We start from the raw sequence: 230,686 nt of genomic DNA on the forward strand, positions 1-230,686 counted from the left end.
CTTTGCCTGCACCGGCCTCATCGCCAGCAGAGCTGCCTCCCACAGGTTTGTGCCTGGCGTTGAATGAGTGATCGACGCTTGGTCTGTGGGAGGCAGCTCTGCTGGCGATGACTGATGTTCAGACGCCAGCGATCTCACGGCCATTCAAGCCTCATGGCCATGAGTGGACACCGTCCTTGGGAGGCAGCTCTGCTGTGGGCGGTACTCCGATGATCACTTACCCAACTGCCTGTGCCGCGCATACATCACCGCCGTTCCGCCCGATGTCCCTCTGGCCTGAAGCTCAAACGCCTGCGGATAGCCTTTGATCAAGTCACTGAGCTTCTTGTAGCCATGCGTGCGCGGGTCGAAGTCCGGTCTCAGCTTGGTAATGTTCGCCCCTAATGCACCGAGGTGCGCCCAGCCATCTTCGTCGGCAATGTCGTCCATGATCTTGGCGATAAAACCCACCGGAGCCTTTGGCTTTTTGGCAGGTTCTACAGCCGGCGGCCTGGCCGCGCCTGTAGCCGCCGGTAAATCTGGCTGGACATCGCCATTGGCTGGCGCTGCAACTTCTTCGCGAAGCAGTTCGATATAGATGAACTTGTCGCATGCCGCCACAAACGGTTTGGGCGTTTTCTCCTCGCCAAAGCCATACACGGTCAAGCCTTCCTCACGCAATCGAGAGGCAAGACGTGTAAAGTCGCTGTCGCTGGAAACCAGGCAGAAACCATCGAAGCGCCGCGTATAGAGCAAATCCATCGCATCAATGATCAACGAGCTGTCGGTGGCGTTCTTGCCTTTGGTGTAGGCGAATTGCTGGATAGGTTGAATCGAGTGGTCGAGCAGGACTTTTTTCCAGCCACCCAACTGCGGCCCGGTCCAGTCGCCATAGATGCGCTTGACGCTGGCGACGCCGTACTTGGCGATTTCTTCAAACAGTCCTTCGACAATGGCAGCCGGCGCGTTGTCGGCGTCGATCAAGACGGCAAGGTGCTTTTGCGCGTTGCTGGAAGTGTGAATGGCCATGGATCTTCCTTGAGTTAAAAACGTCACCATACCTGTTAATCAAGGACAGGCGTATTGTTCTGGCACACGCAGATCTTTCAGGAAAACGACACTTCACATGGATATCGAATCAGCCCTTGCGATTGAAGCCGCCGAGCGCGAGTACTTGCGGGCGCGGGTGAATAACCTATTGCGTCTGGAAGGCAATCCTTATGGCGCACACGTGTTTTTGAATGGTGACCTGCCGTGCTTTCAAGTTGCAGCGTCGCCCAGTCCGATGCTCAACCGCATCTACGGTGATCATTCGGCGGACTTTCAGCCCACGCTGGATCTGCTCAAGCAAAACACGAGCGTCACGCCTCTGATCGGTTCTCCCTCGACGCTTGAACCACTCGTAGCCATCGCGGGCTGTGAGCTTGAGCGTTTAAAGGGATGGACGCATTTGCAGTTGGCCTGCGCGATTGAACATACGGTGATCAGCCCGCAAACCTTCGACATTGAAGAAGCCACGCCACAGACGCTGGATGCATTTGCCGGAATTCATGCCGGTGGCTTTCATACCAAACCTGCACAGCGGGCACTGAATCAGGCGTCGTTTTCAGGTGCGGCGGCGGGTGATTCATTGAAGATCTATGTAATCAAGGAAGCGGGTGAAGTGGTTGCCGGCGCCGTGATGTTCCTGGCCAGTAACGGTATTGCTTATCTGGGCACGGCAGTTACCCGTAAAGCGGATCGTGGCCGTGGTTATCACGGGGCGTTGATTGCGCATCGAATCGAGCAAGCCAGAAAACGGGGGTGTCGCGCGGTTGCAGCCACCGCGTTAGCCAACTCGCAAAGCCGGCGCAATCTGCAACGTGCCGGGTTGAAAATCTCCCATGCCCAAGCGCTGTATCGCTTGTTGAGTCACTGAACCCATCTGGTGCACCCATGCCTGAATAAAGTGCGTTACGCACAGTTATTCCAGGCTTTGTTCGCCATGACTGTGCAATGTGAACACCGCTGAATATCACCTGCGCCCCGTTTTAACGGCGTTTTAAACCTGCCAGGAACGGGCCTGTTAATTGCTCTTGTTGTCGTGCGCTTTTTTATCCACCTCGCACCCCAGCAGGAGACATACATGAGTTCATCCGGTGATTTTCCGTTAACCGAGGCCCCGCAGTCTGCCCGCAAGGGGCTGTTGCCCATTTCCATGGTGCTGTTCAGTTTCACGTTCTTCACCGGCACCATGTTTGCCGGTGGCAAGCTGGGCATGGCGTTTTCGTTCGTCGACATGCTGTGGATCGCGGCCATCGGCAACAGCCTGCTGGCGTTGTATGCGGCTGCGCTGGCGTTCATCGCCTCACGCAGCGGTTTGAACACCGTGCTGATGGGGCGTTTCTGTTTTGGCGAGGCGGGCAGCCGGCTTTCGGACTTTCTGCTTGGCTTCGCCGAACTGGGCTGGTACGCCTGGGGCACGGCGACCGTGGCGATTGTGCTGGTGAAGATCCTCGGCCTGAGCGAAGGCCTGACGATGCCGCTGATGATTCTGTTCGGCTTCGGTTTCTGCATCACTGCCATTGTCGGCTTCAAAGGCCTGGATGTGCTGTCGCGGATTTCGGTGCCGTTGATGTTCGTGTTGCTGGTTATCTCGATGGTCATCGCCACCCGCGATATCGGCGGCTTCGCAGGCCTGGCAGCGGTTATCCCGCATGAAACCATGACCTTTTCCGCCGCCGTGACCATGGTCTTCGGCACCTTCGCCAGCGGTGCGACCCAGGCCACCAACTGGACGCGCCTGTCGCGCACCGGGCGGGTGGCGATCATCGCCAGTGTCGTCAGTTTTTTGCTGGGCAACGGCTTGATGGTGGTGGCCGGTGCCTGGTGCGCCATCGTTTATCAGCAGGCCGATATCGTCGAGGTGATGATCCTGCAGGGCTTGTCGTTCGCAGCGGTGGTCATGCTGTGCCTGAACCTGTGGACGATTCAGGGGCCGACCATCTACAACGTCTCGGCCGCCGCCTGTCACCTGCTGCGCAGCGAGCGCAGGCGGACCATGACCCTGGTGTCGGCGGGCGTCGGCGTGCTACTGGCGATTGGCGGCATGTACGAGATGCTGATTCCTTTTCTGGTGTTGCTGGGCTCGATCATTCCGCCGGTGGGCGGGGTGATCATGGCGGATTTCTGGTATCGACATCGCGGCCAGTACCCGCTGCTGGCCAATACCACATTGCCGCGCTACAACCTCATCGGGCTGTTTTCCTATGCGGTCGGCGCGCTGGTGGCGTACTGCTCGCCCTGGGTTGCACCGCTGGTCGGCATCGCGGTGGCTGCGGTCTGCTACATCGGCCTGCTGCAATTGAGTGGCCGTCGCGCGGCGCTGGGTCAGGTGCAGGGCGAGCAATGAGCCTGACCGTCGCTGAAATCCTCAAGCTGCCAGGGCTTGAAGAGCTGGCGGTGCGTGCCGGCGCCGCGCAGTTGCACCGCAGCGTGCGCTGGCCGTACGTGGCTGAAAACGAGGGCATCGCCGAGTGGGTGATGGGCGGCGAACTGGTGTTCGTCACCGGCATCAACCACGCCCGCGATGAGGCGAACCTGCTGAGCCTGGTCGAGGACGGCGTGGCAAGCGGCATTGCCGGGTTGGTGATTCTCACCGGCGGCACGTTCATCCAGCGCATTCCCAAGGCCGTGATCGAGCGCGCAGACATGCTGGGTCTGCCGCTGATCGAGCAGCCGTACCTGCTGAAGATGATCATCGTCACCCATGCGATCGGCACGGCGCTGGTGCATATGGCCCAGGCCCGGCGCTCGCAGCACGACATTCTCAGCCAGTTGCTGACCGGTGATTACCCCAGCCTGGTCATTGCCCGCCAGCGTGCCGAGCATGCGAACCTGCCGGTCGACGGCCCGCGTCGTCTGCTGGCGCTGCGGCTGTCGTCGGTCAGCGTGCTGTTCGAGCGCCATGCGCCGGCCTTGGCCGAGCAGATGTTGCAGCACGTGCGCCAGGCATTGCAGGACCATCTGGAAGCCTGGAACCGTGATTTGCCCGCGCCGCTGCCGGTGATCGTGCAGGGTGATCTGTTCATCCTGTTGCTGCCGGACAGCGACAGCCTGCGGGCCGACCTGCTGAGTCTTTACCAGGCGCTCACCTCGTTGACCGGCGACATGACCCTGTTCATGGGGCTGGCCAGTCGGGTCGAGGAGTGCGGCCACTATCGCAAGGCGCTGAACGAGGCGCGTCAGGCGCTGGACGTGGCGGAAAACCTGCACCCGGCCAGTGGTTTCTGCGACTTCAGTGAACTGGGCGTGCTGCGCCTGCTGCAAGGCATCGAAGACCGCTCGCTGATCGATCACTTCGTCAAGCAGACCCTCGGCACGCTGATCGAGCCGTCGCGCAAGCAGCCGTTTGCCCTGATCGAAACCCTTGATGCGCTGCTTCAGGAAAACGGCAACGCCCTCAAGGCCGCCATGCGCCTGGCGATCCATCGCAATACCCTTAACCAACGCATCCAGCGCATCGAACAACAGAGCGGACAGTCGCTCGATGACCCGCTGTTTCGCATGAACGCCTCGGTGGCGCTGCTGGTTTGGCGCATGACCCCAATCCATAAAGTGCCCAATAGCAAGGAATGACCATGAACATCATCAATGCCCGCCTGCGCGGCAAGACCGGCCTGTATCGTCTGGAGCTCGACGCTGGAAAGATCAAGGCCATCGTCGCTCAGGCAGACGTGATCAAAGCACTCAATGCGGCTGATCTGGACGCCGGACAGAACCTGGTGACGGCGCCCTTTGTCGAGCCACACATTCATCTGGACGCCACGCTGACGGCCGGAGAACCCAGCTGGAACATGAGCGGCACGCTGTTCGAGGGCATCGAACGCTGGGCCGAGCGCAAGGCACTGGTGACCCATGAAGACACCAAGGTGCGCGCGCGCAAGACCATCGACATGCTGGTCGATCACGGCATTCAGCATGTGCGCACCCACGTCGATGTCACCGACCCCAGCCTGGCGGCGCTCAGGTCGATGCTTGAAGTCCGCGACGAAACCCGCCACCTGATCGACCTGCAAATCGTCGCGTTTCCTCAGGAAGGCATCGAGTCGTTCAACAATGGCCGGGCCTTGATGACCGAGGCGGTGGCGCTGGGCGCCGATGTGGTGGGCGGTATTCCACACTTTGAAAACACCCGGGCGCAGGGCGAATCGTCAGTGAAATTCCTGATGGACCTGGCCGAGCGCACCGGCTGCCTGGTGGATGTGCATTGCGATGAAACCGACGATCCGCAGTCGCGCTTTCTTGAAGTGCTGGCCGAGGAGGCGAGGGCGCGCGACATGGGCGAGCGGGTCACTGCCAGCCATACCGTGGCCATGGGTTCTTACGACAACGCCTATTGCTACAAGCTGTTCCGCCTGCTCAAACAGTCGCGGATCAACTTCATTTCCTGCCCGACCGAAAGCATCCACTTGCAAGGGCGTTATGACGGTTACCCCAAGCGTCGCGGGCTGACCCGAGTCGCCGAAATCGACCGCGCCGGCATGAACATCTGCTTTGGCCAGGATTCCATCGTCGACCCTTGGTATCCATTGGGTAACGGCAACATTCTGCGCATCCTCGAGGCGGGGCTGCACATCTGCCACATGCTCGGTTATGAAGACCTGCAGCGCTGCCTGGACCTGATCACCGACAACAGCGCCCGCACCTTGCACCTGGGTGAACGCTACGGGCTGGAGGTCGGTCGCCCGGCCAACCTGCTGATCCTTTCCGCCGCGGACGACTACGAGATGATCCGCAGCCAGGGCCAGGTGTTGATGTCGATCCGCGCGGGCAAAGTGATCATGCAGCGCAGCCCGGCGCGGGTCGAGCGCATGACCGGTTAAGCGCTGGCCAGCAGGTTCTGCACTTCGGCAAGCGCCGGCGCATAAGCCCCAGCGCGTGTGCAGGCGACCGACGCGCAGGCAGCGGCGAATTTCAGCCGCTGCCGTGGCGCATCGATGCCGAGCAGGCCCGAGGCCAGCCAGCCGGCCATGCTCGCGTCACCCGCACCGACGGTATCGCCGACCTCGACCGCAATGGCCGCTTGTTCATAGACCTCGTCACCGGCATACAGCACCAGGCCACGTTCGCCTCGGGTAAAGAGAATGTCGGCAGCGGGATTCAGCAGCCGCAGCGCGGCCAGCGCCTGACGTTCATCAAGCCCCGGATACAAATGCTTGAGGTCCTCATCCGATAATTTGAGCGTATCGGCCAGTTGCACCATCGTCGGGAAGGTCTGTTGCCGAAAGTCATCGTCCATCAGGTTGCGCCAGTTAGGGTCGTAACTGATGTGCTTGCCCGCGCGCTTTGCCGTCTGGGCCACTTGCACAAGCCGCGTTGCCAGCGGCTGGCGCGCCAGGCTGATACAACTGAAATGGCAGATTTGCGCGGCTTCCAGCCAGCCGTCAGGCAGTTTTTCGGCATCAAAATGCAGATCGGCCTCGCCGGCGAAGAAATAGCGGGGCGGTCGACTGGATGGCACGACCGCAACCAGTGGATCGGCGTCCACTCGCTGGAGAAAGCGCATGTCGAGCCCGGCAACGTGCGACTGCCGGGCAATTTCATCGCCTAAAGAGTCAGTGCTGATCGCGCCGGCGAAGGCGCTGCTCACCCCCAGCCGGCTCAAGGCACGCGCCACATTCCACGGCGCGCCGCCAGGGTAACTGCGCCAATGCCCCGGTTCGCTTTGCACGATGTCGGTCAGTGCTTCGCCAAATACGGCGACGCTTGGCAAGTCCATTTTCAATTTCCTTGGTTCATGCGATTTGAAGGCTCAGCGCCAGGGTTTCGTCTGAAGCGTCACTGGCCACCCAGACCGTATAGTCTCCAGGCGCGATGACCAGGCGTCCATCCTGATAGCGCGCCAGAATCCGCGATTCCAGCAGCACATCCACCAAGGCCTGTTCACCGGCCAGCAGAAAGACTTTCTGAAAACCGGCCAGGCGCTTGGCAAAGCCGTCTTCACCGGCTTTGGCCACATAAACCTGCAGCACCTTCGCGCCGGCGTGCTCGCCGGTATTTTTCACGGTGGCGGACACCTGATAATGCGTACCGGACGTAATGTAGGCGTCGCGGGTTTCAAAGCGGGTATAGGACAGCCCGAAACCGAACGGGAACAACGGTTCAAGGCCTTCACGCGCATACCAGCGATAGCCGACGTCCGAGCCTTCGATGTCGTAGTCGATCGGGATGATCTTGCCCTTGCGTGGCATGCCGGGATTGGAGGTCGTGGTCTGCGGGTCGATCTGCTCCGGGCGCGGCAGCTGTGCTTCGCTGGCCGGGAAGGTGAGCGGCAAGCGGCCTGACGGGTTGACCCGACCGAACAACACGCCGGCGATGGCCGGTGCGCCACCGGAACCCGGATACCAGGCGGCCAGCACGCCGGCAACGGTATCGAGCCAGGGCATCAGCACCGGGCCGCCGCTTTGCAGCACGACGATGGTGTTGCTATTGGCCTGGCTGAGCGCCTCGATCAAGGCGTCCTGCCCGTCTGGAAGGCCCAGGCCTTCAGCGTCCAGCCCCTCGGAGCGCCATTCCTGGGCAACGATGATGACCGCCGTCGAGATCCGCGCCTGGGCAACGGCCCGCTCAACGTCTGTGCCGTCAAGAAAATCGACCTGTTGCGCGCCGCTTTCTTCCTTGATGGCCTGCACCAGCGAAGAGGGCTGATACACCTTGTTGACCTGTACGCCCATCATGTCCAGGCCCGGCAGCGACACGCTGCCCACCGGCGTGACCGACGATGACCCGCCGCCGCACAGCACGCCATGATCGGCATGCGCGCCAATCACCAGCAAGCGCTGCGCCCGCTGCGGCAGCGGCAATGCCTGGCCGGCATTCTTGAGCAGCACGATGCCTTGCTCGGCCTGCCGCTGGGCGATCAGCTTGTGCAGGCTGTAGTCGACAGGAAATGCCGGCGCCGTGGAGTCATCCAGCGCGCCGACCGCAATCAGGCTGCGCAGGATACGGGTGACCATGTCATCGATACGCGCTTGCGAAACCTGTCCGCTGGCCACCGCCTGGCGCAGCGCTTCACCGAAATAATGTGCGTCATCCAGATTGGCGCCCGACTGCACATCCAGCCCGGCCAGCACGGCCTTGACGGTGGAATGGGTCGCGCCCCAATCAGACATCACCCAGCCTGGGTAAGCCCATTGGCCTTTGAGCACGGTGTTGAGCAGGTAAGCGTTCTCGCAGGCATAGTCGCCATTGATCAGGTTGTAGCCCGGCATGACCGAGCCGGGCTGGCCGGTTTCGATAGCGATCTGAAAGGCCAGCAAGTCCGACTCATGCAGCGTGGCTTCGCTCATGGTCGAGCTGACCATGACCCTGCCGGTTTCCTGGGCATTGGCCACAAAATGTTTGACGGTCGAAACGACTTTTTGCGACTGGATGCCCGCCACGGAATTGCCAGCCAGCACGCCGGTCAGCAGCGGGTCTTCCGAGATGTACTCGAAGTTGCGCCCGCCACGCGGCTCGCGAATCAGGTTGGCACCGCCCGCCAGCTGCACATTGAAGCCTTTCTGCCGCGCTTCGCGGCCCACCAGTGCGCCGGACTCATAGGCCAGCTCGGGATTGAACGTGGCCCCGAGCAGCAAGGAGCTGGGCAGGGCGGTGGCGTGATCGCCCGGCCTGACATTGCCCAGGTTGCCGACGCCCAGACTGGCGTCGGACTGCTGCATGGCCGGGATTCCCAGGCGAGGAATGGCCGGGTAAAACGCGGCGGAACCCAAGGCACCCTCGGGCTTGTCGGTGCCCATCACCGGTATCGCCATCGGCCCGGAGATCCAGGAAAACTTCTCGTCCTGAGTCATCTGCGCCACCAGCTCGCGGGCGCGCTCGTCAGGTGTTGGCGGGATGTCGTGCAGAAGGCTGTCGCGGGTATTGACGTCACTCATTGCGGTCACCAGTAGCGGGTAGTCAATTTCTGAGTGGCGTCTGGCGTGTGGGTTCCAAGACTTTGGGCAGGGATTGAAAGTCTGTAGAAAAGAAAAGGCGCTCCGTAGAGCGCCTCTTGTGCTTATTGCACGTTTGCTGATGACCCGTTACTGCAAGCTGACGGTTTCAGGATCGGGCTTCGATGAGCCACCGATCTCGATACGCCGCGGCTTGGCTTCTTCGGGCACCACGCGCAGCAGGTCAATGCTCAGCAAGCCGTTGGTCAGCGATGCGCCCTGGACTTCGATGTGATCGGCCAGACGGAACGACAACCGGAATGCACGCTGGGCAATGCCCTGGTGCAGGTAGGTGACTGCTTTTTCGGATTCACGCTTGCCACCGGAAACGGTCAGCACGCCTTTCTCGACCTGAATGTCCATGTCCTGCTCGGTCAAACCGGCGGCAGCGATCACGATTCGGTACTGGTTGTCACCGTGCTTTTCGACGTTATGAGGCGGATAGGCATTCCCGGTCTCGCTGCGCAGCGTCGACTCGAACAGATCGTTGAAGCGATCGAAGCCAACGGACTGACGGAACAGTGGGGCCAGCGAAAGAGTAGTAGCCATTGCGAAATCTCCTGAGGTTCTCCAAGTGATTCAAGACGTGACCCGTTTTCGGCATCACGTAATCCCGTATTTAGGATCGAGAAAACAGGTTTCAAGAGCGCGTGTGAAAATTTTTTTCAGGGCTTGGGCTAATGCCGATAGAGCAGTAATGCTGGACGCAGTAACGTCCGATAAGGAAACTTGCCGCTCGATCCAGAACCTGCAAGCGCGTTGGAAACCAGCATGAACCTCAAGCAGCTAGAAGCGTTCAAGGCCATCATGGCCACCGGCTCGACCATTGGCGCCGCGACCCGGATGGGGCTGTCGCAATCGGCGGTCAGTCGTTTGCTCAGCCAGTTTGAAGAGGCCTTGGGGTTTGCCTTGTTTCTGCGGCGCAAGGGGCGTCTGACGGCGACGCCCGAGGCCGAGGAGTTGCTGCATGAGGTCGATACGCTGGTCGACAACATGCAGCGTGTCGAGCGCCTGGCCGGAGAGCTGCGACTGGGGCGTTCGGCGCGCAGTCTGTTGCGCGTCGCGGTGCCGACCAGCATGGCGCAGCACCTGTTGCCCAGGATCATTGCCGAGTTCCTGCGCGACCGTGAGGACACGGTTGTCGAGTTGCTGACAGGCTCTTACGACGCTCTGGAGCGGGCGGTGCTGGACCGTTCTGCAGACTTTGCCTTTGTACGCCTGCCCACCGAACAGCAGGATTTCGACATCATTCCCGTGCTTGAAACCGAGGGCGTCTGCGTGATGCCGCGTGGTCATGCGCTGTGCGACAAAGAGGTCATTACACCCGAAGATTTGCGCGATACACCGCTGGTGCTGTTGGGGCGGCAGCGCAACCTGCGCAACGAGCTGGACCAGGTATTTCGAGCGGCTCATATCACCCCGAACGTGCGGGTAGAGGTGCATGCGGTCAGCGGTGCGTGTGCATTGGTGGCGGAGGGGATCGGGGTTTCGATCATCAATGGCCTGCTGGCCAGTGATTTTTCTTATCTGCCCATCGAGCGGCGCCCGTTCAGGCCCGTGCTGCCTTACGCCTTTGGCCTTGCCTGGCGTAACGATGTGCCGCGATCACGGGTGGCCAGCGCATTTGCCGAGTTGCTCAGGCAGCGCCTGCTGGAGTCGATGAGTCGCGGTTAGCCGGCATGGCGGCCAGGGAATGATCCAAGGCCATTCCCTGGCCGGGCGGCTTACCAGAGGTTGACGGTGTACGTCAGATACAGCCGGTTGTTGTCCCGGTCGCTGGCGTAGGTAGAGCGCGAATTGGCGTAACGGTATTCGGCCCCCAGCCCTTTCAGCGCCCCATCCGGCAGTACATATTTGATGCTGCTATTGGTCTCGTGCTCGCGGGCCACGGTGCCGCGATATTCACCATGATCACCTTTGTAATAGCGCGCCATGAAACTCAGCCCCGGCACGCCCAACGCCGAAAAATCATAGTCATAACGCAACATCCAGGTCTGTTCACCGGCCTGGATGAATTTGCCGACGCCGGCATTGCTGAACGAGTAGACGGTGCTGACGCTGGTATAGGGCAGGGCAGTGTCGCCAAACAGTTTCTGGTAACCCAGGCCTACGGCATGGCCGCCCAGGCGATAGGTGAACAAGCCGCTGAACATGTCGCTATCGATTGCGCCGTTGCGTGCAGCTCCGCTGTCGCGGCTGTTGAAATAGCGCAAGTCGCTGGTCAACTTGCCGGGGCCGATCGGCAGGCTGTGCACCAGGCCGAGAAAATGCTGGCGATAGAACTCGCGCATTTCACCGTAGTAATAGCTGGCGCTGAGGTTCTTGTTGAAGGTGTAAGTGGCGCCGGCGAAGTCGAAATCCGTGCCTTGGGCGCCGCTGTAGCCCTGAGGAAAAATATCCACGCTGTCGGTCGAGTTCCGCGCCTTGAGCTTGTCCAGATGACCGGCGTTGAGGTACAGCTTGTCGATGCCGGTGTATTCCACCTGGGTTCCCTGAAAGGTCTGCGGCAGCAAGCGACCATCGTTGTAGACCAGCACTGGAATCCTGGGCAGCAGCGTGCCGGTCTTGATCAAGGCATCGCCCCAACGAATTTTGGCGGTGAGTCCGGCGCTGGAAAAGTCATCGGCGGCGCGGCCGTCATCATGCACCGGCAACAGGCCGGTGCCCGCATGTTCAGCGCTTGAGTCAAGCTTGAACCCTGCAAGCACCAGGGCGTCGAGGCCAAAACCTACTGTGCCTTCAGTAAAGCCCGAACGCAGATTGAGCAATAAACCCTGCGCCCATTCCCGACGGTCGTTGCCACCGTCACGGTAATCATCGTTGAAGTAATAGTTACGTATATTGAGCGTGCCGTGCGCGTCTTCGATAAAGCCCTGAGACTCGGCAGACGGACAAACAACAATCAATACACTGGCACACGCCAGCGAGGCGCTGGATAGACGTTCACGCATAAAGAGTCCTTGGCTGGATATTATGTTATTGGCAGCAAACAGGCGTGCGGATGAAGGGGCACGAGGCCTTTGAAATCGGTGCGCGAGGGCTGGAGAAGTGCGCTTCTCGGCGGACAGTAGCGGGCAGTGAACGGCCGCGCAATCTTATGACAAGGGTGCATTGCCCTATGCAATTAGTTCATCTTCAACAGGCCGGTTTAATCACTTGACGCATAGGGCAATCGAAATTCTTCATAGCGTTGTGAGCGCAGGATGTTTGAACTACTGTCTCGCTCGTTGCCAGGCGCAACACTAAAAACAATATGAAAACAGCGTGACGCCCGTTGTTATATTTCTCGTGTTAATCGAGGTCTGATCGGACACCGCGCTGTTTTCCCTTCGTGCTTCATGTTTGCGTGAACGCACGTTGCCTTCTGCCACAACCTGCACGCCCAGGCGCGCTTTGATCAGGGCCATTTAATGTCCGAACTCACCCGACACTCTGCAGTTGCAAGCACCGGCGAACCGCTTCAGGCCCAGCCCAGGCAACTCAACCCCTCGTTGATCCTGCTGGCCATCGTTTTTCTTGCATTGATCGTCACTTACCTAATCGACTCCGGCCAGTTCCAGCGCACCGGCATTGCCGTAGTGCCGGGGTCTTATACGACGCTTGAAAAAGAGACGTCGCCTGCCCAGTTATTTGCCCTGGAGGCGCGCACAAAAGACAGCGGGCAGGCACGGCCGGTGTCGCTGATCGAGGCGGTCATGGCCATTCCACAGGGCATTGAGAAGCGCGCCGGCCTGATTTTCATGGTGCTGTTCATTGGTGGCATGTTCGGTGTCTTGAACAAGGCGAAAGTGATCGATGCCGGGCTGGAGCGACTGCTGGGCCTGACACGCGGCAATATCCATGTGTTGGTGCCTTGCCTGATGCTGGTGTTCTCGGCCGGCAGTACCTTCATGGGGCTGGCCAAGGAGTTCATCCTCATCGTGCCCTTGATGGTGGCGATGACCACACGGCTGGGCTTGCCCAATATCATTGGCCTGGCGATCGTGGCCATCTCGGTGAAGATCGGCTACCTGGGCTCGATCACCAACCCGATCGCTCTGGCGGTGGCTCAGCCGCTGGTGGGCGTGCCGATGTTCAGTGGCTTGAGCATGCGCGTGACGGCCTATGTGATCTTTCTGTTGACCGGCATTGCGTTCGTGCTCTACAGCATTCGCCGCCTGGGCTTTGATGCCAGCGCAGAGTTTGCCTTCGAGAAAACCCGGCTGCCCTTGCGGCACGCCATCAACTTGCTGATCCTGGCCGTCGGTGTCGGTTTTCTGGTGTATGCCTCGAACCGTTGGCACTGGAAGTACCCGGAACTCTCTTCCTATTACCTGGCCTTGAGCGCGGTGTTTGCTGTCGTCGCAGGCCTGGGCGCCAGTGAGGCGGCGGGGGCGTTCATCGAGGGCATGAAGAAAGTGCTGATGGCCGGCGTGCTGATTGGCCTGGCAACGGCGGTAGAGATCATCCTCAGCACCGGCCAGGTGCTCGACACGATCGTGCATAGCCTGTCGAACCTGATCGGCGACCACGGTCCGCTGGTTTCTGCCTACGGCATGTTCTTCGCCCAGTTGAGCCTGGATGTGGTGATTCCTTCGACCTCTGGCCAGGCCGCTGTAACGATGCCGATCTTCGGCCCGCTGGGCCAGCTTTCCGGGGTCAGCCCGCAAAGTACGGTGTTTGCCTTCCTGCTGGGCAATGGCCTGACCAACCTGATCACGCCGACCTCCAGTGGTTTGTTGGTGTTGCTCGCGACAGCCAACGTCGGCTGGGGACAGTGGGCCCGCTTCATCTGGCCGCTGTTTGTCATCTTTGCGGTGATTGCCCTGGGCCTTCTGACGTTCGCGGTCAGTTCGGGCTACTGAGTCTTTTTTACCCTTCGCTATTCGAGCACCCGGCGTATGCAAATCATTCGAAACATTGAAGTGCCCATGCGGGACGGTATCTGCCTGGCCACCGATATTTACTTTCCCGACGACCTTACCCAGCCAAAGCCTGTGGTGATAGAGCGCACTCCGTATGACAAGTCCAGACCTTCGCGTTCCGAGAAACAACTGGACGGGCGCCATTTGTCCCGCGAAGACATGGCCGAGGCCTTTACTTCGCGTGGCTTCATTGCGGTATTCCAGGACTGTCGCGGGCGCTACGCTTCGCAGGGCGAGTTCGTCAAATACATCAATGAAGCCGAGGATGGCTACGACACGCTGAGCTGGCTGGTTGAACAGCGCTGGTGCAACGGCCGTGTCGGCAGTATGGGGCTGTCGTATGCGGCCCATACCCAACTGGCCATGGCCTGCCTTGCTCCACCTGGGCTGGTGACGATGGTGCTGGACTCTGGCGGGTTCGCCAATGCCTACCAATGCGGCATTCGCCAGGGCGGCGCGTTTGAACTGAAGCAGGCAACGTGGGCCTGCAAACAGGCGCGGGAGAGCCCCGCCGCCAAGGCCGACCCTTTGCTGCGCCACGCGCTGGAACAGGAAGATATCCGCGACTGGTTCGCCCGCATGCCCTGGCGTCCCGGCGAGTCGCCGCTCAGGCAGGCGCCGGAATATGAGGACTACCTGTTCGAGCAATGGCAACACGGGACGTTTGATGCGTACTGGCAACAATTGGGCCTCTATGCCGAAGGCTACTACGACCGGATCCCGGATATTCCCGTGCTGTTGATGTCCAGTTGGTATGACGCTTATGTCAGTTCTACCCTGGCCAACTACGCCGCCTTCACCAAGAACCGTAAGGCGCCGCAACGCTTGATCATGGGCCCATGGCTGCATGGCGATCGCAATATCACCCACAGCGGCAATGCCGAATTCGGGCCGGCAGCGGCCTTTGATGGCCAGGTCGGCGACAACTGGCTGACCTGTCGTTTGCATTGGTTCGAGCAGCATTTGCTCGACCCTGCGGCGGCTGTTGCGCCTGAACACCGGGTGCAGGTTTTCGTCATGGGCGGCGGCAGTGGCCGGCGCAACGAGCAGCAGCGGATCGAGCATGGCGGTTACTGGATCGACAGCCATCAGTGGCCGCTGCCGCACACCGAGACACAAACGTTGTACCTCACGGCGCAAGGCGAGCTGGTGACCGAGGCAAGCAATGTGGCGGCCGGCCAGCTTCAGTACCGCGCAGACCCCGATCATCCGGTGCCGACCATTGGCGGCGCGCTGACCTCTGGCGCGCCTGTCTTCGTGGGCGGTGCGTTTGACCAGCGTGAGTCTGCAGACTTCTTCGGTACTCAAGGCGATAACAAGCCCCTCAGCCAGCGCGCCGATGTATTGAGCTTCGCAACAGCACCCTTGACCCAGGATCTATTAGTGGCCGGGCCGGTACAGATCGAGTTGTGGGTTGAAAGCGACGGGCTCGATACCGACTTCGCCGCCAAGCTTGTCGATGTCTACCCGCCGAGTGCGGATTACCCGGAGGGCTATTGCATGAACATCACCGACGGCATCTTTCGCTGCCGTTATCGCGATGGCTGGAGCGCGCCCCGGCCCGTGGTGCCCGGTGAGCGATTCAAGGTCGTGATCGAGCCTTTCGCAACCTGCAACCTGTTCAAACAGGGACATCGACTGAGGCTGGATATTGCCAGCAGCAACTTTCCGCATTTCGATGTCAACCCCAACAGCGGCGAGCCAGAAGGACAGGCGGAGCATAAGCGCGTAGCACTGAACACGGTACACATGGGCGGGCAGGGCGCATCGAGACTGCTGTTGCGGGTACAGGCGACTAGCGGATGAAAAGCGAGCCGGTCGCGAGCAGAGCTTCCTCCCACAATGACCGCATTGTCCTTAGGCTCTGAACGTAAAGTGGCTGCGCTCGGCCATGCTGCGTTAAAAACCGGCTCGGAATGCTCATTTACAACTCGTAAACTCCGCTTCCTCGCCGCTTTTTGCCTTGCCTGACCTTCGCTCGCCGACTTTTCGTACAGAGCCTAACTGGTCGGCATTACTCAATAACCCTGATCGCGGTCGATCAGGCCGTGCAGGGCTTCGCCGCGCTGATGACGCCTGATATTGGCCAATAACCCTGCAAAGGCGCTGTGCGGTGCGGTCATTGCGCCAATGTGCGGGGTCAGCCAGATCTGCGGGTGCTGCCAGAAGCGGTGATCCGGCAAGGGCGGCTCTTCGTCGAGCACATCGAGAATGGCGTGGCTCAGTTGCCCGCACTCCAGTGCTTGAAGAAGGTCGTCTTCCTTGAGATGCCCGCCCCGGCCCAGGTTGATCAGGCTGGCGCCCTTTGGCAATGCGGCCAGTGTTCTGGCGTTCAACAGGCCGCGGGTGTCGTCGGTCAGGGGCAGCAGGCAGATGAGGATGTCGCACTGGTTGAGAAAAGGCTCGAGCTGCTCGCTGCCGGCATGGCATTGCACGCCGTCGATGCTCTTGTGCGAGCGCGCCCAGCCATGCAGCTGAAAGTTGAACGCGCGCAAGCTCTGCAACACCGCAACGCCCAGATTGCCCAGGCCCATGACGCCAACACGACGTTGCGCTGCCGGGGTCAACAGGTGGTCTTGCCAGCGTCCGGCCTGTTGTTGATGCAGGTACAGCGGGATCTGGCGGTGCAAGCTCAATACGGCGAAACATGCGTACTCGACGATGCCTTGAGCGATGCCGGGGTCGAGCATGCGTACCACCAAAATGTGTTCTGGCAGTTCGCCGAGGTCGAACTGATCGACTCCCGCCGAGGTGGCGAAGATCACCTGCAGATTCGGGAAGCGCTCATGCAGCTGTCGGGGCGGTTGCCAGGCGGCGAAATAACGCACGTGCGACGGGTCGCCGATATCTGGCCACAGGCGCACCTCGATGTCTGGCGCGTGCTGTTCGAACAGTGATTTCCAGGCGACGCCACGGGCATCGTCGACTTTGAACAGCAGTGTCATGGCATCTCTCGCAAGCGCTGTAAAGATGTTCAAACGATGCCGGATTCACACGCAACAATCTCCCGTATCACAGGCTGTGAACGGAAGATTGCGCATTATTTGCCGGCTCAGACCGCAGCAGCGATGGCCTTGCCCAGGGCTTCGGTGTTGCCTTTGCCGCCGATATCGGCGGTCAATGGCGCGTTTTCCGGCCCCATCGCCAGTACCGTTTCGATCGCCGCCAGTACCGCCGCGCCCGCCTGCGGGTGGCCCAGGTGTTCGAGCATCATCGCCCCGCACCAGATTTGCCCGATCGGGTTGGCAATGCCTTTGCCGGCGATGTCCGGCGCTGATCCGTGCACGGGTTCGAACAGGCTCGGGAAGTTGCGCTCCGGGTTGATGTTGGCCGACGGCGCGATGCCGATGGTGCCGGTACAGGCAGGGCCGAGATCGGAAAGGATGTCGCCGAACAGGTTGCTGGCGACCACCACATCGAACCAGTCCGGGTGCAGGACGAAGTTCGCCGTGAGAATGTCGATGTGGTACTTGTCGACTTTGACGTCAGGGTATTTCTTGCCCATCTCGACGACGCGTTCATCCCAGTACGGCATGGTGATGGCGATGCCGTTGGATTTGGTCGCCGAGGTGAGGTGTTTCTTCGGCCGGCTCTGCGCCAGGTCATAGGCGAACTTCAGAATGCGGTCGACGCCCACGCGGGTCATGACGGTCTCTTGCAGCACGATCTCACGGTCGGTGCCCGGAAACATCTTGCCGCCGACGCTGGAATATTCACCTTCGGTGTTCTCGCGCACGACCCAGAAGTCGATGTCGCCGGGCTTGCGATTGGCCAGTGGTGCCTTGACGCCCGGCATCAGGCGGCAAGGGCGCAGGTTGACGTACTGGTCGAATTCGCGGCGGAACTGCAACAGCGAATCCCACAGAGAAATGTGATCGGGCACGACGTCTGGCCAGCCCACCGCACCGAAGTAGATCGCATCGTAGCCCTTGAGCAGGTCGAACCAGTTGTCGGGCATCATTTTGCCGTGGGCCAGGTAGTAATCGGCGCTGGCGAAATCGAACCAGTCCCATTGCAGCGTCAGGCCGTGTTTGGCCGCCACTGCGTCGAGTACGCGCACGCCTTCGGGCATGACTTCCTTGCCGATGCCGTCGCCTGGGATCACTGCAATTTTGTACTGGGCGTTGCTCATGAATTCGACTCCTGGGATTGATGGGGATCGATTGTCAGTGTATGCAGTAGGCCTGTATTAATAATTAGTCTTGAGCGAAAGCCATTCTTAATTTTAAGGAAAGAATCCGTGGCGATGATCGATGACCTGGGTTTCTTCCAGCAGGTGGCGACGCGCGGCAGCCTCACCGAAGTCGCGCGGCACCTCGGGCTGTCGTTACCGGCGGTGAGCAAGCGCCTGAGCCAGCTTGAAGCGCGTTTGGGGGTGCAGTTGTTGCAGCGCACCACCCGGCGATTGTCGCTGACACCGGAAGGCACCTTGTACCTTGAAGGCGGGCGGCCGATCCTGCGGCAACTGGAAGAGCTGGAAAGTGCGCTCAACAGTCGGCAACCCACCTTGCAAGGCCGCTTGCGAATCAATGGCACGCTGGGTTTCGGGCGCCAGCATCTGGCGCCGGTGGTCTCCAGCTTCGCCCGATTGCACCCGGAACTGGAGCTGTCCCTGGAGCTGTCCAGCCAGCCTTCGAGCCTGCTGGATGATCAGTTCGACCTGAGCGTGTGCATGGGTGAACCGCCGGACTCGCGGCTGATCGCGGTGCGCCTGCTGGAAAATCCGCGCATCCTCTGTGCGTCGCCACAATACCTTGAGGCTATGCCTGAGCCGAAAGAGGTCGCGGATCTGGTCCGGCATAACTGCATCGTGCTGCGTCAGTTCGGCAGCGATTATGCGATCTGGCGATTCAACAAGGATGGCCAGGATTATTCGCACAAGGTCAGCGGCACCTTGTCGAGCAACGATGGAGAAGTCGCGCTGCACCTGGCGCTGGACGGGCACGGGCTGATCCTGCGTTCGCGCTGGAATGTTCAGCAATACCTTGAAAGCGGGCGCCTGCAGGCGGTGCTGAGTGATTACCAGACGCCCAGGGCGGATATCTTCGTGGTCTATCAGCATCGCCGGCATATACCGCAACGCATCTCGGTCTTCGCCCGGTACCTTGCGCAAGAGCTGGCCAGGCGCTTGCCGTTCGCAGCGCTAAAATGAGTGCGTGATCGGCAAGGACGCTATCAATTGCCCCGGAAAGACAAACATGCCTTGAGGTTATGCCATCTGTGACTATTCGTGCATTGCCCGCGGGTGTCATGCTCTTGTAACGTCGAAATGTCCCGCTCGGTCAAACAATAAAATCAAACCTGAGCAAAGCACGCTGTGCAGGGTGTTCAGTCGAGGTTTTAACGCTGCCGAATTAATCTACGCTCAGGATGATTTGCCATGAAAACCTTGTCTTTTGCTCAAGCGTTCGGTTCCGTCATTTCCCTGTTGAGTCTTTCCGTAGCGTGCGCCATGCCCGCTGTGGCCGACGAAATCGTCTTTGTGTCCCAAGGCGGCGCTTATCAGGAGGCGCAGACCAAGGCCATTCTGGACCCGGCGGCCAAGCTGTTGAACATCACCATCAAACAGGACAGCGCCCCCGATGCCTGGCCGATGGTCAAGGCTCAGGGCGAGGCGAAAAAACCGGTCTGGGACGTGATCGATACACCGCCCTCCAACTGCTTGCGCGGTGGCAAGGAAGGGCTTATCGAGCCGTTGGACCTGAGCAAGCTGCCAAACGTGCAAAACATGCCGGCGGCCTACCGCACCCCGTATTCGGTGGCGTATGAGTTCTATTCGTCGGTCATTGGCTACAACAAGAAAAACCTGAAAAAAGTCCCGCAGACCTGGGCCGAGTTCTGGGATGTAAAGAGCTTCCCCGGCGTGCGTGCCTTGCGTAACGATCCGATGAGCACGCTGGAAGCGGCGCTGTTGTCCGATGGCGTGCCTCGCGACAAGCTTTACCCGCTGGATGTCGATCGCGCCTACAAGCGCCTCGAACAGATCAAGCCGGACATCGCCGTGTGGTGGACCTCCGGTGGCCAGTCGGCGCAATTGCTCGCCGATGGCGAGGTCGACATGCTGATGATCTGGAATGGCCGCGCCAGCGCCGTGCAGAAAAGCAATCCGGACGTGGCCTTCACCTATAACGACGGCCTGCTGCAAAACACCCAGCTGTGCATCCTGAAAAACGCCCCTAACTATGCGGCGGCCGTGAAGTTCGTCAACGAGGCGGTATCGCCTGAGCTGCAAGCCAACCTGCCGCTCTACATCGACTACGGTCCGGGTAATCCTGCGGCCTTCGCCACAGGCAAAATCACCGCCGAGCGGGCCAAGGAACTGCCAAGCTCGCCGGACAACGCGGCCAGGCAAGCGCTGATGTCGGAAGAGTGGTGGGCCTCCGCCGAAGGCATCGCCGCCAAGGATCGCTGGCTCAAGTTCGTTCAGTAAGGCTGGGTGTCGGCATGATCGATTATCTGATTCTGGGCGGTGGGTCGGCCGGGTGTGCGCTGGCCGCCAGGCTCTCGGAAGACCCCGATAAACAGGTGTGCCTGATCGAGGCCGGGCGCGATATTTCCAGGCACACCATGCCGCCCGAGATACGTAGCCGTTATCCGGGGCGGGCCTATCTGGATGTCAGCAATATCTGGCAGCGCCTGACGGCCTTGATGGGCAATCGTGCAAATGCCACGCGGCGCTATGAGCAAGCGCGGATCCTCGGTGGCGGCTCGGCGATCAACGCGCTGATGACCAACCGGGGCGCGCCGGCCGACTATGACGAATGGCAGGCGCTGGGTGCCGAGGGCTGGAGCTGGCAAACGTGCCTGCCGTATTTTCGCAAACTGGAAAACGACACTGACTTCTGTGCGCCGCAGGACAAGGCGCTGCATGGCAGCGACGGCCCGGTGAGGATCCGGCGTACATCAGCGGAGCGCCTTTCGCCTTTCGTCAAAGCGGTGATGAAGGTGCTGGGCAGTCGCGGCCTTGCGCACAAGGCCGACCAGAATGGCCTTTGGGAGGAAGGCGTGTTCGTGGGCGCCATCGGCGTCAGCGAGGAGGGTGAGCGCATCCCCACATCGGTCTGTTACCTGACCGATGAGGTGCGCCGGCGCAAGAACCTGACCCTGCGTACCCACTGTGTGGTGGATCGCGTGCTGATCGAGGCCGGTCGCGCCAAGGGTGCCCGGATCATTAACGTAAAAGGGTGCGTCGAGTCCTTGAGTGCGCATGAGGTCATCGTCTGTGCCGGTGCGATCCACAGCCCGGCGGTGTTGCTGCGCAGTGGCATCGGCCCGGCGGACGACCTGGCTGCGCTGGGCATTGTCCCGGTGGCCGATCGTGCGGGAGTGGGCGCCAACCTGATGGAGCATCCTTCGATTGCGGTGTCTGCGCTGCTTAACCGCAAAGGCCGCACGGCATTTCCCGAAGAGCACCATGAGCAGGCCATCGTGCGTTTTTCCTCGGGGCTGGCAGACACGGTGCCCTGTGATATGCACGGTGCAATCCTTTCTCGATCGGGCTGGCATTCGGTGGGTTATCGATTGGGCACACTGTTTTTCTGGGTCAACAAGTCCTTTTCCCGTGGGCGCCTGCGCCTGACGTCCAGCGATCCCCATGACGAGCCGCATGTGCGCTTCGACATGCTCAGCGATGGTCGCGACCTTGAGCGGCTGAAGCAGGCATTACGCTTCGGCGCCCAGACGTTGTCGGCGCACGACTTGAGCCGCGAATGCAGCGTGGTGTTTCCATCGAGCTATTCCCCACGGGTGGCCAGGGTCGCGATGCCGGGCGCGATCAATGCCCTGCAGCGCGGTGCCTTGAGCCTGCTGCTGGACATCGCCGGTCCGTTGCGGGGCGTGCTGATTCATGGCCTGGTGACGCAGGGCGTTACCCTGAAAAAGCTGCTCGCCGATGACCAGGCGCTGACCGAATTCGTGCAGCGCAATGTCGGTGGCACCTGGCATCCGTCAGGCACCTGCCGCATGGGCCGCGCCGACGATCCACTGGCGGTGACCACGGGTGACGGTCGTGTGATCGGGGTTCAAGGGCTGCGTGTGTGTGACGCCTCGCTGATGCCGTCGATTCCCTGCGCCAACACCAACGTTCCCACCTTGATGATCGCCGAACGGATGGCCGACCTGATCAAGGCTGAGGCGCAGGTGTCGGTGCGTGCGGTCGAGGTGGCGCCTCAGCTGTAGCAACCACCTGCGAGCCTGTCAAAACGGGGGCATCAAGCCCCCCAGCCGACAATCCCCTTTACTTCCAGAAAAGCTTCCAGTCCCCATTCGGCGTATTCGCGGCCATTGCCCGATTGCTTGTAGCCGCCAAACGGCGCGCCGGAATCCCAATCCGGATAGTTGATGTAGACGCTGCCGGCACGCATTTGCAGGGCAATGTCGCGGGCACGCGCCCGATCGCTCGATTGCACGTAGGCCGCCAGGCCAAACACGCTGTCGTTGGCCATGCTCACCGCTTGCGCTTCGTCTTCGTAGGCCTGGATGACCAGCACCGGCCCGAAAATTTCCTCGCGGGCAATGGTCATGTCCTGCGTGACCTGAGCGAAAATCGTCGGCTGCACGTAATAGCCCTGCGGCAGATGTTCCGGGCGACCCAGTCCGCCGCACACAAGTTGCGCGCCTTCAGCGATGCCGATGGCAATCATCCGCTGGATGCTGTCGTACTGACGCTGGCTGATCACCGGGCCCAGGGTCGTGGCGGCTGCATCCGGGGCGCCGACGATGTGTTTTTGTGCGGCGCGACGGGCAATGTCCACGGCCTGATCGTGCAACGCGGCGGGCACCAGCATGCGCGTCGGCGCATTGCAGGACTGACCGCTATTACCAAAGCAGCTGTCGACGCCGCTGGTCACTGCCACTTGCAGGTCGACATCGTCGAGCAAAATGTTGGCTGATTTACCGCCCAGTTCCTGATGCACGCGCTTGACCGTCGGCGCGGCCAGGCGCGCGATTTCCGTGCCGGCGCGGGTCGAGCCGGTAAATGAAACCATGTCCACCTGCGGGTGTGCCGACAGTGCCGCGCCGACCGTTGGGCCATCACCGTTGATCAGGTTGAACACGCCCGCCGGCACGCCGGCCTCGTGCATGACCTCGGCAAACAGCAAGGCATTGACCGGGGCGATTTCACTGGGCTTGAGAACCATGGTGCAACCGGCGGCCAGCGCGGGCGCGACCTTGCAGACGATCTGGTTGATCGGCCAGTTCCAGGGCGTAATCAGCGCCACCACGCCCACGGGCTCGTGGGTAATCAGCGTGGTGCCACGGGTTTTCTGGAATTCGAAGGTGTCGAGGGTGCGCAGCAGTTGCTGCAGATGACGCTGACCGATCCCGGCTTGCCAGGCGTGGGACAAGGCTTTCGGCGCGCCGACTTCCTGGACGATGGCCTCGGCGATTTCATCGTAGCGCGCCATGAACACCTCAAGAATCCGTTGCAGCAGTTGCTTGCGCTGCGCAGGTGTGGTGCTTGAGAACCCGGCAAAGGCGCGGCGGGCGGCCATGACCGCAGACTCGACATCATCCGGGTCGCCCATGGCGATTTCGCAGAATGCCTGCTCGGTGGCGGGGTTGATCACGGGCAGGCGTTCAACGCTGTGAGGTTCCACCCAGCGGCCATCGATATAAAACTTCAGCGTGTTTTTCATAACAAAGGAAGGTCTCGTGAGGGGAGGTGTGCAGCGCCGAACATCCGTGGCTGCCTTGCGCAGGTGCTCACCAGAATAGGCGGGGTATTTTGTTCGGGACAATTTACTAATAGTTGTGTCAGGCATAAACTCAGGTCATGTCTAATCTACGTCGCAAGCTCCCCAGTTCCAGCTCGCTATTCGTCTTCGAAGCCGCCGCTCGATGTGGCAGCTTCACCCGGGCGGCGGATGAGCTGTGTGTCAGCCAACCGGCCGTGAGCCGCATGTTGTCACGCCTCGAAGAGCACCTTGGCGTGCAGCTTTTCGAGCGGGTTCGCGGCGGGGCGCGGTTGACTGAAAGCGGCAGCATTCTGTATCGCCGGGTGCAGGAAGGCTTCAGCACCATCGAGTCGGCCATCAGTGAAATCGAAGCCCGGGCGACCGGCATCGAGACCGTCACGCTGTCGGTGTCCACCGCGTTTACCACGCACTGGCTGATGCCGCGCATGAGCCGTTTCAGCCAGCGATTTCCCACCGTCGACATGCGTTATCAGTTGATGTCCGGCAGGATCGGCGGCCCTCTGGTAGATGTCGACCTGGGCATGCGTTACCTGGAAGCAGGCAGCCTGAAAGCCACGGATACACTGGTTATTCCGGAAATCACCCTGCCGGTGTGCAATGCCCAGTACCTGGCCGATGTCGTGCAGAACAAGGGCAGAAATCAGCTGCCGACGCTGATCAGCATGGACAATCAGGACCGTGCCTGGGCCGCCGCTTTCGAAGCGCCGGGCCGCGCCGACAATGCGCTGGTGTTCTCCGATTATGCCGTGGTGGTGCAGGCCGCATTGCTGGGCCAGGGCATGGCGCTGGGGTGGCTGAACGTGGTGTCGAACTCGCTGTGCAAGGGTGAACTGGTGCCGGCGACGGACACGCTGCGGGTCCATTCCCGACGGTGTTGCCTGGTGGTTCCGGCCAATCGTCCGGTACGTCCGATCGTCGAAAGCGTGCGTGACTGGATCATCGAAGAGATGCGCGAGGACATGCTCAGGATTGATGCGCTTTACCCTGATCTGAAGTTACTCGCCACCCTGCAATCCGCCCATTGAGCACAGGTGCGGCACGTCGAGTAGAAAAACAGTAGGTTATGCCTCTGGGGCAGGGCAAAACAGAATATTTCGCGAGAAGGCGGGCAGATAATGGGCCTGTCCAGTCAGTTTCACCTTTACGACTTTTCTTGCGGAGCGCCCTATGTCTTTCAAGCAGTTCAAAGCCCTGACGTTTGACGTTGTCGGTACCCTGATCGATTTCGAAGCCGGAATCCTGGCCCATGTACGCGAAGTCACGGGTGAAGCGGGCAAGGCCCACAGCGACGACGACATCCTCAAGGCCTATCGCGAGGCCCGCGCCTCCACCGATTCAGGCTGGTGGCCGGATGACCTGGAGCGTTGCTACCACGTCATCGCCGCCAAATTGGGGCTGCCGGACAACGACGACTATGCCAAGGGTCTGGCGCAAGCGGTGAAGAACTTCCCGGCGTTCCCTGATTCGGTCGAAGCCCTCAAGCGCCTGCGCAAGCACTTCAAGCTGGTGGCCACCACCAACTCGCAGGTCTGGGCCCTGAACCACATGGCCGAAACCCTCGACCAGCCGTTCGACGTGCGCGTCACCGTCGACGATGTGCGTTTCGAGAAGCCCGACCCGCAGTTCTTTGCCTACACCCGAGGCGTGCTGGCCACCCAGGACATCCTGTTCGAAAACATCCTCCACGTTGCCCAGAGCCAGTACCACGACATTGGCGTGGCCATGCGCCTGGGGTATCAAACCTGCTGGATCGAGCGTCGCTTTGCCCAGAAAGGCACCGGCGGCACGCTGGAATCGGAGCGCACCGAGCCGCATTACCACTTCACCTCGCTGGCGCAACTGGCTGACGCGGTCGAGAAAGAGCTGGGCTGATCCCCTCGGTGCCCGGGTCCTGGCCACGGGCGCCAATCCTTATTGAGTCGGGAGGCTGGCATGACGGTTCAGAGCTTATGGGCGGCCACCGCCCAACCGGCGCCCGCGCTGCAATCGCTGGAAGGCGAGCGGCAGTGCGATGTGGTGATTATCGGTGCCGGTTACACCGGCCTCTCGGCTGCGCATCACATCGCCCGCAGTGGTCGCGAGCCCCTTATCGTCGAGGCCAATACCCTGGCCTGGGGCGCCAGCGGACGTAACGGTGGCGTGGTGTCACCGAAGTTCCGAGTGGGCTTTCCCACGCTCATGTCGCGCTTTGGCCGTGACACGGCGTTGCACATGTACCGCACCGGTTATGCCGCCGTGGACAGCCTGGTCGAGATGATCGAAACCCTCGGCCTGACCGGCGCCGAGCTGCATCTGGGCGGGCATATCGCGGCGGCGCATAACGTCCACGCGCTGGGCGCACTGGAGTCCACCGCGAACTGGATCAAGCGCGAAACCGGCGGCACCTCGTCGCAGATGATCTCGGCCGACCAGGTGCGGGAAATGACCGGCGCGACGCTCTTTGCCGGCGGCCTGCTGACCCCCAAGGCTGGCGGCATTCATCCGTTGAACTACGCGCGCGGCATGGCTCGGCACCTGGTTGACCAGGGCGTGAAAATCTTCATCAACAGCCCGGCCGAACAGGTCCGTCACGAAGGTGACCGGGTCATCGTGCAGACGCCGCAAGGGCGGGTCAGCGCCCGGCAAGTGATCTACGCCACCAACGGTTATTCCGACCAGACCCGAGCCACCGATACGCTGCACCGGCGGTTGATTCCGTTCCGTAGCGCGATCATCGCCACGCAGCCACTGCCACCGCATATCCTCGCGGCGATCATGCCGGGCGGCCAGGTGTGTGGCGACACCAAGCGCATGTTGCGCTGGTTCCGGGTCATCGGCGATCGCCTGATTTTTGGTGGGCGCGGCGCTTTCGGCAAGAACGACTCACAAGGCGCGTTCGACGCTCTGCAGCGCAGCATGGTCGAGGTGTTCCCGATTCTGCGTGACCAGGCCATCGCCTATCGCTGGTCGGGGCTGGTGGCGATGACCCTCGATTACCTTCCCCATGCCGGGCAGCTCGATGAACGCAGCTATTACGCCATCGGCTACAACGGTGGCGGCGTCGCGATGTCGACCTGGATGGGCAGGCAACTGGCAGCCATGACGGCGGGCGACAAGGTCGAGCTCGGCTTGCTGGCGGGCGAGCATTTCAATCCCATTCCGCTGCATGCCTTCCGCGCGCCGGGCGTTCGCCTGGCGGCGGGCTGGCAGCAGTTTCTGGACATCATCGGCCGATGAGCGAGCGTTAAGCCTATGCCAACCCTTTTGCATTACTCCCATCCGCACACGGATCGCCAGTTGCCCTGCGCGCCCTTCGCCCTGCCGGACGACCCGCTGGCGGCGGGGCGTGTGATCAACCTCCATGACCCGGAGCAAGGCTATGCGGCCGGCAGCAGTGCCAGCACCGGCGCCAACCTGCTGATCGAGGCCTTTCCCTGGGTTGAACTGGGCGTGATCGAAGCCGGCGAGCTGCATTTGCAGGGTGAAGGTTTCGATTTGCACCTGAGGGCCGGCGATTGTTTCGTCGTGCCCCAGGGCGTGCGTGTGCGCTGGCAACATAACGGCCCGCTGCGCCGGCTGTTCATGGCGTTTCCGGGGCTTTCAGGCCGTACGGACATGCCCGCAAGCCCGGTCAGGATCGATCTGTCCCAGCCGCTGGCGCCGACGAATCCGCCGGCAGCCAGTGTGCTGTTGACCGCTACGCCGAAAGCCTGGAGCCAGACCCTGTTCAGTGTGGCCAACCTGCGCATCGGGCTGTGGCAATGCGAGGCGTACGCGCGCAAGCAGGTCGAGCCGGACTACAGCGAATTGATGTTTATCCTCGAAGGCGCGGTGACCCTGAAGACCGCGCAGGGCGACAGCTATCATGTACGGCCGGGAGAAACGGTGATCGTGCCCAGGGGCAACACCAATGCGTGGACCAGCGGGGAGACCGTGCGCAAGGTGTTCTGCATCGTGTCGTGACGTCGTGAAGCGGGGTTCGGAAAGCGTCCCGTTCGGTCAATGAAACCTGCCGCCCTGTAGCGGCAGGTTTTGTTTTCAGACCGCCCGAACGAGGCTGCGCAAGGGCACGGTGCTCTTGACCACGGGCGATTTGATCACGATGTAGCTGAAGTACTTCTCGATGCCGATGTTCTTGTCGAGGATCGACTCCATCAGCTCTTGATAGTGCTGGATGCTGCTGCACAGGAAGCGCACCAGATAGTCGTAGCCACCGCTGATCAAATGGCATTCCAGCACTTCGTCGATGTTGCGGATGCTCGACTCGAACTTCACGAAGTCGGCACGCTTGTGGTCCGAGAGGGTCATTTCGGTGAACACGGTGACCGAGTTGGCGAACTTGGCCAGATTGACGTGGGCTTCATAGCCGCTGATGTAGCCGGCGGCCTCCAGGCGTTTGACACGTTGCAGGCACGGGCTGGGCGACAGCCCGACGGCTTCGGCGAGGCTGACATTGGTCATGCGCCCGTCCTTCTGCAATTGCACCAGGATGTTGATGTCGATTCGGTCGAGCTTGGTTGCAGCGTCCATTGATCAGTCCTCGCAATGTCAAATCAGGGCCGTCGTGCTCAGGCGTGCAATGCCTTTTGATGGGCATGGGCCAGGTCAGCGAGGCTGGCGTATTCACAGCGCTTGCCGTCCATTGCCTGAGGCGAATGGTTCCACGGCTGCTCATGGCCGCGACGCAGTGTGCAAACCGGAAAGTCCACCCGCTGGTTCCACGGGTCATCGCTTTCCGTGCTGCGCACCGGTAACAGTTCAGAACGCTCCAGCCCCAGGCGATACAGCTCGCTTTCAAGGCTGTTGTGCCAGTCCTCGTCGCGGGGTTCGACAATCGCATCGAACTCGACCGGCAGACGACGGGCCAGGGCCTGTACATCGATACCCTGGGGTGGGGCGATCAGTATCAAACGGTAGAACTTGCCCAGGTACTGGAGGGCACCGGGAGCATCTTCGAAAATGGGCCACAGGGACGAAGAGCTACTGAATGCCACACTTTCATCCCAGCCCGGAATGATTTGCAATTGTTGCGCCACACGCTGGTAGAGCTGGCCATGAAAAGCCGCTGCGCTGAGCTGCGCCGCGCGGCTGGCCAGCTCCTGTGCCACCTGTCGATAAGCGCTGAGCAACTGCGCGTCGCTGGCCCGGGATTCACTTTGCACTGCCAGCGGTCGCAGACCTTCGAGGATGCCCCGTTCGCGGTCAACCAATGTACCGAACGACAGGCCCAACGCTTTGTAATGGGTGACTCTCATGACGTGCTCCTGAGTAGATCATGCCGGTTCCATCATGCTGCAACCCAAAGGCCCGACACTGCCGGGGCAGGTCGGGCCGGGTGTTACCGTGACGGCGTTCAGCAGGCGGCGGCCAACGCTTTTTCGAGCATCTGCAAGGCTTCTGTCACCTGCGCCGGCGTGGTCACCAGCGGCGCCAGGAAACGCACCACGTTGCGATGCACGCCGCACTTGATCACCAGCAAACCGGCGTGGCGCGCTTCATCGATGACCTTTTGCGCGAGCGCCGCATCGGGACTGCGAGCGGCATCGTCGGCGACCATTTCGATCGCCTGCATGAAGCCCAGGCCGCGCACGTCACCGATTCTCGGATAACGTTTCTGCAGGGCCAGCAACCCGTCATGCAGTTGGGCCGCGAGTGCCTCGCCCTGTGCCAGCAGATCCTGCTCTTCGAACAGGTCCAGCACCGCCAGCGCGGCCGCACATGCGACGGCGTTGCCACCGTAGGTGCCGCCCAGGCCGCCCGGCGTCGGTGCATCCATGATCTCGGCGCGACCGACCACACCAGACAGCGGCATGCCACCGGCCAGGCTCTTGGCGACGGTCACCAGGTCCGGCTGAATATCGGCATGCTGAAAACCGAACATCGTGCCGGTACGGCCAAAACCTGCCTGGATCTCGTCGAGGATCAGCACGATGCCGTGCTCGGTGCAGCGGGCACGCAGGGCCTGCAGAAACTCTTTAGGCGCGGCGAGGAAGCCGCCATCGCCCTGCACCGGCTCGATGATAATCGCGGCGACACGGTCCGGCGCCACGTCGGTGGCGAACAGCTCATCCAGCTGAGCCAGTGCGTCGTCGCTGCTGATACCGCGGTAGGCGTTGGGGTAGACGGCGTGATAGATCTCGGCGGGGAAGGGGCCGAAATTCTGTTTGTAGGGCTGGCTCATGCCCGTCAGGGTCACGCCGAGCAGGGTGCGGCCATGGAAGCCGCCACGAAAGGAAATCACCGCCGTGCGGTTGGTGTAGCCACGCGCGATCTTGACCGCGTTTTCGACCGCTTCGGCGCCGGAGGTGAACAGCACGCTTTTGTAGTGAGCGTTGCCGCCGACCAGCTTGTTCAGGCGTGCGGCCACCTGAATGTAGTTCTCGTAGGCCACCACCTGGAAGCTGGCGTGGGAAATCTCACCGACCTGCCGGCGCACCGCCTCGACCACCTTCGGGTGGTTATGCCCGACGTTGAGCACGCCGATGCCACCGACGAAGTCCAGGTAGCGCTTGCCATCGACATCCCACAGCTCAGTGCCCTGGGCGCGTGCTGCGACAACCGGGTGAGCTGTGGCGATACCGCGCGGTACATGCTGTTCGCGCAGGGCCAGCAGGCGTTGGTTTTCAGTCAGTGCAGAATTCATCTCGATCTCCGTGAACGCCGAGGGTGGCGGGTGATGTCATCAGGATAAGGATTGCCCGGAATCACAAGCGCTGAACTTGCGGCATCGGGCGCCTTGATCGACTGTTTTGCAGGGGTGTGACGAAATATTTCGCTGCGCAGGGCGCCCGGCTTTCTAGGCAAGGTGGCTGCCCGAAACGACACGGCCCGTGGTGCAACGGGCCGAAGTGTCTTGAATCAAACCCCGGCGCGTGGCACGACGATGGTGTCTTCCGGGTGCAGGCGCATCATCATGGGCGCGCCGATCGGTGGCAGGCTGAGGTTGCCTTCGTGGTGGCTGGGTTGGCGCAGGCTGACCGTTGGCCCGCCCTCGAGGTCGACGAACACCTTCAGGCTTTCACCCTGGAACACAATGTCGGCGACGCGCCCCCGCAGACGGTTCCACTCCGGTCCCGAGCTGTCGTTGTCCAGCAACAGTTTTTCCGATTGCAGGGCCAGGAACACATCCCCCGAGGCGGGCACCGGGCGGGTGGTGCGCAGGGGTGTGGCGCCCAGGGTCAGGCCGTTGTCCGGACTGCGTTGCAGCGGCACCAGGGTGCTTTCGCCGATGAAGCTGGCGACGAAATCGTCGGCCGGGTGATCGTGCAGGCGGCGCGGTGTATCGACCTGCACCAGCTGGCCGCCGCGCATGATTGCGATACGGTCACTCATGGTCAGGGCTTCGCGCTGATCGTGGGTCACGTAGATCATGGTGGCGCCCAAGCGTTTGTGCAGGGCGCGCAGCTCGATCTGCATGATTTCGCGCAGTTGCTTGTCCAGGGCCGACAGCGGCTCGTCCATCAGAATCAACTTGGGTTCGAAGACAATGGCGCGGGCCAGGGCCACGCGCTGGCGCTGCCCGCCAGACAGGGCCGCGATGTTGCGGTCTTCATAGCCGGACAGCTCCACGGTCGCCAGGGCGTTCTTGACCCGGTCACGGCTTTTGCTGGCGCTTTCGCCACGGGCGCGCAGCGGGAAGGCCACGTTTTCGCCAACGGTCATGTGCGGGAACAGCGCGTAGTTCTGAAACACTACGCCGATTTCGCGCTTGTGCGGCGGCATCAGGGTGACGTCGCGCTCGCCAAATAAAATGCTGCCGGAGCTGACCCGGATGAAACCACCCAGAATGCTCAGCAAGGTGGTTTTGCCCGAGCCGGACGGGCCCAGCAAGGACATGAACTCCCCGGCTTCGACCTTGAGGTCCACGTTGTTCAACGCCTTGAGGTTGCCGTAGTGCTTGCACACCTTGTTGACGCTGACCGATTCAAAACCTTCAGTGAAATTCATGAAGCGTCGTCCTCTGTAGAACCAGGGATTGCCCAATAAGCCTGTGGGTTATCTGATCACAGGCGCAGGCCTGATTCGTGCCGTTTTGCAGGGCCGGACCAACAGGATCTGCTGTCCGGCACCCGTGGGTGCGACAGGCTGCGATCAGCCCAGGCCGCCGATGTGCCAGGCTTTGATCTCGAGAAACTCATCCAGGCCATACTTGGAGCCTTCGCGGCCGGTGCCCGATTGCTTCATGCCGCCGAAGGGCGCCACTTCCATGGAAATGATCCCGGTGTTGAGCCCGACCATGCCGAATTCCAGGCGCTCACCCACGCGCCAGGCACGGCGCATGTCCTGGGTGAAGTAATACGCGCCCAGGCCGTACGGCGTGGCATTGGCCAGCGCCAGGGCCTCGGCCTCATCCTTGAAGCGGAACAGCGGCGCCACCGGGCCGAAGGTTTCTTCCGTGGCCAGCAGCATGTCGGCGCTGGCATCGCGCAGCACGGTCGGCTGCACATACAGGCCCTCGCCTTGAGGCGCACCACCGATGGCGATGCTTGCGCCTTTCGCCAGGGCGTCGTTGATGTGCCGTGCAACCTTGTCCACGGCTGCGGCGTTGATCAGTGGCCCGATGCTGACGCCGCTTTGCAGGCCGTCGCCGACTTTCAATTCTGCAACGGCCGCGCTCAGGCGCTCGGCAAAACGCTCGTAAATGCCGTCCTGCACCAGGATGCGGTTGGCACAGACGCAGGTCTGGCCGGCATTACGGAATTTGCTTTGCATGACGCCGGCAATGGCCAGGTCGAGATCGGCATCGTCGAAAACAATGAACGGCGCATTGCCGCCCAGTTCCAGGCTCAGGCGCTTGAGGGTGGCCGCGCATTGGCTCATCAGCATCTGACCGACGCGGGTGGAACCGGTAAACGACAGCTTGCGCACATCGGGGTTGGCGGTCATCTCGCCGCCCACGCCGGCAGGCAGGCCGGTCAGGACGTTGAACGCGCCGGCCGGAATGCCCGCGCGCTCAGCCAGCACCGCCAGCGCCAGGGCTGACAGCGGCGTCATCTCCGATGGCTTGACCAGCACCGTGCAGCCGGCCGCCAGAGCGGGTGCGCACTTGCGCGTGATCATCGCGTTGGGGAAATTCCAGGGCGTGATCGCCGCGACCACGCCGATGGGTTGCTTGAGCACCAGAATGCGCCGGTCCGCCGCCGGCGAAGGGATGGTGTCGCCATAGATGCGCCGGGCTTCCTCGGCGAACCACTTGATGAAACTGGCGCCGTAGGCAATTTCGCCGCGCGACTCGGTCAGCGGTTTACCTTGCTCGCAGGTCATGATCAGCGCCAGGTCTTCCTGATTTTCCATGATCAGGCCGAACCAGGCTTCGAGATAGCGCGCGCGGTCGGCGGCGGGCACTTCGCGCCAGCTGGTAAAGCGCACTTGCGCGGCCTCGATCGCACGGCGGGTTTCGGCGGCCTGCAGCGCCGGGACCCTGGCAATCACGCTGCCATCAGCGGGGTTGGTCACCTCGATCGTCGCGCCGTCATCGGCCTCGATCCAGGCGCCGTTGACATAGGCGCGTTCGACAAGCAGGGAAGGGTCACGCAGTTGGCTTTTCAACATGATCAGGGCCTTGAGGGGACGAACGATGGGCCCATTGTAAAAAGCCCCGTCCAGTGGCCGATGCCGAGATAGGCCTGCGCACGGGTGATAGATGCTGAAATGAGGCGCAGGACGGCAGGCTGTGCTGGGCTGAAAACGGCTGTGTGACGGGTTACGGTAATCCCATGAACGCCTTTGCCCGCATGCGCGGGCAAAGGTGTTACGGCGCGAAGGGTTTACTGCTTGTTGCGTCCGGCGATCACCACCAGGATCAGCGAGGCCAGGATCAGGATCGAGCTGATGGCGGCAATGGTCGGGTCGATCTCGTCACGCAGCGCCGTGAACATGCGCTTGGTCAGGGTCTGGTTGTCGCCACCGGAGATGAACAGGGCCACCACGGTTTCATCCAGCGAGGTGATAAAGGCGAACAACGTGGCCGACACCACGCTCGGCTTGATCTGCGGCAGGGTCACGGCCATGAACGCCCGGAAGCGATTCATGCCCAGGCTGCGCGCGACCATCTCCTGCGACATGTCGAAATTACGCAAGCCGGCCAGCAGCGCAATGATCACGTAGGGCAGCGCCAGCATGATATGCGCCAGCACCAGCCCGGTCAGGGTGCTGATCAGGCCGACCCGGGCATACACGAAGAACACACCGGCGGCGATCAGGATGATCGGTACCATCATCGGCAACAGCAGAATAATCTGCAGCGTGCGCACCACCTTCAAGCTTGAGTTGTTGATGGCGTAGGCGGCCGCCATGCCGATCGGCAAGCTGATCGCCATGGTGAAAAAGGCCGTGATCAGGCTGACCCGTGCCGCCGACATCCACTCTGCGCTGTTGAAGAACGCTTCGTACCAATGCAACGACCATTGCTTGGGCGGAAACTGCAGAAAACGGGCTTCGGAAAACGACATCGGCACCACGATCAACACCGGGATGATCAGGTACAGCAGGATCACCGCGACCACGACCGTGAACAGCACGTGGGACAGGCGAAAGTGACGCAGCTTGGCAAGCAGGTTCATTTAGCGAGCCCCCAGAATACGTTCGATGGGAATGAAGCGGTTGATGCCCCAGAAAATCAGGAACACCACGAACAGCAGCACCAGGCCGACCGCGCTGGCCGCGCCCCAGGCGTGATAAAGCTCGACGTTGCGTTGCACCAGCATCGACACCAGGATCGTGCGACCGCCACCGAGCAGCTCAGGGGTGATGAAGAAGCCCAGGCAGATGACGAAGACCAGGATCGAACCGGCCATGATTCCCGGCGCCGCCATGGGCAGGAACACGCGGCGGAAGGTATAGAAGGGTTTCGCGCCCAGGCTTTCCGAGGCTTGCATGAGGTCCTGGGGAATCTTTTTCATCACCGAATACAACGGCAGGACCATGAAGGGCAGCATCACGTGCAGCGTGCCGATCACGGTGCCGGTGGTGTTGTGCATCAGCGTCAGGGGTTGGTCGATGATGCCCAGGTCCATCAGCGTCTGATTGACCAGACCACGGCGCTGCAACAGCACCAGCCAGGCATAGGCGCGCACCAGCACGCTGGTCCAGAACGGCAGGATCACGCAGATCAGAATCAGGTTGGCCCAGAAACCGTGCAGGCGCGAAGCGGCGTAGGCGATGGGGAAGCCCATCACGATGGACAGGACGGTCACCATGAAGCTGATCTTGAAGGTCAGGGCGAAGGTGTCCCAGTAGATGGTTTCCTGGAAAATCCGCAGGTAGTTGGCCAGCGAAAAACCTTCCTCGGTCTGCACCGACTGCAAGGCCAGCCAGCACAGCGGCATGATCAACAGCACCACCACCATCACCAGCGCGGGCGTGAGCAGCAACAGCATCGAGGTGTGTTCCTTGCGCTCTTCACGGGCCAGCGCGTGTTCGCTGGTCAACGGCGGCGGCTGGTCGCTGGAGTCGGGTACGGATTTGGCCAGATAGGCGTTTGACATGTGTAAAGAACTCCCAAGGGTGGGCAGGTACTTAAGGCAAGCGCGAGTGATCGGCACAGGTCACTCTGCGGGACCCTCAGGCCTAATGTACCGGGATGCCAACGAACGAAGCGGGTGGAATTGGCCGGTGCCGAAGTGCTTTATGTCGAAATCGGGGAGGCAGACGGCATGTCCTGCGCCGGGGCGTCTGGCCCGCGGCGCAACGATAGGCGGCCGTTACTTTTTCTGGACGAAGGCCAGCCAGCGCTCTTCGGCCTTGACGCCGTCTTGCGATGCCCACCATTGCGCCGAGAGCAGGGCCTGGCGAGAGAGATTCTCGGGAGAGGACGGCAATTTTGCCTCGCGCTCGGCCGGGATCACGCCGGTCTTGAAGGCTTCGGGGTTCAGCGGGCCGTAGTCGATGATCATCGGCAGCGCCGCCTGAAGCCTGGCATCGATCGCTTCGTTGACGAACTTCATCGCCGCCACCTTGTGCGGGGAACCCTTGAGTACGCACAGCGAGTTGGTTTCCAGAATGCCCTGGTTGTAATCGAAGGCCACGGGTGCGCCGGCGGCCTGCACGGCGGTGATACGGCCGTTCCATGCCTGGATCATGTCGACTTCGCCGTCACTGATCAGCTGCGCCGACTGCCCGCCGGATGTCCACCAGGTGGCAATGTCGGGTTTGATCTGTTCAAGCTTCTTGAACGCACGGTCCACGTCCAGCGGGTAGAGCTTGTCCATCGGCACGCCGTCCGCCAGCAGGGCGATTTCCAGGGTCGGGCGCGGCAGGTTGCGCAGCGAGCGCTGGCCCGGATACTTCCTGGTGTCCCAGAAGTCGGCCCAGGTCTTGGGAGCGTTATCGCCCTTGAAGGCGTCCGTGCGGTAGGCCATGACCGTGGAATAACTGATGTAGCCGACGCTGTAGGCGTCCTTGAGGCTGTCGGGTATCTGCGCGGCGTTGGGGATCAGCGACAGGTCGAGCGTCTCGAACAGGCCTTCGGCCTGGCCGCGAATGCAATCGCCGGTGGGCAGGTCGACCACGTCCCAGGTGACCTTGCCACTCTCGACCTGGGTCTTGATGATCGGGTAGGCCTTCGGTGAACTGTCCTGCTTGAGCGTCAAACCGAGCTTTTTGGCAGCCGGCTCAAGAATCGCCTTGCTCTGTGCCTCCTGATAGGCACCGCCCTGGGAAACGAAGGTGATGTCCTCGGCCATGGCCTGGGCAGCGCCACCGATGAACAGGGCCAGGCTCGCGAGTTTGAAAGCTGTGGTGCGCAATGTGCTCATGGAAAGACTCCGAATGGTTGGCAGTTTTCTGAGGCGAGCTGTAGGTTTTGTTGTCGGTCGCTCTGCGGGACCATGGAGATCTAATGTACCGGCTTGCCCATGAACGAAGCGGCCACAAATGCGCGGATGAAAAGCGCTTTATTGCGAAAATGGCAACGGCCACGGTATTTCGTGCGTTGGCGGCGGGGAGGGCGTCAGGCGCGTCCGTACGCTATGCAATAGCCTCGAACCGCCGCCGTACCATTCGGCTCAATTGCTCTCCTACCTGCTCAATCCCCTTGTTCTGCGCCACCACCTGAGCGCCTTCCAGAAACAGGGTCAGTTCTTGCGCCACCTGCTCCGGTTCGCTGACACCTGACTGGACGCACAGCGCCGTCAGCCGCGCGAACTGGCGCTGCTTGTGCGCCTGAATCAGTGCCCGCGCCGGGTGATCGGCCTCCGGCAGTTCGGCCAGGGTGTTGGTGAACGGACACCCGCGATAGCCCGCACGCTGCAGGTCCCGAACGATGAAATCGGTAAAGCCCAGCAGTTGCTGACGCGGCGAGTCGGGGTGCTCGGCAGCCAGTTTATCCAGCACGTCGCTGTAGCTTTCGGTCAGCCGTTCAAGCCATTCCAGGATCAGCGAGTCCTTGTTTTCGAAATGCCGGTACACGGTCATTTTGGTCGACGCCGCCAGCGCGGCAATGGCGTCGACGCTGACGCGGGTGATGCCTTGTTCGGTGAACAAGGCTTGCGCTGCATCGACGATGCGCTCGCGAGGGGGCAACTGGGGTGTTCGGTCAGGACGCATGGCAACGCTCCGCTTGACAGCGATACTGGTTAGTATTGCATGATACTGATAAGTATCGCGCGATACCGAATAGTATCCATCATACCGATCAGGAGAGTTTCATGCACTCGTACGAATACGCCGCACACGATGCCACCGGGCTGGCGCAGTTGATCCAGGACCAGCAGGTCACTGCCCAAGAGGTGCGTACTACGGCCTTGCAGGTGATTGAAGCGCTCGATCCACAGCTCAATGCACTGGTCGAAATCTGGGCCGATGAGCCCGCTGCGGGGCCTGGCGTTTTGCAGGGCGTGCCGTTGTTGGTCAAGGATCTGGGCATTACGGCCGCAGGACGTCGCAACGAACTGGGCAGTGCGCTGGCGCTGGGTTGCACGGCGCCGGCCGATTCTGAACTGATGAGCCGCCTGCGCCTGGCCGGCTTGTTGCCGCTGGGCCGAACCACCACGCCGGAGTTTGCCGCCAGCACCACCACTGAAAGCCGTTTATGCGGACCGACCCGCAACCCGTGGGACGTCGAGCGCAGCGCCGGCGGTTCCAGTGGGGGCTCGGCAGCGGCGGTGGCTGCCGGCATGGTGCCTGTCGCGCATGCCACCGATGGCGGCGGCTCGATTCGGGTGCCGGCTTCGGTTTGTGGACTGTTCGGTCTTAAACCCAGTCGCGGGCGGCTGCCGATGGGGCCGGAGGTCGATGAGGTCTGGAGCGGCCTGGCAGTGCATGGCGTGTTGACGCGCTCGGTGCGTGACAGTGCGCGGCTGCTGGATGCCTTGCACGGCGCCGCGTGCGGTGATCCGTTTCAGATTGCGGCGCCTGCAACGGCTTTTTTGCAGCAGGCTCAACGCGAGCCGGGACCGTTACGGATCGCTGTGCAGCGGCGGCCGCTCAATGCCCAGCCGCTGCACCCGGCGGTGGAGGCGGCGCTTAACCAGACCGTTGGCCATCTTCAGGCTCTGGGGCATCGGGTCGAGGAGGTACAGCCGGAGATCGGCATCAGTTGGGAAGCTTTTGTCGAATTGAACACGCGCTTCTGGTCGTCCAATACCGCTGCCTGGATCGACGCCATTGCCGCCGCCACCGGGCGCACGGTGGATGCCGAACACCTGGAGCCGGCGACGCTGGCGCTGTATCGGTCCGGCAAAATCCTGCGCGCCACCGAACTGTTGGGCGCGTTGTACGAGCGCAATATCGTTGCCCGGCACATGGGCCGTTTGTTCGAGCAACACGACCTGCTGCTGTCGCCGACTTTGCCCGGCCTGGCACCGCTGATTGGCACCTACAACGCAGGCCAGGAGCATCTGGACGCACGCGGCTGGATGCACAGGGTGTTCGATCAGTCGCCATTCACCGCGCTGGCCAACGTGATCGGCTCGCCAGCGATGTCCGTGCCGCTGGCGCATGATCCGCAAAGCGGGTTGCCGATCGGCTTGCAGTTCATGGCCGGCTTCGGTGCCGAAGGCCTGCTGTTGAGCCTGGCCGGGCAACTGGAGCGTGCGCTGCCATGGAGCAATCGCCGCCCGGCGGTGTGGGCCGGTCATCGCTGATCTGGCCATTAACCCTTTACTTGCGCCGCACCCGCGGCGCTATGCCGGTCAGCGATTCGCGGGCGCAGGCCCATGCGTGGTGCAGCGCGCTGCGCAAGGCCACGGCATCGAGGGTCATGATGCGTACGCTCACCCCGCAATCGTTAGGCAGCGCGCTGACACCAAGGTAGCTGTCAGGCAGGCTGGACAACGCTTCACGCAGGCTGCGTTTCAATGCCTCGACCGGAAGTTCATGGCCCACCAGCATGAAGGTCGCCAGTGCTTGCATGTGTTCGCTGACGCCGGGCAACTGGCGGCCCATGTCCTGACCGCTCAAGGCCAGGCGGTCGCCGGCCAGCAACCGGCCGCACGGGCTGCGCACGGCCAGATCGGCGCGATAGTGGTCGAACACGCCCGCGCTTCCTTGAGGTGCATGCAGGCACATGGCATCGCAGAGCATCACCCTGGCTTCACGATGCAGGGTCACGTTGACCTGGCTGTGCAGCCTGGCCTGCGGAAACAGAATCATCGCCATCGGCAGGTATTCCAGCAACGCCCCGCGCTCGGCGACCAGGTTGACGACTTGCCGCGCCGGTTGTTCCAGCATGCTGTGCGCCACCGTTGCAGCGCCGGTGCTGACGTGGGCCAGCGTTCCAGGCTCGGCCTGCAACTGCACTTGCAGGTTTTCGCCGGCAAAGATTCCTCCGGAGCACGATTGCAGGTACACCGCCGCCATGCCGGGCGGGTCATCCGGCAGTGTCAGCGTGCGCCCCAGGTGAAACGGATAACCCACGTGCTGCCCGCTGATGTAAGTGGTGCCGGCCGGGCTCTGGCTGAAGGTAATGTTCATGGGCAATCAAACAGCACGGCGCGGCTGATGGCTTCGACGACCGCGTCGACGCCTTCGCCGGTGGCGCAGTTGGTGAACAGCACCGGCTTGCCATTGCGCGCCTCGTCGGACTCGCGGCGCATGCGCGGCAGATCGACCCCGACATAGGGCGCCAGGTCATATTTGTTGACCACCAACAGGTCGCAACTCAACACGCCGGGCCCGCGTTTGCGCGGGATATCGTCGCCGCCGGCCACGTCGATGACGAAGATCCAGTAGTCCACCAGGTCGAGGGAAAAGGTCGAGGCCAGGTTGTCGCCGCCGGACTCGATCAGCACCAGGTCGAGGTTTTCAAACTGCGCTTCCAGTTCGTCGGCCATTTGCAGGTTCAGCGTCGGGTCTTCGCGGATCGCGGTGTGCGGGCAGGCGCCGGTTTCCACGGCACGCACCCGCAGCGGATCGATCAGGCCGCTGCGCCGCACCCGTTCGGCGTCTTCCCGGGTCGCCAGGTCGTTGGTAATCACCGCCAGTTGCGTGCCACGGGCGATAAAGCGCGGAATCAATTGCTCCAGCAAGCGGGTCTTGCCCGAGCCGACCGGGCCGCCGATGCCAACGCGCGCGGCGCCGGGATGCGGTTGTGGGGATGCTGCTTGTGAGGCCAGAGGCAGTGCATTCATCATCAAGGCTCCTGAAACGAAAGGGATCAACGCAGCATGTAGCGCTGGGCCAGCGGCACTTCACTGACCGGCTCGCAGGTCAGGCGCTCGCCGTCGGCATAGACATCGAAGGTCTGCGGGTCGACGCGAATGTCCGGGCAGGCGTCGTTGTGCAACATGTCGGATTTGCGCAAGGTGCGGGTGCCGATGGCCGGCAGCAGGGCTTTTTTCAGACCCAGCTTGCTGGCGGTATCGGCCTCGACGGCCAGGCGATTGACGAAGTTGACCGACAGCGCCTGCTTGGCCTCGCCGAAGGCGCCCCATTGCGGGCGCATCATCAGCGGCTCGCAGGTGTAGAGCGAGGCGGCCGAGTCGCCCATCACGCCGTGCACGATAAAGCCGCCCTTGACCACCAGCTCTGGCTTGATGCCGAAAAACGCCGGGCGCCAGAGCACCAGGTCGGCGATCTTGCCCGGCTCCAGCGAGCCGATATAGCGGTCGATGCCGAACACCCTGGCGGCATTGATGGTGTATTTGGCGATGTAGCGCTTGATCCGCTCGTTGTCGCCCAGCGCCGTGCTTTCTTCGGGCAGGCGGCCGCGCTGGTCTTTCATTTTCGACGCCAGTTGCCAGGTGCGGCAGATCACTTCGTTGATGCGGCCCATGCCCTGGCTGTCGGAGCCCAGAATCGAGATGGCCCCGGTGTCGTGCAGGATGTCCTCGGCGGCGATGGTTTGCGGGCGTACCCGCGACTCGGCGAAGGCGACGTCTTCCGGCACATCGGGGTTGAGGTGGTGGCAGACCATGATCATGTCCAGGTGCTCGTCGAACGTGTTCACGGTGTAAGGGTTGGTCGGGTTGGTGGAGGAGGGAATGCAGTTGGCCTTGCCGGCCACGCTGATGATGTCCGGCGCATGCCCGCCGCCGGCGCCCTCGGTGTGGTACATGTGAATGGTGCGGTCGCCAATCGCCGCCAGGGTGTCTTCGAGAAACCCCGATTCATTCAGGGTGTCGGTGTGCAGTTGCACCTGAAAGTCGTACTCGTCGGCGACCTTCAGGCAGGTGTCGATCACCGCCGGCATCGCTCCCCAGTCTTCGTGAATCTTCAGGCCCAGGCAGCCACCGCGCAATTGGCCGAGCAGCGATTCGGGCTTGCTGGAATTGCCGCGTCCGAGAAAACCGAAGTTGATCGGCCAGGCCTCTGAAGCCTGGAGCATCTTGCCCACGTTCCATTCGCCGCCGCAGTCGATACCCACCGTGATCGGGCCCAGCGAACCACCGATCAGCGTGGTCAAGCCGGCCGCCAGCGCGTGTTCGCACAATTGCGCGGAGTCGAAATGCACGTGCACATCGATGCCGCCTGGCGTGACGATCATGCCCTCGGCATCGCGCACCGTGGTGGCGACGCCGCAGATCAATTGCGGGTGCACCCCGTCCATGACCTGCGGATTACCGGCCTTGCCGATGGCGACGATCTTGCCGTCCTTGATACCGATGTCGCCTTTGACGATGCCGATCACCGGGTCGATGATCAGCGCGTTACAGATCAGCATGTCCAGCGCGCCGTCGTCGCTGTCGTGGCCGGGCATCAAGCCCATGCCGTCACGCAGGGTCTTGCCGCCGCCGTGCAGGCATTCGTCGCCGGGCACCGCATGGTCGAACTCGACTTCGGCCAGCAGCGAGGTGTCGCCCAGGCGCACCGCGTCGCCCACCGTGGGGCCGTACATGGCGGCGTATTCCTTGCGGGTCATCGTGGCCATGGTTCAAGCCCCCTTGAAGTGTTGGGCACGGGCGCGCTGCAGCGCCGCGACCTTGCAGGCCGGGTCGTGCAGGTTGCCGTTGGTCAAACCGCTGAAACCGTGGATATCGCCGCTGCCGCCGAACTGCACCAGTTGCACTTCACGCAGCTCGCCGGGCTCGAAACGCACCGCCGTGCCGGCAGGAATGTCCAGGTGCATGCCGAAGGCGAGGTCGCGGGGGAAATCCAGGGCCTTGTTGACCTCGAAAAAGTGGTAATGGCTGCCAATCTGCACCGGGCGGTCGCCGGTATTGACCGCCCGCAGCGTCGCCGTAGGGCGGCCGCTATTCAGCTGAATATCACCGGGCGCGGCGATGATTTCTCCGGGCGTGGGCAGGCTGGCCAACGGTAACCGGCCGGGGCGAATGGGCTGGTGCACGGTGACCAGCTTGGTGCCGTCGGGAAAGGTGCCTTCCACTTGCAGCACCGGCAGCAGCTCGGCGACGCCGGGCAGCACATCGTCGGTGTTGAGAATCGTTGAACCGAAGCCGATCAGTTCGGCGACGCTGCGGCCTTCACGGGCGCCTTCGAGAATCTCGTCGGCGATCAGCGCCGAGGCCTCGGGAAAATTCAGGCGCAAGCCTTTGCCGCGCCGCTTGCGTGACAGCTCTGCGGCGCTGTACAGCGTCAACCGCTCCAGTTCGGTGGGGGTCAGCAGCATGTTCTGCTCCTCGATTAGTTAGTTGGCGAAAAGGCGCAAGTCCTGGGTTTCATGGCGCATCACGGCAATCTCGGCCATGGGCGTGAAACCGCAGGCGTCTGCAATGTCCGGCACCGGCTGCGCGAGCACCTCCAGCAGCAGCGGCTGGATGTCGGTGAGCACCCGCTGCGCGTCGATATGGCCCATTACGCCCAGGCGCACCGCCGCGCTGACCAGCCCGGTACACAGCGCATGCGCGCCGGCCAGTTGGCAGTGCGCGCAATCCATGCCCAGGCGTTGCCACAGCAGGCCTTGCAGCACCGGCAGATGGCCGGGCGTTTCAGCGGCCAGCACATGCCGCTGGTAGGACGCGGCACCCGCCGTGCCCAGGGCCACATGCACGCCCAGCAAGGACTGGCCGACACGGCGCGAGCCCTGGCGCAGTTCTTCGGCGAGGGTCAAGGCCTCGATCTGCGCATCCAGCGCCATGAAGGCCGGAATATCGTCGGCGGCGTGCCAGGCTGCGCACAGGAACGCCCGGTCGAAACCGGCCCAGCGGTAGCGCAACTGGCCCTCGACAAAGCCGCGCACCTCAGCGCTGCGATCACGGTCGCGCTGACGGCGCCTGACCGGCTGTGTCTCGGCGATGCCCAGCCGACCATCGGCAACCAACGTTTCCAGCCCCCATGACCAGGCGACCGCGCCGCCCGGAAAAAAACTGTCGGCCTGCTGCAACGCCAGCAGGCTGCTGTGCAACGTGTTCATGGCCGCGAAACCCGGCCGTCGGCCAGCATCGGCGCCAGGCGTTCCAGGTAATCGGCTTCAGGGCCGTTGAGCGGCACTTGCAGGATTTCGCCTTCGAAACGCACCTTCCAGTGCATGTTGCCGGCGAAGTAACCCAGCTCCAGCGCGGCCGCCGCATCGCGCGGGCGCAGCGCCAGGTACTGCTGGTCCTGCATCTGCACGACGATGGCGCGCTGGCCGTCGAGCATCAGCACCGAGCCGTTGCGCAATTGCTGATGACGCTCCAGGCGAATCGCGCAATCGGTGCCCCGGTCACTGGCCAGGCGCAGCCGGTGACGCTGAATGTCGCTGGCCGACAGGCTCAGGGTTTCGACCTGGCCGCTGTGGCTCAGGTCATGCAAGCGGTCGGCGAGGGCAGGGTCGCTGGCCTGGCCGACGATGCGGTCGAGTATCAACATGACAAGCTTCTCCTGGTCGCGAGGGTTTATTCATGGCCTCTGGCAGCGCTACGCACTGCAATCGCCGGCAGAGCCGCTTCCCACAAGCCCGCGTCGTTCATATGCACTAGATGGTCAGGTAGCGCAGGATGCGCTCGCGGTCGACGGTGTCGCGGACCTCGCTGTGCACGAACTCGCCTTTCTCGATGATCAGGTAACGGTCGGCCACGGCCATGGCGAACGACAGCACCTGCTCGGAGACGATCAGCGAGAAGCCGCGCTCCTTTTTCAGCAGGTTCAGCGCCTTGGCGATGTCCTTGATGATCGACGGCTGAATGCCTTCGGTGGGTTCGTCGAGGATCAGCACCTTGGGGTTGGAAACCAGCGCGCGGGCAATCGCCAGTTGTTGCTGTTGCCCGCCGGAGAGGTTGCCGCCCTTGCGTCGGCGCATCTCGAACAGCACCGGAAAGTACTCGTAGATGTAATCGGGAATCGGCGCCGCCTTGGCGCCCTGCATGCCGGTGAGGATGTTTTCTTCGACGCTCAGAAACGGAAAGATCATGCGTCCCTGCGGCACAAAGCCGACGCCGGCCGCAACGCGGTCGTAGCTCTTGCGCCCGGTCAGTTCATGGCCGGCCAGCTTGATGCTGCCACTGCGCGCCGGCAGCATGCCCACCAGGCTTTTCAGCAGCGTGGTCTTGCCCATGCCGTTGCGGCCCATGATCGCCAGCGACTCGGCCGGCGCCAGGTTCAGGTCCAGATTGCGCAGCACATGGCTGTCGCCGTAATACACATTGAGATTATTGACGGTCAGCATGCTCAGTGCCCCAGATAGACGTCGATGACGCGAGGATCGTTTTGCACCTTGTCCATCGAGCCGTACGCCAGGGTTTTGCCCTGGTGCAGGACGGTGACCTTGTCGGCCACCGATTTCACGAACTCCATGTCGTGCTCGATGATGACCATGGCGCGGCCCTTGGCGATGCGCTTTAGCAGGCCGGCGGTTTTCTCCCGCTCGCCTGCGCTCATGCCGGCCACCGGCTCGTCGAGCAGCAGCAATTGCGGGCGTTGCATCAGCAGCATGCCGATCTCCAGCCATTGCTTCTGGCCGTGGGACAGCAGCCCGGCCTTGCGCCCCAGTTGATCGCGGAGAAAGATCATTTCGGCGGTCTGTTCGATTTCGGCCTGTAGCGCCGGGTCCTTGCGGGCGAACAGGCAGTTGAAAATACCGCGCTTGTCGGGTGACGAGATGTCGAGGTTCTCGCGCACGGTCAGGTCTTCATACACCGACGGGTTCTGAAACTTGCGGCCCACGCCGGCGCGGGTGATCTGGTACTCGATCATGTTGGCCAGTTGCAGGTCCTTGAAGCGGATACTGCCGGCGCTGGGGCGGGTCTTGCCGCAGATCATGTCGAGCAGCGTGGTCTTGCCGGCACCGTTGGGGCCGATCACCACGTGCACCTGGTTTTCCTCGACATAGAAATTGAGGCTGTCGACGGCCTTGAAGCCATCGAACGACACCGTCAGGTCTTCGACACTCAGCAACATGCCGCTCATGGCTGCACCTCTCGTTTATTGAACCGTTGCAACAGGCCGGCCAGCCCGGACGGCAGGAACAGCACCACGCCCATGAACAGAAAGCCGATGAAGTACTGCCAGAAACTGACGAAGTTCTCCGACAAGTAGGTTTTCGCCACGCCGATCAGCAACGTGCCGTAGACCGCGCCGACCAGCGACAGGCGTCCGCCCAAGGCTGCGTAGATGACGATTTCGGTGGACGGGATGATGCCCACCAGAGACGGCGATGCCAGGCCGACCTGCAAGGTGAACATGACCCCGCCCAGCGCCGAAATCAGCGCCGCGACGGCAAAGATAAAGGCCTTGAACAGCGCGGTGTTGTAGCCGGAAAAGCGCACCCGGTCTTCGCGGTCACGGATGGCGACCACCACTTTGCCCAGCCGGCTGCGCAGGATGAACCCGCACAACGCGACGCTGGCGAGCAGCAGCACGGTAGTGATCAGGTACAGGATCCAGGGCGTTTGCGGGGTTTGCAGGCTCAGGCCGAAGGCGGTCTTGAAGTCGGTCAGGCCGTTGACGCCGCCGGTGTAGCCTTGCTGGCCGATGATCATGATCGACATGATCGAGGCCAGCGACAGGGTGATGATCGAGAAATACACCCCGCCGACGCGCTTCTTGAAATAGGCGTAGCTGAAGCCGAAGGCCAATAGCGCCGGGATGATCAGGATCGCGGCAATTGTAAAGCCCGCCGACTCGAACGGTTTCCACCACCAGGGCAAGGACTCGACGCTGTTCCAGATCATGAAGTCGGGCAAGGCCGAGCCGTAGAAGGCGGCGAGGGCGCTGGCGGCTTCATCGTTGGCGGTCGCTTCCAGCTTGAGGAACATCGCCATCATGTAGCTGCCCAGGCCGAAGAAGATGCCCTGGCCCAGGCTCAGAATCCCGCCGTAGCCCCAGATCAGCACCATGCCCACGGCGCAGAACGCCAGGCTCAGGTATTTGCCGGCCAGCCCCAGGCGAAAATCACCCAGGCACAAGGGCAGCACCACCAGCAGCAGAATCGACAGCCAGATCAGGCTGTGACGTTCCAGCAGCGCCAGCCAGCCGCCACGCAGCCAGCCTGGCACGCGGGCAGGGGCCTTGGCCGAACCCTTGCTGTGATCAAGCGAAAACGGCTTTTCAGTCATGTCATTCATCTCAGCGTCTCACTTTCGCGGCAAACAGGCCGTTGGGGCGGAAGAACAGCAGCACGATCACCACCATCAGGGTGATGGCCTTGGCCATGGAGCCGGTGGTCAGGTACTCCAGCGAGATTTGCGTCTGGCCGATGGCGAACGCAGACAGGAAGGTGCCCAGCAGGCTCTCGACACCGCCGAACACCACGACGATGAAGGTGTCGACCAGGTACTGCTGGCCGCTCACGGGACCGGTCGAGGCCAGCATGGTGAACGAGCTGCCGGCGATACCGGCCAGCCCGCAGCCCAGCGCGAAGGTCACCGCATCGACGCGGGCGGTGTTGATGCCGGCAGCGCCAGCCATGGCGCGGTTCTGGGTTACCGCGCGAATGCGCAGGCCCCAGCGGCTGCGGTACAGAAACAGGAACACGGCACCGGCGATCACCAGCGTCAGGCCGATGATGAAGATCCGGTTGAGCGGCAACTCCAGGCCTTCGCTGATCTTCCAGGCGCCTTGCAGCCATTGCACGGTCGGCACGCTGACTTCCTTGGGCCCGAATACCTGGCGAAACACTTGCTGCAACACCAGCGACAGGCCCCAGGTGGCCAGCAACGTGTCCAGCGGCCGGTTGTACATGAAGCGGATGAAGCAGCGTTCGAGCACCAGGCCGAAGGCAAAGGTCACGGTAAAGGCCACGCCGATGCCGACGATGAAGTACCAGCCCATCAGCTCGGGAAAATAGCGCTGGAACACCAGCGAGGTGACGTAGGTCATGTACGCCCCCAGCGCCATCAGCTCGCCGTGCGCCATGTTGATGACGCCCATCAGGCCAAAGACGATGGTCAGCCCCAGTGCCATGAGCACCAGCACCGAGAACAGCGAGAACCCGCTGAAGACCTGCATTATCAGAATATCGAGAGTCATTGCGTCGCTACCTGTCGCTGCGCATGGTGGGTGGCTGCAGGCGCGAGGTGAGTCGCGCCCGGCCCTGCATTACAGTTTCGGGAAGGGATTGGGCTCGATCGGCGCCGACTCGTAGATCACGTCGACCTGGCCTTGGGCGTTGATGGTGCCGATGCGCGCCTGCTTCCACAGGTGGTGGTTGTCCTTGTGCACCTTGATTTCGCCTTCGGGCGCGGCCAGGGTCAGTTCCGAGGACGCGGCGATGACCGCAGGCACATCGAAACTGCCGGCTTTTTCTACGGCCTTCTTCCACAGGTACACCGCCGTGTAGGCGGCGGCCATCGGATCGCCGACCACACGCTGCCCGCCATAACGGGCCTTGAAGGCGGCGACGAATTTCTCGTTGACCGGGTTTTTCAGGCTCTGGAAATAGCTCATGCAGGTCAGGAAGCCGGTGAGGTTTTCTGCACCGATGCCGGTGACTTCCTCTTCGGTCACGGCCAGCGCCATCAGGGTCTGATTGCTGCTGTCGATGCCGGCGGCCTTGAGCTGTTTGTAGAACGCTACGTTGGAGCCGCCGACGATGGTCGACAGAACGATGTCGGGCTTGGCCGCCTTGATCTTGTTGATCACCGACGAGAACTCGATATTGCCCAGCGGCAGGTAATCCTCACCGACAATCGAGCCGCCTTGCTTGCTCACCGAGGCGCGGGCCAGCTTGTTGGTGGTGCGCGGCCAGATGTAGTCGGAGCCCACCAGATAGACGCTTTTGCCCTTGTTGGCCATCAACCAGCTGACGGCTGCCAGGGTTTGCTGCGACGCTTCGGCGCCGGTGTAAATGATCGCCGGCGATTTTTCCAGGCCCTCGTAGAAGGTCGGGTAGTAGAGCAGGCCCTTGTTGCGTTCGAACACCGGCAACACGGCTTTGCGCGAGGCCGAGGTGTAGGCGCCGAAGGTCGCGGCCACATGGTCGTTTTCCAGCAACTTGCGCGCCTTTTCAGCGAAGGTCGGCCAGTCGCTGGCGCCGTCCTCGACGATCGGCTCGATGGTTTTGCCCAGCACGCCACCGCTGGCGTTGATCTCGTCGATGGCCAGTTTTTCGGCGTCCACCACCGAAGCCTCGCTCATGGCCATGGTGCCGGTCAGCGAATGGATGATCCCCACTTTGACGGTCTCTGCCGCCTGCACCTGACTGATCAGGGAAAACGGCAACAGGCTGAAGGCCCCCAGCAACAGGGCATGCTTGATCAAACGGCGCTTGTCGTTGTGCATCTGATTTCTCCCCAGGAATAAAAAAAGCCCGACGTCCCGGTTAACTCGATAACCGGGAGGTCAGGCTTCTTGTGCCGAATCTGGCGGGACAACTGTGTCCGATCCAGTCGTACGCCGGGTGTCTCCCTACTTGCCAAGAGGGCGTAGGGCAAACAGCTGGCGCGATGTCTCAGGGATGAGATTGCAAGGGTGGTGCCAATTGCCGATTGGCGGCGGGCACGTATTTCCCTGCATTAATTGCACGCAAAAACCGCGTGCGCCGGATTGGCGCAAAAATCCACAAATTGCACCAAAATATTTCGGCACGACACAACCCTGTAGGAGCCCGCTTGCCGGCGACCGAGTGCGCTAGCGCTCGCAAAATTGTGGAAACGCTGAAAATTTACGACTGCTTACGCAGCCGGTCGTCGGTATGCCGCCCAGGGCCAAGCGCGCTCCTACGGTGCAGTTTAGGGCGTGGTGGCCCGTTATCTGCATGGCAGCAAACCATTACCCTCGCAGGGTCCCTTGTCACACGCCCATCCTCGGCAGGTGTGGAAGGTCCCTCGCATGACGGAGCCCGACAGCGTTGTCGCGTCCGTAGCAGGCACAAGCCGCCTCATCTCTTTGCTTTATTCCAGGACCTCGACGGATGCCGGGCGTCTCATTTCACGTTGAACAAGGTTCATAGCCATGGTTGACCAGGCGATCCGCATAGGCGGTCTGTTTTCCGATACCGGTGTCACTGCGGCCCCTGAAGGCTCGACGATGCGTGGCGCGCAATTCGCCATCCAGCAGATCAATGCGGCCGGCGGCGTAGGCGGGCGGCCGCTGGAGTTGATCGTGCGCAACCCCGACTCGACACCTGCACTGTATGCGCTGCACATCGAGTCGCTGATTCGCGAAGAGAACCTGCGGTTCTTCTTCGGCTGCTACACCTCGGCGGCGCGCAAGGCCGCCTTGCCGGTGGTGGAGCGCTTCGATGCGCTGTTGATGTACCCGGTGTACTACGAAGGTTTCGAATACTCGCGCAACATCATCTACACCGGCGCAACGCCCAATCACAACGCCGTGCCGCTGGGTAACTACATGCTGGATCACTTCGGCAACCGGGTGCTGATGATCGGCTCCGAATACGTCTACCCGTATGAAACCAACCGCTTGATGAGCGACCTGCTGTACGAGCGTGGCGGCACCAAGCTGGGCGAGTATTACCTGCCGCTGAAAAACGCCCGTCCCGAAGACTTTGCCAAACTGATGGTCAAGGCCCGGGAGCTCAAGCCGTCGTTCATCTTCTCTACCGTGGTCGGCGAGACCATGGCGCACTTGTACCAGGCCTACGCCGACGCCGGTTTCGATCCGGCGGTGATGCCGATTGCCAGCCTGACCACCAGCGAAACCGACATCAAACAGATGGGCGCTCACCTGGGCGCCGGGCATATCTCGGCCGCGACCTATTTCCAGTCGATCGACACGCCGATCAACCGCCAGTGCATCGCCCAGTACCGCGAGCTGTTTGGCCAGGAGCAAGTCACCGACCGTTGCTGGGAAGCCGCCTATTTTCAGGTGCACTTGCTGGCCAAGGCGATTCTCAACGCTGGCAGTACCGAGGTCGACGACGTGTTGCAAGCCTTGCGCGGCCTGGAGTTCGAGGCGCCGCAGGGGCGCGTGCGGGTCGATGCGCACAACCATCACACCTGGCTGTTTTCACGTATCGGCCGGGCCAATGCCGAAGGCCAGTTCGACATCCTGCATGAGAGCCAGAGCGCCCTGAAACCTGACCCTTATGCCGTTGCGCCACGCCTGAATGACTGGTCCAGCACTGCCGGGAGACCGCTATGACGTTACGCGCGGCGAAAAAGCGCCAACGCAACGACAGCAGCGCCGGCATCAAGGACCTGCGCGACATCAGTGTGCTGGTGATGCACCCGGACGATGAGGATGGCCGCAACCTGATCGCGCAATTGCAGCGCATCGGCTGCCAGGTGCGCGTGCAATGGCCGATCCCGGAGCGCCTCAATACCGAGGCTGACGTCATCGTGCTGGCGGTTTCGCCGGAAAGCCTGGCGACCAATGCGCCGTGGCTGCTGCACGCCAGCACGCCGCCGATCATTCCGGTGATTGCTTACGAAAACCCGATCATTGTCGAGGCGCTGGTGCAACTGAATGCCTGCTCGGTGATCGCCTCGCCGGTGCGCTCTTTCGGCCTGCTGACCGCGCTGGCGCTGACCCTCAGCCAGTCACGCAAGGCCCGCGAACGCGAAAAGCACGTCAAGCGCCTCGAAGGCCGAATGGCGGTGATGCGTACCGTGCAGCAGGCCAAGATGATCCTGATCGAAACCAAGGGCCTGTCGGAGATTGACGCCTACAACGCCTTGCGCGATCAGGCCATGGCCAAGCGCGAGCCGGTGGAAAAGATCGCCGAAGCCTTGGTGAAAGCCCACGAACTGTTTCAAAAGGCCTGTTCCTGAGTGTCAGCCTGACGGCCTGACCCTCTTCTGCGCGGAGGATGCCATACGCCCTGACTCGGCAGGTATGGATCACCGCGTGGCGACCGGCGTGGACAACGAGGTCCTCCGGAAAAACCTGACTGCCTGATGACAGGCAGTTCTAATCGATCTCTGGAGAACACCCTATGTCCGTAAAACGCCCTGTCAAAGCCGACTTTCTGCTGGCCGCTGAAGATCACGGTTATCACCTGAGCGACAGCCAGATGGAGTCTTTCTTGAACCTGGCAGATGAAACCCTGGGCTCCTACGAAGCCATCGACACGCTCTACGCGGCAACCGTCGCCCAGCAACCGCCACAGCGTGAGTTCAGCAAGGCCAGCGACGCCGAGAACCTGCACGGCGCCTGGTACGTGAAAACCCGCATTGCCGGCGCCGCACAAGGCCCGCTGGCTGGCAAGACCGTGGTCATCAAAGACAACGTGTCGGTGGCCGGCGTGCCGATGGCCAACGGTTCCCTGAGCCTGGACGGTTATGTGCCGTCGCAAGACGCCACGGTGGTCAAGCGCCTGCTGGCGGCCGGTGCCACCGTCGTCGGCAAATCGGTCTGCGAAGACCTGTGCTTCTCCGGGGCCAGTTTCACCGCCGCCAGCGGCCCGGTGAAAAATCCGTGGGACCTGACCCGTAATGCCGGCGGCTCGTCCAGCGGCAGCGCCGTGCTGGTCGCGCTGGAAGAGGTCGACATGGCCATCGGCGGCGACCAGGGCGGCTCGATTCGCATGCCGTCGGCCTGGAGCGGCATCGTCGGGCACAAACCCACTTACGGGCTCGTGCCGTACACCGGCGCCTTTCCGATCGAACGCACCATCGACCATGTCGGCCCGATGGCCAACAGCGTGCGCGATGTGGCCGTGATGCTCGATGTGATTGCCGGCGCCGACGGTCTCGATTCACGGCAGAAAAACCCGCCGGCCGTGGCCTGTGTAGCGACCCTGGACCAGGGCGTGGCCGGCCTGAAAATCGGCCTGTTGCGTGAAGGCTTTGCCATCCCCGGCGTGTCCGAGGACCAGGTCGACGCCATGGTCAAGGCCGCGGTCGCCCAGCTGGAAAGTCTCGGCGCGGTCGTCGGCGAAGCCAGCGCGCCCTGGCATTCGGGCGTGGCCCTGCACATGTGGAATGTCATCGCCACCGACGGCGCGGCGTACCAGATGCTGCAAGGCAACGGCTACGGCATGAACGTCGACGGCTACTACGACCCGGACATCATGAGTTACTTCGGTGCCAAGCGCCGCGAGCATGCCGATGCCTTGTCCAGCAGCGTGCGCGCCGTGGCCCTGACCGGCCATTACAGCCTGAAAAACCTGCACGGCGCCTACTACGCCAAGGCCCGCATGCTGGTGCCCGAACTCACTCGCCAGTACGACGAAGCGTTCAAGGATTTCGATGTACTGGTGATGCCGACCATGCCGTTCGTGGCCACGCCACTGACGCCGGCCGATGCGCCCATCGAAGAGTACGTGCACAGCGCGCTGAACATGCTCACCAACACCGCGCCGTTCGACCTCACCGGCCACCCGGCGACCTCGATTCCGGCCGGCCTGGCCGACGGCTTGCCGGTGGCGATGATGATCGTCGCCCCGCGTTTCAAGGACGCCCTGGCGCTGCGCGTGGCCCAGGCCTACGAACAGGCGCGTGGCGCATTTCCTAAACCACCGCGTGCCTGAGTAAACCCTGCGCCCGGTGCCGGCACGTATGGATCGGCACCGGGCCTTTCAGAATCAAGGAGCCCTTCATGCGATTGACTCGATTTATGCGCCTGACGCTGGGCGCTGCGTTGTGTGTGATGCCGGTGTTTGCGTTTGCCCATCCCGGGCATGCCGAGGCGGGCTTGATGGCCGGCGTGGCGCATCCGTTGACCGGGCTGGATCACTTGCTGGCGATGTTCGCCGTCGGATTGTGGGCGGCGCAGCAAAAGGGCAGCACGCGCTGGATGCTGCCAGTGATGTTTGTGGGTTGCATGCTGTTGGGTGGCCTCCTGGGGTTTGATGGAATGGCGTTGCCCTGGCTGGAAACGGGGATCGCAACCTCCGTGCTCGCACTGGGCTTGCTGGTCGCGGTCGCTGCGCGGCTGCCAACGATTGTTGCCCTGGTGATCACCGGAGTGTTCGGCCTGGCTCACGGCATTGCGCATGGGCTCGAGTTGCCGGAGATGAGCAGCCCGATGGGCTATGCACTCGGTTTTGTGCTGGCGACATCGGCTTTGCATGCAGCCGGGTATGGGCTGGCGCGCTGGCTGCCGGTGGGCAGCGCGGCAGTTATTCGGGTGATTGGTCTGGCTTCAGCGGGTGCGGGGGTCGGGTTGTTGGTGGGGTAAGGATTTATCGTGACTGTATATTTGTACAGCTACGAGACAAATGCCTGATATTTGGTCCTCGTTGACCATGAAAGCCCTCACATCAACTGCAATAACCGGTCGGCGTCAGTAAATACGGGGGGTTGCGGCAATAACCGGTTTTACCCGAGCGTCTGTGAAAATGGCCACGGGCAGTGAAAAAGTGTCGATTTTACCGGGCTTTGAAAATGGCTGTATGTATATACAGTTACGTTTAACCACAAAAAAAGGGCCATCAGGCCCTTTCTTCATTTGAGCGAATCCGCTCAGGACACCCATGACTCCACGGTGTCGGAGCCATGTTCGGCTTTCCATTCTTTCAGGGTCTTGTGATTGCCACCCTTGGTCTCGACCACTTCGCCGGTGTGCGGGTTCTTGTAGACTTTCACCGAACGCGGCTTGCGGGTCGCTTTTTCCGGGGTAGCGGCGACACGAGAAGGCTTGGTATTAGGCTGAGGCTGCAGGATCGAGGTGATGTCCTTCAGGCTCTTGTTGTACTCGCCCAGCAAGGCACGCAGTTTGGTCTCGAATTCAATTTCCTGCTCCAGGCCTTTATCACCCTTCATGGCCTCAAGTGCGGCAAGCTGCTCGGCAAGGTGACGTTCGAGTTGGCGGAATTCAGCGAGTTTAGACATTGTTGCTCCATGCTTTCTGGTGATCAGGTTATGTTGATAAGTAGGACTCTGGTCACAAACACAAGTTGCATGTTTTTTGTTCAGGTATTTATCGGTGGCGACTCAGCCCGTTGCCCAATTTAATGTGGATGATGCAAATCGATGGACTTACGCGATCTTTATTACTTCGAAACCATCGCTGATCTGGGCAATCTGGGACGCGCCGGTGACAAGTTGCATCGCACCCAGCCGGCGTTGTCAAAAAGCATTCAGCGCCTGGAACAGATGCTGGGCACGGCCTTGTTTTTCCGTGAAGGGCGCCGGATGCGCCTGACGCCTGCCGGTGAGTTGTTACTCATCCGGGCGCGGCACCTGCGCCAGGGCGTTCAGGAAACACGCCGCGAAATTCAGGACTTTGCCAAGGGCACGGTCGGTAACGTGCGTCTTGGCTGTGGACCGACAGCGGCGGAATACTTGTTGCCCAGCCTGATTTCATTGTTGCTTGAAACAGCACCCGACCTGACCCTGGAGCTGATCACCGGGCAGAACGATATGTTGCTCAATGCGTTGCGCACCGGGCAACTTGATGTGCTGATTGCGCCGCTGTCGGCGGTCGATGTCGCCCAGTTTGAAACCTTTGCCTTGCTACAAGACGAAGTCGTCGTGGTCGCCAGTGCCGATCATGTGTTGTTTGAACAACCGACAGTGATGGCAGACTTGTGTAACTGGCGCTGGGTGCTGGCCGCGCCAACGGTGGCCACGCGGCGCTGGCTGGATAACACATTTTTCAATCATCAGCTGGACATGCCGAAGATCCAGATTCAGACCAACTCGATCAATATGATGCCGCGCCTTATTACCCATACGCCGCTGCTGAGTTTTATTTCCAGACACAACCTGGGCACGGGCAAGATTGGCGCCACCTTGCGCGAAGTGCCGTTACCGCAAACCACCATGAAGCGCAGCTTCGGCGTGGTGATGCGCCGCGAAGCCTATGTTTCACCGCCCACCGCGTACGTGGTTGATTTACTCAAGCGCGAAGGCACCGCCTTGTTTACGGATCACGCCGACTCAGCCTGAGTCTTTTCCCGGAGTGTTACCCATTGCCCCAGCGTGGGAGACGTGTGGGAACTGGTATTCCTTGAATTCATAGTTGAATAAAAAAGCGGAAATAGATTTATACGAGCAATCGGTTAAACATGGGGCCATGACAAAACAGGGCATCCCCATGACTTACACCATTCTTGTCACCGCACAACGACTGGCCCCGGCCGGCTTGAACATCCTGCAGCAGCGTGGCTGCCGGGTGTTGTTTGTCCGCGCAGAGCAGGAAGTGGCCGACATCGAGCGGCTGATGGCGACCGAGCCGGTCGACGCCGTGATCTCCCGCACATTCGAACTGAGCGAGCAGGCGATCAACGCTTGTCCGACGCTTAAGGTCATCTGCAAGCACGGCGTCGGCGTGAGCAATATCGACGTTGCCGCCGCCAGCGCCCGAGGGATTCCGGTCTATGTCACGCCGGGCGCCAACGCGCAGTCGGTGTGTGAAATGACCCTGGCCCTGATGTTCGCCGCCGCACGCAAAGTCAGCTGGATGGACAGCGAAATTCGCGCCGGGCGCTGGTCCCGTGCGCAAGACGGGCTGGAGTTGAGCGGGCGCACGCTGGGCCTTGTGGGCTTCGGCCAGGTGGCGCGCAAGGTCGCCAGGGTGTGTCAGGCGCTGGGCATGTCCGTGCGGGTTTACGACCCGTTTCTCGACACCCGAAGCGATTTGCACGGCGCTGTGGCCGTGGATTCGTTGGCCGAATTACTCGGCCAGAGCCAGGTGCTGAGCCTGCACGTTCCGCTCACGGCACAGACCCGCGACCTGATTGGCGCCGCCGAGCTGGCACAGCTGCCGGAAGGCGCGCTGCTGATCAATACCGCACGTGGTGAGGTGGTGAACGAAGCGGCGCTGGTCGATGCCTTGCGCAGCGGGCAGCTGTACGCCGCCGGCCTGGACACCATGGCGATTGAGCCGCTGCCATCCGACAGCCCTTTGCTGGCGCTGGATAACGTCGTGCTCACCCCGCATGTCGGCGGCTCGACCCCGGCGGCGCTGGCCGCCATGGCCCGTGACGCGGCCACCCACGTTCTGGCCCTGCTCGATGGCCAGCCGGTGCCGCGCACCGCGTGTGTCAATGCTGACCATCTTCCCCTCTGACCGGAGATTCACCATGACTGTTTCTGCCCTTAACGACTGGCCCACCGGCTACCGCATCAACCCGCGCAACGCCCACCTGAGCGCTGAGCTGATCGAGGCGTTTCGCAGTATTCCCGTGGCGGTGGCGGGCGATTGCCTGGGCCGCAACATCGGGGCCAGGGGCTTGCACATTTACCACGGCGACCTGTCGCTGAAACTCTGTGGCCCGGCGTTTACCCTGCGTGTGCGGCCCGGTGACAACCTGATGGTGCACAAGGCGCTGATGATGGTGCAGCCCGGCGATGTGCTGGTCATCGACGGTGCCGGCGATATCAGCCAGGCGGTGATTGGCGGGCTGGTGCGCACCACGGCCTTGAGGGTGCAGTTGGGTGGCATCGTCATCGACGGTGCCGTGCGTGACCTTGAAGAACTGGCCGAAGGCATCCTGCCGGTGTTTGCGGCAGGGCATACCCATCGCGGCCCGAGCAAGGACGGCCCCGGCGAAATCAATGTGCCGATTGCCTGCGCAGGTTTATGCGTCATGCCCGGCGACCTGATGCTGGGCGATGCCGATGGCGTGCTGGCGGTGCCGCAGGCGGATGTCGCGGCGCTGCTGCCCAAGACCATCGCGCACCTTGAGCGCGAAGCCTCGATTCGCGAGACCAATCGTCTTGGCACGGCCGACCCGGAACGCTTCGACGCGTTGTTACGCGCCAAGGGGCTGCCGGTCTGACCTGACCTGTTGCAAGACACCCGCAAAGAATCACCCGGACAAAACCAAAAAAAAGAGGGAACCCATGCTGACGATTCTCAGCTATACGATGATCACCTGCTTCATGTACCTGGTCATGAGCCGACGCCTCTCGCCGTTGGTGGCCCTGATGTTGGTGCCCGTGGTCTTCGCCTGCATCGGCGGCTTTGCCTCAGGGCTTGGGCCGATGATGATCGACGGGGTGAAGATGCTGGCGCCCACCGGCATCATGCTGACCTTCGCGATTCTGTACTTCTCGATGATGACCGACGCCGGGCTGTTCAACCCGCTGGTCAAGCTGATCCTGAAGATCGTCAAGGGCGATCCGCAACGCATCGTGATCGGCAGCGCGATTCTGGGTATTTGCGTGGGCCTGGATGGCGACGGCGCGACAACGTACATCATCACCACTGCCGCGCTGTTGCCACTGTACCGGCGCACCGGCATTCGCCTGCAAGTCATGGCGACGGTGCTGCTGCTCAGCAACGGCGTGATGAACATGCTGCCCTGGGCCGGGCCGTTTTCCCGCGCCGCCAGCGCCATGCATGTCGACATTGCCGACCTGTTCATGGAAATGCTGCCGATGATGCTCGCGGCCGTGGTGTGGGTGGTCTTTGTCGCCTTTCTGCTGGGGCGCATGGAAAAACGCCGCCTGGGCGTGATCGAACTGCGCGAAGGCGAGGGCATGGATCACTTCAAGGAATCCGCCCCCGGCGACTGGCGCTTTGCGTTCAATGCCGTGCTGACCATCACCCTGATTGCCTGCATGGTCATGAGTGTCTTGCCGTTGCCGATCCTGTTCATGCTGGCCTTCGGTCTGGGCGCGGTAGTGAACTTCCCGAAAATCGAAGAACAGAAAGCCTTGATCGCGCGCCACGCCGACAACGTGATGCTGGTGTCGCTGTTGATTTTTGCCGCCGGCATCTTCGTCGGCATCATGAGCGGCACCGGCATGATCAAGGCCATTTCCGAAAGCCTGATCTACATCATTCCGCAATGGGCCGGGCAATACATGTCGCTGATCACCGCGTTGATCAGTCTGCCGGGCACCTATGTGCTGACCAACGATGCGTTCTATTTCGGCATCCTGCCGATCCTTGCCGACACCGCCAGCCACTACGGCATCGGGCCGATGGAAATGGCCGTCGCCGGGCTGATCGGGCAACCGGTGCATGTGCTTAGCCCGCTGGTGGCCTCCACCTATTTGCTGTGCGGTTTGCTGGACGTCGATTACGCCAATAACCAGCGTATTTCGTTCAAGTGGTCGCTGGGCACGGTCGGGGTGATGTTTGTGATGTCGCTGCTGATCGGCGCGCTTTCCATCCTGCATTAACAAGTTGCCGGGGCTGTTTGTCACGGCGCTGGTGCCCAACCCAAAGCGCTGATTCAGGCCAATGAGAAAAAGTATGTAGCGAAGTTCTCGGCCTCCAACGATACCGTCAGTGTCGTGAAGTCCGAGTTCATCATGATGCGCCTGGCGGGTCTGGCGGGACTGAACGTTGCGCCCGTGCAGCTACAGAGTGTGCTGAACAAGGACATTTTGTTGATCGAGCGGTTTGACCGCTACAGGGCAGCTACGGGCGGCTGGGCAAGCCAGGGCATGTTGATCATGGGCCAGGCCAACCAGAGCCAGATAGCGCTGTGCCTGGAGGCTGCACACCTGTTTTTGCTCGATCGAGGCGCTGCTCGGTCTATTGTCCTCGCGCAGCTTGAGACGGTGCGGCAACATTGGTCGGCCGTGTGCGACGAGGCGAACATCAGCGTCGTCGACAGGAATGTGCTGGCGACCCGACAGATGTTGAATCCGTTCGTGTTCGAGCAGTTACCGGAAGCGGACAGGGACATCGCGCAAAGAGCGGATGAGATCAGGCCTGGCCTGGCGGCGGCAACGTTAGGTTCATTTGATGCAAAGCATTAACTCAACCGTTGCAGATAAGCCATTGTCTGCGCCGCAAAGACGCTGACCGACAAAGGAATCTGCTTGCGGCTCGGGTACACAATCGACAGGTCATTGTCTTTCTCGTTGTACTCCGGCAGCACGCGAACAAGGCGTCCACTGGCCAGGCTGCTGCCAAGGATGGATTCGGGCAGCAGGCATATTCCCAGTCCGGCCAGTGCGGCTTTCAGTTGCGAGCGAGCCGTGTTGGCACAGAACCGTCCGTTGACGACTGCCTGGATCGCACCGTCCGGTCCCTGCAGGTTCCAGACGCTGGACCCGGCCGGGCTTGAAGGCCGGATACAGGTGTGCTCGCTTAGCGCAGGCACATCCTTGGGGTAGCCATAGCGTTCAACGTAGTCAAGACTCGCCGCCAGGACGCGACGGCTCGTAGTGACCTTGCGTGCCACCAGACTTGAATCCGCCAGTGAGCCCGCGCGAAAGGCCAGGTCTATGCCTTCGGCAATCATGTCGATGCGTAAATCGCTGAGGACAAACTCCAGGGTGATTTTTGGATGACGTGCGAGAAAATCGGCGACGAAATCCATCTGCAGAAACTCGAAAAAATCCGCTGGCGCCGCCACTCGAACCCTGCCGGATGGCTCGTGGCTGCCTTCCGAAAGCTGACGCGAAGTGGCCAACAGGTCTGATATCTGCGCCGCCGTGCGCTTGTAAAGCGCTTCGCCTGCATCTGTCAGGACCAGTTTGCGCGTGGTTCGGTGCCAGAGCCGCACGCCCATGGCTTCTTCCAGCAGTTTCATGCGCCTGCTCAGGGTATTGGACGGTGCGCCAGTGCGTCGGGCAGCGCCTGCAAAGCTGCCTGCATCCACGATCTGTACAAAGAGAGACAGGTCGTTGAGATCAATCATGAGATTCAGCCAGATATGGACGAGTGAAACGTGATAATAGGGGCTAATCAGAGCAATCGCCATTTCCTAACATGACGGTATCAAGGCCCGGACTGACGAAGGGCCAGACCATCAATGTCAGAGGAACACGCCATGAAGACAGCCACTCTTGAAGTCGCCACCGCCCACCGTCAGATCATTCACCGCACCACAGGTACACGTCACGGGCCTATAACGCGGTTAATGAGTCCTTCGGATCTTGGGCAACTTATCAAGCCGTTTGTATTTCTCGACCTGGTGGAAGGTGAGAGCTCGTTTACCAATGGCATGGGTTTGCACCCGCATTCGGGAATTGCCACGGTCACGCTGATTACTGAAGGTAACCTGAGGTACGACGTTGCAGGCAGCGGCTCGGGGTTGATTGACTATGGCGGCGTGGAATGGATGCGCGCAGGTGGCGGGGTTTGGCATGGCAAGGAAATGACTCAGGGTACGTCCGCGCGCATCCAGGGTTTCCAGTTATGGATAGCACTGCCGCCCGAGCTCGAACTTGCGGCGGTAGACAGCCAATACATCGAGGCGAACCTGATGCCGATAGCCGGACCGGCCACGGTGATTCTGGGAGAATATTCGGGCGCTCGCAGCCCCGTGCGCTCCCCTGAAGGCGTGAATTACTTGCTGGTGAAACTCAGTGCCGGGCAGTCCTGGACCTATGCGCCGCCCCAAGGTCATGCGTCATTGTGGCTAAGTGTCAGCCGTGGAGCGCTGTCTGCTCCAGAGTTGATTGAGGCGGGCGAGATGGTGGTATTCGCACCCGGCCGTGGGTCAGTGACCCTTGAGGCCGTTCGAAATGACACGGTGTTCATCGTAGGCTCGGCGGTGCCTCATCCTTACGACTTGGCGCTTGGACATTATTCCGTGCACACCCACCCTGATGCACTGCGCGCCGGGGAGAAAAAGATTGCCGAAATCGGTATTCGGGTACGCGAGTATCAACGCCGTGCCGATCCAGGCGCGCGGGTGCCGGTCTTCGAATGAGTGGCCTGCAAATTGCTACGAATGGGGCGGTGTTACCGACACCGTTTCCATGAACAGCTGTCGTGGAGTCCATCCATGCGTTCCGCAAAGCCTTTGGCGTTGTCCCACGAACCGTGTTGTACAGAAATGACTGAGACCTGCGCCGACAAAGGCACCATTTCCGTACTTCTGGTCCATGAAGCGTTGCTGGAGTTGCGCCAGCGCGGCGGCAACGCTACCGAACTGCTGACGCAAGCCGGAATTGCTCCGCAACTGCTCGCCAACCCGTTCGGGCGGGTCTCGTCGCAACGCTATGGCCAGCTCTGGCGCCTGATTGCACAGGCCATGGACGATGAGTTTTTTGGCATGAACGCGCGGCGAATGAAATCGGGCACCTTTGCCTACATGACGCGCACCGCGCTGAAAGAGTCCACCCTGGGTGCCGCGCTGGAGGGCATGCTGCGCTTGCTAAATCTGGTGTTCGATGACTTTTCGCCGCGGCTGGTCAAGCAGAATGGCCTGGCGGAAATCACCTTGATCGAAACGCAACCTCAGCCATGCCGGGCCTTCAGCTACTTCACCTTGTGGTTGATGGTCCACGGCTTGCTGTGCTGGCTGGCCGGGCGGCGTATTCCCATTCTCGGGGTCGACCTGCGCTGTGAGGCCCCGGAGTTCATCGACGATTACCGGGTCATGTTCAGCGCCAACCTGCGCTTTTCAAGACCCTGTAGCCGCTTGCTGTTCAATGCCGATTTTCTGCAATTGCCGGTGCGTCGCACGTCACATGACCTCAAGCGTTTTCTGGCCGGTCTGCCAGAGAACATTCTGGTCCGTTACCGCGACCCTCAGAGTCTGGCAGCGCGCATCAAGGCCTATCTGCGCAGCGTAAAGCCCGCCCGCTGGCCAGACATGGAAGCGCTTGCCAGCCACTTCTATATGGCGTCGTCGACACTGCATCGCAAACTGGCTCTGGAAGGGCAGTCCTTCCAGAGTCTCAAGGACCAGGTGCGGCGAGATCTGGCCGTCGCGCGGCTGGACAGCGGCGAGGGTAACTTCACCGAGCTGGCGCTTGAGCTGGGGTTCGCCGATACCAGCGCCTTTTACAAGGCCTTCAAGAAGTGGACCGGCCTGGCGCCCGGCCAATACCGCTCGCTGATGTACGCGCAGACATCGTAGCGGCGCCAATTGCCTGCGGCCTGTCAAATCCTCTCTGGATAGTCGATACCTTTCGACATTGCCGCCTTGTTCGTCAGGCGTGATGATTCCGGCACTCCAACAACAAAAACCGGGAGGCCAGTCATGCGCGACTATTTCGATGCAGCCTTTGAATTCGATTACTTGAATGCTGTTTCTACCACCCTGACGGGTGAGCTTGATGCGCTCAATGCCTGCGTCGAATGCTGCGACCGGCACGCTGATTCAGGCCGTGTGGCCCTGCATTGGGAAGGGCGCAATGGTGAACGGGCGGTCTGGACATTCGCCCAGCTGCAAGAGGCTTCGGCACGCTTCGCCCATTACCTGCAAAGCGTCGGCATCGGCCCTGGCGACTGCGTATCGGGCATGCTGCCGCGATGCCCTGAACTGCTGATTGTCATTCTCGGAACATGGCGAATCGGCGCGGTGTACCAGCCGCTGTTTACCGCCTTCGGCCCCAAAGCCATCGAGCATCGGGTCAAGGGTTCCGGGTCAAAGCTGGTGGTCACCGATCCTGGTAACCGCAGCAAACTCGACGAGTTCGACCACGCCTTGCGCGTGCTGACCGTCGGCGCCGATTTCCAGACAGAACTGGCAACCCAGGACACTCGCTTTGAGCCGGTGATGCGCTGTGCCGATGACCCGTTCCTGTTGATGTACACCTCTGGCACAACCGGGCTGGCCAAGCCATTGACCGTGCCGTTGAAGGCGATCGTGGCCTTCGTCAGTTACCTGCGCAGTGCGGTGGATCTGCGTCCTGAAGACAACTTCTGGAACCTGGCCGACCCAGGCTGGGCTTATGGGCTTTATTACGCGGTCACCGCGCCGCTCGCCATGGGCCACGCGACCACCTTTTACGAGGGGCCGTTCAGCGTTGAAAGCACCTGCCGCATCATCAATGAATACGCGATTACCAACCTTGCAGGATCGCCCACCGCGTTTCGCCTGTTGCTGGCCGCACGCCAGGAAGTGCAAGCCTGCATCAGCGGCCGCCTGCGGGTAGTGAGCAGCGCGGGAGAGCCGCTGACTCCCGAGGTTATCCGCTGGTTCAACGATCACCTGGGTTGCACCATCCATGACCATTACGGGCAAACCGAACTGGGCATGGTGCTGTGTAATCATCACGCGCTGGCGCACCCGGTGCGCCTTGGCGCTGCGGGCTTCGCCATGCCCGGACACCGCGTGGTCGTAGTCGACGAGAACCATCACGAACTGCCTGCCGGCGTCCCCGGCACGCTGGCGCTGGACATGCAGCAGTCGCCGCTGTTCTGGTTTCCCGGCTATCTGGGCATGGCGACCCGGTCGTTTGTGGGCCGCTACTACCTGAGCGGAGACACCGTCGAGCTTAATGAAGACGGCAGTATCAGCTTTGTCGGACGGGCCGACGATGTGATCACCACCTCGGGCTATCGGGTCGGCCCCTTCGATGTGGAGAGCGCATTGATGGAGCACCCGGCCGTTGTCGAGGCGGCCGTGATCGGCAAGCCCGATCCTGAGCGCACTGAACGGGTCAAAGCCTTTATCGTGCTGCAGGCCGGTTATGCCGCCACCTGCGAGCTCGCCGAAGACTTGCAGCAGTACGTGCGCAAGCGCCTGTCTGCGCATGCCTACCCGCGCGAGATCGAGTTCGTCGCCGAAATACCGAAAACCCCCAGCGGCAAGATTCAGCGCTTTCTGCTGCGCAATCAGGAAGTCGCCAAGGCAAACGCGGCGGCCACTCATTGATCCAGAGGAGTTGATAACGTGCGTATCGAACATTCGGTTTTTCTGATCACCGGCGCCGGTTCCGGCCTGGGACTGGCGACGGCGCGTGAATTGTTGGGGCAGGGCGGACGTGTGCTGCTGGTGGACATCAATGCAGAAGCGGGCGCGGCCCGGGCGGATGAGCTGGGTGCCGGCGCGGTGTTCTTCAAGGCCGACATCACCAGTGAACAGCAGGCTCAAGCCGCTGTGTCCGCTGCCATCGATAACTTTGGTGGCCTGCATGGGTTGATCAACTGCGCAGGCGTGGCCCCGGCAGAAAAAGTATTGGGCCGTAACGGCGCCCACGGCCTCTCCAGCTTTCGGCGCACGATCGAGATCAACCTGATCGGCAGCTTCAACATGCTGCGCCTGGCTGCCGAAGCCATGGCGCAGGGACAGCCAGATGAAGGTGGCGAGCGAGGCGTGATCATCAATACCGCCTCGGTCGCCGCCTTTGACGGGCAAATGGGCCAGGCGGCATATGCCGCCTCCAAGGGCGGCGTAGCGGCCATGACCCTGCCCCTGGCGCGCGATCTGGCGCGCTCGGGCATACGGGTGATGTGCATTGCGCCGGGCATCTTCGAAACCCCGATGATGACCGGCATGCCTGCGGACGTTCAGGCCTCACTGGCTGCCAACGTGCCGTTTCCGCCGCGTTTGGGGCGTCCGCCGGAGTACGCCGCATTGGCCCGCCATATCATCGAAAACAGCATGCTCAACGGTGAGGTCATCCGCCTGGATGGCGCGCTGCGCATGGCTGCCAAGTAAGGAAAACGCTATGTACAACGACCCTGTCGTGATTGTCAGCGCCGTACGCACGCCCATGGGCGGCTTTCTTGGCGACTTCAAGGACCTGAGCGCGCCGCAACTGGGTGCGGCCAGTAACCGCGCAGCCCTGGAGCGTGCCGGTGTGCCGGGTGACGCCGTTGATGAAGTGATCATGGGCTGCGTCTTGCAGGCCGGTCTCGGCCAGGCGCCTGCGCGCCAGGCTGCACTGGGCGCCGGCCTGCCGCAGAGTGTGGCCTGTTCCACCGTCAACAAGATGTGCGGCTCGGGCATGCAAGCGGTGATGTTCGCGCATAACCAGTTGCTGGCCGGCAGCGCCTCGGTGGTGCTGGCGGGCGGGATGGAAAGCATGTCCAACGCGCCGTATTTGCTGGAGCGTGCCCGCGCCGGCTATCGCATGGGGCATGGCAAGGTCCTGGATCATATGTTTCTCGACGGCCTGGAAGACGCCTACGACAAGGGCCGGCTGATGGGCGAATTCGCCGAAGCTTGTGCCCAGGACTATGGCTTTACCCGCGAGCAGCAGGACGCCTTTGCCATCGCCTCGCTGCTGCGTGCGCAAAAGGCCATGGAGGAAGGCCGCTTCGATAGCGAAATCGTTGCTGTGCAAACCCCGTCACGCCGCGAATCCGTGACGGTCAGCCGCGATGAACAACCGCCCAAGGCGCGCATTGACAAGATTCCTGACTTGAAACCGGCCTTTCGCGAAGGCGGGACGGTGACGGCAGCCAACTCCAGCTCCATCTCCGATGGCGCCGCCTCGCTGCTGCTGATGCGCCTGTCCGAGGCCGAAAAACGTGGGCTCAAGCCGCTCGCCAGAATCGCAGGGCATGCCTCGTTCGCCCAGGCACCGGGCCTTTTCACTACCGCGCCAGTCGGCGCTATCCAGCGACTGATGACGCGTGTCGGCTGGACTTTGGATCAGGTGGACCTGTTCGAGATCAACGAAGCCTTTGCCGTGGTGCCGATGGTGGCCATGCGTGACCTGAATATTCCCCACGACGCGCTCAATGTCCACGGCGGCGCCTGCGCGCTGGGTCACCCGATCGGTGCTTCCGGGGCCAGGATTCTGGTCACGCTGCTCAATGCACTCAGCCAATACGGCCTCAAGCGCGGGGTGGCGGCGGTGTGTATCGGCGGTGGCGAGGCGACTGCCGTTGCTATCGAATGCATGAACTGAGGACAGCGCAATGATTCCATCAGAACAGGACCTGCAAATCCGCGACATGGCCCGGCAGTTCGCCCAGGAGCGGCTCAAACCCTTCGCCGCCGAGTGGGACCGGGAGCACCGCTTCCCGGCAGAGGCTCTGGCCGAAATGGCGCAACTGGGCTTTCTCGGCATGCTGGTCCCGGAACAATGGGGCGGGGCGGCCACCGGGCATCTGGCCTACGCCATGGCCCTGGAAGAGATTGCCGCCGGTGACGGCGCGTGCTCGACGATCATGAGCGTGCACAACTCGGTGGGCTGCATGCCGATTCTCAAATACGGCAGCGAGGCGCAAAAGCAGCGCTTCTTGCAGCCCTTGGCCACCGGGGAAATGCTCGGCGCCTTCGCCCTCACAGAACCCCAGGCCGGCTCCGATGCCGGAGACTTGCGTACCCGCGCGCGCCTGGACGGCGACCACTATGTGCTCAATGGCGCCAAGCAGTTCATCACCTCCGGCCGTCATGCCGGGATGGTCATCGTCTTCGCCGTCACCGATCCCGACGCCGGTAAAAAAGGCATCAGTGCCTTTATCGTCCCCACCGATACGCCGGGCTATCAGGTGGTGCGGGTAGAAGAAAAACTCGGCCAGAACGCCTCGGACACCTGCCAGATCCAGCTCGACGATGTCCGTGTGCCGGTCTCGCTGCGGCTGGGCGAGCCGGGCGAGGGCTACCGCATTGCCTTGTCCAACCTTGAAGGCGGACGCATGGGCATCGCCGCCCAATCGGTGGGCATGGCCCGCGCCGCGTTTGAAGCCGCGCGTGACTATGCCCACGAGCGCAAAACCTTTGGCAAGCCGATCATCGAACACCAGGCCGTAGCGTTTCGCCTCGCTGACATGGCGACACACATCGCCGTCGCCCGGCAGATGGTGCATCACGCCGCCAGCCTGCGCGACGCCGGCTTGCCCTGCCTGGTCGAAGCGTCGATGGCCAAGCTCTTCGCCTCGGAAATGGCGGAAAAAGTCTGCTCGGCGGCCCTGCAAACCCTCGGCGGCTATGGCTACCTGAAAGACTTTCCCGTAGAGCGCATCTACCGCGATGTGCGGGTTTGCCAGATCTACGAAGGCACCAGCGATGTACAGCGCATGGTGATTGCCCGAAACCTGTAGCACCCATGAGGTGACCCATGAACTACCAGACCCTGTTGATGGAACAGGTCGGCGCTGTCGGCCTGCTGACCCTGAACCGGCCGCATGTGCTGAACGCCATCAATACTCAACTGATTGATGAACTAAACCATGCACTCGACGCTCTGGAAGGCGACCCGGGCATTGGCTGCATCGTGCTCACCGGCTCGCCCAAGGCATTTGCCGCCGGCGCCGACATCAAGGAAATGGCTGAACTGTGCTTTCCCGCCACCTACCTGGACGACTTGCTCGGCCGCTGGGACCGCGTGGCGCAGCGCCGTAAACCGATCATTGCCGCCGTCGCCGGCCACGCACTGGGCGGCGGTTTCGAACTGGCCTTGATGTGCGACTTCATCATCGCCGCTGACAATGCGAGGTTTGGCCTGCCGGAAGTCAGACTGGGCGTCATTCCTGGCGCCGGAGGCACCCAGCGCCTGACCCGCCTGGTGGGCCGTGCCAAAGCCATGCAGCTCTGTTTGACCGGCCGCAGCCTGGACGCTGCGCAAGCCGAACGCTACGGCCTGGTTGCCCAGGTGGTTGCGCCTGACGATCTGCTTGCCGTGGCCATGGACACCGCCAGTTGCATCGCCGCGCAGTCGCGAACAGCGGTGCTGATGCTCAAGGAATGCGTGAACCGCGCAGACGAAACCTCATTACATGAAGGCGTGCGCTTTGAGCGGCGGCTGTTTCAGTCCGTGTTTGCGACGGCAGACCAGAAGGAGGGGATGTTGGCGTTTTTACAGAAGCGTGCGCCGTCGTATTGACCTATGAATCGGTCTTGACGAACTTCAGACAAAAGCCCGGGCGCATCTTCAGTTGCTGCACGGGCTCGACAGACTCCTTTTCACCTTGGGTCTTGAGGACCCGGACACCGCAATATTGCTTCTCGAACGTACTGAACAGGAATTTCTGCGTGGGCCCGCTCCAACTGCCGGCCTGTACGGTATAGGTCGCGCCTTGCTCGGGAACGAGCGAGAAGGGCACCTGGCAGACTGTGTCACCGCTGCTGTGCGCATACATCAGCACCAGTTCTTCGCCTACCCGCACCGGAGTATCGAAGAAACCATTGGCACCCGGTGCGGGGGTATAACCGGCATAACAGCCGTTTTCGCCAATACTGATCAAGCGCAGAGAAGTGCCAGCAGAGTGTTCCAGGCGCACCGTGGCCGAAGGTTCTTCAGGCTTGGGGAACGTATATTGTTTGCCCATCATCAATGAACTGCACCCCGCCATGGTCACGGCGGTTGCCAGTAACAGACAGGTGCCAAGAGTCTTGTAATTCCGGTGCATCGATCACTCCCTGATGATTAGCGTATGAATAGCAAAGCCGCTCGCTATGACTCTGGAATACTTGATGAGTTCTTGGCTCGGTATGTTAAAACACTCGTTTTGCAGGCAGCATCACTGAATGAATCGTCCACTTTTTGTTTCTCTGGATGGGCCCAAGGGCACCGGCAAAACCACGCTGCTGGAGGCTGTTACCAAAGCCCTGAGAATCGACAACAAGAAGGTGATCCGGCTGTGCGAGAGAAAGAACGACCCTTACAGGGCTGAGACAATGGCCCTCGTCAACCAACTCGCCCGACATCCCGACCAGGGTCTGGAGCGTCAGGTGTGTGAGCGCCTGGCGGATAGCCGTGCCTGGATTTCCCGCCACGTACTGCCTGAACAGCCAGCGGACAGCATCATCCTGATTGATCGCTGGTACCCCTCCGATGCCGCGTTTCGCCGGACCGTCCCGTTTGCAGAGATTCTGCAGTTGAACATCGAACGTAACGTGCAAGTGCCCGACCTGCATGTCGGGGTTGTTACCGACCCGGAAATTTCATGGGCGAGGGCAGCGGCACGCTCGCGTGGCCTGGGCAGTACGGTGCTGCATAACCTGGAAGAACATGTCGCCAGTACCCAGTCGTTCGAGCGAGCGGTTGCTGATAACGGCTGGGTGTTGTGCCGTAATGAAGGAACGATCGAAGAGGCAACGATGCAGGTGGTTGCTGAGATTTATAGAGTGCTCTGATGCACATTGAGCTAAAAAAGGAATTTTTTCTGATGCCTCGTACCCGTTTAGGCAAGATCCTCGTTAGTAAGCCTGCCACGTTAGCCATTTTTGTACTGAGCACTTTCATCGCGATTTTCATTAATGCGTTCGGTTATCCCGTCACGGCGGCCGTGGTTTTCCTAACGTTTGTCACTGCTGACTTTATTCTGATTCTGGAAAGCCCGGATGAGCGTTTCATCAAGGGCATGACGGTCATTATGTATGGGTTACTGATTCAGTTCCTTTACCAGATCCTCTTCAGTAAATCCGTCAGCGCGTCATATTGGGCTGAGAATTTGAACATGGCCGTTCAGGCAATCATGTTAGCGGCAAGCGGTGCCGGCGGGAGTCTGATCGCCGCCTACGGAGACCGCAACTCGACGGATGCCGAGGTGCATGCGGCCAAGCATGTAACCATCGACCACAGTCAGCAGATGGAACTCCTGATTCACAAGCTTGATCGGATGGAACGTCGATTTAGCCGCTTGATGTTCGCCCTCGTGATCGCCGCCACTGTGACGATCATTGTCATGCTCATCATTACTCGGTGAGTGGGCACAACATCTAAAATCTGGAGGAGACATGGCAGACCACGATTTTGAACAGCTGCTCGAGACGGCCATGCAGGAACTCATGGCCAAGCAGGAAGGGCTTCAGCGCGATTTCGGGCTGGGTGATATGGCGCGCTGGTGGCTGGACCAGCCCAGCGGCACGATCCAGTTCTTCGATGAGCAAGACAGGCTGGCGGTTGAGGCTCGGATACTCAACATCGGCTCTTTTGCGCCCAAGACCGATACGTGGAAATGGGCATGGAGCAATCCAACCGTTGAGCCGGGCCTTCGCGAGAAAGCACTTCAGTTGAAGCAACTGGAGGAGACCACCGGCATTGCACTGTTTGGCGTCGAAGAAGCATTCCCCATTGAAGACGAAAGTATGGCGTGGGAGCTGGCGGCGATTGCGGTTCATCATTTTAAAGCGGTGGGTTGCTATCGGGCGCCATCAGGGGAAGGTGGACCGGTTGTGTATCTGGCGTTGACCAAGGTTGATCAGGTTAGCTATCAGTAACCTTGGTGATAACGCAGAATTGCGATAGGGGCTTGATGCTTACTTCCCATATCCGAAACACTCAATCCTATAATTCTGCTGCAGCTAATCGTATCGTAGCTTTCGCGATTCTCTCACCTCAGCACTCCGTGTGTTTGAACCCTGCCCGGCGATGATCACGTTGCGGATATACTCAGTCCAAAGCCAGAGTGACATGGTGCGAAGCTCATCGTCTCGGCTACATAGCATGCACTGTAGAGGTTTATTTTGGCGGAATCAGGCGGCCCGGCAACTCAGGCGGGCATCAGGTATCAAGATGAGGTCGCGGCGCTCTATCTGGGGCGGATGCTTGACCCGCGAGAGCGGCCAAAATATGACCAGCCAATAGATCTGAGGATCGAAGCCCCTAAGGACGTTGATGATTTTGTCATCCGATTCGCGGACGGCTTCCGTCGTTTTTTCCAAGTCAAAATTTCGCTTGAGGCCAGTGGGCAAGCTTGGAAGGCTCTATGGCATTCGTTTGGTCGGCAGATAAATTCTGACTTCTCCACAGGTGATCGTATTGAGCTTGTCTTGGGAAGACCTTCACAGCTCGCCTCAGACTTAATAGAAATCACGAAAAGGATGAAAAGTTCTGACCTCCCAGAATGGCTTGATCGACTGACTTCTAGCCAAAAAACCATAGTGCGCTCTATCCAGCGTTTGCTTAAAGCTGAAATAGAGGAGGTGTGGAAAATTCTAGTGTGCCTAGACGTACAGGTGTGGCCCTCTGATGCACTTGAGCGAGATTATGCACCACTATGGATTCCTCCGTCCTCGGTCACTGCGGCTAAGCTTTTCAAAATATTAGCCTCCATGGTCTGGGAGGGTGCTGATGTCCGCATACGATTTGATGGGCCTACTCTCTATGAACGCCTGCGAGGTGAAGCCAAGATTATCATTCAGGACGCCCCTAGCTGGGGTAGTGCGCAGTATCGCGAAGCAGTAAGCAGGCTGTCAGTGATTGATGTACCCGGAACTGAGTTCAGACGGCCCATTGATGGATCGTATCTGTGGCCTCAGTGTCTACAATACGACCGTAATCGGGTTCCGGATTTCGACGATGATCTTCCGGGCTCAGGAAATATAATTTCTATGGGCAGAGTGGATCTCCTATCCTTTCCAAGCGCAGACCTCAAGGGGATTGTACTTGTCGCAGGCCCTGGTTTTGGGAAGACCACTCTCGTCCATGCGATCGCGCATAGATGCGCAAGTTATAATCTTCTGCCAGCGGTCATATCGGTCACGAAGCTCTCCGATTCAGATCTAGGTATCGCGGAATACCTATCAGAAGTCTTGAATAATGAGTTCGACGTACAAATTGACTGGCGTCTTGCTGCGACTACTGGGTTGCTTGTACTTTTCATCGATGGTTTAGATGAGGTATCCAGTGAGCGACGTCAATCAGTCCAAGAACGGCTTGACGTCTATCGTGCTCGTTATCCTGGAGTACGCTGGCTGATGACCGTCAGGGACGCCGCAGCATTTGCCCCTCCTGAAGGTGCGACGGTTCTTGAGCTTGCGCCTCTCCAAGATGAGGACATACAGCGATACGTTGATTTTTACAGACCTGGTGAAGCTGGAATCGCTGAGCTGCTGCTCGGTCGGATGGCTGCCCGACCAGATCTCGCTCATCTTGCCCGTATTCCGATTTTTTTGGCGCTTATGCTGGTAATGAAGCTGGAGGACGATAACCTTCGGCGCAGTGATTTGCTCGATTCGTATGTTGAGATGTTGCTTCGGCCAATGAAGCTTGTTCAGCCTGATGAGATCGATACAGGCGTGTTGCGACGTGTTGCTGAAAGAGCTGCATTTGATGCTCTTGAAACGGAAACCATCGGTTTGAATGTACGGGCTTTTGAGCGCTGCATCAGAAACGTCGACTCGACTCTAAAGCCGGATAAGGTAAGAGATGCGTTACTTAGACGTGGCGTGCTGCGCAAGGACGGGTTTATCGGGCTGAGATTTCCATTTCCGATCATCCAAGAGTACTTGGCGTCTTCGGAGTTACTTGAGAACCATAGTGAAGGGCTGTCCGCGCGCTTATCGATGATCGCTCGTCGACCATGGGCTCAGGCGATGCAGTTTGCCCTAGAGCGGCATGCCAGCCCGGGACGTATAGTCGCGGAAATTCTTGACGGTGAAGACGACGTTTTTCACACCGGCTTGAGATTGGTGGGCCGATGTCTGGCGAATGGAATGAAAATCTCAAGCACGCAACTACATGTGGTAGGAGAGCGCTTCGCAAAAATATGGGGGAGAACGCCATGGAGATCCGCTCGCCTAATTGACGGAATCATAGTAGACGCGCTGTCGTGCCCGTTACACCCTGCAATCAGAGCACGGCTTGGAGATCGGGGGTTACTACATCATGGGGCTGACACAATTGTTGCGCGGCTTCAGGATAATGATCTAACACTTGAGGTTATCAACCAGCTACTTGAGGGCGACATCGAACTTATGCTGAACCTCGGGGAGGTTCAGAAGGAAGTTGATCGTTTAGGGTCAGCTACCTTTGATCTCTATATTTCAAGATGCCGACTTCCTATAACGTCAGAAAAGGAGAAGGAGGCGCTCAGCTGTCTGATCAACCACATGAAGATTGGTTCCATTGAGTTTGAAGTGGCTAAATCTGTTGCTCTGGAAAAAACGCTTCCTGTATCGATTAGGCTTGCTGCATGGAGTAAATCGATGTGTAAACTGCAGCCAGAAATTGAAGAGCTCATTATAGATGGCATTTGCGGAGAGGGGTATCACCCTCAAACGAGTGCGGCGCAAGCATTGTCAAGTGCGGAGGTTGACGTGACTTCTGTAATTCGAATTTTGCACTCAGCCCGGATTCCTCATGAAAACGCCTTGGATGTGATCGAATATCTCATTGCCAGTTGGAAGGAAAGCGGAATGCGTGAAAATATTTACGCAATTAAAAATGCAGATAATTTGCCTGAAGAGTTTCAAGACTTAGCGTCAATTTATCTGCTTGAGGACGGCTGCCCAAGTGTGCTTGAAGCGTTGCTTGATCGTTTCCCTACTATGAGTTGTGAGATGGTTGGCTCCACGATTTCAATGTTTGGGCACTATCTAGAAAGAGAACCCGTGGAAAGAGCAGTATCCATTATCGCGACTAGGGTATGGGATTCTAAATCGCGCTTAGTCTTGGCTAGTGCATTTGTGGCAGGGTTGCTGTATCGAGCTAAAAGGGTAGGGAAGGGAGCAAGTATTATGGAGTTCGTTCCTCCGCATCCTGGACGGACAGCTCCTTTGGCGATGCTAGATGAGTGGGTAATGCGCGAAGACTATACCCCTTGGCAACGACTGCGGATAGGTTTGGATGCTGCTTTTTTGGGTGCACCAAGAGCTATTGAGAAGCTGCGCTCCACTTTTGATTCGGCGATGGATACTCCATCTGAAGACGAGCATATTTGTGCGTCGGTAGCAGGTCGCGCCCTTGAATGTCTTCACTCTCATGGCCAAAAATTCTCACTTAATGAACTTGAACAAATTGCGAGCAATTCAACCCACAATTTAGCTTGGGCTGCTATAGCCGTTATAGCTAAAGGCGGAACGAGAACCGAAGTTGAATGCCTTGTCCGTATTTACGAAACACTAGAGAGCGGGAGTTTGAGATTGGAAATTCTTGGCTTATTGGAATCGCTTAGCGGGCGTTTGGGTATCCGGATTACACGCTTAGGTAAAAAGCTAATTGCGGTGGATTTGGCCTAGCCACCGGAATCTCATTTTTTAGTCGCTAGTGTGGTGTTTCACAAGTACCAATGAAAATCTGGTCTATGCCCATCTGAAACCCACTCGTGAGAGCTGAGCATTTATATGGGCCGACCAGCGACTGTCATTGCCTTGTTTGAAGCCGAAAAATCAGAGCTTCTACGCCGCGTTAAACAGCGTAAGGGCGCGCAGGATGCCTGTGTTCGTGCCGAAACTATCTTGGCATGCGCAGAGGGAGAGTCTGGAAATGCCATTGCCCAGCGCCTCAACGTCAGCAAGGACGTGGTCTCGCGGTGGCGGACGCGCTTTTCGAAATGGGGGTTGATTGGCCTGAACGATGAACATCGCTCGGGTCGCCCGCGCACAATCAGTAATGAACAAGTGCAGAAGGTGGTTGATCAGGTTCTGAAGAGCAAACCAGAAGACGCTAGCCATTGGAGTACCCGGCAAATGAGTTGGGAAACAGGAATATCTCCGGCTAGCGTGATGCGTATCTGGCATACCTTCGGGATCAAGCCTCACCTGGAGAAAACCTTCAAGCTTTCTATCGATCCGCTTTTCGTCGACAAAGTGCAGGACATCGTGGGCCTTTGCTTGAACCCGCCTGAGAGAGCACTGGTGTTATGTGTTGATGAGAAAAGCCAGATCCAGGCGTTGAACCGCACACAACCAAGGCTGCCTTTAGCGCTTGGAAAGCCTGCGACACGTACGCACGATTACAAGCGCCATGGGACGACTTCTCTGTTTGCGGCTCTGGATGTAGCAACGGGCGAAGTCATTAGTCGGTTAAAGCGCCAACATCGCAGTGTCAAATTTCTATCGTTTCTCAAAGAGGTAGATGCCTCGTTACCGAGCGATGTGCCGATCCATCTGATTATGGACAACTACGCAACGCACAAGACCGACAAGGTCAAAGCGTGGCTGGCCGCACGTCCTCGTTACAGCATCCATTTCACCCCCACGTCTGCCTCATGGATGAATCTGGTGGAGCGTTTCTTCTCAACACTGAGCGAGAAATGGATCAAGCGCCAGGCTCATGTCAGCGTGAAGGATTTAGAGGCCTCAATCGAGTACTACCTGGAAACCTACAACCAGAATCCGAAGCTATTTCGGTGGCACAGAAAAGCGGACGAGATCTTGGGTTCCGTAGCTCGTGCAGCAAAAGCATTAGGCAAGTAGTTTTATGCCCTACTTGTGAAACACCACACTAATGCCATGTTGCAAAAATATTCGCTTTTTCTGATAGGGCGCAACGCCTAGGTTATTTCCAGTCCAACGGGACTTTTGAATAAAACGTGGTTTTTTAAATAAAAAGAGGGCCTCGACGCCACTGTCTACTTGCGCGTATTGAGTCTATCGGAAGCCCTGACGGCCTCCGCTCTTGTTTTCTGCCCTCGCATCCGTTGTTCAGCGTTCAACTCGCATCAGAGGCTTCGGCATCGTGCGGCCTGGATTTACTCGCCCTGTCATCCAAGAGTGCATAAAAATGAAACGTGAAAACAAGTTGTTCAAGTCTGGCGCCCTGATACTCGGTGTAACAATGGCTTCTCTGCTTTCGCTTCATGCGAGTGCGGGCGTGACCCTGGAAGCCGTCAAGAAAAAGGGCTTTGTGCAATGCGGTGTCAGCGATGGTTTGCCGGGTTTTTCTTATGTCGATGCCAAAGGAGCGTTCATCGGGTTTGATGTCGATGTCTGTCGAGCGGTGGCGGCAGCCGTGTTCGGTGACGCCAAAAAAGTCAGATACTCCCAGTTGACCGCCAAGGAACGCTTTACGGCGTTGCAGTCAGGCGAAGTTGACATGTTGTCACGCAGTACTACCTGGACATCCTCTCGGGATGCCGCAATGGGGATTCTGTTTACAGGCGTTGCCTACTACGACGGCCAGGGGTTTCTGGTCAACAACAAACTCGGGGTCAAGAGCGCCAAAGAACTTGATGGGGCGACCTTCTGCATTCAGGCCGGCACGGTCACCGAGCTCAACCTTGCCGACTATTTGCGCGCCAACAAAATGAAATACACACCCATTACCTTCGATACCTCCGATGAAAGCTTCAAGGCCCTGGAGTCAGGCCGCTGTGATGTGCTGACCTCTGACCAGTCGCAACTCTATGGACAGCGGCTGAAACTGGCATCGCCCGAAAACTATCTGGTGCTGCCAGAGGTGATCTCCAAAGAGCCTCTGACGCCCGCCGTACGACGTGGCGACGAGGAGTGGTTCGCTGTTGTGCGATGGACACTTAACGCCATGCTCAACGCAGAGGAACTGGGCATCACCTCCAGAAATGTGGCTGACCTGAAAAAGAATTCGACCAACCCCGACGTTGCACGGTTGTTGGGCAGCGAGGGCGCGCTGGGCAAGGACCTGAACCTGCCTGGCGACTGGGTGGTGCAGATCGTTTCTCAGGTGGGTAACTACGGCGAAGCCTTTGATCGAAACTTCGGGGAAGGTAGCGACCTCAAAATCAAACGAGGCCTTAATGCGCTGTGGAACCAGGGCGGTATTCAGTACGCGGCGCCGGTTCGCTGAGTGTCTGAAGGCCTTGGGTACAAAGAGCCTGTCTATCAAGAGCCTGTCTATCAAACGATAAGGTTCTGACTATTAGATCTTTTTAAAAAGGGCGCTAGTCTGAGTAAACGTCTGTGTCAGCGGACGCTGACGGTGGGATGAAGATGACCAAAAGGTGTATCAATCATGTCAACTGAATCGAAATGTCCCTTCAATCATGCAGCGGGTGGCGGCACCACCAATCGAGACTGGTGGCCCAAGCAACTGAACCTGAAAATTCTGCATCAGCATTCCTCTCTCAGCGATCCGATGGGCGAAGGCTTCGATTACGCCAAGGCGTTCAAGAGCCTTGACCTTGAGGCCGTCAAGCAGGATTTGCGCGATGTCATGACCCGGTCTCAGGACTGGTGGCCGGCGGACTTTGGCCATTATGGTCCGCTGTTCATTCGCATGGCCTGGCACAGCGCCGGCACTTACCGTGTCGGTGATGGCCGTGGCGGCGCAGGTGCCGGGCAGCAGCGATTTGCGCCCCTCAACAGCTGGCCTGACAACGTCAGCCTGGATAAGGCACGCCGGCTGATCTGGCCGGTCAAGCAGAAGTACGGGCGCAAGATTTCCTGGGCCGATCTGATCGTGCTCACCGGTAACGTCGCGCTGGAGTCCATGGGCTTCAAGACCTTCGGATTTTCAGGCGGTCGCCCGGATGTATGGGAGCCGGAAGAAGACGTCTACTGGGGTTCCGAGACTGCCTGGCTGGGCGGTGAAGAACGTTACGGTGCGCAAAAGAACATGCAGCAGCCAGGCGACGGCACGCTGGTAGCCGAGCCGCAGCTTCACGGTAACGAAGAGAGCCGCACAGCCCATGGCGAGCGCATTCTGGAAAATCCGCTCGCGGCTGTACAAATGGGCCTGATCTACGTGAACCCGGAAGGCCCGGAAGGTGTTCCGGACCCGGTTGCCTCCGCGAAGGATATACGTGAAACCTTCGGTCGCATGGCCATGAATGATGAAGAGACAGTGGCACTGATCGCGGGCGGTCACGCTTTCGGCAAGACCCACGGTGCAGGTCCTGCCGACAATGTCGGCCCGGAGCCGGAAGCGGCCGGACTTGAAGAGCAGGGGCTTGGCTGGAGAAACACATTCGGCAGCGGCAAGGGCGCTGACACCATCACCAGCGGTCTGGAGGTGACGTGGACGTCGACGCCGACGAAATGGAGCAACGAGTACCTCGAAAACCTCTTTGGCTTCGAATGGGAACTGACCAAAAGTCCGGCGGGCGCACACCAGTGGACACCGAAGAACGGTGCAGGCGCCGGCAAGATTCCGGATGCTCACGACGCTGGCAAGCGACACGCGCCAAGCATGCTGACATCAGACCTGGCGCTGCGCTTCGATCCGGCCTACGAACAGATTTCCCGCCGCTTTCTGGCCAACCCCGAGCAACTGGCCGATGCGTTTGCCCGAGCCTGGTTCAAGCTTACCCACCGTGATATGGGCCCGCTTGCGCGTTATCTTGGCCCGGAAACACCCGCAGAAGAGTTGCTGTGGCAGGATCCGATTCCCAAGGTCGATCACCCGCTGGTTGATGAAAAAGATGTTGCCGCGCTCAAGGCCAGTATTCTCGCCGCAGGGCTCACCGTCTCGCAGCTGGTTTCGACGGCCTGGGCCGCGGCGTCCACGTTCCGCGGCTCCGACAAGCGCGGTGGTGCCAATGGTGGACGCCTGCGCCTGGCGCCGCAGAAGGACTGGGCCGTCAATCAGCCTGAGCATCTGTCGGGCGTGCTGCAAAAGCTCGAAGCTATTCAGAGCGACTTCAACGGCGCACAGGCCGGCGGCAAAAAAATCTCGCTGGCGGACCTGATCGTACTGGCGGGCGGTGTGGGTGTGGAGCAGGCGGCCAGAAACGCTGGCCAGCAGGTCACGGTGCCTTTCACGGCAGGGCGCACGGATGCATCTCAGGAGCAGACGGATGTCGAGTCGTTCGGTCACCTGGAGCCGCTCGCCGATGGCTTTCGCAACTATCAGAAGGCCCGTTATCAGGCTTCGGCTGAATCGTTACTGGTCGACAAGGCACAGCTGCTGACATTGACGGCACCTGAAATGACGGTGTTGCTGGGTGGCCTGCGAGTCTTGAATATCAACGTCGGGGACAGCAAGCACGGTGTGCTCACGGATCGTGCGCAGACCCTGAGCAACGATTTTTTCAAGAACCTGCTGGACATGGGCGTCGAGTGGAAGCCCGTCTCCGCTACCAACGACATCTTTGAAGCACGTGACCGCAAGACCGGTGCAGTGAAGTGGACCGGCACACGTGTCGACCTGGTGTTCGGTTCCCATGCCCAGTTGAGGGCACTGTCGGAGGTGTATGGCAGTGATGACGCGCAGGAGAAATTCGTTGAGGACTTCGTGGCGGCCTGGACCAAAGTCATGAATCTTGATCGTTTCGACCTTGCCTGACCCTGTCAGGGTCTATTGAGACTTTATGACAACGCCTCCCTCGTGGAGGCGTTTCTGTTATCAACCATCAAAAAGTTCAGAACCTGTACAAAAATAAAATCATGTACAAGTTTTACTAAAGTTCATAGCATCCGCCAACGATCCTGGATGACGATCGCTGACCCTTGAAGGCAACCGCGGTTGCCAGGACCTTTGTACCTTGCGGATTGATGATGTGATATTCGTGAATACCTTCTCTCGACTGCTTGAAACCACCACTGCCAGCGCCCTCGGGCAACCAGAGGGCGAACATAATGTTTAACACCCGGCTCAAGAGCCAGCTTGAATCTCAGGCAATTGAGCTGTCGGCATTGCGCCAACTGCGCGATGGACTGAGTCGCGAAATGCTGACGTTAAGTATCGATTCAGCGTTTGCCATCACCGCATGCAATGAAAATTTTGCCCAGGCATTGGGCTACACGCAGAATCAGCTTCTAGGCCGCGCCATGGCTGATATCGTTCCGAAGTACGTCTCCAGGCTGCCGTGCTTTCACAACTTTCGAGCCGCCGTCGCCGCAGGCAAGTCCATTTCTGACGAATACAGGTACTTGCATGCTGACGGTTCACTGGTGTGGCTTCATGCACATTGGCAGCCCATCACTGACAGCGAGGGCAAGTTGAGTCATGTCATCTGCCATGCGACGAACATCACCTCACGCATGGAAAAAGCATCGGAAAATGCGTCCTTTATTGATGCATTACTTCGTTCGACGGCGGTGATCGAGTTCGATCTCTCCGGGCATGTACTTATGGCGAATGACCAATTTTTAAAAGCGATGGGCTACAGCCTGGGCCAGGCCAAAGGCAGTCACCACCGTATTTTCTGCAAGCCGGAGGAAGCCTCATCCCAACGATACAAGGACTTCTGGTCAACGTTGAACAAAGGCGAGTTTGTGGCGGGGCGATTTGAACGTATTGACAGCCGTGGTCAGACCGTATGGCTGGAAGCGACGTACAACCCGGTTTATGACACTGAAGGCGCACTGTGCAAAGTGGTCAAGTTTGCGACGGTTGTCACCGACCAGGTTGCCCATGAACAACAAGTGAGTGAGGCCGCCCAAACGGCATTTGAAATCTCGCAGCAGACCGATGTAACGGCTCAGCGTGGCGCGGTGGTAGTCAAGGACACCGTGCACACCATGCGCAAAGTCGCGGTCGATATGCAGGCCGCTTCCAACGGTGTTGAAGCGCTAGGAAAACAGTCACTGTTAATCAGCTCGATCATCCAGACGATCAGCAGCATCGCCCAACAAACCAACCTGTTGGCACTCAATGCTGCGATTGAAGCTGCGCGCGCAGGCGAGCAGGGTCGAGGCTTTGCCGTTGTCGCTGACGAAGTCCGGAAACTGGCTGGGCGCACCAGCAGCGCGACCGAAGAAATTGCCTCTGTAGTCTTGCAAAACCAGAAGCTGGTCGATGAGACCATCGGTGAAATGGCAAACAGCAAACTTCAGGCGGAGCAGGGCCTGGAGTTGGCGACCCAGGCAGGCGACGTCATTGTGGACATTCAGGAGGGTGCCAGACGAGTCGTCGACGCCGTAGGCAAGTTTACGAATCAGATTGCCTAGATAAACATAATTGACCACAGCACCGTGTTAGACGCCCGACTCAGTTCGGGCGTTTTGCTGGTGTGCCCTAAACATTGCCGTGTCTCAGTGGGTATGTTCGGAGCTCATACCCCCATGACTTTTAATGGTTATCGCTTTATCCCGCCCAGTGCTAAAAATCGCAAACACCGCTCATCAACAACAAGAAAGAGTGTTTGCAACCATGACGGATCCTCACCGCAGCCTCATTGCACGCTCTTCAAACCTCGATATCACCCTAAAAGCCCAAAAGAGTAACGACTCATGAAAGAACTCGACTTGTACATAGGTGAAGGTTTTGAAGGCCCTGGCGTGAATGCCGCGCACATAAACATTCTTATCGGGCCGCGCAATGGTCCTGCGGGGCAGGCTTTCGCCAATAGCCTGGCGTCGCCGAGCCAGGGACATTGCCCGTTCATGGTGATTGCCCAGCCGAACATCCCGGTCAAACCCATGACCCTCTATGTCAATAAGGCCGAGATCAGCAGCGATCTGCATGGCAATGCCACCTGGGGTGCGTCGCAGGCCGGTATCGCCAAGGCCGTACTCGAAGCCTTGCTCGACGGCACCTTGCCGCCTGAAGCCGAGGACGAGTGGGCCATCGTCACCGCCAACTGGGTCAACCCGGGCTGCGATGATCTGGATGCCGTCTACCTGAATAACTACAACGCCTGTCGCACCGCGATCCGCGCTGCCCTGACGGGTACGCCGTACACCGCGCAACTGGCCGATGTGGTCAACCACATCAGCAACCCTTTCTACACGCCCAAGGCCTGAGGAGAATCCCATGCAATACATCCGTTTGGGCAACTCCGGCCTGCAAGTCTCGCGCCTGTGCCTGGGCACCATGAACATGGGTACGCCGGACTGGAAACCGTGGATTTTCAACGAAAAGCAAAGCGAACCCATCGTCGCCCACGCCCTGGACAACGGTGTCAACTTCATTGACCTGGCCGATTTCTATTCAGCCGGTGTCGGTGAAGAAGTGGTTGGGCGCATCCTCAAACGTGTGGCGCGCCGTGACGACATCGTGGTCACCACCAAGGTCGGTTACGGCACCCGCAGCGGCATCAACGCCAGCGGTCATTCACGCAAGCACATCATGGACAGCATCGATGCATCCTTGAGCCGCCTGGGAATGGATTATGTCGACGTGTTCATGCTGCATTACTTCGATGTCAACACGCCGGTCGAAGAAACCCTGTGCGCGTTGAACGACATCGTGCGCTCCGGCAAGGCTCGCTACATTGGCGTGTCCACCATGCTGACGGGCCAGTTGGCGAAGATCCTCATGGCCTGCGAACGCAATGGCTGGGTCAAGCCGATCAATATGCAGTTGCAACTGAACTGCGCCTACCGCGAAGAAGAGCGCGAGATGATCCCGTTCTGCCGCGACCAGGGCCTGGGCGTCTCGGTATTCAGCCCGCTGGCGCGTGGTTTGCTCACCGGCGAAGTGCAATCGACCCGTAACCAGACCGACTTCTTTACCCAGCAGATGTACAGCGACCAGGCGTCGTTCGACATCGCCCACTCGGTGCAACGCGTGGCCCGCGCCCGTGGCGTGTCCAACGCTCAGATCGCCCAGGCGTGGGTGGCCAATCACCCTGGCGTGGATGTCATGCTGGTGGGCGCCGACACCACTGCACAATTCGACAGTGCCCTGGCGGCCCTCGACACCCGACTGGATGCCGAAGAACTCCACGAGCTGGAACGCAATTACACCCCGTGCGATGTGATCAACGACTACACCGCCGGCAAGCGCATCCTGCGTGCAGCCCGTCCGGGCCTGGACCGTTTCAATCTGATCGAGGCCGTGGCATGAACCCGCTGATCCGCACCGGTAACTACATCGACGGGCAATGGTCCAGCGGTGGACCGACGTACCCGGTGGTCAATCCGGCCAATGGCGCGCTGATCGCTGATGTGCAGCGCGCCGCTGCCGAAGAAACCATCCTGGCCATCGACGCCGCCAATCGTGCCTTGCCAGCCTGGCGCAAGCTCACTGCCAAAGAACGCAGCCAGCGCCTCAAGCGCTGGAGCGAACTGATGCTGGGCAACCAGAAAGACCTGGCCCACCTGCTCAGCCTGGAACAGGGCAAACCCCTGGCCGAAGCCATGGGCGAGGTGGTCTATGCCGCAAGTTTTCTGGAATGGTTTGGCGAAGAGGCCAAGCGCGCCTATGGCGATGTGATCCCGAGCCACAAGGCGGATGCGCGAATCATCGTGGTCAAGGAAGCCATTGGTGTGGTCGCGGCAATCACTCCGTGGAACTTCCCCCTGGCCATGGTGACCCGCAAGGTCGGCCCGGCGCTGGCGGCGGGTTGCACCATGATCCTCAAACCGTCGGAAGAAACCCCGCTGTCGGCGTTTGCGCTGGCGGTTCTGGCCGAACAGGCAGGGATTCCGGCCGGCGTGTTCAACATCGTCTCCGGCGATGCCGTGGCGATTGGCGGCGCACTGCAAGCCTCCAGCGTGGTGCGCAAGCTGTCGTTCACCGGCTCCACTCGCACCGGCAAACTGTTGATGCGCCAGGCGGCGGACACCTTGAAAAAGATCTCTCTGGAGCTGGGCGGTAACGCGCCGTTTATCGTGTTTGACGATGCCGACCTGGATGCGGCCGTCAAAGGCGCCATGGCCTCCAAGTTCCGCAATACCGGGCAAACCTGTGTGTGCGTCAACCGCTTCTTTATTCAGGACGGCGTGTACGAGGCGTTTACCCGCAAGCTGGCCGAAGCCGTCAGCGCCATGCGTGTCGGCAGCGCGCTGGAGGGTGAAACCGAACAAGGCCCGCTGATCAATGCCGCAGCCTTGGCCAAGGTCGAAGCCCATGTGGGCGATGCCGTGGAAAAGGGCGCCACACTGCTGTGTGGCGGCCGTCGCCATGCGCTGGGCGGCACGTTCTTTGAACCGACCATCCTCACCGAAGCCAGTGGCGACATGCTGATCGCTCAGGAAGAAACCTTTGGCCCTGTGGCCGCCTGCTTTCGCTTCAAGGATGAAGCCGAGGTGCTGCAACGCGCCAATGACACGCCGTTCGGTTTGTCCGCCTACTTCTACAGCCGCGACATCGGCCGCGTGTGGCGCATGGCCGAGGGCCTGGAAGCCGGCATGGTGGGCATCAACGAGGGAATCATCTCCACCGAAGTCGCGCCGTTTGGCGGGATCAAGGAATCGGGCCTGGGTCGTGAAGGCTCCAGGTATGGGCTGGACGATTACCTGGAGATCAAATACCTGTTGATGGGCGGTCTCTAAACCGGCATAGAACCCAATGTGCGGGCGAGCCCGTTCTCGCAAGGGACAGGGTTTGCCCGCTGTTACTCCGTCAAGAACAAAAAAATGGAGAACACCATGACTGCTCAACCCGTCAAGATCGACGACCTGCCGATCGGCCGCTTTCACCTGAAAATCGCCGGGCTGACCTTTGGCGCGCATTTCACTGATGGCTATATTCTCGGCCTGATCGGAATCGCCTTCACATTGCTTGCCCCACAGATGCAGCTCGATGCCTTCTGGCAAGGTCTGATCGGCGCCTCGGCACTGATTGGCCTGTTCCTGGGGAGCCTGTTTTTCGGCTGGATCTCCGACACCCTCGGCCGGCAGAAAATCTTTCTGGTCAGCTTTGTGCTGATTACCGTGGCGTCGGTGATACAGTTCTATGCCGAGACGGCCATGGGCTTGCTGCTGTGCCGCATCTTGATCGGCATTGGCCTGGGCGGCGATTTCAGCGTTGGTCACGCCATGCTTGCCGAGTTTTCGCCCAAGAAACATCGCGGTGTACTGCTCGGCTCGTTCAGCGTGATCTGGACGTTCGGCTACGTCGCCGCCACCTTTGTCGGCACGGCAATGCTCAGCCTGGGCGACGATGCCTGGCGCTGGATGCTGGCATCGTCGGCGATACCTGCCGGCCTGATCCTGATCGCCCGTATCGGCACCCCGGAATCGCCACGCTGGCTGGTAAACCGTGGACGTGTGGCCGAAGCACGCGCCATCGTCAGCAAACACCTTGGCGAGCATGTGGTGCTGGATGAAGAACCCTCCGCGCAGACGCGCTCCGGCTACGGCGTGCTGTTCAGCCGTGAATACCGCAAACGCACCGCGTTCAACTGCCTGTTCTTCGTGTGCATCGTGATGCCGTATTTCGCGATTTACACGTTCCTGCCGTCGATCCTGCAAAAAATGGGCTTGTCCCAGGGCTTTGGCACAGAGCTGCTGCTTAACGTGCTGCTGATTGTCGGCGCGCTGATCGGTATCTGGTGCACGGTGAAGTTTTCGCGACGGGGCTTCTTGATCAATGCGTTCATTATCCTCGCGGCGGCGCTGTTTCTGTTGGCGGTGCTGCCAGGAAGCATGGCGTGGTTGATGGTCATCACGTTCGGTGTGTTTACCCTGGTGCTGTCGGCGGTCAGTAACCTGGTGGGCGTGTTCCCGGCGGAAAGCTTTCCAACTGAAGTACGCGCCAGCGGCATCGGCCTGGCGACTGCAGTGAGTCGCTTGGGTTCGGCCGTCAGTACGTTCCTGTTGCCGGTAAGCGTGGCGGGAATTGGCCTGAGCCCGACCATGGGCATTCTGGCGGCCATTCTGGTGTTTGGCGCGATCATCTCTTGGGCGTGGGCGCCGGAAACCAAAGCGCTGACCTTGAGCGATGCGTGCAAGGCACAAGCACCCACGCTGTCAGGGGTTGCTGACCTGGCCCAGCCACTGCGTAAACAGTCGAACCTTGGATAAGCCGAGTTTGTCCGGCGCCACCTCCAGCCAATAGCCATAAGGGCCGATTACTTCCACGGGGGTAATCGGCAACAGGCTGCCATTGGCCAATTCACGCTCGATCATCTGCCGGTCGATCACCGCCAGTCCACCGCCTGCCAGGGCGGTGTGGATCACCTGGTCCAGGGTGCTGAATTCCAGGCCCTGGTCCGCATCGATATCGTCTCGCCCCATGGCGGTCAGCCAGTTTTCCCACACCTTCAAGCGCTTGCCGTCGTGCAGGATATGCAGCAGCGCAAAGCGCCGCAGATCCGGCGGTTGTCCATCGCTGAACAACTCCGGGCTGGCCACGGCGATGTGGCGCTCCATCACCAGTAACTGGCTGCTGCAATGGGCGGAGGGCTCCAGACCGAAGCGGATCTGGCAGTCGACTTCCGCAAGGCTGGCGTGGTTGTTCTGATGAGTGACGCTGAGGTTGATGTCGGGATAGCGCTCGCAAAAACCGCGCAGGTGCGCCGATAGCCAACGGGTCGCCCAGGTCGGCGGTGCGACGATACGCAAGCGCTGGCGCAGGTTGGGCACGCGCACCGCTTGCAGCGCGCGCTCGATATGGTCGAAGGCATCGCTCAGGTGGGGCGAGAGGGCAAAGCCGGCCTCGGTCAGGGACAGGCCCTGTGGCGTACGGATGAAGAGGGCGACGCCGAGATAGTCTTCCAGTTGCTTGATCTGGCGGCTGACGGCGCCCTGGGTGACATTGAGGCCGATGGCAGCCTGGCTGAAGCTGCGGTGGCGAGCGACCTCTTCAAAGACGCGGAGCATGTTGAGGGCGGGCAGTTGGCGCATGGCTCGGATTCCATACAGCGGTTTCAGGGTGTTTTTGCTGGCAAGCCCACGCCCTCACACTGTGCGGGCGGGCTTGCCTGTGACAACGTCAGTGATCTGTCAGAAGTAATAGCCGATGTTCATGTACAGCTGATTCTCCCACTGATTGCTGCCTCCAGCACCCAGACTCTGGGTATAGCTGCTGCCGCCAATGTACGGGTCGTTCTTGCCGATCAACCACTCGGTGGCGATCCATAGCTTGCTGAGCGAAAACGAGGTTCCCAGGATGATCCGCTGTGAGGTCTTGAATTCATCCGCAGATTTGTCGAAAGCGCTGTAGTTGGCATACAGCTTCACACCGCTGACCTGGTCCCACAGGTACTTGCCGCCCACGTCGTAGCTCAGGTCCGCCACATACAGGTTGCCCCGGCTGGCAACGTTGAATGTGCCGTCATAGCCGCCCAATGTCACCAGTTCATCGGTGCCGGCGTTGCGCGGTGACATTTGCTGGCGCGCCGCTTGCAATTGCACGCCCCATGGGCCGTTCTTGCCCAGGTAATGGATAGCCACGGCGTTGCGACGGCCGTCGTTGCCGGTGTCCTTGTTTTTCAGGGTCGAGGTCAGGCCGGACAAGCCCACTTCGGATTTCCAGTCGCTCAGGTCCAGGGCCTTGGCCACGCGCAGGACCACGGTGTTGCGCTCCTGATTGTCGCTGCCGTCACCGACGTAGCTGTCGGCGCCGGAGACCACGCTGGAGTAGGTCACGCCCTTGCTGGTGCCCTTGCCTTGCCATGCCGGGCGCAGGTAATAGCCGGCCTGGAGGTTCCAGTCGCCGCTTTGCTGGATGTATTTGGCCCCGACCTGTTGCACATCTTCCAGGCCAATCACGTTGCCCAGGGTCTCGTAGAAGGTGCTGCCGAAGTACGGCTGCAAGCCGAACGGTACGGTATTCAGGCCCACTTGCACCTGTTGCCCAGGGTTGAACTTGTAGCCGACCCAGGCGAATTTGGCGAACTGGATGTCGCCGTAGTTTTTGCTGTATTGGTAAGGGTACGAGCGCCCGTAGAAGCGGTACTGCGCCTCGCCGATCCAGGTATCGGAGGTGTATTTGGCGCTGAGGAACACCGTGTCGAGACCGAATTTCTGGATGTCACGGTCCGGGTCATAGTCCCAGCGCGCACGAATGGCACCGCCAAGGTCGAGGTTGTCGGTGACCTGCACGGCCATGGCCGGTGCCGCCAGGGCGCCGAGCACGGGGATGAGGGCGAAGTAGCCTAAGGTTGGTCGCATGGTTGGGCTCTCGTTATGGGTTGTTTTTGGCAACAGCAGCCCGTTGCCGCAGCGAATGCTGCGACGCGGGGAAAAGGGTCGAACTCAGTGGCTGACGATGCAAATCAGTCGCAGCGGCGGGTAACGCCTAGGCGCCGGGGGCAGGCAACTCAGAAGCACCGGGAGCGGCGGCAAGCAGCGTCTGGGTGTAACTGTTTTGTGGACGCAGCAGCACCTGTTCGGCGCTGCCGTATTCCACCACTTCGCCTTGGCGCATGACCGCAATGTGGTCGCTGATCTGCGCGGCCACACGCAGGTCGTGGGTGATAAACAGGATGCTCAGGTTCAACTGCTTTTGCAGGTCGGCCAGCAGCTCCAGCACCTGCTTTTGCACCGAGACATCCAGCGCCGAGACGCTTTCATCGGCGATCAATACCTCAGGGCGCATGGCCAGAGCACGGGCGATGCCGATGCGTTGCCGTTGTCCCCCGGAGAACTGCCTGGGCTTGCGCAGCAGGGCGTCCCGCTTGAGCCCGACGCGTTCGAGCAAGTCACCGGCTTCGGCCCAGGCGTCCTTGGCCGATAAGCCGCGAAGTTGCGCGGCGCGGGCGATGATGTCGCCGACGCGATGCCGTGGGTTCAAGGAGCCGTAAGGGTCCTGGAAGATCATCTGGATACGCCGACGGTTGGCCGCCAATGCGGCGCCGCTCAAGGCGAGGAAATCGGTATCACCGACCCACACATGCCCGCTGTCGCTGTCCACCAGGCGGATCGCCGCTTTTACCAGCGTGCTTTTACCCGAACCGGACTCGCCGACAATCGCCAGTGTCTTGCCCCGCGGCAGGTTCAGCGACACATTGCGCAGCGCCGCCACCTGACGGCCGCCGACGTCATAGGTCTTGGTCAGGTGCTCGATACGCAGGGCCATTTCACCGTCGACACCGGGTGCATGCAGTTCAGGATGTAACGCGGGCACCGCGGCGATCAGCTTGCGTGTATAGGCGTGTGCCGGGGTATTCAGCACCTGATCGCGCTCGCCGATTTCCACCAGGCGACCGCCCTCCATGACCGCGATCCGGTCGGCAATCTGTGCCACCACGCCGAAGTCGTGAGTGATAAACAGAATGCCGTGCTGGCCGCGGCCGCGCAGGTCGCGCACCAGTTTGAGCACCTGAGCCTGGGTGGTGACATCAAGGGCGGTGGTGGGCTCGTCGGCGATCAGCAGGTCCGGGGTCATCGCCAACGCCATGGCAATCACCACGCGCTGGCACTGGCCGCCGGACAGTTGATGGGGGAAGCTGTTGGCGATACGTGGCGGGTCCGGCAACTGGGTGGACGCCAACAGCGCCAGCATGCGCTCCCGACGCTCGGCCGCCGGCATCTGCGGCGCATGAATATCGAAGATTTCTTCGACTTGTTTGCCGATACGAATGGCCGGGTTCAGTGCCGCCATGGGCTCCTGGAAAATCATCGCGATACGGTTGCCGCGCAGTGAACGCAGGCGGCCTTCATCCAGGGTGCAAATATCGTCACCGAGAAAGTCGATCACGCCACCGGCATGGCGCAGGCCCTTGGCGTAATCGCCCATGATCGCCGCCGACAGCACAGACTTGCCCGAGCCCGACTCGCCGATCACACAGAGGATTTCACCTTTGCGCACTTCCAGGCTGATGCCTTGCACGGCGAGGCTGCGGTCGGCGCCCTTGGGCAGTTCGACACTGAGGTTGTCGACCCGCAATACGGTTTGCTGGCTGTTCATGCTCAACTCCTTGCGCCTTGCTGCGCGTGTTCATCCAGCCCGTCGGCGAGCAGGCTCAGGCCTAGCATCAGGGTAGAAATGGCGATACACGGGAAGAGCACCAGATGCGGGAAGGAAATGGCCATGGCACGGCCGTCGTTGATCATGCCGCCCCAGTCGGGAGTGGGCGGCGGCAGGCCGAGGCCGAGAAAACCCAGGGCGCCGATCATGATCGCGGTGTAGCCGATGCGCAGGCAGAAATCGACGATCAGCGGGCCACCACAGTTGGGCAGGATCTCGACCAGCATGATGCGCAGCGAGCCTTCGCCCTGGGTGATGGCGCTGAGCACGTAGTCGCGGGAGCGAATGTCAATGGTCAACGCCCGCATGATGCGAAAGATCGCCGGCGCACTGGTGAAGGTCACCGCAATCAGGATATTCAGCGCCGACGCGCCGAGGGCGATGATGATCACGATGTACAACACCAGCACCGGAAACGACAGCACAGTGTCGGCCACATAGGACAGCGCTGCATCCACCCAACCGTTGAAGTAACCGGCGCACAGGCCCATGGCGATGCCGACGGCAAACGCGGTGACGGTGGCCAGGATCGACCAGAACAATACGGTGCGTGTGCCCCAGATCAGGCGCGAGAGAATGTCGCGGCCGATCATGTCGGTGCCCAGCAAGAAGCTTGCGCCGTCGTCACCTGCGGTCATTGGCGTCAGCAACGGCGTAAAGCTCTCCAGAGGATCATGAGGCGCCAGCCACGGCGCACAAAGTGCGATCAGCACCCAGCCGCCGACCAGCAACAGACCGAGCAGGGCCAAGGGATGTTTGAGAGATGTGAGCAGGTTCATTGGCTGCCTCCGCCAAGACTGCGCAGGGTGATGCGCGGGTTGAGCCAGGTGTAGGCCAGGTCCGAGAAGATCTTGCTGATGCCCACCACTACGCCGCTGATCATCGCGCAGGCTTCGATCAGGTAGACGTCATGGTTCAGCGACGCGGTGTAAAGCATCGAACCGAAGCCCTTGTAGGCGAAAAACACCTCTACGACGATCACGTTGGAGAGCAGCCAGGGGATGTACAGCATGATCACCGTGACCGGCGCGATCAGCACATTACGCAGGGCATGGCGCAATACGATGCGCGAGGTTGAAGCACCCTTGAGCCGCGCCGTACGGATATACGGCGCCTGCATCACCTCGACCATCGACGCACGGGTGATACGGGCCAGGTAACCGATGCCGAACAGGCACAGCACCATCAGCGGCAGCACCAGCTCAATGGCGCTGAAGCCGTCGCTCATGCTGCTGACGCCCGGCAGCCAGTTGAGCCAGAACACAAAGATTGCCGAGACGAACACGGCACTGGCGAAGTCCGGGATCGAGGTGGTGACAATCGACAGGAACGACACCAGCCGGTCGATCATCGAGCCCTGGCGAATCCCGGCGAGAATGCCCAGCGTCAGCGCGACCGGCACCATCACCAGCAGCGCCAGCCCGGCCAGGGTCAGGGTTTGCCACAGGTTGGGCAGCAGCAGCGTGAGCACCGGCTCACGGAAGTAAACCGAAGTGCCCCAGTCACCGCTGACAAAGTCCTTCAGCCAGACCAGGTAGCGCCACGCGAATGGCTGGTTGTAGCCGTGCTCCAGCAGCCACGCCGCGCGCTGGTCGGCGGCGGAGTAGGGACCGAGGACGTTGATTGCCACGTCCTCGATATTGAGTTCCAGGGCCAGGAACACAATCAGCGATACCGACAGCAGGGTCGCCAGCAGCATCAGCAATTTGCGCAATAGAAAATGAACCATCAGGTGCATGCTCCGACGGATGATGGGAATGAATGTTGTGGCTCGGCTTCAAAGCCCCTGAAGCTCAGGCGCTCAGCCAGACATTGCCCATCGGATAGAAGTCGGAAGGGTGCACCTGGAATCCCTGCACCTTTTTGCTCACCGCGGTGAACTTGTCGCCCCAGAACGGCTGCACGATCACGCAGGCATCCTGCAGGATCTGCTCGACGCTCTGCATGGCCACGGCTCGCTGTTTCGGGTCGATGATGCCCATCGCCTTGTCCAGCGCAGCATCGAAGGCCGGGTCGCTGTAGTGGCTTTCATTCCAGGCACCGCCGCCGCGATACGCCAGTTCCAGGGACATCACCCCCAGCGGGCGATGGGCCCAGTAGGTCAGGCTGAACGCGGCCTTGTCCCAGATCGGCCAGTATTGCGCTGCCGGCACCACTTTGAGGTTGATGCGGATGCCGGCTTCCAGGCAGTTCTGTTGCAGGATCTGCGCGCAGTCCTGCTCATAGCGGCCCTGGGTGTTGCCAACGATCAGGTCGATGTCCAGGCCATTGGCGAAACCGGCTTCGGCCAGCAGTTTTTTCGCGGCGGCGACATCGCGTACGCGCTTGGCCAGCGGGAAATACTCAGGGTGCGAGGGCGCCACATGGTGGTCTTCGCCCAGCGTGCCCATGCCGCGATAGGCGACCTTGAGCATCTGTGCATTGTCGGCGCACAGCACCACGGCTTTACGCACGCGCACATCGGTAAACGGCTTCTGGTCGCAGGCCATGCGCATGACCACGGTCTGCGCCGACTTGCAGCTGAGCAATTGCGCACCGGGCAAGCGCTTGGCCAGGTCCAGCTCGGCCACGGTGACGCGGTACAGCACGTCGACTTGCCCGGCTTGCAGGGCGGCGAGGTGGGTCGACACGTCAGTGCCCATGTCGATGTAGCGCAGTTCGTCGAGGTTGGCAGGCTTGCCCCAGTAATCGGCACGCTTGGCGAATGTCGCCTGCTTGTTCACCGCAAACGACACCAGCTTGAACGGCCCGGTGGCCAGCGGATTTTTCGCCCAGTCATCGCCGGCCTTGAAGCTGCGGTGCACGAGCGCGCAGGTAAAGGCGTTGAGCATCTCCGGGATCGCCAGGATCGGGCGCTTGAGTTGCAGGCGGAACTGGTAATCGCTGACTTTTTCGAAGGCCTCGATGTCCTGGAACGCGGTACGGTTGACCGACTTGGAATCGGCGGCGATCCAGCGCGTGATGTTGTGCTGCACATCGTCGGCGTTGAAGTGATCGCCGTTGCTCCATTTCACGTCCTGGCGCAGGTTGAAGGTCCAGGTGGTGAGGTCCTCGGACGGGCTCCAGCTTTCGGCCAGGTACGGGTGGGTGATGTTGTCGGCGTCGACCCAGGTCAGGTATTCCAGCGAGTTGCGCAGCAGGTTGGAGGCCTCGATCCAGGTGATCAGCATCGGGTCCTGGATTTCCTGAATCGCACAGGCAAAGCGCAAGCTGCCGCCCTGACGGGCCGGGATAGCGTCAGCGGCCTGGGCGTCGTTACCCAGAAGGGCCGAGCCGATAAAGCTGGAGGCGCTGGCCACGCTAATGCCCAGCAGCGTGGCAGTACGCAGAAATTGCCGGCGGTTGATCTCGCCACTTTGCACTTGGGCACACAGGTCATTTACGGCTGGATGCGGCACGCTGCCGTCCAGGGTCGTCAAGTCTTTCATAAGCCTCTCCAATACTTGCGAATATGCGTTTTTGTTGAACCGCAAGGGTCAGTGGCAAGCGCCTGCAAGGCGCAGCACGGACCGCTGTAAAGCTGGCAGGAGAACAAGGCGTAACGTCGTAAGGAGGTGGGCAACGAGATGGGACATAGGGCGGCTCTCATGTTGTTTTTATTAGAGATGCCCGCAGTTTTGTCATTTACGCAAAGATCGACAAACGACAAATTCTGCGCAGTAACCTTCAATAAATGCATGTTACAGCGGGTGCCCGGAGCAGGCTGTGAGGCTAGACACGTTGAGCGCCGGTCACGCGCTCCATGAAAGTGCGGCGCGGGTCATCCTGGGGCAGGGAAGCGTTGTTTTTTGGCCTGTTCAGTACCCGCCTGATCGATCAGCGCCTGAAATCGAACATGGCTCGAATCCTGTATGGGATATCGCTCTGTATTAATGATGTCGCTGATATGAGGTGATCGTTATGACAGGCGAACTGGATGGCAGCTTACTTAAAACGTTTGTGGCAATTATCGAATGCCAGGGATTGTCGGCAGCCGCCGAACGCCTGCATCAAACCCGGACCACGGTCAGCCTGGGTTTGCAGCGCCTTGAAGAGATCGTCGGCACACCACTGATCCGCCGCACCGGCGGTTCCATCGGCCTGACGCCTGGCGGAGAAACCTTTCTGATCTATGCACGGCAGATCCTCAAGCTGCACTACGAGGCGATCAGCGCTGTGCAATTACCCCATCCGCACGTGGGCATTCGCTTAGGGATGCCGCAGGACTACGCCGACCATTGCCTGGACGACATGCTCAAGGATTTTCAGGCGCAGTTTGCCCTGGTGCGCCCGGACATCTGTTGCGAAATGCCCACTGCGCTGGTCAGCCGCTTGAACAGCGGTGAGCTGGACCTGGTGCTCGGGGTGGAACATGCCGGCCTGCCATCGGGCGAATACCTGTGCGATGAGCCATTGGCGTGGGTGGTGGCGCCGAGCTGGAGCTGCGTGGGGCGCCAGTCGGTACCGTTGGCGGTGTACGCCGAGGGTTGTGCATTTCGCGCCAATGCCATGCAGGCGCTGGCCAGGGCCGGGCGCTCATGGCATGTCGCATCCACCAGCCAGAGCGCGCGTGGCATCGCAATTGCCATTGAGCAGGGCTTGTCGGTTGGCGTGATGGCGCGGCGGCTGGTGCCGCAGGGCTGGCAGATCCTCGATGAGCGCCATGGCTTTCCGCCGATTGACCCGGTGCGTTTGATGTACTGGCGCCCGGCCGGCGGTCAGGTGCCGGAGGTGGAAGCGCTGGTGGAAGCACTGGTAGAGATGCTGCAACGCCAGTTGGGGCGTTCAGGGTATGCAGACAGACCGCGCCAGGTCGGTTTTTCTTCAGCGCAGGCTTGCAGCCTGTGACCTTGCCTTGCAGGCTTTAAAGTGTCTGATGGATTCACGCTAACCGGCACAAAAAGGTATGTTGCTCGGGAATTTTCCTACGCATCATAGGAAGCTTCATTTCTCGTCAGCCTTTTTCGAGTGCCTGTTATGAAACGTAAAATGCCCGGTCTCAATGCCCTCAAGGCGTTTGAAGTGGCCGGCAGTACCGGCAGTTTTACCCGGGCTGCCGAGCTGTTGAACGTGACCCAAAGCGCCGTCAGCCGTCAGGTGCGCCAGTTGGAGGAGCAACTGGGAGAAAACCTGCTGGAGCGGCGTCACCATCACCTTGAATTGACCAGCGCCGGGCGAGTGCTGCTGCGGGCGCTGCACCAGTCCTTCGACAAGATCGAACTGACGGTGCGCAGCATCCAGCAGAAAACCCACTCCAACCGCCTGCACATCAACGCGCCGCCCACCTTTACCAGCCGCTGGCTGATGCCGCGCCTGGGCCGCTTGCGCGAGGCCCATCCGGAGCTGGAGTTGAGCATCACCACTTGCCTGCAGGACAGCCTGGCGCAAACCAGCACGCTGGACTGTGCCATTCGTTTTGGGAATGGTGAGTGGGATGGGCTGGACAGTTCGTTGCTGATCCAGGAGCGGCACATCGCAGTATGCGCCCCGTCGTTGTATGCCCGTGAATGCAGTGATGGCGTAGACCTCAATCGCATGACCTTGCTGCATGTGCTGGCCCGTGAGGACCAGCGTTACCTGACATGGAAGCACTGGCTGGACGCGGCGCGCATTCATGGGGTGGATACCCAGGGCGGGTACGAATTCGACCTGCTGGATCTGGCCATCCGTGCGGCGACGGATGGGCTGGGAATCACGATTGCGGACTGGCATATGGTTGCGGCGGAGCTGGCGTGCGGGCAGTTGACGCAGGTGTTGAATGTGCACGTGGAGGGGCATCAGTCGTACTGGCTGGTGACTCGACCCGAGCAGACGGATATGCCGCAGTTGCAGGTGTTCGGGCGGTGGTTGCAAGAAGAAATCTGGTTGGCGCAGCGCCAGCTCGAGCCCTCTACCGCAGCGGTGTGAGCGTTAATCCCACTAACCTGCCTTTTTCTCACGTTACAGCATCCAATAAGTCGTTTGTCCAACCCCGGCGCATTGACAAAACTGCATGTCACTCGCAAAACAACAACGTTGGGCAAACCACATGCAATTCGAGCGCAATTTCTACAACGGCCAATTCGCCGAACCCGCCAGCGACGCCTTGATCGCCGTTTACAATCCGGCCACCGAAACCCTGGTCGGCCACGTCAGCGCCGCGACCGCCGATGAGGCCATCGCTGCCGTCGACGCCGCGGCCATCGCCCAGAAAACCTGGGGCAAGCTCACCAGTATCGAGCGCGCCGAACACCTTCGGGCCTTTGCCGATGCGCTGGACGCCCACGCCGAAGCCATCGGCAGCGCCCTGGCCAGCGAGTCCGGCAAGAGCGTCAGCGATGCCAGCAATGAAGCCCGTTACGCCGCGCAGATCACCCGCTACCACGCCGAATGGGCACGCCGTATCGAAGGCGAGATCATCCCCAGCGATACCCCGGACGAAAATCTGTTTCTGCAACGCGAGCCGATTGGCGTGGTGGCGTGCCTGATTCCGTTCAACTACCCGGTCTACACCCTGCTGCGCAAGATCGCGCCGGCGTTGATCGCGGGCAATACCGTGGTCGTGCGCCCCAGTAACAACACGCCGCTGTCGGCGTTTGAAATCGCCAGGGCGGTGGTCACTGCCGGCATTCCGGCCGGTGTGATCAATATTCTCACCATGAACCACGCCACCGCTGCCAGCGTGTGCACCCACAAAGCCGTTGGCTTGATTACTCTCACCGGCAGCGTGAACGCCGGGCGCATTGTGCTGGATTACTGCAAGGCCAATATCGCCAAGCCGTCCCTGGAGCTGGGCGGCAAGACTCCTGCGATCATCGAAGCCGATGCCGATCTGGAGCAGGCGGCCAGCGCCATTGTCGCGTCCAAGACCACCCACTGCGGCCAACTGTGTACGGCGGTAGAGCGGGTGTATGTGCACGAAAGCATCTACGAAGAGTTCCTGGCGCTGCTGAAAACCAGGATCAGCGCGGTGACATTCGGCGATCGCGCAATCGACCCAGACAGAATGGGCCCACTGGTCAACGCCAGCTCCCGAAAAACTATCCACGCCATGGTCGAGCGCGCCGTCGCTGCCGGCGCGGTACTGGAAGCAGGCGGCGTGCTGCCCGAAGGTCCTGGTCATTTCTATCCGCCGACCTTGCTCAGCGGTTGCCGCCAGGACATGGAAATCATCCAGGAAGAGATCTTCGGCCCGGTGCTGCCCGTGCTCAAGTACCGCGACATTGATGAAGCGCTGGCCATGGCCAACGACCATCAGTTCGGCCTGTCGTCGGTGCTCTACACCGAGAACTACCGCACGGCGATGAAAGTGGCGAACGCCATCGAAGCCGGCGAGTTGTACGTCAACCGCACCCCGGCGGACCCGTATCAGGGCTTCCACGCCGGCTGGAAACGCTCAGGGCTGGGCGGCGATGACGGTAAGCACGGCATGCTTGAATTCACCCAGACCCGCCTGGTGGTCATGAAGTACTAAAGAAGCAGCTACGCGTTATGAGCAGCAAGCCGCAAGTTGGAGCGCGCAAGACTTTCTTGCCGCTTGTAGCTTGCCACTTGCCGCTGCCTCTATAACAACAATTATCAGGGCGCCCGCCTATTGGGTGCCTGAGGTTCACACGATGTCCAAGCCTGCACTCGTTGCTCAGGGTTCCGCTGCCGTGCCTGCAGCAAGCAGCGACACCGCCCGTCGCTATTTCCAGTTGATGTTGCTGGTACTGGCCGCTGGCGCGATCTACCCGATCCTTTACCTGCGCCAGGTCTACCAGACCACCATGCTCGAAGTGTTCCATCTCAACCACAGCGAGCTGGGCTACCTGTACTCCATGCTCGGCACTGTCTTCTTGCTCAGCTACTTGCCCAGCGGCTGGCTGGCGGACCGTTTGCCGCCGCGCTTCCTGATTTTCTTCTCGCTGGTGGCCACCGGCGCGCTGGGCTTGTGGTACGCCAGCGTACCGTCCATGACCGGCCTGATGATCATCTTCGGCTGCTGGGGCCTGACCACCGGGCTGACGTTCTGGGCCTCGGTGCTCAAGCGCGTGAAGATGATTGCCCACCACACTGAACAGGGCCGTTTCTTCGGCATTCTCGACGGCGGGCGTGGCCTGGTCGAAGCGTTGCTGGCCACTGTGGCGCTGGGCCTGTTCGCTTATGCCACCGAGACCCGCAGCCAGTCGGCAGCCGAGGGTTTCAAGCAGGTGGTCTACCTGTATTCCTTCGTCTGTATTGCCATCGGTTGTGTGCTGGTGTTGCTCAAGGATCCCAAATCACTGGCCGAAACCAATGCGGTAGAGAAGGGCAGGTTCAACCTGATCACCGACCTGGCCACACTGGTGAAAATCCCCGAGCTGTGGCTGGTAACCGCCATTGTGTTCTGCGGCTATCACATGTTCTGGGCCACCTACAGCTTCTCCGACTACCTGCAAGGCAGCGGCATGACCGCGGTCATGGCCGGCACCATCACCACCATCAAGCTGTGGATGCGCCCCATTGGCGGCATCGGTGGCGGTTGGCTGGGAGACAGGTTCTCGAATATCTCGGTGCTGATCGTCGCGCTGGTGCTGGTGACCCTGAGCATGATCGGGCTGATCGTATTCCCGGCGCTCAACAGCCTGGGCTTGCTGATCGGCACGGTGATCTTTATCGGCCTGATGACCTACGCGATTCGTGGCCTGTACTGGGCAATACTCGACAGCTGCGACATTCCGCTGCGCATCACCGGCCTGGCGATCGGCATTGTTTCGGTGGTGGGGTATCTGCCCGACACCTTTATCCCGCTGATCAACGGCTACTTGACCGACACCTATCCGGGCAAGGTCGGCTACGACCTGTATTTCGGCTACATCGCCTTTATCGGCGTGCTGGGCACCCTTGCGGCCTTGACCCTGCGCGCCCGAATCAATCGTAAAAAATTCAACCGGACAGGTGCCTGAGATGAAAATCGTCGCCCTTGAAACCCATATCGTTGCCGTTCCACCGCCGCATATCGGTGGCATGTACTGGCTGTTCGTCAAACTCAAGACCGACTGCGGCATCGAAGGCGTCGGCGAGATCTACGCCGCCACCTTCGGTCCCAAGGCCATGCTGCCGATCATCGAAGACGTGTTCGAGCGCTATCTGCTCAACCATGACCCGCACCATATCGAACGCTTCTTTCGCCAGGCCTATTCCAGCGGTTTCACCCAGCGCCCGGACCTGACCATGATGGGCGTGGTCAGCGGCCTGGAAATGGCCTGCTGGGACATCATCGGCAAGGCTGCCAACAAACCGGTCTATGAGCTGCTCGGCGGCAAGGTCAACGAGCGTTTGCGTTCGTACACCTACCTGTATCCGCTCAACAGTAAGGGCGAGTACGACTACGACGACCCGGACCTGGCCGCCGAGTGCGCCATCGACAACATGAACAAGGGCTTCACCGCCGTGAAGTTCGACCCGGCAGGCCCTTACACCGCGTACTCGGGCCACCAGATTTCCATGGAAGTGCTGGAGCGCTGCGAGACCTTCTGCCGCAAGATCCGCGAGGCAGTAGGGGACAAGTGCGACCTGCTGTTCGGTACCCATGGGCAGATGGTGCCGTCTTCGGCAATCCGCCTGGCCAGGCGCCTGGAAAAATACGACCCACTGTGGTTCGAGGAGCCGGTCCCGCCGGGCCAGGAAGACGCCATGGCCCAGGTTGCGGCCAAGACCAGCATTCCAATCGCTACCGGCGAGCGGCTGACCACCAAGTATGAGTTCTTCAAACTGCTGCAAGCCGGTGGCGCGTCGATCCTGCAAATGAACGTGGCGCGCTGCGGCGGGCTGCTGGAAGCGAAGAAAATCGCAAGCATGGCCGAGGCGTACTACGCCCAGATCGCGCCGCACTTGTACAACGGTCCGATTGGGGCGGCGGCAAGCTTTCAGCTGGCGACGTGCACGCCGAACTTCCTGATCCAGGAAAGCATCATGACCTGGGGCGGCTTCCATGCCGAAGTGCTGACCAAACCGCTGCAATGGGAGGACGGCTACATCATTCCGTCTACCGAGCCAGGCTTGGGCGTGGAGCTGAATATGGACGTGGTGCGCAAGCACACGCCGTACACCGGTGAGCGTTTGCACCTGCAAATGGCGCCGACCCCGGCTGATGTCAAAGACACTTCGCCCGCCAAGGGCTAAAAAAACGACTTATGCGGTAACCGTGAATGACATACGACTACATCATCGCAGGCGCAGGCGCGGCGGGTTGCATCCTCGCCAACAGGCTTTCAGCTTCCGGGCAGTACTCCGTATTACTACTGGAAGCGGGCGGCAAGGACAGTTCCTGGTGGTTCAGGATCCCGGTCGGTTTCGCCAAGATGTACTACAACCCGACCTTTAACTGGATGTACTACAGCCAGCCGCAAAAGCAGCTGGCCGACCGTGCGATCTATGCGCCAAGGGGCAAAGTGCAGGGCGGTTCCGGCTCGATCAACGCAATGATCTATGTGCGCGGCCAGGCCCATGACTTCAATGACTGGGCCGCCAATGGCAACGACGGCTGGGGTTTTGAGGATGTGCTGCCGTATTTTCGCAAGCTGGAAAACCACCCGCTTGGCGACACCGAGTACCACGGCGGCAGCGGTCCTATCAGCATCACACCGATGAAGGGCCAGACTCACCCGATCTGCGACGTGTTCCTCAAGGGCTGCGAGCAACTGGGCTATGCCCACAGCGACGACTTCAACGGCCCGAACTTTGAAGGAGCAGGCCTGTATGACGTCAACACGCGCAACGGCGAACGCTGCTCCAGCAGCTTTGCGCACTTGCACCCGGCGCTTGGCCGCAAGAACCTGACCGTGGAGCTGCATGCACTGGTCGACCGCGTACTGTTCGACGACCGGCAGCGAGCCACCGGCATTGCCGTGACCCAGCGCGGCGTGGCCCGTACCTTCACGGCGCGCAAGGAAGTGATCCTCTGCGCCGGGGCGGTGGACACGCCGAAGATCCTGCAACTGTCCGGTGTCGCTGACCAGCAACTGCTGGCCGAACACGCGATACCGCTGGTCAAGCACCTGCCGGCGGTGGGCGAGAACTTACAAGACCACCTGTGCGCCAGCTATTACTACAAGGCCAATATCCCGACACTGAACGACGAGCTCAGCTCGCTGTTCGGCCAGCTGAAACTGGGCCTGAAGTACCTGCTGACCCGCAAGGGCGCGCTGGCCATGAGCGTCAACCAGGCCGGTGGTTTCTTTCGCGGCAACGATGAACAGACAGACCCGAACCTGCAACTCTACTTCAACCCGCTGTCCTACCAGATTCCGAAAAACAACAAGGCCAGCCTCAAGCCTGAGCCTTATTCCGGCTTCCTGCTGTGCTTCAACCCGTGCCGCCCGACCAGCCGCGGCACCATCCGCATCGCCTCGAAAAACCCACGAGATGCCGCACTGATCGACCCCAACTACCTGAGCACGCAAAAGGACATCGACGAGGTGATCCAGGGCAGCCGGCTGATGCGCAAGATCATGCAGGCACCGGCGCTCAAAGGCATCACCGTGGCCGAAGTGTTACCCGGCTCCGCCGTACAGACCGATGAGCAGATGCTGCAGTATTTTCGTGAAAACAGCGGCTCGATTTATCACCTGTGTGGATCTTGCGCCATGGGCCAGAATCCGCAGACATCGGTGGTGGACAAGCGCTTGAAGGTGCATGGGATTGAAGGGCTGCGGATTGTCGATGCGTCGATCTTTCCGAATGTGACGTCGGGTAATACGCATGCAGCGGTGTTGATGGTGGCGGAGAAGGGGGCTGATTTGATTTTGGGGGATGGTTGATTTCCGGCCTGCATACTAACTACCTACTTTGAAAACACCACTGAGCACGAATGAGTAGCGGTCCGGCTTTATGTAGAAGGTCGTGCGATCGCAGCAGCGGCCGTCGGCAAACCAAGAGGTGCGCTCCATCACCAGTAATGCCGCGCCACGTTTGATGCCCAGTGCACCGGCCAGGTCTTTGTCGGCCTGCTGCGCCCGTATGGCCATATCGGCACGGCTAACCGGGCAGCCGGTGACATGCTCCAGTACCGAATAGATAGGCTGTTGCTCCACGTCCTTCCACACCACGCTTGCCAGTTCGGCGGGGAGGTGGCTGCGCCCCAGAGCGATGGGCTCCTCGTCTACAAAATGCAGGCGTTCCACGCACAGCGATTGCACCGTCTCGGGAAACAGATGCCGCAGTCCTTCCGGGGTGGGCACCAACTGATGGGCAATGACCTGCATGGTCGGCTTCAGGCCTTGAAGCAGCAACGCCTCATGAAAGCTGCGCAATGCATCCAGCCCATGGCGCAGTTGCTTGGCCGCCACAAAGGTGCCTTTGCCTTGCTTGCGCTCAACCACTCCCTCGTCGCAAAGCTTGCCGATGGCCAGGCGTACGGTCACGCGGCTGACAGTGAAGCGCTCACCAATTTCTGCCTCCGAAGGCAGCTTGCCTGACGGTTCAAAATCACCTCGGTGGATCTCCTCTAGCAGTTGCTGGGCGATTTGCTGGTAAAGCGATGTGCTGCTGTCGCGAAGGATCGTCACTGTTCTATTCCATTAAGCACTGAGACCGGCCTCGGAAGGCTGAACTGCGTTTGCTTCTAAGGTTATGACAAGATGATATTACTTCAACTTGTATTAATACGTATTATTTCAGGACACCCATTGTAAACGACCTGATTACACTTGCCATGCCTTCCCAGCCTCCAGAGCCAAACCCGCCTGTCGATGCCTTGAGCGTTGAAGCGGTCAGCTTCAGTTACGCCAATGGTCACCAAGTGTTCGACCAGTTCAGCCTCAGTGCTCGCCCCGGCGAATTTGTCGCGATCCTTGGGCCTTCAGGGTGTGGCAAAACTACGTTGCTCAATCTGTTGTCGGGTTTTCAGCAGCCGAGTCAGGGACAGGTTCAAATCAATGGTGAGCCGGTACGTCCCGAGCGTGCAGAGCTGGGGTACGTGTTCCAGTCCCCCCAACTCTTTCCCTGGCTGAGCGCGCTGGATAATGTCCGCTTCGGCCTGCGCATGGCGGGGCAGAGCAGTGTCTCTGAGCAACGCGAGAAAGCGCTGTCGTACTTGCGGCTAGTGGGTCTGGAGCACGCTGCACAGCGGTTGCCTCAGCAATTATCCGGAGGGATGCAGCAACGCGTTTCGCTAGCCAGAACTCTGGCATTAGAGCCCAGCGTGTTGCTGATGGACGAGCCTTTTGCTGCGCTGGACGCCATCAGTCGCAATAGCATGAACGAAGAAACCCTGCGTATCTGGGCGCAGCTGGGCCAGACCGTTCTTTTCATCACCCACGACATTGATGAGGCGGTTTTTCTGGCTGATCGCGTGGTGGTGCTGAACATCGCTCCGGGCGGTATTCACAGCGAACTGCAGATCGATTTACCTCGCCCGCGCAGTAATTTGCAGACCCGTCGCTTGCCAGCCTTTATCGACTATCGCAATGAACTGATGGCACGTATTTCCCACGTCATGGCGCAGGCTCCTGGCGCTATTCAAACTCCTCACTCACCCGAGTTGACCGCATGATCAGACGCACGCTCCTGGCCGCTTCTCTGGCTGCTTTTACTTTAGCTGGCAACGCTTCGGCCGCTGACCAACCACTGCGCATCGGCTATGTCTTTGCCATGGCCAACGCACCGGCGCTGATTGCCGAGAAGGAGGGGTTCTATAAGCAGGAAGGGCTGGACGTAGACCTCAAGGCGCTGGGTGACGGCCCGGTGATTCAGCAGGCTCTGGCAGCAGGTGAACTGGACGTCGCCTATGTAGGTACGCCACCGGTTTACCAGTGGTACTCACGGGGACTCAAAAGCACGATTCTGGCCAAGGTCAACTATGGCCAGGCAGCCGTCATTGTCGATAACAAAAGTCCAATCCGTGATTTGTCCGGGCTTCACGGCAAGAAACTGGCGGGTGTCAAGAAAGGCAGCGGCATGGACGTACTATTGCGTGGCTATGTGCTCAAGGAAGCCGCCGGGCTCAATCCGGACAGCGACGTCGATATTATCGACATGCCACCGGGCAACATGAACGCTGCGCTGGAGCGAAACATCGTTGATGCCGCTTTTACGTGGGAACCCTTTGTCAGCCAGGCGCTGTTGCGTGGCAATACCCGTGTGCTGTTCGATGTCAACCAGGCGCTCCCGCAGTACCCATGGTATGTGGTCATTGCATTGCCCAAGACGCTGCAGGATCGCCCGGACGATGTGGTCAAGCTGCTCCGAGCACACCGCAAGGCCGTAGATTTCCTCAATCAACATCCCGAAGAATCCAACAAAATAATTGCCGAGGCTTTCAAACTCGAGGCCGTTCAGGGCGCCGATGGTAAAACCATCAGTCCAGAGCAGATTGTCGCGCAGGCACGCTCGCGTCTTGGATGGTCAGCCGATTTGCAGCCCAGCGATATCCAGTTCATCCAGCGCCTGATGAATTACTCGACGCAACTGGGCTTCATGAATACCCCTCTGGACACCAACGATCTGGTGGACACTTCTTACCTGGATAAAGCCTCGCGCTGAGCCTCTGATGTCGATACCAAAACCCAACTGGGGCTGGGCCTCGCTGCCATTTTTGCTGGTGGTCTGGATCATCCTGGCTTCACGCTTTCCCAGCTACGTGCTGCCGCAACCCTGGGTGGTTGCACAAGAGGCGATCCGCTGGATCAACGATGGATCGCTGTGGAAGCAATTTCGCGCCAGCATGCTGGAAGAGTTGGCCGGATTCACATCCGCCGTCGTGATCGCCGTGCTGCTGGGCACGGCTGGCGGTTTGTCGCGCCGTTTTCGCGACTTCATTGCGCCGCTCAACAGCCTGTTCATGGCGATTCCGCCGATCGCCTGGGCTCCGCTGATTTTGATCATTTTCGGCTTTGGATTCTTCTCCATTGTGCTGGTGATCTTTATCGCTGCCGTGTTCCCCATGGCGGTCACTATTCAGGAAGGTGTGCAGAGCATTCGCGGTGGAGAAGTGCGGGCCGCGCGTACGCTGGGTGCCAATACCCGGCAACTGCTGGTTCACGTTTACCTGCCCGCTTCGCTGCCATTCTTGACTGCGGCCTTGCGCATTGGCTTCAGCCAGGGTTGGCGTGCGCTGGTGGCGGCCGAAATGATCGGCGCTTCTCAGGGCATCGGCTGGATGGTTTCAATGGGCGGACAAATCGGCAACAGCAGCCAGGTGCTGCTCGGCATCGTCTTGATCGGCTTGCTGGCCTGGCTGATGGAAAGCCTGGTTTTCCGCCGTATCGAGCGTCACTACCAAGCTTGGCGTGCCCACTAAAAACGTTCTTTTCGAACCGCTTCTAGCAGATTCCCCACGAGGTGCATTTTGACGACTTCCTTCGACCCACGCGACGCGGGTGAATACACCGCCCCAATTGGCCTGTATGAGCGCAACAAGGCTCGGCCGTTTCTCGGAAGTATCAGCGGCGACCGACAAACGCTGGTCGCCGGACAGTGGGACGAGATCACCCTGACGTATGAAGTGGGTGCCAGCGGACTGGCGGATGGTGCCTGGTTGAAGCTGGCGTTCAAGTTCTATTCCGATTGGGCATTGTTTCAAACTTCTAACCCGTCGGGGCCTAACTATGTCAGTGCCGAGTATCAGGCAGGCGATCTGGTGCCAGGGCAGAGTCAGGCGACCGTACAGCACCTGAAGGTGCGCTTTGATCAGAAGGGGCATGAGCGGCCGTTTCAAAAGGCCATCATCATCGATGTTATCGACGGCTATCTGAATCCAGGTGATCGTATTGTCATTCGCCTCGGCGATCGTCGTCAGGGCGGGGCGGGCACTCGGGTGCAGAGCTTTGTCGAAAAAGGCTTCCGGTTGCGCCTTTTCATCGACCCGCTGGGCAGTTCGAAATTTGCTGAAGTTCCAGGCGACCTGCTGTGGGATATCGTGCCGGGTGTCGCGAGCCAGTTGCAGGTCATTGCGCCGCGACTGGTCAGTAGCGAAGAGGCTTTTGATGTCTTGCTGCGGGTCGACGATGCCTGGGGTAACACTTGCCAGCAGTTGCCGTTAAAAGGCAGTCTGCTATTGATTTCTCCTGATGGAGGAGAGCGCGACATTGCCTTCACGCTTGCCAGCGAGGGCTGGGCAGTGGTGCGGTTACCAGCGTTGAGTTTGAGTGAAATCGGAGAATGGCAGCTGCGCGCGCAGGTCACCGACGCCCGTGTGCGACCTGCCCAGGCATTCATCAACGTTGACCCTCAAGGCGCCGGTCTACGGCCACTGTATGCCGACCTGCATGTGCACTCCGACGACACCGTCGGCACCAATGACACACTGTATAACTTGAGCTATGGCCGTGATGTTGCAGGTCTGGACGTACTGGGTTACACCGCCAATGACTTCAACATCACCGAGCAGCGCTGGGATCAAGCGGTCAAACTTATTCATGAATTGAATGAGCCCGGACGGTTCGTCTGCTATCCGGGGACTGAGTGGTGTGGCAACTCCTGTGCCGGTGGCGACCGTAATGTGGTGTTCTTGCATGACCGCAAACCGGAGTTTCCCTTCGATAACCAAGGCCGTCTGGTTCGCTCGTTCGAGTGGAACGAGTTCACTGCCGGCACCATCAAGCCTGGGGCCTGGCCGGTGGATGAACTCTACGCCGCTTATGCCAAGGATCCTGAAGGGCATTTGATGATGCCCCATGTGGGCGGGCGGCGTTGCAACCTGGACTGGCACCATCCAGCCCTTGAGCGCCTGATTGAAGTCGGCTCGGCGTGGGGGCAGTTCCACTGGGTATATGCCGAAGCTTTGCAGCGTGGTTATCGAGTGGGCGCGGCAGCCAACAGTGATGAGCACCAGGGCCGTTGCGGTGGTGGCGTGCCTGCTACCGCAGTATTTGGCTCCCGGGGCGGTCTGACCGGCGTATTGTCGGCAGGCTTTGATCGTAAAAGTGTCGGCCAGGCCCTGCGTGCCCGTCGCACGTTTGCCACCACTGGCGAGCGTTCGTTTGCCAGCCTGAGTTCAGGCGAGCATCTGATGGGCGAGGTGTTCACCGCCTCGGAAGAGGCCAGCCTCGACTACCGTCTGCTCGGTGAAAACGGTTGGGAGCAGATCGATCTGTTCAACGGCGAGCAATTGATCTGGTCGCGCAACCTGCATGAAGAACTTGGCTTCAGCAGCCAGCGTATTCGCTTGCGTCTGGGCGGTGCGCGGATCAAGGATCGCTACCGTGGAGCCTACTGGACTGGCGAGATTCGCGTGACGGGCGCTGTCATCAAGCACTTCGATGCCTGTGGCCTGGATCACCCCGAACAGACTGTATGGCGTCAGGACTCAACCAGTCTTGCGTTCCGTACGGACACCAACGGCGACACTGACAGCATTGAAATTGAACTGTCCCGGTTGGCTGGCGCGCGCCTGGAAGTTCGCAGCCGAATCGACAACTACACAAAGGTGGGTGATCCAGCCAACCCGGAGGCTTTTGTGCATGCTCCCAATGTTGAGGTGCTACTGACCGGGGATGATTTGTTATCTCAAGGGCAGCACGTTGTAGAACTGCCCGGAGCAGAGCTGAAGTTATCGTTAGAGCGCATGACTGACCTGACTCTACCGCGAGAGATACAAGGGCAGCTAAAGATCTCGGATCTGCGTCTACAGGCAGGACGCGAACATGCTTTGTTCATCTGTGCACGGCAACGTGATCAGTCGCGTGTCTGGACGTCGGCTTTGTTTCTGACGTTGCCTAAAACAGAGGGATAGGGTGGAGCCAGCTTTAGTTAAACGCCGGATGCTATTGCTGATTGGCATCCGGGCGTTGACGATCGAGGTGGGACGCCGATTAATCCTCAAGGCCAGCTGCACCAATCGCGATTTAAGTGGAAAGCCCCAAAGCCCAGTATTTCCTAGGCCAAATCGAGAACTTCGATAAATGAGTGGAATCATTTATGGTTTTTCCGCTGAAGAAACAAAATAAATTGTGATTTTCCACCAATTATTTTCACCAGATTCGTGATTTTCCGCTGATTGATTTAAGCGATTTTTGAACCAATATGTACGTAATTCGCGTGAAGTTTTCAGCTGGACGAGATGGGGTAGAGCGGGTCACTGCCACGCTTTTCCCGGAGCTGGCTTCCATCTCCCAGTGATGACATTATTTCGCCATCTATAAATATCGTTGGTGGAGAATGGACTTGCTGGATTTTAAGGATGACGAACAGCTGAGGACTGGGTGTATTAGCCTCCAGGAGCAGGTAATGTCCTTGGCGGGTAATCAAAGCTGGATCGCCGAATTCCAGAAATGGTTGGTGCGTGTTAGGGATGTGTCTCATGAGGAGTTCCTAAGCAAGGACTTCCAGCTGGCGCTCTGGGACACCGAGGCTGTTTCGGCAACAGGCATGGGGCGCATCAACATTTCTGCGGTCGCCGATAATCCGGCAATCGCAGAGAGCCTCTGGCATCTGAAGCAAAAGTACGCGCAGACAAACGATCCTTCTGAGAATGAGATGCTCATCGCTGACGCCTGGGCTCAAATTGCGTCCGCGGTTGCTGGGCTGACCAAAAGAAACCCTCGACATCAAGATGTACCGTGTTTTCGCATTGCTTTGTCCTGGCGCTTTCACGTCGATAGCGCATCATCGAAAACTGCGCGAGCTGGCTCATGCCTTGGGGCTTCCACTGAGCGGTCAGAGGCGTCATCTGCACCGCCTCGTATTGAACCGGTTAGATGACGTGCTGGGTGAGGTGGCTGACGTCTATTCCAGGGAGGGCGTCTCACGCTTGACGCTGCCTTGGCTACTGTTTGTCAACTATGTTCAGAACCCAGAAGGCGAAGCCACCGAAATATCCGACCTGGAGACAGGTGACGAAGTACTCAAGCCCTTGCCTCCTGAGAGAAGGAGGCGCGGTCTGCTGGCGATTGGCGGAGGCACAGCCACCATTCAAAGCATGATCGACTTTGCAACAGATGGATGTACACGTGAAGACTTCATCCAACACTTGCAATCGATCAGCCCTCAATCAAAAACGTCGACTTGCAATACTCAGCTGAACGCTCTGATCGCCGAGTGGGGCGTGTTACGTGCCAACGCAAATAACCTGCAATTAACGCCTCGCGGCGAGGCATTTCTGGAGTCGGGTGATCCAGATGAGATCATTGACTGGATGATCACCCGCATCTTGGGGTTTGACTATTTGCTAGCGGCATTGCGTGACCCACCTTTATCTAACCGTGATGCCATCCTTACACTCAGAAAGGCGAACCGTAGATTTTCGCTTCATAACATAACGGGTCTCCTCTCACAGACCCGTTTTTCATTTTATTCTGAAGGTGTTTCTGAGTGCGAGGCCTATCAAAAATATCAGAAGGATAGAAATTGATTTTTGAAGAATTATGAAGAGGGTAGCCACTAGGCTAATGTAGCCACCGCTAGAGATGAGTTCGGTTTTGAGGGTGCCGGCCATTTTTTCAAGCCCAGGTAAAGGAATGGCCTGGAGAATAGAAAATTCGATGCCGGAGACATCGAAGCTGCACTTTTGCTGGTCAGGAAGGCAATGCGTTGCCCATGACAGCACTCCATATACGCATGAGAAAAAAATAAACGATATCAGGTATGCCATTAAAGGTCTGGATATGCTGGAACCATAGCATGAGAGCTTCTCGTAGGCGAGAAACAGCCAGCGTTTTCCACCTGTCAAACCTTTGGCTATCTCGGCCATTTCAAGCCTGAAAAAAAGCTGCTCCTCATGCGGTGCTTGAAGTTGTCCGAAGGATAGGCGTAGGTGGCGGTACGCTCGGGCGCTACTTTCTTTGCCGGTCGGTCTAGGGAAAGTTACATCTTTGAAAGACACATCCTGATGAAGTGTGCAACCAAAAAAGATAGGAGGTCTGCCAAAGACAGCGCCATCGAATGTCGTCGTATCCCGGAATTCGCGATTTTTGAAGCTGACATCTTCTTTGAATAGGCATCTCTTAAATGAGATTGCGTTGAATGTTTCGCTTGTGGGATCGTAAGGTGTCCAGTTGATTTTTTCTTTGGTGGTGTCTTGAATGGTTTCGAAGCACACGGCCTGCCTAAAAAAACAGTCGTTAAAACTTATGTCAGGGCCAAATCTTGCTCCGTTGAATCGAGTGCAATGGCCAAATGAAGATTTGGCAAATGAGTTATTGCCCTCGAACTCTGCGTAATCAAAGTCGATCCAGTCTTCGACAGTCATCGATTCCAGCTTTGTGTTCTTGAGGAACTTGGTGTCTTTGAAGCTGGAGCGTGCATCTACAAATGTATTTGAAAAGTCTGATGACTCGCCGAAAATTGCTCGATCAAAGGAGGTGTATCGTGGAAATTTTGCCCCTTTGAAGCTTGCGCCGCTGCCAAATTTGAAGTCATGGAACCAAACCCCTCCGTCGAACTGGCATGCCATCCCTCGGAAGTCGGTGTCGGAAAAATCGGCAATATTTTTGTAGTCAAAATGACCATAGGGCGTGGATGGGAACTTCTCTCGCCAAGAATTCCAAGCTCGGAAACCCATTTTGGCCAGCGCCAAACATCCTTCCTTGCTGATGCTGTCTGGAGTTCCGTGCTCCGGCTGCTCAAAAAACATTATCAAACTTTCTTTGAGCTCTTCGTCTACGTCATTGAGTATTTCTCGGATATCGATTTTTTGAGTGTCTTGCATTTCGGCACGCTTGATGAAGTGACGTTGGGAATGTGCGGATCATTCGGGGCGAAACATATCATCGATATGGCCAGTGTGGGGTGGGTACGACACTGAATTTCGGGTGGCGCTCAGGTGCTAGGAAGGATTCGCTCCCCGAGGTAGCTTCCTCTGATCTGGCCTAATGATTCCGGACACCCCCAAAGGAGCGGTACCCTACCGCTCAACGATGAGGTGTCCGTGTAGTGGTCTAATGAAACCGGACACCCATTTAGGCGAGAATGCTCGCCAGATCAGAGGTGTCTGATGACCAAACAACGTCGTTCTTTTTCCGCCAAGGCTATAGCTATATCGAAGCCAGCCGCTCGCTTGGTGTGATTGAGTCCGCGTTGCGCCGCTGGGTTAATCAGCTTCAGCAGGAGCGCACCGGCGTTACTCCGCAGAGTAAAGCGCTGACGCCAGAGCAACAGAAAATCCAGGAATTGGAAGCTCGAATCGCTCGACTTGAGCGGGAGAAATCCATTTTAAAAAAGGCTACCGCGCTCTTGATGTCGGAAGAGCACGAGCGCATGCGCTGATTGATCAACTGAGCCCCCAAGAGCCGGTTGATTGGCTTTGCGCAGTCTTTGATGTCACTCGTTCGTGTTACTACGCCCACCGTCTCAGGCGCCAAACTCCAGACGTTGAGCGGCTTCGGTTACGCAGCCGGGTTAACGAACTGTTTACGCAAAGTCAAAGCGCCGCCACTGGCCCCCGCTTATGCCGAGAAAAAACTTAACGTCGTGTCCGGGATTAGTTGACCACTACATCGGTTGATGGTTAACGTCCACCGGCCAGGCCACTCAGGAAGTGTTTCCCACGAACTCCGGCCGTTCATGCGGCTTGATGACCGATGGGCTCGTCGTCCACCATGCGGCATCAATTCAAAAGCAGGGCCATGGTCATGAGGTTTCCCAGACAAATCCAACACCTCGGGCTGGCCGCGCTCCTGCTCTCCAAGATTCGGAAAGATCCTGACGACCTCAGCACAGTGCTGACTCTTCAGCGCTTTCTGCTCCGACAGATCATCACAGCTGAGCATCGGGTAAAGCGGCTTAAGAAGGCGAGAGCCCGCATGCAAGCCTTGAAACGCAAAGGTTCAACGAGGGAAAGATCAACAATCCTCAAGGCGCTGGCGTCAAAAGCTGCTAACCGGATCCAGGATCTCCACCAGTTGATCTTTCTGTGGAAGTGCTTTGGTGATGGTATCGCTTGTGTCTATCAAAGCTCCTACAGCCTCAAGCACCTGTATTTTGATGGGGAGTACGAGGTGAAGAGCGACCCGGGTTTTATGCTCGGCAAGACCGGGTTCATGAACGAGTATCGCTTTCTACGCAGGGCGCTCGCCATGAACGTACCTGCCATCCTGTCAGACCTTACGAACGTCATCCGTCACGGTGACGTCTGCTTGATGGGCGCTGCCGATCCACTGCCTTGGGAGATCAAAAGCTCTACGAACACCAACGTGCGCGTGAAGAAGCAGCAGGAACAAATTCGGGTGCTGCAGGAGTTCTTCTCAAATGACTACGCGGCGAATTTTCGAGGACTGGCCAATGCCAAGCGCGTCGAAGTATCTGTTCCCCTCGTCAGTTACGAGGATCAGATCAACGAGTGTCTGACGAAGGCCCAGCAACATGGGACGGCGGTTGTGGCCCCTGAGCTTGGCCTGACCTACCTGTGCGGATGGAATGTTGCTGGGAAGGCTGATGCTTTTCTAGATCTACACGGGCAATATCAAACGCCCACCACGTTGACTGTTTCTCTAACGCCTGAACCCACCTGGGAGCATCACAAATCGTTCACCGTCACACTGTCTCCCGCCAACACGGTGTTGTTCATGCAGGAACGGTTTACCTGCCTCGTCTTGATTGACTTGGCAGTGGTGAGGCAGCTGTTGGATGAGCGCGCGTTGGAACCGGTGATTCTCATGGATGGCATCAGCGCCATTCAAATCGCGCCAAGAGTAAACAAGGAGCGCGGCAACTCTGAGGGCAAGGGAATTGCCGTTGACTGGGAAAACAGAGTCGGGGTTTTCAGGCTGAGCGAGCAGCATTTCTTGAGAGTCGCGACCCAGTTCGAGTCACTTCAATGGTTCGCCGACAACTTGGCACAACAAATCGAAGCCATGCGCAGCGAGCGTCCGAAAGAGGCGATGATGGCAGGTGACCCATCATTGTCGGAGATACCTAAAGATTGGCTCTTCGCGAAGGATCGTTATGCTGAACCATCCGGTGATTGAGTGAGGATGCATGGGTGATCTGGAGGACTACTGGCCTGTCTGCACGTACTCCAGGCTGGGCGGGCTGCTCGTTTAAAACGTAGCCGTCAGCGGGTTAGGCCCGGGGACAAATCTAATGCCCCATGGCTTATAGAGCAGACAGTAGCTTTTCCAGCCGGGCATTTTCCCAGGTGCTCAACAGCTCAACCGGGTCGGTACCAAATCGCTGGAATGAATCAAATCTGTAGGCGCGGCCATCAGGACAGTAGCAACTGTCGCAGTAATCGAGGGTATCGCAATCGTTATAAAAGGTGATCACCCAGCCATCCACCTCGACAGTCATCAGCCCGGTATAGATGTCTGCCCAGGAATGCGTGCCTAAGCGCCGCATAGTGCGAACTCCCAGTGCGATGTCGCGCATAACCTGATAGGCCTCGCGGGCGGTAAGGGGCGTAGGGGACAAAGCAGATGCACCTTTCTCGATCACAGTTCACGCAATGGTATACGAACGAGGGGATCGGTTGCGTGATCCGCATAGGCTTTCGCGTCTGCATACGGCGAACAGAAGTGTGCGCATCGGCCCTCTAAGAGTAGATTTTTCAGCGCACTTTGCCGAGTATGGTTGGCTCGAACTTACAAGGAGTTATCCGTGCCAGATCCTATCAGAGCCGTGTTCACCAACGATGCCGTCGATGCAGCGTTCCGATACGCAGACAACCTTTGCAGCGACCCGAGCCACGCTATCAATGAAGTCGTGATCCTCGTTCCGGCAATGGCCAACATCAAAGTTAGCACCACGCTCGGTTCCTTCCTGGGCGCGACCCGCGCCAAGGCACTGGAAAAAGGTGAGCGCACTACGGTGGGTGGAAAGCCCGCTCGGTTGATGACCAAGAGGACGCTGACACACTTTTTGCCGGGTACCTTGGTCATTTGTCCGTACGCTAGCAAGGACATCATGGACAAGGTCGATGCTGCAGGTCAGGTGGCCGCGGTGATTGCCTTACCTTGGTGTGAAGACGCCGTGGCCGAGTGGATTAAATCTTGGTCGCCCATGGTAGATGGCGTGCGGCAAACTCAGCCGGCGAAGCTGATAGATGATCCGGTCGTAGTCAAGGCCATGGAGTCACTCACCCGCCGTGTGAACCCGTCCAATCCGCTCTCGCACCCTAACGACCAAGAGCACGCAGTTCGGACTCTCAAAATCTTGCGACGGAAGAATCACTCCCTGGACGCTGATGGCATCAGAGCCTGGGCGGTGGCTCATGGATGGAAGCCAGATGCAGCGGATGAGCTTGCGGTACTCGCGATAAAGATCGCCGCACTGAAGACTAAACCGACACTGGATCGCCTTGAGGTTGCTGCAACTACCTATGCAATCTGGGTAGATGCTGCGAAGAAATAACGGTGAAACCCCATCGGGTTGGCATGGCCAGATTTGGAGGTTGCACCCGTAGAACGCAGCACCTTGATCGGGCCACCGCATAGCCAACCATTCTTGTTATGCGGGATGCGGCGACGCCGCGCTGAGCCCGATCCCGTGACCCCGTACCCTAGGATTCAGATATGTCGTTCGCAAATGCATATCAGGCAGCGATGAAGCTGCAGAGCAAGAGGGGGCGCTGCCTGCACTTCAGTGATGGCGTGCAATGCAACGAGATCATCTCGGCCCACTCCATACAGAAACGGGGACAACTGGGCCTGATTGCTGAAGATGGTCATGTGTATCGGCTCAATGCCGACCTGTCGACCTTGAAGGAAACGGGGGGCAAACCACTGCCCAAAAAAATTGGGGTGAATCGCGCGTCGACCTTTCCAGGAATGTGCAAGCAGCACGACAACAAGCTCTTCTCACCCATTGATGATCGGCCCCTGTCGGTCGATCCGCACCAAGTGGCACTGTACGCATACCGCAGTATCTGCCGAGAATATTTCGTCAAAGAGAACGCGTCGAAGTCCCTCACTGAGATGCTCGAGCACCCAGGGCTCGGAGTTGAGCAACGCCAGATGCTGGCTGACGCTGCGTATGGACAATCCCTCGGTTTTGAGCGCCTCAAGCGTCACAAACTCATCTACGATGAATGTCTCTCGGCCAGCGATTTCAGCGGTCTGAAGTTCATTATCTTTGGTTCGACGTCGCGATGCTCGCTGCAGGCCTCGGGGCTGATCTTCCCCGATTTTGATTTTCAAGGCCGCCAGCTACAGGATCTGGGCCCCGAGACCAGAGATCTGGATCTTCTGGTCTTCTTCACAGCTCCCACCGAATACGGTTGGGCTTTCGTCTTGGCGTGGGATGAATCAAGCGATCTGAGTTGCCAGCGATTCGTTTATTCGTTGGCGCAATCAGGGCGAGGCGGCGGGAAGATTGAGGATATGTTGCTGCGGTTCTCACTCGCGTGTTGTGAGAACCATGCAATCCGGATCTCCTGGTGGAACTCGCTAGATACGGTCGCGAAGAGCCAGGCTTTAGACTTCATGGCGTTCATGGCGGATCCGACCTTGGGGATACGATCGGATTACCTGGTAGCGGGCTGCGAGGGGCTGGCGGACTGGTCGTTTAATAACGTCCGAGATGTTCGTTGAACAGGACGCTCGGCCGCCACATGGGCACGTCGCCCCGACGGCGAACCTCTACTCTGGCCCGAGCTGGCCGTGGAGGGAGAGTGCGCCAGCTACCGCCTGACTATCAATCCTTGAATTCCAGTTTTGGGCGAGGAGGGTATCCGGCTACGCTGGCGATATCGAATTCAGAAGGCCCATCGTAGCTCGTGACGGTGGCCGCCCACTGCCTCACTTCCTCATCCCACGCAGGGTCACAGAAATCAGCGTTCGGCCAGTAGTTGTGAACGTCGGTGTAATTGAGTTGCTCAGCGATGGTGCGTTCTGTACCACCCAGCACACACCAGGCTGCGTACATACGTATCTTCCAGCTCGGAGCCGTCAATATGTGCACCGGGTCGTACGGGTCAAATCCTAAGGCAGCCGCCTCAGCATCGAAGGACAACAGAGCAGTGATGGATTGTCCGTTGTCAGACCCATCCTTGGCCATGTCATCTACCCAGCGCAAGAGATAGCCAAGCGACTGAAATTTACTGAGCGGCCGGCTTTCACCCTTATCGATGACATGGCTAGTTGCCTCATGATCACCCTTCTTGGATTTGACTGTACGGAAGCTAAAGCTTGCCTGGGACATTACGCGCGATCCTTTTTGTTATTGTTTTTTTACACGTTAACCATTGAGCAAAGCGCGTCGCAAGTGTTGACCATGCGAGCCAGAGCTCCGTTGAATGCCTCTGGTCGTTGAGCACCAGCTGCAAATCTCATCGGAAATCTTCATTCCAGAGACATTGCTCAGTCACCCCAATCGCTGTATTACGATCGCTTACGTTGAGCATCGAGATGCGTGTGCGCGAAAAATCGAGGGTTGGCCAATAGTTTTCGTAAGCTTCATATTCCATTGCAACGGCGGCGGCTTGCTCCTGGGCATCAAGCAAGCACCAGGCGCTTTGCATGCGACCCTTCCAGTCCTTCTTCTTCAGAAGTTGAGTCGCCCCCTTCGATCCCAGTCGTCGCTCATCAGCGTGTCGACAAAAAATTTCGCAGCAGCGTGTTCAAACGTAGAGCTAAGCTCGATCATCGCATCCATTACCCGATAGGACATCCCGACGGCTTGGAATATCGATAATGTCTGACTGTCCTGTTTCAGCAAATTTTTCTGAACGCTCAACGATTCGGCAAGAGGTATTGGAAACACGAGGAATGTGATCGGGTGCTGGGACATGGATATCGGCTTATTCATGATGCCTATGGGGCGAAAGCCGGAGCAACCGATTTAAAAAGGTTATTGATTCAAGGAAAAGCGAGCCGTTCGCGCTGTCGTGATTGGTGAGTTATGAGGCTGAGAGGCAATGGTTGGGTCGCGGCAAGTACGAACTGCAGCAGGCGGCGTCGTTATTATTTGACCGTGCCGGATCAACACCCGGCACAGTCGCTGCAGCCTTCAGATCCTATCTAGTGCTCACACATCGTCGAGCGCCGGTGGTGACTGCTCGTCAATCGTGATCTGGCTTCTACCTGGCCAAGGTGTTTCAACCGCAGTTACGCCCTCAGCGGTCGGAACAAGTGACCATATGCGTGCGTCGATTCCATCATTCTGCAGTTTGCGCATGAAATAGCGGGCCTGAAGGGCATCGTGGGTCGCGATGACCACCTGGAAACCATGATCAATGATGTAGTCGCGAAGCACATCAAAAACGGACGCGGCATGCACCAGATCGTGATGCTGTGTGGGGTCATCAAGGAGGAGCCCGCGCCACGGAGACCACTGATGTTCCAAGGCCATTGACAGCAGGAACGTCAGTTGCAGATCCGTCAGTTGAGCCTCGCTGGCTATCGAGGGTACTGGCGCTAACCCCCCGTGGAGCGGCACAGATACTTCTGCACGTGCCTTTTGGTAGGAGCTTCTGAAACTCAGATTCGTCCCGGTAAACCTTTGCTCCCTGACCACGCGTTTGAGCAATGCTTGCCACCGAGGCATCACTGCCTGAACGTTTTTCTGGACGTTCGCGATTTCGGAGGAAAGGGACTGGTTGAGCGACTCCATCGCTGCAGACAATTGCGATAGGCGCTGCACGCCCGTGCGCTTCGACTCGACCTGTTGACTCAGGTGGGTCGAGAACTCATCCTCCGACCGCTCGCCGCGCCGGCGATCAAGAAGTCCCTGAGCGAGCCGAGCCTGCTCTATCTTGCTCCACGCGCCAATCTCGATCTTGATGGTCTGAAGCGTTTCCGAGTGCCTGGTAAGCTCAGTGCTGATGGACTGCAACTGAGCCTCATGGCTGCTCGCTACCGCGGCTGTGGGATCGCCGGCGAATGAGAGCTGACGCCAGGAAGCCCTGATCGTGGCCAGTCGGGCTTGTGCTTCAGACAGCTGTGTTTCCAAATCAGCTGCAGCGGTCGTGGCATCTGTCAGCTGGGCCTGCTGACGATCCAAGGCAGACTGCTCGGCAACTACCTTGGCACCTAACTCAACGAGCTGATTGGCGTTCTGGTTCTGCGCCGTGGACAGATTTTCCAGGGATTGAGCTGGCGGGGCATCGGCGGTAATCGCTGCCAATGCTGCAGTCGCTTGCTCTAGCCGGCTACTGGCCTCTGAGCGGGCCTGCCGCGCGGAGTCCACTGCACGAACAGCGGAGTCGTATTCGTTTCTGGTCTGCTCAAAGACTTCTGAGCTTACCCGCGGAGCGAGGTTGCGCTGTTTTTCGTCCAGTTGAAGTTTCGCAGCGGCATTGGCATCAACGCGAAGCCGGATGGACTCTTTCGCCAGGGGAACGGCATCGCCGCCGAGCAGATTGTTCGAGCTGATCTCGACGATATCAGCTGTTAGATATGCCTGCTGTGACTCTAGGTCAATAATCCTGTACTGACATGCTTTGAGTTCTGCTTCAGCGCTCGTAACTGCCTCTGTAGAGTCTCGCAGAACATCCGCGGCCCTTTTTACACGTCGTTCGGCTTCGACGATATTCGGGTCGATCGCCGCTAGTGCCTTGGCGACACGCTCATGTAAGCCGACCGCGCCATGTTCTTCGCCACACAGCGGGCAATCACCGCGGTCGGGAGGCAAATGGGCCGCGATGGCTGCAACAGCTTGGCGTATTGAGTCAGCCGCAGATGTCAGATTTTCATGATGGCTCTTGGCGGCCTGATCTTCTTCCTCAGCGGTCGCTCTGGCCTCTAGCGCGACACGAAGCTGTTCGCTGAGGAGCTCTTCATATGCTGCTTCGCCGCTGATGGTGCCGGTAACTTCTGCAACGCGCTGAAGAGTCAGCTCCCAGCGATCCAGGAGTTCTTGAGCTGTGAGGAGGTCGGAATCTATTTGCAGCAGTGTCTTGCGCTGTCCATTGATCAGGTCATGCTGAACACCGAGCTGCTCGTGTCCTTCGTGCACTCTGCGCGCCGTAGAAGCTTGCGATTCAGCGATGGTTAGGGCGTCGTCGGTTGTCTTCAGAACCTGCTGGCGTTGCTCAACCGTCTCCTTGGCGTTGGTCTCATTCACGTACCGATTGAGTTGCTGAGCAATCGTGCCGCGTTCAGTTTCTGCAACGACCAACTCTCGTTGTAGCTGCTCAAGAGCTGCCACGGCCACCGAGCGATACTCTTTCTTCTGGTTCAGTTCCTGCGTCGCGGAGAGGAACTCGGTACTGAGCTGCTCTGAACGAGCTTGTTCAGACACAAACCGGCCTATGAGTCCGTCGACCTCAGCCAATTCTTTGATCTGTTCACGAAGTCGCTCGAGCTTGTTTTGAACCAGTTGCTCCAGCGCATCATGCACCGTCTCCAATCCGTCTTGGCCCAATGGAGGTACGAGCAGGCCGGAGGGCAATTGGTCGAAGCTTTGCGCCTGTTGGGCAATGTCCGAGATCGACTCGGCAATGCTTTCCCTGCTGCGAAGCGCCCCTTGGGTTTGGACAGCCGCCTGGTTTCGGTCAAGGCTCAGGCTTTGCCATTCGGCAAATTCGGTTTCAAGCGAATCCAGCGACGCTTTCGCTTGCTTGATCTGCTCTGTGAGCGCTCGTCGGATGCTAGTGAGAGCAGAGCTTACCTGGCTGCCGTCCTTGCCAATCGGCAACCGTTCCAACTGGGAGCCAGCGACCTTTGGATCTGCCTTGACCAGCCATTCACCCTCGCGCTGATCAAGTAGGTGGGTGAGCCTGAGCAGAAAGGGGATGTCAGCAGGATCTTTCGAGGGGAATAGAAGGCTCAGATCACCCGTTGTCTCAACGCCCCCACTTTTGTTGACTTGGGCACTGGCTTGCAGGTCACCGAAGTCGAGGCTTACCCGAGCCATGGATTGAGAGTCTCGGATAATCGGGACAAGGTTTCCGTCGAGTCGAGAGATCTTGCCCGTCAAGGCGAACTCAACTGCTTCAAAGATCGCAGTTTTTCCAGTGCCATTGGGCGCGAGCAGAATCGTAGCCCCGCGGCTGAGCTCAATCTTCGTATCGGCGCCAAACCGGCGGATGTTCGAGAGCGTTATAGACTTTAACTGATTCATTTCTCGTCCTCTTCGCCAAACACCGAGATCCTAAGGGCCTCAGCGATCTCGCCACCCGATTTGCCGGAAAGCAGGAGTTCGCGCCATTCATTGCGATGCGGCTTGACCCACGTATGCGCCAGGACGAGGGCGCTAAGGGAGGCTGACAATGGGTCACTAATGCTGTCGGAGCTGCCGGGAATCGAAAGTGTCGCAAGGAAGCTGCGGTCGAGAAATGAACCGGCGTCTTCGCCCTCTCTGACGACCACCTTTCTGCAGAAGCGGTCGTCCGTCTCGAGCCGAGCAGCGTCCTCAGACGCGATACCTTCAATGAGCATGAACATGTAGAGGTCAGCAGTTTGCGGCTCTGGGAGCATGTCACGGACATCTGCCGCCCACCGAAACGCTCCCTGAATTTTGGCTACATCGTAGGGGAGGGCCGCGATCAAGACTGTCCGCCAGCCCGCACCTCCCTGATTAAACCGTTTCAGCTGCATCCCTGCGCTCGCGATCTCAGCCAGCGGCGATGGCAGTTCCATCGAGTCCGGATAGGAGACCTCATAGCGACCTTCGGCACGGTTCGAGATGGCTTCAACCAACTCCGAGATTGCTAGCATTTCAGATTCCTTTCGTATTCATGTCGATGGCAGACTGGCGCGCCAGCAGTCGATTTTGCAATTGTTTACTAAAGTGTTGCCGCACCGTGGCCAACGTGCCGAAGCGCAACTGATTGAATACGCCAGAGCGGGTCACGAGCAGATGTGGTCGGCGTTCCGCGGCCATGCTGGTGGCCGACTCTGCATCGTCAGCCATACTTGTGTTCAACAGTTCTGAAGGAGGAGTGCTGACGCCAGACAGGATCACGACTGGGGCAGGGGACGGGCCGATAACGTTGATCAACGGATCGTCAGATATCTCACGGACTTCAGGAGCTCCAGTTGCCGGGCCAGACCAGTACTTGAGGGCAATACTCCGCACCTCCCCAAAATCCGGGAAGTGCTTCCAGACAGTGCCTGTGCCTTCGATCCCCACCGCGACCAGCAAGAGCAGTTCGACGGCGCTAACCAACAGGTCTACGGTTCGAGGGCCAAGGCGAAGCGCGTGGGTGGCATTTTTTCCTTCCGTCTCCGGGTATAAAAGCTGCTCCAGAAATTGACGACGGCTCTCCGGGTTCTTAGTAAATCCCTCCAGCCACTCCAGCCAGATCGCTTCCATGGCATCAGCAAGGGCAGGATCTTTTACGGCTGTTAGCTTTGCAGAAACATTTTGAGTTAACCGTTGCCACACCACGTCGTCCATGGCGCTTGCGAGCGCTAGAGCTTCCGCTCGAGCAGCACTCAGGGTCTTGAACTCATGATCCAAGGAGCACACGAGCGCCTCAGTGTTATCCATCCATGGGAGATCTTTGAGGTCGCTCTCGGCGCAACCGAGGGTGTGCCCGAGTTCATGGCCAACGTTGGTACGCCAGGTTGGCGCGCCCTGCATCAGGCTTTGACAGCCGTGTGGCAGGTGCAGCGCCATTCGCAATATTGCAGACGGGAGCGTGAGGCTAGCTCCGATAGGAGGCGAGTACGGTGCATACACCTTAAGCTTCCGATTCCCTGGTGCACTGCCCCAAAGGTGATTTACGACGGCCTGCGCTGTTCGGGGGACTAGCGCACCGAGATCATGGGTGCCAGAAAACGACCAGGTCTTGCCGGAAGGTTGAACTTCATCCCCTAACAGGTATTGAGCCCAAGTTTCGATATCGGGGCGAAGCTCTTCTCTTAGCTCATGAATAATCGCATGACAACCCAGGGCCGAAACGTCAGAGACCTCGGCGGTGATCACCGAAATCAGCCGTTCGAGAGCGCGTTCCGGATTCGTGAAATGCCTGCCCAAGGATTGGACTGAGCGCTGCTGCAATGTCGCGTCGTTGCCCATGCAGACGACCGTGACAAGCTTGAGGGTGTCGATGATCTGCGCCCAATCCTCGAAGCCACACCAGGTCGTAAGCCAGCGATGAGCCCGGGTTGTCGGCCCGTCGATACGCTTAGCCAAGTCGTCGGGATTGAGTCCTATCTGGCGGCACAGCTTACACAGCTCGTCCAGATGGTTAACAGTCAGGCCGTCCTTGATGCTTAGGTGTGCCCCTAAAAGGGTCAACTGAAATCGACGTTCAGGCAATTGGGCAAATGTGCCAGCGCGAGAGTGCTTGGCTAAGCTTGAAAAGGCCGAATCAAGAACGGAAAGGTTGTCTTTGGCCGCGTCAGCAGCATCGTCAGCATTTGCGGGATCGTCTACGGCAACCGGTGTGGCAACAGCTTCATCCGCACCAATATCATCACCCGTACCAATAGGCTTGTCCTTAACAGGCGTGTCCGTAACGAGGGTCACGGAGGAAGCCTTGCCACCCTTGGCGGCTTTTGCGGCTTTGCTCTTTTCGCGGGCGAGTCTCTGCGTTGCGAGTTTGGCCAGGTATACCTGCATATCGGGGTCTTTGGTGCAGAAGTGCGTGCTCTGACGCTTGATTTGCAGGTGCTCAAATGACTCTCGTGAATGGACGATTACGACATCATCCCACTCTTCGATACCACCTTGCTCAGCACCAATTTCTAGCGGAGCTCGACGCCCGTCGAGGAATTTTTCCAGCATGTCCGACAAACGCTGAGCAATGACCAGTTTCTCGTAAAGCGACTTCTGCTCCAGCCGAAACCGTCTGATCATACTGACATCCCTTTACTTCATTATCTTGTTGGCCAGCTCCGCTGGCAGTTCGCCACATCTTATCATTTGGCGGCTGCCGGTCGTACTAGCGCGCCGCCCTTGGGCAAAGAGGCAGACACGGTCTATTCCAACATACAGACATGAGGTTGTTTCATCGTGGCAAGCTATATTTACTGAACATTGTATTCAGGTCATTGCCAAGGGGGGCGGGCAGCGATGGGCATGTGGGACTGGTTATTTGGGAAGCGTAAAGCTGTGCGCGTTGAATCCCCACCGAAAAATCCAAGCGGCCGCGGCGGCCTTGAAATCATAGGTGGGCTGCTCACCTTGCCAACCCGAGATTACTACGGGCTCTGCAAATACTCACCTAAGAAGGCGTGGGTGATCTCCTGGAACGATTCGACTTTAGGGTGGTTTGGACTGGATCGGGTACTTGGAAGTCTCGGGGTTTGAAGGGGCAAGTCCAGAGAACGTAGGCTTGATGGTCTGTGTTGCACTGAGCGCCTGTATGGGGATGTCCGAGTAGACGGCCGCAGCGACGATGAACAGAAACGGTTCCAATTGCTCACTGTAGTTTGCAAGCCACTCAGTAATCCTCATCAGGTCGGAGAGTTGCTCCGACCTGAATATTGTCCGGCGATTTTCTGTGCGGGCGTCGAAGTCTTTTGGTGATCAGTCCCGAAAAGGATTTGCAGTCCCGCTACCGGCGTCAGTGGGCAGCGAATCAGAAAAGCGAAATACTCCAACGGAATTATCGCGGGAGTTAATGGATGATGTCGATGGGCCATTTATGGATAGCATTGCTTGTGATCAGTACTGCCGCAATCGCGGACGAGCTTCCGCGCAGATGGTGTTTAGAGCTCAGACCTAGATCATCGTCAGAGAGAGAGTCTGTCGGATGATCGGACGCCGAGGTAGAGCCTTGGAAAATCTCGAAGGCATATGAGGTAGGACAAGGAACTCGTTGATTTGGTTGGATTCTGGTAATTCAAGGCAAACCACGGTTTTTACTCACTGGTGACATGAGTAAAGCGTCGTTACAACCATACATAATTTAACATAATATACATTATGCGTAATTACGCATACAGACCCAGACACTCAGGCAGTCCCATTTCAAACCCCACAAAGCCGCCCCCCAGACCATCACCCCCATAGCTACCCATCACACCGTTCACCCACACGACGATGAACCCCATAACGCTGTCCGTCATACCTCAGCACCGGAAAACAAGCACCCGGTCCGCCAACCTGAATATCAGGCCAGCCATCGCGGCCCTTGCTGGTGAGAAACTCAGCCGATCCACTTTCACTGACCATCAGTTTCCATCGCCCGTCACGCTGCTGGCTGACCAGATAGAAACCAACACCCGCAGGTCCGTAACACTGAACGCTGCCTTCGGTAATCAATGCATCCGGTCGGCCGTCACCGTTCAGGTCTTTGACCAGTTCCATGGTTGCCGGTGTGTAGCGTCCAGTTTCCTCAAGTTCGCACTCTGAAGACTTGTCATCGAATCCAGCGGCGCGGAATGCCTTTATCTGCTCATTGCGCGGAAGCTCGTCCGCGATTGCGGCAGCACTGATCACAAGCAATGCTATCCATAAATGGCCCATCGACATCATCCATTGACTCCCGCGATAATCCCGTCTCTGTTACTGCCAGCCCCAATTCAAGGATGAATCATGAAGCGCACTCTGGTGTTCGTACTCGCTTGCGTCAGCTCTACAGCGTGGTCGGCCAACTCGGTCAATTCAATTACAAAGCCGCTCGGCAGACACATCGGTGCGCTCAGTAATGCATTTGCCTGCACCGTCATGGCCGGCACTCCAGGCATTAACAAGGCCCCTCAATGCCGCGACAGTGATACCCCAGCGCCCGTAAACGCCCGCGAGTTCGATAAAGCCGCCGACAAGAAAACCCTGCGCGAATGCATGAAGCCCGACAATCTGATCGATGACGATGTACGCAAATGCATGAAAGGCCTGTAAGTCGCCCGATATTCACCCGGCGACCCTGAATTCAGGCAAATAAATCCAGTGCGGCATCGTCCCATTCATGTCCGTTGACTGACCAGCCGTTGTCCGCCGGTGGCGGAAATCCGGTGCGGCAATAGCCTTGTTTAGCCTGGAAATCGAATATGGCATGAGGGTTATCGTTGATCAGCAACACCGCTTTAGTGTGGTCCACGGACCAGCCGATCTTGATGGTTGAAGGCTTGCTCCGGTCAGATACGTCAGCCACGTTATAGATGTGCAGCGCCTCCTGAATCGGGTTGTCCTGGGACTGGGTGTCGAGCGCGTAGAAATAGCCGGTGTCTTCATCGTCTTCGAATACCACGACAAAGGCGCCGTCCTGCGCAGGAGCTTCTACGACCAGGGCTTGCCCTACATTCAGTACGTGTTCAGCCGCCAGATAGATAGGCATGAGATGAATCCTTACGTTCTTGAAGTTCATATCGCACCTGACTGTAGCAAATGAACCAACAGTGCAAAACCCGATCGAAAACAGCCCGGTAATCTGCTTAAGGCTGGATGCCGTTCGTTCAAGCATTCAAGGACGCAGCGTGATGCATAAAAAGATTCTCCCCTTGGTCATCCTCGCCACCGCACTGGTTGGCTGCTCGGACCCCAAGAAAGCTTCCGAAGACAACTTCGAGAAAGCCACTCAGGCCTGGCTGGATACGGCGTATCCCAAATGCTTCCTGGTGTCGACATTCCCGGTTGAATCGAAGGAATTCGATATCACTAACACCAACAAGACGCTACATGCGTTGGCCGGTGCCGGTGTACTGAAGGAAGTCGAGTTATCCCGCAAGGAGATCCCGGCCAGCATGTTCCAGCAAGCCAGTACGCAGATCCAGTATTCGTACGACTTGACTGACGAAGGCCGCAAATACTACAAGGCCGACGGCCAGAAGATGCGTGACGGCACCACGGTGCCCGGCCTGTGCATCGGCAAGGCCAAGGTGGACAAGATCGAGCAATTCAGCGAGCCCGGCGACATGATGGGTCAGAAGATTTCACGGGTGACTTACACCTATAAGGTCGACGATCTGCCGAAATGGGCCAGTGATGAGGCCGTTGTGGCCACCAATCGCGAACTTGCGCCGATGGCGGCCAGCAAGGACACGCCGATCAAGGAAACCCGTGCGTTTATCCTGACCAACAATGGCTGGGTTCACGAACGCCTGTTTGGCAAGTAAGCTCTGTATCAGGCCTGCAGGGGCTCGTTCCCCTGCTCGCCTTATCATGCGATCTACGCATAACTCTACTAAAGGAACATTTAGTAGAGTTATATTTATACCCTAGATAAGCGCCGTATTTCGCATACAGCGCCCCTCTTCATTATTTACCGGCTAAACCGTGGAATCTGCAGCCCCAGGCTTTCACGCAGTGTCGTGCCTTCATAATCGGTCCGGTACACCCCGCGCTCTTGCAGCAACGGCACCACTTCCTGAGTGAAACGTTTGAACTGCTCCGGGTGGCCGATATAGATGTTGTAACCATCCAGCGCCCGCGCCTCGAACCAGTCGGCCATCTTGGCCGCAACCGTGGCTGCCGTACCGACAAAAGCGCCCGGCCTGAGTTGACGGCCGAATTCCACGGTCTGGCGCAGGGTGAAGCCCTTCTCTCTCGCCTGGTCGGCAATGCGCTTGGCGCTGGTGAAGAAGCTGCTGCGGGCGAACTCCAGGCTTTCCTGCGGAAATGGCGCATCCAGATCGTATTGACTGAAGTCGTGCCAGCCGAAGTTACGGCCGAACTCCTTGAGCGCCAGTTCAAAACTGTGGTCGAGCTGATGGTAGTGCCGCTCGATCTCGCGGGCGTGCTCGTCGGTGTCGCCGACGTACACTTCCGCACCGGGCAGAATCAGCAATTGCTCGGGATCGCGGCCCAGTTTCTCGGCCCGCCCTTTTACATCGCGATAGAACGCCTGGCCCTGCTCGATGCTGGTGACGTGGGTGAAGATCACATCGGCCGTCGCGGCGCCCAGGTCGCGGCCCTGAGTGGAGTCGCCGGCCTGGAAAATCACCGGCTGGCCTTGCGGCGAACGCTGGATGTTCAGCGGCCCTTCTACCGAAAAGTGTTTGCCCTTGTGGTTCAGCGCATGCAGTTTGGCCGGATCGAAGAACTGGCCGGTGGCGCGGTCGCGGGTAAACGCATCGTCCTCGTAGGAATTCCAGAGGCCCTGCACGACCTGAACATGCTCCTCGGCGCGGCCATAACGGGTGTCGTAGTCGTAGTGTTCGTCCAGTCCGTAATTGCCGGCGGTTCCGGCATCGCCGCTGGTGACCACGTTCCAGCCGGCGCGGCCCTTGCTGATCAGGTCCAGCGACGCCAGGCGCCGGGCAACATTGAATGGCGCGTTATAGGACGTGGTCAGCGTGCCGACCAGGCCGATATTTCGGGTGCTGACGGCCAGTGCCGACAACAGCGTCAGTGGCTCCAGACGATTGAGGTAATGCGACGGTGAGCCTGGGGTGATGAACTGGCTGTCGACAATGAAGATCAGGTCGAACAGCGCCGCTTCTGCCTGACGAGCGATGTCGATGTACCAGTCGATATTGACGCTGGCATCGGTGGGCAATTGCGGGTCAAGCCACAGGTTGTGCTTGCCCGGCCCGCCGCAGCCCATGGTCAATGCGCCCAGTTTTAGCTGTCTCTTGCTCATGTCCGGTGAATCCCTTGCGCAGTTTGCAGGTAGACGTTTTCAGTCTAAAAATCCTTATATTTATGAATTATCCGCATTTATAGCAATATGTAAAATTCGCTTTTGGCATAATCTAATGCCTTTCCCACGTATGGCTTTCACCAGGCCGTCGCGCACCCTCTCCCGCCCTGAAAATCCCCAATAAACAAAACCGATACCTCGTTAAGGATTTCCCGCACGCCTGGGGCCGCCAACGGACGTACAGTCGCCCTCACCCCGGCCGCTGCCTGCCTGCGCGCAACGGCGGCACTACAAAAACAAAAGGTAATCCTCAATGCGCAATGAAACCGTTGATGTCAAAGCGTGGATCGACCACCAGCCCATATGTGGCTATCAGTGGCTGATCCTCGCGCTGTGTTTTCTTATCGTCCTGTTCGATGGTTTCGATGTCGCGGTGATGGGCTTTATCGCACCGTCGCTGATGCAGGATTGGGGGCTGTCGCGCGCCGCCTTCGGGCCGGTGATGAGCGCCGGCATGGTCGGCCTGGCCATCGGCGCCCTCGCCGCCGGCCCGTATGCCGACCGCTTCGGGCGCAAGAAACTGCTGCTGATCGCGGTCACCGGCTTCAGTGTCCTGAGCCTGTTCTGCGCCTTTGCCCGCAACCCGTATGAGCTGGCGGCGCTGCGGCTGCTGGCCGGCGTATTCCTGGGCGCGGCGCTGCCCAATACCACGACCCTGCTGGCTGAATACCTGCCGGAGCGGCGCCGTTCGCTGTTGATCACCATCATGTTCACCGGCTTCAACCTGGGCTCGGGCATGGGCGGCTTTCTGGCGGCCTGGCTGATTCCCAATTACGGATGGCAGGCGGTGTTGCTGGCCGGCGGCATCATGCCCCTGACGTTGCTACCGTTGCTGTGGTTTTTGCTGCCGGAGTCGGCGCGTTTCATGGCCGCGCGCAATCAGCCGGCCGAGCGCATTGCCGCCGCGCTCAATCGACTGGGCGGCACTTTTACCGCAGCCACGCGCTTTGTGGTCGGTGAAACACCCAGCCAGGGCAAAACCCCGCTGCGCATGCTGTTTGTCGAGCGCTACCGCCTGGGTACGCTGGCGTTGTGGACCACGTATTTCATGGGCGTGCTGGTGATTTACCTGACCATGGGCTGGCTGCCAACGCTGCTGCGCGACTCGGGCTTGTCGATTGAGCGCGCGGCCTCCATCACCGGCCTGTTCCAGATTGGCGGCACCGTCGGCGCGATTCTGGTCGGTTGGGTCATGGACCGCCGCAACCCGAATTCGGTCATCGCCACCGCTTATGTATTGGGTGGCACTTTTATTTTGCTGCTCGGCACGCTGAGCCTGGACTCCAGCCTGCTGGCCCTCGGCGTACTGGCCGCCGGTTTCTGCATGAGCGGCGCACAGACCGGCCTTAATGCTTTCGCGCCGGGCTATTACCCGACTGAATTCCGCGCCACAGGTGTCAGCTGGATGCTGGGCATCGGCCGCTTCGGCGCTATTTTCGGATCTCTTGTGGGCGGCGCGGTGCTGAGCATGGGCTTGTCCCTGCCGCTGCTGTTCACCCTGCTCGGCACCCCGGCGTTCATTGCCGCCCTGGCGATCCTGGCCAACGGCCGCGCCCGCCGGCGTGCTGCTCATCCCGTCTTGTCCCAGTGACAGCTAATTAAAGGAGCCTTTCAATGGCACGTATCATCGGCGGCCTGGCCGTCTCGCACACCCCGACCATCGGTTTCGCGGTCGACCACGACAAGCAGCAAGAAGCGGCCTGGGCACCGATTTTTCAGGGTTTCGAGCCGATCCGCGTGTGGCTCGCCGAGCAGCAGCCAGACGTGCTGTTCTATGTGTTCAACGACCACGTGACCTCGTTCTTCTTCGACCACTACGGCGCGTTCAGCCTGGGCGTCGATGAGCATTATGAAGTGGCCGATGAAGGCGGCAACCCTCGCCCGCTGCCCGCAGTGAACGGCCACGCGGCGCTGTCGCGGCATATTGGCGAGAGCCTGATGGCCGATGAATTCGATATGTCGTTCTTTCGCGACAAGCCGCTGGATCATGGTTTCTTTTCGCCGATGTCGGCGCTGTTGCCGCACAAGGATCACTGGCCGGTGCAGATCGTGCCGTTGCAGGTCGGCGTATTGCAGTTTCCGGTGCCCAGCGCCAAGCGTTGCTACAAGCTGGGCCAGGCACTGCGCCGCGCCATCGAGAGCTACCCTGAAGACCTCAAGGTCGCGGTGGTCGCCACCGGCGGCGTGTCGCACCAGGTGCATGGCGAGCGTTGCGGCTTCAATAACCCGGAATGGGACGCTCAGTTTATCGACCTGCTGGTCAACGACCCGGTGCAGTTGACCAAGCTGACCCAGGCCGAATACGCCACCCTGGGCGGTATGGAAGGCGCCGAGGTGATCACCTGGCTGATCATGCGCGGCGCGCTGTCGGCCACGGTCAACAAGCTGCACAACGACTATTACCTGCCGTCGATGACCGGCATTTCCACCCTGCTGCTGGAAAACCTCAACCAGCCGCTGCCAGCCGATGTGCAGGCGCGCCACCGCCAGCATATGGGTTACCAACTGGCGGGTATCGAGAAACTGGAGGGCACCTATCCCTTCACCCTGGAGCGCAGTGCCAAGGGCTACCGGCTCAACAAGTTTCTGCACCGGCTGATCGACCCGGCCTTTCGCGCCCGCTTTCTGCAAGAGCCCGAGGCGTTGTATGCCGAGGCAGAACTGAGCGAACAAGAGCGCAACCTGTTGCGCGAACGCGACTGGCGCGGGCTGATTCACTACGGCGCGATCTTCTTTGTACTGGAAAAACTCGGCGCGGTGCTGGGCGTCTCCAACCTGCACATCTACGCCGCCATGCGCGGGCAGAGCCTGGAAGATTTCCAGAAAACCCGTAATCAGCAAGTGCTGTATTCGGTCGCCGGCAAAGCCTGAGCGTCTTTACCTTCATATCAGGAAAACAAAAATAATGACCACCTGTGCCAATCGCTTCACCCGGCTGGCCCTGGCCAGCAGCGCCCTGCTCCCTCTGGCCTGCCCCGCTGCCGGCTTTATCGAAGACGCCACGGCCACGCTGAACCTGCGCAACTTTTACCAGGGCCGGGATTTTCGTAACGCCGACAGCAGTGCCCAGAGCCGTGCCGAGGAATGGACGCAAAGCTTTATTCTCGATGTCCGCAGTGGCTTTACCGAAGGCCCGGTCGGCGCAGGCGTCGATGCGCTGGGGCTGTATTCACTCAAGCTCGACGGTGGCAAAGGCACCGCCGGCACGCAACTGTTGCCGGTGCATGACGATGGTCGACCGGCCGACGACTTCGGCCGACTCGCCGTGGCCGGCAAGCTGCGCTTGTCGAAAACCGAATTGAAAGTCGGCGAATGGATGCCCGTACTGCCCATCCTGCGCTCGGATGATGGTCGCTCGCTGCCGCAGACCTTTCAGGGCGCGCAGCTCACCTCAAGGGAAATCGCCGGCCTGACCCTGTATGGCGGCCAGTTCCGCGCCAACAGCCCGCGCAATGACGCCAGCCTTGAAGACCTGTCGATCACCGGCAAGGCAGCCTTCACCTCCGACCGTTTCAACTTCGCCGGTGGTGAATATGCGTTCAACGACAAGCGCACTCAGGTCGGACTCTGGTATGCGCAATTGCAAGACCTGTATCAGCAACAGTATGTGCAATTGACCCACAGCCAGCCGCTGGGCGACTGGGTGCTGGGCGCCAACCTTGGCTATTTCATCGGGCACGAAGACGGGGCCGCACGCGCTGGCGATCTGGATAACCGCACCGCTTCCGGGATGTTCTCCGCCCGTTATGGCGCCAGCACCGTTTACCTGGGCTTGCAGAAAGTCAGCGGCGACGATGCCTGGCTGCGTGTCAACGGCACCAGCGGCGGCACCCTGGCCAACGACAGCTACAACTCAAGCTTCGACAACGCCCGCGAACGCTCCTGGCAACTGCGTCACGACTTCGACCTGGCCAGTGTCGGCATACCCGGCCTGACCCTGATGAACCGCTATATCAGCGGCGAGCATGTACAGACCGGTGCGGTCGACGACGGCAAGGAATGGGTGCGCGAAACCGAACTGGCCTACACCGTGCAATCCGGCACGTTCAAGAAGCTCAGCCTGCGCTGGCGCAACTCGAACATCCGCAAAAGCTGGGCGAACAACGGCACTGATTTTGACGAGAACCGGGTAATCATCAACTACCCGCTGAGTCTGCTCTGACACTCTTCTGACAGGAGCATGCGCGGGCTGCGGAGCAGTTTCGCGCGTGACAATTTTCCAGTAGAAAAATTCCCCGAACGATGGCATAACAGTATCAATTATCGATTCTGAACCTAGTCAGAGGTCCCGGCACCGCCGGTATCAACCAGGGCATCTTTTGCAAGGACGTAGACGATGTATGCAACGCCTCTCCCGTGCCCGTCTTGCAGCGCAATCCGCGCCTGCGCCTTCGTCCTGTCGCACCCTCGCTCTTCGATGTTTATTGCGGTGAACCCTTGAGTCCGCCACGCCAAACCGTGCGTGGTGGATAACCAATCGTTTTTGGAATGGAGCCTGTGCGATGAAAGTTGAGATTCAAGTGAAGTTGTTCGTGGGTGGGGAGAACTATGAGGTCGACCTATTGATGCCACAAGAGGCTATCTCGGCAAATACGCCGTTTGAGTTCGGCGTTTATCACGTCAAGAATGATGAGAAAAATCCGGAAAAACCGGCGCTGTACAAGAAGCTGCCCATGCTGGAAGTGGCAGTGGGTGGATCCGGCATGTTTCATGTTGCTGTTCAGCCGCCTTCGTCGGTGCTAGAGCTTGCGAAAGCCCAAGAGGTGGTGAAAGAACTGCAGGTTGTCGTTTCTGAGGGAATTTACAAAGACAGAAAATTTTTGACTCAGCAAACAACGCAATAGATAGAGGCTGAAAAGCAGAGGCTGCAGGGACCGACGCAATCGGGAACGTCTTAGACCTGACATCGGTTCCTGAATAGGCAACGTCTCTACTCACGACCCAACCGCCCCTCCCAGACCGTGTCGGCATAAGCAATGGAAGCAACCAAGCTGCTTGAGCAACTGCAAAAGGATTTCCCCAACGGGTCGACATTTGGTTCTTTCAATGTCGACACGCTGCAGATCAAGTCATGCAGAACACTGTTCGCGCAGCACGGCTTTGTATCGCCCCTGCGGTTACGCAGCGAGACTGGCTGGCGCAGGGATGATTCGGTGCTTACCTTCCAGGGCGTGGCCTGGGACGCCACGCTGCTGAAGGTTGAAACCCCATGCGTATTTATTCGCTTTGAGCTGGTCGGCGGTCAGTGGGAGTTGTTGTTGGGCATCAACCTGCCGCTGACCTGGACCTATCAGAAGTCTTTCACCTCACGGCATGCCATTCTCGACACATTGGCCTGCCGCTCCCTGCTGTGCGCCAGCGCAGCGATGCTTTTGCCGGCCAACTGGCTGCGCCAGGCCGCCGAGCCGTACCATGACCTCGATTCGGCCAGTGCCGCGCAAACACTCGAGGTCAAACCGGGTGTGAACCTGTACGGCTGGGACACTCAGGCGACTGGCATCATTGACATGGCTGCCCTCGATAGCCTGCTCGACCGGCGCACCCTGAAGGTAGCGATCTCCACCGGTAGTGGCAGTGCACTTGGCCTGTCCAACGCCCCGATGCTGGGCCGGCTTGGCGAGAGCAGCGAGGAAATTGCACAAAGCTTGCCGCAACCCTGTATTGCCGACCCGAATCTGCTACGACTGAAAGAAACCTACTGCGGCCTCGACCCGCATACCGGCGCGATCACTCAGGTGTACCTGGCGCTCGACGCATTCACCGACGACGCCTGGCATATCTGGCCCGGCGTGATTGCCCTCAGTAAGGTTCAGCTGCGCTTTGCGATCATTCGCCCGCCCGACCGGCAACGCATTGTGTCCTTCAGCCTTGAGGCATTGCTCACCCTGGAAACACTGCCCTTGTTGGTCAAGGCCCACTTGCCGGTGGCAACCCTGAGCGGCCGCCTGAACCCGAAAAAACCGCCGCCGTCGCTCAATCCTTTGGTGGAACGGCTATTCGGCCAGACGTTGCAAGGCGACATGACGGTCCATCAGCTCGAATTCTGGGCCAGCATTTCCCGTTCGAGCTACGGTGCGATTCTGGATATCAAGGGTGACCTGAGCTTCGATATCGATGAAGGCAAGAAGATTGCTTTCAGCCAGTTGCGCGTGCGCCTGGCGCGTGAGGGCCAGAAAACGCAGGGTGATTTAGAGGCCGCTTTCAGAATCAATGACCATAACCACTTCGCGATCACGTGGGAGCTCAACAACGGTAATACCCTGATCAAAGGCCACTGGGAAAACCCGAAAGACCCCGTGGATTTCAATGACATCCTCGACGCACTGCATCTGCCCCGGCTGCCGGATCTACCAGGCGAACTGCAGCTGAAAGTCAGTGACGCCAGTTTTGACTTCAACTCTGCCAACACCTCATTCACGTTCAGCCTTATCACTGAGCTGCGCTACCCGCAGGATACCGCCAGCGCCAACGTTGCCACCATGACGCTGGTGGTCGGGCGCAATGCCCAGAACAACAAATGGGGTTTTCTATGCGTCATGCAGATCACGATGGATTTCACGCTCAGGCCTGGCAAGATTCCGGTGGTGGGCGAAATGGTTCAGGCCGATGCAGACAATGTCCGTCTTGACAGGCTGCGCCTGATTGCTTCGACCAGGCACGTCCCTGCCCTGCCTCCCGATCGCGTCCTTAAGTCGCTGTTGCCAGCCACGATCAATAGCGGATTGTCACTGGCCGTCGATCTGCAAGCCGGTACCGAACCCAAGAAAACCCTGCAGGTTCGTTTTGGCGCCAAACAGTCCCGTCTGCCACAGAAGACCGCTGCGCCGGTACAGGCCGCACAAAAGCCGGCACAGATCGTCAAGACGCCCGCACCCGTTGATATCGCGCCTGAGCCTGTAGAGACCGTCGAGGATCAAGACGCCGAAAAAATCCATTGGCTCGACATCCAGCGCTCTTTCGGCCCTCTGCAAATGCAACGCATCGGCTTTACAGTGAAAACCACCGGCGCAATGGGCGTGCTGCTGGATGCCGGTATCGAAACCCGCGGGCTGGGCATCATGCTCAACGGCCTGGAGGTCGCTATTCCACTAAAGGCGCCGTTCAATCCTGAGTACAACCTGTCGGGCCTGGGCGTCGAGTACCGCAGTCGTTCGCTGAACATCATCGGGGCGCTGGGCAAGTCCAGGGATAACGATGGGAACGCGCTCTACAGCGGTCTGTTGTCCGTGACCGCCGGGGTGTTTAGCGCCACTGCGCTGGGGTCGTACACCACCCTGAACGGTGCACCGTCATTTTCGGCGTTCACCTTCATCAGCGCGCCATTGGGCGGCCCGCCCTGCTTCTTCGTCACCGGGCTGGCCGGCGGCATCGGCTACAACCGATTGCTGAAGCTGCCCGAGATCGACAAGGTCGCCGAATACCCGCTGATCCAGGGCGCGATGGGCAGCCTGAGCGCCAAGGACGCCCAGCAGAATCTCAAGACCTACATCACGCCGATGGCAGGACAAGACTGGCTTGCCGCCGGCGTGCGTTTCACCTCTTTCCAGATGCTCAGGAGTTTTGCGCTGCTGACCGTGTCGTTCGGCACGCGCAATGAAATCGCCCTGCTGGGGCAAAGCACCCTGACCTTGCCAGTGTCGACGACGGCAAACCCCAAAGCCGTGGTGGCTCAGGCCGATCTGCTGATCCGCGCCTGCCTGCAACTGGACGAAGGCCTGCTGGCAGTCAACGCTCAGTTATCACCCGCCTCTTTCATCTTCAGTCGCGATGCCCGGCTTACGGGCGGCTTTGCCTTTTATATGTGGTTCGGTAACAGCCCGCACGCCGGGGATTTCGTTGTCACCCTGGGCGGCTACCATCCGCAGTTCGACGTTCCCAAACACTACCCGCAAGTGCCGCGCCTGGGCCTGAACTGGCACGTCTCGGACAACCTGACGATGAAGGGCGAGCTGTATTTCGCCGTGACCCCCTCGGTCATCATGGCCGGTGGCGTGCTGGATGCGACCTGGCGAAGTGACGCCGTCCAGGCCTGGTTTCAGGTGCAGACGCACTTTCTGATCCGCTTCAAGCCGTTCACCTACCGGATCAATGCTGCTGTCAGCATCGGCGTGTCGGCGCGAGTGGATCTGTGGCTGACCTCCTACACCCTCAATGCGCGGGTAAGCGCCAACCTCGAAATGTGGGGGCCGGACTTCGGCGGCCGGGCCGTCGTCGACCTGTCGGTGCTGTCGTTCACCATTGAGTTTGGCAGCCAGCAGCGCCCCAATGACGCAGCGATCGGCTGGGCGGAATTTCGTGATTCCTTTCTGCACGTCAAGGCCGAGACAACGACCGAGACAGTGACGACGCAAAGCCCGTTGATCACCATCAGCGCACCGGTCGGCATGCTGGGCACCGGTGCTGACAATGATAAAAACCCCATCTGGAAGGTGGACGGCGCCAGCCTGCGCCTGGCACTGAGTACCCAGATACCGTCCACCCTGATTACGGGCAGCCTTGCACCTGAAACAACCACCTGGAACCAGGACCTGGGCGTCGGTCCGATGGGCAAAGGCCCCGGTACACTCAAGAGCACACTGACGGTCAGTCTTACCCGTAATAACACACCCGATGACGGCGCCTGGGACATCGTGCCGGTACTCGGCGGTGTACCTTCCGGACTCTGGAGCAACACCGGCAATGGCATGGCGGCGCAAGCGGTGGTACCCCGTGCGCTGCTGGGCCTTTCACTGCACCCTGAACCTGTACAAGCGCAAAACGCCCTGGCCGTCGCTGTCAGTACCTTGCAGTCCCCCCACGAGGAACGTCTTGAGGTGGCCTGGTCGCCCAGCGAACCGGTGGCGATGGATGACTACGCCCACAAGGACGCCATGGATAGCCTCAGGCTCTCCTTGCAAGACCCGGCGGTGAGCGAGGCCCGCCATGGCATCCTTGCCGCCTTGCGCCGTCAGGGACTCAATACCGCCGCGCAGGTAAAACCGACTGTCTTTTCAACGCCTGTGGCGGACGTATTGCTCGACGCCCCTGTACTTTCATCGTTGGGAGGCTGTGCATGTCCCTGATAGAACCGAGCGTAACGTTCGTCCCTTATCTGCTGCCCGCGCTGCGCAGTGGTCACTTGAAGATCGAAGTGACCCAGCAGGTCGAAGTCGATGGCAGGCCAGAGGAAGTGTTTAGCAGCAACCAGCACTTTTTCATCGCCGGTGAGCGCTACCAGCTCGCTCCCACGACGGTCAACAGCCTGTCTCCGCCCGAGGGTTTGCAAGGCGATTTCAGCCTTCAACTTCCCCATGTCGTACTGAACAACCCAAGCCTGCCCTGGCAGCGCTCACCCGGTGGTCACGGCGGGTGCCCGGAAAACGGCGAGTTCAAGGCCAGCTGGCTGGCAATCTTGCTGTTCGATGAAGAGGATCCACCGCCGAAGCTTGAGAACCTGACCCTTGCGCACCTGACCCTTGAGCAGTTGCGAGATACGCCAGAAATATTCTCTCTCGAGCCAGACCTGGAAGTCGGTGAAGATAAGGACGACCCGGTGACCGTGATCGACGTTCCCATCGACCTGTTCAACGCCATTGCGCCTTCGCGGGCCGACCTTGACTGGAACGCACATGTGCGCAGCGTCGACTCGCAGGCCAAGCCCAGCGCCAACGGCGCCCTGCCCGTGCTCGACTACGCCGTGGTCGTTGGTAATCGGCTGCCTGTTCGTGGCCATGTGAGCGTGGCGCACCTGGTGTCTCTGGAAAACCTTGGCGCCTGCCTGCCGCAGGCCGATGGCACACCGTCGGTAGAAGTACCGCCGACGGCCCGCAAGATTCGCCTGGTCAGCCTGAAAAGCTGGTCGTTTGTCTCGACAGCCAAACCACAGGGTCTACGCGAAGTGTTGGCCGGCATTGATCGTCAGCCTGCCGCACTGCAAATGCCCTGGAAACCGGACAAAGCCACACAAAGCGCCGCCGACGAGGCGGTGAAACTAGCCTTTGGCCTTGGCTATACGGCACTGAACCACGCGCTGCGCGATGGCAGCCGCAGCGTCTCCTGGTACCGCGGCCCGTTGCTACCGGTGGCGGGACCACCGTCACCGACGCCACCGTGGCGCAACCCGGATCAACGGCTGTGCTACGACCCTGAAAGCGGCCTGTTCGATGTCAGCTACAGCGCCGCCTGGCAGGTCGGCCGACAGCTCGCCCTGCACGACAGCTCATTTGCCAGCGCTTTGTACCGCTGGAAGCTCAGCCACACGCAGGACGAGGTGCAGGCCCTGGAAAAAGAGCTTCTCGATGCACAATTGCAATCGCTGCCCAAGGGCGCGCCATTGCCGTCGGATGACAACCGCGTAGCGCGGGTGCTGACCGAGGTGGTGAGCCTTGCAGTCGACGGCCTGATGAATCCGCAGGAGAACGCCTGACCATGGCTCGGCAACTCAGCGCAACACTCACCCTGGATGCATTGCGCAAGCGCCTGGAACCTCCACCGCCCCAGGAGCCCGGAAAAAAGCGACTGATGAAGAGTGGCCCGCCCATTGCGGCGCGCAAGATTGACGTAACAGTCGACGCCGCCGACAGTCAGTTGATCCGTGACTGGCTGACGCAACTGCACCGGCTCAAGGGCGTACCCTTCAACTATCTGGTGGCGGATATCGCCATGTTGCCGGCCGAGTCGCTGCGCTTTTTTCAGGTCGACAAGGCCTGGATCGATGCCATGCTTGACGGGGCTTTCAGCCTTGGCGCAGCGGGCGTTGCGCCAGCGGCCACGCAGCAGGCGCGCCAGATGTTCAGCGATCAGGCGCAAGAGCAGGCCCGCACATCCGGGGCACGCCAGGCCATGCGCGAAGAGCAGTATTCGCATGTCGCCGCAAGCGACACCCAAGGCAATACAAAGGGCAACGCCTCTGACACGAGCGTCCGAAAGAGCCTGAGCGGTTTCCTCTTGCGCTCGACGCTGCTCAACAGTTGGCCGGGCCTTGAAGTCCAGGGTTTCGACAGTCTTCAGAGTGACAAGGCATTAGCCATCGTGCGCATGGAGCGGGTGGCGCCAGGCGTGCTGATGTGTCTGTTTGCGGGCCTGGTCAAGAAGGTCTGCTTCACCACACCCGGTGAAGCCGTGCACTTTGGCGTAGCCGAAGCCGGCAATGACATCGTCCGCAAGCATCTGCGCAGGTTAGAGAGCGATAACCCCAAGGATATCGGCACGTTCAACGGCGCCTCGGCAGAGGTCGGCTTTCGTCCCGGCGGGCGCCGCGTCATGCCCTTGGCCGGGTTAGCGGCAAACATGGCCCGCAGCGTCGGCAAGCCCCTCACGGCGGCCAGCTTCGCCCTGCAGATGGTCGAAAGCGTGGACAAGGTAACCTTTCAGTGGAGTGATTCATGAGCGATAACACACTGATCGTGGCGCTCGATGTCGCGGCAATGGTCGTGGGACTCGGCGATGTACAGGCCAATGCCCGCACGCTCGCAGCCATGGCTGACTTCTCGCAGTTGCCAGCCAGTGGACGGCCGGGCCCCTGGCTCAGTGAGCCAGTGCTTGCCAACAGCCAACCCTTTCAGGGTGAACAGCCAGCGCTAGCGGGTATTCACCTGCACTGGAACCTGCCCCGGCAATTGACCCGTGGCAAGACCGAAAAACAAGCGCTGATCTTTCCGGCAGTGCCCAACCGCTGGCTGGTGACGCGCATTGCCCTCCTCGCGAATGGCACAGATTCAGTGGTCCCCGTGTTGCGCAGCTGGGTGGTGGAAAGTGATCGCTGCACCGACAGCGCTGAGGTGGCGCCAGGCAAGCTGCAAACGACCCTACCGTTCGAGAACGAGCAATCGGGCCCTGGCTTTGCCTGGCTGGGCAAGGTATTTGACGCGGATCAATGGCAAGAGCAGCCCGGCCCTATTGCGCGCACGCCCAAACCGCTCACCGCACTGGGCTACGGTGAGCCCACCTTTGCCGCGTTCTACCCCAATTGCTCTTCGGTGTTCGGCTTTCATGATGACCTGGGTGGCTTGTCAACCGAAAAGCAGGTGGGCCTTACCTTGAGTTATCAGGTCAGTGGCTGGTATTCGGACTCGGAACAAGACCCGCTGCAACAGCCTTCTGGTGCCAGCCAGTTCGGCTGGAAAGCACCATCGGGCAACGAACCGGGCCAGCAACCCAATGCACTGTTCCTCAGTGGCATCGTCGACGGTATTGCCTGGCAAGCCGACAAGCAGTATCTGCAGCAAGACAAGGCGCAAGACAAGCCATCACTGACCGTAGCCATCGCTACCAGCACACGCGAAGCGCTTTCGGCATTGATGGCCGATGAGCTGAGCCCGGACAACACCGACCGGCTCGACAACACCGAAGAGGTTCTCAATGCCTTGCAATTTGGCCTGTTGTCCGACGCCGACAACCAGGCCACCTCGCTGACACGCTTCGAAGAGGCTGTACACGATGCAGGCTTTGTCACCCTGTCCGGCGGTGCGGTCTGGAGTATCGACCCGGTCACCAAAACGGATAAGAAGGATGCGCAGGAGGCCGATGCGAAAACACCTCAGGCCTCTGTCGAACAGACGAAGGCCCTTGGCGACCTGAACGATCTACAGGGCCAGGTCAACGTACTGGAGCGCGACATTCAGGCACTGCAATCACAGCTGTTCATTGATTGGTATCGGTACCAGATGATTGCCCATGCTTCGGCACGGGTACCGTCCAACCTTCAGAATGCACGGCCCGAGATGGTGAAACGGCTGCAAGACCAGGTGGCTGAAATCAACACACGGCAAGCGAAGCTGGACACCTTGCTGGATGGCATCAATCAGCGCGAGAAAGCCTTGAGCGCCGACTTGCCGACGTTGTTGACGCTCTCGAAACAAACCGCAGCACCGCGTTTTTATCAGCCGGTGGAACCGGTGTTGATGCTCGCCGGTGCCGATGTGCAGCCTGCGGCGCGTCATGCGCCGGACACCGGTAACGATGATGACAGCCACTGCCGATTGGCCTCGCAACTGATCGACAGCGTTACCCTCGCTTCAGGCGCAGTGCCTGGCAGCCCGGCCATGAGCCTTGACACCAAGGATGTAGTGCAACTGAACATCCCGGCTAGTCTGGCGCAGGCGCCGGTACTGCAAGCGCTGCTGGTGGATGCCCTGCATGTGGGCCCGGCCTTGCAAGCAGTACTGGTCGAAGAACTGGCCAGGCAGGCGGCTGCAAACGGTCAGGGCCCGCTCGACCGTCCCGCGACCCTGGCGCTGCTGAGCAACGCCTGCAAAACCCTGTCTGGCGACCCTGCCGATCCGGTGCACTATCAAGGCTGCGCCCCTGGGCCTGACTATTGTCAGGCGTGGGATGAGGCCATGTGGATGCCGTTTCTGCTGCAATACGAGGTGCAACTGCGCCCGGTGCAGACCGGTGCGCTGGTTGGGCCGGCGTTTATTCAGAACCACTTCAGCTTCAGCTTCGATGCCCTTGACCTCAGCTACACGGGTGAAGAATTGGCACCGGCACAGACCTACCGTGCCAGCGCACTGCTTTCGGCCAACGCCACACTCGGCCTGGCGGCTGAAATCAAACGCCATCTCGACAGCCGTGGCACTCCGGCCCTGCCGCTGGAGCAACTGCTCGACAAGGTCAGGCGGCTGCCACTGCTGGCGCAGAGCATGACCGGGTTCAACGATGCCCTGTTGATGCAGCAACATACCCTGCAAATGCACGTGAGGGATCCGCAGGAGAGCCTGCTGGCCAGCCAGGTCGAAGCCGCTGTCGGCGTAAACAACCGTCTTTCGCCACTGGCCCATAACAGCTTCATGCCATTGCGGGCCGGCTTGCTGCATGTCGAGCGGCTTCGACTGGTAGACGTTTTCGGCCGTTTCAAGGACTACCAGACGCTGCATACCGTGGTCGCCAAGGGCCTTCAGCCCCCTTCATCCGTGAGCGACCGCGAGGGCGCCTTTCTGCCGCCGCGCCTCATCCAGCCAGCGCGCCTGCAATTTCGCTGGCGCGCGGCACGACAGAGCTCGCTGGAAAGCAACAACGCCTCATCCAGCAGCCCGGTGCTGGGCTGGATCATGCCCAATCATCTGGACAACGCCTTGATGATCTATGCCGCCAACGGCATGCCATTGGGTGAGCTGGCGCTGACCGGTGCCCGGGTCGTCTGGACACCGGCGCCCATGGGTGGCTTTGCGTTCGGCACCGCGCTGGCGAGCGTGTTCAAAGGTCAGCCTGCGGATTTGACGCATTTCGCCGAGCGCCTGTACAACAACGGCCACTCAGAGCACCTGGCGCCTTTCCTGGCGTCCGTGAACAATGCGTTGCGCTTTTCGTTGCCGGCACAATTTGCCGAAACCGCTCAGCAAGTGGTCCTGACCGGCCAGCCGCTGGTGCTGGCCCGCGCCAGCCTGGCGCTGGAACTGGCGGGCCCCGCTGCGCACCATCAAGGCTGGGATCGTTTCGAGCAGTCGCTGCTGCACAATGACCAACCCGACGACGCCGGGGTGCGCCAGGTACGGTTCCCGGTACGCCTCGGTGCACTGAACCAGCTGGACGACACCTTGGTGGGCTACTGGATCGACCCGAAATGCCGCGAAGATTTCCAGCATTTCCATGCGCCCTATGACGAAGCCATCAAAGCCGGCGACAGCCCGCAACCCCACGACGCCCTGACCCTTGTCCCCAGCGCAGACCCGGTGGAAGTGCTGATGCTGCTCGACCCGCGCGGCAGCGTGCATGCCAGCAGTGGCATCCTGCCGGTGAAGAACATCGATATCCCGCCGGTGCATTACGCCCCTGCCCTGGCTTCTCTGGAAGTGACCTTCGAGAATTTTCCGGTGTTATCGGGTCGCACCCTGCCCGATGTCGGCGACCCGAACTCACCGATGTCGATGATCCTGCCGGGCGTCGCCAGCGGCGACTGGCACTGGATCATCGCTGACAACCAGACCTGGAACAGCACCGCCCTGACCGACATCAACAATGCCAAGAGCACCCTGGACTACAGCCCTCAACACATCACCGAGGGCTGGCTGCGCATCCGCCGCAGCGTGGGCGAGAAGAAAGCCGAATGATTCGAGCTAAACCCGGCTCACCTCGCGAATAAACCCCATCAACGCCGCGGCCGCCGGCGAATGCAGGCTGCCCATCCGACAGGTCATGCCGATCGACCGCTGGGTGTGCGGCATCGGCAGCACCAGCGGGCACAGCTCGCCCAGTTCGATCTCGTGCTGAAGTTGATGGGCTGACACGGCGGCAAGCATGTCCGAGTGCAGCAGCAAGCCGCGAATGATCGCCAGGTCGCCGCTTTCCACCACCGGCCACGGTGCGGTCATGCCGGAGGCTGCAAAAAACTCATCGAGAATCGGCCGCGCCGGCGAGCCCGGCCGCGGCAATACCCAGCGTGCGCCGGAAAGGTCGCTTACGTTCACCTCACGCCCCAGCAAGGCATGGCCGCGGCGGGCCAGAATCACCAGTTCTTCGCTCAGCAATGCCTCGCCGACCAGATCGCTGGCATAACCCGGCGCGCGCAAGGCGCCAAAGATGAAATCCACATCCCCGGCGCGCAGGTCGGTTGCCAGCAAATCGAAGGGGCTTTCGTTGGTCACCACGCGCACCTGCGGGTGTTGTGTGGTCAGGCGCAAGATCGCTTGCGGCAGAATCCGTGTGCGGCCCAGCGGCAAGGCGCCGACCATGACCACGCCCTGCAAGGCGCCTTGCAGCTGCGCCAGATCGTCCTGCAAGTGGCGCAGTTCGTTGAGTGCCCGACGGATCGGAAACTGAATGTCCAGGCTGGCGCGGGTCGGCTGCAAGCCACGCGGCGTGCGCTCGAACAGGCTGCAACCGCAACCGCTCTCCAGCACTTTAAGCGCCGCGCTGACCGCCGGCTGGGTCAGGCCGAACAGGCTGGCCACGGTCTGCATATGGTGGGTTTCACAGAGTTTGACGAACACCTGCAAACGCCGCACCTGATACAGATAAATCGGCTCTGCACTGTGCCCCAGCAGGCGCGCCACGCTTTGCAGCTCTTCCAGTACCTGACGCGCGCGCGGCAACAAGCGCTCGCCGTAACCGGTCAGGCGCATGCCATTGGCGTGACGCTCGAACAACGGCACGCCCAAGTGCGCCTCCAGGTCGGCAATCGCCCGGGTCACCACCGACTGGGCACGAAACAGCACCTCGCTGGCTTTCGACACGCTGCCCTGCTCGGCCACCCGTACGAAGGCGCGGACCTGCATCAGGTTGGGAAACTCATCAAGCATTCAGATTCACTCACAGGGCGCCAGGACTTGCAGCATCGGGCATTCAGGCGATTCATGCAAACATCCGATAAACAAAACGCATACCTGATGCAACGCAACGCATTGGGCCTTAACCCTCAGCGCTGACATCCTCGATAAAAAGCCAAGAGGAGTCACCCGTCATGAATGCCGTATCCAGAAGTGCCCTTGTCGTCAGCGCCCACTCCGCCGATTTCGTCTGGCGTGCCGGTGGCGCCATCGCCCTGCATGCCAGCAAAGGCTACGACGTCCACATCGTTTGCCTGTCGTTCGGTGAGCGTGGCGAGTCGGCCAAGCTGTGGCGCAAGGGCGAGATGACCGAAGACAAGGTCAAGGCTTCGCGCCGCGAAGAAGCCCAGGCGGCCGCCGATATCCTTGGCGCCAGCGTCGAATTCTTTGACATCGGCGACTACCCGATGCGCGCCGACACCGACACCCTGTTCCGCCTGGCCGATGTGTTTCGTCGCGTACAGCCGGAGTTTGTGCTCAGCCACTCGATCAAGGACCCGTACAACTACGACCACCCGCTGGCCATGAACCTGACCCAGGAAGCGCGCATCATCGCCCAGGCTGAAGGCTACAAGCCCGGCGAGAAAATCGTCGGCGCGCCGCCGGTGTATGCCTTCGAGCCGCACCAGCCCGAGCAATGCGAGTGGCGCCCGGACACCTTCCTCGACATCACCGAGGTCTGGGACAAGAAATACGCCGCCATCCAGTGCATGGCCGGGCAAGAACACCTGTGGGAGTACTACACTCGCGTCGCGCTGCAACGTGGCGTGCAGGCCAAGCGCAACGTCGGCATCACTTCCAGCCGCAACATCATCTACGCCGAAGGCTTGCAGAGTATCTTCCCCCGCGTGACGGAGAACCTGGCATGAGTACGCTGATTGGCAAGAAAGGCGTGGTACTGCGCACTATCCCCCGCGCAGACAGCGCGGTGATCGATGAACTGGCCCGCTACGGCGTGGCCACCGTACACGAAGCCCAAGGCCGCAAGGGCTTGCTCGGCACCGGCATCCGGCCGATCCAGCAAGGCGTGTCGGTGGCCGGTTCTGCCGTCACCGTGCTGGTGGCGCCGGGCGATAACTGGATGTTCCATGTCGCGGTCGAGCAGTGCCAGGCCGGCGATATTCTGGTGGTCGCGCCCAGCTCGCCGTGTGAGGACGGTTATTTCGGTGACCTGCTGGCGACTTCGTTGCAGGCTCGTGGCGTACGCGCACTGGTGATCGATGCCGGCGTGCGCGACACCCAGACCTTGCGGCAGATGGGCTTTTCGGTGTGGTCCAAAGCCATCAATGCCCAGGGCACTGTCAAGGAAGTCATCGGCTCGGTGAACCTGCCGCTGTTGTGTGCCGGCCAACTGGTGAATGCCGGCGACATCGTGATTGCCGACGACGACGGCGTGGTGATCGTGCGCCTGAGTGAGGCGCAGCAGGTGGTCGAGGCTGCGCGCAAGCGTGCCGAGGTCGAAGAGCAAAAGCGCCTGCGCCTGGCCGCTGGCGAACTGGGTCTGGACATCTACAACATGCGCGAGCGCCTGGTCGCCGAAGGCCTGCGCTACATCGACAGCCTCGAGGAACTGGAGAACTGAGATGAGCCAGACGCGCATTCCCTGTTTGTTGATGCGAGGCGGCACCTCCAAGGGCGCCTACTTTCTGGCCGACGACCTGCCGAGCGACCCGCACCTGCGCGACCAGGTGCTGCTGGCGGCGATGGGCTCGCCGGACAGCCGGCAGATCGACGGCATCGGCGGCGCTGACTCGCTGACCAGCAAGGTCGCCATCGTGCGCGCCTCCAGGCGCAGCGATGCCGATGTCGACTACCTGTTCGCGCAGGTGCTGGTCGACGAAGCGCGGGTCGACTATGGCCAGAACTGCGGCAATATCCTTGCCGGCATCGGCCCGTTCGCCATCGAGCGCGGGCTGGTGGCGGTGCAGGATGAACTGACCACCGTGCGCATCTTCATGGAAAACACCGGCCAGATCGCCGTGGCGCGGGTGGCGACTGCGCACGGCCAGGTGAACTATGCCGGCAACGCCCGCATCGACGGCGTGCCCGGCACGGCGGCGGCGCAGGTGATCGAGTTTGCCGATGTCGCCGGCTCCAGTTGTGGTGCCTTGCTGCCAACCGGCAATGCGCTGGACCGCTTCGACGGCATTGAAGTGACCTGCATCGACAACGGCATGCCGGTGATCCTGCTGCGCGCCGAAGACCTGGGCCGCAGCGGCTATGAAAGCCGCGAAGCGCTGGACGCCGATGACGACTTGAAGGCGCGCCTGGAGTCGATTCGCCTGCAAGCCGGGCCGCGCATGAACCTGGGCGATGTCAGCCAGCGCAATGTGCCGAAAATGTGCCTGATTGCCGCGCCGCAGGCCGGTGGCGCGATCAGTACCCGCAGTTTCATCCCGCACCGCTGCCACGCCTCGATTGGCGTGTTCGGCGCGGTCAGCGTGGCCAGCGCCTGCCTGATTCCAGGCTCGGTGGCAGCGCCGCTGGCCCAGGTGAGCAACGACGCCTTGCAGCGCCTGTCGGTGGAACACCCGAGTGGCGAGTTCACGGTCGAACTGCATCTGGACAACGGCTTGCCCACCCGCTGCGGCCTGCTGCGCACGGCACGCTTGCTGTTCGATGGCTACGTGAACATCCCGCGTGCGGTGTGGAGCCAGGCATTGGCGTAACGCCTGGAAGCTATCGAGCGCATCGATAGCGGTCCATCAATACGATCTGTTGGTCTTGCCGACCTGCATCCCTCAGCCTCCTCGTCCATAACAAGACGAGGAGATTGACCCATGGGCGCCCTGCACCTGCACTGCAACACCCTGTTCGACGGCACCGACCTGATTGCCCGCCACCACCAGACGCTGATCATCGAGAACGGCCTGATACGCCATGTCGGGCCGACCACGCAGGCGCCGCGACCTGACGTTGGCGACCGCCAAGTGCGTGGCGACTTCGTCATGCCGGGGCTGGTGGATGTCCACACCCATCTGGCGTTCGGCAATGCCCAGAGCGAGGAAGACATCGATCTGTGGACCAGCGACGAATTCCGTGCCTTGCGCGGGATGTTCTTTGCCCAGCACGTACTCGCCGCCGGCGTCACCTCGATGATCTGCCCCGGTGACAGCGGCCAGCTCAGCATCGCGGTGCGCAATTCGGTGAACGCCGGGCTGTTCGAAGGCCCGCGCATCGCCGCCAGCAGCCGGGTGATCACCAATCGCCAGAGCCTCAACGACTGGTTTCCCAGCCGCGTCGGCGCCCCGGAATACTTCACCGCCGCCCTGGTCACCAGCCGTACCGACGCCATCGCCGAGATTCGCAAGCAGGCCAAGGACGGCGTCGACCTGATCAAGATCGCCATGGACGGCACGCACCGGCGCCCCAATGGCGAGATCATTGCCGCCTTCACCCTGGATGAAACCCGCGAGATGGTCGACGAGATCCACCGCCTCGGCTGCCGGGTCGCGACCCACGCCTATGGCCGGGAAGCGGTGATGTACGCGGCCAAGGCCAGGGTCGACCTGGTGTTTCATGCGTTCTACATGGATGACGCCTGCATCGAGGCGCTGTTGCAGGCCGGCAGCGTGCTGGCGCCGACCATGACCTTTCCGCAGAACACGGTGGACTTCTGTCAGCCCCATGATCCGGCGATTACCACCGGTTACGCCGGCTATTGCGCACGGACCCTGGAAGTGGGCACGCCGGTGCTCAAGCGCGCCAAGGCTGCCGGCATTCCGTTCGCCTGTGGCAGCGACAGCGGCTTTGCCGTAACGCCGTATGGCGAATGGCACGCCCGCGAACTTGAGTTACTGGTCACCCGCCTCGGCTTTACCCCGGCTGAGGCGCTGTATGCCGCGACCAACGTCGGTGCACGCTTGATGCCGCGTGGCGAAACACTCGGCACGCTGGAAGCCGGCAAGCAGGCCGATCTGTTGCTGCTCGACGGCTCGCCGCTGGAGGACATTCGCCTCCTGCAGGACCGCCAGCGCCTGCAGGCGGTGTACAAGGCCGGCGTACCGGTCAACCTGACGCGCACGGCTTACAACCCCAAGCAGGTTTCGGATTTCAACAGCCTGAAGTGGACCGACTTGTACACCCGCGACCGCGTCGCGCAGCTGGGCAAAGGAAATCTGGGCAAAGGGAGCCTGTGAGCATGGCCGTACTGGATTTTGAACAAGCATTGCAACTGGCCGCCGCGACCCTGCGCCATGCCCGCCACCTGGGCCTGCGCCCGCTGGCGGCGGCGGTGCTTGATGCGGCCGGGCACCCGTTGGCAGTGTTGCGCGACGAATATGCCAGTTTTCTGCGCCCGCAGATCGCCACCGGCAAGGCCCGCGGTTGCCTGGGCATGGGCTTTGGCGGCCGTGAACTGGCAAGGCGTGCCCAGGCGATGCCGGGCTTTTTCGACGCCATCAACAGCTTGACCGGAGGTGAAGTGATCCCGGTGGCCGGCGGGGTTCTGCTACGCAACCCTGAAGGCGAGTTGCTGGGCGCTATCGGCGTCAGCGGCGACACCTCGGACAACGATGAACGCTGCGCGCTGCTGGCCATCGCCGAACTGGGCCTGCGCGGCGACACCGGTGATGCTCAGGCGTGAGCTTGCGCCTGCAGCAATAACTGCTGACGCAACCAGGCCAGCGCCGGGTCCTGATCTTGCTGGGGATGCCACTGCAATACTTGCACCGCCGCCGGAAACGCCACCGGCGCGGACAGCACATGCAGCGGGTAACGTTGCGCCAGCGCCTCGGCCTGTCGGCGAAACAGCGTGGCGACGCGGGGCGTGCCGACCACATAGTCGGCCATCAGCGAAAAGCTCGGCACGCTGACCGCCACCCGCCGTTCGATGCCGATGTCGCGCAGGTGCTGGGCATCCAGCGAAAGGTTCTGGCCGTCGGCGAACTCGCGCAAGACATGCTCGGCCGCACAGTAAGCCTCCAGACTCAGGCCCTGCGTCCAGCCGGGCTGTTCGGCGCACACCAGGCAACACAGCTCGTCACGCAACAGCGGCGCCTGCGCATAGCGCGGGTTGACCCGTTGCTGCGGCACGATCACCAGATCGCTGCGCCGATACTCCAACGCCTCGGCCACCACATCGCCGTCGCGCGGCAAGGGAAAGTCGCGCACCACCAGAGTGATGCCCGGCGCACGCTGCGACAGTGTGCGGCTGACGGCCGGCAGCAGGGTCGCCGCCACATAGTCCGAGGCCACGATCGTGAAACGCCGCTCACAACGCGCAGGCTCGAACAGCACCGAGGCATCGATCACCTCCCCGGCCAGCGCCAACACCTCACGCACCTTGGGCGCCAGCTCACGGGCCAGCGCACTGGGTTCCAGATTACGCCCGACCGCCACCAGCAACGGATCCTGAAAATGCTCGCGCAACCGCGCCAGGGCTGCACTGGTCGCCGACTGCCCCAGATTAAGCCGCTGCGCCGCACGACTGACGCTGCACTCTTCGAGCAACGCATCAAGAGCCACCAACAGATTGAGATCGAGACGACGGTAGCGCATGGACATGCCTGTAACAAAGGATGAAGCGGATTCTATGCGGCCTTATCGGCAAAGCCCACGTAAAAAACCCCGAACTCATCGCGCATGGGGGCCTCAAAACTGTACATGCACAGGAGAAGTCCCCATGAGCAATGACAGCAAACATGAACGAGACGGCGCCGGCCAACCGACCGATGCGCAAGGTAAACCGGTGGATGTGGTTCGCCGCGACCTGGAGGACACGAGCGGCAAGACCAGGGTCATCGACGAAGTGATCACCCCCAGCGACATCAGAACCAAGGAACAGGAGAACGAAGAATTGCAGCGCAAGGTCGACGAGGTCGAGCGCAAGGTGGCGGATGGGCGGTAATTGCAGCACGTCTGCTCGCGATTAAAACCGCTGCTACGGGGCCAGGCTCTCCGTAGAGGCGGTTTTAACCGCGAACGCCGAACCCATCATTCAGATCGATAATAACCTTCGGTCCATTCGATTCGTTAATAGTTCCCCCCCGCAACAGAATCCGCCCATTCCCTATTCTCTCTGGCGGATTCTCCATGGCTCGCTCACTGCATCATTTGCGCTTTCCCCTTACTGCTCTGGCCCTGGTGGTGATCAGTGCCTGTGGCCAGGCGCCTCAGGCAACGTCGGGGCCGGGGGCACCCAAGGTCACGGTGGCCAAGGTCCTGGAACAGCCGATCAACGAGTGGGACGAGTTCACTGGCCGCCTGGAAGCGCCGGAAACTGTTGAAGTGCGTCCGCGTGTGTCGGGACAGATCGATCAGGTAGCCTTCACTGACGGCGCGCTGGTCAAGAAAGGCGATGTGCTGTTCCAGATCGACCCGCGTCCTTTCCAGGCTGAAGTCCGCCGCCTTGAAGCGCAGTTGCAACAAGCCCGCGCCGTAGCCAACCGCAGTGAAAACGAAGCCCAGCGTGGCGATCGTCTACGTGCCAACAATGCGATCTCTGCCGAACTGGCGGATTCGCGCAGCACCTCGGCCCAGGAAGCCAAGGCCGGGGTTGCCGCGATTCAGGCGCAACTGGACCTGGCGCGCCTGAACCTGAGCTTTACCCGCGTGACCGCACCGATCAGCGGCCGGGTCAGCCGCGCCGAGATCACCAGCGGCAACATCGTCACCGCCGACGTGACGCCGCTGACCAGCGTGGTCTCCACCGACAAGGTCTACGCCTACTTCGACGCCGACGAGCGTGTGTTCCTCAAGTACAACGAGCTGGCGCGCCAAGGCCAGCGCGGCCAGAGCACGCCGGTGTACCTGGGCCTGTCCAATGAAGCCGATAACCCGCACCTGGGGCAGATGAACTTCGTCGACAACCAGGTCAACCCGCGCACCGGCACCATCCGTGGCCGTGCGGTGTTCGACAACACCGACGGTCGCTTCACGCCGGGCCTGTACGCGCGCTTGAAGCTGGTCGGCAGCGCCACCTACTCGGCCGTGCTGATTCAAGACGATGCGGTCGGCACCGATCTGGGCAAGAAATACGTGCTGGTCATGGACAAGGACAACACCCCGACGTACCGCCCGGTAGAGCTGGGGCCGAAGCTTGAAGGCCTGCGCATCGTGCGCAGCGGTCTGGCCAAGGACGACACCATTGTGGTCAAGGGCTTGCAGCGCGTGCGTCCAGGCCAGGCGGTCGACCCTGAAGTCGCGCCGATGGCCACCGAGCAGACCCTGGCCGCCCTGCGTCAGCAACGCCAGGCGCTTGAGGCCAGCAACGAACCGCAAGTCAACAACAAGGCCACCGTCAAACTCGCCAGCGCCGTTATTGCGCCGCGCGGTTAAGGGACACATCCGATGAATTTTTCGACCTTTTTCATATCACGGCCGATTTTCGCCGCGGTGTTGTCATTGCTGGTGCTGATTGCCGGCTCCATCTCGCTGTTCCAGTTGCCGATCAGCGAATACCCCGAAGTCGTGCCGCCGACCGTGGTGGTACGCGCCAACTTTCCCGGCGCCAACCCCAAGGTGATCGGCGAAACCGTGGCCTCGCCACTGGAGCAGGCGATTACCGGCGTGGAGGGCATGCTGTACATGTCGTCCCAGGCCACCGCCGACGGCAAGCTGGCGCTGACCATCACCTTCGCGCTGGGCACCGACCTGGATAACGCGCAGGTGCAGGTGCAGAACCGTGTGACCCGCACCGAGCCCAAGTTGCCTGAAGAGGTGACGCGCATCGGTATCACCGTCGACAAGGCCTCGCCCGACCTGACCATGGTCGTGCACTTGACCTCGCCCGATAACCGCTACGACATGCTCTACCTGTCCAACTACGCCGTGCTCAACATCAAGGATGAGCTGGCGCGACTGGACGGCATCGGCGATGTACAACTGTTCGGCATGGGCGACTACTCGTTGCGCGTCTGGCTGGACCCGAACAAGACCGCTTCGCGCAACCTGACCGCCACCGACGTGGTCAACGCCATTCGCGAGCAGAACCGTCAGGTCGCCGCCGGGCAACTGGGCGCCCCGCCCTCGCCCAACGCCACCAGCTTCCAGATGTCGATCAACACCCAAGGCCGACTGGTCAGCGAGGAAGAGTTCGAGAACATCGTGATCCGCTCCGGCGCCAACGGTGAGATCACTCGCCTGAAGGATGTCGCCCGCATCGAGCTGGGTTCCAATCAGTACGCGCTGCGCTCGTTGCTCAATAACAAGCCGGCCGTGGCCATTCCGATCTTCCAGCGTCCGGGCTCCAATGCCATCGACATCTCCAACGATGTACGTGCGCGCATGGCCGAGCTGAAGAAAGGCTTCCCGCAGGGCATGGACTACGAGATCGTCTATGACCCGACCATCTTTGTCCGCGGCTCGATCGAGGCGGTGATTCACACGCTGTTCGAAGCGCTGATTCTGGTCGTGCTGGTGGTGATCCTGTTCCTGCAAACCTGGCGCGCCTCGATCATTCCGCTGGTCGCCGTGCCGGTGTCGCTGATCGGTACGTTTGCCGTGATGCACATGTTCGGCTTCTCGCTTAACGCCCTGTCGCTGTTCGGCCTGGTGCTGGCCATCGGTATCGTCGTCGACGACGCCATCGTGGTGGTCGAGAACGTCGAGCGTAATATCGAGCTGGGCCTGGAGCCGGTGGCCGCGACGCACAAGGCCATGGGCGAAGTGACCGGGCCGATCATCGCCACGGCGCTGGTGCTGTGTGCGGTGTTTATCCCGGCGGCGTTCATTTCTGGGTTGACCGGGCAGTTCTACAAGCAGTTCGCACTGACCATTGCCATTTCAACAGTGATCTCGGCGTTCAACTCGCTGACCCTGTCGCCGGCACTGGCAGCCGTATTGCTCAAGGGCCACGACGCACCGAAAGACCGCTTCTCACGGGTGCTTGACCGGATGTTCGGTGGCTGGCTGTTCCGTCCGTTCAACCGCTTCTTCGAAAAAGCCAGCCGGGGTTATGTCGGCACCGTCGCGCGGGTCATTCGCAGCAGCGGCATTGCGCTGCTGGTGTATGCCGGCCTCATGGTCCTGACCTGGATGGGCTTTGCCAGCACCCCGACCGGCTTTGTGCCCGGCCAGGACAAACAATACCTGGTGGCGTTTGCACAGTTGCCGGATGCGGCGAGCCTGGACCGCACTGAAGATGTGATCAAGCGCATGTCGGAACTGGCCCTCAAGCAGCCGGGTGTCGAGAACGCGATTGCCTTCCCGGGCCTGTCGATCAACGGCTTTACCAACAGCCCGAACAACGGCGTGGTGTTTGTCGCACTCAAGCCGTTCGACCAGCGCAAGGACCCGAGCCAGTCGGCGAATGCCATCGCCGGTGCCCTGAACGGCCAGTTTGCGTCGATTCAGGAAGCCTACATGGCGATCTTCCCGCCACCGCCGGTACAAGGCCTGGGCACCATTGGCGGTTTCCGCCTGCAGATTCAGGACCGTGGCAACCTCGGTTATGACGAGCTGTACAAGGAAACCCAGAACATCATCACCAAGAGCCGCAGCGTGCCGGAGCTGGCCGGCCTGTTCACCAGCTATACAGTGAACGTGCCGCAGGTCGATGCCGCCATCGACCGTGAAAAGGCCAAGACCCACGGCGTGGCGATCAGTGACATCTTCGACACCCTGCAGGTTTACCTGGGTTCGCTGTACGCCAACGACTTCAACCGTTTTGGCCGTACTTACCAGGTCAACGTTCAGGCCGAGCAACAGTTCCGTCAGGACGCCGACCAGATCGGCCAGCTCAAGGTACGCAACAACCTGGGCGAGATGATCCCGCTGGCGACCTTCGTCAAGGTCACCGACACCGCAGGGCCTGACCGGGTCATGCACTACAACGGCTTCATCACGGCCGAGATCAACGGTGCGGCCGCACCGGGCTACAGCTCCGGCCAGGCCGAGGCGGCGATCGAGAAACTGCTCAACAGTGAATTGCCCAACGGCATGACCTTCGAGTGGACCGACCTGACCTACCAGCAGATTCTGTCGGGCAATACCGCGCTGTTCGTGTTCCCGCTGTGTGTGCTACTGGCGTTCCTGGTGCTGGCGGCGCAGTACGAAAGCTGGAGCCTGCCACTGGCGGTGATCCTGATCGTACCGATGACCCTGCTTTCGGCGATTGCCGGGGTGATCATTGCTGGCAGCGACAACAACATCTTTACCCAGATCGGCCTGATCGTACTGGTGGGCCTGGCGTGCAAGAACGCGATTCTGATCGTCGAGTTTGCCAAGGATAAACAAGCCGAAGGCCTGAGCCCGCTGGATGCGGTACTGGAAGCCTGCCGCCTGCGCCTGCGGCCGATTCTGATGACCTCGTTCGCCTTCATCATGGGTGTGGTGCCACTGGTGTTGTCCAGCGGTGCAGGTGCCGAGATGCGCCATGCGATGGGTGTCGCGGTGTTCTCCGGCATGCTCGGGGTGACCTTCTTCGGCCTGCTGCTGACCCCGGTGTTCTATGTCCTGATCCGTAACTTCGTTGAACGCCGCGAGGCCCGCAAGGCGGCCCGCATCGCCCAACAACCGACCCTGCCTGTGGAGGCGCACTGATGAGCGCGGTAAAACTCTTTGCCCCAAGCCTGTTGGTTCTGGCGCTGGCGGCCTGCGCCGTCGGCCCGGACTACAAGGCGCCTGAAACCGCCGCCGCGCAGATTGTCGCCAGTGAACAGGCCAGCACCGAAAAAGCCGCTTATGACCGCAGCCGCAGCGCTGCCAACTGGTGGCAGCAGTTCGAAGACCCGACGCTGGACAAGCTGGTCAATCAGTCGCTGGCCGGTAACCGTGATCTACGGGTGGCGTTTGCCCGGCTCAAGGCAGCCCGGGCGATTCGTGACGATGTGGCCAATGACCGCATGCCGGTGATCACCAGCCGCGCCAGCAGCGACATCGGCAAGGGCCAGATACCCGGCCAGACCGAGCAGCGGGTCAACAGCGAACGCTACGACCTGGGCCTGGACATGGCCTGGGAAGTCGACCTGTTCGGCCGCATCCAGCGCCAACTGGAAGCCAGCGACGCTGACCAGCAGGTGGCCGAAGCCAATCTGTACCAGTTGCAGGTCACCTTGATTGCCGATGTGGTCGATGCCTACGGCAAGCTGCGCGGCGCCCAACTGCGTGAAGCCATTGCCCGCGACAACCTGAAAAACCAGGATGACTCGCGCAATGTCACCCGTCAGTTGCGTGATGCCGGCGTCGGCAACGAGCTGGATGTGGTGCGCGCCGACGCACGCCTGGCGGCTGTCGAAGCCAGCGTGCCGCAGTTGCAGGCCGAGCAGGTGCGCCAGCGCAACCGCATCGCGACCCTGCTGGGCGAGCGGCCAAACGCTTTGAGTGTGGACCTGGGGCCGGCCGGACTGCCGGCCATCGTCAAGACGCTGGCAATTGGCGATCCAGGCCAGGTGTTGCGCCAACGCCCCGACGTACGCGCCGCCGAGCGGCAACTGGCAGCCGCCACCGCACGGATTGGCGTGGCCACTGCCGACCTGTTTCCACGGGTCAGCCTTAGCGGTTTTCTCGGCTTTACCGCAGGGCGCGGGTCGCAGATTGGCTCATCGGCCGCCAAGGCCTGGAGCCTGGGGCCGAGCATCACCTGGGCGGCCTTCGACCTGGGCAGCGTAAGGGCGCAGATCCGTAGCGCCGACGCCGATGCCGAAGGCGCTCTGGCCGGTTACGAGCAGCAAGTGCTGCTGGCGCTGGAAGAGTCGGAAAACGCCTTCAGCGATTACAACAAGCGCCAGCAGCGCTTGCTCGCCCTGCTGCGCCAGAGCGAAGCCAGCCGCGAGGCGGCGCGCCTGGCCTCGGTGCAATACCGTGAAGGCACCGCCGATTTCCTGGTGTTGCTCGACGCCGAACGTGAGCGCCTGGCCGCCGAAGACGCTCAGGCCCAGGCACAGATCGACCTGTATCAAGGCATCGTGGCGATCTACAAGGCGCTGGGTGGAGGCTGGCAGTCGTAGGCGCGCTCGCCCGGCCTACAGATTTGACAGCTGCCTTCGTCTCTTTGAAGCTGCATGTCTCAAAGAGTGGATATCGGTATGACCAAGGACTCAGCTCTTCAACCTCATGTCCGGCGCTGGCGGCGCGTGTTACTGGGCGCGTCGCTGGTGTGCGCCCTGCTGGTGGCGTTCCTGGCCTGGCGCCACACGCCGATCGATACCGCGCCGGCCAAGCTCAGCCACACCTATCAACAAGCGCTGGACCAGGCCCATGACGGCAAACCCGGTGCGGCGCGGATGCTCTATCAGCAACTGGCACGCACCGACCTGCGCGATGAGCGGCGCATCAACCTGCTGGCCGAACTGCCCCACTACCCCAGCCCGCAGGCGCTGAAGCTGCTCGATGCCAATCTGGGCAACGATTCGCCTGCCGTGCGTCAGGCCGCGATCAAGGCGACCCTGCATCTGTTACCGCGCGCCCACCGCAGCGTGCTGCTTGGCCCGTTACTCAGCGATCCCGATGCTGCGGTACGCTTCGACGCCACCCTGGCGCTGACCCAGCTGTCGCCCGATGAGCTGGGTCTGTATTTTGCCGCCCTGCAACACAGCGCCGAGCTGTACCAGCAAAGCCTGCAACAGCAGGCGCCCACGGTGCAGAACCGCATGCAACTGGCCAGCCTCTACCAACAGACCGGTCAAAAACTCCAGGCCCTTGCAGCGCTGGAGGAAGCGGTGAACCTGGAGCCGGACAACCTCGACGCCGCCCTGGCACGGCTGGCGCTGATGGATGACACCGGGCAACAGGAACAAGCCAGGCAACAGTTTGCCCGCCTGCTGCAACACAACCCCGATTCGCCCTTGTTGCAGCATGCATTGGGCAAATGGCTGCTGGAGCACGAACAACCCGAATATGCCCTGCTCAGCCTGGCCAAAGCCTCGGAGCTGGCGCCCGACAACAATAATTACCGTTATGACCTGGCCCTGGCACTGCATGACCTGGACCAGATGGAAGCGGCGCAGAAACAACTGGTGCACATCCTGCAAAGCCAGCCGGCCAACCGCCGGGCGCGGGTGCTGCTGATCCAGTACGCCCGCGAAAGCGGCCAGTTACAGCACGTTCAGGTACTGCTTGCCGAACTGGAGCAGCAGAATCCGGACGACCCCGCGCTGCAACAGGGTCTTTAGGCGCCATACGAAAGTTACAAGACAGGGGCGTGACAACACGCCCCTAACTTTCAGAAATAACTTACAACCTGTGCGGCGGATAACACCCGCGCACGACCATAAAAGTGCCTGTTGAGTTCAACAATTGCACAAGACTATTTTCTAAGTGAAAAAAAACGGGCATTATTCAGCCGTCACTGATTAATTACTGCCCGGTGAGCGGGCGGTGATCGATGAAATGATTAGTTTGAACATTGATCCGGCCGGCAGGCCGGGAATGGAATGAGCGAATCGGATCAAAGATTTTTGTCTTATCGCTTTGTTTGGCCGGCCACGGCCAATAGACTGTCGGAGTATTTGTTTTGTCCAGACTTGCCGAGTTTCGCGCTGCAGAAAAAGCCCTTCAAGAACAGCTGGCACAGCTGGAAACCTTGAAGAAGGACACCGGGCTGCAAAAAGAAATTGAATTTGAACAGCAACTCAAGGAACTGATGGGCAGCTACGGCAAAAGCCTGCGCGACGTCATCTCGATCCTCGACCCAGGCAGCTCCACCAGCCTGATCGCCGCACCGGCCGGCCCAAAGCGTCGCCGTGCTCGCGTCATCAAGGTTTATCAGAACCCGCACACCGGTGAACTGATCGAAACCAAGGGCGGTAACCACCGCGGCCTGAAAGCCTGGAAAGAGCAGTACGGTGTCGACACCGTCGATTCCTGGATTCGCACCTGATTGCACTGCGCTTCTTGAAAAGCCCTGCCTCGCAGGGCTTTTTTATTATCGCCGCACGGTAATAGCTCACACCTGCACACAGTAAGTGCAGCCTGCCCGCAATGATTACGGCACTGACCGGACATATAAAAGTGTGACGTGTGTCATGTAACTGACTCGCGCTAGAATAATGGCGTCAATAATTTTAACCCTTAAAACACGTCGACCTTGTTACAGTCTTTAAAAGGCTGAGCGCATTACTATTATTTATGCAATCAGACAATTGAGTCTTGTGTGTAGGCTCTTTCCCAGTGTTTGACTGGCGACACGCCGGGCGCGGCGACGCCTGAAAAAGCTTCACACTTTTTTCACATGGATTGCTTCAAGATCAAGGCTGCTAAAGGATTAGCGCCCCATGCCCGCTCACGCGGGCTTTATTTTGCCCGCAGAAAACCTCAAGGCACCTCACCGAGGCGCAGGCTGTCGCGAATACGCAGCACTTCTTGCTTGTTGGCTTCATACCCTTCAGTCGACCCCGCATAAGACAACGACCAGGCCTGCTGCGCAGTGGCTGCGGCCACCAATGTCTGGGTCATCACATGCACGCCATTCTGGGTGATGGTGCACGTGCTCTCCATGCCCGGCACGCCTCCCAGCTTCACTTCGCGCGCATGGGTGCAGGCGCTCTGCAGGCCATCACGGGCAAAGTTGACCTGAATGGCCTTGCGCATTTCCAGCAACACGCCTTGCACATTGACGTCATGGCCTTGGGTCAGGCGTGTCTGAGTCAGCTCCATGATCATGTTCGGATCACCGGCCTCATCCTTCTTGAATGCACGTTGCCTGAGCTGAATAGACGGCTGGCTGGCGCTTTCGCTGGTGGCGGGCAGTGACTCGACCTCCCAGCCGGCCGGCCAGAGAATCATCGCGTCAGCGGCATACGCCGGCACGACTACCAGCCCAAGACCCAGGCTGGCCAGAAACGATCGGCAAAGAGTGAAAAGCATGACAGGCCCTTGCGGCGAGAAGATCGGAAAAGTCTGAGGCTGTCGGGGAACCGGAACAAGGGGTATGCCATCAATATTGCGCTCAGGCGGGGTTCAGGGTTTGCATCGAACACCCTGCCCCGTATCATTTGTTCCTTTATACCCCTCAAGCCGGAGACTTCCATGAGCCTGCACGATCTCGACACTTTCCCTGGTGTCACCGCCGCCCCTGAAGCGGCTACCCAGGGTTTTGTGTTCAACCACACCATGCTGCGTGTCAAGGACATCACCGCCTCGCTGGACTTTTACACTCGCGTACTGGGCTTCAGCCTGGTAGACAAGCGCGATTTCCCGGAAGCCGAATTCAGCCTGTACTTTCTGGCACTGGTTGACAAGGCGCTGATCCCGGCCGATGACGCTGCCCGCCACCAATGGATGAAGTCGATCCCAGGCGTGCTGGAGCTGACCCATAACCACGGCACCGAAAACGACGCAGGCTTTGCCTATCACAACGGCAACAGCGACCCGCGCGGTTTTGGTCATATCTGCGTGTCGGTACCCGACGTAGTCACTGCCTGCGAGCGTTTCGAGCAACTGGGCGTGGACTTCCAGAAACGCCTGGCCGACGGGCGCATGAACCACCTGGCGTTTATCAAGGACCCGGATGGTTACTGGGTAGAAATCATCCAGCCCGCCCCGCTGTAACGAAAAAAGCCCCGTGATTGATCATCACGGGGCTTTTTCATTCAACAGGCATCGATCAAGCCGGAGCGCTGCTACGGATCAGGTGATCGAAGGCACTCAGCGAGGCCTTGGCACCTTCGCCCAGGGCGATGATGATCTGCTTGTAAGGCGTGGTGGTCACGTCGCCGGCAGCGAAGATACCCGCAACCGAAGTCTCACCTCGCGCATCGGCCACGATTTCACCGCGTGGCGACAGCTCGATGACACCCTTGAGCCATTCGCTGTTAGGCAGCAGGCCGATCTGCACGAAGATACCTTCCAGCTCGACAGCGCGCTCTTCGCCACTGACCCGGTCCTTGTAGCGCAGGCCGTTGACCTTCTCGCTGTCGCCGGTGACTTCAGTGGTCTGTGCATTGGTCAGCACAGTCACGTTAGGCAGGCTGTTGAGCTTGCGTTGCAGTACCGCGTCGGCGCGCAGCTGGCTGTCGAACTCCAGCAGCGTGACATGCGAGACGATACCGGCCAGGTCGATGGCCGCTTCGACACCGGAGTTACCGCCGCCGATCACCGACACGCGCTTGCCTTTGAACAGCGGGCCGTCGCAGTGCGGGCAGTAAGCCACGCCCTTGTTGCGGTATTCCTTCTCGCCCGGCACGTTCATTTCACGCCAGCGCGCACCGGTGGCCAGGATCAGGGTCTTGGCCTTGAGGCTCGCGCCGCTGGCGAACTTCACTTCATGCAGCTCGCCTGCCTTGCCTGGAATCAGGCGGTCGGCGCGTTGCAGGTTCATGATGTCGACTTCGTATTGCTTGACGTGTTCTTCAAGCGCGACGGCCAGTTTCGGGCCTTCGGTATGTTGTACCGAAATGAAGTTCTCGATGGCCATGGTGTCGAGCACCTGACCGCCAAAACGCTCGGCCGCCACACCGGTACGAATGCCTTTACGCGCTGCGTACACCGCCGCGGCAGAACCGGCAGGACCACCGCCGATCACCAGGACGTCAAAGGCGTCCTTGGCATTGAGCTTGTCGGCCTGACGCGCACTGGCGCCGGTGTCGATCTTGGCGAGGATTTCTTCCAGGCCCATGCGGCCCTGGCCAAATACTTCGCCATTGAGGTAGATGCTGGGCACCGACATGACTTTGCGGTCGGTGACTTCATCCTGGAACAGCGCGCCGTCGATGGCGACGTGCTTGATGTTCGGGTTGAGTACTGCCATCAGGTTCAGGGCCTGGACGACGTCCGGGCAGTTCTGGCAGGACTGCGAAAAATAGGTTTCAAACGCGAACTCGCCTTGCAGGGCGCGCACTTGCTCGATGGTTTCAGCACTGACTTTTGGCGGGTAGCCGCCGGTTTGCAGCAGGGCCAGGACCAGCGAGGTGAACTCGTGCCCCATCGGGATGCCGGCAAAGCGCAGGCTGATGTTCTGGCCTGGGCTGTTGAGGGCAAACGAAGGTGTGCGTGAATCATTACCGTCGGTGGACAGGGTGATGTCCTTGCCAACGCTGACAACGTCTTGCAGCAGTGCAAGCATTTCCTTGGACTTGGCGCCGTCATCGAGGGACGCTGTGATCTCGATGGGGCGAGTAACCCGCTCCAGGTAGGATTTCAACTGGGCTTTAAGATTGGCGTCCAACATGTTTCGGCTTCCTGTTTTCAGGCGGTAGAAATAACAACGCCCAGGCGAAGACCGCCCGGGCGTTTGATGGGGCGATGCGGTTTACAGAATCAAGCGTGCGGCGCCCCGATCGGTTTCATGCAGATCAGATCTTGCCGACCAGATCCAGCGAAGGGGCCAGAGTGGCTTCGCCTTCTTGCCATTTGGCTGGGCAAACTTCGCCTGGGTGAGCAGCAACGTACTGAGCGGCCTTGATTTTGCGCAGCAGCTCGGAAGCGTCACGGCCTACACCGCCGTCGTTCAGTTCAACGATTTTGATCTGGCCTTCAGGGTTGATCACGAAGGTACCGCGGTCAGCCAGACCGGCTTCTTCGATCAGCACGTCGAAGTTGCGCGAGATGGTCAGGGTCGGGTCGCCGATCATGGTGTACTGGATTTTGCCGATGGCTGGCGAGGTGTTGTGCCAGGCAGCGTGGGCAAAGTGGGTGTCGGTCGAAACGCTGTAGATCTCAACGCCCAGTTTCTGGAATTCAGCGTAGTTGTCAGCCAGGTCTTCCAGTTCGGTCGGGCAGACGAAGGTGAAGTCGGCTGGGTAGAAGAACACCACAGACCACTTGCCTTTCAGGTCGGCATCCGAAACGTCAACGAAATTGCCGTTCTTGTAAGCAGTGGCTTTGAACGGTTTTACTTGGCTGTTGATGATAGGCATCGGTGAATCTCCATGGTTTGTGAAGAGGAATGTGTAAATTCGATGGATTGGAGCTTACGCACAATCGACCGGCATGGCTCATTGGTAAAGTCGATGCCATCGATTGGTTTTCTCTATAAAGGCTCTCTATTAATAGAAGAAACCTTTATCGCCTGCTCCGCACCTACATGGGGGCCAAACGGTGAGGTTTCAATGTAACGCATGGCTGATTTCATGTCCTTCCAGCCCACATAGGCCATCAACGACTTCAAATCCCAACCACTTTGATGCGCCCATGTTGCAAAACCGCGACGCAATGAGTGACTGCTGTAGGCATCGCTTGCCAGCCCTGCCCGTTCGAAAGCCTGGCGCAGCAGAGTAATCACGCTGTTGGCGTGCAGCCCCTCCTCGCCCAGATTGCCCCAGCGATCAATGCCGCGAAACACCGGGCCGTTCGCCAGGGCGGCGCAGTCGATCCAGTCGAGATAGGCCTGCACCGGGCAAAGCCGCTGCAAGGCCGGGGTCTGAAACGTGCGGCCACTGTTATCGCGGTCACTCTTGCTGCGCGGCAGGTACAGGGTAATCCCGGAACCGGGCACCGCCTTGACGTGCTCGACCTGCAAGCGGCACAGCTCGTCGCTGCGAAAGCCCCGCCAGAATCCCAACAAAATCAGCGCCGCATCGCGCCGGCAACGCAATACCTGAGCATGGTCCTGCACGCTCGCCGCCAGGCTGGCCTGTGCATCAAGGCTGATGACCAGGCGCTGCAGATCGGCCAGCTGCAAAGGCTCGGCCTGTTTCTCTTGCGCCGGGTGCAAGGCGCGAATGCCCTTGAGCACCTTACGCACCATCGGCGCCTTGGTCGGGTCGACGAAGCCCTGGCTTGAATGCCACTGCGCCAGTGCCGACAGCCGCAGCTTCAGCGTATTGACCGAGAGCTCGCCGGCATAGGTCGCCAGATAGCGCGCGACGCTGTCGCTGGTCGCCGGCAGAAATCCGCCAAAGCTCACTTCGAAATGCTCGATGGCCGCCCGATAACTGCGCCGGGTGTTGTCCCGCGTGGCGGCTTCGATGTAGCGATCCACATCACTCATGGCTCTGAACTGCCTGTTTCGTACCGTATGGGACTGCCAAAAACCGCTTATAAGCGACTGACACGGGATAATACGCCAATATCCCGCCTTAAATAAGCACTAAAAACCGCTATCGAATCAGCGAAAATTAGTATGTAATTACAGGATACATACCACAGTACGAAATCGTAGGAGCAAGCATGGCACGCGGCGGCATAAACAAGGCGGTGGTGCACAAGGCAAGGCTGGCGTTGCTCGCGCGCGGTGAGAACCCGAGCATCGATGCCGTACGTGTGGAAATGGGCAATACCGGCTCGAAAACCACGATTCATCGCTATTTGCGCGAGCTTGAGGCGCAAGACAGCCCTGCTCCATCGATCAACGACGAGCTGGGTGAACTGGTATCGCGCCTGGCCGAACGACTGCAAGGCCAGGCGCAGGAACGCATCGATCAGGCACAGGAAGAGATGCAGCGCCAGCGTACTGCCCTGCAGCAAGAAATGGCCGCAGCACAGGTGCAACTGGAAGCGCTGCAACAACGCTTTGCCCAGCAAGGCGAGCATCTGGCGCAGGAAAGTCAGGCCTTGCAGGACACCCGCGAGGCACTGCAACAAGAGAAAACCGAAAATACCCGGCTGAATCAGGCCAATCTGGACCTGCAGTCACGCCTGATCGATCGCGATCGGCAGATCGAGTCGCTGGAAGAAAAACATCGGCACGCGCGTGACGCACTCGAGCATTACCGCAACGCCGTGAAGGAACAGCGCGAGCAGGATCAGCAGCGTCATGAGGGCCAGTTGCAACAGGTGCAGATGGAATTGCGCCAAGCCCGGCAGACCCAGACCTTGCACCAAGAGTCGATCACCGTCCTCAATCGCGACAACGAGCGCCTGCTGGCTGAGCAACGCAGCACTGGCCGCGAGCTGCACAGTTGCCAGGCGCAACTGGACAAGGCCAACAAGCAAACGGAAAAAGCCGTCAACGAACAACAGAAAGCCATTACCCGCAGCGCACAACTGGAAGTGCGCCTGCAAGCCGCCCTTCAGGACGGCGCAGGGTTCAAGCAAGGCATGAACGATGCTTTGCAACAGAATCGCGTGCTGGAGTTGTTGCTGAGCAGAAAGGAAGCGGCGCTGGAGAATTTACAGGCGCAGATCAAACAAGAACCGCAGCCGTGAACCGGACGAGCATCACGCCGTACCGTTGACCCCAAGCATGCCGCGCACCCGCGCCGCCAGATCATCGACATTGAATGGCTTGATCAGCAGGTCCATGCCCTGCGCTTGCAGCTCTTCGCGATCCTGGGTGTTGCCGGCATAACCGGTCATGAACAGCACCTTCAGCTCAGGCCGGAACTGACGGGCAATTTCGGCCAGTTGCCGGCCATTCAGGCCCGGCAACCCGACGTCGGTGACCAGCAGGTCAATGCGTTCAGAACCCTGCAAGCGGGTAATTGCACCAGCGCCGTCGCCCGCCTGCTGGGTTGAATAGCCCAGCTCGCGCAACGCATCGACCACCAGCATGCGCACCGCCTCTTCGTCCTCGACCACCAGCACGCATTCACCCTGATTGGCGCGAGGCGATTGCGGCACATCGCCAACGTCGACAGCACCGATCGCACCTTGGGCCTCGCACGGCATGAACAGACGAATACACGCACCTTGCCCCTCGACACTGTCGATGCGCACATGGCCGCCGGTTTGCTTCATGAAGCCGTACACCATCGACAACCCGAGCCCCGTTCCCTGACCGATGGGCTTGGTGGTGAAAAAAGGATCGAAGACCCGCGCAATCACATCATCGGGAATACCGCAGCCGGTGTCCTCAACACTGAGTTGCAGGTACTGGCCCGGCATCAGCTCGCCATCGCGCACGTGCAGCACCGTAAGCTGGCTGCGTACCCACAGCTGGCCGCCGTCAGGCATGGCATCGCGGGCATTGATCACCAGGTTGAGCAGCGCATTTTCCAGTTGATGCTCATCGGTACGAATCACCTGGCCATGATCTTCAAGCTCGATATGCAGCTTGATGCTTTCACCGATGGTGCGGCGCAGCAGTTCCTCCATGGAGGCGACCATGCAATTGACACGCACTTCACAGGTTTTCAGCGACTGGCGACGAGCAAAGGCCAGCAGTCGCTGGGTCAGTGCCGCCGCGCGATTGCCGGAAGTGACAGCAGCATCGATATAGCGCTCCACCTCATTGACGCGCCCGGCCGCCAGACGTCGCCGAATCAGATCCAGAGCGCCGAGCACACCGGTGAGCATGTTGTTGAAGTCATGGGCAATACCGCCGGTGAGCTGGCCGATGGCGTCCATTTTCTGCGCATGACGCAACGCCTCTTCCGCTTGCGCCCGCTCCGCGATCTCGACCTGCAGGCGCTGATTGGCCTGCGCCAGTTCACGGGTGCGCTCGGCAACGCGCAACTCAAGGCTGTCATTGAGTTCACGCAGGGCCTCTTCGGCATTGACCTGAGCGGTGATGTCGGTGTGCGTGCCCAGCCAATGGGTGATGTGCCCGCGTTCGTTACGAATCGGCAAGGCACGCGACAAAAACCAGTTGAAACCGCCGTCCTTGCTGCGCAGCGGAAAGGTGTCTTCCCAGACGGAGCCCGTCGCAAAACAATACTCAAGATGCGCAACAACCCGCTCGCGATGATCCGGGTGATGCACCGAACGCCAGCCCAGGGCACGCATGGCTTCCAGCGAGGCGCCGGTGTAATCATGCCAGCGCTCGTTGTACCAATGAATGCTGCCGGCAGGATTCGCCGTCCAGGCCAGCTGGCTCATGTTGTCGGCCAGGGTTCTGAACTGACGCTCGCTCTCGCGCAGGGCGTCGAGCTCACGCAGGCATTCTTTGTCGGGTGGTGCTGAATTCAAGGGCATTGCCGCCGCCGGCTTATGTTTACTCACTGCAGGATCCATCCTCAAAAACAGGGTCAGCCCCGATTTCATCCTGAATGCGGGGCAAGGTATTACTGGTTAGCCAAGGAGCATCTAGCGCGCCACAGGGCTGCGCATGGTGACAAACTCCTCAGCTGCGGTCGGATGCACACCCATGGTGTCGTCAAATACCCGCTTCGTTGCGCCAGCTTTCAAGGCTATGGCCAGGCTCTGGACGATTTCGCCTGCATCGGGTCCCACCATATGGCAACCCAATACCCGGTCACTGGCGCTGTCGACGATCAGCTTCATGAAAGTACGCTCCTGATCATCGGTCAAGGTCAGCTTCATTGGCCGGAAACGACTTTCAAATACCTGGATCGAATAGCCTTCTTCCAGAGCCTGCTCTTCTGTCAGCCCGACCGTACCGATATTAGGCAGGCTGAAGACCGCCGTCGGGATGTGATTGTAGTCCACCGGGCGATATTGCTCAGGTTTGAACAGACGACGCGCAATGGCCATGCCCTCAGCCAACGCAACCGGCGTCAGTTGCACGCCGCCGATGACATCACCCAGGGCCAGAATCGACGCTTCACTGCTTTGATAATGCTCATCAACCTGAATATAGCCGTGCTTGTCGAGTTTGATGTCGACGTTTTCCAGGCCGAGGTTGTCGAGCATCGGCCGCCGACCGGTGGCGTAGAACACACAATCCGTTTCCAGCGTGCCGCCATCCTTGAGCGTTACCTTGAGGCTGCCATCCGCCTGCTTGTCGATGCGGGCGATATCACAGTTGAAACGCACATCCACGCCGTGCTTGACCAGCTCTTCATGCAGATGCGTGCGCACGCCACCATCGAAGCCGCGCAAAAACAGCTCGCCCCGATACGCCAGCGTTGTCTGCGCACCGACGCCATTGAAGATCGAGGCAAATTCCACGGCGATATAGCCGCCGCCCACCACAACAATGCGCTTGGGCAGTGTTTCGAGGTGGAAGGCCTCGTTTGAAGTGATGGCATGCTCACGCCCCGGCACATCCGGGACTTGCGGCCAGCCACCGGTGGCGATCAGGATGCGTTCGGCGCTGTAGTGCTTGCCGTCAATTTCGACGCCATTGGGACCGGTCAGCTTTGCGTGACCTTCAACCAGGGTCACGCCGCTGTCGAGCAACAGCTTGCGGTAGATGTTATTGAGGCGCTGGATTTCCTGATCCTTGTTGGCAATCAGGGTCGACCAGTTGAATTCAGGCGTGCCCAGCTTCCAGCCAAAACCTTTGGCGTGCTCGAAATCCTCGGCAAAATGTGCGCCGTAGACCAGCAGTTTCTTGGGTACGCAGCCGACGTTGACGCACGTGCCACCCAGATAGCGGCTTTCAGCCACAGCCACCCGCGCCCCGAAGCCTGCGGCAAAGCGCGCCGCCCGAACGCCACCGGAACCGGCACCGATGACAAATAGATCGAAGTCGTAAGCCATTACTGTCTCCTTGAGCAGGCCCACAGCATAACTGCTGCGCAATCACACAGAAACGAAAAAGCCACTACCGCCTTCACACCGAACCTTGAGGGTTCGGCATGAAAGCCGCAGTGGCTTCAGATTAACAGGCGGGAAAAATCAGAACGCCTTGCCAGTCTTGTAGAAGTTTTCGAAACAGAAGTTGGTGGCTTCGATGTAGCCTTCGGCGCCGCCGCAGTCAAAACGCTGGCCCTTGAACTTGTAAGCCAGCACGTTGCCTTGGGCCGCTTGCTTCATCAGCGCGTCGGTGATCTGGATTTCACCACCTTTGCCTGGCTCGGTCTGCTCGATCAGCTCGAAGATATCCGGCGTCAGGATGTAACGACCGATGATTGCCAGGTTCGACGGCGCATCTTCAGGCTTCGGCTTTTCGACCATGTCGTTGACACGGAACAGGCCTGGCTTGATTTCTTCACCGGCGATAACGCCGTACTTGTTGGTTTCTTGCGGATCGACTTCCTGGATGGCGACGATCGAGCAACGGTAGTGCTTGTACAGCTTGACCATCTGTGCCAGCACGGTGTCGCCGTCCAGGTTGACGCACAGGTCGTCAGCCAGCACTACGGCGAAAGGCTCGTTGCCGATCAGCGGACGGCCGCTGAGGATGGCGTGGCCCAGGCCTTTCATTTCGGTCTGACGGGTATAAGAGAAGCTGCACTCGTCGATCAGACGACGGATGCCGACCAGGTATTTTTCCTTGTCGGTGCCCTTGATCTGGTGCTCCAGCTCGTAGCTGATGTCGAAGTGGTCTTCCAGCGCACGCTTGCCACGACCAGTAACGATGGAGATTTCATTCAGGCCTGCTGCAAGCGCCTCTTCCACGCCGTATTGAATCAGTGGCTTGTTGACCACGGGCAGCATCTCTTTAGGCATGGCTTTGGTCGCTGGCAAAAAGCGAGTGCCGTAGCCGGCTGCAGGGAACAAGCATTTCTTGATCATATAAGTCCTTATGTAAGGCGTGGCATTGTCGGCGCAGTCTAATCAGGCGGCGCTCACCTTACAATGCCCCGCCACTGGCCTTCCTATTCCATGGTAGAGAAATCCTTTGGCAGATAGTTCCGCAGCGTCGTAGATATTACGGCCATCAAATAGCACCGGTCTGCGCATCGCGCCCCGGATACGAATGAAATCGGGCTGGCGAAACTGTTTCCACTCAGTCACCAACACGGCGACATCAGCGCCTTCGGCGCAGCCATACAGCGACTCATGCAAGCGTAGCTGACCGCGTTGAATTGCATCGCGATAATGTTCAGCCACCGCCGCCATGGCCGCAGGATCCGTGGCCTGCACCTGCGCACCGGCGGCCAGCAGGGCATCGATCAACACCAGGCTGGGCGCCTCGCGGATATCGTCGGTGCCCGGCTTGAAAGCCAGTCCCCACACCGCGATTACCCGGCCTCGGATAAGACCACCGAAATAAAGGTTTACTGATTCAAACAGTAGATGTTTCTGGGTGGTATTACGCGCCTGCACCGCTTGCAGTATTTGCGCATCGAAGCCTTGCTGTTCGGCGGTGTTTATCAACGCCCGCACGTCTTTGGGAAAACATGAACCGCCATAACCGCACCCTGCGTAGATAAAGTGCGTGCCAATACGCCGGTCGCTGCCGATGCCGCGCCGCACTTGTTCGATGTCCACGCCCAGATGGGCGCACAGCCCCGCCATTTCATTGATGAAGGAAATCTTTGTCGCCAGAAAGGCGTTGGCGGCGTATTTGCTGAACTCGGCGGCGCGCAGGTCCATGACCAGCGCGCGCTCGCGATTGCGCAGAAAGGGGCTGTACAAGCGCTGCAACAGCTCTGCCGATTGCGGCTCGCTGCAACCAATGATGACCCGGTCGGGGCGCATGAAGTCCTCGATGGCGGCGCCCTCCTTGAGAAATTCAGGATTGCTCGCCACATTGATCCGCAGCTCCAGGCCGCGCCGGGCCAAGTGCTGGTTGATGCGCAATGCTACGGTTTCACAGGTGCCAACAGGCACGGTGGACTTGTTGACCACCAGGCTTGCCCGGTTCAGGCAGCGCCCAAGCTGGTCAGCCACTTCAAGCACATGCGACAGATCGGCCGAGCCGTCCTCATGACAAGGCGTGCCGACCGCGATGAAGACGATTTCTGCCAGGCGAACACCTTCGCTCAGCGTGCCGGTGAAGCTCAATTGCCCGCTGGCCAGATGTTCCTTGAGCATGGGCTCCAGGCCCGGCTCATGGATCGGACACTCACCGCGCTGCAAGGCCTGCAGGCGCGACGGCTGTTGCTCGACACAGACGACCCGATTGCCCATTTCGGCAAAACAGGTGGCGGCCACCAGACCGACGTAACCGGCCCCGATGATGCAAAGTCGCATGCTCGTCACTCCTGACAGGATTTGCGACAATTGCACCGCCATCCGGTTGCAGACTCATGACCGACACACGACATCCACATGAACATGCATGACTTGCAATACATGGCGGAACGATGGCACCCGCCCCCGGTCCAACCCGATGTGCCTGAATCCCCTTTAGCAGCCCGATTTTTGAAGCGAACACCATGATCAGACTTTTGCCCCTTTTTGCCGTACTGGTCCTCACCGGTTGCGCCACCGCCTCCCCCACGCACCTGAAGAACGGCCAGCAAGGGTTGAACATCGACTGCTCGGGCGAAGCCATGTCCTGGGCCAAGTGCTATGAAAAAGCCAACGACTCATGCGCCGGCACCGGCTATGAAATCGTCGGCACCGACGGCACCGCACGTCCGGAGGCCGAAGATCAGACCCTGGGCATGGACGTGGGCAATTACAAGCACCGCAGCGTGCTGGTGGTGTGCAAATAGAGATTACCCGGAGATACAGGCCTCAGCGGCGCGCTGAACATCACCGCCTCGCACCGGCAGATTGTTGAGCCGCTCATGGACCTTGATCGAGCTGCCGCCGGAACGGTCCTCGATGTCGACGATTGCCGCCGGGGCCTCACTGAGCTTCTGCGCAACGATCAGGCGCACGCCATCGTTGCGCACCTCTTTCAAGGGTGGCGTTCGGCTGTCGCCGATCTTTTCGATAAAGCAGGTGGCGTATTCGTTCGGCTTCTTGCCGGAAATGACGCTCAGCGTCGCCGGAGAATGCTCGATGTCCTCGACTGACGCGCACCCGGCCATTGCCAGGGCCAGGATTACCACGGCCACTTTCATACAATCCCTCCAAATCCAAAGCCGTTAGGACAAGCCTGAAGGCAATAAAATCCCGGACCAGCGGACTTTTTGCCATCATCCTGTAAATAACTGTGAGCCATTTGGCAAAACGTCCAGCGCCTCGTGCTATCGTTTCGCTTTTGTAAAAAGCCTGTTGCGGAGACACCCATGAAGTTCGTACACCAGCGTGAGCACCTCAACGAAGACGATCTGGTCGTCATCGAATGCTCACGGCCATGCAATATTCGCCTGATGAGCGATGCGAATTTTCGCAGCTTCAAAAACGGTGGCCGGCATACGTACCATGGCGGCGCCTTCGATCGCTTCCCGGCCAAGATCAGCGTGCCCAGCAGCGGTTTCTGGAACATCACTGTCGACACCACCGGACGCAAGCCCGACAAGAATCCGGGCCACAAGCCCACCTTTACCCATTCGATCAAGATCGTGCGCCGCTCGCACTCGCAGCTGAGCTGATCATCAAGCAAACTCAGGAGTGACCGTGAGTAGCCCAACCCCGACCACCAAATACGCCGTCAGCTACAAGCTCAATGGCGAGCGCCGCTTTGAATTTGCCCAGCTGCAATCGGCTTCGGTCGACGAAGCCCGCGCCGCGCTGGAAAAGATGCACGGCCAGGGTGATGACGTGATCAGCGATGTCAAGGTCAGCAAAGCGCTCTGACCCGCAGCGACCCGCCGGCCCAGCCTGGCGGGTCATGACCCGCCCGATGACCGAACAGCCATGCCCTCATCACTGACTTTCGACCTGTTCGCCGATGACACCCCCAAGGGCCGCGAAAGCATCGCCCCGGCCGCGACCTTGCTGCGCGGTTTTGCCCTGTCCCACACTGAACATGTCCTGACCCTGCTGGCGCAGATCGAGGCGGCTTCCCCGTTTCGCCATATGCACACCCCGGGCGGCTATCGCATGTCGGCCGCGATGACCTGTTGCGGACATCTGGGCTGGATCACCGATCGGCGCGGCTACCGCTACACCGAACACGACCCGCTCAGCGGTGAGCCCTGGCCGGACATGCCTCAGGCCTGGCGGGAACTGGCGCAGCAGGCCGCGCAAGAAGCAGGCTTTGCCGATTTCATTCCCGATGCCTGCCTGATCAACCGCTATGTGCCCGGCGCGAAAATGGCCCTGCATCAGGACAAGGATGAACGCGATCACCGCTGGCCGGTGGTCTCGGTCTCGCTGGGCTTGCCGGCGATCTTCCAGTTTGGCGGCCTGCAACGCAGCGACAAGGCGCAGCGCGTGTCGCTGTTTCATGGCGACGTGCTGGTGTGGGGCAATGAAGACCGCCTGCGCTTTCATGGCATCCTGCCGATTGCCGAGGGCCATCACCCGTTGCTGGGCGCGCAACGAATCAACCTGACATTTCGCAAGGCGGGCTGATGTCCACACTCTCGAATACCGACTTCATGCAACGGGCCCTGGCCCAGGGCCGCAACGCCTTGCCCGATTGCCGGCCCAACCCACCGGTTGGCTGCGTGCTGGTCAAGGACGGGCAAATCATCAGCGAGGGTTTCACCCAACCGCCTGGCCAGCATCACGCCGAAGCCATGGCGCTGAGCCGCTTGCCGGCGAACAGCCACGGCGTCACCGCCTATGTGACGCTGGAACCGTGCTCGTTTCACGGCAGAACCCCCTCCTGCGCGCAGGCCCTGGTCAAAAGCGGCGTGAAGCAGGTGTTCGTGGCCATGCTTGACCCCGATCCGAGAAACGCAGGCGCCGGCATCCGGATTCTTCAGGAAGCCGGTATCGAGGTGGTGGTCGGGTTGGTGGAAGATCAGGCACGCAAGGACCTGGAGCGCTACCTGCTCTAAAGATCGTCCAGATCGCCACTCAAATTAAATATTTTTTATATTTAAGACATAAAGATATGCAAAACAGCACTTTCCCTTCTACACACTTCCCCCCGTAAAGTGCGACCCGCGCCGACCAGGACAACAGGAGGCCGTTCACTCACCTCCCGTCTTGAAGGTTCGCCATGCGTTCAGTTGCATGCTTTGCCCGTTCGCCGCTTGCTATTGCTCTGTCACTCACCTTTGCCATCCCGTTTTCAGGCCATGTGCTGGCCGATGACGCCAACCTGTCCACCGTGGTCGTTACCGGTACGCGCGGCCAGGAACGCACGGTCACCGACAGCCCGGTGCCGGTGGATGTGATCAGCGCCGAAACCCTGCAAAAGACCGGCAAAAGCAACCTGCGTGAAGCGCTGGCCGAAGCGGTGCCGTCGATTGCCACCACACAACGCGGCGGCGCGCCGATCAGCACGGTGACCATGCGTGGCCTGGGCAGCGCGTATGTGTTGTTTCTGGTCAACGGCAAGCGCCGGCACAACAACGCATTGCTCAATTGGGGCAACGCCGACAGTTCCGGCAACAACCCGGTCGATCTGGAACAGATTCCGGTGGCGGCCATCGACCATATCGAGGTGCTGCGCGACGGCGCGGCGGCGCAATATGGCTCTGATGCGATTGCCGGTGTGATCAATATCATCCTCAAGAACAGCGACAAGGCCGGCTCTTCGGTCACCGAATACGGCGGCCAGTACGCCGGCGATGGCGAAAAGGTCCGTCAGAGCCTCAACAAGGGCTTCGAGCTGGGCGACGGTGGTTTCTTCAATGCCACGCTTGAAGGCCTTAACCAGAACGCGACCAACCGCAACGAAGGCGTGATCGGCAACGTTTACCCGCTGCAAGCCAACGGCAGCGCCGACCCGCGTGAAGCCGGATCGCCGGGGCATCGCTACGGCACCCTCAACGGCACCCCGAACCATGAGGCCTACACACTGGCCTTCAACTCGCAATTGCCGGTGGGCGATAACACCCAACTGTATTCGTTCGGCACCTACGGCCAGCGGCACATGAGCATGGGCTTCACCTTCCGCCGTCCCTCGTCTACCGAAGTGCTCGACTCGATCTATCCCGACGGTTACTACCCGGTCTACAGCGAGCGGGTGCGCGACCTGTCGCTGGCGGTCGGCGCCAAGGGCCTGGTGAGCGGCTGGGACTGGGATTTGAGCAGCACGTACGGACGCAACCAGGTCAGGGGTTACGCGGCCGATGACCTGAATCCGTCACTGGGACCGGTGAACGCGCCGACCAAGTTCGATCTGTTTGAAGTCACTTTCTCGCAATGGACGCAAAACCTCGACCTGACCCGTGGCTTCAGCCTGCTCGACCGCCCGCTGCAAGTGTCCTGGGGTTTCGAGCAGCGTCAGGAACGCTACAACCTGATCGCCGGCGAGCCGGATGCCTGGCGCAACGGCGGCTATCAATTCACCAGCGGCAGCAAGGCTGGCCGCTATGCCGACATCGGCGCCCGTGGCGTGCCCAGCACCAGCGCCGCCGACGAAGGCAGCGTCGAGCGCACCACCTCGGCTGGCTACCTCGATCTGGGCTACAACCCCACCGATCGCTGGTACATCGGCGCCGCTGCCCGGGGTGAAACCTTCAGCGATATCGACGAAAACTCGATCAGCGGCAAGCTCACCACCCGCTTTGAATTCACCCCGCGACTGGCCTTGCGCGGCACCCTGAGCAGCGGCTTCCGTGCGCCGTCGCTGTCGCAACAGGGCTATGGCCAGACCCAGAACTACGTCAATGTCACCGGCGGCGTGGCCACGTCCAGCCAGATCAAGGTCGCCCGCGTCGACTCGGCGCTGGCCCGCGCGCTGGGCTCGCAGGACCTGAAACCGGAGAAATCGGTCAACCTCAGCCTGGGCCTGGTCTACAAGCCCATCGACGATTTGAGCCTGACCGTCGACGCTTATCAGATCGACATTCAGGACCGTGTGGTCAAGACCAGTCAGCTCACCGGCAGCGCGGTCAGCAACCTGCTGATCGCCAACGGCCTGTCGGGCGAACAGTCGGCGCAGTACTTCACCAATGGCGTCGACACGCGCACGCGCGGACTGGATTTTGTCGCCGACTACGTTCAGGAATACGGCCGCTTCGGCGTGGTGCAGTGGAGCGCGGCGCTGAACCTCAACCACACCGAAATCACCGACATCAAGAGCGCGCCCGCCTCGCTCAACGCGCTGGACAACTCGCTGGTGTACTTCGACCGCCAGCAACAGAAGCTGCTGACCGACGTGGCCCCGCACAACAAGCTGATCCTGGGCGGCAACTGGCTGATCGACAAATTCACCGTCAACCTCAGCGTGACCCGCTACGGCAAGGTCACCACGCCGCAAGTGCTCAAGGACAACGACCGCACCTTCGGCGCCAAGTGGATCACCGACCTCGACATCGACTACGCGCTCACGCCTGAAGTCAGCCTGGGCATCGGCGCGCAAAACCTGTTCGACGAATACCCCGACGCCAACGCCCTGGCCAACGCAGCCGGCTTCGCGCCCTACGGCTCCTCGCCGTTCGGCAGCGACGGCGGCTTCTACTACACCCGCCTGACGGTCAACTTCTAAGGAGCCAGCATGCGCCGGTTTTTTGCCCTGTTTCTACTGTTTAGCCTGAACACCGCCCACGCCGACCCGGACCTGTCGAAGGTCAAACTGGTCATCGGCGATCAGGTGCGCGGGTTGTGGCTGCTGTCACAACCTTCAGGCGCGATGAAAGACACGCCTTACACCCTTGAGTGGGCCAACTTCCTGACCCCGGCGCCGCTGTTCGAGGCGGTCAAATCCGGCGATGTCGACTTTTTGCCGGCGCTGGACAACCTGATCCTCGCCGCGGCGGTCAACGGCACGCCGCTTAAAGTGATCGCCACCGGCAGCGACCACTCCGAGCGCGGCACGGCGATTCTGGCTCGCGCCGCCAGCGACATTCATGAGGTCAAGGACCTCAAGGGCCGCGAGGTGATGGTTTCGACCATTCGCGGCGGCACCGCCGACAACCTGCTGACCGCCGCCCTCAAGGAAGCCGGCGTGGCGCAGGACAGCGTCAAGGTCGGCTATTTGCTGCGCAGCGATGCCTTCGCTGCGTTCAGCAACGGCCATGCCGACGTCTGGGTCACCGACGACCCGTACACCGCCCGCGCCCAGCAACTGGGCGCCCGCGTGTTGCGCACCGGTGAAGGCCTGAACAAGGGCCTGTCGTTCTATGCCGCGTCCGACAAGGCGCTGGCGGACCCGGCCAAACGCGCGGCCCTGGCTGACTTTGTGCAGCGCCTGCAACGCGCCGCACAATGGAACCAGGCGCACCTGGACACTTACGCGCCCTTCTACGCCAAACAGACCGGCCTGCCCGAAGACATTGCGCGCATTACCCTGGAACGGCGCGGCCTGCTGGTGTTCAAGGGCATTGACCCGGCAACCCGGAGCTACACCGGCACGCTGTCGGCCGAATACGCCCGGCGCGGCCTGTTCAAGCAGCCGGCCAGTGTCGAGCCGTTCTTCGACACCGGCGTCTTGCCGCCGCAGGAGCTGGTGCAATGATCGGCAATCAGCGCCAGGGCGCGCTGCGCCTGATCAACCTTGAAGAGCTCGAAGCGCTGGCCGCCGAGCTGCTGGACACGCCGAGCCTGGCCTACATTACCGGCGGCGCCGGTGCCGAGCAGACCCTGGCGGAAAACCGCGCCAGTTTCGAGCGGCGTTTCATCGCCCAGCGGGTACTGACCGGCAAGGTCGTCGAGCGCACCGATATCGAACTGCTCGGCAACCCGTTGGCCAGCCCCATTCTGGTGGCGCCCATGGGTGGCCAGGCAATCGTCCACCAACAGGCCGAAGCCGACACCGCGCGCGGCGCAGCCGCCGTCGGCACATTGATGACTGCCAGCACCGTGGCCAGCCTGAGCCTGGAAAGCATTGCTCAGGCCAGCAACGGGCCGAAGTGGTTCCAGCTGTACCTGACCCGCGATGAAGACCTCAACCGCGAGTTGATCGAACGCGCCGTGGCCGCCGGTTACAAAGGCATTGTGCTGACCGTCGATGTGCCGGTCGGCGGCTTGCGCGAACGCAGCCAGCGCCAGGACTTCAGCTACCCGGTGCATGCCCGTCCGGCCAATTTCGCCGGCCTTGCCACGCCGCCGGTCTTCGAGCCGCGCCTGGGCGCACACAGCCTGGCGTTCGTGCGCCAGCACTGCGACCTGCCGCTGATCGTCAAGGGCATCGCCACCGCCGACGATGCCCGGCTGGCCATCGAGCTGGGCGCCGACGCCTTGCAAGTCTCCAACCACGGCGGCCGCCAGCTCGATGCCACACCGGGTGCTTTCGCCGTGCTGCCCGGCATCGCCCGTGCGGTGGCCGGTCGGGTGCCCATCGTCTTCGATGGCGGTGTCCGTCGCGGCGTCGATGTCTTCAAGGCCCTGGCCAGCGGTGCCAACGCCGTGGCGCTGGGCCGGCCGATTCTCTACGGCCTGGCACTGGGCGGCTGGCAGGGCGTGGCTTCGGTGCTGGAGCACCTGCACGCCGAACTGCGCACCGTCATGCAACTGGCCGGCGCGGCGACCATCGAAGACATCCGCAACACGCAACTGGTGGATCACAACGGCGAGCCGCTGCCAGCCTGGCGGGAGCGGCTGCATTAAGGGCCGGGCTCAACCCTGGGTGCGGCCCGTGAAAAAGCCATCCAGCTCATCAAAACCGATGGCATTGGCGGAAAAGCCGAACGTGCCCGCGCCGCGAATTTCCCGTGCGGCCTGTACAAACGCACCAAACGCATAGCGGGCCAGCGAAGCCCCGACGCTGATGCGCTTGACGCCCGCCTCGGCAAGCTCATCGACACTGAAGGTCGCACCCGACAGCCCCATCACCACATTGACCGGTTTGCTCAGGGCCTGGCAAAGCGTGCGGATCATGCTCAGGTCATGCAGGCCAGGCGCATAAAGCACATCGGCGCCGGCCTGTTCGAAGGCCTGCAGGCGCACAATGGTTGCATCCAGATCCGGGCAGCCCCACAGAAAGTTTTCGCAGCGCGCGGTGAGGACAAAATCATTCGGCAAAGCGTCCCGCGCCTCTGCCGCTGCGGCAATGCGTTCGACGGCCAGGGAAAAATCATAAATGGGCTGCTGAGGATTGCCGGTGTAATCCTCCAGCGAGCCGCCAGCCAGCCCCAGGCTGGCGGCAATCGTGATGGTGTCGGCGGCACTTTGCGCACTGTCGCCCAGGCCTTTTTCCAGATCGGCCGACACCGGCAAGTCAGTCGCAGCCACAATGCTGCGACAGTGCTCAAGGGTCTGTTGCCAGGAAGCCTGGCCTTCGGCAAGCCCCAGCGAAAACGCCATGCCGGCGCTGGTGGTGGCCAAGGCCTCAAAGCCCATGGCGCCGAGAATTCGGGCGGTGCCGGCGTCCCAGGGATTGGGAATGACAAACGCACCGGGTTGTTCGTGCAGTTGGCGAAAGCGTGTGGCTTTGTGTTGCATAGAATTCCCCAAGGGTTGTTTGACGGGACATTGCTCACAGAAGCGCCTTGCGAGTCAATATTGACTCAACCGAGGCATCACAGCACCATTGCCCGGCTTTTCACCAACGCCCAGGAGGGTTGATGCACGCTGAGCAGGACTACAGAAAAGTTGGCCCTTCAGAGCTGGAAGAGGCTTCTCTGCCGGCATTGATTGCCGCGCACAAGCAGCCGCTATGGATCTCGGGCGTCGACTTCAGCGGTCAGGACTTTTCGCGGCTTGACCTGCAAGGTGTTCGCTTCGAGCGCTGCCTGTTTGCCGGAACCGACCTCACCGCCGCCGACCTTTCCAGCACCGACTGGCAAAGCTGCCGGGCGGCGCAAGCGGTGTTTCGCTCCGCCACCCTGGAGGAAGCGCGGTTTTGCAATTCAGACCTCAACAATACGCTCTGGCAACGCAGCAAGCTGGCTCATGCCACGTTTGAGGGCTGCAAACTGACCGGCGCCAATTTCGCCGACACCGCCACGCTGGGATTGAGCTTCAGCGATTGCGTGTTACGCAGTGCATGCCTGTCAGGCATGTCGTTCTATAAAACCGAACTGCGTAACCTCGATTTTGCCGACGCCGACCTGAGTTACTGCGATTTTCGCCATGCGGTGTTTGTCGACGGCGGCAGCCTGTCCATGGCCCGGGTCAACAATGCACGTTTCGACCAGGCCGACTTGAGAGAAGCCAGCCTGCACGGCCTACGCCTCACCGACGCCAAACTGTTCAAGGGCGCGACGATTTCCAGAAGCCAGGCCAGCATGCTGTTGGCAGGCCTGGGCCTTCAGGTGCTTTAAAGCAGCCACTCCTGTAGCAGTTCACAGGTTCGCTGCGGGTGCTCCAGCGGCGGCAGATGCCCGCATTCAGGGATCACCACCAGGCGTGATCCGGCAATGTGCCGATGCATGAACTGCGCCTCTTCCAGCGGCGTGATCTGATCGTCTTCGCCAACAATCACCAGTGTCGGCACACGAATCTGTTCCAGCAGCGATGAATAATCGGCGCGCCCGATGATTGCCTGTTGCTGGCTGATAAACCCTTCCCGACCGATGGTTTGCGCCATCGCGCGGACCAGATCGGCCGCCGGTGTACCGAGGCTGCGCCGATGCAGCAGCTTGGGCAGCAATTGTGGGGTAACGCCTTTGAAGGTGCCCATGTGCGCCAGCTCCAGCAGGCCGCGGCGTACACGGGCGCGGGCCGGGCTGTCGGGGCGAGCCATGGTGTCGACCAGGGCCAGGCGGTCGACCCGTTCAGGTGCCTGGCGCAGGATTTCCAGCGCGACATACCCGCCCATCGACAACGCCGCCAGGGCAAAGCGCTCAGGCGCTGCATCCAGCACCCGTGCGGCCATGCCGGCGATACTGGTGTCCTGGGTCAGGTCGGGAATATGGACCGGTCGGTCGCTACTCAGAATGGCCTGTTGTTGCGCCCACAGGCGCTCATCGTTGAGCAGGCCGGGAAGCATGATAAGAGGGAGTGTCACCGAAGATGTCCTGCGCGAAGGCTACGAATGCCGCGCATTGTAAAACCAAAAGGCCCTTGATCGCTCAAGGGCCTTGGGTGTGTCAGGGGCTTAAAGCGGTGGCGGTATGGTCGCCAGGGCCCCGATCAATATAGTCACCGCCAAAAAACCAAGCATGAAAAGCGCCATCTTGCCCATCAGGTTGCCCCCGTTGCACATCAGTGATCATGGGACAAATGATGAGCCTCGGGCTGATCCGGTTACAGAGGCAGAAATAGAAATAAAAACCATATCAGATCAGCGTTGTGCCGCTTCTGCATCCAGCTCCTGATGATCAAGGTAGCGATTGCCGATCCGCGCATGCGGACGCCCGCCGTCGGCTGCGCCCAGCACCACAACGATCTCGTCGCGACGCGGGGCGTCATCGATGCGCAGCTCCAGCGTGAGGTAGTGCGAGCGCATCCCTTCGTCGTCCTTGTGCATCATCGGCACCTGAATCGAGGTGCCCGCACCGCCGCGTTTGTTGGTGAACACCAGGTAACTCTTGGCATCCACCGCCTCGCGAAAGTGATTACCGAAACGCAGCGTGTGAATCACCGCCGATGCATGCTCAATCTCGCCCTCTTCGCCCACCACTGCCGCCTTGCCATAGGCCTGGATACGCCCAGCCCCGCCGATGGCCTCGCTGAGCTGCTCGACAATCAACTGGCCCAATGCAGAGCAGTGTTCGCGGATTTCCGGCTTGAGATCATCGACAAAGCCACGGCCATGCCAAGGATTGGTGATGATCGCAGCGACCGCCACCATATTCAGCGGCGTTTGGGCAGCTTTGCCGCCCTCGATCAGAATCTGCTCCTTATACGTCACGATTTTTCGAATCTGAAAGGCCATGTTTCCTCCGGTTTTTGAATGCCGTATTACGGTATGCCAATAGTCTGGAGCGTGATCAACGTGGCAGACAGGTTCAGATCCGATGAATTTATGCAGATCAGGGCAAAGGTTTTTGCGTCATCTGATATGCAAATAAATCTCGAAAATGCTTCTGGTGTTGTTTTTTTACCCCGTGCATGCTGGCCCACTCGACCCGCAGACCGTACCCGCCCTTATGAAACGCTACGAACAGCTTGCCGAAGATATCGCCGAGATGATCCGCACCCGGACCCTCAAGGGTGGCGAAAAGCTGCCCTCGGTGCGGGTCGCCAGCCAGCGCTTTGCGGTCAGCCCCTCGACCGTGTTCCAGGCCTATTACCGGCTGGAGGATCGCGGCCTGATCCAGGCGCGGGAACGCTCCGGTTATTACGTGCGCGAGCACGCCAGCAAAACCCTCAGCGAACCGGCGATCCACGCCAACCCTGGCACCGGCACCGATGTGGATGTCAGCGAACTGGTGTTCTCGGTGCTGGCCAGCCTGCAGGACGCGCACACCGAGCCGTTCGGCTCGGCCTTCCCCAGCCCTGATCTGTTTCCGCTGCAACGCCTGGCCCGCTCCATGGCACAGAGCGTGCGCAGCCTGTCGCCGCATGCAGTGATCGCCGACATGACCACCGGCAATCAGGAACTGCGCCGGCAAATCGCCCTGCGCTACCTCAATAGCGGCGTACACCCGGCCCGGGAAGAACTGGTGATCACCAACGGTGCGATGGAAGCCCTGAGCCTGTGCCTGCAGACCGTCACCCAGCCCGGCGACCTGGTGGCCATCGAGGCGCCAGGCTTTTATGCCTGCCTGCAAATGCTCGAACGGCTCAAGCTCAAGGCGGTGGAAATCCCGGTGCACCCACGCGAAGGTGTGGACCTCGACAGCCTGGCCGATAGCCTCAAGCGCCTGCCGATCAAGGCCTGCTGGTTCATGAGCAGCCTGCAGAACCCGCTGGGCGCGAGCATGCCCGATGCCAACAAGCAGGCGCTCTATGACCTGCTCAAAACCCATGACCTGCCGCTGATCGAAGACGATGTCTACGCCGAGCTGTACTACGGCGCCCGTGCGCCGCGTCCGGTCAAGAGCCTGGACACTGAAGGCCTGGTGATGCACTGCGGCTCGTTCTCCAAGTCGCTGGCGCCCGGTTACCGGGTCGGCTGGGTCGCCGGTGGACGCTACGCGCAAGCCATCAGCCGACTGAAACTGATGACCAGCATCTCGCCCTCGGTGCCGGCCCAGGCGGCCATTGCCGACTACCTGCAACACGGCGGCTTCGACCGCCACCTGCGCAAATTGCGCCACACCCTGGAAATGCAACAGGGCGCGATGCTCGCCTCCGCCGCCCGCCACTTCCCCGACGAAACCCGCGTTACCCGCCCCGGCGGCGGCTACTTTCTCTGGTTCGAATTCCCCGAACGGGTCGATTCCCTGAAGCTGTACCAGATCGCTTTGGCGCAGGGCATCAGCATCGCCCCGGGCCCGATGTTCTCGGCCACACGCGGCTTTACCCATTGCGCCCGGCTGAACAGCGGCTATCCGTGGACATCGCAGAGTGAAGCGTCGATGGGGGTGTTGGGGCGGATCTTGAGCACCTTCTGAAACCGGGAGCCGCGAACGCCTGGCGATTACGCCGTCATAAACGCCTCACGCAATTGCTCGATAACACACGCCACAGAAGGCCCTTCTACAGCCGGTGGCGTGGGGTTTTCACAAAACTCGCGCCAGATGTACAGGGTCAACTCGGCACCATCGGTCCTGGAATGGGCGTTCTCGCTATAGGCAAACTGCTGCAAGGTTCGATAGCGATCATCTTTCCAGAATAGCGCCTCGACCCAGGCATACACCGGGATGAAATGGAAGTGGATCGGATAACCCGGATCATGCCCATAGCGGCCGATATACAGGTGCCTGGTTTCAAGCACTGTTTGCATGACCTGTTGCACCCTGGCCTGAAGCAGGCCGAGTTCGACCAGTGCATCTGGCGGCAAATCGGCTAACGAGCCGGTTTGCATGTTCGAGCCCAGCATCAGATAGCCTGGCAACGCAGACGCCATATGGTGATTGATCGTCCAGTGCGCGGACCTGTAAATAACAAACGGCTCGGGGATGTGCATAAACGAGGGCCGGCAACGATTGAGCCGGCAGAGTATCAATCAATCCAGCAACGCCACCAGATGCGCGTCAAGCCTTGCGTCCTGCACGTCTACGATGGCCACCGTCACCGGTAACTTGAAGCGCCGAGGCCCTGCGCTGCCGGGGTTGAGGTACAGCCGCTCGCCACGCCATTCAATCCGTGGCTTGTGCGAATGCCCGGTGATCACCAGCCTGATAGACGTGTCGAGATCAGCCGGAACATCGGCGATGTCATGCACCAGCAGCACTTTCGAGCCACTCAACTCAAACGTCAGGCGGTCGGGCAACTCAGCCGCCCAGTCAGCCTTGAGGTCGTTATTACCGCGCACAACATGCAATGGTGCTATCTGCGCCAGTTGCTCAAGAATTCCGGCCTTGCCGATATCGCCGGCATGAATAATCTGCTCGCAGCCCTGTAGCGCTGCCAGCGCCTCAGGGCGCAACAGGCCATGGGTATCGGAAATCACACCAACTTTCATCCAGGCTCCTTTGAAGTCGGACTACTCGGGCTTGGCAAAGCCGCACTTGAATAACATTTCCACATGATCGGGCCAGCCAAAACCGATGTCGTTGAGCTTGCGCACGGCGGTTCTCAGAAAGCGCGGGCCGTCGACATCATCGCCGCAGAACCAGACCACCTGCACGGTCTTGTTGACTTCACCGCTCTGATCGAAGCCCACGCTGTAATTGACATCGACGTTCTGGCCGAATTCGGCCCGCAGGCTGTTGATCAGTTCTTCGCGCTGTTCAGGCGCCGGAATAAAAGCCTGGGACTGCTGGTAGCCACGGTACAGCTTGCCGGGGACGGACCAGTCGAAAATCATGGCAAAGGTCACTGTCGAGACCGCAACCAGAAGAATCAACAGCAAGCGCGTCCTGCCGTTCATGAAGAGATATTCCTAAAAAACGTCCAAGCCGGTCGTTTTTGAACCGGATTACAAACCCACGCCGGATTAAATATCACGAATCTTCTACGAAAATTACTTTATTAGTAAAAAATTCTGCCCATTTTTCCTGGATAACCATCGGAAAAGTGCTAAGCCAAACAATTGAAAATGGCGACCAGACTCAATGCACGTCATGCATTGATGCAGATGGGAACCGCGTCACATAAAAGTTCAAAAAATTCTGGCAAAAAAATCATTTTGCCACTATAGGTATTCTTTCAGGGATTTATGCACAGTTGAAAATAGCTTCATACGTCTAGCCGAATTCACGACTTGCGTTGTATGACCCGTCCATGGCTCTCACAATACTCACGAGCGCTAACTGTATGCATATCCATTTAAAAACCTTCATTGCCCTGTGTACGTCAGTCATCCTCAGTGGCTGCACTATGATTAACGTATATAGCGGAGATGTAAAAATCGATCACTACTTGGGGATTCCTGTCTATCGTATTGGCAACGTCAAATCTGACACAACGACCCACATAAAAGTTCGTGGAATTGGGGTGGTACCCGGACCGACAGGTGTTTCATTTGGGTACATCGACGAAACTTATCTTGCCATCTCTGAAGATCGATGCGTGGCTATTTTCATAAATCCATCAGAGGAAGCTATTACAGCCTTGCGAAAGACCGCAATAGATCTTTCGCGCCTGTGTACCTACCCGTAAAAAAGGAGTACCACATGTACAGATCCCCTTTTGTTGCCTGCCTCTTGCTTTCAGGCTGTGCGCCATTACAGCAAGCTCCACTGGTGTACACCTCGAAACAGGTTTTCGGAGTTGACTTCTCAACACCATCCAGTGAGTCACCCAGCGTGACCTTTAATGTAGGATTTAAAAATCTGGACGCGGCGTATATTCCGATAGCCGTCTCAAAAAAATCCGAGGACAGCACAAATATCCCTGTCACAGAAATATTTGCATCACACGGTCAAGGCGGGACTAAAAACTCACAGTCTGTGGGAGAGTCATCAGGGCCAGTTTCTGTATCCACGTCTGCTTCTGACAAGGCGCAGGCAACAGAAAATCTTTCAAAAGCAACCCAGGCTGAAGAGAGAGCGGCTGAGGATCTCAACAATTTTAAGGAAGTGCTTGAGGCATACAACAACTATGCGAACTCAAAAACTAAGCCGCTCACCACTGTACAGTCTCTGGCATCAACGCTTCGAAAGACACTCATAACGTCTGACGCTTCTATTGACGCCTTGCAAAAACTAGAAAAAGCCAAGCCGCTTAACCCTTCAGATGTCGCACCAGCCAAAGAAAAGCTGAAAAGCAACTTAGAAACAGCCGAGCTTACCAAAGTTCAAGCGCGCCAAGATTATGAGCGCATCTTCGACGACTTAAAGAGAGATTCTTTATCGGTATTTGGCACATTCGACGGCAGATTTGGAAACTCTAATGGGACTGACCTTTCCAACAAACTAGGCAAAGTCTTTTCAACCGGCGTTGCGGCGCAAAATTTGAGCGCAGGATTTCAGACTTCTGCACTGCTGGAGAAATGCTCGGATTTATTTAAAGCGTCAGAAAACCCCACACAAAAACAGCAGATTCTTGACTTGTGCACTTTGCTTTCCCGTCCTAGAAAATAATCAGTCAGCACTACATAGTTTTTTGCTAACGTGCAAGTGAGTAAAGCTCGCGCGGTCTTTTGAATACCCTCATCAACCGCGCTATCTTCTTGGCCCTTCGCAATCTCAGTAATAGAAATTCGTTCATCCAGCAGGTTTTGAAAAGCTGGCTTACCGTATGGCTGGCAGGCCTTGCGTTTATCGCGCAGGATCAATGGGTCAAGGTTATTGCGCTGAAAAAGTTAGCCAGCGAAAACTTCAGGTCAGCAGTGAGCATGCCTGGCTGGACATTGCCTTGAGCCTTAATCCCGGCGCCTTTCTGAGCCTGAGCGCGCAGTTGCCGCCGCTGGTCAAGCAGTCGATCTTCGTCGGCGGTGTGGGGATTGTGGTCGGCTGGGCGATCTGGTGGGCGTTGTCGCGCTGGAATGTCGCTACCGCAAAAGCTGCAGCGGTTTACCTGATCGCGCTGGGCGGCGCCTCGAACCTGATCGACCGGGTCTACCGTGAGGGCCATGTGGTCGATTATCTGGTACTGAATCTCGGTACGCTGCACACCGGCGTGTTCAATATTGCCGACATTGCCATCACCGGCGGCGCGCTGTTTCTGCTATTTGAAGGCATGTTCAAGCCGCGCAAGGTTTGATTGCCGACCTTACCCCGTTGCGCAATCAACGCTCAGCTGATGACTCACCCGATTGCGCCCCTGCTTCTTGGCGTCATACAGAAAGCTGTCGGCCTTGGCCAGCAGGTCTGCGGGCGTGGCGCTGTCCAGCGGCTGGGTGCTGACCACGCCGGCGCTGATGGTCACGGTCCCGAACGGGCTGCCGGCATGTTCCAGGCGCTCGGCGGCAATGGCCGCGCGGATGCGTTCGGCCACACGGGTGGCGTCGTCTTGGTCGGTGCCGGGCAGCAGAATCACGAACTCTTCCCCGCCATAGCGAGCAGCCAGATAGCCCTGGCGCTGGAGGCCGGGCAGCGTCAGGTTGTCACGAATCAGACAGGCCACCCGCTTGAGGCACTCGTCGCCCTGCAAATGGCCATAGCGATCGTTGTACTGCTTGAACCAGTCGATATCCAGCAGGATGATCCCCAACGCGTCGTGACGCAGCCGGCTGCCCGCCCATTCGTTGGCCAGTGCGGTGTCGAAACGCCGACGGTTGGCGATGCCGGTCAGGCCGTCGGTGTGGGCAATCTGCTCCAGTTCGTGGTGCGCCGCGCGGAGTTTGCCCTGCGCCGTCAGCAATTGCTGAATCTGCCGCCAGATCAGATAACCCAGCACCAGCAGCGCGGCGATCATTAACCCGCTGATCAGGAAAGAGCGCACCACATAGCCCCACCACGGTGCATACACCGACTCCGACGAGAGCCCGGCGGCGATCACCAGCGGCAGCCCGTTGACGCTGCGGTAGGCATAAAGCCGTTCGATGTGATCGACCACCGAGGTCACAACCACGATGCCATTCGGTTGCAAGGGCAGGTACTTGCTGAAAATTTCGCCTTTGGAAATGTTGGTGGTCATCAGCCCGTCGATGGTGGGCCGGCGCGCCAGCAATTCACCGTTGTAGCGGGCAATGAAGATCACGCCTTTGGCATCGACGTTCAAACGCTCGAAAAAGCTCTGGAAATAAGTCACCGGCACCGTGGCTAGCACCACGCCGGCAAAGCGTCCATCGGCTGTTTCAAGGCGACGACTGATAGGGATGATCTGCTCGCCGGTGGTACGACTCACGACAATCGCGCCGACATTGACCCGCATCGAAGGGTTGTCGCGATGAAAAATGAAGTAATCGCGGTCGCCGTTGTTCTTGCTGCTGGGGTCGGTACTGAAGGAATTGGCCACCCAGTTACCGTTGGCGTCATAGATAAACAGGCCTTGCAGGCCTGCGACATCCAGCACATTGCGCGCCATGACGCGGGACAGGCGCAGCCGCTGTTCAGGTCCGACGCCATCGAACTCGATGCGCTCGGCGATATTCTTGAGGGTATTGTCGGCCTGGTGCACGGTGTCGATGGCGTGTTGCTCGACGGCACGGGCGATGTTGAACACCGCATCGTGGGCGCTGGCCAGCCGCTCGTTGGCCGATTGCCTGATCTGCCAGGCCGTGGCCAGGATCAGCGAAATGCACACCAGGCAAATGAAGAAGACCAGCCAGATCGACAAGGTCTTGTGTGACAGTCGTTCCGGTTCGACTGGAATACGCTTCAAATGGAACCTCGTTATTATTCTGACACTCTGTTTGCGGCATGCAGATTCCATACCTTCACGTGCATCTGTCGCATCGACCCGCATTTTAGCGTTCCATGGCTTTCACCGAGGTAATACCTGATGAACCCTTTCCGCCTGTTCAGCAAAGCGGCTGCGTCTACGGCTGGCACCCTCAGTCTGGTGTGCAGCGCCAGCGAGCTGCCGTCCAGGCTGCAAGCCATACGGCTGGAACCTGTATTTATCACCGGCTTTGTATCGCCGCACCTGGACCTGGATCAGCTCGCCCGCAGCCTGGCCCAGCGCTTTCCCGGTTGCACGCTGAGCCTGTGCACCACTTCAGGGGAACTCTGCGCGCCCGAGGGCCCATTGTATTGCGCCACGGGCGAGCGTTGGGACCGGGTGGTGTTGCAGTTGTTCGATCGCACGGTGATCGCCAGCGCAGAAATCGCCATGGTTTCGCTTGAATGCACCGACATCCGCAGCGGTGGCAGGCGCCTGCCGATGCGCGAACGCATTGGCAAACTGGTGCAGAACCTCAAGTCGACACAGGTGCGCACCCCGATCGATCCGCGTGACACGCTGGCCTATGTCCTGTTTGACGGTCTGTCGGCGTCAGAGTCGTTCTTCATGGAAGCGCTTTACGAATCGGGGCGCTTTCCGTGCCTGTTTGTCGGCGGTTCGGCAGGCGGCAAGGGCGATTTCAAGCAAACCCTGATCCACGATGGCAAGCGCAGCTATGAGAACCACGCCCAGATCGTGCTGCTCAAGTGCCCGCCCGGCATTCGTTTCGGCGTGTTCAAAAGCCAGAACTTCGAGCCTTCGTCGCACACGTTCAGCGTGCTGACCGCGTCGCTGGAAGACCGCACCATCCATCAGGTCATCGACGCCAAAGGCAATATCAAGACCATGGTCCAGGCCCTGGCCGAGACGTTCAAATGCGCCCCGCAGGAGCTGGAAAGACACCTGGCCGACTATTCGTTTGCCATTCGGGTCGGCCAGGAGCTGTTCGTGCGCTCGATCGCCCGCATCGATTACGCACGCGGCATGATCCACCTGTTCTGTGACGTGGCACCGGGTGAAGAACTGATCATGGTCAAGCGCACCCCGATCCGCGAAGCCACGCGCAAGGACTATGAACGCTTCCTGCACAACAAGGGCGGTCAGCCCATCGCCGGCCTCCTCAACGACTGCATCCTGCGCCGCCTGAACAACGGCAAGGACCTGGGCAGCATGACTGGCCTGTTCGGCCAGGTCCCGCTGATCGGCTTTTCCACCTTCGGTGAGATCCTCGGCCTGAACCTCAACCAGACATTGACCGCGATCTTCTTTTTTCGCGTCCGTCAGGGGCAGACCTTCGAGGATGACTATGTCGACCGCTTTCCGATCCACTACGGCGAGTTCAAGGCGTTTTTCCTGCGCCGCCAGATCAAGAAACTGGTGGGCCTCAACCATGTGGTGGTCAAGCAGATCGAGGCTTTCAAGCACAACGACTTCGAAAGCAGCCTGGATGTCAGCGGTCTGGATGAGAACCTGCAACCGGTGTTCAACGGCCTGACCGACCTGGGCGCAGCACTGCACCAGGCCAACCGCCAGCAAGAGCAGATCGATGAACAGTTGAAGCACCATGCCCAACAGCTGTACCTGTCGATGGACGAGCTGTCCGGCACCATCGACCGGCAGAAAGAGGTAGCAAGCCAGGCGCACTCGACCTTTGACGCGCTGTCGACCCAGGCCGAAGAGGTCGTAGGCGGCGCCCGGGAACTGGCCGAATCGAGCCTGAAGATCCAGTCGATTGTGGAGGTCATCCAGCAGATTGCCGGGCAGACCAACCTGCTGGCGCTCAATGCCGCCATTGAAGCGGCACGCGCCGGCGAAATGGGCCGCGGCTTTGCCGTGGTCGCCGATGAGGTGCGCAAACTGGCCGAAATCACCCGCAAGAATGCCGGCGAGATCGGCGTGGACATCAACCGGTTGTCATCGGAAATCCAGAAAGTCGCCGTGCAGATCGAGGATCAGTCCGGCGCGGTCGGTACCCTCAAGGGCCTGTTCGAAGCCTTGCAGGACTCCAGCCAGATGACCGAAGGCACCTCGCAGCGCACCAAGACCATTGCCGATACGCTGAACGGCCTGACCCGGCAATAGGGCATTTCACTCGGCGTCAGGCTGAGCCGGCCTGACGCCGAGGCTCTCGTACAGGCGCAGCAGATACCCGTCCGGGTCCGCGACGACAAACTGCCGGTTGCCGCTCTCGTTCAGGCCATCACGGTACCAGCGCTCCTCTACCGGCAAAAACAGTTCGATCCCGTGCCGCTTGAGCGATTCCAGCAACGGCGCCACGGCCGTGACACGAATCTGCACATTGAGCCCCTTGCCAAAGGGGTAGCGATCCGGGCTATGGCCGTCATCGAACGTACGCCCGGCGCCGATCTGATCGATCATCAGCTCGGCCTCACCCAGTTTCAAATAGCAAAAACCCTCTTCAGGGCGCTCGTACACGCAGGTAAAACCCAGAATGTCGCAATAAAACCGCCTGGAAGCGCGCCAGTCGGAAACGGAAAACTCGGGAACCAAAGCATTGCCCATGAGTGAAAGACCCTTTTCAAAACACCCGTAATGCGCTGAATTCTACTGTGCAGTTCCTGGACACTGCACTGTCCAGTTGTTCACCTCCTGCACACTCAACCTGTGGCAACCCCAATAAATCCGGGTTGGCACAGCTCCTGCTGAGCATCCCTCAATCAGCAATACCACGCCGCCCTGCGCGGCTCACATAACAAGCACAACGAGGATGCCTCATGTCTGATACGCAAACCCTGCTGCCCAAACCATTGTGGAACGAGCGCCTGTTCAACGGCGCCTGGGTCGCAGGACCGTTGACGCCCAGCGATGTGATCGAGCCGGCCAGTGGCGCCACGCTGGGTCGCATTGGCCTGGCCGATGCCGACACCGTGGCCCGTTCGGCTGTGGCAGCCCGTGAAGCACAGGAAGGCTGGTTCGCCCAGCCCTATGACGAGCGTGCCCGCGTGCTGCGTAAAGTCGCGCAACTGGCCGAGCAGCATTTTGATGAAATCGTTGAGTGGATCGTCCGTGAAAGCGGTTCGACCCGGCCCAAGGCGGCCTTCGAAACCAGCCTGACCATCAAGTCCTTCTACGAAAGCGCCGGCCTGCCTTCGCGCAGCCAGGGCGAGGTATTGCCGACCTCACCGGGCCGTCTGAGCCTGGCGCGTCGCCGCCCGCTGGGCGTGATCGGGGTCATTTCGCCGTTCAACTTCCCGCTGTACCTGGCTGCGCGCGCCGTGGCGCCGGCGCTGGCAGTGGGCAACAGCGTGATCCTCAAGCCCGATCCACGCACCGCCGTCTGTGGCGGTCTAGTGCTGGCGCGGCTGTTCGAGCTGGCCGGCTTGCCAGCGGGCGCCTTGCATGTGTTGCCGGGCGCAGCCGAAGCCGGTGCGGCGCTGGTGGCCGAGCCGAATGTGGCGATGATCCAGTTCACCGGCTCCACCGGTGCAGGACGCAAGGTCGGTGAAGCCGCAGGCCGGCACCTGAAAAAAGTGTCGCTGGAGCTGGGCGGCAAGAACTCGTTGATCGTGCTGGACGATGCCGACCTGGACACCGCACTGGCCAACGCGACCTGGGGCGTGTACCTGCACCAGGGGCAAATCTGCATGTCGACCGGCCGTTTGCTGGTGCAACGCGGCATCTACGATGCGTTCGTCGAGCGCCTGACCGCCAAGGCCCGCAGCCTGACCGTGGGCGACCCGGCACAAGGCGAAGTGCACCTGGGCCCGCTGATCAATGCCCAGCAGCGCGACCATGCCTACAAGGTTGTGCAAGCCGCGCAACAGGCCGGCGCACGCCTTGAAGCCGGTGGCGAGTACGACGGGCTGTTCTTCCAGGCCACCGTGCTCAGCGGTGTGCAACAGGACAACCCGGCCTTTCATGAGGAAATCTTCGGCCCGGTCGCCGTCGTCGTGCCGTTCGACACCGACGAAGACGCCATTCGCCTGGCCAACGACACCGAGTACGGCCTGTCGGCCGCGGTGATTTCCCGCGATGTCGGGCGCGCGCTGAAGCTCGGCGAGCGGCTGCGCACCGGCCTTTTGCACATCAACGACCAGACCGTGAACGACGAAGTCATCAACCCGTTCGGCGGCGTCGGCGCTTCCGGCAACGGCACCAGCATTGGCGGCCCGGCCAACTGGGAAGAGTTCACCCAATGGCAGTGGCTGACCCTCAAGGGCGACGCCCCGCTGTACCCGCTTTAAGTATCCACTGGACCCGCTCAATCACCCGCGTTAACCAAGAGCACAATAATAATGAGCACTACTTTTCGAGCCATCAAAGCTGCTGTTACCCGCACCAAAGGCGCGCCATTCGTAATCGAAGCGGCGCGTATCCGCGAACCCAAGGACGATGAAGTGCTGGTGCGCATCGTCGCCACCGGCATGTGCCATACCGACATGATCGTGCGCGACCAGTATTACCCGGTGCCGCTGCCGGCGGTGCTGGGCCATGAAGGCTCCGGCGTCATCGAAGCCATCGGCCCGCAGGTGCGCGACCTGGCCGTCGGCGATCATGTGGTGCTGACCTACGGCTACTGCGGGCATTGCAAGCCATGCGGTGGCGGTCATGCCGCTTACTGCCAGGAGTTTTTCGGGCGCAACTTCAGCGGTGCCGACCCGCACGGCCAAAGTGCGCTGGAAGACGAACGCGGCGAGAAGCTGCATGACCACTTCTTCGCCCAGTCTTCGTTTGCAACCTACGCCATCAGCCGCGAGAACAACGCGGTCAAGGTGCCCAAGGAAGCCCCGCTGGCGCTGCTCGGCCCGTTGGGTTGCGGCATCCAGACCGGCGCCGGTGCGGTGATCAACTCGCTGAAAGTCACGCCCGGCAGCAGTTTTGTCGCCTTTGGTGCCGGTGCCGTGGGGCTGTCGGCGGTATTGGCGGCCAGGGTGGCCGGCGCTTCGGTGATCATTGCCGTGGACGTGGTGCCGTCACGCCTGGAACTGGCCCTGGAGCTGGGCGCGACGCACGTGGTGAACAGCAAGGAAAGCGACGCGGTGGCGGTGATTCGTGAAATCACCGGCGGGGCGAACTTTGCCCTGGAGTCCACCGGCCGCCCGCAAGTGCTGCGCCAGGCCGTGGACTCGCTGGGCAGCCTCGGTTGCGTGGGCGTGGTCGGCGCGCCGCCGCTGGGCACCACCGCCGAGTTCGACGTCAACGACCTGTTGCTCGGTGGCAAGAGCATCCGCGGCATCGTCGAGGGCGACAGCGTGCCGCAACAGTTCATCCCGCAACTGGTGGAACTGCACCTGCAAGGGCGGTTCGCCTTCGACAAGCTGGTGAAGTTCTACCCCTTCGAGCAGATCAACCAGGCCGCTGAAGACAGCGAAAAAGGCATCACCCTCAAGCCCGTGCTGATGATCGGCGCCTGACGCAGCACCGCCGTCACGGCTGCGCGGTTAAATGCGCGCCGTGACGGCACCCCATTCCAATTAAAAAAATAACAGGAACCCATCATGCACGTTCGAGCCCTCCAGTCTTCCGCTCTGGCGGCCAGCCTGTTGCTGTCTGCCAAGGCCTTTGCCGTCGACGTCAACGCCGGCGACTACACCGCCCTGCCCCCCGGCACCAGCGTCGCCGCCTGGTATCAGCAATACAGCCGTTCCAGCAGCTTCAACCCCGACGGCGGCGGCACGGTGTCGGATAACACTCACCTGAAAAGCAATATCAGCATCTTGCGCCTGATCCACTTCACTGAAATCGCCGGCATCACCGTCGACCCACAAGTGTTGCTGCCGTTCGGCCATGTGTATGGGGCGAAGATCGGCGGCCAGTCGCTGGGCAGCGCCAGCGGCATGGCCGATCCGATCTTTGGCGCGACCTTCTGGCTGGTCAACCAGCCGGGCGCCGGCAGCAGCGGGCGCTATTTCGGCGTGACCCCGTTGCTGTATGTGCCGTGGGGCAGTTACCACAAGGGCGACTCGCTGAACCTGGGCGAGAACCGCTACAAGTTCGACCTGCAACTGGGCTGGGTCGAGCCGCTGTGGGGCAAGACCTCGCTTGAGCTGTACGGCGACGCGGTGCTGTACGGTGATAACGATGACGCCGGCAGCGGCAATCAGACGCTTGAGCAAGACCCGACCTATCAGGTGCAGGCCAACCTGCGCTACGACTTCAACCCGACTCAGCGCATTGCGCTGGGCTATTCGGCCAGCACCGGCGGCAAGCAATTTATCGACGGTGACTACATTGGCCAGAAGACCGAAGTGCAGCAGGTCCGCGTCGAGTTCCAGCAAATGGTTGCCCGCAACGTGCAGCTCAGTGCGCAACTGACTCACGATGTGCAGGCCGAAGGCGGCTTTCGTGAGGATGTCGGTATTAATCTGAGGGCGCTGCTGCTGTTCTGATCGATCACTTGCGAGGCTTTACATAAGTGGCTGCGCGGGGTTTTACTCAGCAGCCACGACTAATAAGAATCAGGGTGCCTTGATGGATAGCTTGCTGCTGACCGATCCCCAGCGCCTGGCCGGCGCCCGCCGGCGTTTGTTTGAAGGCGCGCCACTGCCGGCAGGGCTTTTGCCCGAGCCGGTTGCCCGCTCGTGGGAGCGCTCGCGCGATGCCGGGCTGAGCCCGTGGGAAGCGCGCCTGCATCGTCCCGATGTCACCCTGTTCGATCTTGATGACAGCGACCGACAGCTGGGCGCCTGCGTGCAGCCGGAAATCGAGCGGCTCTGGCAAGTGTTCGGCGGCCAGTCGTGGACGCTGTTCTGCGTCAACACCCGTGGCGTGATCGTCCAGGCCCGGCATGCCGGGTCCACCGATGCGCTGGAACCGTTGCAGATCGGCCGCCGCGTTCACGAAGCCGACATCGGCACCACGGCGCCCAGTTGCACACTCGCTGAAGACCAGCCGGTGGTGCTGCACGGCTGGCAGCATTACCTGAGCGAATTCGAGCGTTTCTTCTGCGTGTCGATGCCGGTGCATGGCGTGCACGGCGAACTGATCGGCGCGCTGGACATCACCGGTATCGGCGAGCGCAATGCCCAGGCCGTCCTCGACCAGCTACGCCTGGCCGCGATGGCCACCGAAAACCGTTTGTTTGCACACCTGGGCGATTGCCGGATTCTCAGCCTGCAACACGACCCGCGCCTGATCGGCACACCGTTGCAGGGCTTGCTGGCCCTGGACGGCGACGGCCAGATTCGCGCCGCCAACGCTACCGCGCGGCGGCTATTGGGCATGCCTGCGGGACTGACGCACTGGCAGCAGTGTTTTACCCGCGATCCGAATCTGGATGCGCAGCGCCACACGCCAGGCCTGGTGCAACTCAACGACGGCTCATGCCTGTACGCCCACGCGTTGGGCGCACGACCGCGCAAAACCTCTGCGCCCTACCGCAGCGATCAGTCGCCGCTGGGCCGCGATCCGCAACTCAACCGCCAGTTCGAGGCGGCGCGCAAAGCCTTTGGCGCCAGCATTCCGGTGCTGCTGCTCGGCGAAACCGGTACCGGCAAAGAAGTCTTTGCCCGCGCCCTGCATGAAGAAGTCTGCCCGGACGCACCGTTTGTGGCGATCAATTGCTCGGCGATTCCGGAAAGCCTGATCGAGGCAGAACTGTTCGGCTACAGCGACGGCACCTTCACCGGCGCACGCAAGGGCGGCGCCAGCGGCCGGCTTGAAGAGGCGCACGGCGGCACCCTGCTGCTGGATGAAATCGGCGATATGCCGGCGCCGTTGCAGACCCGTTTGTTACGGGTGCTGCAAGAACGCCGGGTGTCCCGCCTGGGCAGTTCCGAGAGCCGGCCGCTGGACGTGCGCCTGATCAGCGCCACCCATTGCGACCTGCCGGCGCTGATCGGCGAGCGACGTTTTCGTGAAGACCTGTATTACCGGCTCAACGGCCTGAGCGCCCACTTGCCGGCGCTGCGCGAGCGCAAGGACCTCAATCATCTGATCGACACCCTGCTGCGCCGTCACGGCAACAGCCGCCTGCACCCGGACAGCCTCGCCTGCCTGCTGACCCAGCGCTGGCCGGGCAATATCCGCCAACTGGAACAAACCCTGCGCCTGGCCAGCGCACTGGCCGAAGACAGCGCCGAAATCCTGCCTGAACATTTATGCGGGCTGTCGCCGGCTACGGCGGCGCCCGCCTCATCACTCAAGGCGGCGCAGCAGCGAACCATCGAAGAAACCTTGCAGGCCCACGGCGGCAATATCTCCGCCACCGCACAAGAACTGGGAATTTCACGCACAACGCTCTACAAGAAATTACGCAAGTAGGAGCGCGCTTGCCCGCGACCGAGTGCGTCAGCGCTCGCAAAATCCCGGAAACGCCACGAAACCCCAGCACTGCCAACCTGTCCGTTAACTGACACTCCGCTCTCGCGAGCCAAAGAAGCGGCCATCCACCGCCCCCCACAAATACGATCTACCAGATAGCCCTGCATCGTGTTCGATAAGAGTGCCAGGCCCTACGCCACATACGGTGAGTAATCGATAAACCCCTTCGCGCCACCGCCGTAGTACGTCTCCCGATCCGCCTCGGCCAGCGGCCAGTCGTTTTCCAGGCGCGCCACCAGGTCCGGGTTGGCGATGAACGGCTGGCCAAACCCGGCCAGGTCGATCAACCCGGCATCGAGCCATTGCTGGGCGCGTTCGCGGGTCAGGTCGCCGGCCAGGATCAGCGCGGTGTTGCCCAGGCCCTTGCGGCAGTTGCCGAGCAAGGTGTCCAGCGCTTCCTGCTTGGCCACGGCATTGTCAGGCTTGAAGAAGAAATGCGTCTGGTCCATCACATGCACATACGCGATGCCGCGCTCGCCGAGGCCGGCACACAGGGCGCTGTAGGTTTCGTCGATCTGCGGATACAGCGGCATATCGAACAACTGCCCGTACGGCGAGATACGAATCCCGACCTTGTCCTTGCCGATGCGCTGGCTTACCGCATCGACCACTTCAAAGACAAAGCGCAAGCGGTTCTCCAGCGTGTCGGCACTGTAGCGGTCGCTGCGATCGTTGACCTCAGGGTTCATGAACTGCTCAAGCAGGTAACCATTGGCGCCATGAATCTCGACGCCGTCGAAACCGGCCTCGATAGCATTCGCAGCCGCCTGGGCGAAGTCATTGACCACCCGCCCGACGTCTTCGGTGCTCAACGGCCGTGGCTGTGAGGTCGGGACAAAACCCGGCTGGCCTTGCTCGTCGTAACCGAACGCCACGGCACCCCGCGCAGGCTTGCTGCTGGCGCTCACAGGGGCTGCGCCGTCGATCTGGATCGAGGTGTGCGACACACGCCCCACATGCCACAACTGGGCAAAGATCCGCCCGCCGGCGCTGTGCACCGAATCGGTGGTCAGCTTCCAGCCTGCAATCTGTTCAGGCCTGAAAATGCCTGGATTGAACAGATAACCCTGGCCTTCGCGAGAGATCGGCGTGCCTTCGGACACGATCAAACCCGCTGTGGCGCGCTGGGTGTAATACAGCGCGATCTGCTCGGTGGCGATGTCATCAGGCGCGCGGGAACGGGTCATCGGTGCCATGACCACGCGGTTGCTGAGTGAGGTGCTGCCAAGTTGAAACGGGGCAAAAAGACTCATGAAAACTCCAGAGTGAAGGTCGAATGCCGGCAACTCATACCGTTGTGCCAGGCTTTGACGTAGCCTATTGCAGAACTCAACGTCGATTTCGGACATAAATGACCTTGTGACCGGAATCAGATTCATCAATAAGGCTTGCCATGTACTCTTCCGAACGCCTCAAGGGCCTCGATGTTTTCGTCACCGTCGCTGATATGGGCAGCTTTGCCAGCGCTTCCGAACGCCTGAACCTCACGGCCTCGGCGGTCAGTAAAAGCGTGGCGCGGCTGGAGTTGCGACTCGGCGTGCGCCTGTTCCAGCGCACCACGCGGCGCTTGTCGCTGAGCGAAGCGGGGCTGACCTTTTACCGCACCTGCACCGCCGTGCTGTCTGACCTTGAAGAAGCCGAGCTGAGCCTTGCCACCGAACACAGCGAGCCGCAGGGCAAGATCAGGATTGATCTGCCGGCGTCATTCGGGCGCCTGCATGCGCTGCCGCTGATCCTGGATTTCGTTCGCGCGCACCCGCAGTTGCTGCCACACATTTCGTTTTCCGATCACTTTGTCGACCCGGTGCAACAAGGCATCGACATCGTGGTGCGCATCGGCGGCCCGGACAGTTGGCCGGCTGCGCTGGGCCATCATTTTCTCGGGGCGCAGCGGCTGATCATGTGCGCATCCCCTGCCTACCTGGCCGAGCATGGCGTGCCGTTGAACGAGCGTGACCTGGAGGATCATCACTGCATCGCCTATGCCCACACCGACGGGTTGGTCGCGCCGTGGTATTTCAAGGGCCGTCAGCCGGGCGAGATGGAACGACGCACTCCGCAGCCGCGCATTGCGGTGGGCGACGGTGAAGGTGAAGTGATTGCGACCCTGGCTGGCCACGGCATTGCGCAACTGCCGACCTGGCTGGTGCAGCGGCATCTGGAAGAAGGTCGTTTGCTTGAAGTGTTACCGGCGCTGGCCACGGACGGGCTGCCGATGAATATCGTCTGGCTGAAAAATCGTGAAGGGCTGGCGAAAGTCAGTGCCTTGCTGGCGCATCTGAAACAGCACCTGGCGCCTGATGGCCGTATCGACTGAGAGGATTTGAAGCAGGAAGGATAAAAAATGGCAGGGGCGGCTGGATTCGAACCAACGCATGGCAGGATCAAAACCTGCTGCCTTACCGCTTGGCGACGCCCCTGTATTGCTGCGAGTGCATGGCACTCGTTTGACGCTTTGCAGAACATTCCCGCAAGCCCTGTTGCAGTGCTGTGCTGGAATGGGCCGCAATTTAACAACTTTTTTTACATCTGTGAAGCCCTGATGTAATAAAAAATTACTTTTAAAACAGCTGGTTACTGATTGATCAGGATTTTGGCCGCCAGAATTGGAAAAGCCGGATAAAAAAAGGCGCGGCATAAGCCGCGCCCAAGGCCGTACCAGTCGAGCCATCGCCCCGGTACGGTATGCACTTAATCGATGTTGAATGTCCGTGCCGCTACGTTATGCGCCGCCTGCGAATAGATCCAATAGATAGTTTTTTGACCTGAAAATAAGGCACCTCTATAAAACAACGGGCATGCATCTTGCTCGCGCCGCTGCATCGGTCAGTACGGTGGGAGGTTGGGTAACATGGGCATGATGCTGGAGAGCAAAGAGCTGGACTGCATGGCCGAAATCATCTGGCGCCTGTGCGAATACAAGGGCAAGCCCGATGCCCGCTCTGCCGTGTTACAGCTGGTCGCGCAGCTCTTGCAGGCCGATTACGCGGCCTCGTTTGTCTGGGACGAACACCAGCAGCGCTCCACCCGCCGTTGCTCGGTGAATATCGATGACACGCACCTGAACGCCTACGAGGCGTTTTTCCACCAGGTCGACCTGGTCACGCCGGCCATGCGCCCGCTGGGCGAGGCGACCAATGTCGACCGGGTCATTCAACGCAGCACCTTGCAGCACAGCCAGTTCTACTGCGACTTTCTGCAACCGGCCGGCATGCACCACGGCATCAATGTGTATTTCTTCGATCAAGGCCGCGATGTCGGTGATCTGCGCATCTGGCGCGGCGCGGGGAATCCGGCGTTTGCCGAGCGTGAAGAGCGGATTCTCAAGGAGCTGACACCCTATTTCATCAAGTCGCTGGCCCAGGTCGACTGCGCCGGCGCCCGCTTGTCGCAACGCGAGGCGGATGTCGCGCGGCTGGTCGCAAACGGTGCAAGCGACAAGGAAGTCGCACGCCAACTGGGCATTGCCTTCACCACCGTGCGCACTCACCTGAACAACGCCATGAACAAACTGCATTGCACCAATCGCACCCAGCTTTCCCGGCACTTTTGAGGCGCCCTCCTCATTCTTGAGGAGTTTCAACACGTCCCCTGCCCGATAAGGTTTTCGGTAACGGCACTACCGCCGCACAACCGGAACGAGACGGGCCATGCACTACTCACGATGGATAAAAGGCGCGCCCCTGGCGCTGGCCGCCACCACCACACTGGCGGCCAATGTGCCCCAGGACCTCACTGAACTGACCGGCAGCGAAGCCGCCGCCATGGTCTGCGCCCGCACGGTCAGCAGCCGCCAACTGGTCGAAGCCTTTCTGACGCGTATCGACAGCCACCGCCCGCTCAACGCCTTTATCGCCGTGGATGCAGACCATGCCCTGGCGCAGGCCGACGCCTACGACCAGCGCCTGGCCCGTGGCGAAGCCTGCCTGCCACTTGGTGGCGTGCCCATTGGCATCAAGGACAACATTCAAGTCAAAGGCTTTGCCAATAGCGCCGGCACGCCGGCCCTCAAGGGCTTTTACCCCGCCAGCAGCGCGCCGGTCGTCGAGCGCTTGCAGGCCGCAGGCGCAATCATCGTCGGCAAGACCAACATGCACGAACTGGCCTTCGGCGCCTCGGGCTATAACACCGCCTTTCACATGCCGGGCACGGTCGGGGTACGCAATGCCTATGATGCGAGCCGCATTGCCGGTGGCTCGTCATCAGGCAGCGGCAGTGCGGTCGGCGCCCGGCTGGTGCCGCTGGCGCTGGGCACCGACACCGGCGGCTCGATACGCCAGCCCTGTGCCCTGAATGGTTGCGTCGGCCTGCGCCCCACGGTTGGACGCTACAGCCAGCATGGCATTACGCCGATTTCGCCCACCCGCGACACCGCAGGCCCCATGGCCCGTTCGGTCGAGGATGTAATCCTGCTCGACCGGGTGATCACTGGCGATCAACCGCTTGCCGCACCGTTGCCAACGCAGATTCGCCTGGGCGTGGTCAGCGAGTTCTGGACCGACCTTGCCCCTGAAGTCGAACAGCAGGCGCGCGCGGCACTGGCGCAGCTGCAACAGGCCGGCGTCACCCTGGTGCCGGTGGCGCTGCCCGGCATTCATGAACTCAACGCACGCATCAGCATGCCCGTCGCGCTGTATGAAGGGCGCGATGCCTTGCAAGCCTGGCTGCAAGACCAGCACACCGGCGTGTCGCTTGAAGAACTGGCCCGGCAGATTTCCGGCCCCGACGTGAAAGGCTTGTTCGAGCACTTCATCATGCCGCGCAAACTGCCGCACCCGGATGGCCGGGTCACCGACCTGACACCGGCGTATCGCTGGGCGATAGACACCGGCCGGCCGCAGCTCATCCAGCACTACCGCACGCTGCTGAACAGCCAGAAACTCGACGCCCTGGTGTTCCCGACCACGCCGGAGCTGGCCATTGCCAGCAACCCGCAGGCCACCAGCTTCGACGCCTTTGCCCGCATGATCCGCAACACCGACCCCGGCAGCAACGCCGGCTTGCCGGGCATCAGCCTGCCCATCGGTCTGGCCGGTACACCTGCGCTGCCGGTTGGCCTGGAACTCGACGGCCTGCCGGGCAGCGATGCACGGTTGCTGGCCATCGCCCAGACCCTGCAAAGCCTACTGGGCCGCCAGCCACTGTCGCGCAACTGAACCCGCCAACACTCAAAAGAGAGCGATCCATGCGAGCAATGTTCTGTGCATTGACCCTGCTTTGCCTGTACAGCGGCTTTGCCAGCGCCTACGTGATCACCACCGAGCCGGGCGACAATGCGCCGTTGCCGGAGGGCACAAATCTGGGCGTGATGTATTACCAGCACGCTGAGCGCAATGAGCTGCGGGTCGACGGTCACAAGGTGCCGGGCGACTTTCAGCTCGACAGCGATATCGTACTGGCGCGCTACGTGAAGTGGACCTCGCTGGCCGGCTTTCTGGTCACCCCGCAGGTGATCCTGCCGTGGGGTCACCTGAAGATGAGCGGCGATAACAGCCGCTCCGAAAGCGCCTTTGGCGATCCGTTCATTGGCAGCGCCATCTGGCTCTACAACGACCCCGACAAGGAACGCTATTTCAGCATGGGCGCCTTCGTCGGCCTGCCACTGGGCCGTTACGACGGCGATCAGGGCGCCATGAACATCGGCGAGAACCGCTTCAAGGGCGTGCTGGAAGTCAACTATGTACACGCGCTGATTGCGCGCACGCTCTACGGCGAAATCACCTTTGAGCGCGACTGGTTCGGCGAGAACGACGACTACCTCGGCGGGCGGCTCAAACAGGCGCCAGTCTTCGAAGTGCAGAGCCACCTGCGTTATGTGCTCAACCCGACTAACCAGTTGGGGCTGACCTGGATTCACACCACCGGCGGCGAAAACCGCTTCAACGGCCAGGCGCTGGACGACAGCCTCAACGGCAGCCGCTTTCTGCTGACCTGGTCGCATTTCCTGACCCCGAAAACCCAGCTGCAAACCCAGGCCGGCCGCGACCTTGAGGTCGATAACGGCCCCAGGGAAAACCTGCGCCTGAACCTGCGCCTTGCCTATCTGTTCTGACCGGAGAATCCCTGCATGAGCCAACACACGCGCTACAAGGTCGCCGCCGTCCAGGCCGCACCGGTTTTTCTCGATTTGCACAAGAGTATCGACAAGGCCATCGACCTGATCGCCGAAGCCGCCGGCCAGGGCGCCGCGCTGATCGCTTTTCCCGAGGTGTGGATTCCCGGTTACCCGTGGTGGATCTGGACCGATGCGCCGGCCAGCGGCATGCGCTTTGTGCAGCGCTATTTCGAAAACGCCATGGCACCCGACAGCGAGCCGTTCAAGCGCCTGCTGGATGCCGCCGCCCAACATCGCATTCATGTGGTGCTGGGTTATGTCGAGCGCAGCGGCGGCACGCTGTACCTGTCGCAGGCAATCATCGACGACGAAGGCCGGCTGGTCGGCAACCGGCGCAAGCTCAAGCCCACCCATGTCGAACGCTCAGTGTTCGGCGAAGGCGACGGCCGCGACCTGGTGGTGTTCGACACCGCTCTGGGCCGGCTGGGCGCGCTGAACTGCGCCGAGCACGTGCAGCCGCTGTCCAAATTCGCCCTGTACGCCCAGCACGAGCAAGTGCACGTCGCGGCCTGGCCGAGTTTTTCGGTGTACCGCGGCGCGGCGTTCCAGCTCAGCGCACAAGCCAACAACGCCGCCTCTCAGGTCTACGCGCTGGAAGGCCAGTGCTTTGTGCTGGCGCCCTGCGCGATTGTCGACAAGGCCATGCTCGCCGAACTGATCGACACCCCGCAAAAGGCCGAATGGCTGCTTGAAGGCGGCGGCTTCGCCATGATCTACGGCCCGGACGGCGCGCCGCTGTGCGAGCCGATTGCCGAGACGCAGGAAGGGATTTTGTACGCGGATATCGATCTGGGCAGTATTGCGCTGGCCAAGGCGGCGCTGGACCCGGTCGGCCATTACGCGCGACCGGATGTGTTGCGCCTGCTGATCAACCGCACGCCGGCGCAGCCGATGCAGGCGTGGGTGGATGACGTGGAGGCCGTGGATTCGGGCGCTTGGCTGAAGTCACTCAGCTCTCAGCCGCCCGCCGCAACGTGATTCGGGTGAGTTCCGATGGCCGGCCCAGTCGAATGGCAAATCCAGGCCACAGCGCGGTGCCGTTGTTGACGTACAGCTGCATACCGTCGACATCGTAAAAACCGGAGACAAAACCGGCATTCGCCATCGCGATCACCCGGTCAAGGAAAAGGATCATTCCACCATGGGTATGGCCGGACAACTGCACCGCCACGCCCTGGCTGGCAGAGAAGCGGGCATTGCGGGGTTGATGGTCGAGCAGAATGATCGGCGTGTCTTTCGGCGCGCCTTGCAGCGCTTTCTTGAGGTCGGGCGCGGGGAAGCCGGTGGTCGGTGCGGTGACATCGGTGACGCCTGCCAATACGATCTGCGCGCCGTCACGTTCAATCAGCGTGTGACTGTTGGCCAAAGGGATCATGCCCAGCGAAACGAAGTGCTTCATCCAGGCGGCATTGTCGAAGAAATACTCGTGGTTGCCGGGGATCACGTACACACCGTCGGGGGCATGCAGGTCACGCAGGGCGGCGACATCCTGCGTCCTGTTGCTGATGGACCCGTCGATCAAATCGCCGGTGACGACCATCAGGTCGACACCCAGCTTGTTCGACTCATTCACCACCGCTTGCGTCCAGGGCTCGTTAAACAGGCGGCTGATATGCAAGTCGGTCAGTTGCAGGACGGTGTAACCCTCAAATTGCACAGGCAGGTTTTTGATCGCAATCTCGATGTCTTTTACCGGCGGAACGCGGATCGCCTGATTGACGCCGACGGCGGCCAGCAACAGCGCCGCCGTGGCGATGCCATAACGCACGCGTGCCGGGATATTCAGGCGTCGACGGCGAATCAGCATCGCCAGCAAGGTTGCGATGTCGACAATGATCTGCAGCACCGCAATCAACAGAATCGCGCCAAATACCCCATTGAAGAGCATCACCACCGGGCGTGGAAACTCCGGAGAAAACACGCTGCCGGAAGAAAACCGCGAATACAGGTGATATTGCGAGCCAAGCAACAGCAGCAGCATGGCGACCAGCCTGGACGGTAGCGCCCACGGCATTGGCCAGATGAACCGGATAATTACGTAGAGGCAAGGCAGGCTGAACATCACGTGAAACATCAAAACTTTCCTTATGCCATAAGCAGTGGCCGATGAAAGTACCAGGCCTTGCGCGGATGATAAGGGCTTTGCAAGTCTGTTTGATACGCCTCATTCAGGCGCTCTGCATGTGGTTGAACCAGCCGGCGAACAGCAAACGCACGGCATCCGTCCAGCGTCGCCACCAGCCGCCCTCTTCAACGGCTTCAAGCGCCACCAGCGGGCGCTTGGTCAATAGTTGCTCACCGTCGAATACTTCAATGCTCCCGACCACCGTGCCTGCACTGATCGGCGCCACCAGCGGCTCGTTTATCTGCATTCGCGTCCCGGCCTTGTTCAAGCCTTTGGGCGTGGTCAGCGTCAGGTCATCGAGCACACCGACAGCCAGCGTGCGCGCATCGCCCTTCCAGACCCTGGGCGTTGCCAAGGGCGCATTGGCTTTTTCAAAGGTGTGGTTCTCATAAAAGCGAAAGCCATAAGTGAGCAGCTTCTGCGTATCGCTGGCGCGCGCGGCGGTGGAACTTGAGCCGAACACGGCGGTGATCAAGCGGCGTCCTTCTCTGACGGCCGAGGTCACCATGCAATAACCCGCAGCCTCGGTGTGCCCGGTCTTGAGCCCGTCGACAGTATTGTCCCGCCACAGCAGCAAGTTGCGGTTGGGCTGGCGGATGCCGTTCCAGGTGAAGTGTTTCCTGGCGTACAGCGGGTAGTACGCCGACTCGTCACTGATGATCGACCTGGCCAGCAGCGCCATGTCATGCGCCGACGAATAATGCCCGGGGTCGGGCAAGCCGGTCGGGTTGTTGAAATGTGTGTCATGCAGTTGCAGACGCTGCGCAGTGCTGTTCATCAGGCTGGCAAAGCTCTCGGTGCTGCCGGCAATGTGCTCGGCGAGCGCCACGCTGGCATCGTTGCCCGAATCAATGACGATGCCTTGCAACAGGTCATGCACGCTGACTGAGCTGCCCGGCTCAAGAAACATTCTGGAACCTTCGGTGCGCCAGGCGTTTTCGCTGACGACCACCGCCTCGTCAGCCTTGAGGCGCTCGGCCTGTATATAGCGGGTGGCGACATACACCGTCATCAGTTTGGTCAGGCTGGCAGGCGGCAGCCGCTCGCGGGCGTCGTGTTCGGCGATGACATGGCCGGTCGCGGCCTCCATCAACACCCAGGACCTGGCCGACAATTGTGGCGGTGAGGGAATCATGGCTTGTGGCGTCGGGGCCGCCATGCCGGTGTCGGCCCAAAGAATGCAAACAGATAGCAGGCAGATCCGTCCGGTCAGTCGTTTCACAGGCAGCAGGTCCAGGTTGGCAAAAGGCCCGCCAAAATAAGTGATGACCCTTATCAGCCCGAATTAAGCACTGTTAATAAAGTTTCATGCTGGCGGGCAATCAATCACCACCTGCGTACCGCCGGTTTGCGAGGCTTCAATCTGCAGGCTGAAAGCGTGCAAGCGAACGATGGCCGCCACCAGCGAAAGCCCAAGTCCATAGCCCGGTTGCTGGCGGCTGGCATCGCTGCGATACAAGCGCCGCAGCACGCTGTCGCGCTCGGCTTCGGGGATGCCAGGGCCGTTGTCGATCACCTCGATACGCAGCCCATTGCCCTGGGCGGTGGCCGCAAGAGAAATATGCCCGCCTGCCGGCGTGAACTTGATGGCGTTATCCAGCAAATTCACCAGGGCTTCGAACAACAAGGCCTGATCGCCTTTCATCACCGGCAGGTCAACGCCCAGTTCAAGCGCCAGCACCTGGCCTTTTTCCTGCGCCAGCGGCTCATAAAACTCGTGGACTTGCCGCAGCAGCGTGTCGGGCTGAAACAGCGCAAACGCCAGGCGGCGGCGGGTATCTTCCAGTTCGGAAATTCTCAGCAAGCCTTGAAAACGAAACATGATCGCCTCGCTCTCTTCCAGGGCTTGATTGAGGGTGAGCGCATGGCTGTCGGTCATGGGCAGTTGTTGCAGTTGATACAGGCGCGCGCGCAACCGGGTCAGCGGTGTACGCAAGTCATGGGCGATGCCATCGCAGACACCTTTGACTTCATGCAACAAACGCTCGATGTGTTCGAGCATGGCGTTAACGGCATTGGCGAGCATGTCCACTTCATCGCGTGCCGTGGAGAGCGGCAACCGCTCGCTGAGGTTGCCCGACACAATGCTTTCAGTGCTGCGCTGTAATCGTTCGACCCGCCGTAGCGGCCTGCGGCGCAGTAATTGCCAACCGATCAGGCCCGGTATGAGGGTCAGCGACAAGCCCCAGAACAGCGCTTGCCCGATAATCCCGCCGACCGCCGAAATAGAGCCGCCATCGCGCGCCAGCACCAGAATCCGGCCATCCTTGCGCCGCTGTAGAAAGGCATGGCTGCTGCGCGTCTCGCCCCGGCTGCCGGCCATGCGCAAGCCGTGCCTGAGGTAATGGACCTGACCGTCATCCGGCAGGCTGGCGCGCAGCTTTGACAGGTTACCGGCGACATACTGCCCATTGGCTTCAAACAAGCCATAGGCATCGATGCCTGGAATGGAATACACCTCGCTGCCCTGCAACTCATCGAGCAAATGCGCATCGTCGACTTTCTGGTAATAGTGCGCCCGCTGCATCAGGGTGCGCTCGGCCACCGCGCCGAGGTAAGCGGAAATGTTCCAGTACAGGACGCCGGTAAAGACAGCGCCCCAGGCGACAAAAAACAGCGCGTAAAGGCCAATCAGGCGGCTGCTGCTGGAGCGCCAGCGTTCAGTCCTGGGTGCCAAGCACATACCCCGTTCCGCGAAGGGTACGAATCAGCGGGGCGCCCTGGCCCTCGATCTTTTTACGCAACCGGCCCATGTGGACATCGATGATGTTGGTGCCCGGATCAAAGTGATAACCCCAGACTTCTTCGAACAACATGGTGCGGGTCACTTGCTGGCCGGCATGGCGCATCAGGTAAGTCAGCAGCTTGAACTCGGTGGGCAATAACGCAATGCGTTCGCCGGCGCGTGTCAGGGTGTTCTCGATCAGGTCCAGTGTCAGCGTGCCGACACTTAATTGATGCAGTGTCGAAGGGTCGGCCGGACGGCGCAGCAGCACTTCCAGGCGCACCACCATTTCGATCATCGAAAACGGCTTGGTCAGGTAATCATCGCCGCCGTGGCGTAATCCCCTGACCCGCTCGTCCACATCCGACAGCGCGCTGATCATCAACACCGGCGTGGCAATGTTCAGGTTGCGCAAGGTGCTGACAATGGTCAGGCCATCGAAGTCCGGCAACATGCGATCCAGGGTAATCACATCGTAATTGCCGGCAATGGCCATGGATAACCCGTCGCGGCCGGTGCTGGCCAGGTTCACTGCAAACCCGTGGGCCTGAAGTTCAGTGGCAATCGACTGGGCTGTCACCTCATCGTCTTCGATGACTAACGCCTGATGCATGCTTGTCTCTGGACCTCGTGTTCAAGAGTCTGGAGAGCGGCAGCCTAGGCAGTCGTTAACAAGGGGTAAATTAAATATTTATTAATGAAGGGTAATATACGCTCACACGGCATCCGGGCTGATAAGCGAGAGACTATTGATCAACGTCGTAAACACACTGACTTAGCATGCTGGATGAACTCCTCAGTCAGCTTTTCACGCGGGCCACGGGCCTGACATAGTATGCCGATACGCCGGGTTGGAGCCGGTCCGGGTAAGGGAATGCACGTAAGCGACAGCGCTGGCGACCACATAGGGCGCCAATCTGGTAGCAACGATATGCCAAACCCACGACTGACGAAGGTCGCTATGGTCATCAAGCCGTCTATTTCCAGCTTCACGTGTGGCTGAATGCCTCGATCACGTAGATACCTGTCAGCGAGACGACCTCCCCTGATACGCCTGTCATACCGAATGTAAGGCTCTGTGCGTAAAAGATCATGTGCATTTTCAGTGCCTTTGAAAGTCCCAGGAGCGAGAACGATCAGCGGCTCCTCAGTGAGCGGATGCCACTCGCACGACTTGGGAATATTGAAATTGGGCTCTACCAGTAGCGCAGCATCAAGCATTCCAGCAACGACTTTTTCTGAGAGTGCTGGAGAGTACCCAACGTCTACAAAGACAGACAAGTCGGGATGCACTTCGTACATGCGCTCAAGTATGGGTGAAAAGATCGAGGTGGTTGCGGAGAAGAAAGTGCCGATACGCAGTTGCCCATGCTCAGCGTTATCGAGCGCAGCAGCACGCAGGTCGCTAACGCTACTGACAATACCCTTCGAATGCTCCAATAGACGACGACCTGCCTGCGTAACCTTCACCGCTCGACCACACCTGCTGACCAGCGGAACCCCAAGGTCGTCCTCAAGCGTCCGGATACGAGCGGCAACAGCGGCCGGGGTAAGGTCAAGACGCCTGGCGCCCTCGGCAATTGATCCACATTCAACCACCGTTAAAAAGCTTTGTAAGAAGCGTGAATCCATGAACGCCACCCGAGAAGAAGATTTTTCTATTGTTCAAACCCGTTTTTTTATGCTTTCACACAATAAATCTTTTGTAGATAATGTGTCCAAACAAAAATGCAGGACGATGTCTGCCATTTTCCTGGATACGAAGCGCGACCTCCAGAGGGAAGCTCCGGCCATGCCGGTGGTTATCGGCCCTTGATTCCCATGATAAGGAGCACGTAGAAATGGATATCACGAACGTTCGAGATCATGTTTCGCAAGCACAGTGGCTGGTCTGCCAGGTCGAGTTTGCTGTCGCCCCCTGCCACTCTGAATTCCTCATCAACTCCTCAGGTTGTTATACGAAGGGATCCTGCATCGCACTTCATGAAAATCGATTTGACGGACGCCACCCTCTTTAATCCAAACGTCGCGCACGGGATCAACCACTGCGTGCATTAGTTCATTGCTTTATCGCTTCAATCCTGCCTGAGCCGAAGAGTTACCACGGCAACTGATTGCTATGGGCCACTAACAATAAGAGGTAACTTCATGAGCACTTCCTTAGAAAAACAGGTTACTCGCAAGATCTTCATCAGGCTTATGCCATTGCTGATATGCCTTTACATCATCTCCTACCTCGACAGGGTCAATGTCGGGTTTGCCGCTCTTACAATGAATGCTGACATAGGCCTTACGGCGACTGTCTACGGATGGGGAGCCGGGCTGTTCTTCGTCGGATACTGCCTATTTGAAGTCCCCAGTAACCTCATGATGGCAAAGGTGGGTGCACGTCGCTGGATTGCTCGAATCCTGCTCACGTGGGGCATCATCGCCACGTGCATGTCCCTGGTTGAGGGCCCTAAAAGCTTTTTGGTGATGCGTTTCCTCTTGGGTGTAGCAGAAGCAGGCTTCTTCCCGGCTGTTATTGTCTACCTCACCCTGTGGTTCCCGGCCAGATATCGTGCGCGAATCATCTCTACGTTCATGCTTTCGATTCCGATCTCGTTGGCCATCGGTGCTCCGGCATCAACCGCCTTGTTGCAACTCGATGGGATGCTGGGTCTCAAAGGATGGCAGTGGCTTTTTATTATCCAAGGCCTTCCAGGTGTACTGATGGTAGGGGTCGTTCTCAAATACCTCACCGACTCACCAAAAGCTGCGAAGTGGCTAACAGATGCCGAGAAGGATTGGCTGCAAGCTGAACTGGATAAAGACACACAAACTAACGCATCGCCGGGAAGCACCAACGCGTCTGTCTTGAAGGTATTTTTCAACCCTGCAATCATTGCTTTGTGCGCTATCTATTTCTGCGCATGCGCCGCCAACGTCGGGCTTTCAATGTTCCTGCCTCAGATTCTCAAGCAGCAGGGTTTTGTAGGGATGGAGATTGGATATGTGACGGCAATACCTTACCTTATTGGATGCGTTGGAATGTTGGCCATTGGCTTTCTTTCAGACCGTTTCCAAAAGCGTAAAGCGTATCTGATCGCAGCCTTGTTGCTTATCGCAGGCGGTCTGGGTGGAGCCGGTTGGCTGTCAGGCAGCTCTTTGGCAATCGTAGCAATGTGCGTCGCCACGATAGGCATCATGGGTTGCAAGGGACCATTCTGGCCACTGCCAGCGCTGTATCTGAGCGGTACAAGTGCAGCTGCAGGGATTGCACTGATCAACTCGGTAGGTAATCTGGGAGGCTTCTTTGGTCCAGGCATTATAGGTATGGCAAAAGAGGCTACCGGCAGCTTCGCCAGCGGCCTATACCTCTTGGCTGGACTGGCGATTCTGGCAGTCCTGATTACCATGATCTTTATATCGGATTCCGGACGAAGCAAGAAAAAGGCGGTTGTTATAGGGAATGCCGATAATGTAAGTCGCTAAGCTGGGCAGCACGTCATTTGCTCTACGCAAACACACCTAAAGCGACCCGCCTCGGCGGGTCGCTTTTTATATATTTCGCCTGATGGATGGGTTGAGTTGGCTGGCTGAAGCCGCCACAGGCCTGGATCAGAGGCTAGCGTTATCTCAACCTGCCACTGACAATTACAGGTCTGCTTGAAGCATCAGGATTGAGAGTGCTTCGCGGTGCGGCTGTTGAACAGCTGGCAGACGACAACAAAGAACACCGGCACAAAGAAGATCGCCAGAATCGTCCCGGAGAGCATGCCGCCGATCACCGCCGTGCCTAATGCGTTCTGGGCGCCAGCACCGGCGCCACTTCCCAGCACCAGCGGCAATACGCCCAGAATGAACGCGAGCGAGGTCATCAGGATGGGGCGCAAACGCATGCGCACCGCCTCCAGTGCTGCGTCGATCAGGCTTTTGCCTTGCTCGTGCAGATCCTTGGCAAACTCGACAATCAAGATGGCATTCTTGGACGCCAGACCGATGGTGGTGAGCAGCCCCACCTGAAAGTACACATCATTCATCTTCCACGTCAGGATCGCGCCGATCAGTGCGCCAAGGACACCCAGCGGCACGACCAGAATGACTGAAACAGGTATCGCCCAACTTTCGTACAACGCGGCCAGGCACAAGAACACGATCAGAATAGAGAGCGTATACAAAAGTCCGGTCTGACCCGTTGAGGCTTTTTCCTGCAGGGACAGGCCGGTCCACTCATAACCGATGCCTGCTGGCAACTGGGCAACCGCTGCCTCGACGATAGCCAGGGCTTCGCCGCTGGAGGCCGCGCCGGGCATGGCCATACCGAGAATCTGCACTGAGGGTGAGCCGTTGTAACGTTCCAGGCGCGGCGAACCCGATGTCCAGCGAGCACTGGCGAATTCGGTGAAAGGCACCATGGTTCCTGCGCTGTTGCGCACGTACCAACGACCAATGTCCTGGGGCAGCATGCGAAACGGCGCGTCTGCCTGAAGCATGACCTTTTTCACCCGGCCCTTGTCGAGGAAGTCGTTGACGTAGCTACTGCCCCACGCCGTGGCGAAAGTATCGTTGATATCCGACATCGACAGCCCCAGCGTTCCGGCCTTGTGAGAATCGATTTCGAGTCGAAATTCGGGAGTGTCTTCTTGTCCGTTGGGGCGCACGGCCACCAGCCGAGGATCTTTGGCCAGGGTGGCCAGCAACTGGTTGCGCGCCTGCATCAGCGCCTCATGCCCGAGGTTGGCCCGATCTTGCAGCATCAGGTCAAAGCCTGTGGCGTTGCCCAGCTCAGAGACCGCTGGCGGCGCAAAGGCAAAGACCTGGGCATCGCGAATTTTCGCAAAGTAAGCCCCCGCCCTGGCCGCGACACCGACCACGCTCAGGGCTTCACCCTGGCGCTCATTCCATGGGCGTAATTTGACGAATGCAAAGCCGGTATTCTGACCGCTGCCCGCGAAACTGAAACCGGACACGGCAAATACGCCCGCCACGGCGTCTTGCTGATCAACCAGATAGTGGTGCTCGACTTGCCTGATGATCTCGTCGGTGCGTTTTGCGGTCGCACCGGGCGGTAGCTGAATCAAGGTAAACAGCGTGCCCTGATCTTCATCGGGCAAAAATCCCACTGGCAATTTGCTGAACCCCAATACCACCAGCGCCAATAACCCCACGTAGACCAGCATGTAGCTTTTTTGCTTGCCCAGCATATGCCGAACCATGCCTTGATAACGGTGGTTGCCGCGGTCAAAGGTGCGGTTGAACCAACCAAAAAATCCACGATTGGTCAGGGCGTGTCCCTTGGCAACCGGCTTAAGTAATGTGGCGCACAGTGCCGGGGTCAGGACCATCGCCACCAGTACCGAAAGGCTCATGGCAGACACAATAGTGATTGAGAACTGACGGTAGATCACGCCCGTAGAGCCACTGAAGAATGCCATCGGGATAAAGACGGCCGCCAGTACCAGCGCCACACCGATCAGGGCACCGGTGATCTGCTGCATGGATTTACGCGTAGCTTCTTTAGGCGCCAGGCCTTCCTCGCTCATCACTCGCTCGACGTTCTCCACCACGACGATGGCGTCATCCACCAGCAAGCCAATTGCCAACACCATGGCGAACATCGTCAGGGTATTAATACTGAAACCAAAAGCTGCAAGTACACCAAAGGTACCGAGCAGCACGACGGGTACGGCAATGGTCGGAATCAGCGTGGCACGCAAGTTTTGCAAGAACAGGTACATCACCAGAAACACCAGAACCACCGCCTCAATCAGCGTGCGCACCACCTCTTCAATGGAAATACGTACAAACGGCGTGGTGTCGTAAGGCTTGAATACTTTCATGCCCGGCGGAAAAAAACGCTCTAGCTCGGTCAGTCGAGCGTCGACGGCGTTGACCGTATCCAGCGCGTTGGCACCTGCAGCGAGTTTAATGGCCAACCCTGCAGCCGCCTTGCCGTTGTAGCGGCTGGCAGTGCTATAGCTTTCACTGCCCAGTTCCATGCGGGCCACGTCGCGAAGACGAACCTGAGCACCATTACTCTGGGTTCGAAGCAGAATGTCCTCAAACTCCTGCGCCGTGCGCAAACGTGTCTGGGACGTGATCGTGGCGTTGAGTTGCTGATTGGCGGCGGCAGGCAATGCACCTAGCTGGCCGGCCGAGACTTGAACGTTCTGCGCTTCAATCGCGCTTTTGACGTCCAGGGGCGTCAAGTTGAAATTGACCAGCTTATCCGGGTCCATCCAGATCCGCATGGCGTACTGCGAGCCGAACAGCGTGGTTTCACCCACGCCGTCCAGGCGGCCGATCGCGTCCTGAACATTGGCCGCCACATAGTCCGACAGATCGGAGCCATTCATGCTGCCATCTTCAGAGGTGAAGGCCAGGACATTCAAGAAGTTGACAGTGGACTTGGTGACGGTCACCCCTTGCTGCTGTACTTCTTGCGGCAACAGTGGCGTGGCAAGCGAAAGTTTGTTCTGCACCTGCACTTGGGCGGTGTCAGGGTCTGCGCCGTTCTCGAAGGTCAACGTGACGGTAACAGCCCCTGAAGACTCGCTGGTCGAGGCCATGTAGCTGAGTCGGTCAAGGCCTTTCATCTTTTGTTCGATGACTTGCGTAACAGTGTCTTCCAGCGTTTTCGCGGAGGCGCCCGGGTAGTTGGCGGTAATAGAGATCGCGGGCGGAGCAATACTCGGGTACTGGGCAATCGGCAGTGTAAGGATGGACATAAGCCCGGCCAGCATCACGATGATGGCGAGGACCCAGGCGAAAATCGGGCGATCAATAAAAAAACGTGCCATGAAGGTTTACCCGAGACTCAGTGAAGGGAAGATGGCGAAGGCTCGACAGCCGCTGTTGGAGGCGCAGGCTGCCAAGGCACCGTCGTCACCTCGACACCCGGCACGGCGCGTTGCTGACCGTCCACGACCAGCTTGTCGCCCGGTTTCAGGCCGCTGCCGATCAACCACTGATCGCCCACGGCGCGTTCCGTGGTTAGCGTGCGGCGCTCCAGCTTTTGATCGGCACCGACCACATAGGCAATCGGCTTACCCGTGCTGTCGCGCGACACCGCTTGCTGCGGCACCAGCAAGCCGTTCTCTTTGATGCCTTCTTGCAGCACGGCACGTACGTACATACCCGGCAGCAAGTCTGCGTTGGGGTTTGGAAAGAGCGCGCGCAGCGTGATGGCTCCGGTGTCCTGATCAACGGTGACGTCTGAAAACTCAAGAGTGCCTTGCAGCGGGTACACGCTGCCGTCCTCAAGAACAAGCTGCACGTTGGCGGCGCTGGCACTGCTTTTTTGCAGATCCCCGCGCGCCATCGCTTGCTTCAAGCGCAACAGCGAAACGCTGGGCTGGGTGACATCAACGTAAATCGGGTCAAGCTGCTGGATGGTCGCCAGCGCGTCGGTCTGGCTGGCTGTCACCAAGGCGCCGGGAGTGAAGCTGGACTTGCCGATGCGGCCTGAAACAGGCGCTTCAACACGCGTGTAGGCGAGGTTGATGCGACTGCTTTCGACATTGGCCCTGGCCGAGGCAACGTCCGCCTCGTCTTGCCCCAGTGAGGCGCCTACATCATCGTAATCCTGCTGGCTTACCGCATTGATCACCAACAGCTCCTTGTAACGCTCAGCCTTCAGACGGCTGGATTTCAGCGTGGCCTGAGCCTTGGCGAGAGCCGCAATATTGCTTTGATGGGTCGCGTTATAGGTGGCGGGGTTGATGGTGTAGAGCACGTCACCGGCCTTGACATCACTGCCCTCGCGAAAAGCCCGCGTCTGCACGATACCGTTGACCTGAGGGCGTACCTCGGCGATCAGATACGGAACCGTACGCCCAGGCAACTCAGTGGTGAACACCACAGGCTGAGGTTGCACATAAATCACTCCCACCTCGGGCGTTCCAAGGGGCGGTGGCGGCCCTCCCGGTGGTTTTCCACATCCGCTCAACATGCCCACTGAAACAACAGCCACCGCAACCCTCAGGCAAGAGGTCAAAGGAAAACTCATGGGAAGCTCCAGACGCACGACTAAAAACCGGAATATAACGATACCGAACTGTACCGTAAAGTATTTTGACAGCGTTCGGGCGTCCAATAATAATGTACCGCCTGGTATCGAATAAGGAGCTACCTCTTGCGTGTACTCACCGACGTAAAACGGGACGCCATTCTTCAGGCGGCTGCAGAGATCTTTCAGGAAGATGGTTTTGAAGGGGCATCAATGGCTCAGGTGGCTGCCAGAGTAGGCGGCTCAAAATCCACGCTGTATCGCTATTACAGCTCCAAGGAGGAGCTGTTCCTGGCGGTGAGTCATGACGCCGCAAAGCGCCATATCGTGCCCAGCCTTGAACAATTGTTGGTGAGCAAAGACAAGGACCTGTCCCAGGCACTGCGCCGCTTTGGTGAAGTGGCTATCACCATCGTTTCAAGCGATACAACGATCAAGACGCTGCGCACCGTTATCAGTGAGTCGGGGCGCAGTGATATCGGACAACGCTTCTACGAGGCAGGGCCGAAAATCGGCCTGCAAGCATTAGCCGGTTTTTTTCAGAACAACATGGATGCCGGACATATGCGTCAAGCAGACCCTGCGGCAGCGGCACGCCATCTGATGGCCTTGTTAGAGTCGGAAACCGTGCAGCCCCGTCTGATGGGGATCAAGGTCCAATTGTCGACCACCGAAATACGCGAGGCGGTACACCGTGCAGTCGACACATTCTGGAGGGGTTACGCAACGGCAGGGTAACGGGTTGATGCCTCACGCCAGCACCCGACGCGATAGCTGCCAGCGCGATTTACGATTGGTCATTACGCAAACGATCATCCAGTGTTATTCGCCCCACACCGTGAGCAACCCTCCATCCAAGACCGGATTCAAGGATTTAACGCATGATCACGTTGTTGATCGTCGGCCGACGCCGCCCTGGCAGTACCCTCGCAGAACATCGCCATCATATTCGCCATATCCATGGCGAACGGGTTCGAGAATACATCGAAGTTGATCCACACCACGCGCCACGTCGTTACGTGCAAAACACCGTCCAGGACGCAACGGTGCGTGCGGGCTCACCGGCCCATGACCCGCTCGCCTTGAACCGCGATTTTGTCACCCAGATAAGCTTTGACGACATCGATTCAATGGTCCGTTCACGTCAACAGCCGTTTTACCTTGAACATCTCAAGCATGACGAAGACCGCTTTGTAGACCAGGAAAACGTGGTGATGCTCAACATTTGCGAGCGTGTGCTTCAGGCCGGCGAGCCCTGCATTCAGTCTCCCAAGTTATTTGCCTTCGTGTCCCGCGCCCCAGAGATTGAGCCCAGTGATTTTCGGCACGCCTGGGCCAGGAGCCATGCAGCGCTCCTGGCCTCTCCCCTGGGAAAAACGATAACCAGGCACGTGCAGAACGATGTGCTGCCGGGCAAGAGCCCGACCTACGATATCGAGGGGGTCGCCGAGATTTGGTGCACCGCCGAAGCGCCCATGCCTGCCCTGCTGAGCTGGTATCGGGACTGGCTGGAGCATGAACTGGTCAAGCCGGGCCTGGCCCGTGCTCATTTACAATTTTTGTTGTGGGTCGAAGAAGACGTGATCTTTGCCGGCGACAACTAAAAAAGCTGCTGGACCGACTGCCCTGATTAATCATGGGCAGTCGGCGCGCTCACTCACAGACGAAAATTTCCAACCGCCGCTTGCAACTCATCGCCGACCTGACGCAACTCAAGCGTCGACTCGTGCAGTTGCAGGCTTTGCCGGGTACTGCCCTGCGCAATGGCACGTAATCGCCCCAGGCTTTCGCCCACCTGCCCGGCCACCTGGTTCTGCTGCCGGGCGGCTGCCGCGATGTGCTGGTTCATCTGGTCGATGCTCGACACGGCCCCGGTGATGCGAGTCAAGGCCAACGCGGCCTGCTCTGCCAGAACCACCGTTTCATCCGTCAGCACCCGGCTGCCCTGCAAACGCCCCGAGGCATCGCGCACCACAATGCCCAGACGAGTGATCAGGCTCTCTATTTCCCGGGTCGAACGCTGTGTGCGCTGGGCCAGCCCGCGTACCGCGTCGGCAACCACTGCAAAGCCACGGCCATGCTCGCCTGCCCGCGCGGCTTCAATCGCCGCATTCAGGGCCAGCAGGTTGGTTTGCTCGGCCACGGCCTTGATCACATCGAGCACGCTACCAATGGCGGCGCTTTCTTCGAGCACGGTCTGCATCGCCCCGGCACAGCCGTTCATCTCAAGCGCAAGGCAATTGATTTTTCCACTCGCCAGACGCACCAGCTCATCCCCTTCATGGGCCTGGCTGCTGGCGAGCGTGACCGCCGTACTGGCCTGCTCGGCATGACGCGCCACCTCCATGGCCGTGGCCGTCATCTGCTGCATGGCTGTGGCGGCAAGGTCGGTTTCGTGGCGCTGCTGCACAACGCCTGCCCCGCTGTGCTCGATGACCTGGACCATGCTGCCCGCCGTGTCATCCAGCGATGTCACGCCCTGGCCGATACGCCCGACCAGCGCACGCAGGTTGCCCAGCATGTTGCTGACCGTTTTCAGCAGCCCCAACTCGTCGGCACGCGGTGAATGCGCAAGCTCACCGCTCAAGTCGCCTGCGGCAACACGCTGCGCCAGTTGTACCGCCTGGCGCAAAGGCTGGAGGATCAGGTGGCGAATCAGCACGCTGGCAGCGATGCCAAACACGATCGCCAGCAAGCTGATAAGCCCCAATTGTCGATAGGCATTCTGGCTGTCGGTCATGATCGCAGACGCCTGCTGCTGATGGGTTTGCGCAAGCAGCGCGGCGATGCGCCCGGTTTGAGTGTTCATGGCGATACCGCTCTGCGCCGCCTGCGCACGATCGGCGACGAATTGCTCGAAGGCCTTGCGGTAATCCTGAAAAGCCGTACGCGCCACGCTCAATGACGTTTGTTGTTGATCGTTGAGGTCGCGCGCCAGGCTTTCCATGGAGGCCAGCACATCGCTGATGCTGGTTTCCCAGTCACTGCGGTAGCGCTCTTCGCCATCGAGGGAGTAATACAGCTCGCTGTTGCGCAACCTGGCGAGTTTATCGTGCAGCGCAGAGGTCTGTTCCAGGCGCAACATTTGCCCGGCACTCAGGGCCTCACCGCGTTCGAGCCGGGCATTGAGCACATCCATCTGATCAAGAAATACCCCGGTAAACGTGTCACCCACGGTTTTCGCCCGTTCCTGCATGCGCAGGCGTGCTTCACGGGCCTGGCGCAGGGAATCGCAGTAGCGCAGGAACTGTTCCAGATAGTCGGCACTTGAACGGCGCATCGCCTCGCGCTGGTCGGCACTGGTCCGGGGACTGTCGAGTTGTTGCTCCAGCGAGTCGATATTGGCAGTCACCTCGGCGGCGGCCTGTGGTGAAAGGCTCAGGGCAAACTCTTTTTCAGCGATCCGGGCGTGTAGCACCAGCGCTTGAATCGTCGATTCGCTGCGCAGTTGCTCACTGCGCGCCTGCATGACGCCCAGCGAGCGAAAGGCGGTCAACGCAACGCCCAGGGTAAACATCAACACCAGGCCAAAACCCAGCGACAGTTTGAAACCGACCGACACATTGGCCAGCTTACGACTCAACACGCGCAGTAACCCACTCATCAGCGTGGCTTCTGGTAGTACCCGACCACCACCAGATAGTCGTGGGTCTTGCGAATCAGCGCATGCTTGTCTTCGACTTTTGAAGTGACCGGGCTTTTCCAGCGATAAGCGTAAGTTGCGCGGTCGCGCGTTGACATCAGGTCAACGATGGGCCTGCCGATCGGCTTGCCATCGGCGTCCTTGATGGTCGTGAAGTCCACGCCCAACAACCGTGAGTTGTAACCATGGGCCAGATAACGATGACTGACCCGATCGATCACAAACACATAAAGATCATCCAGACGATAGTCGGCAGAAAGATCGTTGATGGCGGCGAGCGTGGCTGCCGGGTCTTTCTGCAATGCAGCCACCGCACGCTCCAGCAAGCTGTCTGCCTGCTTCTCGCTGGCACGCGGCAGCGAGTGATCCACCGCCAGAATGCGCTCGCCCAGGCGCTGGTAGAACACATGCTTAAGTTCTGCCCTGCCCTCACGTGCATTCATCCAGCGGTAATCGGCGCTGCCGACAATGCCTTCCGGCAGGGTCAATGCGTTGGCGAAAGCACGTTGCAGTTCCGGGTCCAGCACTGTGGATACATCACGGCCAATCAGCACGGCCGAGTTGCCGCCGCTGGCCAACAGCGTGCCTTTGGTATCGACCACAAAGACATAATGCTCGCCGTCGATAAACTCGCCCTGACGGCTGAACGCGGCAAAGGCGGCGTCACCCTGGGTGCGGTAATACTCGGCGGCACGGGTGAGTAACTGCCGCGCCTGATCGGCATCATCAGGGATCGGCGTCGCGGCACTGGCCTGGCTTGCGGCGATAGAGAGAATCAGCCCATAACCTATAGCGCTCACTGCGTGCATTGGTTTGCTCCGTTGTTGTTGTTTTTGTCATTGGCCGTGCATCAGTGTCAGGAAAAGGCCGATACCTGGCCAATCGCAAGTGGCGATGCGATGTATCGGCAAAGGCGATAGCGCGTGTCCAGCGCAGTGTCGCAATGATGTTACGCACGTTTTAATTTTCAAAGACGCATGCGATAATCGTTCTCATTAACTATCTGCACAGGGCGCTGCCCATGGAAAATCGTTGATGAGCGACGGCCAGCATCGAGCTTTGTTCACCGCCCTGTATGGCGAGCATCACACCTGGCTGCAACGCTGGTTGTACCGTCGCCTGGGCTGCCGGGAAGTGGCTGCCGATCTTGCGCAAGACACTTTCGTCAGGGTGCTGGGCAAGCCTGTGTTGGGCGATGTCGAGCAGCCGCGGGCCTATTTGTCGACGATTGCCCACAGCCTGTTCGTCAACCTGTTGCGGCGCCGGCAACTGGAGCGCAGTTACCTTGAGGCACTGGCGCAGTTGCCTGAAGAACGGGTGCCGTCGCCAGAAGAGCGCTGGCAGTTGTTTGAGGCACTGCAAGCCATCGACGCCATGCTCGACGGCTTGCCTGCCAAAGTGCGCCACGCCTTTTTGCTGTCGCAGCTCGAAGGCCTTACCCACCGCCAGATTGCCGAGCGCCTGGGCGTGTCGCAAAGTTCGGTGCGCCAATACATTGCCCAGGCGTTGTTGCGGTGCATGGCAGCGGTGGCCGAGGAGCAACGCTGATGGCCGCCAACCTGTCAGCACAGGCGCAGGCACAGCAACAGGCGGCCGACTGGTACGCGCTGCTGTCGTCAGGCGAAGTCAGCGACGCCGAGCGCAACCAGTGGCAAGCATGGCTGGCCAGCGCGCCGGAGCATGCCCGCGCCTGGACACTGGTCGAGGATGTGGTGCTGCGTTTTCAGGGGCTGCCGCCCGCCGTGGCGCAGGCCACCTTGCAGACGCCGGCACTGGACCGGCGTGCCGCGCTCAAGTTGCTTGCCGCGCTGCTGGCGGTCGGTGGCGCCGCAGCCGCCGGTGTGCAGACGCCGGTCTGGCGCCGCGAATTTGCCGATCTCACTACCGGCACCGGCCAGCGCAACGCCTGGACGCTCAGCGACGGGACGCACCTGCATCTGAACGCCCGCAGCGCCGTCGATGTGCAGTTCGATGCACAGCAACGCCGGCTGCGCCTGCACCGTGGCGAGATCGTGGTCAGCACCGGGCATGATGCGCAACGCCCGTTCGTGGTCGAAACCGCGCAGGGCCTGATCACCGCGCTGGGCACCCGCTTCATGGTCAGTGCGCGCGATGACGAGGTCGACGTCTCACTGTTCGACGGCCTGCTCGACATTCACCCCTTCGGCGCCGGCGTAAAACGCCTGCAGGCCGGCCAGGCCACGCGAGTGCAACGCAACCTTGCACCGCTGATCACACCGTTCAATCCGCATGTGGCGGCCTGGGAGCAAGGTCTGATCTTTGCCGAGGGCCTGACGCTGGACCGCTACCTTGCCCATCTGGCGCAGTACCGTCCGGGTTTGCTGAGCTGCGATGCGGCGGCGGCCAGGTTGCGCGTCTCTGGCGTATTCGCCCTGGTCGAAAGCGACCGCCTGCTGGCGCAACTGCAAGACATTTTGCCGGTACGGGTTCGCTACTTTTCGCGCTATTGGGTGCGGGTCGAGGCCCTGACGTCGGCGGTTTGAAAAAATAATTCATCCTGCACTGACACTTTTGCGTTTTCGCTTGGCATTCACAGTGCGACTCACTCATTGGAGCACTTGTGGTGACAACCCCTTTCAATTCACGCCGCCCTTTCAAGATTTCCCGCCTGACCCGCAGCCTGTGTGCCTGCATGGTACTGGGCGTGCCGGTCCATTCGCTCGGCGCAGACGCAAACCCGAAGCCTGCCTCTGCGCCACGGGTCAATATTGCCAGCGGCTCGCTCACCCAGGTGTTGTCGAACTTTGCCGCCGCCAATGGCGTTGCCCTGATCTACGACACGCGCCTCACCGAAGGCTTGCGCAGTCCGGGCCTGAGCGGCCAGTACGGGCTGCACGAGGGCTTTTCATACCTGTTGAGCGGCACCGGGCTTGAACTGACGGGCAGTGGCCAGACGTTCCAGTTGCACCGCCGGGCCTCGACAACCCTGGAAGATACGCTGGTGCAAGACGCACGCCCGGGCCTGGGCAGCACCACTGAACACAGCGGCTCCTACACCACCGGCAGCATGAGCACCGCGACCCGGCTGCCGCTGTCGATCCGCGAAACGCCGCAGTCGGTCAGCGTGGTCACGCGCCAGCGCATGGACGATCAGGACATGACGCGCCTGGAAGATGCACTCAAAAACGTCACCGGCGTCAACGTCATGTATGAAAGCTCCGACCAGGTGCGCTTCTATTCGCGCGGCTTTGCGATGGATAACGTTCAGGAGGATGGCGCCAGTTCGTGGTTTCAGGGCAGCGTGCCGGGCATGGGTTCTGCCGAAGCGTCAAGTGACTCGCCAGACATGGCCATCTACGACCGGGTCGAGGTGCTGCGCGGTGCGTCGGGCCTGACCCAGGGCGCTGGCGAGCCGGGCGGCACCGTCAACCTGATTCGCAAGGCGCCCACACGCGACTTTCAATTCTCGACCCGCCTGAGCGCCGGCTCATGGGACAAATACCGCCACGAGGCCGACGTGTCCGGGCCGCTGAACGACGACGGTTCGCTGCGCGGGCGGATGGTCACGGTGTACCAGGACAGCCAGTCGTTCGTCGACTATGTGCAGTCGGACCGCCAGGTGGTCTTCGGCACGCTGGCTTACGATGTGTCTGCCGACACGACCCTGACCACCGGCTACACTTGGCAAAAGTCGCGCACCGTGCCCAACCTGTACGGGGTGCCGATGTCCACCGACTACAGCAGCCTGGACGTGTCGCGCTCAACCTTCCTGGGCGCCAGCTGGAACAACAAGACCTTCGAGAAAAACAATCTTTTCGCCGAGGCTGAACACCGTCTGAACGATAACTGGACCATGACCGGCTCGCTCAACTACACCCACGCCCAGGGCTACGGCCAGTTCATCGGCGTATTCGGCAACGGCGTGGCAGGCGTTGGCCCGGCCGGCACGGCACGCCTGAACAACGAGATCCACAGGGACAGTAACGGCGATCAATACGCGGCAAACCTCAACCTCAGCGGCCATTTCCCGCTGTTGGGGCGCAGCCATGAACTGGTACTGGGCGGCGACTATCAGAAGGAGCACTACGACAACCGCTTGGGCACCTTTGCCAATACCTCATTAGTGGATGTCTATACCTTCGCGCCGTCCAGCGTGGCAGAGAACACGGTGCCGTACCGCAACCGCTATCGCTATGACAACTACCAGCGCGCGGTCTATGCCGCGACCCGGTTCAACCTGCGCGACGACCTGAAGCTGATTCTGGGCAGCCGCTACAGCAGTTTCTACTTCAACTCGCGGTTCAAGAACCTCACCACAGGCAACGAATCACACTCGCCGTACAGCGAAGACGGCAAGCTCACACCCTACGGCGGGCTGGTGTGGGACTTCACCGACAACCTCTCGTGGTACGCCAGCTACACCAGCATTTTCAAGCCGCAGAATCTGGTCAACGAAGCCAACTCACCGCTCAAGCCTATCGTCGGTGCCAACTATGAAACCGGCATCAAGGGCGCCTGGTTTGGCGGCGACCTCAATGCGTCGGCGGCGGTGTTTCGCATCATTCAGGAAAACCGCGCCATCGATAGCGGTAACCCCGCCTGCGTCGTCAACTGCTACGAAGCCGCCGGCAAGGTGCGCAGCCAGGGACTGGAGCTGGAAGCATCGGGCGCGCTCAGCGATCGCTGGCAGGTGTACACCGGCTACACCTTCAGCCGCAGTGAATACCTTGACGATGAGTCCGCCACCCTCAAGGCCGGAGACCCTTACGGCCAGTGGTTCCCCAAGCACATGTTCCGGCTGTACAGCGATTACAGGCTGGCGGCAGGCGGTGACCGCTGGAGCATTGGCGGTGGCCTGACCAGCCAGAGCAGCACCGACACCACCCGCGACATGTACCAGGGCGGCTACACGCTGTTCAATGCCAGCGTGGCCTACCGCCTGGACCGGCACACGACGGTGAGCCTGGTGGGCAATAACCTTACCGACAAGGTCTATTACATCCCGGTGTCCAATCGTCACCGTGGCGGCAACAACTTCTACGGCGACCCGCGTAACGCCACATTGACGGTCAAGTGGACGTACTGAGCGATCAGTCAATGCCTGCACGTTCATGGCAGTCGATCACCTGCTGCGCTGTCGCATAACACACACGGGGCCTGCACACCCGGCCCTGTGCATTTATGCAAGATGCGGCTATCGATTTGCCGGTATCGGCTTTTTTCCGTACGCCCCCACTCCCTACAGTAAGCACGACTTCAACGGCGACCCGCGCTCGCCTTACTCAGGAATCGTGCATGTCCAGTCTGTCTTTGCGTGTAGAACGGATCGAGCCGCTCACACCCACCATCCGCCGCCTGATTCTGGTCGATGAAAGCGGGCAACGCTTGCCGGGCTTTACCCCCGGTGCGCACATCGAAGTGCAGATCCCGGGCGAGAAAAGCCAGTGGCGCGCCTATTCGCTGGTCAACCTGCCCAACGATGACTACTACGAAATCGCCGTGCAGCTCGAAGACCGCAGCAGCGGCGGTTCGCGCTGGATTCATGGCGTGCAGGTCGGCGAGCCGGTCACCGTACGCGCGCCCAAAAATCACTTCGAGCTGATGGACGCCGCCGATGACTACCTGCTCATCGCCGGTGGCATCGGTATTACGCCGATTCTCGGCATGGCCCGCTCGCTGGCAAGCCGCCGCCTGCCGTTCACCCTGCACTACGCAGGCCGCGCGGCGGCAGGCATGGCGTACCTCGCTGAAGTGCAGGCCCTGGCCACGGCGCAGTGCTGGGTCAGCGGCGGCGATCCGGCCTTGCGCATGCCGTTATCCACGCTGCTGGGCTCGCCGGCAAGCGGCCGCCAGCTGTATGTCTGCGGCCCCAAATCACTGATCACCAGCGTCCTGCAAACCGCACGCGATTGCGGCTGGGACGACAGCCAGGTTCACAGCGAACTGTTTATCGGGGCGCTGGGTGCCGACAGCAGCCTGGAGGCAGAAGCGGGCTTTGAGGTCGAGTTGCGCGCCAGCGGCGTCACGTTACAGGTGCCGGCGGGCCAGACCGTGCTGGAGGCGATGATCGAGGCCGACCTGGACCCGATGTTCGACTGCCGGCGCGGCGACTGCGGCGTGTGCGTGGCTCAGGTGCTGGAAGGCGCGGTCGAGCACCGCGACATCTGCCTGTCCGAGCGCGAGCGTGCCGAGGGCAGTTTCTGTACCTGCGTCTCACGCGCCAGCGGCGCCCGGCTGGTCCTCGATTTGTAAGCATGACTTTTTTATGGCCGTCAAAAAGGAAACCTCATGATTCCCAGCAATGAACAGATCGCGGCCCTGATCCGCGACGACAGCGTGCATAAAAGCGTCTACACCGACCCGCAGCTTTTCGAGCTGGAAATGCAGCGTATCTATGGTCAGGCATGGATCTATGTCGGCCATGAAAGCCAGGTCAAAAACGTCGGTGACTACCACACCACGCGCATCGGCGATCAGGATGTGATCCTGGTTCGCGGCGCCGACAAACAGGTCAACGTGCTCTACAACCGCTGCCCGCACAAAGGCGCCAAGCTGGTGGCCGAAGGCGACGGCAATGTCGGCAAGTTCTTCCGCTGCCCGTACCACGCCTGGACCTTCAAGCTCGACGGCCAGCACCTGTCGGCACCGCTCAAAAACGGCTTCGAGGGCACCTGCTTCAATCCAAAACACCCCGATTTCTCCATGGTCAGCCTGGCGCGGGTCGACAGCTATCGCGGCTTTGTCTTCGCCAGCCAGATCGACCACGGCCCCGACCTGAAAAGCTTTCTCGGAGGCGTGATCACCTCCATCGATAACCTCTGTGATCGCTCACCGGTCGGTGAAGTGGAAGTGGCTGGCGGTATTTTCAGGGTCCAGCAGCGCTCGAACTGGAAGGTCTTCTACGAGAACCTGCACGACACCATGCATGCCCGCGTGACCCATGAATCCTCGGTCGATGCCGCCCGCGACGAAGCTGAATCACTGGGCGAAATGCCCTTCGAACTGCTGATCATGGACGGCAACGGCGAGCCGTATGACTTCTGGGAGAAACTCGAGCTGCGCGCCTATAACAATGGCCACGGCTACATGGAAGCGATCTTCGACCCGGCCGCCGCCGAGCGTGACGAGGTCTCCAAAGAGCATTTCGAGTGCCTGACCCAGGCCTACGGCGAAGAGCGTGCGCGCAGCATTCTGGGCATGAACCGGCACAACACGGTGATCTACGGCAGCGGCTCGCCACACACGGTGTTCATGCAGTTTCGGGTGATCCGCCCCATCGCCGTGGACCGCACGCTGGTCGAGATTCAGACCTTCCGCTGCAAAGGTGCGCCGGATGCGGTGTTCGACCGCGCCCTCACCTACGCCAACGTGATCAACTCGCCCTCCTCCAATGTCATGCCCGACGATGTCGAGGTTTATGCCCGCTGCCAGGAAGGCAACATGACCCGTGGTGGCGAGTGGATCAGCATGCACCGCTACGCCGGCACCGATCAGTTGCTGCCCGACGGCGCAGTATCGACCAATGGCACCAGCGAGCTGCCCATGCGCAATCAGTTTGCCGCGTGGAAGCACTACATGAGCGCCACTGTGATTGCCAAGGACTCTGTGATTGCCAAGGATTGCGTGATTGCCAAGGAGAGCACCCATGTTGCTTGATCGCACGGTCGACGTTTCGACCCAGGACCTGACGCCTGCGCAAGTCCCCGCTGAAACCCTGCGCCAGCTCGAACACTTTCTGTATCAGGAAGCGCGGCTGCTGGATGAGCGGCGCTTCTGGGAATGGGACCAGCTGTTTACCGATTCGGGCATGTACTGGGTGCCGCAGAAACACGGCCAGGTCGATCCGTTCGATCACATCTCGCTGTTCTGGGAAAACCGCATGCTGCGCGAGGTGCGCATTCGCCGGGTCGAAAACGTGCGCAACTGGTCGCAACAGCCGGTGACGCGCACCGCGCACCTGGTGGGCAATGTGATGGTCGAAGGCCTCGATCGCCAGGGCCTGCTGGTGGTGAGCGCGACGTTTCAGGTCAGTGAATGGCGCCTCGATCAGCGCCAGTTGGCCGGGCGCTACACCTACAAGCTGGCGACCCAGGACAACGGCGAGTGGAAAATCCAGCTCAAGCGGGTCGACCTGATCAACTGCAACGACGTGTTCGCCAACCTTGAGGTGTTCGTCTGATGAGCCGCCCGACGCTGATCGCCCTGCACTATCAGAACGACGTGCTGCACCCCGACGGCCGCATTCGTGTGGGCCTGGCCGCCGACGATCCGGCACGCAGCGCATTGATCAGACAAGCCGTGGCGCTGCAACAAGGCGCCCGCGAGCGCGGCTGGCCGATCATTCATGTGCGCGTGGCCTACCGCCCCGACTACAGCGACCTGGTCCAGAACGCACCGATTCTGCGCGCCGTGGCTGCCAGCGGTGCCGTTCAGGACGGCACATGGGGCGCAGCGTTTTATCACGACTTGCAGCCGCAAGCGGGGCCACTGGAATTCGTGGTGACGCACACGCGCATCAATGCCTTTCATGGCACACCGCTGAGTACCCTGCTGCGTCAACTGGAAGCCCGGCACCTGTTGATTGCCGGCGTGGCCACCCATTCAGTGGTCGAAAGCACGGTGCGCGATGCCGTGGACCGGGGCTTTGACGTCACCGTGCTGAGCGATGCCTGCGCCGCCGCACAACCGGCCATTCACCTGGCGTCGCTGGAAAGCATGCGCCTGATCGCCAGCATCAGCGATGTGCCAGGCATTCTGGAGTGCAGCGCATGACCTCGACATTCTCCCTGCAGGGCAAGGTGGCTATCGTCACCGGCAGCACCCAAGGCCTGGGCACCGACATTGCCCGTCAACTGCTGCACGCCGGCGCCAGTGTGATGCTGGTCGGGCGCAGCCGCGAAACCGGTGCGGCGCTGGCCATCGAACTGGGCGAGCGCTGCCGCTTTGTCGCGTGCGATGTGGAACTGGACGACGACATCGAGCACTGCATAGACGCGACGCTGAGCGCCTTGGGGCGCCTGGACATCGTGGTCAACAACGCCTGCATTTATGAAGACCAGGGCCTGCTGTCGGACCGCGCACAGTGGCTGCGCACGCTGAACGTCAATCTGGTCTCGGCGGCGATTTTCGTGCAGAAGGCAACGCCGCACATGAGCGAAGGCGGCACCGTCATCAACATCGGCAGCACCGGTGGCAAGTTCGGTGCCGCAGGCCGCGCGCTGTACCCGGCCTCCAAGGCCGCCATGCTGCAATTGACCCGTAACCTGGCCGTGACCCTGGCGCCAGCGGGCATTCGCGTGGTCAGCGTGTCGCCCGCCTGGACCTGGTCGCCAACGGTGGCCGGCCTCAGTGGCGGCGACATCGCCGTGGCCGACAGAGTGGGCGCATCGTTTCACCCGCTGGGCCGTGTAGGCCGTGGTGACGAAGTCGGCCAGGTTGTTGCATTCCTGTGCAGCCACGGCGCGTCATGGGTGACCGGCGTCGATATTCCGGTGGACGGCGGCTTCTCGATTCTGGGCCCTGACCAAGGCCTGTCGCCTCGGGTATGGTTCGAGCGGCTGCGCGACAACGTCTGATAACAACACTCACCCGACCTGATTGAATCGATAACGAGGACACGACATGGGCAAGATGATCACTGTAAAGGCCAATGATGGCAGCGGCAGCTTTGCCGGCTACCTGGCGGTCCCCGCCAGCGGCAAAGGCCCTGGCGTCGTCATCGGCCAGGAGATTTTCGGGATCAACGCCAACATGCGCGAGATCGCCGATTTCTATGCCGAAGAAGGCTATGTGGCGCTGGTCCCGGACCTGTTCTGGCGCCTGGAACCGGGCATCGAAATGGGTTACACCGAAGCCGACTTCGGCCGCGCCATCGAGCTGTTCCAGCGTCTGGACGTCGACAAGGCGGTCGATGACATCGCCGCCAGCTTCAATGCCTTGCGCGGCCTGCCTGAGGTGCAGAGCGCAGGCCTGGGCTATGTCGGTTTCTGTATGGGCGGCAAGCTGGCCTACCTGACCGCCACCCGCACCGACGTCGCTTGCAGCGTGGGCTATTACGGCATGGGCATCGAGCAGTTACTGGATGAGGCCGACAACATCAAGGGCCGCCTGGTGCTGCACTTTGCCGAACAGGACGGCTATTGCGATGCCAATGCCCGCGCCGCGATCGCCGAGCGTCTTGCCGGGCGCGCCAAGGTCGAGATCTACACCTATCCGGGCGTGGACCATGCCTTTGCCCGCAATGGCGGCATGCACTACGACAAACCCGCCGCCCTGATGGCCCATCAACGCAGCATCGCGGCGCTCAAACAGGAAATCGGTCCGGACTTCAATCTGTCCGAGCTGTGGGAAAAGCACATCGAGTACGAATTTGCGGTACGCGATGTACCGGCGACCATGGCAACCATGGTCGCCGAGCCCTACGTCAACCACATCCCGACCATGACCGGCGGCGTGGGCTACCGCGAGCTGAGCCGCTTTTACCAGCACCATTTCGTCCACGGCAATCCGCCTGACATGAAACTGGTGCCGATTTCACGCACCGTGGGTGCTTCGCAAATTGTCGATGAGTTCGTGATGTGCTTTACCCACACCACGGAAATCGACTGGATGCTGCCCAACGTCGCGCCCACCGGTCAATACGTCGAAATTCCGATGCTGGGCGTGATCAAGTTCCGTGGCGACAAGCTGTGCCATGAACATATCTATTGGGACCAGGCCAGTGTGCTGGTGCAAATCGGCCTGCTCGACCCGACCGGCCTGCCAGTGGCCGGTGTCGAAACCGCAAGAAAACTGCTGGATGAGCGCCTGCCGTCCAATACCCTGATGGGGCGGTGGTCGAGTAGCGAATAGCAGACACAGGACGGCGCAGGAATGAGCTGGATTGCTGCCCGGTAAAACTCGCGAAAGGGCCCGTTTATTCAACATAGTCGGTGCTTGATAGTCAGTATTTGCGAGCTCTATTCTCACGCTCATCAAAACAAAAATTTATTGATTTTATTGAATTTAAAAACCACCACTTGTAGGAGCGCGCTTGTCCCGCGACCGAGTGCGAAGCGCTCGCAAAATCTCGGAAACGCTGAGAATTTACGACTGCTAACGCAGCCGGTCGCGGGCAAGCGCGCTCCTACAGGGGGGCCGTGTTTGCGCGCGACAGGGGTCTACGCATGCGGTGTGTCTGCGGTCTGGTGCGGCAGTTCGCCAAAGCGTTCGCGGTAGTAGCGGGCGAAGCGTCCCACATGCGCAAAACCATGGGCCATCGCCACTTCGGTGATGCTCAGGTCGCGTCGCTGCAGCAGACAATCGCGAACCGCTTCAAGGCGCAGGTTGCGCAAGCGCTCCATCGGCGTTTGCCCGTAACACCGCTGGCACAAGGTATTGAGACTGCGCACGCTGATGCCGCCTTCGGCCGCCAGTTCGCCCAGCGACAGCGTTTCGCCCAGACGGCTGCGCATCAAACCTTCTACCCGTTGCAATTGCCGCAAGGCATGCCGCTGCGCCGGCGACTCGATCAGTGTCATGGGCGCCTGGGCAGCGTGCGGTGGATGGGTCAGCAGAAACAGCGCCAGGCTTTCTTCAAGGTGCCGCAACCAATGACTTTGCGTCGGCTGGCTGGGCGCGGTGTCGAGCTGGGCGAGCAGCTCGTCGACGCGCCGCAGCCAGCCGCGCACCTGAACGCTGTCGAGACAGTACGCGGCCGGCAAGCAGAAATCGGCCGCCAGCCCGCCCTCGGCGACCAGCCGATCCTGGGTCAGGCGCAACAGCGAACGCGGCACTTTCAGCAGCAATTGCTCGCAGCCGCTGTGCCACACCAGCCGCGCCTGGCGAGTGGGCGACAACACCGCCACCTGGCCTTCTTCCAGCGCCAGCGTCAGGCCGTCACATTCGATGCTGGCCCGACCGCGCAAGGGCATTTGCATCAACACAAAATCGGTAAACGGCCGGGGCCGTACTTCGACCTCGGCACCGTAGCGCAGCACGAACATCTGGCAGCGCCCGACCTGGGCGCGAAAAAACGCCGTATCCACATGACCGCTGCGCCAGCTCAGATCATGCTCGACCAGCTCGCGAGCCAGCAGCCGGTGGCTTTCCTGACGCGAATGGCTGGTGAACACCGGGGTTTCGCACAGCCGCGACAAATCCAGGCCTGCCCCGCCGTGAAGCGGGTGACTCATTAACGAAGCCATGCTCAGAGCGACCGGTCAAGGCGGGCGTGCTTGCGCTGCGCGGTCATGCTCGGGGTCTCGTTGAACAGCTTGCGGTACTCGCTGGAAAAGCGCCCCAGGTGGGTGAAGCCCCAGCCCATGGCGATCACCGAGATATTGCGCGCCGAATTGTCTTCGAGAATTTCCTGGCGGGCCGCACTCAGGCGGTGTTTTTTCAGATAGGCCATGGGCGACATGCCGAAGTATTTCTTGAAGCCCTCGAACAGTTTGAAACGCGACACTCCCGACATCGCTTCGATGTCTTCCAGGTGCAGCGCCTCGCGGGCGTTGTCGTGGATGTACTGCTTGGCGCGAATCAGGTAATGCGGCAGCTTGACGCCAAGCACGCCGCGCAGTTCTTCGGAATAGTTATTGGGCTGCGCAAGAATCAGGCCCTTGATCAGCGAACTTTCGATGTCACGGGAGAAAAAGGTCTGGTCGTACAGTTCACGGCTGCGTTCCAGCTCGCCAATGAAGTAACGCGCCATTCGCCACCAGGAAGCGGAGGCGCCGTTCACCGCATCCATGACCGGATCGAAGCGTAACGGCGTTTCCAGCGGGCGTTGCAGCATGTCTTCAAGCGACTGGCGCATGGCAGTGCGGGTGATGGCGACCTGGATCTTGCGGCAATCGCCTTCGATCGCCAGCTCCTGGCTTTCATGAGGCGAGATGATAATTGCGCTGTCGGCATCCGAGCTGACCTCACAGCCCTTCTTGCTCAGGTGCTGTGTGCCGGTCAGAGGCAGGCTGAGGCTGTAGCTGTTGAGGTACTCGGCGTCCTCGATGCCGACCGTGACATCGGTGCCGTACTCGATCACGCCCAGCGTGGTGGACATCGATTTGAGTACCGTACCGCTGTGATGAAACTGGATTCGGCTGGGATGACGGGTGTTGAGCAAGTGTGGCCCACAAATACCGGCCATCCATTGCCGCGCACCGTTGAGGTCATAACGTTCGATCCGAATGTCTCGGACATGCACATCTGGAGTTGTACTCATCAGGGCACCCACGGCTGTTTCATGGACGCGCTCTAGCGGCACGCCTTTGATTTGAAAGAGCAATCTTTATGCCGCCAGCCGTACGAACGGCGGCTGGCGAAATATGCGGATAACATTTGCCCAATTAGTGGATAGCTGCAAAAGCGCCACCGCTCTAGCTCGCGCAACATGCTAATTGCACTTGCGCGGCCAGAAACAAGGCAATGCTGCAAAAAAGAGCAAGTTCACGGGCATTGCACGTTCGTCAGGCACTGGCCGGGTATTACTTGCACAACCGGTGTTACCTGATAACGCAGAATGACTTACCAGAATGTCCAGGTGTAGGTAGTAATCAGGCGGTTTTCATCGTAGTCGTTGGCGTGGCGAAACTTGACGTTGATGTTGCGCCATTCAACCGCCAGGTTTTTCAATGGCCCGCTCTGCACCACATACGACAGATAGATATTGCGCTCCGATTCTCCGGTGTCGCTCAACGCACCGCGGTCGATATCGCTGCCGCGCAGATAGCGCGTCATCAACTTCATGCCTGGTACGCCGACACCGGCAAAGTCAAAGTCGTAGCGCGCCTGCCAGGACTTTTCGTTGGGCTTGATAAAGGCGACGGCCGACCAGTTCACCAGGTACGGTTGCGGCGCGTAGCCGTTGAGCGTCGGAAAGGCACTGTCGCCGAGCATGCGCTGGTAACCCAAAGCAAAGGCATGGGGGCCCTTGCGCAAGGTGGTCATCGCCCCGTAGGAGCTGTTGTCGATACGGCCATACAGCGCGTCGCCATCTTCCTTGTTGTTGAAATAGCGCAGGTCGGTCTTGAGCTTGTAACCGTCGCCCAGGTCACTCAGGTAAGTCGCGCCCAGGTAATGCTGGCGGTAGATGTCTTCCAGTTGCCCATAGAAATAAGTACCGGTCAGGTTCGGCGTGAAGGCATAGCTGGCACCGCCGAAGTTCAGGCCGTCACTGCGGCGTTGCACGTCAGGGCCATTGAACAGGTACATTTTCTCGCTGTTGGAGGACTCGCGGCCACTGATTTCAGTGAACCGGCCACCGGTCAGGGTGAGCTTGTCGACCTCTTTGGACTCGATCAGCGTGCCGTGATACGTCGTCACCAACTGCCGCGAATCATCCAGATAAGCCACCGGCAACGTCGGTCGATGCTCACCGAATTTCAGCTCGGTTTTCGAATAGCGCACCTTGGCCGTATAACCGCCGCGCCCGTAGTCAGTGGCTTGTTCCTGCTTGCTGCGGCTGTAAGGAATGATGCTGTCGGGGCCCCGGCCACCGCCGCCATCGAGCCGGTAGGCGTA

193 protein-coding genes, 1 tRNA gene and 8 pseudogenes (1 of these 202 cut by a window edge) are annotated in these 230,686 nt (G+C 60.0%); 119 read left to right on the forward strand and 83 right to left on the reverse strand.

The features are described 5' to 3' along the window. Positions 1–213: 213 nt before the first annotated feature. Positions 214–1,008: an NYN domain-containing protein gene (locus tag ACYAS9_RS12905; RefSeq protein ID WP_463568683.1), complete on the reverse strand. Its 795-nt coding sequence runs from the start codon at positions 1,006–1,008 to the stop codon at positions 214–216. Between the two features lie 97 nt (positions 1,009–1,105). Between ACYAS9_RS12905 and ACYAS9_RS12910 the strand changes: the two genes are divergently transcribed. From ACYAS9_RS12910 to codA, 4 genes are all read left to right on the forward strand, one after another. After that, complete coding sequence (locus ACYAS9_RS12910; RefSeq protein ID WP_463568684.1) at positions 1,106–1,897, forward strand: GNAT family N-acetyltransferase; 792 nt, start codon at positions 1,106–1,108, stop codon at positions 1,895–1,897. A gap of 207 nt (positions 1,898–2,104) precedes the next feature. Beyond that, a complete protein-coding gene (gene codB, locus ACYAS9_RS12915) occupies positions 2,105–3,370 on the forward strand; it encodes a cytosine permease (protein WP_463568685.1) in 1,266 nt (421 codons plus the stop codon). Continuing rightward, a complete protein-coding gene (locus ACYAS9_RS12920) occupies positions 3,367–4,596 on the forward strand; it encodes a PucR family transcriptional regulator (RefSeq protein ID WP_463568686.1) in 1,230 nt (409 codons plus the stop codon). Before codB ends, ACYAS9_RS12920 begins: the two co-directional genes overlap by 4 nt. A gap of 2 nt (positions 4,597–4,598) precedes the next feature. Continuing rightward, on the forward strand, positions 4,599–5,843 hold the full coding sequence (codA, locus tag ACYAS9_RS12925; RefSeq protein WP_463568687.1) for a cytosine deaminase: 1,245 nt from the start codon (positions 4,599–4,601) through the stop codon (positions 5,841–5,843). Here codA and ACYAS9_RS12930 read toward each other — a convergent pair. The 3 genes from ACYAS9_RS12930 to ACYAS9_RS12940 form a co-directional block, all read right to left on the reverse strand. After that, the gene (locus tag ACYAS9_RS12930) at positions 5,840–6,739 is read right to left on the reverse strand and encodes a carbohydrate kinase family protein (RefSeq protein WP_463568688.1); all 900 of its coding nucleotides are present in this window, start codon (positions 6,737–6,739) and stop codon (positions 5,840–5,842) included. The genes codA and ACYAS9_RS12930 overlap by 4 nt on opposite strands. A gap of 16 nt (positions 6,740–6,755) precedes the next feature. Beyond that, the gene (locus ACYAS9_RS12935; protein ID WP_463568689.1) at positions 6,756–8,897 is read right to left on the reverse strand and encodes a beta-glucosidase; all 2,142 of its coding nucleotides are present in this window, start codon (positions 8,895–8,897) and stop codon (positions 6,756–6,758) included. A 147-nt stretch (positions 8,898–9,044) separates the two neighbouring features. After that, positions 9,045–9,503, reverse strand: coding sequence for an Hsp20 family protein (locus ACYAS9_RS12940; RefSeq protein ID WP_463568690.1), 459 nt, complete (start codon positions 9,501–9,503; stop codon positions 9,045–9,047). Between the two features lie 222 nt (positions 9,504–9,725). Between ACYAS9_RS12940 and ACYAS9_RS12945 the strand changes: the two genes are divergently transcribed. Beyond that, on the forward strand, positions 9,726–10,628 hold the full coding sequence (locus tag ACYAS9_RS12945; protein WP_463568691.1) for a LysR family transcriptional regulator: 903 nt from the start codon (positions 9,726–9,728) through the stop codon (positions 10,626–10,628). A gap of 50 nt (positions 10,629–10,678) precedes the next feature. Here ACYAS9_RS12945 and ACYAS9_RS12950 read toward each other — a convergent pair whose 3' ends face one another. Then, complete coding sequence (locus tag ACYAS9_RS12950) at positions 10,679–11,905, reverse strand: OprD family porin (protein ID WP_463568692.1); 1,227 nt, start codon at positions 11,903–11,905, stop codon at positions 10,679–10,681. Positions 11,906–12,364: 459 nt separating this feature from the next. Here ACYAS9_RS12950 and ACYAS9_RS12955 point away from each other — a divergent pair, with 459 nt between their 5' ends. Further along, complete coding sequence (locus ACYAS9_RS12955; RefSeq protein ID WP_463568693.1) at positions 12,365–13,798, forward strand: YfcC family protein; 1,434 nt, start codon at positions 12,365–12,367, stop codon at positions 13,796–13,798. Positions 13,799–13,834: 36 nt separating this feature from the next. Continuing rightward, positions 13,835–15,664, forward strand: a complete 1,830-nt coding sequence (locus tag ACYAS9_RS12960; RefSeq protein ID WP_463568694.1) for a CocE/NonD family hydrolase — start codon at positions 13,835–13,837, stop codon at positions 15,662–15,664. Between the two features lie 212 nt (positions 15,665–15,876). Here the strand turns inward: ACYAS9_RS12960 and ACYAS9_RS12965 are convergent, their stop codons facing one another. Together ACYAS9_RS12965 and ACYAS9_RS12970 are read right to left on the reverse strand one after the other, a co-directional pair. Next, entirely contained in the window at positions 15,877–16,803 is a 927-nt protein-coding gene (locus ACYAS9_RS12965) for a 2-hydroxyacid dehydrogenase (RefSeq protein WP_463568695.1), read from the reverse strand. A 107-nt stretch (positions 16,804–16,910) separates the two neighbouring features. Next, a complete protein-coding gene (locus tag ACYAS9_RS12970) occupies positions 16,911–17,990 on the reverse strand; it encodes a tartrate dehydrogenase (protein ID WP_463568696.1) in 1,080 nt (359 codons plus the stop codon). 108 nt (positions 17,991–18,098) lie between these two features. Between ACYAS9_RS12970 and ACYAS9_RS12975 the strand changes: the two genes are divergently transcribed. The 3 genes from ACYAS9_RS12975 to ACYAS9_RS12985 all read left to right on the forward strand — a co-directional run bounded on the left by ACYAS9_RS12975 (position 18,099) and on the right by ACYAS9_RS12985 (position 22,036). Beyond that, positions 18,099–19,010 carry a LysR family transcriptional regulator gene (locus ACYAS9_RS12975; RefSeq protein ID WP_463568697.1) on the forward strand — a complete coding sequence of 304 codons (912 nt, stop codon included), beginning with the start codon at positions 18,099–18,101 and terminating at the stop codon, positions 19,008–19,010. Positions 19,011–19,238: 228 nt separating this feature from the next. Next, the gene (locus tag ACYAS9_RS12980; protein ID WP_463568698.1) at positions 19,239–20,288 is read left to right on the forward strand and encodes an ABC transporter substrate-binding protein; all 1,050 of its coding nucleotides are present in this window, start codon (positions 19,239–19,241) and stop codon (positions 20,286–20,288) included. A gap of 14 nt (positions 20,289–20,302) precedes the next feature. Beyond that, a complete protein-coding gene (locus ACYAS9_RS12985; protein ID WP_463568699.1) occupies positions 20,303–22,036 on the forward strand; it encodes a GMC family oxidoreductase in 1,734 nt (577 codons plus the stop codon). Positions 22,037–22,068: 32 nt separating this feature from the next. Here ACYAS9_RS12985 and ACYAS9_RS12990 read toward each other — a convergent pair whose 3' ends face one another. Then, complete coding sequence (locus ACYAS9_RS12990; RefSeq protein ID WP_463568700.1) at positions 22,069–23,496, reverse strand: aldehyde dehydrogenase family protein; 1,428 nt, start codon at positions 23,494–23,496, stop codon at positions 22,069–22,071. 137 nt (positions 23,497–23,633) lie between these two features. Here ACYAS9_RS12990 and ACYAS9_RS12995 point away from each other — a divergent pair, with 137 nt between their 5' ends. The 4 genes from ACYAS9_RS12995 to ACYAS9_RS13010 all read left to right on the forward strand — a co-directional run bounded on the left by ACYAS9_RS12995 (position 23,634) and on the right by ACYAS9_RS13010 (position 27,498). Then, entirely contained in the window at positions 23,634–24,581 is a 948-nt protein-coding gene (locus tag ACYAS9_RS12995) for a LysR family transcriptional regulator (RefSeq protein ID WP_463568701.1), read from the forward strand. Between the two features lie 142 nt (positions 24,582–24,723). Then, positions 24,724–25,428 (forward strand): HAD-IA family hydrolase, encoded by a 705-nt coding sequence (locus tag ACYAS9_RS13000; protein ID WP_463568702.1) that lies wholly within the window; start codon positions 24,724–24,726, stop codon positions 25,426–25,428. Between the two features lie 60 nt (positions 25,429–25,488). After that, positions 25,489–26,772 (forward strand): NAD(P)/FAD-dependent oxidoreductase, encoded by a 1,284-nt coding sequence (locus ACYAS9_RS13005; protein WP_463568703.1) that lies wholly within the window; start codon positions 25,489–25,491, stop codon positions 26,770–26,772. Positions 26,773–26,787: 15 nt separating this feature from the next. Continuing rightward, the gene (locus tag ACYAS9_RS13010) at positions 26,788–27,498 is read left to right on the forward strand and encodes a cupin domain-containing protein (RefSeq protein WP_463568704.1); all 711 of its coding nucleotides are present in this window, start codon (positions 26,788–26,790) and stop codon (positions 27,496–27,498) included. A gap of 75 nt (positions 27,499–27,573) precedes the next feature. Here the strand turns inward: ACYAS9_RS13010 and ACYAS9_RS13015 are convergent, their stop codons facing one another. The 9 genes from ACYAS9_RS13015 to ACYAS9_RS13055 form a co-directional block, all read right to left on the reverse strand. Then, on the reverse strand, positions 27,574–28,065 hold the full coding sequence (locus ACYAS9_RS13015) for an Lrp/AsnC family transcriptional regulator (protein ID WP_081567735.1): 492 nt from the start codon (positions 28,063–28,065) through the stop codon (positions 27,574–27,576). 38 nt (positions 28,066–28,103) lie between these two features. Further along, entirely contained in the window at positions 28,104–28,790 is a 687-nt protein-coding gene (locus ACYAS9_RS13020) for an HAD family hydrolase (RefSeq protein WP_463568705.1), read from the reverse strand. Between the two features lie 98 nt (positions 28,791–28,888). Next, complete coding sequence (gene gabT / locus ACYAS9_RS13025) at positions 28,889–30,178, reverse strand: 4-aminobutyrate--2-oxoglutarate transaminase (RefSeq protein WP_463568706.1); 1,290 nt, start codon at positions 30,176–30,178, stop codon at positions 28,889–28,891. A gap of 215 nt (positions 30,179–30,393) precedes the next feature. Beyond that, the gene (locus ACYAS9_RS13030; protein WP_463568707.1) at positions 30,394–31,482 is read right to left on the reverse strand and encodes an ABC transporter ATP-binding protein; all 1,089 of its coding nucleotides are present in this window, start codon (positions 31,480–31,482) and stop codon (positions 30,394–30,396) included. Positions 31,483–31,626: 144 nt separating this feature from the next. Next, positions 31,627–33,087: an NAD-dependent succinate-semialdehyde dehydrogenase gene (locus ACYAS9_RS13035; protein ID WP_463568708.1), complete on the reverse strand. Its 1,461-nt coding sequence runs from the start codon at positions 33,085–33,087 to the stop codon at positions 31,627–31,629. Between the two features lie 215 nt (positions 33,088–33,302). After that, the gene (locus tag ACYAS9_RS13040) at positions 33,303–34,097 is read right to left on the reverse strand and encodes an ABC transporter permease (RefSeq protein ID WP_463568709.1); all 795 of its coding nucleotides are present in this window, start codon (positions 34,095–34,097) and stop codon (positions 33,303–33,305) included. Next, the gene (locus ACYAS9_RS13045; RefSeq protein WP_463568710.1) at positions 34,098–35,021 is read right to left on the reverse strand and encodes an ABC transporter permease; all 924 of its coding nucleotides are present in this window, start codon (positions 35,019–35,021) and stop codon (positions 34,098–34,100) included. Positions 35,022–35,237: 216 nt separating this feature from the next. Further along, positions 35,238–36,290 carry an ABC transporter substrate-binding protein gene (locus tag ACYAS9_RS13050; protein WP_463568711.1) on the reverse strand — a complete coding sequence of 351 codons (1,053 nt, stop codon included), beginning with the start codon at positions 36,288–36,290 and terminating at the stop codon, positions 35,238–35,240. Positions 36,291–36,501: 211 nt separating this feature from the next. Beyond that, positions 36,502–37,080: a TetR/AcrR family transcriptional regulator gene (locus ACYAS9_RS13055; protein WP_463568712.1), complete on the reverse strand. Its 579-nt coding sequence runs from the start codon at positions 37,078–37,080 to the stop codon at positions 36,502–36,504. A 101-nt stretch (positions 37,081–37,181) separates the two neighbouring features. On the opposite strand from ACYAS9_RS13055, the gene ACYAS9_RS13060 reads away from it, so the two are divergent. Beyond that, positions 37,182–38,618 (forward strand): amidase, encoded by a 1,437-nt coding sequence (locus ACYAS9_RS13060; RefSeq protein WP_463568713.1) that lies wholly within the window; start codon positions 37,182–37,184, stop codon positions 38,616–38,618. A 16-nt stretch (positions 38,619–38,634) separates the two neighbouring features. Here ACYAS9_RS13060 and ACYAS9_RS13065 read toward each other — a convergent pair whose 3' ends face one another. The 11 genes from ACYAS9_RS13065 to urtA all read right to left on the reverse strand — a co-directional run bounded on the left by ACYAS9_RS13065 (position 38,635) and on the right by urtA (position 48,570). After that, on the reverse strand, positions 38,635–39,447 hold the full coding sequence (locus tag ACYAS9_RS13065) for an urease accessory protein UreD (RefSeq protein WP_463568714.1): 813 nt from the start codon (positions 39,445–39,447) through the stop codon (positions 38,635–38,637). Continuing rightward, on the reverse strand, positions 39,444–40,103 hold the full coding sequence (gene ureG / locus ACYAS9_RS13070; RefSeq protein WP_463568715.1) for an urease accessory protein UreG: 660 nt from the start codon (positions 40,101–40,103) through the stop codon (positions 39,444–39,446). Before ureG ends, ACYAS9_RS13065 begins: the two co-directional genes overlap by 4 nt. A gap of 26 nt (positions 40,104–40,129) precedes the next feature. Next, positions 40,130–41,842, reverse strand: coding sequence for an urease subunit alpha (gene ureC / locus ACYAS9_RS13075; protein WP_463568716.1), 1,713 nt, complete (start codon positions 41,840–41,842; stop codon positions 40,130–40,132). Positions 41,843–41,845: 3 nt separating this feature from the next. Next, on the reverse strand, positions 41,846–42,541 hold the full coding sequence (locus ACYAS9_RS13080; protein WP_463568717.1) for an urease subunit beta: 696 nt from the start codon (positions 42,539–42,541) through the stop codon (positions 41,846–41,848). An 18-nt stretch (positions 42,542–42,559) separates the two neighbouring features. After that, entirely contained in the window at positions 42,560–43,285 is a 726-nt protein-coding gene (locus tag ACYAS9_RS13085) for an urease accessory protein UreF (protein ID WP_463568718.1), read from the reverse strand. Further along, positions 43,282–43,722 (reverse strand): urease accessory protein UreE, encoded by a 441-nt coding sequence (ureE, locus tag ACYAS9_RS13090; protein ID WP_463568719.1) that lies wholly within the window; start codon positions 43,720–43,722, stop codon positions 43,282–43,284. Before ureE ends, ACYAS9_RS13085 begins: the two co-directional genes overlap by 4 nt. 106 nt (positions 43,723–43,828) lie before the next feature. Further along, positions 43,829–44,518 (reverse strand): urea ABC transporter ATP-binding subunit UrtE, encoded by a 690-nt coding sequence (gene urtE, locus ACYAS9_RS13095; RefSeq protein ID WP_463568720.1) that lies wholly within the window; start codon positions 44,516–44,518, stop codon positions 43,829–43,831. A gap of 2 nt (positions 44,519–44,520) precedes the next feature. Further along, on the reverse strand, positions 44,521–45,258 hold the full coding sequence (urtD, locus tag ACYAS9_RS13100) for an urea ABC transporter ATP-binding protein UrtD (RefSeq protein WP_463568721.1): 738 nt from the start codon (positions 45,256–45,258) through the stop codon (positions 44,521–44,523). Beyond that, entirely contained in the window at positions 45,255–46,415 is a 1,161-nt protein-coding gene (gene urtC, locus ACYAS9_RS13105) for an urea ABC transporter permease subunit UrtC (protein ID WP_463568722.1), read from the reverse strand. Before urtC ends, urtD begins: the two co-directional genes overlap by 4 nt. A gap of 1 nt (position 46,416) precedes the next feature. After that, positions 46,417–47,319 (reverse strand): urea ABC transporter permease subunit UrtB, encoded by a 903-nt coding sequence (gene urtB, locus ACYAS9_RS13110; protein ID WP_459747140.1) that lies wholly within the window; start codon positions 47,317–47,319, stop codon positions 46,417–46,419. Between the two features lie 69 nt (positions 47,320–47,388). After that, the gene (gene urtA, locus ACYAS9_RS13115) at positions 47,389–48,570 is read right to left on the reverse strand and encodes an urea ABC transporter substrate-binding protein (RefSeq protein ID WP_463568723.1); all 1,182 of its coding nucleotides are present in this window, start codon (positions 48,568–48,570) and stop codon (positions 47,389–47,391) included. 672 nt (positions 48,571–49,242) lie between these two features. On the opposite strand from urtA, the gene ACYAS9_RS13120 reads away from it, so the two are divergent. From ACYAS9_RS13120 to ACYAS9_RS13135, 4 genes are all read left to right on the forward strand, one after another. Continuing rightward, the gene (locus ACYAS9_RS13120; protein ID WP_463568724.1) at positions 49,243–50,391 is read left to right on the forward strand and encodes a transporter substrate-binding domain-containing protein; all 1,149 of its coding nucleotides are present in this window, start codon (positions 49,243–49,245) and stop codon (positions 50,389–50,391) included. Next, positions 50,388–51,020, forward strand: coding sequence for an ANTAR domain-containing response regulator (locus ACYAS9_RS13125; RefSeq protein ID WP_463568725.1), 633 nt, complete (start codon positions 50,388–50,390; stop codon positions 51,018–51,020). Before ACYAS9_RS13120 ends, ACYAS9_RS13125 begins: the two co-directional genes overlap by 4 nt. Positions 51,021–51,184: 164 nt before the next feature. Further along, entirely contained in the window at positions 51,185–52,720 is a 1,536-nt protein-coding gene (locus tag ACYAS9_RS13130; protein ID WP_463568726.1) for an amidase, read from the forward strand. Positions 52,721–52,788: 68 nt separating this feature from the next. Beyond that, positions 52,789–53,370: a HupE/UreJ family protein gene (locus tag ACYAS9_RS13135; protein WP_463568727.1), complete on the forward strand. Its 582-nt coding sequence runs from the start codon at positions 52,789–52,791 to the stop codon at positions 53,368–53,370. A 284-nt stretch (positions 53,371–53,654) separates the two neighbouring features. Here ACYAS9_RS13135 and ACYAS9_RS13140 read toward each other — a convergent pair whose 3' ends face one another. Then, positions 53,655–54,023, reverse strand: coding sequence for a histone-like nucleoid-structuring protein, MvaT/MvaU family (locus ACYAS9_RS13140; RefSeq protein ID WP_463568728.1), 369 nt, complete (start codon positions 54,021–54,023; stop codon positions 53,655–53,657). Positions 54,024–54,164: 141 nt separating this feature from the next. On the opposite strand from ACYAS9_RS13140, the gene ACYAS9_RS13145 reads away from it, so the two are divergent. The 5 genes and pseudogenes from ACYAS9_RS13145 to ACYAS9_RS13165 form a co-directional block, all read left to right on the forward strand. Beyond that, positions 54,165–55,082, forward strand: a complete 918-nt coding sequence (locus ACYAS9_RS13145; protein ID WP_463568729.1) for a LysR family transcriptional regulator — start codon at positions 54,165–54,167, stop codon at positions 55,080–55,082. A gap of 148 nt (positions 55,083–55,230) precedes the next feature. Continuing rightward, positions 55,231–56,205, forward strand: coding sequence for a hydroxyacid dehydrogenase (locus tag ACYAS9_RS13150; protein ID WP_463568730.1), 975 nt, complete (start codon positions 55,231–55,233; stop codon positions 56,203–56,205). 13 nt (positions 56,206–56,218) lie between these two features. After that, positions 56,219–56,917: an RraA family protein gene (locus ACYAS9_RS13155; protein ID WP_463568731.1), complete on the forward strand. Its 699-nt coding sequence runs from the start codon at positions 56,219–56,221 to the stop codon at positions 56,915–56,917. Between the two features lie 64 nt (positions 56,918–56,981). After that, positions 56,982–58,268, forward strand: a complete 1,287-nt coding sequence (locus ACYAS9_RS13160; RefSeq protein WP_463568732.1) for a CitMHS family transporter — start codon at positions 56,982–56,984, stop codon at positions 58,266–58,268. A gap of 39 nt (positions 58,269–58,307) precedes the next feature. Next, a pseudogene (locus ACYAS9_RS13165) lies at positions 58,308–58,853 on the forward strand (HipA domain-containing protein); the annotation flags it as partial. On the opposite strand, the gene ACYAS9_RS13170 reads toward ACYAS9_RS13165, so the two are convergent. Then, positions 58,850–59,803, reverse strand: coding sequence for a LysR family transcriptional regulator (locus tag ACYAS9_RS13170; protein ID WP_463568733.1), 954 nt, complete (start codon positions 59,801–59,803; stop codon positions 58,850–58,852). The pseudogene ACYAS9_RS13165 and the gene ACYAS9_RS13170 sit on opposite strands and share 4 nt — an antisense overlap. A 69-nt stretch (positions 59,804–59,872) precedes the next feature. Here ACYAS9_RS13170 and ACYAS9_RS13175 point away from each other — a divergent pair, with 69 nt between their 5' ends. From ACYAS9_RS13175 to ACYAS9_RS13205, 7 genes are all read left to right on the forward strand, one after another. Beyond that, positions 59,873–60,757 carry a pirin family protein gene (locus tag ACYAS9_RS13175; RefSeq protein WP_463568734.1) on the forward strand — a complete coding sequence of 295 codons (885 nt, stop codon included), beginning with the start codon at positions 59,873–59,875 and terminating at the stop codon, positions 60,755–60,757. Between the two features lie 126 nt (positions 60,758–60,883). Then, positions 60,884–61,912, forward strand: a complete 1,029-nt coding sequence (locus tag ACYAS9_RS13180) for an AraC family transcriptional regulator (RefSeq protein WP_463568735.1) — start codon at positions 60,884–60,886, stop codon at positions 61,910–61,912. Positions 61,913–62,035: 123 nt separating this feature from the next. Further along, complete coding sequence (locus ACYAS9_RS13185) at positions 62,036–63,655, forward strand: acyl-CoA synthetase (RefSeq protein WP_463568737.1); 1,620 nt, start codon at positions 62,036–62,038, stop codon at positions 63,653–63,655. A gap of 18 nt (positions 63,656–63,673) precedes the next feature. Beyond that, complete coding sequence (locus tag ACYAS9_RS13190) at positions 63,674–64,441, forward strand: 3-hydroxyacyl-CoA dehydrogenase (RefSeq protein WP_463568739.1); 768 nt, start codon at positions 63,674–63,676, stop codon at positions 64,439–64,441. Between the two features lie 10 nt (positions 64,442–64,451). Then, the gene (locus ACYAS9_RS13195; protein ID WP_463568740.1) at positions 64,452–65,639 is read left to right on the forward strand and encodes an acetyl-CoA C-acyltransferase; all 1,188 of its coding nucleotides are present in this window, start codon (positions 64,452–64,454) and stop codon (positions 65,637–65,639) included. Between the two features lie 10 nt (positions 65,640–65,649). After that, positions 65,650–66,777 carry an acyl-CoA dehydrogenase family protein gene (locus ACYAS9_RS13200; protein WP_463568741.1) on the forward strand — a complete coding sequence of 376 codons (1,128 nt, stop codon included), beginning with the start codon at positions 65,650–65,652 and terminating at the stop codon, positions 66,775–66,777. A gap of 17 nt (positions 66,778–66,794) precedes the next feature. Continuing rightward, positions 66,795–67,559, forward strand: a complete 765-nt coding sequence (locus ACYAS9_RS13205; RefSeq protein ID WP_463568742.1) for an enoyl-CoA hydratase-related protein — start codon at positions 66,795–66,797, stop codon at positions 67,557–67,559. Between the two features lies 1 nt (position 67,560). Here ACYAS9_RS13205 and ACYAS9_RS13210 read toward each other — a convergent pair whose 3' ends face one another. Beyond that, positions 67,561–68,085: a hypothetical protein gene (locus ACYAS9_RS13210; RefSeq protein ID WP_463568743.1), complete on the reverse strand. Its 525-nt coding sequence runs from the start codon at positions 68,083–68,085 to the stop codon at positions 67,561–67,563. 118 nt (positions 68,086–68,203) lie between these two features. Between ACYAS9_RS13210 and ACYAS9_RS13215 the strand changes: the two genes are divergently transcribed. The 13 genes and pseudogenes from ACYAS9_RS13215 (at position 68,204) to ACYAS9_RS13275 (ending at position 84,952) form a co-directional block, all read left to right on the forward strand. After that, the gene (locus tag ACYAS9_RS13215; protein ID WP_463568744.1) at positions 68,204–68,812 is read left to right on the forward strand and encodes a dTMP kinase; all 609 of its coding nucleotides are present in this window, start codon (positions 68,204–68,206) and stop codon (positions 68,810–68,812) included. 32 nt (positions 68,813–68,844) lie between these two features. Beyond that, positions 68,845–69,384: a hypothetical protein gene (locus tag ACYAS9_RS13220; protein WP_463568745.1), complete on the forward strand. Its 540-nt coding sequence runs from the start codon at positions 68,845–68,847 to the stop codon at positions 69,382–69,384. Between the two features lie 31 nt (positions 69,385–69,415). Next, complete coding sequence (locus ACYAS9_RS13225) at positions 69,416–69,898, forward strand: DUF6882 domain-containing protein (protein WP_463568746.1); 483 nt, start codon at positions 69,416–69,418, stop codon at positions 69,896–69,898. Between the two features lie 246 nt (positions 69,899–70,144). Next, positions 70,145–73,639, forward strand: a complete 3,495-nt coding sequence (locus ACYAS9_RS13230; protein ID WP_463568747.1) for an NACHT domain-containing protein — start codon at positions 70,145–70,147, stop codon at positions 73,637–73,639. 105 nt (positions 73,640–73,744) lie between these two features. Next, positions 73,745–74,818 (forward strand): annotated as a pseudogene (locus tag ACYAS9_RS13235) (IS630 family transposase). Between the two features lie 385 nt (positions 74,819–75,203). Then, a pseudogene (locus ACYAS9_RS13240) lies at positions 75,204–76,166 on the forward strand (amino acid ABC transporter substrate-binding protein); the annotation flags it as partial. A 165-nt stretch (positions 76,167–76,331) separates the two neighbouring features. Then, on the forward strand, positions 76,332–78,602 hold the full coding sequence (gene katG / locus ACYAS9_RS13245) for a catalase/peroxidase HPI (protein ID WP_463568748.1): 2,271 nt from the start codon (positions 76,332–76,334) through the stop codon (positions 78,600–78,602). Between the two features lie 383 nt (positions 78,603–78,985). Further along, a pseudogene (locus ACYAS9_RS13250) lies at positions 78,986–79,669 on the forward strand (PAS domain-containing protein); the annotation flags it as partial. A gap of 105 nt (positions 79,670–79,774) precedes the next feature. Continuing rightward, positions 79,775–80,209: pseudogene (locus ACYAS9_RS13255) on the forward strand (methyl-accepting chemotaxis protein); the annotation flags it as partial. A 282-nt stretch (positions 80,210–80,491) separates the two neighbouring features. Beyond that, on the forward strand, positions 80,492–81,004 hold the full coding sequence (gene fae, locus ACYAS9_RS13260) for a formaldehyde-activating enzyme (protein ID WP_463568749.1): 513 nt from the start codon (positions 80,492–80,494) through the stop codon (positions 81,002–81,004). Between the two features lie 10 nt (positions 81,005–81,014). Beyond that, positions 81,015–82,049: an aldo/keto reductase gene (locus tag ACYAS9_RS13265; RefSeq protein WP_463568750.1), complete on the forward strand. Its 1,035-nt coding sequence runs from the start codon at positions 81,015–81,017 to the stop codon at positions 82,047–82,049. Continuing rightward, positions 82,046–83,479 (forward strand): NAD-dependent succinate-semialdehyde dehydrogenase, encoded by a 1,434-nt coding sequence (locus ACYAS9_RS13270; RefSeq protein ID WP_463568751.1) that lies wholly within the window; start codon positions 82,046–82,048, stop codon positions 83,477–83,479. The genes ACYAS9_RS13265 and ACYAS9_RS13270 overlap by 4 nt, the downstream gene beginning before the upstream one ends. Positions 83,480–83,575: 96 nt before the next feature. Continuing rightward, complete coding sequence (locus ACYAS9_RS13275) at positions 83,576–84,952, forward strand: MFS transporter (RefSeq protein ID WP_463568752.1); 1,377 nt, start codon at positions 83,576–83,578, stop codon at positions 84,950–84,952. Here the strand turns inward: ACYAS9_RS13275 and ACYAS9_RS13280 are convergent. The 6 genes from ACYAS9_RS13280 to ACYAS9_RS13305 form a co-directional block, all read right to left on the reverse strand. Further along, positions 84,899–85,774 carry a LysR substrate-binding domain-containing protein gene (locus ACYAS9_RS13280; protein ID WP_463568753.1) on the reverse strand — a complete coding sequence of 292 codons (876 nt, stop codon included), beginning with the start codon at positions 85,772–85,774 and terminating at the stop codon, positions 84,899–84,901. The two genes, ACYAS9_RS13275 and ACYAS9_RS13280, sit on opposite strands and share 54 nt — an antisense overlap. Positions 85,775–85,873: 99 nt before the next feature. Continuing rightward, a complete protein-coding gene (locus ACYAS9_RS13285) occupies positions 85,874–87,043 on the reverse strand; it encodes a hypothetical protein (protein WP_463568754.1) in 1,170 nt (389 codons plus the stop codon). Positions 87,044–87,170: 127 nt separating this feature from the next. Continuing rightward, on the reverse strand, positions 87,171–88,781 hold the full coding sequence (locus ACYAS9_RS13290) for a dipeptide ABC transporter ATP-binding protein (RefSeq protein ID WP_463568755.1): 1,611 nt from the start codon (positions 88,779–88,781) through the stop codon (positions 87,171–87,173). A gap of 2 nt (positions 88,782–88,783) precedes the next feature. Then, positions 88,784–89,620, reverse strand: a complete 837-nt coding sequence (locus ACYAS9_RS13295) for an ABC transporter permease (RefSeq protein ID WP_463568756.1) — start codon at positions 89,618–89,620, stop codon at positions 88,784–88,786. Beyond that, positions 89,617–90,570, reverse strand: a complete 954-nt coding sequence (locus ACYAS9_RS13300; protein ID WP_463568757.1) for an ABC transporter permease — start codon at positions 90,568–90,570, stop codon at positions 89,617–89,619. Before ACYAS9_RS13300 ends, ACYAS9_RS13295 begins: the two co-directional genes overlap by 4 nt. 64 nt (positions 90,571–90,634) lie before the next feature. Then, positions 90,635–92,269 (reverse strand): ABC transporter substrate-binding protein, encoded by a 1,635-nt coding sequence (locus tag ACYAS9_RS13305; RefSeq protein ID WP_463568758.1) that lies wholly within the window; start codon positions 92,267–92,269, stop codon positions 90,635–90,637. Between the two features lie 472 nt (positions 92,270–92,741). Between ACYAS9_RS13305 and ACYAS9_RS13310 the strand changes: the two genes are divergently transcribed. The 6 genes from ACYAS9_RS13310 to ACYAS9_RS13335 all read left to right on the forward strand — a co-directional run bounded on the left by ACYAS9_RS13310 (position 92,742) and on the right by ACYAS9_RS13335 (position 100,582). Continuing rightward, the gene (locus ACYAS9_RS13310) at positions 92,742–93,668 is read left to right on the forward strand and encodes a LysR family transcriptional regulator (protein ID WP_463568759.1); all 927 of its coding nucleotides are present in this window, start codon (positions 92,742–92,744) and stop codon (positions 93,666–93,668) included. A gap of 129 nt (positions 93,669–93,797) precedes the next feature. Continuing rightward, on the forward strand, positions 93,798–94,727 hold the full coding sequence (locus ACYAS9_RS13315) for a LysR substrate-binding domain-containing protein (RefSeq protein WP_463568760.1): 930 nt from the start codon (positions 93,798–93,800) through the stop codon (positions 94,725–94,727). Between the two features lie 121 nt (positions 94,728–94,848). Further along, positions 94,849–96,273 carry an aldehyde dehydrogenase gene (gene aldA, locus ACYAS9_RS13320; protein ID WP_463568761.1) on the forward strand — a complete coding sequence of 475 codons (1,425 nt, stop codon included), beginning with the start codon at positions 94,849–94,851 and terminating at the stop codon, positions 96,271–96,273. Between the two features lie 142 nt (positions 96,274–96,415). Further along, complete coding sequence (locus tag ACYAS9_RS13325; protein ID WP_463568762.1) at positions 96,416–97,726, forward strand: MFS transporter; 1,311 nt, start codon at positions 96,416–96,418, stop codon at positions 97,724–97,726. A 1-nt stretch (position 97,727) separates the two neighbouring features. Continuing rightward, positions 97,728–98,945 (forward strand): mandelate racemase/muconate lactonizing enzyme family protein, encoded by a 1,218-nt coding sequence (locus tag ACYAS9_RS13330; RefSeq protein WP_463568763.1) that lies wholly within the window; start codon positions 97,728–97,730, stop codon positions 98,943–98,945. Between the two features lie 26 nt (positions 98,946–98,971). Further along, entirely contained in the window at positions 98,972–100,582 is a 1,611-nt protein-coding gene (locus ACYAS9_RS13335; protein WP_463568764.1) for a GMC family oxidoreductase, read from the forward strand. Positions 100,583–100,597: 15 nt separating this feature from the next. Here the strand turns inward: ACYAS9_RS13335 and ACYAS9_RS13340 are convergent, their stop codons facing one another. Further along, positions 100,598–101,329, reverse strand: coding sequence for a GntR family transcriptional regulator (locus tag ACYAS9_RS13340; protein WP_463568765.1), 732 nt, complete (start codon positions 101,327–101,329; stop codon positions 100,598–100,600). A 146-nt stretch (positions 101,330–101,475) separates the two neighbouring features. On the opposite strand from ACYAS9_RS13340, the gene ACYAS9_RS13345 reads away from it, so the two are divergent. The 6 genes from ACYAS9_RS13345 to ACYAS9_RS13370 all read left to right on the forward strand — a co-directional run bounded on the left by ACYAS9_RS13345 (position 101,476) and on the right by ACYAS9_RS13370 (position 108,111). Next, positions 101,476–102,315: an ABC transporter ATP-binding protein gene (locus ACYAS9_RS13345; protein WP_463568766.1), complete on the forward strand. Its 840-nt coding sequence runs from the start codon at positions 101,476–101,478 to the stop codon at positions 102,313–102,315. Further along, entirely contained in the window at positions 102,312–103,304 is a 993-nt protein-coding gene (locus tag ACYAS9_RS13350) for an ABC transporter substrate-binding protein (protein ID WP_463568767.1), read from the forward strand. The genes ACYAS9_RS13345 and ACYAS9_RS13350 overlap by 4 nt, the downstream gene beginning before the upstream one ends. Positions 103,305–103,311: 7 nt before the next feature. Continuing rightward, the gene (locus ACYAS9_RS13355; RefSeq protein WP_463568768.1) at positions 103,312–104,061 is read left to right on the forward strand and encodes an ABC transporter permease; all 750 of its coding nucleotides are present in this window, start codon (positions 103,312–103,314) and stop codon (positions 104,059–104,061) included. 48 nt (positions 104,062–104,109) lie between these two features. Then, entirely contained in the window at positions 104,110–106,494 is a 2,385-nt protein-coding gene (locus tag ACYAS9_RS13360; RefSeq protein WP_463568769.1) for a CehA/McbA family metallohydrolase domain-containing protein, read from the forward strand. 494 nt (positions 106,495–106,988) lie between these two features. Beyond that, on the forward strand, positions 106,989–107,462 hold the full coding sequence (locus tag ACYAS9_RS13365; RefSeq protein ID WP_463568770.1) for a hypothetical protein: 474 nt from the start codon (positions 106,989–106,991) through the stop codon (positions 107,460–107,462). Positions 107,463–107,475: 13 nt separating this feature from the next. Continuing rightward, positions 107,476–108,111 carry a hypothetical protein gene (locus ACYAS9_RS13370; RefSeq protein WP_463568771.1) on the forward strand — a complete coding sequence of 212 codons (636 nt, stop codon included), beginning with the start codon at positions 107,476–107,478 and terminating at the stop codon, positions 108,109–108,111. Here ACYAS9_RS13370 and ACYAS9_RS13375 read toward each other — a convergent pair. Next, positions 108,046–109,407, reverse strand: coding sequence for a pentapeptide repeat-containing protein (locus ACYAS9_RS13375; RefSeq protein WP_463568772.1), 1,362 nt, complete (start codon positions 109,405–109,407; stop codon positions 108,046–108,048). The two genes, ACYAS9_RS13370 and ACYAS9_RS13375, sit on opposite strands and share 66 nt — an antisense overlap. Positions 109,408–109,721: 314 nt before the next feature. On the opposite strand from ACYAS9_RS13375, the pseudogene ACYAS9_RS13380 reads away from it, so the two are divergent. Both ACYAS9_RS13380 and ACYAS9_RS13385 read left to right on the forward strand, forming a co-directional pair. Continuing rightward, positions 109,722–110,131, forward strand: a pseudogene (locus ACYAS9_RS13380) (transposase); the annotation flags it as partial. 147 nt (positions 110,132–110,278) lie between these two features. Continuing rightward, positions 110,279–111,664, forward strand: coding sequence for a hypothetical protein (locus ACYAS9_RS13385; RefSeq protein WP_463568773.1), 1,386 nt, complete (start codon positions 110,279–110,281; stop codon positions 111,662–111,664). Positions 111,665–111,791: 127 nt separating this feature from the next. Here ACYAS9_RS13385 and ACYAS9_RS13390 read toward each other — a convergent pair whose 3' ends face one another. Next, the gene (locus ACYAS9_RS13390; protein ID WP_463568929.1) at positions 111,792–112,106 is read right to left on the reverse strand and encodes a DUF7693 family protein; all 315 of its coding nucleotides are present in this window, start codon (positions 112,104–112,106) and stop codon (positions 111,792–111,794) included. Positions 112,107–112,292: 186 nt separating this feature from the next. On the opposite strand from ACYAS9_RS13390, the gene ACYAS9_RS13395 reads away from it, so the two are divergent. Both ACYAS9_RS13395 and ACYAS9_RS13400 read left to right on the forward strand, forming a co-directional pair. Then, entirely contained in the window at positions 112,293–113,045 is a 753-nt protein-coding gene (locus ACYAS9_RS13395; protein WP_463568774.1) for a hypothetical protein, read from the forward strand. A 161-nt stretch (positions 113,046–113,206) separates the two neighbouring features. Beyond that, positions 113,207–114,223 (forward strand): hypothetical protein, encoded by a 1,017-nt coding sequence (locus ACYAS9_RS13400; RefSeq protein ID WP_463568775.1) that lies wholly within the window; start codon positions 113,207–113,209, stop codon positions 114,221–114,223. Positions 114,224–114,326: 103 nt separating this feature from the next. Here the strand turns inward: ACYAS9_RS13400 and ACYAS9_RS13405 are convergent, their stop codons facing one another. The 7 genes from ACYAS9_RS13405 to ACYAS9_RS13435 all read right to left on the reverse strand — a co-directional run bounded on the left by ACYAS9_RS13405 (position 114,327) and on the right by ACYAS9_RS13435 (position 123,002). Then, positions 114,327–114,833, reverse strand: coding sequence for a hypothetical protein (locus ACYAS9_RS13405; RefSeq protein ID WP_463568776.1), 507 nt, complete (start codon positions 114,831–114,833; stop codon positions 114,327–114,329). A 127-nt stretch (positions 114,834–114,960) separates the two neighbouring features. Then, on the reverse strand, positions 114,961–115,152 hold the full coding sequence (locus ACYAS9_RS13410; protein ID WP_463568777.1) for a hypothetical protein: 192 nt from the start codon (positions 115,150–115,152) through the stop codon (positions 114,961–114,963). A gap of 23 nt (positions 115,153–115,175) precedes the next feature. Then, positions 115,176–115,421 carry a hypothetical protein gene (locus tag ACYAS9_RS13415; protein ID WP_463568778.1) on the reverse strand — a complete coding sequence of 82 codons (246 nt, stop codon included), beginning with the start codon at positions 115,419–115,421 and terminating at the stop codon, positions 115,176–115,178. A 237-nt stretch (positions 115,422–115,658) separates the two neighbouring features. Further along, the gene (locus ACYAS9_RS13420; RefSeq protein ID WP_463568779.1) at positions 115,659–118,694 is read right to left on the reverse strand and encodes an AAA family ATPase; all 3,036 of its coding nucleotides are present in this window, start codon (positions 118,692–118,694) and stop codon (positions 115,659–115,661) included. Continuing rightward, positions 118,691–119,290, reverse strand: a complete 600-nt coding sequence (locus ACYAS9_RS13425) for an ABC-three component system middle component 1 (protein WP_463568780.1) — start codon at positions 119,288–119,290, stop codon at positions 118,691–118,693. Before ACYAS9_RS13425 ends, ACYAS9_RS13420 begins: the two co-directional genes overlap by 4 nt. A 1-nt stretch (position 119,291) precedes the next feature. After that, on the reverse strand, positions 119,292–121,379 hold the full coding sequence (locus tag ACYAS9_RS13430; RefSeq protein ID WP_463568781.1) for an ABC-three component system protein: 2,088 nt from the start codon (positions 121,377–121,379) through the stop codon (positions 119,292–119,294). Between the two features lie 1,158 nt (positions 121,380–122,537). Beyond that, positions 122,538–123,002: a hypothetical protein gene (locus ACYAS9_RS13435; RefSeq protein WP_463568782.1), complete on the reverse strand. Its 465-nt coding sequence runs from the start codon at positions 123,000–123,002 to the stop codon at positions 122,538–122,540. Positions 123,003–123,062: 60 nt separating this feature from the next. Between ACYAS9_RS13435 and ACYAS9_RS13440 the strand changes: the two genes are divergently transcribed. Beyond that, complete coding sequence (locus ACYAS9_RS13440) at positions 123,063–123,368, forward strand: hypothetical protein (RefSeq protein WP_463568783.1); 306 nt, start codon at positions 123,063–123,065, stop codon at positions 123,366–123,368. Between the two features lie 31 nt (positions 123,369–123,399). Here the strand turns inward: ACYAS9_RS13440 and ACYAS9_RS13445 are convergent, their stop codons facing one another. Further along, positions 123,400–123,804 carry a DUF2251 domain-containing protein gene (locus ACYAS9_RS13445; protein ID WP_463568784.1) on the reverse strand — a complete coding sequence of 135 codons (405 nt, stop codon included), beginning with the start codon at positions 123,802–123,804 and terminating at the stop codon, positions 123,400–123,402. A gap of 142 nt (positions 123,805–123,946) precedes the next feature. Here ACYAS9_RS13445 and ACYAS9_RS13450 point away from each other — a divergent pair, with 142 nt between their 5' ends. Continuing rightward, positions 123,947–124,582 carry a hypothetical protein gene (locus ACYAS9_RS13450; protein WP_463568930.1) on the forward strand — a complete coding sequence of 212 codons (636 nt, stop codon included), beginning with the start codon at positions 123,947–123,949 and terminating at the stop codon, positions 124,580–124,582. A 146-nt stretch (positions 124,583–124,728) separates the two neighbouring features. Here ACYAS9_RS13450 and ACYAS9_RS13455 read toward each other — a convergent pair whose 3' ends face one another. After that, a complete protein-coding gene (locus ACYAS9_RS13455; protein WP_463568785.1) occupies positions 124,729–126,048 on the reverse strand; it encodes an LLM class flavin-dependent oxidoreductase in 1,320 nt (439 codons plus the stop codon). Positions 126,049–126,361: 313 nt separating this feature from the next. Here ACYAS9_RS13455 and ACYAS9_RS13460 point away from each other — a divergent pair, with 313 nt between their 5' ends. From ACYAS9_RS13460 to ACYAS9_RS13495, 8 genes are all read left to right on the forward strand, one after another. After that, the gene (locus ACYAS9_RS13460; protein WP_463568786.1) at positions 126,362–127,699 is read left to right on the forward strand and encodes an MFS transporter; all 1,338 of its coding nucleotides are present in this window, start codon (positions 126,362–126,364) and stop codon (positions 127,697–127,699) included. Between the two features lie 23 nt (positions 127,700–127,722). Continuing rightward, complete coding sequence (locus ACYAS9_RS13465) at positions 127,723–128,979, forward strand: gallate dioxygenase (RefSeq protein ID WP_463568787.1); 1,257 nt, start codon at positions 127,723–127,725, stop codon at positions 128,977–128,979. Between the two features lie 34 nt (positions 128,980–129,013). Beyond that, positions 129,014–130,270: an OprD family porin gene (locus tag ACYAS9_RS13470; RefSeq protein WP_463568788.1), complete on the forward strand. Its 1,257-nt coding sequence runs from the start codon at positions 129,014–129,016 to the stop codon at positions 130,268–130,270. 340 nt (positions 130,271–130,610) lie between these two features. Continuing rightward, positions 130,611–130,952 (forward strand): hypothetical protein, encoded by a 342-nt coding sequence (locus ACYAS9_RS13475; RefSeq protein WP_463568789.1) that lies wholly within the window; start codon positions 130,611–130,613, stop codon positions 130,950–130,952. A gap of 132 nt (positions 130,953–131,084) precedes the next feature. Further along, positions 131,085–135,170, forward strand: coding sequence for a DUF6603 domain-containing protein (locus ACYAS9_RS13480; RefSeq protein ID WP_463568790.1), 4,086 nt, complete (start codon positions 131,085–131,087; stop codon positions 135,168–135,170). Further along, the gene (locus ACYAS9_RS13485; protein ID WP_463568791.1) at positions 135,161–136,513 is read left to right on the forward strand and encodes a hypothetical protein; all 1,353 of its coding nucleotides are present in this window, start codon (positions 135,161–135,163) and stop codon (positions 136,511–136,513) included. The genes ACYAS9_RS13480 and ACYAS9_RS13485 overlap by 10 nt, the downstream gene beginning before the upstream one ends. Positions 136,514–136,515: 2 nt before the next feature. Then, the gene (locus ACYAS9_RS13490; RefSeq protein WP_463568792.1) at positions 136,516–137,475 is read left to right on the forward strand and encodes a hypothetical protein; all 960 of its coding nucleotides are present in this window, start codon (positions 136,516–136,518) and stop codon (positions 137,473–137,475) included. Then, entirely contained in the window at positions 137,472–141,137 is a 3,666-nt protein-coding gene (locus ACYAS9_RS13495; RefSeq protein WP_463568793.1) for a hypothetical protein, read from the forward strand. Before ACYAS9_RS13490 ends, ACYAS9_RS13495 begins: the two co-directional genes overlap by 4 nt. 6 nt (positions 141,138–141,143) lie before the next feature. Here the strand turns inward: ACYAS9_RS13495 and ACYAS9_RS13500 are convergent, their stop codons facing one another. Then, on the reverse strand, positions 141,144–142,325 hold the full coding sequence (locus tag ACYAS9_RS13500) for a LysR family transcriptional regulator (protein WP_463568794.1): 1,182 nt from the start codon (positions 142,323–142,325) through the stop codon (positions 141,144–141,146). Positions 142,326–142,486: 161 nt separating this feature from the next. Here ACYAS9_RS13500 and galB point away from each other — a divergent pair, with 161 nt between their 5' ends. From galB to ACYAS9_RS13525, 5 genes are all read left to right on the forward strand, one after another. After that, positions 142,487–143,221 (forward strand): 4-oxalmesaconate hydratase, encoded by a 735-nt coding sequence (gene galB, locus ACYAS9_RS13505; RefSeq protein WP_463568795.1) that lies wholly within the window; start codon positions 142,487–142,489, stop codon positions 143,219–143,221. Then, positions 143,218–143,934, forward strand: a complete 717-nt coding sequence (locus ACYAS9_RS13510) for a 4-carboxy-4-hydroxy-2-oxoadipate aldolase/oxaloacetate decarboxylase (RefSeq protein ID WP_463568796.1) — start codon at positions 143,218–143,220, stop codon at positions 143,932–143,934. The genes galB and ACYAS9_RS13510 overlap by 4 nt, the downstream gene beginning before the upstream one ends. Position 143,935: 1 nt before the next feature. Continuing rightward, entirely contained in the window at positions 143,936–145,021 is a 1,086-nt protein-coding gene (locus ACYAS9_RS13515; protein WP_463568797.1) for a 4-oxalomesaconate tautomerase, read from the forward strand. A gap of 111 nt (positions 145,022–145,132) precedes the next feature. After that, the gene (locus tag ACYAS9_RS13520) at positions 145,133–146,491 is read left to right on the forward strand and encodes a metal-dependent hydrolase family protein (protein WP_463568798.1); all 1,359 of its coding nucleotides are present in this window, start codon (positions 145,133–145,135) and stop codon (positions 146,489–146,491) included. 2 nt (positions 146,492–146,493) lie between these two features. Then, a complete protein-coding gene (locus ACYAS9_RS13525) occupies positions 146,494–146,937 on the forward strand; it encodes a GlcG/HbpS family heme-binding protein (RefSeq protein ID WP_463568799.1) in 444 nt (147 codons plus the stop codon). Here ACYAS9_RS13525 and ACYAS9_RS13530 read toward each other — a convergent pair. Next, positions 146,928–147,851 (reverse strand): LysR family transcriptional regulator, encoded by a 924-nt coding sequence (locus ACYAS9_RS13530; RefSeq protein WP_463568800.1) that lies wholly within the window; start codon positions 147,849–147,851, stop codon positions 146,928–146,930. The genes ACYAS9_RS13525 and ACYAS9_RS13530 overlap by 10 nt on opposite strands. Before the next feature lie 124 nt (positions 147,852–147,975). On the opposite strand from ACYAS9_RS13530, the gene ACYAS9_RS13535 reads away from it, so the two are divergent. The 6 genes from ACYAS9_RS13535 (at position 147,976) to ACYAS9_RS13560 (ending at position 156,111) form a co-directional block, all read left to right on the forward strand. Continuing rightward, entirely contained in the window at positions 147,976–148,200 is a 225-nt protein-coding gene (locus ACYAS9_RS13535; RefSeq protein ID WP_463568801.1) for a hypothetical protein, read from the forward strand. 185 nt (positions 148,201–148,385) lie between these two features. Next, the gene (gene mexE / locus ACYAS9_RS13540; RefSeq protein ID WP_463568802.1) at positions 148,386–149,630 is read left to right on the forward strand and encodes a multidrug efflux RND transporter periplasmic adaptor subunit MexE; all 1,245 of its coding nucleotides are present in this window, start codon (positions 148,386–148,388) and stop codon (positions 149,628–149,630) included. Between the two features lie 12 nt (positions 149,631–149,642). Next, complete coding sequence (locus tag ACYAS9_RS13545) at positions 149,643–152,834, forward strand: efflux RND transporter permease subunit (RefSeq protein WP_463568803.1); 3,192 nt, start codon at positions 149,643–149,645, stop codon at positions 152,832–152,834. Beyond that, positions 152,834–154,240, forward strand: coding sequence for an efflux transporter outer membrane subunit (locus tag ACYAS9_RS13550; protein ID WP_463568804.1), 1,407 nt, complete (start codon positions 152,834–152,836; stop codon positions 154,238–154,240). Before ACYAS9_RS13545 ends, ACYAS9_RS13550 begins: the two co-directional genes overlap by 1 nt. A 72-nt stretch (positions 154,241–154,312) precedes the next feature. Continuing rightward, positions 154,313–155,404 carry a HEAT repeat domain-containing protein gene (locus tag ACYAS9_RS13555; RefSeq protein WP_463568931.1) on the forward strand — a complete coding sequence of 364 codons (1,092 nt, stop codon included), beginning with the start codon at positions 154,313–154,315 and terminating at the stop codon, positions 155,402–155,404. A 341-nt stretch (positions 155,405–155,745) separates the two neighbouring features. Beyond that, on the forward strand, positions 155,746–156,111 hold the full coding sequence (locus ACYAS9_RS13560) for a histone-like nucleoid-structuring protein, MvaT/MvaU family (protein WP_463568805.1): 366 nt from the start codon (positions 155,746–155,748) through the stop codon (positions 156,109–156,111). A gap of 434 nt (positions 156,112–156,545) precedes the next feature. On the opposite strand, the gene ACYAS9_RS13565 is transcribed toward ACYAS9_RS13560, so the two are convergent. Beyond that, the gene (locus ACYAS9_RS13565; RefSeq protein ID WP_463568806.1) at positions 156,546–157,097 is read right to left on the reverse strand and encodes a DUF4946 domain-containing protein; all 552 of its coding nucleotides are present in this window, start codon (positions 157,095–157,097) and stop codon (positions 156,546–156,548) included. Between the two features lie 162 nt (positions 157,098–157,259). Between ACYAS9_RS13565 and gloA the strand changes: the two genes are divergently transcribed. After that, entirely contained in the window at positions 157,260–157,781 is a 522-nt protein-coding gene (gene gloA, locus ACYAS9_RS13570; RefSeq protein ID WP_463568807.1) for a lactoylglutathione lyase, read from the forward strand. Positions 157,782–157,836: 55 nt separating this feature from the next. Here the strand turns inward: gloA and ahpF are convergent, their stop codons facing one another. The 3 genes from ahpF to ACYAS9_RS13585 form a co-directional block, all read right to left on the reverse strand. Further along, the gene (ahpF, locus tag ACYAS9_RS13575; protein WP_463568808.1) at positions 157,837–159,399 is read right to left on the reverse strand and encodes an alkyl hydroperoxide reductase subunit F; all 1,563 of its coding nucleotides are present in this window, start codon (positions 159,397–159,399) and stop codon (positions 157,837–157,839) included. A 124-nt stretch (positions 159,400–159,523) separates the two neighbouring features. Continuing rightward, complete coding sequence (ahpC, locus tag ACYAS9_RS13580; RefSeq protein ID WP_463568809.1) at positions 159,524–160,087, reverse strand: alkyl hydroperoxide reductase subunit C; 564 nt, start codon at positions 160,085–160,087, stop codon at positions 159,524–159,526. 113 nt (positions 160,088–160,200) lie between these two features. Then, positions 160,201–161,160, reverse strand: a complete 960-nt coding sequence (locus ACYAS9_RS13585) for a site-specific integrase (protein WP_463568810.1) — start codon at positions 161,158–161,160, stop codon at positions 160,201–160,203. Between the two features lie 179 nt (positions 161,161–161,339). On the opposite strand from ACYAS9_RS13585, the gene ACYAS9_RS13590 reads away from it, so the two are divergent. After that, positions 161,340–162,317, forward strand: coding sequence for a DNA-binding protein (locus tag ACYAS9_RS13590; protein WP_463568811.1), 978 nt, complete (start codon positions 161,340–161,342; stop codon positions 162,315–162,317). Between the two features lie 12 nt (positions 162,318–162,329). On the opposite strand, the pseudogene ACYAS9_RS13595 reads toward ACYAS9_RS13590, so the two are convergent. The 4 genes and pseudogenes from ACYAS9_RS13595 to ACYAS9_RS13610 form a co-directional block, all read right to left on the reverse strand. Continuing rightward, a pseudogene (locus ACYAS9_RS13595) lies at positions 162,330–163,994 on the reverse strand (hybrid sensor histidine kinase/response regulator); the annotation flags it as partial. Between the two features lie 141 nt (positions 163,995–164,135). Next, positions 164,136–165,494: a glutathione-disulfide reductase gene (gene gorA / locus ACYAS9_RS13600; protein ID WP_463568812.1), complete on the reverse strand. Its 1,359-nt coding sequence runs from the start codon at positions 165,492–165,494 to the stop codon at positions 164,136–164,138. A gap of 138 nt (positions 165,495–165,632) precedes the next feature. Next, on the reverse strand, positions 165,633–166,472 hold the full coding sequence (galU, locus tag ACYAS9_RS13605; protein ID WP_056839215.1) for a UTP--glucose-1-phosphate uridylyltransferase GalU: 840 nt from the start codon (positions 166,470–166,472) through the stop codon (positions 165,633–165,635). A 42-nt stretch (positions 166,473–166,514) separates the two neighbouring features. Further along, positions 166,515–167,918 (reverse strand): UDP-glucose dehydrogenase family protein, encoded by a 1,404-nt coding sequence (locus ACYAS9_RS13610; RefSeq protein ID WP_463568813.1) that lies wholly within the window; start codon positions 167,916–167,918, stop codon positions 166,515–166,517. Positions 167,919–168,061: 143 nt separating this feature from the next. On the opposite strand from ACYAS9_RS13610, the gene ACYAS9_RS13615 reads away from it, so the two are divergent. Then, complete coding sequence (locus tag ACYAS9_RS13615; RefSeq protein WP_463568814.1) at positions 168,062–168,343, forward strand: hypothetical protein; 282 nt, start codon at positions 168,062–168,064, stop codon at positions 168,341–168,343. Positions 168,344–168,346: 3 nt separating this feature from the next. On the opposite strand, the gene ACYAS9_RS13620 is transcribed toward ACYAS9_RS13615, so the two are convergent. Beyond that, positions 168,347–168,697: a hypothetical protein gene (locus ACYAS9_RS13620; RefSeq protein ID WP_463568815.1), complete on the reverse strand. Its 351-nt coding sequence runs from the start codon at positions 168,695–168,697 to the stop codon at positions 168,347–168,349. Positions 168,698–168,865: 168 nt separating this feature from the next. Here ACYAS9_RS13620 and ACYAS9_RS13625 point away from each other — a divergent pair, with 168 nt between their 5' ends. The 7 genes from ACYAS9_RS13625 to ACYAS9_RS13655 all read left to right on the forward strand — a co-directional run bounded on the left by ACYAS9_RS13625 (position 168,866) and on the right by ACYAS9_RS13655 (position 175,190). Beyond that, positions 168,866–169,171: a DUF1883 domain-containing protein gene (locus ACYAS9_RS13625; protein WP_463568816.1), complete on the forward strand. Its 306-nt coding sequence runs from the start codon at positions 168,866–168,868 to the stop codon at positions 169,169–169,171. Between the two features lie 25 nt (positions 169,172–169,196). Further along, positions 169,197–169,376, forward strand: coding sequence for a hypothetical protein (locus tag ACYAS9_RS13630; RefSeq protein ID WP_463568817.1), 180 nt, complete (start codon positions 169,197–169,199; stop codon positions 169,374–169,376). A gap of 60 nt (positions 169,377–169,436) precedes the next feature. Continuing rightward, positions 169,437–170,096 (forward strand): DNA oxidative demethylase AlkB, encoded by a 660-nt coding sequence (alkB, locus tag ACYAS9_RS13635; RefSeq protein ID WP_463568818.1) that lies wholly within the window; start codon positions 169,437–169,439, stop codon positions 170,094–170,096. Then, on the forward strand, positions 170,096–170,527 hold the full coding sequence (ribD, locus tag ACYAS9_RS13640; protein ID WP_463568819.1) for a bifunctional diaminohydroxyphosphoribosylaminopyrimidine deaminase/5-amino-6-(5-phosphoribosylamino)uracil reductase RibD: 432 nt from the start codon (positions 170,096–170,098) through the stop codon (positions 170,525–170,527). The genes alkB and ribD overlap by 1 nt, the downstream gene beginning before the upstream one ends. Positions 170,528–170,691: 164 nt before the next feature. Continuing rightward, positions 170,692–173,130 (forward strand): TonB-dependent receptor plug domain-containing protein, encoded by a 2,439-nt coding sequence (locus ACYAS9_RS13645; protein WP_463568820.1) that lies wholly within the window; start codon positions 170,692–170,694, stop codon positions 173,128–173,130. Positions 173,131–173,139: 9 nt separating this feature from the next. Further along, entirely contained in the window at positions 173,140–174,099 is a 960-nt protein-coding gene (locus ACYAS9_RS13650; protein ID WP_463568821.1) for an ABC transporter substrate-binding protein, read from the forward strand. After that, entirely contained in the window at positions 174,096–175,190 is a 1,095-nt protein-coding gene (locus ACYAS9_RS13655) for an alpha-hydroxy acid oxidase (RefSeq protein WP_463568822.1), read from the forward strand. Before ACYAS9_RS13650 ends, ACYAS9_RS13655 begins: the two co-directional genes overlap by 4 nt. A gap of 9 nt (positions 175,191–175,199) precedes the next feature. On the opposite strand, the gene ACYAS9_RS13660 is transcribed toward ACYAS9_RS13655, so the two are convergent. Then, positions 175,200–176,024, reverse strand: a complete 825-nt coding sequence (locus tag ACYAS9_RS13660) for an isocitrate lyase/PEP mutase family protein (RefSeq protein WP_463568823.1) — start codon at positions 176,022–176,024, stop codon at positions 175,200–175,202. Positions 176,025–176,146: 122 nt separating this feature from the next. On the opposite strand from ACYAS9_RS13660, the gene ACYAS9_RS13665 reads away from it, so the two are divergent. Further along, on the forward strand, positions 176,147–176,845 hold the full coding sequence (locus tag ACYAS9_RS13665; RefSeq protein WP_463568824.1) for a pentapeptide repeat-containing protein: 699 nt from the start codon (positions 176,147–176,149) through the stop codon (positions 176,843–176,845). On the opposite strand, the gene ACYAS9_RS13670 is transcribed toward ACYAS9_RS13665, so the two are convergent. Together ACYAS9_RS13670 and ACYAS9_RS13675 are read right to left on the reverse strand one after the other, a co-directional pair. Continuing rightward, entirely contained in the window at positions 176,842–177,531 is a 690-nt protein-coding gene (locus tag ACYAS9_RS13670) for an alpha/beta fold hydrolase (protein ID WP_463568825.1), read from the reverse strand. The genes ACYAS9_RS13665 and ACYAS9_RS13670 overlap by 4 nt on opposite strands. A gap of 276 nt (positions 177,532–177,807) precedes the next feature. Then, a complete protein-coding gene (locus tag ACYAS9_RS13675) occupies positions 177,808–178,401 on the reverse strand; it encodes an amino acid synthesis family protein (RefSeq protein ID WP_463568826.1) in 594 nt (197 codons plus the stop codon). Between the two features lie 214 nt (positions 178,402–178,615). Between ACYAS9_RS13675 and mapR the strand changes: the two genes are divergently transcribed. Continuing rightward, complete coding sequence (mapR, locus tag ACYAS9_RS13680; RefSeq protein ID WP_463568827.1) at positions 178,616–180,025, forward strand: GntR family transcriptional regulator MpaR; 1,410 nt, start codon at positions 178,616–178,618, stop codon at positions 180,023–180,025. A 26-nt stretch (positions 180,026–180,051) separates the two neighbouring features. Here the strand turns inward: mapR and ACYAS9_RS13685 are convergent, their stop codons facing one another. Genes ACYAS9_RS13685 through ACYAS9_RS13695 form a run of 3 tightly spaced genes read right to left on the reverse strand, consistent with a single transcriptional unit; the run spans position 180,052 to position 181,446 of the window. Then, positions 180,052–180,540, reverse strand: a complete 489-nt coding sequence (locus ACYAS9_RS13685; RefSeq protein ID WP_463568828.1) for an HIT family protein — start codon at positions 180,538–180,540, stop codon at positions 180,052–180,054. Positions 180,541–180,579: 39 nt separating this feature from the next. Next, on the reverse strand, positions 180,580–181,038 hold the full coding sequence (locus ACYAS9_RS13690) for a metallophosphoesterase family protein (protein ID WP_463568829.1): 459 nt from the start codon (positions 181,036–181,038) through the stop codon (positions 180,580–180,582). A gap of 21 nt (positions 181,039–181,059) precedes the next feature. Further along, positions 181,060–181,446, reverse strand: a complete 387-nt coding sequence (locus ACYAS9_RS13695) for a hypothetical protein (protein ID WP_463568830.1) — start codon at positions 181,444–181,446, stop codon at positions 181,060–181,062. Positions 181,447–182,191: 745 nt separating this feature from the next. Between ACYAS9_RS13695 and ACYAS9_RS13700 the strand changes: the two genes are divergently transcribed. The 3 genes from ACYAS9_RS13700 to ACYAS9_RS13710 are packed head-to-tail and all read left to right on the forward strand — an operon-like array spanning position 182,192 to position 183,722. Then, positions 182,192–183,100 (forward strand): BAR domain-containing protein, encoded by a 909-nt coding sequence (locus tag ACYAS9_RS13700; RefSeq protein ID WP_463568831.1) that lies wholly within the window; start codon positions 182,192–182,194, stop codon positions 183,098–183,100. 59 nt (positions 183,101–183,159) lie between these two features. Further along, positions 183,160–183,378 carry a hypothetical protein gene (locus ACYAS9_RS13705; protein WP_463568832.1) on the forward strand — a complete coding sequence of 73 codons (219 nt, stop codon included), beginning with the start codon at positions 183,160–183,162 and terminating at the stop codon, positions 183,376–183,378. Further along, positions 183,375–183,722: a signal peptidase II gene (locus tag ACYAS9_RS13710; protein WP_463568833.1), complete on the forward strand. Its 348-nt coding sequence runs from the start codon at positions 183,375–183,377 to the stop codon at positions 183,720–183,722. The genes ACYAS9_RS13705 and ACYAS9_RS13710 overlap by 4 nt, the downstream gene beginning before the upstream one ends. A gap of 9 nt (positions 183,723–183,731) precedes the next feature. Here the strand turns inward: ACYAS9_RS13710 and ACYAS9_RS13715 are convergent, their stop codons facing one another. Continuing rightward, positions 183,732–185,285 carry a sensor domain-containing diguanylate cyclase gene (locus tag ACYAS9_RS13715; RefSeq protein WP_463568834.1) on the reverse strand — a complete coding sequence of 518 codons (1,554 nt, stop codon included), beginning with the start codon at positions 185,283–185,285 and terminating at the stop codon, positions 183,732–183,734. Positions 185,286–185,405: 120 nt separating this feature from the next. Between ACYAS9_RS13715 and ACYAS9_RS13720 the strand changes: the two genes are divergently transcribed. Further along, positions 185,406–187,427 carry a methyl-accepting chemotaxis protein gene (locus ACYAS9_RS13720; protein ID WP_463568835.1) on the forward strand — a complete coding sequence of 674 codons (2,022 nt, stop codon included), beginning with the start codon at positions 185,406–185,408 and terminating at the stop codon, positions 187,425–187,427. 6 nt (positions 187,428–187,433) lie between these two features. Here ACYAS9_RS13720 and ACYAS9_RS13725 read toward each other — a convergent pair whose 3' ends face one another. Next, positions 187,434–187,868, reverse strand: coding sequence for a bleomycin resistance protein (locus ACYAS9_RS13725; RefSeq protein WP_463568836.1), 435 nt, complete (start codon positions 187,866–187,868; stop codon positions 187,434–187,436). 212 nt (positions 187,869–188,080) lie between these two features. Here ACYAS9_RS13725 and ACYAS9_RS13730 point away from each other — a divergent pair, with 212 nt between their 5' ends. The 4 genes from ACYAS9_RS13730 to ACYAS9_RS13745 all read left to right on the forward strand — a co-directional run bounded on the left by ACYAS9_RS13730 (position 188,081) and on the right by ACYAS9_RS13745 (position 193,568). Continuing rightward, positions 188,081–189,550, forward strand: a complete 1,470-nt coding sequence (locus ACYAS9_RS13730) for a benzaldehyde dehydrogenase (RefSeq protein ID WP_463568837.1) — start codon at positions 188,081–188,083, stop codon at positions 189,548–189,550. 51 nt (positions 189,551–189,601) lie between these two features. Next, the gene (locus tag ACYAS9_RS13735) at positions 189,602–190,720 is read left to right on the forward strand and encodes an NAD(P)-dependent alcohol dehydrogenase (RefSeq protein ID WP_463568838.1); all 1,119 of its coding nucleotides are present in this window, start codon (positions 189,602–189,604) and stop codon (positions 190,718–190,720) included. A gap of 84 nt (positions 190,721–190,804) precedes the next feature. After that, a complete protein-coding gene (locus ACYAS9_RS13740) occupies positions 190,805–191,695 on the forward strand; it encodes a transporter (RefSeq protein WP_463568839.1) in 891 nt (296 codons plus the stop codon). A gap of 82 nt (positions 191,696–191,777) precedes the next feature. Continuing rightward, positions 191,778–193,568 carry a sigma-54-dependent Fis family transcriptional regulator gene (locus tag ACYAS9_RS13745; RefSeq protein WP_463568840.1) on the forward strand — a complete coding sequence of 597 codons (1,791 nt, stop codon included), beginning with the start codon at positions 191,778–191,780 and terminating at the stop codon, positions 193,566–193,568. 191 nt (positions 193,569–193,759) lie between these two features. Here the strand turns inward: ACYAS9_RS13745 and ACYAS9_RS13750 are convergent, their stop codons facing one another. Continuing rightward, on the reverse strand, positions 193,760–194,881 hold the full coding sequence (locus ACYAS9_RS13750; protein WP_463568841.1) for an alkene reductase: 1,122 nt from the start codon (positions 194,879–194,881) through the stop codon (positions 193,760–193,762). A 140-nt stretch (positions 194,882–195,021) separates the two neighbouring features. Here ACYAS9_RS13750 and ACYAS9_RS13755 point away from each other — a divergent pair, with 140 nt between their 5' ends. Next, positions 195,022–195,945, forward strand: a complete 924-nt coding sequence (locus ACYAS9_RS13755; RefSeq protein ID WP_463568842.1) for a LysR family transcriptional regulator — start codon at positions 195,022–195,024, stop codon at positions 195,943–195,945. Positions 195,946–195,973: 28 nt separating this feature from the next. On the opposite strand, the gene ACYAS9_RS13760 is transcribed toward ACYAS9_RS13755, so the two are convergent. After that, positions 195,974–196,048 (reverse strand) — tRNA-Gln (locus ACYAS9_RS13760). 431 nt (positions 196,049–196,479) lie between these two features. Between ACYAS9_RS13760 and ACYAS9_RS13765 the strand changes: the two genes are divergently transcribed. From ACYAS9_RS13765 to ACYAS9_RS13780, 4 genes are all read left to right on the forward strand, one after another. Then, a complete protein-coding gene (locus ACYAS9_RS13765; RefSeq protein WP_463568843.1) occupies positions 196,480–197,181 on the forward strand; it encodes a helix-turn-helix transcriptional regulator in 702 nt (233 codons plus the stop codon). A 97-nt stretch (positions 197,182–197,278) separates the two neighbouring features. Further along, positions 197,279–198,784 carry an indoleacetamide hydrolase gene (iaaH, locus tag ACYAS9_RS13770; RefSeq protein WP_463568844.1) on the forward strand — a complete coding sequence of 502 codons (1,506 nt, stop codon included), beginning with the start codon at positions 197,279–197,281 and terminating at the stop codon, positions 198,782–198,784. A gap of 29 nt (positions 198,785–198,813) precedes the next feature. Further along, positions 198,814–199,680, forward strand: coding sequence for a transporter (locus tag ACYAS9_RS13775; RefSeq protein ID WP_463568845.1), 867 nt, complete (start codon positions 198,814–198,816; stop codon positions 199,678–199,680). A gap of 15 nt (positions 199,681–199,695) precedes the next feature. After that, positions 199,696–200,721, forward strand: coding sequence for a carbon-nitrogen hydrolase family protein (locus ACYAS9_RS13780; RefSeq protein WP_463568846.1), 1,026 nt, complete (start codon positions 199,696–199,698; stop codon positions 200,719–200,721). Here ACYAS9_RS13780 and ACYAS9_RS13785 read toward each other — a convergent pair. From ACYAS9_RS13785 to ACYAS9_RS13805, 5 genes are all read right to left on the reverse strand, one after another. Beyond that, complete coding sequence (locus tag ACYAS9_RS13785; RefSeq protein WP_463568847.1) at positions 200,693–201,817, reverse strand: metallophosphoesterase; 1,125 nt, start codon at positions 201,815–201,817, stop codon at positions 200,693–200,695. The two genes, ACYAS9_RS13780 and ACYAS9_RS13785, sit on opposite strands and share 29 nt — an antisense overlap. Before the next feature lie 94 nt (positions 201,818–201,911). Further along, positions 201,912–203,096 (reverse strand): D-alanyl-D-alanine carboxypeptidase family protein, encoded by a 1,185-nt coding sequence (locus ACYAS9_RS13790; RefSeq protein WP_463568932.1) that lies wholly within the window; start codon positions 203,094–203,096, stop codon positions 201,912–201,914. A gap of 78 nt (positions 203,097–203,174) precedes the next feature. Beyond that, positions 203,175–204,551 carry a sensor histidine kinase gene (locus ACYAS9_RS13795; RefSeq protein ID WP_463568848.1) on the reverse strand — a complete coding sequence of 459 codons (1,377 nt, stop codon included), beginning with the start codon at positions 204,549–204,551 and terminating at the stop codon, positions 203,175–203,177. Next, on the reverse strand, positions 204,529–205,206 hold the full coding sequence (locus ACYAS9_RS13800) for a response regulator transcription factor (RefSeq protein ID WP_463568849.1): 678 nt from the start codon (positions 205,204–205,206) through the stop codon (positions 204,529–204,531). Before ACYAS9_RS13800 ends, ACYAS9_RS13795 begins: the two co-directional genes overlap by 23 nt. Positions 205,207–205,346: 140 nt before the next feature. Further along, complete coding sequence (locus ACYAS9_RS13805; RefSeq protein WP_463568850.1) at positions 205,347–206,225, reverse strand: LysR family transcriptional regulator; 879 nt, start codon at positions 206,223–206,225, stop codon at positions 205,347–205,349. Between ACYAS9_RS13805 and ACYAS9_RS13810 the strand changes: the two genes are divergently transcribed. Both ACYAS9_RS13810 and ACYAS9_RS13815 read left to right on the forward strand, forming a co-directional pair. Then, entirely contained in the window at positions 206,224–206,409 is a 186-nt protein-coding gene (locus ACYAS9_RS13810) for a hypothetical protein (RefSeq protein WP_463568851.1), read from the forward strand. The genes ACYAS9_RS13805 and ACYAS9_RS13810 overlap by 2 nt on opposite strands. Before the next feature lie 332 nt (positions 206,410–206,741). Further along, positions 206,742–208,067 carry an MFS transporter gene (locus ACYAS9_RS13815; RefSeq protein WP_463568852.1) on the forward strand — a complete coding sequence of 442 codons (1,326 nt, stop codon included), beginning with the start codon at positions 206,742–206,744 and terminating at the stop codon, positions 208,065–208,067. 182 nt (positions 208,068–208,249) lie between these two features. Here the strand turns inward: ACYAS9_RS13815 and ACYAS9_RS13820 are convergent, their stop codons facing one another. Beyond that, positions 208,250–211,375, reverse strand: a complete 3,126-nt coding sequence (locus tag ACYAS9_RS13820) for an efflux RND transporter permease subunit (protein ID WP_463568853.1) — start codon at positions 211,373–211,375, stop codon at positions 208,250–208,252. 17 nt (positions 211,376–211,392) lie between these two features. Further along, positions 211,393–212,583 carry an efflux RND transporter periplasmic adaptor subunit gene (locus ACYAS9_RS13825; protein ID WP_463568933.1) on the reverse strand — a complete coding sequence of 397 codons (1,191 nt, stop codon included), beginning with the start codon at positions 212,581–212,583 and terminating at the stop codon, positions 211,393–211,395. A gap of 126 nt (positions 212,584–212,709) precedes the next feature. On the opposite strand from ACYAS9_RS13825, the gene ACYAS9_RS13830 reads away from it, so the two are divergent. Further along, entirely contained in the window at positions 212,710–213,321 is a 612-nt protein-coding gene (locus ACYAS9_RS13830) for a TetR/AcrR family transcriptional regulator (RefSeq protein WP_463568854.1), read from the forward strand. A 143-nt stretch (positions 213,322–213,464) separates the two neighbouring features. After that, a complete protein-coding gene (locus ACYAS9_RS13835) occupies positions 213,465–214,187 on the forward strand; it encodes an EthD domain-containing protein (protein WP_463568855.1) in 723 nt (240 codons plus the stop codon). Between the two features lie 53 nt (positions 214,188–214,240). Here the strand turns inward: ACYAS9_RS13835 and ACYAS9_RS13840 are convergent, their stop codons facing one another. The 3 genes and pseudogenes from ACYAS9_RS13840 to ACYAS9_RS13850 form a co-directional block, all read right to left on the reverse strand. Next, on the reverse strand, positions 214,241–215,104 hold the full coding sequence (locus ACYAS9_RS13840) for a methyl-accepting chemotaxis protein (protein WP_463568934.1): 864 nt from the start codon (positions 215,102–215,104) through the stop codon (positions 214,241–214,243). Between the two features lie 27 nt (positions 215,105–215,131). Next, positions 215,132–216,187 (reverse strand): annotated as a pseudogene (locus ACYAS9_RS13845) (methyl-accepting chemotaxis protein); the annotation flags it as partial. Next, positions 216,187–217,035, reverse strand: coding sequence for a cache domain-containing protein (locus ACYAS9_RS13850; RefSeq protein ID WP_463568856.1), 849 nt, complete (start codon positions 217,033–217,035; stop codon positions 216,187–216,189). The gene ACYAS9_RS13850 and the pseudogene ACYAS9_RS13845, both read right to left, overlap by 1 nt. Before the next feature lie 226 nt (positions 217,036–217,261). Between ACYAS9_RS13850 and ACYAS9_RS13855 the strand changes: the two genes are divergently transcribed. From ACYAS9_RS13855 to ACYAS9_RS13895, 9 genes are all read left to right on the forward strand, one after another. Continuing rightward, positions 217,262–217,774, forward strand: coding sequence for a sigma-70 family RNA polymerase sigma factor (locus ACYAS9_RS13855; RefSeq protein ID WP_463568857.1), 513 nt, complete (start codon positions 217,262–217,264; stop codon positions 217,772–217,774). Then, complete coding sequence (locus ACYAS9_RS13860; protein WP_463568858.1) at positions 217,774–218,730, forward strand: FecR domain-containing protein; 957 nt, start codon at positions 217,774–217,776, stop codon at positions 218,728–218,730. The genes ACYAS9_RS13855 and ACYAS9_RS13860 overlap by 1 nt, the downstream gene beginning before the upstream one ends. Positions 218,731–218,810: 80 nt before the next feature. Next, positions 218,811–221,273, forward strand: coding sequence for a TonB-dependent siderophore receptor (locus tag ACYAS9_RS13865; protein WP_463568859.1), 2,463 nt, complete (start codon positions 218,811–218,813; stop codon positions 221,271–221,273). A 209-nt stretch (positions 221,274–221,482) separates the two neighbouring features. After that, positions 221,483–222,439, forward strand: a complete 957-nt coding sequence (locus tag ACYAS9_RS13870) for a PDR/VanB family oxidoreductase (protein WP_463568860.1) — start codon at positions 221,483–221,485, stop codon at positions 222,437–222,439. Between the two features lie 36 nt (positions 222,440–222,475). Continuing rightward, a complete protein-coding gene (locus ACYAS9_RS13875; protein ID WP_463568861.1) occupies positions 222,476–223,843 on the forward strand; it encodes an aromatic ring-hydroxylating dioxygenase subunit alpha in 1,368 nt (455 codons plus the stop codon). Continuing rightward, positions 223,833–224,366, forward strand: coding sequence for an aromatic-ring-hydroxylating dioxygenase subunit beta (locus tag ACYAS9_RS13880; RefSeq protein ID WP_463568862.1), 534 nt, complete (start codon positions 223,833–223,835; stop codon positions 224,364–224,366). The genes ACYAS9_RS13875 and ACYAS9_RS13880 overlap by 11 nt, the downstream gene beginning before the upstream one ends. Then, on the forward strand, positions 224,366–224,959 hold the full coding sequence (locus ACYAS9_RS13885) for a cysteine hydrolase family protein (protein WP_463568863.1): 594 nt from the start codon (positions 224,366–224,368) through the stop codon (positions 224,957–224,959). The genes ACYAS9_RS13880 and ACYAS9_RS13885 overlap by 1 nt, the downstream gene beginning before the upstream one ends. Continuing rightward, positions 224,956–225,762: an SDR family oxidoreductase gene (locus ACYAS9_RS13890; protein WP_463568864.1), complete on the forward strand. Its 807-nt coding sequence runs from the start codon at positions 224,956–224,958 to the stop codon at positions 225,760–225,762. The genes ACYAS9_RS13885 and ACYAS9_RS13890 overlap by 4 nt, the downstream gene beginning before the upstream one ends. A 46-nt stretch (positions 225,763–225,808) precedes the next feature. After that, positions 225,809–227,038 (forward strand): dienelactone hydrolase family protein, encoded by a 1,230-nt coding sequence (locus ACYAS9_RS13895; RefSeq protein WP_463568865.1) that lies wholly within the window; start codon positions 225,809–225,811, stop codon positions 227,036–227,038. 308 nt (positions 227,039–227,346) lie between these two features. On the opposite strand, the gene ACYAS9_RS13900 is transcribed toward ACYAS9_RS13895, so the two are convergent. The 3 genes from ACYAS9_RS13900 to ACYAS9_RS13910 form a co-directional block, all read right to left on the reverse strand. Beyond that, positions 227,347–228,360, reverse strand: a complete 1,014-nt coding sequence (locus ACYAS9_RS13900) for an AraC family transcriptional regulator (RefSeq protein WP_463568866.1) — start codon at positions 228,358–228,360, stop codon at positions 227,347–227,349. Positions 228,361–228,374: 14 nt separating this feature from the next. Beyond that, positions 228,375–229,388, reverse strand: a complete 1,014-nt coding sequence (locus ACYAS9_RS13905) for an AraC family transcriptional regulator (protein ID WP_463568867.1) — start codon at positions 229,386–229,388, stop codon at positions 228,375–228,377. A gap of 302 nt (positions 229,389–229,690) precedes the next feature. Then, positions 229,691–230,686, reverse strand: partial view of an OprD family porin gene (locus ACYAS9_RS13910; protein WP_463568868.1) — the 3' portion only. 261 nt of this gene lie beyond the right edge of the window; the window shows 996 of its 1,257 coding nt (coding positions 262–1,257); its start codon lies beyond the right edge, outside the window; it ends in the stop codon at positions 229,691–229,693.

Source organism: Pseudomonas sp. HP_08 (assembly GCF_055284095.1).

Coding starts and splice junctions, on each gene's coding strand:
- ACYAS9_RS12905 (WP_463568683.1), bottom strand. CDS start 1,008: ATGGCCATTCACACTTCCAGCAACGCGCAAAAGCACCTTGCCGTCTTG.
- ACYAS9_RS12910 (WP_463568684.1), top strand. CDS start 1,106: ATGGATATCGAATCAGCCCTTGCGATTGAAGCCGCCGAGCGCGAGTAC.
- codB (WP_463568685.1), top strand. CDS start 2,105: ATGAGTTCATCCGGTGATTTTCCGTTAACCGAGGCCCCGCAGTCTGCC.
- ACYAS9_RS12920 (WP_463568686.1), top strand. CDS start 3,367: ATGAGCCTGACCGTCGCTGAAATCCTCAAGCTGCCAGGGCTTGAAGAG.
- codA (WP_463568687.1), top strand. CDS start 4,599: ATGAACATCATCAATGCCCGCCTGCGCGGCAAGACCGGCCTGTATCGT.
- ACYAS9_RS12930 (WP_463568688.1), bottom strand. CDS start 6,739: ATGGACTTGCCAAGCGTCGCCGTATTTGGCGAAGCACTGACCGACATC.
- ACYAS9_RS12935 (WP_463568689.1), bottom strand. CDS start 8,897: ATGAGTGACGTCAATACCCGCGACAGCCTTCTGCACGACATCCCGCCA.
- ACYAS9_RS12940 (WP_463568690.1), bottom strand. CDS start 9,503: ATGGCTACTACTCTTTCGCTGGCCCCACTGTTCCGTCAGTCCGTTGGC.
- ACYAS9_RS12945 (WP_463568691.1), top strand. CDS start 9,726: ATGAACCTCAAGCAGCTAGAAGCGTTCAAGGCCATCATGGCCACCGGC.
- ACYAS9_RS12950 (WP_463568692.1), bottom strand. CDS start 11,905: ATGCGTGAACGTCTATCCAGCGCCTCGCTGGCGTGTGCCAGTGTATTG.
- ACYAS9_RS12955 (WP_463568693.1), top strand. CDS start 12,365: ATGTCCGAACTCACCCGACACTCTGCAGTTGCAAGCACCGGCGAACCG.
- ACYAS9_RS12960 (WP_463568694.1), top strand. CDS start 13,835: ATGCAAATCATTCGAAACATTGAAGTGCCCATGCGGGACGGTATCTGC.
- ACYAS9_RS12965 (WP_463568695.1), bottom strand. CDS start 16,803: ATGACACTGCTGTTCAAAGTCGACGATGCCCGTGGCGTCGCCTGGAAA.
- ACYAS9_RS12970 (WP_463568696.1), bottom strand. CDS start 17,990: ATGAGCAACGCCCAGTACAAAATTGCAGTGATCCCAGGCGACGGCATC.
- ACYAS9_RS12980 (WP_463568698.1), top strand. CDS start 19,239: ATGAAAACCTTGTCTTTTGCTCAAGCGTTCGGTTCCGTCATTTCCCTG.
- ACYAS9_RS12985 (WP_463568699.1), top strand. CDS start 20,303: ATGATCGATTATCTGATTCTGGGCGGTGGGTCGGCCGGGTGTGCGCTG.
- ACYAS9_RS12990 (WP_463568700.1), bottom strand. CDS start 23,496: ATGAAAAACACGCTGAAGTTTTATATCGATGGCCGCTGGGTGGAACCT.
- ACYAS9_RS12995 (WP_463568701.1), top strand. CDS start 23,634: ATGTCTAATCTACGTCGCAAGCTCCCCAGTTCCAGCTCGCTATTCGTC.
- ACYAS9_RS13000 (WP_463568702.1), top strand. CDS start 24,724: ATGTCTTTCAAGCAGTTCAAAGCCCTGACGTTTGACGTTGTCGGTACC.
- ACYAS9_RS13005 (WP_463568703.1), top strand. CDS start 25,489: ATGACGGTTCAGAGCTTATGGGCGGCCACCGCCCAACCGGCGCCCGCG.
- ACYAS9_RS13010 (WP_463568704.1), top strand. CDS start 26,788: ATGCCAACCCTTTTGCATTACTCCCATCCGCACACGGATCGCCAGTTG.
- ACYAS9_RS13015 (WP_081567735.1), bottom strand. CDS start 28,065: ATGGACGCTGCAACCAAGCTCGACCGAATCGACATCAACATCCTGGTG.
- ACYAS9_RS13020 (WP_463568705.1), bottom strand. CDS start 28,790: ATGAGAGTCACCCATTACAAAGCGTTGGGCCTGTCGTTCGGTACATTG.
- gabT (WP_463568706.1), bottom strand. CDS start 30,178: ATGAATTCTGCACTGACTGAAAACCAACGCCTGCTGGCCCTGCGCGAA.
- ACYAS9_RS13030 (WP_463568707.1), bottom strand. CDS start 31,482: ATGAATTTCACTGAAGGTTTTGAATCGGTCAGCGTCAACAAGGTGTGC.
- ACYAS9_RS13035 (WP_463568708.1), bottom strand. CDS start 33,087: ATGTTGAAAAGCCAACTGCGTGACCCTTCCCTGCTTGTCGAACGCGCC.
- ACYAS9_RS13040 (WP_463568709.1), bottom strand. CDS start 34,097: ATGAACCTGCTTGCCAAGCTGCGTCACTTTCGCCTGTCCCACGTGCTG.
- ACYAS9_RS13045 (WP_463568710.1), bottom strand. CDS start 35,021: ATGTCAAACGCCTATCTGGCCAAATCCGTACCCGACTCCAGCGACCAG.
- ACYAS9_RS13050 (WP_463568711.1), bottom strand. CDS start 36,290: ATGAGCACATTGCGCACCACAGCTTTCAAACTCGCGAGCCTGGCCCTG.
- ACYAS9_RS13055 (WP_463568712.1), bottom strand. CDS start 37,080: ATGCGTCCTGACCGAACACCCCAGTTGCCCCCTCGCGAGCGCATCGTC.
- ACYAS9_RS13060 (WP_463568713.1), top strand. CDS start 37,182: ATGCACTCGTACGAATACGCCGCACACGATGCCACCGGGCTGGCGCAG.
- ACYAS9_RS13065 (WP_463568714.1), bottom strand. CDS start 39,447: ATGAACATTACCTTCAGCCAGAGCCCGGCCGGCACCACTTACATCAGC.
- ureG (WP_463568715.1), bottom strand. CDS start 40,103: ATGAATGCACTGCCTCTGGCCTCACAAGCAGCATCCCCACAACCGCAT.
- ureC (WP_463568716.1), bottom strand. CDS start 41,842: ATGGCCACGATGACCCGCAAGGAATACGCCGCCATGTACGGCCCCACG.
- ACYAS9_RS13080 (WP_463568717.1), bottom strand. CDS start 42,541: ATGCTGCTGACCCCCACCGAACTGGAGCGGTTGACGCTGTACAGCGCC.
- ACYAS9_RS13085 (WP_463568718.1), bottom strand. CDS start 43,285: ATGAACACGTTGCACAGCAGCCTGCTGGCGTTGCAGCAGGCCGACAGT.
- ureE (WP_463568719.1), bottom strand. CDS start 43,722: ATGTTGATACTCGACCGCATCGTCGGCCAGGCCAGCGACCCTGCCCTC.
- urtE (WP_463568720.1), bottom strand. CDS start 44,518: ATGCTGACCGTCAATAATCTCAATGTGTATTACGGCGACAGCCATGTG.
- urtD (WP_463568721.1), bottom strand. CDS start 45,258: ATGAGCGGCATGTTGCTGAGTGTCGAAGACCTGACGGTGTCGTTCGAT.
- urtC (WP_463568722.1), bottom strand. CDS start 46,415: ATGAATGACATGACTGAAAAGCCGTTTTCGCTTGATCACAGCAAGGGT.
- urtB (WP_459747140.1), bottom strand. CDS start 47,319: ATGACTCTCGATATTCTGATAATGCAGGTCTTCAGCGGGTTCTCGCTG.
- urtA (WP_463568723.1), bottom strand. CDS start 48,570: ATGCACAACGACAAGCGCCGTTTGATCAAGCATGCCCTGTTGCTGGGG.
- ACYAS9_RS13120 (WP_463568724.1), top strand. CDS start 49,243: ATGGTTGACCAGGCGATCCGCATAGGCGGTCTGTTTTCCGATACCGGT.
- ACYAS9_RS13125 (WP_463568725.1), top strand. CDS start 50,388: ATGACGTTACGCGCGGCGAAAAAGCGCCAACGCAACGACAGCAGCGCC.
- ACYAS9_RS13130 (WP_463568726.1), top strand. CDS start 51,185: ATGTCCGTAAAACGCCCTGTCAAAGCCGACTTTCTGCTGGCCGCTGAA.
- ACYAS9_RS13135 (WP_463568727.1), top strand. CDS start 52,789: ATGCGATTGACTCGATTTATGCGCCTGACGCTGGGCGCTGCGTTGTGT.
- ACYAS9_RS13140 (WP_463568728.1), bottom strand. CDS start 54,023: ATGTCTAAACTCGCTGAATTCCGCCAACTCGAACGTCACCTTGCCGAG.
- ACYAS9_RS13145 (WP_463568729.1), top strand. CDS start 54,165: ATGGACTTACGCGATCTTTATTACTTCGAAACCATCGCTGATCTGGGC.
- ACYAS9_RS13150 (WP_463568730.1), top strand. CDS start 55,231: ATGACTTACACCATTCTTGTCACCGCACAACGACTGGCCCCGGCCGGC.
- ACYAS9_RS13155 (WP_463568731.1), top strand. CDS start 56,219: ATGACTGTTTCTGCCCTTAACGACTGGCCCACCGGCTACCGCATCAAC.
- ACYAS9_RS13160 (WP_463568732.1), top strand. CDS start 56,982: ATGCTGACGATTCTCAGCTATACGATGATCACCTGCTTCATGTACCTG.
- ACYAS9_RS13170 (WP_463568733.1), bottom strand. CDS start 59,803: ATGGCGATTGCTCTGATTAGCCCCTATTATCACGTTTCACTCGTCCAT.
- ACYAS9_RS13175 (WP_463568734.1), top strand. CDS start 59,873: ATGAAGACAGCCACTCTTGAAGTCGCCACCGCCCACCGTCAGATCATT.
- ACYAS9_RS13180 (WP_463568735.1), top strand. CDS start 60,884: ATGACTGAGACCTGCGCCGACAAAGGCACCATTTCCGTACTTCTGGTC.
- ACYAS9_RS13185 (WP_463568737.1), top strand. CDS start 62,036: ATGCGCGACTATTTCGATGCAGCCTTTGAATTCGATTACTTGAATGCT.
- ACYAS9_RS13195 (WP_463568740.1), top strand. CDS start 64,452: ATGTACAACGACCCTGTCGTGATTGTCAGCGCCGTACGCACGCCCATG.
- ACYAS9_RS13200 (WP_463568741.1), top strand. CDS start 65,650: ATGATTCCATCAGAACAGGACCTGCAAATCCGCGACATGGCCCGGCAG.
- ACYAS9_RS13205 (WP_463568742.1), top strand. CDS start 66,795: ATGAACTACCAGACCCTGTTGATGGAACAGGTCGGCGCTGTCGGCCTG.
- ACYAS9_RS13210 (WP_463568743.1), bottom strand. CDS start 68,085: ATGCACCGGAATTACAAGACTCTTGGCACCTGTCTGTTACTGGCAACC.
- ACYAS9_RS13215 (WP_463568744.1), top strand. CDS start 68,204: ATGAATCGTCCACTTTTTGTTTCTCTGGATGGGCCCAAGGGCACCGGC.
- ACYAS9_RS13220 (WP_463568745.1), top strand. CDS start 68,845: ATGCCTCGTACCCGTTTAGGCAAGATCCTCGTTAGTAAGCCTGCCACG.
- ACYAS9_RS13225 (WP_463568746.1), top strand. CDS start 69,416: ATGGCAGACCACGATTTTGAACAGCTGCTCGAGACGGCCATGCAGGAA.
- katG (WP_463568748.1), top strand. CDS start 76,332: ATGTCAACTGAATCGAAATGTCCCTTCAATCATGCAGCGGGTGGCGGC.
- fae (WP_463568749.1), top strand. CDS start 80,492: ATGAAAGAACTCGACTTGTACATAGGTGAAGGTTTTGAAGGCCCTGGC.
- ACYAS9_RS13265 (WP_463568750.1), top strand. CDS start 81,015: ATGCAATACATCCGTTTGGGCAACTCCGGCCTGCAAGTCTCGCGCCTG.
- ACYAS9_RS13270 (WP_463568751.1), top strand. CDS start 82,046: ATGAACCCGCTGATCCGCACCGGTAACTACATCGACGGGCAATGGTCC.
- ACYAS9_RS13275 (WP_463568752.1), top strand. CDS start 83,576: ATGACTGCTCAACCCGTCAAGATCGACGACCTGCCGATCGGCCGCTTT.
- ACYAS9_RS13280 (WP_463568753.1), bottom strand. CDS start 85,774: ATGCGCCAACTGCCCGCCCTCAACATGCTCCGCGTCTTTGAAGAGGTC.
- ACYAS9_RS13285 (WP_463568754.1), bottom strand. CDS start 87,043: ATGCGACCAACCTTAGGCTACTTCGCCCTCATCCCCGTGCTCGGCGCC.
- ACYAS9_RS13290 (WP_463568755.1), bottom strand. CDS start 88,781: ATGAACAGCCAGCAAACCGTATTGCGGGTCGACAACCTCAGTGTCGAA.
- ACYAS9_RS13295 (WP_463568756.1), bottom strand. CDS start 89,620: ATGAACCTGCTCACATCTCTCAAACATCCCTTGGCCCTGCTCGGTCTG.
- ACYAS9_RS13300 (WP_463568757.1), bottom strand. CDS start 90,570: ATGGTTCATTTTCTATTGCGCAAATTGCTGATGCTGCTGGCGACCCTG.
- ACYAS9_RS13305 (WP_463568758.1), bottom strand. CDS start 92,269: ATGAAAGACTTGACGACCCTGGACGGCAGCGTGCCGCATCCAGCCGTA.
- ACYAS9_RS13310 (WP_463568759.1), top strand. CDS start 92,742: ATGACAGGCGAACTGGATGGCAGCTTACTTAAAACGTTTGTGGCAATT.
- ACYAS9_RS13315 (WP_463568760.1), top strand. CDS start 93,798: ATGAAACGTAAAATGCCCGGTCTCAATGCCCTCAAGGCGTTTGAAGTG.
- aldA (WP_463568761.1), top strand. CDS start 94,849: ATGCAATTCGAGCGCAATTTCTACAACGGCCAATTCGCCGAACCCGCC.
- ACYAS9_RS13325 (WP_463568762.1), top strand. CDS start 96,416: ATGTCCAAGCCTGCACTCGTTGCTCAGGGTTCCGCTGCCGTGCCTGCA.
- ACYAS9_RS13330 (WP_463568763.1), top strand. CDS start 97,728: ATGAAAATCGTCGCCCTTGAAACCCATATCGTTGCCGTTCCACCGCCG.
- ACYAS9_RS13335 (WP_463568764.1), top strand. CDS start 98,972: ATGACATACGACTACATCATCGCAGGCGCAGGCGCGGCGGGTTGCATC.
- ACYAS9_RS13345 (WP_463568766.1), top strand. CDS start 101,476: ATGCCTTCCCAGCCTCCAGAGCCAAACCCGCCTGTCGATGCCTTGAGC.
- ACYAS9_RS13350 (WP_463568767.1), top strand. CDS start 102,312: ATGATCAGACGCACGCTCCTGGCCGCTTCTCTGGCTGCTTTTACTTTA.
- ACYAS9_RS13355 (WP_463568768.1), top strand. CDS start 103,312: ATGTCGATACCAAAACCCAACTGGGGCTGGGCCTCGCTGCCATTTTTG.
- ACYAS9_RS13365 (WP_463568770.1), top strand. CDS start 106,989: ATGTCCTTGGCGGGTAATCAAAGCTGGATCGCCGAATTCCAGAAATGG.
- ACYAS9_RS13375 (WP_463568772.1), bottom strand. CDS start 109,407: ATGCAAGACACTCAAAAAATCGATATCCGAGAAATACTCAATGACGTA.
- ACYAS9_RS13385 (WP_463568773.1), top strand. CDS start 110,279: ATGGGCTCGTCGTCCACCATGCGGCATCAATTCAAAAGCAGGGCCATG.
- ACYAS9_RS13400 (WP_463568775.1), top strand. CDS start 113,207: ATGTCGTTCGCAAATGCATATCAGGCAGCGATGAAGCTGCAGAGCAAG.
- ACYAS9_RS13405 (WP_463568776.1), bottom strand. CDS start 114,833: ATGTCCCAGGCAAGCTTTAGCTTCCGTACAGTCAAATCCAAGAAGGGT.
- ACYAS9_RS13410 (WP_463568777.1), bottom strand. CDS start 115,152: ATGCAAAGCGCCTGGTGCTTGCTTGATGCCCAGGAGCAAGCCGCCGCC.
- ACYAS9_RS13415 (WP_463568778.1), bottom strand. CDS start 115,421: ATGTCCCAGCACCCGATCACATTCCTCGTGTTTCCAATACCTCTTGCC.
- ACYAS9_RS13420 (WP_463568779.1), bottom strand. CDS start 118,694: ATGAATCAGTTAAAGTCTATAACGCTCTCGAACATCCGCCGGTTTGGC.
- ACYAS9_RS13425 (WP_463568780.1), bottom strand. CDS start 119,290: ATGCTAGCAATCTCGGAGTTGGTTGAAGCCATCTCGAACCGTGCCGAA.
- ACYAS9_RS13430 (WP_463568781.1), bottom strand. CDS start 121,379: ATGATCAGACGGTTTCGGCTGGAGCAGAAGTCGCTTTACGAGAAACTG.
- ACYAS9_RS13435 (WP_463568782.1), bottom strand. CDS start 123,002: ATGATGTCGATGGGCCATTTATGGATAGCATTGCTTGTGATCAGTGCT.
- ACYAS9_RS13440 (WP_463568783.1), top strand. CDS start 123,063: ATGAAGCGCACTCTGGTGTTCGTACTCGCTTGCGTCAGCTCTACAGCG.
- ACYAS9_RS13445 (WP_463568784.1), bottom strand. CDS start 123,804: ATGCCTATCTATCTGGCGGCTGAACACGTACTGAATGTAGGGCAAGCC.
- ACYAS9_RS13450 (WP_463568930.1), top strand. CDS start 123,947: ATGCATAAAAAGATTCTCCCCTTGGTCATCCTCGCCACCGCACTGGTT.
- ACYAS9_RS13455 (WP_463568785.1), bottom strand. CDS start 126,048: ATGAGCAAGAGACAGCTAAAACTGGGCGCATTGACCATGGGCTGCGGC.
- ACYAS9_RS13460 (WP_463568786.1), top strand. CDS start 126,362: ATGCGCAATGAAACCGTTGATGTCAAAGCGTGGATCGACCACCAGCCC.
- ACYAS9_RS13465 (WP_463568787.1), top strand. CDS start 127,723: ATGGCACGTATCATCGGCGGCCTGGCCGTCTCGCACACCCCGACCATC.
- ACYAS9_RS13470 (WP_463568788.1), top strand. CDS start 129,014: ATGACCACCTGTGCCAATCGCTTCACCCGGCTGGCCCTGGCCAGCAGC.
- ACYAS9_RS13475 (WP_463568789.1), top strand. CDS start 130,611: ATGAAAGTTGAGATTCAAGTGAAGTTGTTCGTGGGTGGGGAGAACTAT.
- ACYAS9_RS13480 (WP_463568790.1), top strand. CDS start 131,085: ATGGAAGCAACCAAGCTGCTTGAGCAACTGCAAAAGGATTTCCCCAAC.
- ACYAS9_RS13485 (WP_463568791.1), top strand. CDS start 135,161: ATGTCCCTGATAGAACCGAGCGTAACGTTCGTCCCTTATCTGCTGCCC.
- ACYAS9_RS13490 (WP_463568792.1), top strand. CDS start 136,516: ATGGCTCGGCAACTCAGCGCAACACTCACCCTGGATGCATTGCGCAAG.
- ACYAS9_RS13495 (WP_463568793.1), top strand. CDS start 137,472: ATGAGCGATAACACACTGATCGTGGCGCTCGATGTCGCGGCAATGGTC.
- ACYAS9_RS13500 (WP_463568794.1), bottom strand. CDS start 142,325: ATGCTTGATGAGTTTCCCAACCTGATGCAGGTCCGCGCCTTCGTACGG.
- galB (WP_463568795.1), top strand. CDS start 142,487: ATGAATGCCGTATCCAGAAGTGCCCTTGTCGTCAGCGCCCACTCCGCC.
- ACYAS9_RS13510 (WP_463568796.1), top strand. CDS start 143,218: ATGAGTACGCTGATTGGCAAGAAAGGCGTGGTACTGCGCACTATCCCC.
- ACYAS9_RS13515 (WP_463568797.1), top strand. CDS start 143,936: ATGAGCCAGACGCGCATTCCCTGTTTGTTGATGCGAGGCGGCACCTCC.
- ACYAS9_RS13520 (WP_463568798.1), top strand. CDS start 145,133: ATGGGCGCCCTGCACCTGCACTGCAACACCCTGTTCGACGGCACCGAC.
- ACYAS9_RS13525 (WP_463568799.1), top strand. CDS start 146,494: ATGGCCGTACTGGATTTTGAACAAGCATTGCAACTGGCCGCCGCGACC.
- ACYAS9_RS13530 (WP_463568800.1), bottom strand. CDS start 147,851: ATGCGCTACCGTCGTCTCGATCTCAATCTGTTGGTGGCTCTTGATGCG.
- ACYAS9_RS13535 (WP_463568801.1), top strand. CDS start 147,976: ATGAGCAATGACAGCAAACATGAACGAGACGGCGCCGGCCAACCGACC.
- mexE (WP_463568802.1), top strand. CDS start 148,386: ATGGCTCGCTCACTGCATCATTTGCGCTTTCCCCTTACTGCTCTGGCC.
- ACYAS9_RS13545 (WP_463568803.1), top strand. CDS start 149,643: ATGAATTTTTCGACCTTTTTCATATCACGGCCGATTTTCGCCGCGGTG.
- ACYAS9_RS13550 (WP_463568804.1), top strand. CDS start 152,834: ATGAGCGCGGTAAAACTCTTTGCCCCAAGCCTGTTGGTTCTGGCGCTG.
- ACYAS9_RS13565 (WP_463568806.1), bottom strand. CDS start 157,097: ATGCTTTTCACTCTTTGCCGATCGTTTCTGGCCAGCCTGGGTCTTGGG.
- gloA (WP_463568807.1), top strand. CDS start 157,260: ATGAGCCTGCACGATCTCGACACTTTCCCTGGTGTCACCGCCGCCCCT.
- ahpF (WP_463568808.1), bottom strand. CDS start 159,399: ATGTTGGACGCCAATCTTAAAGCCCAGTTGAAATCCTACCTGGAGCGG.
- ahpC (WP_463568809.1), bottom strand. CDS start 160,087: ATGCCTATCATCAACAGCCAAGTAAAACCGTTCAAAGCCACTGCTTAC.
- ACYAS9_RS13585 (WP_463568810.1), bottom strand. CDS start 161,160: ATGAGTGATGTGGATCGCTACATCGAAGCCGCCACGCGGGACAACACC.
- ACYAS9_RS13590 (WP_463568811.1), top strand. CDS start 161,340: ATGGCACGCGGCGGCATAAACAAGGCGGTGGTGCACAAGGCAAGGCTG.
- gorA (WP_463568812.1), bottom strand. CDS start 165,494: ATGGCTTACGACTTCGATCTATTTGTCATCGGTGCCGGTTCCGGTGGC.
- galU (WP_056839215.1), bottom strand. CDS start 166,472: ATGATCAAGAAATGCTTGTTCCCTGCAGCCGGCTACGGCACTCGCTTT.
- ACYAS9_RS13610 (WP_463568813.1), bottom strand. CDS start 167,918: ATGGCGGTGCAATTGTCGCAAATCCTGTCAGGAGTGACGAGCATGCGA.
- ACYAS9_RS13615 (WP_463568814.1), top strand. CDS start 168,062: ATGATCAGACTTTTGCCCCTTTTTGCCGTACTGGTCCTCACCGGTTGC.
- ACYAS9_RS13620 (WP_463568815.1), bottom strand. CDS start 168,697: ATGAAAGTGGCCGTGGTAATCCTGGCCCTGGCAATGGCCGGGTGCGCG.
- ACYAS9_RS13625 (WP_463568816.1), top strand. CDS start 168,866: ATGAAGTTCGTACACCAGCGTGAGCACCTCAACGAAGACGATCTGGTC.
- alkB (WP_463568818.1), top strand. CDS start 169,437: ATGCCCTCATCACTGACTTTCGACCTGTTCGCCGATGACACCCCCAAG.
- ribD (WP_463568819.1), top strand. CDS start 170,096: ATGTCCACACTCTCGAATACCGACTTCATGCAACGGGCCCTGGCCCAG.
- ACYAS9_RS13645 (WP_463568820.1), top strand. CDS start 170,692: ATGCGTTCAGTTGCATGCTTTGCCCGTTCGCCGCTTGCTATTGCTCTG.
- ACYAS9_RS13650 (WP_463568821.1), top strand. CDS start 173,140: ATGCGCCGGTTTTTTGCCCTGTTTCTACTGTTTAGCCTGAACACCGCC.
- ACYAS9_RS13655 (WP_463568822.1), top strand. CDS start 174,096: ATGATCGGCAATCAGCGCCAGGGCGCGCTGCGCCTGATCAACCTTGAA.
- ACYAS9_RS13660 (WP_463568823.1), bottom strand. CDS start 176,024: ATGCAACACAAAGCCACACGCTTTCGCCAACTGCACGAACAACCCGGT.
- ACYAS9_RS13665 (WP_463568824.1), top strand. CDS start 176,147: ATGCACGCTGAGCAGGACTACAGAAAAGTTGGCCCTTCAGAGCTGGAA.
- ACYAS9_RS13675 (WP_463568826.1), bottom strand. CDS start 178,401: ATGGCCTTTCAGATTCGAAAAATCGTGACGTATAAGGAGCAGATTCTG.
- mapR (WP_463568827.1), top strand. CDS start 178,616: ATGAAACGCTACGAACAGCTTGCCGAAGATATCGCCGAGATGATCCGC.
- ACYAS9_RS13685 (WP_463568828.1), bottom strand. CDS start 180,540: ATGCACATCCCCGAGCCGTTTGTTATTTACAGGTCCGCGCACTGGACG.
- ACYAS9_RS13690 (WP_463568829.1), bottom strand. CDS start 181,038: ATGAAAGTTGGTGTGATTTCCGATACCCATGGCCTGTTGCGCCCTGAG.
- ACYAS9_RS13695 (WP_463568830.1), bottom strand. CDS start 181,446: ATGAACGGCAGGACGCGCTTGCTGTTGATTCTTCTGGTTGCGGTCTCG.
- ACYAS9_RS13700 (WP_463568831.1), top strand. CDS start 182,192: ATGTACAGATCCCCTTTTGTTGCCTGCCTCTTGCTTTCAGGCTGTGCG.
- ACYAS9_RS13720 (WP_463568835.1), top strand. CDS start 185,406: ATGAACCCTTTCCGCCTGTTCAGCAAAGCGGCTGCGTCTACGGCTGGC.
- ACYAS9_RS13725 (WP_463568836.1), bottom strand. CDS start 187,868: ATGGGCAATGCTTTGGTTCCCGAGTTTTCCGTTTCCGACTGGCGCGCT.
- ACYAS9_RS13730 (WP_463568837.1), top strand. CDS start 188,081: ATGTCTGATACGCAAACCCTGCTGCCCAAACCATTGTGGAACGAGCGC.
- ACYAS9_RS13735 (WP_463568838.1), top strand. CDS start 189,602: ATGAGCACTACTTTTCGAGCCATCAAAGCTGCTGTTACCCGCACCAAA.
- ACYAS9_RS13740 (WP_463568839.1), top strand. CDS start 190,805: ATGCACGTTCGAGCCCTCCAGTCTTCCGCTCTGGCGGCCAGCCTGTTG.
- ACYAS9_RS13745 (WP_463568840.1), top strand. CDS start 191,778: ATGGATAGCTTGCTGCTGACCGATCCCCAGCGCCTGGCCGGCGCCCGC.
- ACYAS9_RS13750 (WP_463568841.1), bottom strand. CDS start 194,881: ATGAGTCTTTTTGCCCCGTTTCAACTTGGCAGCACCTCACTCAGCAAC.
- ACYAS9_RS13755 (WP_463568842.1), top strand. CDS start 195,022: ATGTACTCTTCCGAACGCCTCAAGGGCCTCGATGTTTTCGTCACCGTC.
- ACYAS9_RS13765 (WP_463568843.1), top strand. CDS start 196,480: ATGGGCATGATGCTGGAGAGCAAAGAGCTGGACTGCATGGCCGAAATC.
- iaaH (WP_463568844.1), top strand. CDS start 197,279: ATGCACTACTCACGATGGATAAAAGGCGCGCCCCTGGCGCTGGCCGCC.
- ACYAS9_RS13775 (WP_463568845.1), top strand. CDS start 198,814: ATGCGAGCAATGTTCTGTGCATTGACCCTGCTTTGCCTGTACAGCGGC.
- ACYAS9_RS13780 (WP_463568846.1), top strand. CDS start 199,696: ATGAGCCAACACACGCGCTACAAGGTCGCCGCCGTCCAGGCCGCACCG.
- ACYAS9_RS13785 (WP_463568847.1), bottom strand. CDS start 201,817: ATGTTTCACGTGATGTTCAGCCTGCCTTGCCTCTACGTAATTATCCGG.
- ACYAS9_RS13795 (WP_463568848.1), bottom strand. CDS start 204,551: ATGTGCTTGGCACCCAGGACTGAACGCTGGCGCTCCAGCAGCAGCCGC.
- ACYAS9_RS13800 (WP_463568849.1), bottom strand. CDS start 205,206: ATGCATCAGGCGTTAGTCATCGAAGACGATGAGGTGACAGCCCAGTCG.
- ACYAS9_RS13810 (WP_463568851.1), top strand. CDS start 206,224: ATGAACGCCACCCGAGAAGAAGATTTTTCTATTGTTCAAACCCGTTTT.
- ACYAS9_RS13805 (WP_463568850.1), bottom strand. CDS start 206,225: ATGGATTCACGCTTCTTACAAAGCTTTTTAACGGTGGTTGAATGTGGA.
- ACYAS9_RS13815 (WP_463568852.1), top strand. CDS start 206,742: ATGAGCACTTCCTTAGAAAAACAGGTTACTCGCAAGATCTTCATCAGG.
- ACYAS9_RS13820 (WP_463568853.1), bottom strand. CDS start 211,375: ATGGCACGTTTTTTTATTGATCGCCCGATTTTCGCCTGGGTCCTCGCC.
- ACYAS9_RS13825 (WP_463568933.1), bottom strand. CDS start 212,583: ATGAGTTTTCCTTTGACCTCTTGCCTGAGGGTTGCGGTGGCTGTTGTT.
- ACYAS9_RS13835 (WP_463568855.1), top strand. CDS start 213,465: ATGATCACGTTGTTGATCGTCGGCCGACGCCGCCCTGGCAGTACCCTC.
- ACYAS9_RS13840 (WP_463568934.1), bottom strand. CDS start 215,104: ATGCTGGGCAACCTGCGTGCGCTGGTCGGGCGTATCGGCCAGGGCGTG.
- ACYAS9_RS13850 (WP_463568856.1), bottom strand. CDS start 217,035: ATGCACGCAGTGAGCGCTATAGGTTATGGGCTGATTCTCTCTATCGCC.
- ACYAS9_RS13855 (WP_463568857.1), top strand. CDS start 217,262: ATGAGCGACGGCCAGCATCGAGCTTTGTTCACCGCCCTGTATGGCGAG.
- ACYAS9_RS13860 (WP_463568858.1), top strand. CDS start 217,774: ATGGCCGCCAACCTGTCAGCACAGGCGCAGGCACAGCAACAGGCGGCC.
- ACYAS9_RS13870 (WP_463568860.1), top strand. CDS start 221,483: ATGTCCAGTCTGTCTTTGCGTGTAGAACGGATCGAGCCGCTCACACCC.
- ACYAS9_RS13875 (WP_463568861.1), top strand. CDS start 222,476: ATGATTCCCAGCAATGAACAGATCGCGGCCCTGATCCGCGACGACAGC.
- ACYAS9_RS13880 (WP_463568862.1), top strand. CDS start 223,833: ATGTTGCTTGATCGCACGGTCGACGTTTCGACCCAGGACCTGACGCCT.
- ACYAS9_RS13885 (WP_463568863.1), top strand. CDS start 224,366: ATGAGCCGCCCGACGCTGATCGCCCTGCACTATCAGAACGACGTGCTG.
- ACYAS9_RS13890 (WP_463568864.1), top strand. CDS start 224,956: ATGACCTCGACATTCTCCCTGCAGGGCAAGGTGGCTATCGTCACCGGC.
- ACYAS9_RS13895 (WP_463568865.1), top strand. CDS start 225,809: ATGGGCAAGATGATCACTGTAAAGGCCAATGATGGCAGCGGCAGCTTT.
- ACYAS9_RS13900 (WP_463568866.1), bottom strand. CDS start 228,360: ATGAGTCACCCGCTTCACGGCGGGGCAGGCCTGGATTTGTCGCGGCTG.
- ACYAS9_RS13905 (WP_463568867.1), bottom strand. CDS start 229,388: ATGAGTACAACTCCAGATGTGCATGTCCGAGACATTCGGATCGAACGT.